223 protein-coding genes, 1 tRNA gene, 1 other RNA gene and 2 pseudogenes (1 of these 227 cut by a window edge) are annotated in these 230,686 nt (G+C 38.7%); 143 read left to right on the top strand and 84 right to left on the bottom strand.

Translation table 11 applies throughout. The features are described from left to right. The 5 genes from ODQ17_RS06135 to ODQ17_RS06115 form a co-directional block, all read left to right on the top strand. A protein-coding gene (locus tag ODQ17_RS06135; protein WP_322902429.1) for a type I restriction-modification system subunit M crosses the window boundary here: on the top strand, positions 1 to 2,392 show its 3' portion. 365 nt of this gene lie to the left of the window's left edge; the window shows 2,392 of its 2,757 coding nt (coding positions 366-2,757); the start codon falls outside the window, past its left edge; it ends in the stop codon at positions 2,390 to 2,392. Between the two features lies 1 nt (position 2,393). Next, the gene (locus ODQ17_RS06130) at positions 2,394 to 3,686 is read left to right on the top strand and encodes a restriction endonuclease subunit S (RefSeq protein WP_322902427.1); all 1,293 of its coding nucleotides are present in this window, start codon (positions 2,394 to 2,396) and stop codon (positions 3,684 to 3,686) included. 85 nt (positions 3,687 to 3,771) lie between these two features. Further along, positions 3,772 to 6,897 (top strand): type I restriction endonuclease subunit R, encoded by a 3,126-nt coding sequence (locus ODQ17_RS06125; protein ID WP_322902425.1) that lies wholly within the window; start codon positions 3,772 to 3,774, stop codon positions 6,895 to 6,897. A gap of 54 nt (positions 6,898 to 6,951) precedes the next feature. After that, positions 6,952 to 7,863 (top strand): GIY-YIG nuclease family protein, encoded by a 912-nt coding sequence (locus tag ODQ17_RS06120; RefSeq protein ID WP_322902423.1) that lies wholly within the window; start codon positions 6,952 to 6,954, stop codon positions 7,861 to 7,863. A gap of 275 nt (positions 7,864 to 8,138) precedes the next feature. Then, entirely contained in the window at positions 8,139 to 9,089 is a 951-nt protein-coding gene (locus ODQ17_RS06115; protein WP_322902421.1) for a hypothetical protein, read from the top strand. 128 nt (positions 9,090 to 9,217) lie between these two features. On the opposite strand, the pseudogene ODQ17_RS06110 reads toward ODQ17_RS06115, so the two are convergent. Then, positions 9,218 to 9,292 (bottom strand): annotated as a pseudogene (locus ODQ17_RS06110) (hypothetical protein); the annotation flags it as partial. A gap of 905 nt (positions 9,293 to 10,197) precedes the next feature. On the opposite strand from ODQ17_RS06110, the gene ODQ17_RS06105 reads away from it, so the two are divergent. From ODQ17_RS06105 to ODQ17_RS06095, 3 genes are read left to right on the top strand one after another with little or no spacing between them, the layout of a single operon-like run. After that, positions 10,198 to 11,280 (top strand): hypothetical protein, encoded by a 1,083-nt coding sequence (locus ODQ17_RS06105; protein ID WP_322902419.1) that lies wholly within the window; start codon positions 10,198 to 10,200, stop codon positions 11,278 to 11,280. Further along, complete coding sequence (locus ODQ17_RS06100) at positions 11,262 to 11,942, top strand: AzlC family ABC transporter permease (protein ID WP_322902417.1); 681 nt, start codon at positions 11,262 to 11,264, stop codon at positions 11,940 to 11,942. Before ODQ17_RS06105 ends, ODQ17_RS06100 begins: the two co-directional genes overlap by 19 nt. Next, positions 11,939 to 12,253 carry an AzlD domain-containing protein gene (locus ODQ17_RS06095; RefSeq protein WP_322902415.1) on the top strand — a complete coding sequence of 105 codons (315 nt, stop codon included), beginning with the start codon at positions 11,939 to 11,941 and terminating at the stop codon, positions 12,251 to 12,253. The genes ODQ17_RS06100 and ODQ17_RS06095 overlap by 4 nt, the downstream gene beginning before the upstream one ends. Here ODQ17_RS06095 and ODQ17_RS06090 read toward each other — a convergent pair whose 3' ends face one another. Continuing rightward, a complete protein-coding gene (locus ODQ17_RS06090; protein WP_322902413.1) occupies positions 12,254 to 12,637 on the bottom strand; it encodes a VOC family protein in 384 nt (127 codons plus the stop codon). A gap of 330 nt (positions 12,638 to 12,967) precedes the next feature. Then, complete coding sequence (locus ODQ17_RS06085) at positions 12,968 to 13,252, bottom strand: hypothetical protein (protein ID WP_322902411.1); 285 nt, start codon at positions 13,250 to 13,252, stop codon at positions 12,968 to 12,970. 746 nt (positions 13,253 to 13,998) lie between these two features. Between ODQ17_RS06085 and ODQ17_RS06080 the strand changes: the two genes are divergently transcribed. After that, a complete protein-coding gene (locus ODQ17_RS06080; protein WP_322902409.1) occupies positions 13,999 to 15,804 on the top strand; it encodes a S8 family peptidase in 1,806 nt (601 codons plus the stop codon). Between the two features lie 179 nt (positions 15,805 to 15,983). On the opposite strand, the gene ODQ17_RS06075 is transcribed toward ODQ17_RS06080, so the two are convergent. The 3 genes from ODQ17_RS06075 to ODQ17_RS06065 form a co-directional block, all read right to left on the bottom strand. Further along, a complete protein-coding gene (locus ODQ17_RS06075) occupies positions 15,984 to 17,330 on the bottom strand; it encodes an OprD family outer membrane porin (RefSeq protein WP_322902407.1) in 1,347 nt (448 codons plus the stop codon). A gap of 78 nt (positions 17,331 to 17,408) precedes the next feature. Next, positions 17,409 to 18,794, bottom strand: a complete 1,386-nt coding sequence (locus ODQ17_RS06070; protein WP_322902405.1) for an MFS transporter — start codon at positions 18,792 to 18,794, stop codon at positions 17,409 to 17,411. Positions 18,795 to 18,966: 172 nt separating this feature from the next. Then, positions 18,967 to 19,911 carry a dihydrodipicolinate synthase family protein gene (locus ODQ17_RS06065; RefSeq protein WP_322902403.1) on the bottom strand — a complete coding sequence of 315 codons (945 nt, stop codon included), beginning with the start codon at positions 19,909 to 19,911 and terminating at the stop codon, positions 18,967 to 18,969. A gap of 187 nt (positions 19,912 to 20,098) precedes the next feature. Here ODQ17_RS06065 and ODQ17_RS06060 point away from each other — a divergent pair, with 187 nt between their 5' ends. The 9 genes from ODQ17_RS06060 to ODQ17_RS06020 all read left to right on the top strand — a co-directional run bounded on the left by ODQ17_RS06060 (position 20,099) and on the right by ODQ17_RS06020 (position 30,563). After that, positions 20,099 to 20,989 (top strand): LysR family transcriptional regulator, encoded by an 891-nt coding sequence (locus tag ODQ17_RS06060; protein ID WP_032028089.1) that lies wholly within the window; start codon positions 20,099 to 20,101, stop codon positions 20,987 to 20,989. Positions 20,990 to 21,125: 136 nt separating this feature from the next. Continuing rightward, entirely contained in the window at positions 21,126 to 21,647 is a 522-nt protein-coding gene (locus tag ODQ17_RS06055) for a sigma-70 family RNA polymerase sigma factor (protein WP_322902401.1), read from the top strand. Further along, positions 21,648 to 22,664 (top strand): FecR family protein, encoded by a 1,017-nt coding sequence (locus ODQ17_RS06050; protein ID WP_322902399.1) that lies wholly within the window; start codon positions 21,648 to 21,650, stop codon positions 22,662 to 22,664. 139 nt (positions 22,665 to 22,803) lie between these two features. After that, positions 22,804 to 25,977, top strand: coding sequence for a TonB-dependent receptor domain-containing protein (locus ODQ17_RS06045; protein ID WP_322902397.1), 3,174 nt, complete (start codon positions 22,804 to 22,806; stop codon positions 25,975 to 25,977). A gap of 192 nt (positions 25,978 to 26,169) precedes the next feature. Continuing rightward, positions 26,170 to 26,961 (top strand): Slam-dependent surface lipoprotein, encoded by a 792-nt coding sequence (locus ODQ17_RS06040; RefSeq protein ID WP_002041986.1) that lies wholly within the window; start codon positions 26,170 to 26,172, stop codon positions 26,959 to 26,961. 79 nt (positions 26,962 to 27,040) lie between these two features. Next, positions 27,041 to 28,531, top strand: coding sequence for a porin family protein (locus ODQ17_RS06035; protein ID WP_322902395.1), 1,491 nt, complete (start codon positions 27,041 to 27,043; stop codon positions 28,529 to 28,531). Between the two features lie 10 nt (positions 28,532 to 28,541). Next, positions 28,542 to 29,462, top strand: a complete 921-nt coding sequence (locus tag ODQ17_RS06030) for an energy transducer TonB (protein ID WP_322902393.1) — start codon at positions 28,542 to 28,544, stop codon at positions 29,460 to 29,462. A gap of 32 nt (positions 29,463 to 29,494) precedes the next feature. Next, entirely contained in the window at positions 29,495 to 30,094 is a 600-nt protein-coding gene (locus ODQ17_RS06025) for a biliverdin-producing heme oxygenase (RefSeq protein WP_322902391.1), read from the top strand. A gap of 28 nt (positions 30,095 to 30,122) precedes the next feature. Then, positions 30,123 to 30,563 carry a YbaN family protein gene (locus ODQ17_RS06020; RefSeq protein ID WP_191000588.1) on the top strand — a complete coding sequence of 147 codons (441 nt, stop codon included), beginning with the start codon at positions 30,123 to 30,125 and terminating at the stop codon, positions 30,561 to 30,563. A 5-nt stretch (positions 30,564 to 30,568) separates the two neighbouring features. Here ODQ17_RS06020 and ODQ17_RS06015 read toward each other — a convergent pair whose 3' ends face one another. After that, the gene (locus ODQ17_RS06015; protein WP_016138988.1) at positions 30,569 to 30,844 is read right to left on the bottom strand and encodes a hypothetical protein; all 276 of its coding nucleotides are present in this window, start codon (positions 30,842 to 30,844) and stop codon (positions 30,569 to 30,571) included. 321 nt (positions 30,845 to 31,165) lie between these two features. On the opposite strand from ODQ17_RS06015, the gene ODQ17_RS06010 reads away from it, so the two are divergent. After that, entirely contained in the window at positions 31,166 to 31,873 is a 708-nt protein-coding gene (locus ODQ17_RS06010) for a YoaK family protein (RefSeq protein WP_005303224.1), read from the top strand. A gap of 149 nt (positions 31,874 to 32,022) precedes the next feature. After that, the gene (locus ODQ17_RS06005; RefSeq protein WP_322902388.1) at positions 32,023 to 33,936 is read left to right on the top strand and encodes an esterase/lipase family protein; all 1,914 of its coding nucleotides are present in this window, start codon (positions 32,023 to 32,025) and stop codon (positions 33,934 to 33,936) included. 55 nt (positions 33,937 to 33,991) lie between these two features. On the opposite strand, the gene ODQ17_RS06000 is transcribed toward ODQ17_RS06005, so the two are convergent. From ODQ17_RS06000 to betI, 7 genes are all read right to left on the bottom strand, one after another. Beyond that, positions 33,992 to 35,326 carry a basic amino acid/polyamine antiporter gene (locus ODQ17_RS06000; RefSeq protein ID WP_107881073.1) on the bottom strand — a complete coding sequence of 445 codons (1,335 nt, stop codon included), beginning with the start codon at positions 35,324 to 35,326 and terminating at the stop codon, positions 33,992 to 33,994. Positions 35,327 to 35,331: 5 nt separating this feature from the next. Further along, positions 35,332 to 36,210: a homocysteine S-methyltransferase family protein gene (locus tag ODQ17_RS05995; protein WP_322902386.1), complete on the bottom strand. Its 879-nt coding sequence runs from the start codon at positions 36,208 to 36,210 to the stop codon at positions 35,332 to 35,334. Between the two features lie 215 nt (positions 36,211 to 36,425). Further along, positions 36,426 to 36,896: a hypothetical protein gene (locus ODQ17_RS05990; RefSeq protein WP_322902384.1), complete on the bottom strand. Its 471-nt coding sequence runs from the start codon at positions 36,894 to 36,896 to the stop codon at positions 36,426 to 36,428. A 91-nt stretch (positions 36,897 to 36,987) separates the two neighbouring features. Continuing rightward, positions 36,988 to 38,628 (bottom strand): malate dehydrogenase (quinone), encoded by a 1,641-nt coding sequence (gene mqo, locus ODQ17_RS05985; protein WP_049837649.1) that lies wholly within the window; start codon positions 38,626 to 38,628, stop codon positions 36,988 to 36,990. 510 nt (positions 38,629 to 39,138) lie between these two features. Next, complete coding sequence (gene betA, locus ODQ17_RS05980) at positions 39,139 to 40,797, bottom strand: choline dehydrogenase (protein WP_322902381.1); 1,659 nt, start codon at positions 40,795 to 40,797, stop codon at positions 39,139 to 39,141. Between the two features lie 95 nt (positions 40,798 to 40,892). Beyond that, the gene (betB, locus tag ODQ17_RS05975; RefSeq protein WP_322902378.1) at positions 40,893 to 42,365 is read right to left on the bottom strand and encodes a betaine-aldehyde dehydrogenase; all 1,473 of its coding nucleotides are present in this window, start codon (positions 42,363 to 42,365) and stop codon (positions 40,893 to 40,895) included. Next, positions 42,358 to 42,981, bottom strand: coding sequence for a transcriptional regulator BetI (gene betI / locus ODQ17_RS05970; RefSeq protein ID WP_005303239.1), 624 nt, complete (start codon positions 42,979 to 42,981; stop codon positions 42,358 to 42,360). The genes betB and betI overlap by 8 nt, the downstream gene beginning before the upstream one ends. 265 nt (positions 42,982 to 43,246) lie before the next feature. On the opposite strand from betI, the gene ODQ17_RS05965 reads away from it, so the two are divergent. The 4 genes from ODQ17_RS05965 (at position 43,247) to ODQ17_RS05950 (ending at position 48,450) form a co-directional block, all read left to right on the top strand. Further along, positions 43,247 to 44,869 (top strand): BCCT family transporter, encoded by a 1,623-nt coding sequence (locus ODQ17_RS05965; RefSeq protein WP_004794056.1) that lies wholly within the window; start codon positions 43,247 to 43,249, stop codon positions 44,867 to 44,869. Between the two features lie 120 nt (positions 44,870 to 44,989). Next, on the top strand, positions 44,990 to 47,056 hold the full coding sequence (locus ODQ17_RS05960; protein WP_005303243.1) for a choline transporter: 2,067 nt from the start codon (positions 44,990 to 44,992) through the stop codon (positions 47,054 to 47,056). A gap of 11 nt (positions 47,057 to 47,067) precedes the next feature. Then, a complete protein-coding gene (locus ODQ17_RS05955) occupies positions 47,068 to 47,682 on the top strand; it encodes a MarC family protein (RefSeq protein ID WP_004794054.1) in 615 nt (204 codons plus the stop codon). Positions 47,683 to 47,934: 252 nt separating this feature from the next. Further along, positions 47,935 to 48,450 carry an acyl-CoA thioesterase gene (locus ODQ17_RS05950; RefSeq protein ID WP_005303245.1) on the top strand — a complete coding sequence of 172 codons (516 nt, stop codon included), beginning with the start codon at positions 47,935 to 47,937 and terminating at the stop codon, positions 48,448 to 48,450. Between the two features lie 115 nt (positions 48,451 to 48,565). Here ODQ17_RS05950 and ODQ17_RS05945 read toward each other — a convergent pair whose 3' ends face one another. Further along, positions 48,566 to 48,766, bottom strand: a complete 201-nt coding sequence (locus ODQ17_RS05945) for a hypothetical protein (protein WP_005303247.1) — start codon at positions 48,764 to 48,766, stop codon at positions 48,566 to 48,568. A gap of 499 nt (positions 48,767 to 49,265) precedes the next feature. Between ODQ17_RS05945 and ODQ17_RS05940 the strand changes: the two genes are divergently transcribed. Continuing rightward, entirely contained in the window at positions 49,266 to 50,264 is a 999-nt protein-coding gene (locus tag ODQ17_RS05940; RefSeq protein WP_322902376.1) for a CobW family GTP-binding protein, read from the top strand. 31 nt (positions 50,265 to 50,295) lie between these two features. Here the strand turns inward: ODQ17_RS05940 and dctA are convergent, their stop codons facing one another. Continuing rightward, positions 50,296 to 51,570 carry a C4-dicarboxylate transporter DctA gene (dctA, locus tag ODQ17_RS05935; protein WP_322902373.1) on the bottom strand — a complete coding sequence of 425 codons (1,275 nt, stop codon included), beginning with the start codon at positions 51,568 to 51,570 and terminating at the stop codon, positions 50,296 to 50,298. A gap of 188 nt (positions 51,571 to 51,758) precedes the next feature. Here dctA and ODQ17_RS05930 point away from each other — a divergent pair, with 188 nt between their 5' ends. The 5 genes from ODQ17_RS05930 to pgaD all read left to right on the top strand — a co-directional run bounded on the left by ODQ17_RS05930 (position 51,759) and on the right by pgaD (position 56,732). After that, positions 51,759 to 52,289, top strand: coding sequence for a YaeQ family protein (locus ODQ17_RS05930; protein WP_322902371.1), 531 nt, complete (start codon positions 51,759 to 51,761; stop codon positions 52,287 to 52,289). Positions 52,290 to 52,376: 87 nt separating this feature from the next. After that, the gene (locus tag ODQ17_RS05925) at positions 52,377 to 52,715 is read left to right on the top strand and encodes an FKBP-type peptidyl-prolyl cis-trans isomerase (RefSeq protein WP_002117532.1); all 339 of its coding nucleotides are present in this window, start codon (positions 52,377 to 52,379) and stop codon (positions 52,713 to 52,715) included. 243 nt (positions 52,716 to 52,958) lie between these two features. Further along, on the top strand, positions 52,959 to 54,953 hold the full coding sequence (gene pgaB, locus ODQ17_RS05920; protein ID WP_199986972.1) for a poly-beta-1,6-N-acetyl-D-glucosamine N-deacetylase PgaB: 1,995 nt from the start codon (positions 52,959 to 52,961) through the stop codon (positions 54,951 to 54,953). A 13-nt stretch (positions 54,954 to 54,966) separates the two neighbouring features. Continuing rightward, positions 54,967 to 56,223: a poly-beta-1,6-N-acetyl-D-glucosamine synthase gene (pgaC, locus tag ODQ17_RS05915; RefSeq protein WP_004794047.1), complete on the top strand. Its 1,257-nt coding sequence runs from the start codon at positions 54,967 to 54,969 to the stop codon at positions 56,221 to 56,223. An 89-nt stretch (positions 56,224 to 56,312) separates the two neighbouring features. Beyond that, positions 56,313 to 56,732, top strand: a complete 420-nt coding sequence (pgaD, locus tag ODQ17_RS05910; protein ID WP_322902367.1) for a poly-beta-1,6-N-acetyl-D-glucosamine biosynthesis protein PgaD — start codon at positions 56,313 to 56,315, stop codon at positions 56,730 to 56,732. A gap of 45 nt (positions 56,733 to 56,777) precedes the next feature. Here pgaD and ODQ17_RS05905 read toward each other — a convergent pair whose 3' ends face one another. The 4 genes from ODQ17_RS05905 to ODQ17_RS05890 form a co-directional block, all read right to left on the bottom strand. Then, positions 56,778 to 57,338: a TetR/AcrR family transcriptional regulator gene (locus ODQ17_RS05905; RefSeq protein WP_322902365.1), complete on the bottom strand. Its 561-nt coding sequence runs from the start codon at positions 57,336 to 57,338 to the stop codon at positions 56,778 to 56,780. Between the two features lie 28 nt (positions 57,339 to 57,366). Then, entirely contained in the window at positions 57,367 to 58,245 is an 879-nt protein-coding gene (locus ODQ17_RS05900; protein WP_322902363.1) for an alpha/beta hydrolase family protein, read from the bottom strand. Positions 58,246 to 58,280: 35 nt separating this feature from the next. Then, positions 58,281 to 59,069 carry a crotonase/enoyl-CoA hydratase family protein gene (locus ODQ17_RS05895; protein WP_191899640.1) on the bottom strand — a complete coding sequence of 263 codons (789 nt, stop codon included), beginning with the start codon at positions 59,067 to 59,069 and terminating at the stop codon, positions 58,281 to 58,283. A gap of 194 nt (positions 59,070 to 59,263) precedes the next feature. Then, entirely contained in the window at positions 59,264 to 60,208 is a 945-nt protein-coding gene (locus ODQ17_RS05890; RefSeq protein ID WP_322902360.1) for a DMT family transporter, read from the bottom strand. A gap of 401 nt (positions 60,209 to 60,609) precedes the next feature. On the opposite strand from ODQ17_RS05890, the gene pnuC reads away from it, so the two are divergent. Together pnuC and ODQ17_RS05880 are read left to right on the top strand one after the other, a co-directional pair. Next, positions 60,610 to 61,191 (top strand): nicotinamide riboside transporter PnuC, encoded by a 582-nt coding sequence (gene pnuC / locus ODQ17_RS05885; protein WP_107881090.1) that lies wholly within the window; start codon positions 60,610 to 60,612, stop codon positions 61,189 to 61,191. Positions 61,192 to 61,205: 14 nt separating this feature from the next. Then, positions 61,206 to 61,505, top strand: coding sequence for a hypothetical protein (locus ODQ17_RS05880; RefSeq protein ID WP_151987156.1), 300 nt, complete (start codon positions 61,206 to 61,208; stop codon positions 61,503 to 61,505). A gap of 46 nt (positions 61,506 to 61,551) precedes the next feature. Here ODQ17_RS05880 and ODQ17_RS05875 read toward each other — a convergent pair whose 3' ends face one another. Continuing rightward, positions 61,552 to 62,364 (bottom strand): IclR family transcriptional regulator, encoded by an 813-nt coding sequence (locus ODQ17_RS05875; RefSeq protein ID WP_005303269.1) that lies wholly within the window; start codon positions 62,362 to 62,364, stop codon positions 61,552 to 61,554. 273 nt (positions 62,365 to 62,637) lie between these two features. Here ODQ17_RS05875 and ODQ17_RS05870 point away from each other — a divergent pair, with 273 nt between their 5' ends. From ODQ17_RS05870 to ODQ17_RS05805, 14 genes are all read left to right on the top strand, one after another. Then, entirely contained in the window at positions 62,638 to 62,943 is a 306-nt protein-coding gene (locus ODQ17_RS05870; RefSeq protein WP_002117586.1) for a non-heme iron oxygenase ferredoxin subunit, read from the top strand. A 27-nt stretch (positions 62,944 to 62,970) separates the two neighbouring features. Further along, entirely contained in the window at positions 62,971 to 63,270 is a 300-nt protein-coding gene (locus ODQ17_RS05865) for a recombinase-like helix-turn-helix domain-containing protein (protein WP_005070730.1), read from the top strand. Between the two features lie 16 nt (positions 63,271 to 63,286). Continuing rightward, a complete protein-coding gene (locus ODQ17_RS05860) occupies positions 63,287 to 64,354 on the top strand; it encodes an aromatic ring-hydroxylating oxygenase subunit alpha (RefSeq protein ID WP_005303271.1) in 1,068 nt (355 codons plus the stop codon). After that, complete coding sequence (locus ODQ17_RS05855; RefSeq protein WP_322902355.1) at positions 64,347 to 65,111, top strand: SDR family oxidoreductase; 765 nt, start codon at positions 64,347 to 64,349, stop codon at positions 65,109 to 65,111. The genes ODQ17_RS05860 and ODQ17_RS05855 overlap by 8 nt, the downstream gene beginning before the upstream one ends. 11 nt (positions 65,112 to 65,122) lie before the next feature. Beyond that, the gene (locus tag ODQ17_RS05850; RefSeq protein ID WP_322902353.1) at positions 65,123 to 66,052 is read left to right on the top strand and encodes a VOC family protein; all 930 of its coding nucleotides are present in this window, start codon (positions 65,123 to 65,125) and stop codon (positions 66,050 to 66,052) included. Positions 66,053 to 66,080: 28 nt separating this feature from the next. Continuing rightward, positions 66,081 to 67,292, top strand: a complete 1,212-nt coding sequence (locus ODQ17_RS05845) for an NAD(P)/FAD-dependent oxidoreductase (RefSeq protein ID WP_322902351.1) — start codon at positions 66,081 to 66,083, stop codon at positions 67,290 to 67,292. Between the two features lie 42 nt (positions 67,293 to 67,334). Beyond that, positions 67,335 to 68,558, top strand: a complete 1,224-nt coding sequence (locus ODQ17_RS05840; protein ID WP_144733237.1) for an MFS transporter — start codon at positions 67,335 to 67,337, stop codon at positions 68,556 to 68,558. Positions 68,559 to 68,581: 23 nt separating this feature from the next. Further along, complete coding sequence (locus ODQ17_RS05835) at positions 68,582 to 69,103, top strand: cupin domain-containing protein (RefSeq protein WP_013198649.1); 522 nt, start codon at positions 68,582 to 68,584, stop codon at positions 69,101 to 69,103. 36 nt (positions 69,104 to 69,139) lie between these two features. Next, positions 69,140 to 69,964 carry an alpha/beta fold hydrolase gene (locus ODQ17_RS05830; protein ID WP_322902348.1) on the top strand — a complete coding sequence of 275 codons (825 nt, stop codon included), beginning with the start codon at positions 69,140 to 69,142 and terminating at the stop codon, positions 69,962 to 69,964. Positions 69,965 to 69,979: 15 nt separating this feature from the next. Then, positions 69,980 to 70,774, top strand: coding sequence for an SDR family oxidoreductase (locus tag ODQ17_RS05825; protein WP_004703156.1), 795 nt, complete (start codon positions 69,980 to 69,982; stop codon positions 70,772 to 70,774). Positions 70,775 to 70,789: 15 nt separating this feature from the next. Beyond that, the gene (locus tag ODQ17_RS05820; RefSeq protein WP_322902346.1) at positions 70,790 to 71,581 is read left to right on the top strand and encodes an aspartate dehydrogenase; all 792 of its coding nucleotides are present in this window, start codon (positions 70,790 to 70,792) and stop codon (positions 71,579 to 71,581) included. A gap of 13 nt (positions 71,582 to 71,594) precedes the next feature. Further along, positions 71,595 to 73,061: an aldehyde dehydrogenase gene (locus ODQ17_RS05815; RefSeq protein ID WP_322902344.1), complete on the top strand. Its 1,467-nt coding sequence runs from the start codon at positions 71,595 to 71,597 to the stop codon at positions 73,059 to 73,061. Between the two features lie 39 nt (positions 73,062 to 73,100). Beyond that, positions 73,101 to 74,741 (top strand): thiamine pyrophosphate-binding protein, encoded by a 1,641-nt coding sequence (locus tag ODQ17_RS05810; RefSeq protein ID WP_322902342.1) that lies wholly within the window; start codon positions 73,101 to 73,103, stop codon positions 74,739 to 74,741. Between the two features lie 155 nt (positions 74,742 to 74,896). Further along, positions 74,897 to 76,093, top strand: a complete 1,197-nt coding sequence (locus ODQ17_RS05805; protein WP_322902340.1) for a hypothetical protein — start codon at positions 74,897 to 74,899, stop codon at positions 76,091 to 76,093. 61 nt (positions 76,094 to 76,154) lie between these two features. Here the strand turns inward: ODQ17_RS05805 and ODQ17_RS05800 are convergent, their stop codons facing one another. Then, a complete protein-coding gene (locus ODQ17_RS05800; protein WP_322902338.1) occupies positions 76,155 to 77,453 on the bottom strand; it encodes an MFS transporter in 1,299 nt (432 codons plus the stop codon). A gap of 234 nt (positions 77,454 to 77,687) precedes the next feature. Here ODQ17_RS05800 and def point away from each other — a divergent pair, with 234 nt between their 5' ends. Beyond that, positions 77,688 to 78,170 (top strand): peptide deformylase, encoded by a 483-nt coding sequence (def, locus tag ODQ17_RS05795; protein WP_322902337.1) that lies wholly within the window; start codon positions 77,688 to 77,690, stop codon positions 78,168 to 78,170. Positions 78,171 to 78,347: 177 nt separating this feature from the next. Beyond that, positions 78,348 to 79,670, top strand: a complete 1,323-nt coding sequence (locus ODQ17_RS05790; RefSeq protein ID WP_004703144.1) for a glutaminase — start codon at positions 78,348 to 78,350, stop codon at positions 79,668 to 79,670. Here ODQ17_RS05790 and ODQ17_RS05785 read toward each other — a convergent pair. After that, positions 79,637 to 80,425 (bottom strand): AraC family transcriptional regulator, encoded by a 789-nt coding sequence (locus ODQ17_RS05785; protein ID WP_049837673.1) that lies wholly within the window; start codon positions 80,423 to 80,425, stop codon positions 79,637 to 79,639. The genes ODQ17_RS05790 and ODQ17_RS05785 overlap by 34 nt on opposite strands. 105 nt (positions 80,426 to 80,530) lie before the next feature. Here ODQ17_RS05785 and ODQ17_RS05780 point away from each other — a divergent pair, with 105 nt between their 5' ends. Further along, on the top strand, positions 80,531 to 81,751 hold the full coding sequence (locus tag ODQ17_RS05780; RefSeq protein ID WP_322902335.1) for an MFS transporter: 1,221 nt from the start codon (positions 80,531 to 80,533) through the stop codon (positions 81,749 to 81,751). Positions 81,752 to 81,818: 67 nt separating this feature from the next. Here ODQ17_RS05780 and ODQ17_RS05775 read toward each other — a convergent pair whose 3' ends face one another. Further along, positions 81,819 to 82,964: an aldose epimerase family protein gene (locus ODQ17_RS05775; protein ID WP_322902333.1), complete on the bottom strand. Its 1,146-nt coding sequence runs from the start codon at positions 82,962 to 82,964 to the stop codon at positions 81,819 to 81,821. 192 nt (positions 82,965 to 83,156) lie between these two features. On the opposite strand from ODQ17_RS05775, the gene ODQ17_RS05770 reads away from it, so the two are divergent. Continuing rightward, a complete protein-coding gene (locus tag ODQ17_RS05770) occupies positions 83,157 to 83,603 on the top strand; it encodes a hypothetical protein (protein ID WP_322902331.1) in 447 nt (148 codons plus the stop codon). A 35-nt stretch (positions 83,604 to 83,638) separates the two neighbouring features. Here the strand turns inward: ODQ17_RS05770 and ODQ17_RS05765 are convergent, their stop codons facing one another. Then, positions 83,639 to 84,469, bottom strand: a complete 831-nt coding sequence (locus ODQ17_RS05765) for a TIGR02391 family protein (RefSeq protein WP_322902329.1) — start codon at positions 84,467 to 84,469, stop codon at positions 83,639 to 83,641. A gap of 213 nt (positions 84,470 to 84,682) precedes the next feature. Here ODQ17_RS05765 and ODQ17_RS19200 point away from each other — a divergent pair. Next, a pseudogene (locus ODQ17_RS19200) lies at positions 84,683 to 84,832 on the top strand (transketolase family protein); the annotation flags it as partial. A gap of 225 nt (positions 84,833 to 85,057) precedes the next feature. Here ODQ17_RS19200 and ODQ17_RS05755 read toward each other — a convergent pair. Both ODQ17_RS05755 and metH read right to left on the bottom strand, forming a co-directional pair. Continuing rightward, the gene (locus tag ODQ17_RS05755; RefSeq protein WP_322902327.1) at positions 85,058 to 86,158 is read right to left on the bottom strand and encodes a DUF4238 domain-containing protein; all 1,101 of its coding nucleotides are present in this window, start codon (positions 86,156 to 86,158) and stop codon (positions 85,058 to 85,060) included. A gap of 193 nt (positions 86,159 to 86,351) precedes the next feature. Next, on the bottom strand, positions 86,352 to 90,038 hold the full coding sequence (gene metH, locus ODQ17_RS05750; RefSeq protein ID WP_322902325.1) for a methionine synthase: 3,687 nt from the start codon (positions 90,036 to 90,038) through the stop codon (positions 86,352 to 86,354). A gap of 466 nt (positions 90,039 to 90,504) precedes the next feature. Here metH and ODQ17_RS05745 point away from each other — a divergent pair, with 466 nt between their 5' ends. Further along, on the top strand, positions 90,505 to 92,136 hold the full coding sequence (locus ODQ17_RS05745; RefSeq protein WP_005303318.1) for an inorganic phosphate transporter: 1,632 nt from the start codon (positions 90,505 to 90,507) through the stop codon (positions 92,134 to 92,136). 164 nt (positions 92,137 to 92,300) lie between these two features. After that, positions 92,301 to 93,635 carry a D-serine ammonia-lyase gene (locus ODQ17_RS05740; RefSeq protein ID WP_322902323.1) on the top strand — a complete coding sequence of 445 codons (1,335 nt, stop codon included), beginning with the start codon at positions 92,301 to 92,303 and terminating at the stop codon, positions 93,633 to 93,635. A gap of 46 nt (positions 93,636 to 93,681) precedes the next feature. Here ODQ17_RS05740 and ODQ17_RS05735 read toward each other — a convergent pair whose 3' ends face one another. The 5 genes from ODQ17_RS05735 to ODQ17_RS05715 form a co-directional block, all read right to left on the bottom strand. After that, positions 93,682 to 95,229 (bottom strand): hypothetical protein, encoded by a 1,548-nt coding sequence (locus tag ODQ17_RS05735; RefSeq protein WP_151827420.1) that lies wholly within the window; start codon positions 95,227 to 95,229, stop codon positions 93,682 to 93,684. Between the two features lie 554 nt (positions 95,230 to 95,783). Then, a complete protein-coding gene (locus ODQ17_RS05730; protein WP_005303324.1) occupies positions 95,784 to 95,948 on the bottom strand; it encodes a hypothetical protein in 165 nt (54 codons plus the stop codon). A gap of 107 nt (positions 95,949 to 96,055) precedes the next feature. Further along, positions 96,056 to 97,060 carry an SUMF1/EgtB/PvdO family nonheme iron enzyme gene (locus ODQ17_RS05725; RefSeq protein WP_322902321.1) on the bottom strand — a complete coding sequence of 335 codons (1,005 nt, stop codon included), beginning with the start codon at positions 97,058 to 97,060 and terminating at the stop codon, positions 96,056 to 96,058. Then, entirely contained in the window at positions 97,057 to 98,733 is a 1,677-nt protein-coding gene (locus ODQ17_RS05720; RefSeq protein WP_322902319.1) for an arylsulfatase, read from the bottom strand. Before ODQ17_RS05720 ends, ODQ17_RS05725 begins: the two co-directional genes overlap by 4 nt. 170 nt (positions 98,734 to 98,903) lie before the next feature. Further along, positions 98,904 to 99,521, bottom strand: a complete 618-nt coding sequence (locus ODQ17_RS05715; RefSeq protein WP_322902317.1) for a rhomboid family intramembrane serine protease — start codon at positions 99,519 to 99,521, stop codon at positions 98,904 to 98,906. Positions 99,522 to 99,678: 157 nt separating this feature from the next. Between ODQ17_RS05715 and nfuA the strand changes: the two genes are divergently transcribed. Next, on the top strand, positions 99,679 to 100,317 hold the full coding sequence (gene nfuA / locus ODQ17_RS05710; protein WP_151987195.1) for a Fe-S biogenesis protein NfuA: 639 nt from the start codon (positions 99,679 to 99,681) through the stop codon (positions 100,315 to 100,317). A 169-nt stretch (positions 100,318 to 100,486) separates the two neighbouring features. After that, entirely contained in the window at positions 100,487 to 102,751 is a 2,265-nt protein-coding gene (locus ODQ17_RS05705; RefSeq protein ID WP_005303331.1) for a TonB-dependent siderophore receptor, read from the top strand. A 23-nt stretch (positions 102,752 to 102,774) separates the two neighbouring features. Here the strand turns inward: ODQ17_RS05705 and ODQ17_RS05700 are convergent, their stop codons facing one another. Both ODQ17_RS05700 and ODQ17_RS05695 read right to left on the bottom strand, forming a co-directional pair. Beyond that, positions 102,775 to 103,782 carry a hypothetical protein gene (locus ODQ17_RS05700; protein ID WP_322902314.1) on the bottom strand — a complete coding sequence of 336 codons (1,008 nt, stop codon included), beginning with the start codon at positions 103,780 to 103,782 and terminating at the stop codon, positions 102,775 to 102,777. Between the two features lie 26 nt (positions 103,783 to 103,808). Further along, a complete protein-coding gene (locus ODQ17_RS05695; RefSeq protein WP_199945262.1) occupies positions 103,809 to 104,834 on the bottom strand; it encodes an alpha/beta fold hydrolase in 1,026 nt (341 codons plus the stop codon). A gap of 285 nt (positions 104,835 to 105,119) precedes the next feature. Between ODQ17_RS05695 and ODQ17_RS05690 the strand changes: the two genes are divergently transcribed. Continuing rightward, entirely contained in the window at positions 105,120 to 105,734 is a 615-nt protein-coding gene (locus ODQ17_RS05690; protein ID WP_004793989.1) for a carbonic anhydrase, read from the top strand. Between the two features lie 35 nt (positions 105,735 to 105,769). Here ODQ17_RS05690 and ODQ17_RS05685 read toward each other — a convergent pair whose 3' ends face one another. Then, positions 105,770 to 106,393 (bottom strand): arylesterase, encoded by a 624-nt coding sequence (locus ODQ17_RS05685; RefSeq protein ID WP_151766854.1) that lies wholly within the window; start codon positions 106,391 to 106,393, stop codon positions 105,770 to 105,772. A 44-nt stretch (positions 106,394 to 106,437) separates the two neighbouring features. On the opposite strand from ODQ17_RS05685, the gene ODQ17_RS05680 reads away from it, so the two are divergent. Together ODQ17_RS05680 and ODQ17_RS05675 are read left to right on the top strand one after the other, a co-directional pair. Beyond that, positions 106,438 to 107,130, top strand: a complete 693-nt coding sequence (locus tag ODQ17_RS05680; RefSeq protein ID WP_151766855.1) for an ABC transporter ATP-binding protein — start codon at positions 106,438 to 106,440, stop codon at positions 107,128 to 107,130. A 3-nt stretch (positions 107,131 to 107,133) separates the two neighbouring features. Beyond that, on the top strand, positions 107,134 to 109,593 hold the full coding sequence (locus ODQ17_RS05675) for an ABC transporter permease (RefSeq protein ID WP_322902310.1): 2,460 nt from the start codon (positions 107,134 to 107,136) through the stop codon (positions 109,591 to 109,593). A gap of 1 nt (position 109,594) precedes the next feature. On the opposite strand, the gene ODQ17_RS05670 is transcribed toward ODQ17_RS05675, so the two are convergent. Then, a complete protein-coding gene (locus ODQ17_RS05670) occupies positions 109,595 to 110,404 on the bottom strand; it encodes a rhomboid family intramembrane serine protease (RefSeq protein WP_322902308.1) in 810 nt (269 codons plus the stop codon). 76 nt (positions 110,405 to 110,480) lie between these two features. On the opposite strand from ODQ17_RS05670, the gene mtgA reads away from it, so the two are divergent. Both mtgA and ppk1 read left to right on the top strand, forming a co-directional pair. Further along, the gene (mtgA, locus tag ODQ17_RS05665; RefSeq protein ID WP_004793982.1) at positions 110,481 to 111,158 is read left to right on the top strand and encodes a monofunctional biosynthetic peptidoglycan transglycosylase; all 678 of its coding nucleotides are present in this window, start codon (positions 110,481 to 110,483) and stop codon (positions 111,156 to 111,158) included. 105 nt (positions 111,159 to 111,263) lie between these two features. Then, positions 111,264 to 113,345 (top strand): polyphosphate kinase 1, encoded by a 2,082-nt coding sequence (gene ppk1 / locus ODQ17_RS05660; RefSeq protein ID WP_005303345.1) that lies wholly within the window; start codon positions 111,264 to 111,266, stop codon positions 113,343 to 113,345. A gap of 59 nt (positions 113,346 to 113,404) precedes the next feature. On the opposite strand, the gene ODQ17_RS05655 is transcribed toward ppk1, so the two are convergent. Beyond that, complete coding sequence (locus ODQ17_RS05655; protein WP_081399186.1) at positions 113,405 to 113,533, bottom strand: hypothetical protein; 129 nt, start codon at positions 113,531 to 113,533, stop codon at positions 113,405 to 113,407. A 57-nt stretch (positions 113,534 to 113,590) separates the two neighbouring features. On the opposite strand from ODQ17_RS05655, the gene ODQ17_RS05650 reads away from it, so the two are divergent. Then, positions 113,591 to 114,181: an SPOR domain-containing protein gene (locus ODQ17_RS05650; protein WP_199942644.1), complete on the top strand. Its 591-nt coding sequence runs from the start codon at positions 113,591 to 113,593 to the stop codon at positions 114,179 to 114,181. Between the two features lie 29 nt (positions 114,182 to 114,210). Here ODQ17_RS05650 and oxyR read toward each other — a convergent pair whose 3' ends face one another. The 4 genes from oxyR to rubA all read right to left on the bottom strand — a co-directional run bounded on the left by oxyR (position 114,211) and on the right by rubA (position 117,563). Beyond that, complete coding sequence (oxyR, locus tag ODQ17_RS05645) at positions 114,211 to 115,119, bottom strand: LysR family transcriptional regulator OxyR (RefSeq protein ID WP_004793979.1); 909 nt, start codon at positions 115,117 to 115,119, stop codon at positions 114,211 to 114,213. Positions 115,120 to 115,125: 6 nt separating this feature from the next. Then, positions 115,126 to 116,070, bottom strand: a complete 945-nt coding sequence (gene estB, locus ODQ17_RS05640; protein WP_005303349.1) for an esterase EstB — start codon at positions 116,068 to 116,070, stop codon at positions 115,126 to 115,128. A 52-nt stretch (positions 116,071 to 116,122) separates the two neighbouring features. After that, positions 116,123 to 117,304, bottom strand: a complete 1,182-nt coding sequence (rubB, locus tag ODQ17_RS05635) for a rubredoxin reductase RubB (RefSeq protein ID WP_322902304.1) — start codon at positions 117,302 to 117,304, stop codon at positions 116,123 to 116,125. A gap of 94 nt (positions 117,305 to 117,398) precedes the next feature. Continuing rightward, the gene (gene rubA, locus ODQ17_RS05630; RefSeq protein ID WP_000760495.1) at positions 117,399 to 117,563 is read right to left on the bottom strand and encodes a rubredoxin RubA; all 165 of its coding nucleotides are present in this window, start codon (positions 117,561 to 117,563) and stop codon (positions 117,399 to 117,401) included. Positions 117,564 to 117,998: 435 nt separating this feature from the next. Here rubA and ODQ17_RS05625 point away from each other — a divergent pair, with 435 nt between their 5' ends. Then, positions 117,999 to 118,439 (top strand): SRPBCC family protein, encoded by a 441-nt coding sequence (locus ODQ17_RS05625; protein WP_005303353.1) that lies wholly within the window; start codon positions 117,999 to 118,001, stop codon positions 118,437 to 118,439. Positions 118,440 to 118,490: 51 nt separating this feature from the next. Here ODQ17_RS05625 and ODQ17_RS05620 read toward each other — a convergent pair whose 3' ends face one another. Continuing rightward, a complete protein-coding gene (locus tag ODQ17_RS05620; RefSeq protein ID WP_322902302.1) occupies positions 118,491 to 118,979 on the bottom strand; it encodes a YqiA/YcfP family alpha/beta fold hydrolase in 489 nt (162 codons plus the stop codon). Positions 118,980 to 119,237: 258 nt separating this feature from the next. Here ODQ17_RS05620 and lysS point away from each other — a divergent pair, with 258 nt between their 5' ends. The 5 genes from lysS (at position 119,238) to cysN (ending at position 125,333) form a co-directional block, all read left to right on the top strand. Next, a complete protein-coding gene (gene lysS, locus ODQ17_RS05615; RefSeq protein WP_004793971.1) occupies positions 119,238 to 120,767 on the top strand; it encodes a lysine--tRNA ligase in 1,530 nt (509 codons plus the stop codon). A gap of 186 nt (positions 120,768 to 120,953) precedes the next feature. Next, the gene (locus ODQ17_RS05610) at positions 120,954 to 122,402 is read left to right on the top strand and encodes a capsule assembly Wzi family protein (protein ID WP_151987209.1); all 1,449 of its coding nucleotides are present in this window, start codon (positions 120,954 to 120,956) and stop codon (positions 122,400 to 122,402) included. A gap of 254 nt (positions 122,403 to 122,656) precedes the next feature. After that, the gene (locus ODQ17_RS05605; protein WP_002117520.1) at positions 122,657 to 122,788 is read left to right on the top strand and encodes a hypothetical protein; all 132 of its coding nucleotides are present in this window, start codon (positions 122,657 to 122,659) and stop codon (positions 122,786 to 122,788) included. Further along, positions 122,781 to 123,689, top strand: a complete 909-nt coding sequence (cysD, locus tag ODQ17_RS05600; protein WP_000140408.1) for a sulfate adenylyltransferase subunit CysD — start codon at positions 122,781 to 122,783, stop codon at positions 123,687 to 123,689. The genes ODQ17_RS05605 and cysD overlap by 8 nt, the downstream gene beginning before the upstream one ends. Before the next feature lie 30 nt (positions 123,690 to 123,719). After that, positions 123,720 to 125,333, top strand: a complete 1,614-nt coding sequence (cysN, locus tag ODQ17_RS05595; RefSeq protein ID WP_322902300.1) for a sulfate adenylyltransferase subunit CysN — start codon at positions 123,720 to 123,722, stop codon at positions 125,331 to 125,333. Positions 125,334 to 125,385: 52 nt separating this feature from the next. Here the strand turns inward: cysN and ODQ17_RS05590 are convergent, their stop codons facing one another. Then, the gene (locus tag ODQ17_RS05590) at positions 125,386 to 125,943 is read right to left on the bottom strand and encodes a DUF2239 family protein (protein WP_322902298.1); all 558 of its coding nucleotides are present in this window, start codon (positions 125,941 to 125,943) and stop codon (positions 125,386 to 125,388) included. 214 nt (positions 125,944 to 126,157) lie between these two features. Here ODQ17_RS05590 and ODQ17_RS05585 point away from each other — a divergent pair, with 214 nt between their 5' ends. Then, positions 126,158 to 126,670: a hypothetical protein gene (locus ODQ17_RS05585; protein ID WP_004793963.1), complete on the top strand. Its 513-nt coding sequence runs from the start codon at positions 126,158 to 126,160 to the stop codon at positions 126,668 to 126,670. A 41-nt stretch (positions 126,671 to 126,711) separates the two neighbouring features. Here the strand turns inward: ODQ17_RS05585 and ODQ17_RS05580 are convergent, their stop codons facing one another. The 3 genes from ODQ17_RS05580 to ODQ17_RS05570 all read right to left on the bottom strand — a co-directional run bounded on the left by ODQ17_RS05580 (position 126,712) and on the right by ODQ17_RS05570 (position 131,045). Next, positions 126,712 to 128,049 (bottom strand): CitMHS family transporter, encoded by a 1,338-nt coding sequence (locus tag ODQ17_RS05580; protein ID WP_004793962.1) that lies wholly within the window; start codon positions 128,047 to 128,049, stop codon positions 126,712 to 126,714. A gap of 569 nt (positions 128,050 to 128,618) precedes the next feature. Beyond that, on the bottom strand, positions 128,619 to 129,944 hold the full coding sequence (locus tag ODQ17_RS05575) for a hemolysin family protein (RefSeq protein WP_322902296.1): 1,326 nt from the start codon (positions 129,942 to 129,944) through the stop codon (positions 128,619 to 128,621). 111 nt (positions 129,945 to 130,055) lie between these two features. Continuing rightward, complete coding sequence (locus ODQ17_RS05570) at positions 130,056 to 131,045, bottom strand: LysR family transcriptional regulator (protein WP_004703082.1); 990 nt, start codon at positions 131,043 to 131,045, stop codon at positions 130,056 to 130,058. 587 nt (positions 131,046 to 131,632) lie between these two features. Here ODQ17_RS05570 and ODQ17_RS05565 point away from each other — a divergent pair. Next, a complete protein-coding gene (locus tag ODQ17_RS05565) occupies positions 131,633 to 133,237 on the top strand; it encodes an isocitrate lyase (RefSeq protein ID WP_005303365.1) in 1,605 nt (534 codons plus the stop codon). Positions 133,238 to 133,295: 58 nt separating this feature from the next. Here the strand turns inward: ODQ17_RS05565 and ODQ17_RS05560 are convergent, their stop codons facing one another. Together ODQ17_RS05560 and ODQ17_RS05555 are read right to left on the bottom strand one after the other, a co-directional pair. Then, entirely contained in the window at positions 133,296 to 133,766 is a 471-nt protein-coding gene (locus tag ODQ17_RS05560; protein WP_322902294.1) for a copper resistance protein NlpE, read from the bottom strand. A 187-nt stretch (positions 133,767 to 133,953) separates the two neighbouring features. Beyond that, a complete protein-coding gene (locus tag ODQ17_RS05555; protein WP_005042208.1) occupies positions 133,954 to 134,277 on the bottom strand; it encodes a hypothetical protein in 324 nt (107 codons plus the stop codon). Between the two features lie 201 nt (positions 134,278 to 134,478). On the opposite strand from ODQ17_RS05555, the gene ODQ17_RS05550 reads away from it, so the two are divergent. From ODQ17_RS05550 to ODQ17_RS05515, 8 genes are all read left to right on the top strand, one after another. Further along, complete coding sequence (locus ODQ17_RS05550) at positions 134,479 to 135,354, top strand: urease accessory protein UreD (protein ID WP_322902292.1); 876 nt, start codon at positions 134,479 to 134,481, stop codon at positions 135,352 to 135,354. A gap of 100 nt (positions 135,355 to 135,454) precedes the next feature. After that, positions 135,455 to 135,757: an urease subunit gamma gene (gene ureA / locus ODQ17_RS05545; RefSeq protein ID WP_002117495.1), complete on the top strand. Its 303-nt coding sequence runs from the start codon at positions 135,455 to 135,457 to the stop codon at positions 135,755 to 135,757. Between the two features lie 11 nt (positions 135,758 to 135,768). Beyond that, entirely contained in the window at positions 135,769 to 136,077 is a 309-nt protein-coding gene (locus tag ODQ17_RS05540; RefSeq protein ID WP_004793951.1) for an urease subunit beta, read from the top strand. 37 nt (positions 136,078 to 136,114) lie between these two features. Next, complete coding sequence (ureC, locus tag ODQ17_RS05535; RefSeq protein WP_322902289.1) at positions 136,115 to 137,815, top strand: urease subunit alpha; 1,701 nt, start codon at positions 136,115 to 136,117, stop codon at positions 137,813 to 137,815. 73 nt (positions 137,816 to 137,888) lie between these two features. After that, positions 137,889 to 138,371, top strand: a complete 483-nt coding sequence (gene ureE / locus ODQ17_RS05530; RefSeq protein WP_322902287.1) for an urease accessory protein UreE — start codon at positions 137,889 to 137,891, stop codon at positions 138,369 to 138,371. Continuing rightward, positions 138,358 to 139,023 (top strand): urease accessory protein UreF, encoded by a 666-nt coding sequence (locus ODQ17_RS05525; RefSeq protein ID WP_322902285.1) that lies wholly within the window; start codon positions 138,358 to 138,360, stop codon positions 139,021 to 139,023. The genes ureE and ODQ17_RS05525 overlap by 14 nt, the downstream gene beginning before the upstream one ends. A 24-nt stretch (positions 139,024 to 139,047) precedes the next feature. Further along, complete coding sequence (ureG, locus tag ODQ17_RS05520) at positions 139,048 to 139,662, top strand: urease accessory protein UreG (protein WP_002117800.1); 615 nt, start codon at positions 139,048 to 139,050, stop codon at positions 139,660 to 139,662. A gap of 9 nt (positions 139,663 to 139,671) precedes the next feature. Continuing rightward, positions 139,672 to 140,241 (top strand): HupE/UreJ family protein, encoded by a 570-nt coding sequence (locus ODQ17_RS05515; protein ID WP_322902282.1) that lies wholly within the window; start codon positions 139,672 to 139,674, stop codon positions 140,239 to 140,241. A 45-nt stretch (positions 140,242 to 140,286) separates the two neighbouring features. Here the strand turns inward: ODQ17_RS05515 and rsmD are convergent, their stop codons facing one another. Continuing rightward, on the bottom strand, positions 140,287 to 140,835 hold the full coding sequence (gene rsmD, locus ODQ17_RS05510; protein WP_322902280.1) for a 16S rRNA (guanine(966)-N(2))-methyltransferase RsmD: 549 nt from the start codon (positions 140,833 to 140,835) through the stop codon (positions 140,287 to 140,289). Continuing rightward, a complete protein-coding gene (gene mrdA / locus ODQ17_RS05505) occupies positions 140,835 to 142,856 on the bottom strand; it encodes a penicillin-binding protein 2 (RefSeq protein ID WP_322902278.1) in 2,022 nt (673 codons plus the stop codon). Before mrdA ends, rsmD begins: the two co-directional genes overlap by 1 nt. Positions 142,857 to 143,091: 235 nt before the next feature. Here mrdA and ODQ17_RS05500 point away from each other — a divergent pair, with 235 nt between their 5' ends. The 4 genes from ODQ17_RS05500 (at position 143,092) to ODQ17_RS19185 (ending at position 145,934) form a co-directional block, all read left to right on the top strand. Next, entirely contained in the window at positions 143,092 to 143,610 is a 519-nt protein-coding gene (locus ODQ17_RS05500) for a hypothetical protein (RefSeq protein WP_322902276.1), read from the top strand. Positions 143,611 to 143,671: 61 nt separating this feature from the next. After that, positions 143,672 to 144,985, top strand: a complete 1,314-nt coding sequence (locus ODQ17_RS05495; RefSeq protein ID WP_004793941.1) for a membrane protein — start codon at positions 143,672 to 143,674, stop codon at positions 144,983 to 144,985. Positions 144,986 to 145,071: 86 nt separating this feature from the next. Further along, positions 145,072 to 145,725 (top strand): adenylate kinase, encoded by a 654-nt coding sequence (gene adk, locus ODQ17_RS05490; protein WP_005303386.1) that lies wholly within the window; start codon positions 145,072 to 145,074, stop codon positions 145,723 to 145,725. Between the two features lie 71 nt (positions 145,726 to 145,796). Next, complete coding sequence (locus ODQ17_RS19185) at positions 145,797 to 145,934, top strand: hypothetical protein (RefSeq protein ID WP_013198601.1); 138 nt, start codon at positions 145,797 to 145,799, stop codon at positions 145,932 to 145,934. Positions 145,935 to 145,971: 37 nt separating this feature from the next. Here the strand turns inward: ODQ17_RS19185 and nth are convergent, their stop codons facing one another. Both nth and ODQ17_RS05475 read right to left on the bottom strand, forming a co-directional pair. Then, positions 145,972 to 146,661 carry an endonuclease III gene (gene nth, locus ODQ17_RS05480; protein ID WP_005048343.1) on the bottom strand — a complete coding sequence of 230 codons (690 nt, stop codon included), beginning with the start codon at positions 146,659 to 146,661 and terminating at the stop codon, positions 145,972 to 145,974. Continuing rightward, positions 146,662 to 147,453: an RnfABCDGE type electron transport complex subunit B gene (locus ODQ17_RS05475; RefSeq protein ID WP_252060269.1), complete on the bottom strand. Its 792-nt coding sequence runs from the start codon at positions 147,451 to 147,453 to the stop codon at positions 146,662 to 146,664. It lies immediately after the preceding gene. 272 nt (positions 147,454 to 147,725) lie between these two features. On the opposite strand from ODQ17_RS05475, the gene gdhA reads away from it, so the two are divergent. After that, on the top strand, positions 147,726 to 149,129 hold the full coding sequence (gdhA, locus tag ODQ17_RS05470; RefSeq protein WP_322902271.1) for an NADP-specific glutamate dehydrogenase: 1,404 nt from the start codon (positions 147,726 to 147,728) through the stop codon (positions 149,127 to 149,129). Between the two features lie 55 nt (positions 149,130 to 149,184). Here the strand turns inward: gdhA and ODQ17_RS05465 are convergent, their stop codons facing one another. The 5 genes from ODQ17_RS05465 to ODQ17_RS05445 all read right to left on the bottom strand — a co-directional run bounded on the left by ODQ17_RS05465 (position 149,185) and on the right by ODQ17_RS05445 (position 155,597). Next, on the bottom strand, positions 149,185 to 150,294 hold the full coding sequence (locus tag ODQ17_RS05465; RefSeq protein WP_198306844.1) for an META and DUF4377 domain-containing protein: 1,110 nt from the start codon (positions 150,292 to 150,294) through the stop codon (positions 149,185 to 149,187). A 170-nt stretch (positions 150,295 to 150,464) separates the two neighbouring features. Next, positions 150,465 to 151,241, bottom strand: coding sequence for a DODA-type extradiol aromatic ring-opening family dioxygenase (locus ODQ17_RS05460; protein WP_151963430.1), 777 nt, complete (start codon positions 151,239 to 151,241; stop codon positions 150,465 to 150,467). Between the two features lie 112 nt (positions 151,242 to 151,353). Further along, positions 151,354 to 151,833, bottom strand: coding sequence for a 23S rRNA (pseudouridine(1915)-N(3))-methyltransferase RlmH (gene rlmH / locus ODQ17_RS05455; RefSeq protein WP_004703042.1), 480 nt, complete (start codon positions 151,831 to 151,833; stop codon positions 151,354 to 151,356). A 303-nt stretch (positions 151,834 to 152,136) separates the two neighbouring features. Continuing rightward, positions 152,137 to 154,566, bottom strand: coding sequence for an endopeptidase La (gene lon / locus ODQ17_RS05450; protein WP_005303397.1), 2,430 nt, complete (start codon positions 154,564 to 154,566; stop codon positions 152,137 to 152,139). A gap of 446 nt (positions 154,567 to 155,012) precedes the next feature. Beyond that, the gene (locus tag ODQ17_RS05445; RefSeq protein WP_322902265.1) at positions 155,013 to 155,597 is read right to left on the bottom strand and encodes a 5-formyltetrahydrofolate cyclo-ligase; all 585 of its coding nucleotides are present in this window, start codon (positions 155,595 to 155,597) and stop codon (positions 155,013 to 155,015) included. Positions 155,598 to 155,820: 223 nt separating this feature from the next. Between ODQ17_RS05445 and ODQ17_RS05440 the strand changes: the two genes are divergently transcribed. From ODQ17_RS05440 to ODQ17_RS05430, 3 genes are all read left to right on the top strand, one after another. Beyond that, the gene (locus ODQ17_RS05440) at positions 155,821 to 156,165 is read left to right on the top strand and encodes a hypothetical protein (RefSeq protein WP_322902263.1); all 345 of its coding nucleotides are present in this window, start codon (positions 155,821 to 155,823) and stop codon (positions 156,163 to 156,165) included. A gap of 113 nt (positions 156,166 to 156,278) precedes the next feature. After that, on the top strand, positions 156,279 to 156,392 hold the full coding sequence (locus ODQ17_RS05435; protein ID WP_004793930.1) for a hypothetical protein: 114 nt from the start codon (positions 156,279 to 156,281) through the stop codon (positions 156,390 to 156,392). A gap of 92 nt (positions 156,393 to 156,484) precedes the next feature. Then, on the top strand, positions 156,485 to 156,826 hold the full coding sequence (locus tag ODQ17_RS05430; RefSeq protein WP_322902261.1) for a hypothetical protein: 342 nt from the start codon (positions 156,485 to 156,487) through the stop codon (positions 156,824 to 156,826). Between the two features lie 403 nt (positions 156,827 to 157,229). Here ODQ17_RS05430 and ODQ17_RS05425 read toward each other — a convergent pair whose 3' ends face one another. The 7 genes from ODQ17_RS05425 to ODQ17_RS05395 all read right to left on the bottom strand — a co-directional run bounded on the left by ODQ17_RS05425 (position 157,230) and on the right by ODQ17_RS05395 (position 162,278). After that, positions 157,230 to 157,487 carry a helix-turn-helix domain-containing protein gene (locus ODQ17_RS05425; RefSeq protein ID WP_322902259.1) on the bottom strand — a complete coding sequence of 86 codons (258 nt, stop codon included), beginning with the start codon at positions 157,485 to 157,487 and terminating at the stop codon, positions 157,230 to 157,232. Continuing rightward, positions 157,484 to 158,116 carry a hypothetical protein gene (locus ODQ17_RS05420; protein WP_322902257.1) on the bottom strand — a complete coding sequence of 211 codons (633 nt, stop codon included), beginning with the start codon at positions 158,114 to 158,116 and terminating at the stop codon, positions 157,484 to 157,486. The genes ODQ17_RS05425 and ODQ17_RS05420 overlap by 4 nt, the downstream gene beginning before the upstream one ends. A gap of 142 nt (positions 158,117 to 158,258) precedes the next feature. Further along, positions 158,259 to 159,722, bottom strand: a complete 1,464-nt coding sequence (locus tag ODQ17_RS05415) for a hypothetical protein (RefSeq protein WP_322902255.1) — start codon at positions 159,720 to 159,722, stop codon at positions 158,259 to 158,261. 19 nt (positions 159,723 to 159,741) lie between these two features. Then, entirely contained in the window at positions 159,742 to 160,446 is a 705-nt protein-coding gene (locus tag ODQ17_RS05410) for an ERF family protein (RefSeq protein WP_322902253.1), read from the bottom strand. Between the two features lie 12 nt (positions 160,447 to 160,458). Continuing rightward, entirely contained in the window at positions 160,459 to 160,824 is a 366-nt protein-coding gene (locus ODQ17_RS05405) for a hypothetical protein (RefSeq protein ID WP_284085894.1), read from the bottom strand. A gap of 2 nt (positions 160,825 to 160,826) precedes the next feature. Further along, a complete protein-coding gene (locus ODQ17_RS05400; RefSeq protein WP_322902250.1) occupies positions 160,827 to 161,267 on the bottom strand; it encodes a hypothetical protein in 441 nt (146 codons plus the stop codon). 222 nt (positions 161,268 to 161,489) lie between these two features. Further along, positions 161,490 to 162,278 (bottom strand): LexA family transcriptional regulator, encoded by a 789-nt coding sequence (locus tag ODQ17_RS05395; protein ID WP_322902248.1) that lies wholly within the window; start codon positions 162,276 to 162,278, stop codon positions 161,490 to 161,492. 129 nt (positions 162,279 to 162,407) lie between these two features. On the opposite strand from ODQ17_RS05395, the gene ODQ17_RS05390 reads away from it, so the two are divergent. The 29 genes from ODQ17_RS05390 (at position 162,408) to ODQ17_RS05255 (ending at position 182,363) form a co-directional block, all read left to right on the top strand. Next, the gene (locus ODQ17_RS05390) at positions 162,408 to 162,629 is read left to right on the top strand and encodes a hypothetical protein (protein WP_057104843.1); all 222 of its coding nucleotides are present in this window, start codon (positions 162,408 to 162,410) and stop codon (positions 162,627 to 162,629) included. A gap of 8 nt (positions 162,630 to 162,637) precedes the next feature. After that, positions 162,638 to 162,994: a transcriptional regulator gene (locus tag ODQ17_RS05385; RefSeq protein ID WP_322902245.1), complete on the top strand. Its 357-nt coding sequence runs from the start codon at positions 162,638 to 162,640 to the stop codon at positions 162,992 to 162,994. Between the two features lie 60 nt (positions 162,995 to 163,054). Beyond that, positions 163,055 to 163,381: a hypothetical protein gene (locus tag ODQ17_RS05380; protein WP_322902243.1), complete on the top strand. Its 327-nt coding sequence runs from the start codon at positions 163,055 to 163,057 to the stop codon at positions 163,379 to 163,381. Between the two features lie 42 nt (positions 163,382 to 163,423). Beyond that, positions 163,424 to 164,581, top strand: a complete 1,158-nt coding sequence (locus tag ODQ17_RS05375) for a hypothetical protein (RefSeq protein WP_322902241.1) — start codon at positions 163,424 to 163,426, stop codon at positions 164,579 to 164,581. Then, positions 164,574 to 164,789: a hypothetical protein gene (locus ODQ17_RS05370; RefSeq protein ID WP_068523751.1), complete on the top strand. Its 216-nt coding sequence runs from the start codon at positions 164,574 to 164,576 to the stop codon at positions 164,787 to 164,789. The genes ODQ17_RS05375 and ODQ17_RS05370 overlap by 8 nt, the downstream gene beginning before the upstream one ends. After that, positions 164,789 to 165,247 (top strand): hypothetical protein, encoded by a 459-nt coding sequence (locus ODQ17_RS05365; protein WP_322902239.1) that lies wholly within the window; start codon positions 164,789 to 164,791, stop codon positions 165,245 to 165,247. Before ODQ17_RS05370 ends, ODQ17_RS05365 begins: the two co-directional genes overlap by 1 nt. Before the next feature lie 70 nt (positions 165,248 to 165,317). Next, on the top strand, positions 165,318 to 166,052 hold the full coding sequence (locus ODQ17_RS05360) for a hypothetical protein (RefSeq protein WP_322902237.1): 735 nt from the start codon (positions 165,318 to 165,320) through the stop codon (positions 166,050 to 166,052). Positions 166,053 to 166,197: 145 nt separating this feature from the next. Then, entirely contained in the window at positions 166,198 to 166,440 is a 243-nt protein-coding gene (locus ODQ17_RS05355; protein WP_322902235.1) for a hypothetical protein, read from the top strand. Positions 166,441 to 166,551: 111 nt separating this feature from the next. Then, complete coding sequence (locus tag ODQ17_RS05350) at positions 166,552 to 166,782, top strand: hypothetical protein (protein ID WP_322902233.1); 231 nt, start codon at positions 166,552 to 166,554, stop codon at positions 166,780 to 166,782. 240 nt (positions 166,783 to 167,022) lie between these two features. Beyond that, positions 167,023 to 167,490: a hypothetical protein gene (locus ODQ17_RS05345; protein ID WP_322902231.1), complete on the top strand. Its 468-nt coding sequence runs from the start codon at positions 167,023 to 167,025 to the stop codon at positions 167,488 to 167,490. Further along, the gene (locus ODQ17_RS05340) at positions 167,459 to 168,100 is read left to right on the top strand and encodes a putative metallopeptidase (protein WP_322902230.1); all 642 of its coding nucleotides are present in this window, start codon (positions 167,459 to 167,461) and stop codon (positions 168,098 to 168,100) included. Before ODQ17_RS05345 ends, ODQ17_RS05340 begins: the two co-directional genes overlap by 32 nt. Before the next feature lie 59 nt (positions 168,101 to 168,159). After that, the gene (locus ODQ17_RS05335; protein WP_322902229.1) at positions 168,160 to 168,666 is read left to right on the top strand and encodes a DUF2280 domain-containing protein; all 507 of its coding nucleotides are present in this window, start codon (positions 168,160 to 168,162) and stop codon (positions 168,664 to 168,666) included. Next, positions 168,663 to 170,321: a terminase gene (locus tag ODQ17_RS05330; RefSeq protein ID WP_322902227.1), complete on the top strand. Its 1,659-nt coding sequence runs from the start codon at positions 168,663 to 168,665 to the stop codon at positions 170,319 to 170,321. The genes ODQ17_RS05335 and ODQ17_RS05330 overlap by 4 nt, the downstream gene beginning before the upstream one ends. 10 nt (positions 170,322 to 170,331) lie before the next feature. After that, positions 170,332 to 171,747 carry a DUF1073 domain-containing protein gene (locus ODQ17_RS05325; RefSeq protein WP_322902225.1) on the top strand — a complete coding sequence of 472 codons (1,416 nt, stop codon included), beginning with the start codon at positions 170,332 to 170,334 and terminating at the stop codon, positions 171,745 to 171,747. 70 nt (positions 171,748 to 171,817) lie between these two features. Beyond that, entirely contained in the window at positions 171,818 to 172,405 is a 588-nt protein-coding gene (locus ODQ17_RS05320; RefSeq protein ID WP_322902481.1) for a phage head morphogenesis protein, read from the top strand. A gap of 41 nt (positions 172,406 to 172,446) precedes the next feature. Then, a complete protein-coding gene (locus ODQ17_RS05315) occupies positions 172,447 to 172,689 on the top strand; it encodes a hypothetical protein (protein ID WP_322902223.1) in 243 nt (80 codons plus the stop codon). A gap of 61 nt (positions 172,690 to 172,750) precedes the next feature. Further along, positions 172,751 to 174,073, top strand: coding sequence for a DUF2213 domain-containing protein (locus ODQ17_RS05310; RefSeq protein WP_322902221.1), 1,323 nt, complete (start codon positions 172,751 to 172,753; stop codon positions 174,071 to 174,073). Positions 174,074 to 174,078: 5 nt separating this feature from the next. Next, positions 174,079 to 174,567: a structural cement protein Gp24 gene (locus tag ODQ17_RS05305; RefSeq protein WP_322902219.1), complete on the top strand. Its 489-nt coding sequence runs from the start codon at positions 174,079 to 174,081 to the stop codon at positions 174,565 to 174,567. Positions 174,568 to 174,629: 62 nt separating this feature from the next. Then, on the top strand, positions 174,630 to 175,655 hold the full coding sequence (locus tag ODQ17_RS05300; RefSeq protein ID WP_322902217.1) for a DUF2184 domain-containing protein: 1,026 nt from the start codon (positions 174,630 to 174,632) through the stop codon (positions 175,653 to 175,655). 13 nt (positions 175,656 to 175,668) lie between these two features. Then, positions 175,669 to 176,079, top strand: a complete 411-nt coding sequence (locus tag ODQ17_RS05295; protein ID WP_322902216.1) for a hypothetical protein — start codon at positions 175,669 to 175,671, stop codon at positions 176,077 to 176,079. A 3-nt stretch (positions 176,080 to 176,082) separates the two neighbouring features. Beyond that, entirely contained in the window at positions 176,083 to 176,469 is a 387-nt protein-coding gene (locus ODQ17_RS05290) for a DUF4054 domain-containing protein (RefSeq protein WP_198080364.1), read from the top strand. After that, positions 176,466 to 177,020, top strand: coding sequence for a hypothetical protein (locus ODQ17_RS05285; RefSeq protein WP_322902479.1), 555 nt, complete (start codon positions 176,466 to 176,468; stop codon positions 177,018 to 177,020). The genes ODQ17_RS05290 and ODQ17_RS05285 overlap by 4 nt, the downstream gene beginning before the upstream one ends. Continuing rightward, the gene (locus ODQ17_RS05280; protein ID WP_322902213.1) at positions 177,013 to 177,381 is read left to right on the top strand and encodes a hypothetical protein; all 369 of its coding nucleotides are present in this window, start codon (positions 177,013 to 177,015) and stop codon (positions 177,379 to 177,381) included. The genes ODQ17_RS05285 and ODQ17_RS05280 overlap by 8 nt, the downstream gene beginning before the upstream one ends. A gap of 3 nt (positions 177,382 to 177,384) precedes the next feature. Continuing rightward, the gene (locus tag ODQ17_RS05275; RefSeq protein WP_322902211.1) at positions 177,385 to 177,930 is read left to right on the top strand and encodes a phage neck terminator protein; all 546 of its coding nucleotides are present in this window, start codon (positions 177,385 to 177,387) and stop codon (positions 177,928 to 177,930) included. Next, positions 177,927 to 179,048 (top strand): DUF3383 family protein, encoded by a 1,122-nt coding sequence (locus ODQ17_RS05270; RefSeq protein WP_322902209.1) that lies wholly within the window; start codon positions 177,927 to 177,929, stop codon positions 179,046 to 179,048. Before ODQ17_RS05275 ends, ODQ17_RS05270 begins: the two co-directional genes overlap by 4 nt. A gap of 10 nt (positions 179,049 to 179,058) precedes the next feature. Beyond that, positions 179,059 to 179,502: a phage structural protein gene (locus ODQ17_RS05265; RefSeq protein WP_322902207.1), complete on the top strand. Its 444-nt coding sequence runs from the start codon at positions 179,059 to 179,061 to the stop codon at positions 179,500 to 179,502. A gap of 11 nt (positions 179,503 to 179,513) precedes the next feature. Then, the gene (locus ODQ17_RS05260) at positions 179,514 to 179,963 is read left to right on the top strand and encodes a phage tail assembly chaperone (RefSeq protein ID WP_322902205.1); all 450 of its coding nucleotides are present in this window, start codon (positions 179,514 to 179,516) and stop codon (positions 179,961 to 179,963) included. 35 nt (positions 179,964 to 179,998) lie between these two features. Continuing rightward, on the top strand, positions 179,999 to 180,151 hold the full coding sequence (locus ODQ17_RS19195; RefSeq protein WP_442872388.1) for a DUF6889 family protein: 153 nt from the start codon (positions 179,999 to 180,001) through the stop codon (positions 180,149 to 180,151). A gap of 10 nt (positions 180,152 to 180,161) precedes the next feature. After that, on the top strand, positions 180,162 to 182,363 hold the full coding sequence (locus tag ODQ17_RS05255) for a phage tail tape measure protein (RefSeq protein ID WP_322902477.1): 2,202 nt from the start codon (positions 180,162 to 180,164) through the stop codon (positions 182,361 to 182,363). On the opposite strand, the gene ODQ17_RS05250 is transcribed toward ODQ17_RS05255, so the two are convergent. Continuing rightward, a complete protein-coding gene (locus tag ODQ17_RS05250; RefSeq protein ID WP_322902203.1) occupies positions 182,360 to 182,707 on the bottom strand; it encodes a lysozyme inhibitor LprI family protein in 348 nt (115 codons plus the stop codon). The two genes, ODQ17_RS05255 and ODQ17_RS05250, sit on opposite strands and share 4 nt — an antisense overlap. 87 nt (positions 182,708 to 182,794) lie before the next feature. Here ODQ17_RS05250 and ODQ17_RS05245 point away from each other — a divergent pair, with 87 nt between their 5' ends. The 12 genes from ODQ17_RS05245 (at position 182,795) to ODQ17_RS05190 (ending at position 192,360) form a co-directional block, all read left to right on the top strand. After that, positions 182,795 to 183,454, top strand: coding sequence for a phage baseplate protein (locus ODQ17_RS05245; RefSeq protein WP_322902201.1), 660 nt, complete (start codon positions 182,795 to 182,797; stop codon positions 183,452 to 183,454). A 2-nt stretch (positions 183,455 to 183,456) separates the two neighbouring features. After that, positions 183,457 to 183,750: a phage baseplate plug family protein gene (locus ODQ17_RS05240; protein ID WP_322902198.1), complete on the top strand. Its 294-nt coding sequence runs from the start codon at positions 183,457 to 183,459 to the stop codon at positions 183,748 to 183,750. Further along, on the top strand, positions 183,747 to 184,739 hold the full coding sequence (locus tag ODQ17_RS05235) for a baseplate hub protein (protein WP_322902196.1): 993 nt from the start codon (positions 183,747 to 183,749) through the stop codon (positions 184,737 to 184,739). The genes ODQ17_RS05240 and ODQ17_RS05235 overlap by 4 nt, the downstream gene beginning before the upstream one ends. Then, positions 184,739 to 185,416 carry a Gp138 family membrane-puncturing spike protein gene (locus ODQ17_RS05230; RefSeq protein ID WP_322902194.1) on the top strand — a complete coding sequence of 226 codons (678 nt, stop codon included), beginning with the start codon at positions 184,739 to 184,741 and terminating at the stop codon, positions 185,414 to 185,416. Before ODQ17_RS05235 ends, ODQ17_RS05230 begins: the two co-directional genes overlap by 1 nt. Positions 185,417 to 185,424: 8 nt before the next feature. After that, complete coding sequence (locus ODQ17_RS05225) at positions 185,425 to 185,811, top strand: hypothetical protein (protein ID WP_322902192.1); 387 nt, start codon at positions 185,425 to 185,427, stop codon at positions 185,809 to 185,811. Further along, positions 185,808 to 186,992 carry a baseplate J/gp47 family protein gene (locus ODQ17_RS05220; protein WP_322902190.1) on the top strand — a complete coding sequence of 395 codons (1,185 nt, stop codon included), beginning with the start codon at positions 185,808 to 185,810 and terminating at the stop codon, positions 186,990 to 186,992. The genes ODQ17_RS05225 and ODQ17_RS05220 overlap by 4 nt, the downstream gene beginning before the upstream one ends. Beyond that, a complete protein-coding gene (locus ODQ17_RS05215) occupies positions 186,992 to 187,585 on the top strand; it encodes a DUF2612 domain-containing protein (RefSeq protein WP_322902187.1) in 594 nt (197 codons plus the stop codon). Before ODQ17_RS05220 ends, ODQ17_RS05215 begins: the two co-directional genes overlap by 1 nt. Next, a complete protein-coding gene (locus ODQ17_RS05210) occupies positions 187,575 to 188,318 on the top strand; it encodes a hypothetical protein (RefSeq protein WP_322902184.1) in 744 nt (247 codons plus the stop codon). The genes ODQ17_RS05215 and ODQ17_RS05210 overlap by 11 nt, the downstream gene beginning before the upstream one ends. A 63-nt stretch (positions 188,319 to 188,381) precedes the next feature. Then, positions 188,382 to 190,241, top strand: coding sequence for a hypothetical protein (locus ODQ17_RS05205; protein WP_322902176.1), 1,860 nt, complete (start codon positions 188,382 to 188,384; stop codon positions 190,239 to 190,241). A gap of 4 nt (positions 190,242 to 190,245) precedes the next feature. Next, positions 190,246 to 191,319 carry a hypothetical protein gene (locus ODQ17_RS05200; protein WP_322902170.1) on the top strand — a complete coding sequence of 358 codons (1,074 nt, stop codon included), beginning with the start codon at positions 190,246 to 190,248 and terminating at the stop codon, positions 191,317 to 191,319. A 63-nt stretch (positions 191,320 to 191,382) separates the two neighbouring features. Next, positions 191,383 to 191,772, top strand: coding sequence for a hypothetical protein (locus tag ODQ17_RS05195; protein WP_033848481.1), 390 nt, complete (start codon positions 191,383 to 191,385; stop codon positions 191,770 to 191,772). 42 nt (positions 191,773 to 191,814) lie between these two features. Continuing rightward, entirely contained in the window at positions 191,815 to 192,360 is a 546-nt protein-coding gene (locus tag ODQ17_RS05190; protein WP_322902167.1) for a glycoside hydrolase family 108 protein, read from the top strand. 44 nt (positions 192,361 to 192,404) lie between these two features. Here ODQ17_RS05190 and ODQ17_RS05185 read toward each other — a convergent pair whose 3' ends face one another. From ODQ17_RS05185 to ODQ17_RS05175, 3 genes are all read right to left on the bottom strand, one after another. Then, a complete protein-coding gene (locus tag ODQ17_RS05185; RefSeq protein ID WP_322902165.1) occupies positions 192,405 to 194,336 on the bottom strand; it encodes an AAA family ATPase in 1,932 nt (643 codons plus the stop codon). An 89-nt stretch (positions 194,337 to 194,425) separates the two neighbouring features. Beyond that, entirely contained in the window at positions 194,426 to 195,724 is a 1,299-nt protein-coding gene (locus ODQ17_RS05180) for a Y-family DNA polymerase (protein WP_322902163.1), read from the bottom strand. Then, positions 195,721 to 196,221 carry a LexA family protein gene (locus ODQ17_RS05175; protein WP_322902161.1) on the bottom strand — a complete coding sequence of 167 codons (501 nt, stop codon included), beginning with the start codon at positions 196,219 to 196,221 and terminating at the stop codon, positions 195,721 to 195,723. Before ODQ17_RS05175 ends, ODQ17_RS05180 begins: the two co-directional genes overlap by 4 nt. A gap of 584 nt (positions 196,222 to 196,805) precedes the next feature. On the opposite strand from ODQ17_RS05175, the gene ODQ17_RS05170 reads away from it, so the two are divergent. Then, complete coding sequence (locus ODQ17_RS05170) at positions 196,806 to 197,219, top strand: hypothetical protein (RefSeq protein ID WP_322902159.1); 414 nt, start codon at positions 196,806 to 196,808, stop codon at positions 197,217 to 197,219. A 49-nt stretch (positions 197,220 to 197,268) separates the two neighbouring features. Here ODQ17_RS05170 and ODQ17_RS05165 read toward each other — a convergent pair whose 3' ends face one another. The 6 genes from ODQ17_RS05165 to ODQ17_RS05140 form a co-directional block, all read right to left on the bottom strand. Beyond that, a complete protein-coding gene (locus ODQ17_RS05165) occupies positions 197,269 to 197,901 on the bottom strand; it encodes an SOS response-associated peptidase (protein WP_322902157.1) in 633 nt (210 codons plus the stop codon). Positions 197,902 to 197,934: 33 nt separating this feature from the next. Next, complete coding sequence (locus ODQ17_RS05160; RefSeq protein ID WP_322902155.1) at positions 197,935 to 198,633, bottom strand: hypothetical protein; 699 nt, start codon at positions 198,631 to 198,633, stop codon at positions 197,935 to 197,937. 321 nt (positions 198,634 to 198,954) lie between these two features. Beyond that, positions 198,955 to 200,307, bottom strand: coding sequence for a tyrosine-type recombinase/integrase (locus ODQ17_RS05155; RefSeq protein WP_322902154.1), 1,353 nt, complete (start codon positions 200,305 to 200,307; stop codon positions 198,955 to 198,957). 149 nt (positions 200,308 to 200,456) lie between these two features. Beyond that, positions 200,457 to 200,640, bottom strand: a non-coding RNA gene (gene ssrS / locus ODQ17_RS05150) — 6S RNA. Between the two features lie 189 nt (positions 200,641 to 200,829). Further along, positions 200,830 to 201,114, bottom strand: coding sequence for a cell division protein ZapA (locus ODQ17_RS05145; protein ID WP_003652859.1), 285 nt, complete (start codon positions 201,112 to 201,114; stop codon positions 200,830 to 200,832). Further along, entirely contained in the window at positions 201,111 to 201,671 is a 561-nt protein-coding gene (locus ODQ17_RS05140; RefSeq protein ID WP_003652857.1) for a hypothetical protein, read from the bottom strand. The genes ODQ17_RS05145 and ODQ17_RS05140 overlap by 4 nt, the downstream gene beginning before the upstream one ends. A 64-nt stretch (positions 201,672 to 201,735) precedes the next feature. Here ODQ17_RS05140 and ODQ17_RS05135 point away from each other — a divergent pair, with 64 nt between their 5' ends. From ODQ17_RS05135 to ODQ17_RS05115, 5 genes are all read left to right on the top strand, one after another. Continuing rightward, on the top strand, positions 201,736 to 202,365 hold the full coding sequence (locus ODQ17_RS05135; RefSeq protein ID WP_013198594.1) for a UPF0149 family protein: 630 nt from the start codon (positions 201,736 to 201,738) through the stop codon (positions 202,363 to 202,365). A gap of 65 nt (positions 202,366 to 202,430) precedes the next feature. Then, positions 202,431 to 203,750 carry a Xaa-Pro aminopeptidase gene (gene pepP, locus ODQ17_RS05130; RefSeq protein WP_322902151.1) on the top strand — a complete coding sequence of 440 codons (1,320 nt, stop codon included), beginning with the start codon at positions 202,431 to 202,433 and terminating at the stop codon, positions 203,748 to 203,750. 31 nt (positions 203,751 to 203,781) lie between these two features. Further along, a complete protein-coding gene (locus ODQ17_RS05125) occupies positions 203,782 to 204,990 on the top strand; it encodes an FAD-dependent monooxygenase (RefSeq protein WP_322902149.1) in 1,209 nt (402 codons plus the stop codon). After that, complete coding sequence (locus ODQ17_RS05120) at positions 204,987 to 206,219, top strand: FAD-dependent monooxygenase (RefSeq protein ID WP_322902147.1); 1,233 nt, start codon at positions 204,987 to 204,989, stop codon at positions 206,217 to 206,219. The genes ODQ17_RS05125 and ODQ17_RS05120 overlap by 4 nt, the downstream gene beginning before the upstream one ends. 206 nt (positions 206,220 to 206,425) lie before the next feature. Further along, on the top strand, positions 206,426 to 206,677 hold the full coding sequence (locus tag ODQ17_RS05115; RefSeq protein ID WP_005303414.1) for a hypothetical protein: 252 nt from the start codon (positions 206,426 to 206,428) through the stop codon (positions 206,675 to 206,677). A 60-nt stretch (positions 206,678 to 206,737) separates the two neighbouring features. Here ODQ17_RS05115 and ODQ17_RS05110 read toward each other — a convergent pair whose 3' ends face one another. Then, entirely contained in the window at positions 206,738 to 207,139 is a 402-nt protein-coding gene (locus ODQ17_RS05110; RefSeq protein ID WP_174764785.1) for a MerR family transcriptional regulator, read from the bottom strand. 65 nt (positions 207,140 to 207,204) lie between these two features. Between ODQ17_RS05110 and ODQ17_RS05105 the strand changes: the two genes are divergently transcribed. Continuing rightward, positions 207,205 to 207,846, top strand: coding sequence for a cation transporter (locus tag ODQ17_RS05105; RefSeq protein WP_174742044.1), 642 nt, complete (start codon positions 207,205 to 207,207; stop codon positions 207,844 to 207,846). Between the two features lie 56 nt (positions 207,847 to 207,902). On the opposite strand, the gene ODQ17_RS05100 is transcribed toward ODQ17_RS05105, so the two are convergent. Continuing rightward, positions 207,903 to 208,505 carry a LysE/ArgO family amino acid transporter gene (locus ODQ17_RS05100; RefSeq protein ID WP_016138876.1) on the bottom strand — a complete coding sequence of 201 codons (603 nt, stop codon included), beginning with the start codon at positions 208,503 to 208,505 and terminating at the stop codon, positions 207,903 to 207,905. A gap of 105 nt (positions 208,506 to 208,610) precedes the next feature. On the opposite strand from ODQ17_RS05100, the gene ODQ17_RS05095 reads away from it, so the two are divergent. Next, positions 208,611 to 209,501, top strand: coding sequence for a LysR family transcriptional regulator ArgP (locus tag ODQ17_RS05095; protein ID WP_199942541.1), 891 nt, complete (start codon positions 208,611 to 208,613; stop codon positions 209,499 to 209,501). A gap of 2 nt (positions 209,502 to 209,503) precedes the next feature. On the opposite strand, the gene ODQ17_RS05090 is transcribed toward ODQ17_RS05095, so the two are convergent. Together ODQ17_RS05090 and rsmI are read right to left on the bottom strand one after the other, a co-directional pair. Further along, the gene (locus ODQ17_RS05090; protein WP_199942540.1) at positions 209,504 to 209,890 is read right to left on the bottom strand and encodes a hemin receptor; all 387 of its coding nucleotides are present in this window, start codon (positions 209,888 to 209,890) and stop codon (positions 209,504 to 209,506) included. A gap of 90 nt (positions 209,891 to 209,980) precedes the next feature. Further along, on the bottom strand, positions 209,981 to 210,817 hold the full coding sequence (rsmI, locus tag ODQ17_RS05085; protein ID WP_009390409.1) for a 16S rRNA (cytidine(1402)-2'-O)-methyltransferase: 837 nt from the start codon (positions 210,815 to 210,817) through the stop codon (positions 209,981 to 209,983). Between the two features lie 208 nt (positions 210,818 to 211,025). On the opposite strand from rsmI, the gene ODQ17_RS05080 reads away from it, so the two are divergent. The 3 genes from ODQ17_RS05080 (at position 211,026) to ODQ17_RS05070 (ending at position 213,079) form a co-directional block, all read left to right on the top strand. Continuing rightward, positions 211,026 to 211,427: a YraN family protein gene (locus ODQ17_RS05080; protein ID WP_003652834.1), complete on the top strand. Its 402-nt coding sequence runs from the start codon at positions 211,026 to 211,028 to the stop codon at positions 211,425 to 211,427. Between the two features lie 77 nt (positions 211,428 to 211,504). Continuing rightward, positions 211,505 to 212,212 carry a BON domain-containing protein gene (locus ODQ17_RS05075; RefSeq protein WP_199942539.1) on the top strand — a complete coding sequence of 236 codons (708 nt, stop codon included), beginning with the start codon at positions 211,505 to 211,507 and terminating at the stop codon, positions 212,210 to 212,212. 3 nt (positions 212,213 to 212,215) lie between these two features. Then, positions 212,216 to 213,079, top strand: coding sequence for an alpha/beta hydrolase (locus tag ODQ17_RS05070; protein ID WP_199942538.1), 864 nt, complete (start codon positions 212,216 to 212,218; stop codon positions 213,077 to 213,079). A gap of 28 nt (positions 213,080 to 213,107) precedes the next feature. On the opposite strand, the gene nudC is transcribed toward ODQ17_RS05070, so the two are convergent. The 3 genes from nudC to dnaQ form a co-directional block, all read right to left on the bottom strand. Beyond that, the gene (gene nudC / locus ODQ17_RS05065) at positions 213,108 to 213,851 is read right to left on the bottom strand and encodes an NAD(+) diphosphatase (RefSeq protein WP_322902140.1); all 744 of its coding nucleotides are present in this window, start codon (positions 213,849 to 213,851) and stop codon (positions 213,108 to 213,110) included. Further along, positions 213,851 to 215,494 carry a chemotaxis protein gene (locus tag ODQ17_RS05060; protein WP_322902138.1) on the bottom strand — a complete coding sequence of 548 codons (1,644 nt, stop codon included), beginning with the start codon at positions 215,492 to 215,494 and terminating at the stop codon, positions 213,851 to 213,853. Before ODQ17_RS05060 ends, nudC begins: the two co-directional genes overlap by 1 nt. A gap of 130 nt (positions 215,495 to 215,624) precedes the next feature. Continuing rightward, positions 215,625 to 217,001, bottom strand: coding sequence for a DNA polymerase III subunit epsilon (dnaQ, locus tag ODQ17_RS05055; protein ID WP_111856110.1), 1,377 nt, complete (start codon positions 216,999 to 217,001; stop codon positions 215,625 to 215,627). Between the two features lie 233 nt (positions 217,002 to 217,234). On the opposite strand from dnaQ, the gene ODQ17_RS05050 reads away from it, so the two are divergent. The 6 genes from ODQ17_RS05050 to ODQ17_RS05025 all read left to right on the top strand — a co-directional run bounded on the left by ODQ17_RS05050 (position 217,235) and on the right by ODQ17_RS05025 (position 227,397). After that, positions 217,235 to 220,450, top strand: coding sequence for a lytic transglycosylase (locus tag ODQ17_RS05050; protein WP_322902135.1), 3,216 nt, complete (start codon positions 217,235 to 217,237; stop codon positions 220,448 to 220,450). Between the two features lie 15 nt (positions 220,451 to 220,465). Continuing rightward, positions 220,466 to 222,301, top strand: coding sequence for an extracellular solute-binding protein (locus tag ODQ17_RS05045; RefSeq protein WP_322902132.1), 1,836 nt, complete (start codon positions 220,466 to 220,468; stop codon positions 222,299 to 222,301). Between the two features lie 31 nt (positions 222,302 to 222,332). After that, positions 222,333 to 223,385, top strand: a complete 1,053-nt coding sequence (locus tag ODQ17_RS05040; protein WP_322902130.1) for a microcin C ABC transporter permease YejB — start codon at positions 222,333 to 222,335, stop codon at positions 223,383 to 223,385. Next, on the top strand, positions 223,385 to 224,395 hold the full coding sequence (locus tag ODQ17_RS05035) for an ABC transporter permease (protein ID WP_322902128.1): 1,011 nt from the start codon (positions 223,385 to 223,387) through the stop codon (positions 224,393 to 224,395). The genes ODQ17_RS05040 and ODQ17_RS05035 overlap by 1 nt, the downstream gene beginning before the upstream one ends. After that, on the top strand, positions 224,370 to 225,965 hold the full coding sequence (locus tag ODQ17_RS05030; protein WP_322902127.1) for an ABC transporter ATP-binding protein: 1,596 nt from the start codon (positions 224,370 to 224,372) through the stop codon (positions 225,963 to 225,965). The genes ODQ17_RS05035 and ODQ17_RS05030 overlap by 26 nt, the downstream gene beginning before the upstream one ends. A gap of 187 nt (positions 225,966 to 226,152) precedes the next feature. Continuing rightward, positions 226,153 to 227,397: an NADH:flavin oxidoreductase/NADH oxidase family protein gene (locus tag ODQ17_RS05025; protein WP_322902124.1), complete on the top strand. Its 1,245-nt coding sequence runs from the start codon at positions 226,153 to 226,155 to the stop codon at positions 227,395 to 227,397. Positions 227,398 to 227,402: 5 nt separating this feature from the next. Here the strand turns inward: ODQ17_RS05025 and ODQ17_RS05020 are convergent, their stop codons facing one another. The 3 genes from ODQ17_RS05020 to ODQ17_RS05010 form a co-directional block, all read right to left on the bottom strand. Continuing rightward, a complete protein-coding gene (locus tag ODQ17_RS05020) occupies positions 227,403 to 228,086 on the bottom strand; it encodes a glutathione binding-like protein (RefSeq protein WP_322902122.1) in 684 nt (227 codons plus the stop codon). Between the two features lie 222 nt (positions 228,087 to 228,308). Then, complete coding sequence (locus ODQ17_RS05015; RefSeq protein WP_322902120.1) at positions 228,309 to 230,426, bottom strand: TonB-dependent siderophore receptor; 2,118 nt, start codon at positions 230,424 to 230,426, stop codon at positions 228,309 to 228,311. A 184-nt stretch (positions 230,427 to 230,610) separates the two neighbouring features. Continuing rightward, positions 230,611 to 230,686: transfer RNA gene (locus ODQ17_RS05010), tRNA-Glu, on the bottom strand.

Raw genomic sequence — 230,686 nt, 5'->3', positions numbered from 1 at the left:
TTTTAAGACATTGGAAACAGGTTTAAGTAAACTCGGTGACAACTCAAACAGTCAAACCAAAGCGATTAGTGATTTATTGCAATTGATCAAAGTTATTCCGATGAATAACAAGCAAGATTATGATGTACTTGGTTTTATTTATGAATATTTGATTGGTTCATTTGCAGCTAATGCAGGTAAGAAAGCAGGTGAGTTCTATACACCACATGAAGTGTCGGTGTTGATGTCTGAAATCATTGCACATCACTTAAAGGATCAGCAAGAAATAAAAATTTACGATCCAACGAGTGGGTCGGGGTCATTGCTGATTAACATCGGTACGTCAGTTGCCAAGCACGTTAATGATGAAAATAAAATCAAATACTACGCGCAAGAGTTAAAGGAAAACACGTATAACTTAACCCGTATGAACTTGGTTATGCGTGGTATTTTGCCTGCCAATATTGTTGCTCGTAATGCCGATACCTTAGAGGATGATTGGCCTTATTTTGATGACAATGATCCGATCAATACCTACGAGCCGTTGTATGTCGATGCCGTGGTATCTAATCCACCGTACTCGCAAGCATGGGATTCATCAAATAAAGAGTCTGATCCACGTTATTCACGTTTTGGTTTAGCACCAAAAACTAAAGCTGACTATGCGTTTCTACTACATGATCTATATCACTTAAAACCTGATGGCATCATGGCGATTGTTCTGCCACATGGTGTGTTGTTCCGTGGTGGTGAAGAGGAGCGTATACGTAAAAACTTGCTTGAAAATAAACATATTGATGCAATCATCGGATTACCTGCCAATATTTTCTTTGGTACGGGTATTCCAACGGTCATTATTATTTTAAAACAACGTCGCCAAAGTAGTGATGTGCTTATTGTTGATGCATCCAAAGGCTTTATCAAAGTCGGTAAAAATAACCATCTACAAGCGTCGAATATTAAGAAAATTGTTGATGCTGTTGTACAGCGTAAAGATATTGAAAAATTTTCTAAATTAGTCAGCTTGGAAGAAATTCGTGAGCAAGGCTATAACTTAAATATTCCTCGTTATGTAGATTCGTCTGCAACAGCAGAAACTTGGGATATTTATGCCACTATGTTTGGCGGTATTCCGAAAAAAGAAATTGATGCACATGCCGAGTATTGGAAGGCATTCCCGCAGTTACGCCAAGACTTATTTACTAACAGTGACACACCTTATGTCGATTTAGCCACCACAGAAATCAGTAACGCCATTCATCAGCATGCCAATGTTCAAACATTTAAAACGCAATTTAATGCTGCCTTTGCCAAATTCCATGATTATTTAAAAGCTGAGTTAATTGGAAAGATGCAGTCTTTGCATATTGCCCAACAAGAAAATGTTCTAAGTCAGGATATTTTCAAGCGTCTGGAAAATATTCCTCTAGTTGACAAATATCAAGCCTATCAAGCTTTGGATGATCAATGGCAAAGCATCGCAGGGGACTTGGAGATTATTCAATCTGAAGGTTTGACTGCTGCCAAAATTGTCAATCCAAATTACATCATTAAAAAGAAAGATGGTAAAGAGCAGGAAGTTCAGGACGGTTGGATCGGTTATGTCTTACCATTCGATTTGGTACAACAGCATTTATTGCTTGATGAATTAACAGCCTTACAAAATAAAGAACGTGCTTTAACTGAAGCCAGTGCTGAAATCGAAACGATTATGGATTCGCTGTCTGAAGAAGAAAAAGATACTTTATTAAATGATGCCAATGACGCTTTTGTAACCGCAGAAATTACCAAAGCGTTGAAACAGGCTTTTGAAGATATTGAAACACCTGAAATTCGTGCGATCAATGAATTGTTAGAGTTGCTTGCGAATAAAGCGAAAAAGCCTGAGCAGGAACAGTTTGTACAGGCACACCCTGAGGTGCAATGGGCCAAGATTGAAGCCAATAAAAATGGTACTTATGCTGTAGGTAAAGTAAAAGTGTATTTAAAAAGTTTACAGGCGAATTTTACTTTTGCGGAAGAGTCTTTAGAGGCGAAATTGTTTAAAGTGGAAGATTTGCTTGCGCAGGAAAAAGAGCTGAAAGCTGAGATTAAAGCCGATGCCAATACTTTACATTTGTTGACTAAAGCCACGATTGAAGTGTTGCAAGATTCACAGGTTTTAGAATTGTTGGAAGCGAAGTGGGTACAACCGATTGTTTCTGCAATTTTAGCATTACCAAATGAAGTAATTGAGCATTTGACTGATGTGGTACAGGCTTTGGCGGATAAGTATGCAGTGACTTATACTGAAACTACGCAAAAGCTTAGTGAAGCTGAAAATAGTCTAGCGAGTTTGATTGATGATTTAACAGGTGATGACTTTGACATACAAGGTTTGACACAGTTTCAGACGTTATTAAAAGGGGTGTAATGTGGAAAAGTCAAAATGCCCTGAAGTTAGGTTTAAGCATTTTAACGAAAGTTGGAATCAACAAACTTTAGGCGATATGTTTCTACCATTATCGAATAATACACTCTCGAGAGCTGATTTAAACTATGACAATGGTCAGATAAAGAATATTCACTATGGTGATATCCTTGTAAAATATGCTGCTGTTCTCGATTGTAGAAATGATAAAATACCATTTATTACAGATGGTGAAATTTCTGACTTCAAAAACCAATTTTTACAGAATGGCGATGTTATTTTTGCTGATACAGCAGAAGATAAAACTGTTGGGAAAGCAATTGAAATAAGTGCTGTAGATGATAACTATATTGTGTCTGGCTTACATACCATGGCATATCGTCCGAAGATAAAATTATCACCTTATTACTTGGGGCATTACCTCAATTCAAATGCTTATCACCATCAACTTTTGTCTTTGATGCAAGGCATTAAAGTGTTATCAGTTAGTCGGACGAATCTTGCTAAAACAATTATTAAATATCCTTCTTCTGTAACAGAACAAACCCAAATCGGTAATTATTTCCAAAACCTAGACCAGTCCATTGCTTTACATGAAAAGAAGCTTTCTCAAACGCAAAATTTAAAAAAAGCGATGCTGGAAAAAATGTTTCCAAATGTAGGCAGTACGCAGCCTGAAATTCGTTTAAAAGGGTTTAATGGGGATTGGGTGAATTCTCAATTATCTAACTTTATTTCGATTAAACATGGCTTTGCATTTGATGGTGCATATTTCAGTGAAATTGAGACAAATTTATGTTTACTAACACCTGGTAATTTTATGATTGGTGGTGGTTTTAAAGCTGAGAAGTTCATTTACTATAATGGTGAAGTACCTGAAAATTATATTCTTCAAGAAAATGATTTGTTAGTAACGATGACTGATTTGAGTAAAGAAAGCGATACTTTGGGTTTACCTGCTTTACTTCCTTTAATTCGAGGAAAAACATTACTACACAACCAACGGTTAGGATTAATAAGTTTTGATAACGATGAATTAGACAAAGGTTTTCTTTTCTATTTATTACAAACTGAGTCGTATCATAAATATATTGTTTTATCTGCCACTGGTACAACAGTGAAACATACTTCTCCAAATAAAATTTTAGCTTTTGTTTGTGACGTGCCTGAATTCGAAGAGCAAAAAGCAATCGGTCAATTTTTTAAACAGCTCGATAAAACCCTTGTATTACAACAGCAACAGCTTCAAACCCTAAAAAATCTAAAACAGGCATTTTTAGAAAAAATGTTTGTTTGAATCCCTCCCTTGCGCCGCTTTAATCGCGGCTCACCTTTTCAAAGGGAGACTTTTTATAAATTGACTTGATAAAAGCAAATAGACCATGACATATAAAACAGAAGCAGAATTTGAACAAGCATTTATCGAAACCCTTTTTAACAAGGGCTGGGAAAGTACTGTTCTTAAAAATCCAACAGAACAGGATTTAATTAACAACTGGTCAAAAATTCTTTTTGAAAATAATAACGGTATAGATCGGCTGAATGGTCAGCCACTTACTGACTCCGAAATGGCACAAATATTAGAACAAATCAAAACTTTACGTACGCCCTTAGCACTCAATGGCTTTATCAATGGTAAAACAGTTTCCATCAAAAGAGACAACCCAAATGATGCAGTGCATTTGGGTAAAGAAATTAGCCTAAGCATTTATGATCGTCAGCAAATAGCTGCTGGAGAAAGCCGTTACCAAATCGTACAACAACCAAAATTCCCAACGTCTTCACCGATTTTAAATGATCGACGTGGCGATATTATGTTGCTGATTAACGGTATGCCACTGTTTCATATCGAATTGAAACGCTCTGGTGTCCCTGTCAGTCAGGCAGCACATCAAATCGAAAACTATGCCCGTTCAGGCATTTTCTCTGGACTATTTTCATTGGTACAAATCTTTGTTGCAATGAATCCTAGAGAAACTAAATACTTTGCTAATCCTGGTCCAGATGGAGTTTTTAATTCAAATTATTACTTCAATTGGGCAGATTTTAATAATGAACCAGTCAATTATTGGAAAGACATTGCCACGCATTTGCTTTCTATTCCTATGGCACATCAGCTTATTGGTTTTTATACCGTTGCCGACAAAACAGATGGTATTTTAAAGGTGATGCGCAGTTATCAATACTTTGCTGTACGAGCGATTTCAGATCGTGTAGCACGTATTGAGTGGGATGGGCGAGATCGGCTAGGTGGGTATATATGGCATACCACAGGTTCGGGTAAAACCATGACCAGTTTTAAATCAGCCTACCTCATCGCCACCTCTAAAGATGCAGACAAAGTAATTTTCCTTATGGATCGTATTGAACTTGGTACGCAGTCTTTAGAGCAATATAATAACTTTGCCGATACGGATGATTTTGTAAAGTCTACAGAAAATACTTATGCATTGATTAACAAGCTGAAGAGCAATAATCCAAATGAGGTATTGATTGTTAGCTCTATTCAAAAAATGAGTAATATCAAACAGGAAGAAGGTGGACTCAAAGCACATGATATTGAGCAGATGCAGAAAAAACGCATCGTCATCATTGTGGACGAAGCACACCGTTCAACCTTTGGTGATATGCTGATTACCATTAAAGAAACCTTTCCTCAGGCAGTCTTCTTTGGTTTTACTGGCACGCCCATTCAGGACGAAAATGAAAAAAAAATGAATACCACAGCAACAGTATTCGGTCATGAGTTGCACCGTTATAGTATCGCTGATGGCATTCGAGACAAAAATGTACTCGGTTTTGATCCTTACCTGATTTCAACTTATAAAGATTCAAAATTACGTGAAGCCGTGGCTTTGGATGAGGCAAAAGCCAATACAATTAAAGAAGCTTTAGATGATCCTAAAAAGAAAGAAATCTACTTACGTTTTATGGATAAAAGTCAGGTTGCTATGGCAGGTCATTGGGACAAAGCCAATAACTATATCAAAGGGATTGAGGATTACTTACCGACAGAGCAGTATCGTCGTCCAGCACATCAAAATAAAGTTGTTGAGGATATTTTAGAAAACTGGATTCAATATAGCCAAAATAATAAATTTCATGGCATGTTTGCGACCAGTAGTATTAGCGAGGCAATTGAATATTATCGCTTATTTAAGAAGCATAAACCTGAGCTAAAAATTACGGCACTGTTTGATCCAAATATTGATAATAATGAAAATGCTAAATTCAAAGAAGATGGTTTAGTTGAGATTATTAGTGACTATAACATACGCTATGGCATTGAGTTCAGCCTAGCCACCCATGCCAAAATGAAGCGTGATATTGCAGACCGTTTAGCCCATAAAGAGTTATACAAACGTGTAGAACATACCCCAGAAAAACAGCTTGATCTACTGATTGTCGTTGATCAAATGCTAACAGGTTTTGACTCTAAGTGGGTCAATACTTTGTACTTGGATAAAATGCTTGAGTATGCAAACTTGATTCAAGCATTCTCACGTACTAACCGCTTATTTGGTAAAGATAAACCATTCGGTATCATTCGATATTACCGACGTCCGCATACGATGAAACGTAATATTGATTCGGCTGTAAAGTTGTATTCAGGCGATAAACCTTTGGCTTTATTTGTAGATAAACTGCAAGATAACTTAAAAAAAGTAAATTCAATTTTTGTTGATATAGAACAATTGTTTAAAAGTGCAGGTATCGAAAACTTTGAAAAGTTACCTGAAGACAAAGAGGCCTGTGGTCAGTTTGCAAAGCTATTTAAACAATTTAATGAGCATTTGGAAGCTGCAAAAATTCAGGGCTTTAATTGGAATACACTCTCATATAGCTTTAATAATAAAGACTTAAATGGCTTACCTGTTCCTGTGCTAATAGATGAGCAGACTTATTTGATTCTAGCTTTGCGTTATAAGGAATTATTTTCTGAAGGGGGAAGTGGCGGTGGTGGAGGTATTCCATTTGAAATTGAAGGTTATTTGACAGAGATTGATACTGATAAGATTGATTCAGACTATATGAATAGCCGATTCACTAAATACTTAAAAGCACTTTACGAAGGTGAAAAGGCAGTATCTGTTGAACAAGCTCTAAATGAATTACATAAAAGTTTTGCAGCTTTGACGCATGATGAACAGAAAATTGCAAATATCTTTTTACATGATGTTCAACGTGGCGATGTGAAATTAATAGAGGGAAAAACTTTTAGAGATTACATCACTGAGTATCAGTTTAAAGCTAAAGAAGATGAAATATATGAGGTAGTTAGTTCATTCGGCTTGGATGAGTCAATGCTAAGAAAAATATTAAGTACACATGTTACTGAAAACAATATTGATGAGTTTGGGCGTTTTGGAGAATTGTTGAATTCTGTGGATAATGCGAAAGCAAAGCAGTATTTTGAAAAGAAAGAAGGGCAAACAATCCCAGCCTTTAAGGTTAAAGTAAAAACCGATAAACTTTTAAGAGAGTTTATTTTAACTAATAAAAAATAGTTTTTGATCGTGATGTGATGGACTCAATTTGATTGCAGTATTCTAGGGGGAGTCGTGGGACAAGGTAAAAGTGTTAAATTGTTTTTGGCTGATGGAACACCTAATGGGATTTTAACAGCCGAAATTATTAACTGGACAGGACATGTGCTTTCTGCCCCCCGTAGTAAATTAGCTGAGTTGATCCAGCGTGAAGAATGTACAAAAACAGGTGTATATTTTCTAATTAGCCATGATCCAGAAAATCCATTATATCCAAGAGTATATATTGGGGAATCGGATGATGTTGCTAATCGTTTAAAACAGCATAACCGAACAGAAGAGAGTGGTGGAAAAGATTTTTGGGAAAAGGTTTGTTTAATTACAAGTAAAGACCAGAATCTGACAAAAGCTCATATTAAATATCTTGAAAGCCGTCTGATGGATATTGCTAAACAAAATGGACAATGTCAGCTCGAAAATGGTACAGCACATACTTATAGTCGCTTACCTGAATCAGATATTGCTGATATGGAGTTTTTCTTAGAGCAAATACAAATTGTTTTGCCTGTATTAGGTTACGATTTCCTAAAAGATTTAAAAAGACCTAGCTATCAACAATACTTATCAAAAACGCATAGTTTTGTAGAATCTGAGATTGATAAGACAGCAAACTTTTATTTATCTAGCCGTGAAGTAGATGCTAAAGCACAAGAGATAGATGGAGAGTTTTTTGTTTTAAAAGGCTCACAAGTAAAAAGAGTATCCTCCTCTACCTTTAATTATACAAAATTGCGTAACTATTTAATTGAAAATAAAATTATTGACTCTAAAGATTTTACTTTTAACCAAGATTATTTGTTTAGTAGCCCGTCTGCAGCATCTGGTGTAATTCTAGGCCGTTCATCAAATGGACGGAAAGAGTGGAGAGAAATGAATACTCATTTAACTTATGCAGAGTGGCAGCAAAAACAAGTAGATAGTGCATAAGTTTAGATAGTAGAAATAAAAATTTAATTGATTTTTTCTAATTATCAGTCCTTTTTAACAAACAGAACTTTACCTTTTATTGATCTGAAGGGACACAAGCATATTGCAACCTACAAAGGACACAGGTATTCAAAAGGAGGCAATTAGCTAAACAATATGTGAAAATATACTCTGAAATTTGGGGAAATTTAAAACGATGATTACTCCGCTGGGGGCGGTTTAAGAAAAGGGTAATCATTGATTCTTAAATAATTTATAAGATTTGGTTAGATCAAATGAACGACTTGATACCGAGATATTTAAATAACCTGGGGCAGTGGCATGAAGTTGCGCTGACAATGACTAAAGCAATTATTGCAATAGGGGTGTTGTGCTTAGTTGTGTATCTTTTAACAATTGGCTATATCCCATCGGAAATTAGCTTTGGCGATACACTGATTTTTTTGCTGATTTTTGCCGCGTTTTCGATTGCTTACACTGTATTAGGGTTTATGCTATTTTTCTTTGGTACATCCTTAGCTCCAGTGACATATCTTGTCTTAAGCTGGGTTGATAAGTATTTGCCACCTCATGTCAGAATTGGGAAAAAACTTCCTTTTCCAAAAGTTAATATTATTATTTTAATTGGCTCTCTTTATCTTTTATACGTTATTCATGGCATATTTTTATTGCATTGGAAAGTCAATTTGTACTTAGGCATTACCGTATTTTTTATTGCCTTTGCGTATTATCCTTTTTACATGAATCGGCAGAAGATTAAAGAATTTAATATAAAATTTGAGAATCTAGCAGATATTGTTGATGATCCTGATGCTAGTGAAAATCTTAAAGCATTCGCAAGCAAAAAATTAAAGAGATTAGAAACGCATATTAAAGATAGCTTAGAAATAGCTTTTTTTATTAGTTTGACTCCGCTTGTGCCTCTGATCCTCATTGGTGATGTCGGTAAAGTATTTTTAAATTATACAATGCAAAATACTGGGGTAAGAATAGAAAAAGCTACCTTGTATATTAAAGAACCTTATGCAAATTTAATTGAATTGCCAAAAACGACTACTAAAGATCTAAGTCAGTATAAAACCTTTATTTTTAAAGATGTTAAAGTATTATTTCAAGGCATTGGTAAAAGCACTTTAATTTCTTATAAAGTGAAAGATATTGAAAAGCAATTAGTGATTCCTAATGAATATATTACTGTAGAGCGAACTCAGAAGGTCGATAAATAAGTCTATATCTTGGTCATGATCAGTTAGCTTTCACAAGGCCCCCGTACCACAACAGAACTTTAATTTTTTGCGCTGATTTAAAGTAATCCACCATTGCGGCACAGAGATAAGGGAGCTAAGCCAAACGCTTATCCCATGTCGTTTTTATCGCACCGCCGCATCACACTAAAAAAAGTAGGGGCAAAGTCCTGTGGGAGAGCAGTTATTTTCTCGGTCGGATGTAGACGCAAGTATCATGACAGAGAATATTTATAATTTAACGCCTTTACGTGAACGTAATTATCAAGAAACGTATATGTTTGAGTGAGTTGAGAAAATGATTGTTAGAGCTGAAGTACTTACTTGGTCCTATGATTATGGCTTTGGCGTTATGCAAAAATGAAAAATTTGGAATGAACTAACTATTTAAATTTATTTTAATTATCGATTATTAATCATTAATTTTTATTTAAATTATTTCTTAATAAATCTCTGTATATATTAAATTTATTGGCATAAAACATGATTTTTTGAATAAGTTTATGTTCTTGATTATTATTAAAAATATCTAAAGTATTTATTCACTATTTTTCAGACATACTCTTTAATTTAAAAAATAATTAAAACCTGCTAGAACAATGATTTATTTAAATATAAAACATAATTATATATATTAATATGTAACATTATATTTCTTTGCTTGAAAACAAGAATTTTAAAGGATATAAAAACTATACAGATTTGTCTGTATATCTGTATTTAACTATTTATAAAAGGAAGTATCATCATGAAAAATCGTAAAAAAAATGCTGAATACCTAGGCACTTTGCTAGGTTAATTTAGTAACCGAAACAAAAAACTATCAATCTTAAAAAAGGAAGTACCATCATGAAAAATCGTAAGAAAAATGCTGAATATCTAGGCACTTTGTTAGGTTGATTTAGTAACCGAAACAAAAACTATTAATTTTAAAAAAGGAAATTTCATCATGAAAAATCGTAAAAAAAATGCTGAATATCTAGGAACTTTGTTAGGTTAATTCAGTATCCTCGATAAAAATAGTATGTCTATATCCATAGCCATACTATTTTTAAATTAATGAAAAATAATAATTTAAAGGAATATGGTCATGGAAGTTATTAGTATTCGTCCAAATTTTATTAAAACTTTTAACAACCCAAATAATGATTATTTTTGTATAGTAACTAATGAATCTTTGGAAGATAAAATTAAAATTACTGATGATTCTAACTATATTGAAAGTAAGATTATTTTATATAAACCTAATGATAAATTTGAAAATTTATTGGAAAATGTAATACCTGAGAATTCTCATGTATTAGTTATTTCCCCTGATGTTTTTTTTCAATCACCTGATCAAAAACATATCGGAAACAAAAGAAAGTTGATTGCTATGGCATGCAATTCAACTCCAACCGATATAAATGCCATAAAACATTTTATGGAAATAATTGAAAATACTGATCCAGATAGCCAGCAAGAATTTGCTGATAGATTCTTTGGTATTGGTGAAGATTCAGATTTTTTAAACTTTGTAGATCCAGTGAACAATACATTAGCAACATTTAATCATTTAGATGAAAGCTATCTATGGAGTGAACAGGCTGGTCATTTAGGTTATGGGGAACAACAATTAGCTCCTGCTGGGGAAATTAGTGTTTTACCTTTGAGAATTCAAGATTTTGATGAAACTTTACGTTTAGATTTTAACGGAACAATTGCGTTACAAGGGGTTCCTATTTTACATAATGGAACTGTTAGCTTCTTGCGAGAAGATCAAAAAAGAATATTTGATCAACTTATAGAAATTAAACATAACCCAATTATTGCTACTGTTGAAAATGGTGTTATCACTGCTCTCAGTGATCCAACTGGCAAATGTCCGAATGCTTTAAATATGTTAAATAGTATGTTTAATGTAGATTCCAGATATAGAATTCTTTGGGAAATTGGGTTTGGTGTAAATACACACAATAAAATACTCGATGGAAACCAAGCTATGAATGAAACCTTTGGTAATACTGATGGTGCTATACATTTTGGTTTAGGTTTAACACCATACACACAATATCATTTAGATATAATTTGTCCAAATACTGTAGTTAAAAACAATAAGAATGAATACCTGATTGGAAAAGAAGGGAAAAAAATAGCACGAAATAAATCAATTGGATGTCCTTGTATAGAATGATAACTAATACATCATTGCTAAGCAGAACTATACCGGTTTGCTTAGCATTAACACCTATCGGTTTATTATTTGGTATTCTCGCTGGCCAACAGAATCTTGATCATTATGAGGTTCTATTATTAAGTATTTTCGGATTTTCGGGGAGTGGGCAATTTGCTCTCTTAAGTTTTTATCAGAATAACTTTGTAGATATTGGATATTTAACAGCTTTTTTACTTATATTAAGTATGAATGTTAGATATATTCCAATGACATTAATAAGCACTCCAAAAGATATTAAACTGAGTTCGAAAATAGTCTATGGTCATATACTTTCTGATGAATCCTTCGCTACTGAGAGATACACAGATACATATCATGATCATCTCAAAATCCGATTATATATTTTCTTTACATGGGTAATATCTACTCTAGCTGGTCAAATATTATCATCATATATACCTGACTATATATTAAGTTATTTGAATGTATCGTTTCCTATTTCTGCAATTTTATTTACTTTAAGCTTTATTAATATAAAACTTAAAACTACGAAAAAGAATATTAAAGTCATATTTGTTCTATTTTTGGTAACTACTTTATCTTTCTTTATTTTTGGAGAAAGGTTTTTTTGGATACCAGCAATTCTAACTAATTATATTATTTTTAGGAAATTTAAATGAACACAAAACTATTAATTGGTGTTGTAATATTATTTTCTATAAGTGTTATTGTTAGAATAGCACCTGCATTTGTAAAAAATAGACTAAATAGTGAAACACTGGATAATATTGAGCAAGTTTTACCAATATGTGTTTTTATACCCATGGCTGTATATTTTTTTATAACTGAAATACAGAAAAACTTTTTACCAGCTATTATTTCATTCGTATTTATATTTATCTTGTTGCAGATTAAAAGTAATAATATTGTGACGATTATTGGTTCGATATTGTTATTTATTTTTATTAAGAATTTTACAAACCTGAGTTAATCATTCTCTTAAAACTGCTTCAATATTGTTGCCATCCATATCAATGAGAAAAGATGCATAATAATTAGGACTATAGTTTAAACGGTATCCTGGTTTTCCATTATCTTTGGCACCAAGTTCTAAGCCCATTTTATGAAAAGAAATGACCTCATCTTTTGATCTGGCTGAAAAAGCAAGATGTATTTTACTACGGACACCGTATTCTGAACTACTCGCTATCCAGAAATAAACTCTATTATTCATTCCAAAACCATAAGCAATTATATTTTCATTATTATCTTTTCGTTTTTTTAAACACTCATATCCTATACTCTCTAAGAGATGGGTATAAAAATTATAAGCTAAATCTAAATTAGTTACTTTTAATTCAATGTGATCTATCATAGTTATAAATGTTAAATATAAAGTCAGATTTAATTTAACATGAAGTTCACATAATTAGCTATAACTGTTGTACCTTTAAAATATTATCTCTTGTTAAAAAAATAGTTTAGTTTCTTATAGCATTGTGGCTATTGAGAAGAAGATAGTAATTCCGAATGAATATATTACTGTAGAGTGGACTCAGAAGATCGATAAGTAAGGTTATATTATTCACTATTAATCAGCTAGCTTCCCCCAAGGCCCCCGTGCCACAACAGAACTTTAATTTTTTGCGCTGATTTAAAGTAATCTACCATTGCGACACAGAGATAAGGGAGCTAAGCCAAACGCTTAGCCCATGTCTTCTTTATCGCACCGCCGTATTACACTAGAAAAAGTAGGGGCAAAGTCCTGTGGGAGAGCAGGACTTTGCAAACTGACATGTTCTAGACGTTGCATAAGCTTATGCGAATACACTTGTTCAAGCCGTTGGTAAATACAGTCGCAACTGGCTTGGGTGTGCCCACCAGACAGGCAAATTTCTTCAAAATCCTGCTGAGTGTGAATGTCGCAACCAGAAACACCGTAATCGCCTATTAAAAGGCTTAAAGCCAAAATAGGTTTATAAAGTTTCATATTATTCTCGTGATAATTTTCACTAAGTTATTAATAAAAAATAAGCCGCATATATTTAAAGTATTAAAATCATTTAGAAAGGGTATAGTTAACCCGCCTGTAATACAGGAAAATAAAATGATTAAAATTTTAAAATAAAATCATTTATAAATTTAAAATATTTTAGGTGAGAGAAAGCCTAAATTTTAAATAAATAAAATTACGAGAGAGGATAGGGGATTAATATAAAAAAGGTCATGGTCAACTCCTAGAATGTATGGAGCTCTACCACCAAAGATCACCGTCAATTGATTATGGTGGTAGAACGAAAGGGGGTTAGCAGACTGGGATCCAAGGAACCAGCACGCGCGAGCGCGTCCCCCTCCCGTCCTACCGCAAAGAAAAGGGACGCAAGGGTCTAACGACTTATAGTGGAACTATAACCCGCCATGGATCTACGGTCTGCTAAAACCGACTGGCAATGTAGGCCAGCGGGACCATAATAATCATAAGTTTTTAACAGGTCAATTCAATTTAAATAAAATATTATAAAAATTTTAATTATTAAAAAATAATAATTGATTTAATTAATTTGTTTTTATTTTGGTAATTAAAATGGTTTAAATTATTATAAAAAAACTTAATAAATTATATATTGTGATATTTTGTTTTGTAATTTAGAATTGAACGAAGATAGTTTTTAAAATTAAATTATTAAAATTATCTAAATATAATCTTAACAATAATTAAAATATGGGGAGATAGCTATGACTATTTCTAGTAACGGAAAACTATTAATTCGTGTACCTAACGAGCATTTCGAAGAAATTAAAAATGTTCAGTTTAGTTATTCAATTTTCACCGAAAATTTAAAGCAATCTACCGATGGTTTGACTGGTTTAACAGGGGTTACAGAGCCTCTGTTCCCAGATGAAGCGAACAATACCATGCTTAAGGGCGCATTAGATTTTACAAAAAAAAGCACTTGGCTTTTGCATTCACCTACACAAATAATTGCAATTAACCCATGGGATAAAGCTCATCAAATATATCAACAATATCAAGATGCTAAGTTAGCGGGTAAACAGTCAGATCAGGTCTATATTGAGCCAGATTTAGAACATTTCATAAGTATTACAGAAAATGATGATACTCAAAGAAAATCATTCTCTGTAGATGAAAAATCGACAGAGAATTATCCTGTAGAACCATTAAATACTCACTATCCACCCGCCATGTCTAATTTAAGTAGCTTAGATTGGTATATTAAAAGAGATAACTTTGATAAAGCTTGGGCAGTAGGTTATTTGGGACAGGGAATACGGATTGCCCATGTTGACACAGGCTATTCAGATCAACATCAAACAAAACCATTACATCTGTTGCCCGAACAAGGCTGGAACTATTATGACAATAATGATAATACGGTAGATCCGGGCAAGCATTTAAATGCAGGCCATGGAACTGCAACATTAGCAATATTGGCTGGTAATAAAATAACCTTGAATATTAAGGATAATCCGTCTTTAACGTATAGTGGTTATATTGGTGGTGCGCCAGAAGCATCTGTTGTGCCCATTCGTATTGGGGGAGTAGGTGGTTCGGTTGCACATATCTATAGCTCTAATCTTGCTCAAGGTCTAAAGCATGCTTTGGGTACTTACAATACTGCAAACGGTAAATACTGCCCACCATGTGATGTCGTTACATTAAGCCATGGGGGGCTACCAACAGCAAGTTGGGCCGATGTCACAAACCAATTATATGACCAAGGTATTGTTCTGGTTGCTGCATCGGGCGACAGCTTTAATGCTGTAGTCATGGATATCGCAACACATTTTACGGTTTATCCTTCTGCATTTTGGCGTGTGATTACGGCGACAGGAGTGACCTATGACAACAAACCATATATCACTAATGATGCAGGTGTTATGCAAGGTTCTTGGGGGCCTGATGCGGTCATGAAAAAAGCAGTTGCCGCCTCAACACCAAATGTCCCTTGGATGAAGTTGGGAAGTGCTACGGGTTGGGCTTTAGATGGAGGCGGTACGTCTGCAAGTACGCCTCAAATTGCTGCTGCATGTGCTCTTTGGCTCCAAAAAAATAAAGCTGCGCTTGCTGCACTAGAAGGATGGCAAAAAGTAGAAGCTTGTCGTTTTGCTTTGTTTGGTAGTGTCGCAAATAAAAATCTTGATTTAAAACAAATAGGCGTGGGTACTCTAGATGTAAATGCCATGCTCGGTATGGATATCAATCAAATTGTTGCAAAAGTAACCGATCCAAAATTTGAAAAAATAGGCCCAGATAAAGTCTCTTTTCCTTTCTGGCGTTTACTGTTTGGCTTAGCTCCTCCACAATCGGGACGCGAGGAAATGTATGAGGTTGAAGCACACCAATTACTTTATCGGTCAAAGAATATCGCGCTACAAAAAGCGTATGAGCAATATAGTGAAGCCAAAGATTTAAATGAATTGAGTCCGCAGCTTGTCCAAGACTTGAGAGAGCAATTTTTACAAGAGCCAGACATGTCTGTGGCTCTAAGAAGTTATTTAGAAGCTAATTTAAATACTTAAATGATTTGATGATAAATAACTAAACCGAAGCGTAAAAGTGTCAACATAACGGTGTTTAAAACTTTATGACTGGCACTTTTGCGCTTTATTGAGAGCATAGTTTTCAAAAAAGTCTGATATTTTCGGGTTTTATAAATCAGTTTAGGTAAATATTGATGCTCTAAGCCCTTAGCGGACTATTAAAATGTATAACGGTAATTAATAAATACACGGTGCTGGTCCCAATCTTTTCGAGACATGCCATTTATTTTTTCACCTAGGTTTGCATTTTCAAACTTTGACTCATAATGCAAAAATGAATAACGCACATCTAAGTTTTTCACCCACGGCAAGGTATAACTCACCGTAAAGTCAAAGTAACGCTCTTTACCCTCAATATCACTACTAATGTTACTTTGGTGAGCGCCAAAGCCATAAATATACTTCGCTTCGGTTTTTAAACCTTTCACGTAGTCTTTCCAGTTATATTTCAGGCGCAGGGCAATGGCGGTTTCATCGTTATTGGTAAAGTCGGGGCCAATGGTCGCAGAAGTCGGAAACGGGTTGGTGCCGTGGTCTTGCGTCAAAACCGAGTTACGGTCGGAGTGCACAGCAAAGTTATCTTCAATCCAAAAACCATCAAACTTTGAAACGGCAATGCCGCCTTCAATATTATTCTTAGCCACATTTACATCGACAAAATAACCATTGCCACGGTTGTTAATGTCTTGGCCTTTGACACAGTCCAGCTCGGTTTCGGCACCACATTTAAATAACTTGCCATCATCACGCGAGAAAAAAGCACCCGTGTTAAATGTCCACATAAGGCCATGCATCGGCAATTTATATTGAGCAATCGCTCCGTACTTTTTTAAATAATCTTTGCTATTTAAATATTCGGCATTTACGCTCCAGTTTTTGTACTGATACTTGGCACCCAGCAAACCGACATAATCAATATGCTCGTCATTTTCAGTCACCAGTTTTTCAAAAGAGTCCATGCTGCGCGGTTTCCAGCGGTCATAGTAAGCAATGTAAGTCTGTAGCTGATCATTTAGTTGAAACTGCCCACTCGCACCCGAAAATGTGTCGGGCACCGCGCGGTTATTGGTGCTTTTAAGTAACAGTGAATCTTGCAACTGACGGCCTAATTTAATTTCGCCTTTATCACCAAGTTTCGCTTTGATGTAGAGCTGGCCTAAAGTCGCAAAGTTTTGGTCGAGCTTGCCGTTATTTTCGACCTCTAAAAGCTGAGCGCTCGGCTTGCCAGAGTCAAATAACTTGGTAACTGCATAGAGTGAGCTATCTACCCCAAGCCAGTCCCACATGTACGGTGACTGATAATTTAACTCAAGCCCTACAGCGCTTTGTTCATATTCACTCGACGAAGGCGAAGGGTTGGCAAGCGTAGGGTGAGCAGTACCTTCATCGTTCCAGTAACGGGTGTTAAGCTTTAATTCTAACTTGCCAAATTCTTGAGGAAGCTCTGCATACGCATTGCTCACACTGCCTAGACCAATACAGCCCCATAGCAAATATTTATTCATTTTAAATTCCTTTTTTAAGCATGAATAAGCCCTTTGCCTAACGCTGAGGTTAGGCAAGCTTTTTATGAAATGGATGAATTAAGGAGAGAGTTTTTCGAGCACTTGGCCTTTGGTTTCAATCGCAAATAAGAAGGTTACAAGGCCACCAATCAGCGCCACGACGGCTAGCACACTAAACACATATTGAATGCCGTAACCACCAACCACGAGGCCCACCATAACAGGCCCAATCGCAGAGCCAGCACGTAACCAAGCGGTACTAAAACCAATGCCCATGGCACGTAGGCGAGTAGGGTAAAGTTCGGCAGCGTAAAGATATAAAGAGAATGAAATGGTCTGCAAAATGGCATAGCTAATCGTTGCAAAAATCACAACTTCCATCGCCGATTTTGCGCCTAAAACCGAGAGGCTCATGAGTGGAATAATCGCCAAGAAAAACGCTGCACTGTACCAAGGGCGGCGGCCGACTTTATCAATCATTAATGCACAGATAATAGAGGCAATCACACCCACACCCGAAGTAATCCAGCCATAACCTAAACTGGTTTGAAGGGACAGACCAAAGTGTTGTTTGTAGAGAGATGGCAGCCAAGTCACCATGGCATTATTCACCATATACACGCAAAACCACATGCCCCACAGGGTAAAGGTCCGTTTGCGGTAGATGCCACGGAACAGCTCGCGCCAGTCGGTTTTTGCCATGCCTTGCGGGTTAATTTCTTTAACCACAGGTTCAGTCAAAGTTTTACCGCTTTTGATGGCACCATCTTCAAAGCTTTTGACGACTTTATCTGCTTCTTTAAAGCGGCCTTTGGAAGCAAGCCAACGTGGTGACTCAGGCAAGAAAAACCGTAAAGGAATGACCAGTAAAGATGGAATTAGGCCTACAATAAACATGACTTTCCAGCCGTAAATTGGCATGAGGAAAAATGCCGCCATGCCTGCAAACATAAGGCCGAGTGGGAATAAAACTTCATAGAGCAAGAAAAACTTACCGCGCTTTTCTGCACCAATAAACTCGTTAATATAGGCACTCGCAACAGGCACTTCGCCACCTGTTCCAACACCTTGTAAGAAACGGAAAATTAACAGTGACATTCCGCTCCACGCAAACAGACAGGAAATGTCCATTGCTACAAACAGTAAAATGGTAAAAGACAGTACTTTTAAACGACCGACTTTTTCGGCAAGAGAACCAAAAAAGATCGCACCAACCAGTTGCCCAACATAGCCCGCGGCAATGATCGCACCGACATAGGCAGGCGTTAGGTGCCATTCGGTAATGAGTTGGGGTAAAGCAAAGGCAATTGCTAGAACAGTATAAGCGTCAAAAAAGGTCGCTATACCAATGGTAATACGCATGAATTGCAATCGACCAGTGACTGGTAGCCTTTCAAGTCTTGCAATAATTTCCGCATTTTTTTGATGATGACTAATTTGTTCTACATCCGCTAGATTTGTCATCTTCTATCTCCTTATTACTACATTCCTCGTAGTTTTTTTGTTCTATTTCGCACTACCTGTTCACCACAGTTTGCATGCTTTTTATTATTGTTTTTAAGAGACATGCCCGATGTTTGGCCTCAGGCAGCGTACAGGAAAAAAAGGCTAGCGTACATGCTAGCCCGAATAGAATTTAAGCAACGGCTTGGGTTAAATCGACCTTGCCAATTCCAGCTTGACGCATCGCATCATGAATTTCTTGCTCCGCACCCTCTGCCAGTGGAAGAAGAGGCGAACGCACAGTGGCATGGTCCAAAATGCCTCGAGCAACCAATGCATGTTTAAGCGCGACTGTGCCTTCCATGTGTGAACCGCGGTGATAAACATTGCGAGTCACTGGTAATAATTGGTCGTGAATCGCACGTGCTTTGGTGTAATCTTTGGCCTTACCTGCTTTAATCATTTCAATTAATAGTTCAGGAGCAATGTTGCCGTAGCCAACTAAAGCACCGTCTACATCAAACATGGTGTGAAGCAAATATTCATCGTGGCAGGTCAACACCTGTAAGTCTGGGCGTTCACGGCGAATAATCGGAATTTCGACATCCCAGCGGCGCATGTTACGCACACCATTTTTCATGGCAAACACGCCTGGCTGTGCAGAAATATCCAGTAGAGTTTCTAGGTCGTAAGTGGCCTTCGTTGCATCTGGATATTGGAATAAAATAGATGGCAAACCACTTTCTTCATAAATCGCTTTATAGCGGTCTTGCGGTGCGCCTTTTTGATAGCCAAAACGCAACCAGCCGTGTGAAGGATAAATCAAACCTGCCGAAGCACCTGCGCTGACTGCACGTTTTGCTTCTTCTGCTGCAACCGAAGTACCTTCGAGCGTAATCCCTGCGATTACCGGAATTTTGTCATCTACTGATTTAACAAAGCTTTCGATGACCTGCATTTGTTCTTTTTGTGACAAGAATGTTCCTTCACCTGCATGCCCAAGAACAACCAAGCCTTTCACACCATCAATGCTGCCTAACCATGAACCTAAACGTTGAATTGCATTATGGTCTACTTGTCCGTCACGGGTAAAAGGAGTTACAGGTGCTGGGGTTAATCCACGTAAATCTAAACTCATAATCGTACTTCCTATACAGTGTAATTAAATATTCTCTGGTTCTTAATCTGACTTAAATCGTGTTGTAGAGAACATGATTGGAGTATAGAAATAGGTGAGCTATGTAGGAATTACCAATTCTTGAATTTCAGTTATACTGAAAATGTATAGCTCAAAATACTGCCTATTTACGATTTAGGAAGAATCGATGAATTATGAATTATGGAAAATATTTTTAGATGCGGTAGAACTCGGTAGCTTAAGCAAAGTCGCGATGCTACATAACACCAACCAACCGCAAATTAGTCGGCAAATGAACGAGCTCGAAGCCCAATGTGGTGGTCGTTTATTTAACCGAACTGGACGTGGCGTCGAACTCACCGATTTAGGTCAGCATTTACTTCCTAAAATTCGTTCATGGCTAAACGTAACCGATCAACTCAATAATGAAATTTTGCACTCGACCGATACCCCAATTGGGACGGTTCGCATTGCCAGTTTGCCATCTACTGCACATCCCTTGTTATCGACCCTCTATAAAGTGCTTCAAGAAAAATATCCCTTAATTAAACTGTCGGTGCGTGAAGGGCAAGGGGTACATTTAGAAAAATGGCTCGAAGATGGCAGCGTCGATTTAGCCATACTTTATCGCTTTAACCCAACGCCTAAACAGGGTGATGTTTATCTTACCGAAGCCGATACTTATTTGGTGGGTTGTGAAGGAGACGCGCTCACTCAGGCCAATGAAGTCGAGTTTAAAGAGGTAAGTCAGTTACCGCTGGTCACGTTTTGCAGGCCAAGTAACTGGCGCAATTTTTTAGACCACATGGCTTATGAAAATGGGGTAGAGCTGAATATTGTGTTTGAAGCCGACTCGATTAGTTTACAAACCCATTTGGTTTCCGAGTCTCGCATGTACACCATGCTGGGGCCACAAGCGCTAAAGAAGGCCAGCCAATACACCTCAATTCAAGCTGCAAAAATTATTAACCCTGCGCTCAAGCGTTATATTTCTTTGTCTATTTCTAAACATGGCTATTTAACCCCTGCGTGTAAGGCAGTGATGGAAGAAATTAGGAATTTGGCTGATTTGCTTTAAGAAAATTGTAGCAAAGCGAGTGGGCAATTAATTCAATTTATTAAACAGTGATTTAAGTTTTACTTGAATTATTGCTTGACTTGTTTAAATGATAATTATTATCATTTGTAAGTTCCTTGTTTTGAGTCCAATTGCTGTGAACAAAACTTCTTTGCTTGTAGATCAGTTATATAGAAGTCACCAAAGCTGGCTTCACCAATGGTTGAGACAAAAATTAGGTAATACTGATCAGGCCGCAGATCTGGTTCAGGACACATTTATTAAACTGCTACAAACCCGAGATGAACTATTCGGCATTAAGGAACCGCGTGCCTATTTAACCTCGATTGCTAAAAACCTACTCATTGACCAAGTGCGCCGTAAACGCATTGAACAAGCTTATTTAGATGGCTTGAGTCAAATGGAATATATGCTTAATGCAGTGGCTTCACCCGAAGACCAAATGCAAATTATTCAAGCAATTAACCAGCTTTGCAAAGCACTCGAAGGGGTTTCTGAAAAAGCACAACAAGCTTTTATTTTGCATTATCTCGAAGGCTATACCCATAAAGAAATTGCCGAGCGTTTAAATGTGTCGACCAAAATGATTCAAAAATATTTGGCGAGCTGTTTAATTCAGTGCTACCAAAACCGACAAGACATGGACGCTTGCATTTAAATGGCTATGGATAAAAGCAAACATCACCAGCTCGTTGAAGAAGCCGCGCATTGGATTGTTCAACTGAGTTCGGATGATGAAAGCTCACGAAAAACCGCCAAGCAAAAATTTGAAGTCTGGAAAAAAACTAGTGAGCAACACCGCCAAGTGGCTGCCGATATTGAACAGTGCCTTGGTTCAATTCAAAAACTTTCCCAAACCAGCGGACATAAAAAAGTCACTAAAGTTGCCCTTAAAGCTGGCCTAAGCTCAGGAAAAGCTTATAAACATTTACGTGCAGGAACAGCTTTTGCCGTTGTGTTTGTTGCCATGAGTGGGGCGTTATTTTATTTAACTGACACCACTGTGGCCTATGTCACAGCCGACATTCAAGGGCAATCGGGGCAGTGGACCACGCAAACCTTACCAGATGGTTCACGTTTAATTTTACGTGGTAAAAGTGCAGTTAATCTTGATTTTAAAACTAACCAGCGAGTGGTTGAGTTGGTGCAAGGTCAAATTTATGTCGATGTTGCCAAAGATAAAACTAGACCGTTTTTGGTCAAAACCAGTCATGGACAAATTCAGGCACTCGGCACAGCTTTTAGCGTCAGTTATGACCCTTCGGCAACTGAACTCAACATGTTGCACTCAAAGGTAAAAGTAGAAGCCACGCAAGTTAAAACCACCCAATTGCATGCGACTCGTCAGGCTATTGTCGAGGCAGGTCAAGCCATTAAAATGGACAAAAATGGCGTACAAAAACTGCCTGCACTGAATGTTTATAACGAACAACAAAAATGGCAAAAGCATCAGCTTATGGTCGAAAACCTGCCGCTGAATCAAGTGCTACAAGAGCTAGACCGCAACTACAAAGGCAAAATTATTTTTAATGATGCGGCACTGCAACATGTGCGAGTCAATGCTGTGTTGCCTTTAGACCAAACCACAGAATCACTTAAGCTTTTGGCTACGGTTTTTCCAGAACTGAAAATTAAGCAAATCACACCGTTTGTGGTCATGGTTTCTTTAAAATAATAAAAAATTAAATTTATTTTCGATTTTAGGTTCCACTTTTTTGAAAGTCGTTCGTCATAGTAAGTAGAAGCAATAAATATGGATCATTTTAATCAGTTGTTCTGAATGATTCTTATTACGATTTACTGGGGCGGGGCAAATGAAAAAAGCGGGAACGGGGCAAAAGCTGAATCGATCGATTTTTCGATTTTCAACACTGGCATTTGCCATACATGCTGTGTCGATGGGTGGGCTTGTTGCGCTGCCTATGCAGCAGGCCTATGCAGAAACAGCCGGAGTCAAAAGCTATAACATTCCTGCGGGCCGTCTTGCTAACGTACTGAATCAGTTTGCCGAACAATCAGGCACTTCAATTGCAATGGATGCCCAGCAACTCCAAGGACTACACAGCCTAGGCTTAAAAGGTAACTTTGCAGTCGAACAAGGTTTTGAGCAGCTTTTAAAAGCAACCGAATTTAATGCTGTAAAAGTTGGGCAGGGTTACACACTCAGCAAAAAATCTACACCACGCGTCACTCCCGCTAAGGTTCAGGCCGCTAGTCTGCCGCCAAGTAGTACTGTAATTGAAGAAGATGCATCGGTACGACTCACGCCAATTGTGGTGTACGGCAAAGAAGACCGTGACACCGAAGGCTATAACAAAGTTTATGACGCAAACCGTTCTTCGGTTTATGCGGGCAAAGACTATGTTGAGCGATTTAAAGGAACCAACCCAGCCGATGTTTTACAAGGTATGGTGGGAGTCTATAGCGGCGATGCCCGTAACAGTGGCGCACTCGACCCAAGTGTACGTGGTGTGCAGGGTGTTGGTCGTGTGCCTTTAACCATTGATGGCACTGAACAGTCGATTGCGGTGTGGCGTGGCTACAACGGGGTAAACAACCGAAACTATATCGACCCCAATCTCATTGCGGGCATTGAAGTCATTAAAGGCCCATCTTTAGAGCGCAATACCACGACTTCTGTTGGCGGTGGTGTAGTCGTTAAAACGCTAGAGGCCGATGACATTGTTCGTCCGGGTAAGTCTTTTGGTGCTGACTTAAAAGTAGAAGGCTCAACCAACTCAATCGATCCGTCTTTGCCAGACATGAGTAAAGTAGGCCAAAACTACGATAACACCACGCCTTGGATCGACATGAACGGGGCGAAATATGACCCCGATATTTATAAAAAGAACCGTACCAGAAGTGATAACTCTGATTTTTCGGGTGATGACTTGGCGGGCCGACTGGCAATTGCCACCAAGCAAGATAAATTCGATTTACTGGCTGTCTATGCAGTACGTGAACGCGGCAATTATTTTTCAGGGACACATGGCGCGGACTACTATAAACGAGCGACACCGGACAGTAGTCTCGATTTTATTCCTTACTTTGCCTATGCCTATCAACCGGGTGATGAAGTTCCCAACACTTCAAGTCATATGGAGTCGTGGTTATTAAAAGGGACCTATCGCCCAACTGATAGCCAGACTCTTAAACTGACTTACCGAGATACCAAAAATATTTTTGGTGAAATTATGCCATCTCGAATTGTTTGGGGCATTACGCCTGACTTGGGTGTTCCGCAGTGGCCCTTAAGCAATATTCACTCTAAAGCTTATAGCCTCGAATATAAGTTTAAGCCTGAGAATAATCGCTGGATTGATTTTTATGCCAACATTTGGCAAACCGACACCGAAAGCCAGACCTACACACGTGGTGGATGGCCAACCACAATCGATTTTCGAGATAACACGATTATTAACACGGCGATAAGCCATTCTGACAATACGCGTAAAGGCATTACGGTCAGTAATAAAACCCGTTTATTAGACCAGCTTGATTTGACGCTCGGTGGAAGTTTCTTAAAAGAAAAGCTGACGTCCGACGATATATATGGCGAATTTGGCCCAAGTTATTCGCTCTATCAGGCACTGCCACGAGCAGGGCGCCGTGAGGAAAAAACGTTCGACTTTAACTTTAATTATAGACCGCTGTCTTGGTTAAGTTTTGATGCGGGCATGCGTTATCGTTCATATTGGGCTTTTGATGACTTTTTAAATAAGTCTTTGCAGAGCGAGATTGACCCGAGTTTAAATCCGCTGTTTACCAAAAAAAGTAGGCTTAAAGAATATACCTTTGAATATCAGACCATGCCTGAGAGTTACACCTCGACTCAGCAGCGTTTAATCAATGTTTTAAAACAGCGCTATGCCACAAAAAATCCTGATTGGGATGGGCAGCTCGACACTGTGCCTGCATCAGAGAGCACGTTGTATAACATGATCTGGTCACAGAAAAATACGCTGAGCTGGAAAGCAGATGCGAATGGGCAATTGTCGCTTGCCGATAACCCTTTAAACCAGCTCAATGCCTCTGGCCAAAAGTACGTCGTAACTGGTGGGAACTTTATGTCAGTGGTAGACCAAGTTCCGGTTGAGTCTGCCGACAAAATTAAAGATAGCGGCTGGGCACCGCAATTAGGTGCCTCAATTCACCTCACGCCAAACAGCAGAATCTATGCACGCTATGCAGAGGAATATCGCTTACCAAGTTTGTTTGAAAGCACTGTCGGTTTTTCTGCCATGTTGCCATATCAAGCGATCAAACCTGAACACGCTTTTAACTACGAAGTGGGTTATGTCTATGACATGCGTGATTGGTTCAGCACAGCGCGCAATGCCGACATTAAGCTCGCCTATTACTACAACAAAACCAAAAATGTGATTGAGCGTGATCAAAACCTTATTTTTACCAATATGGATGAGCAAAAGCTGTCAGGTCTAGAGTTACAAAGCCGTTTTGATAATGGCGGTTTTTTCACAGACTTGAGCGTTGCCTATAACTTAAAAAATGAAGTGTGTGACACCAATAGTGCCATTAACAAAATGATTTTAGGCGGCACGGTTCAAACCGAGCAGGGCCTTGAGTTCCGTGAACCGTATCAGCGTTGTGTTGATGATGGTTTCCCAAATGGCTACTTAGTGACAATGGCTACACCTGAACTCAGTTTCCACGGTTTGCTTGGTGCACGCTTTTTTGATGAAAAGTTAGAACTCGGTGCACGTGCCACATTCTATAAAGCTTATGAAAGCCCATTACGTAAAAACAATGATGCTAGTGTCAATAAAGGCTATTACCTCAATGTGCCTTTGGCTTGGGATGACACGTGGATTTTTGATGCCTATGCGCGTTATCAGGTCGATAACTACAACACGGTTGAGTTTGTCGGCAGTAATCTTTCTAACCAGTTTTATATCGATCCTTTAACCCGTAGTGCCATGGCCGCACCAGGCCGAACGATGAAAATCAGTTGGACCACCAAATTTTAAACAGAATTTGATTCCCTCTACACATACATAAAAGGGGAGTCAGGTAACGGTAAATAATAAGATTGAATGATTATTATTTACAAAAAAACTGAGTAGGTTTGCAGCTGTGCCTACTCAATAAACTAAAAATAGCGAAATCGTTATTTTAAATTAAACAATAACTTAGTTTTAAAAAAGATGGAGTAACAACAAATGAAAATCTCTCAATTGTTCTTGGGTCTCGTTGCTTGTTCAACTGCATTTGCTTATGCAGGTATTGATGGTATTTCGAGTAATGAAAGTAACATCAAAATCGGTGCTGCTGCCAATGCAAGCCATCCGGGTGGTGTAGCAGCGGTGTCGGTTCAAGCTGCGGGTGCACCATATAACGCTTTTACAGGTTTTAGTTCGTTAAAAGGTTTGGCTCAGGCTTTTGCTGCTCAGGGAACGAGTAATACCAATGTAACGGTTGGCAGCAAAACCTTTAATATTTCGCATATTCCAGTGTCTGCAATGCCACCTTCACACAGTGCATTAGGTAATTTTAACTTTGGTCAGGTGGGCACACAGGAAGTCTATTTTGGTGAATGGTGGAAAGCGGGCGACACGCCAGCAAGCGCGAGCCATACCGTTTACTACGCGGGTGATAACACCAATACCACGGTTCCAACCGCAGGTACTGCAACTTATACCGTTGCAGGGATTAATGGTTCTGGAAGCAATCTGTTAAGTGGTACGTTCACGGCAAATTATGGCGCGGGTACACTTGAAGGAACGCTTACTGGAACAGGTACGGCTGTTTCATCATTAAGCCTAGATGGTGTGGCATTTAACCCGGGTACTGCTGCGTTTGCAGGTTTGGCAACGGCTAACGGTACGGCTGGTGTCGACAACTCTGGTGTGGTGCAAGGTCAATTCTTTGGTGCAAATGCTTCGGCTTTAGCGGGTATTGCCCAGTTTGATAACGTGTCTTACAACACTGCATTTGGCGGTGCTAAAAATTAATGAATGCAAAAGGAATCTACATACGTAGGTTCCTTTTGTTTTTTTGGCTTTTGCTTGGTTGCTTCAGGTTTATTGTTTTATGAAACGAACGCTTTTGTGCTGTCTAACATTGTTGAGTTGTCCATTTTTATATGCCGACGAAGACACACAGCTTCGTCTCAATCAAAGCTTAGACCAAACACTTTTACAAGAACAGCGACAGTTTCACGAACAGGGAACCATTCGTAGTAGCGAGCAATTACCTAAACTTCAAATTAATGGACAAGAATACAGTGTTGAGCAAAACCCGAATGATCTTGCCAAGGCGTTATATTTGGCTGTCATGCAAAAACAGTGGCTCAAAACCGCGGTTTATTTAGAACATTATAAGAAATATGTTGGCTATGATCGGGCTTTAACCGACTTTGCCGAAGGGGCAGTTGCACGTTCTCAGGGGCAACTGAAATTGGCTGAACAAAAATTTCAAAGCAGCCTAAAACAACAACCTCATAATTTAATTTGTGAACTTGAGTTAGCGCGCGTGCTGTTTGAACAACAGAAGAATAAGGAAGCAGCACGCCTTTTTATTTCCATTCAAGACCAACTGAAACAAAGTGATCCTGCTGTAATTCCGTCTGGAGTTTTAACAACAGTGAATACCTTTGTTCAAGCACTAAAAAAACGAGACTCTTGGCAAGGCTCGGTTTCAGCGGGTTATACCTATGTCAGTAATTTAAATAGTTCGTCTGAACAAAGCAAAACATGGACGCTTTATGGCAAAGATAGTAAAGGTAATATTATCCCAATTGAGCAAGTTACCCGTGGGACGCCTAAAGCTGAGTCGGCAATGGGTTTAGATTACGAAGCCAGTCTGATTAAACGCTATGCGATTAAGGGGCATCATGGCGTGGCTTTACGTGCGCTGGCGTTTGGACAATCCTATAACGACCACGCGGCATTTAATGAATCTACCGTTAACATTAATGCAGGCTACAGCTACTTTGACTTAAAAAATCAAATTGGGGTGAGTCCGCTATTTGAACATAAACGTTATGGCAATGATGGTCTTTACAATGCATGGGGTGCGCGTGCCGAGTGGATGCATTTTATCTCGGCAGATAAAGCCTTCAAGCTTGAGGCTGAGAGTAAAGATTTAAATTATCAGAAATATAAAACCCTAGATGGGGTAGAAAGCTCAGTTTTTGCTACTTTCTGGAAGATTTTTCCAGACCAGTGGACCGTTTTTAGTGGTTTAGACGTAGTCGACCATTCGACCCAAGAAAAATATATGGCTGCCTACCAACAGCAAGGTGTGCGGTTGGGCTTAAGCAAATCTTGGAGTGCTGGTTTTAACACTACTTTATTGAGTTCTTACCGTTGGCGTCAGTTTGATAAATACGCAGAAACTTTCTTAGCTCGTCGTCATGATTTTGAACAGAATTATACCTTTGTCGTGCAAATGCCGCGCTTTGAGTTTTATGGCATGACACCCAATTTAACCTATCGCTATAACCATAATAAAAGCAATGTCGATTGGCTGTATTCCTACGATAAACACAACATTAGCCTCAAGCTTGAGCATCGTTTTTAGGGAATAAGTCATGAAATCAAAATCTTTATTCCCTACACATAAGCCGATGGTTATATTGCCTTTACCACAAGGGCCGAAGCATTTTTATAAGTGTTTAACCGTAATCGTGGTGATAGGTCTGCATGTGTTTGTTGTCTGGATGCTGAGTCATTTAATTGAACCTTATACTTTTCAAGCAACACCCAAAGTAGATGCATTAAAAGTAAGTTTTGTGTCATTGGCGCCTGCTAAAAAGCCATCGGCTGAAAAGATCGAAAGCCAACCTAAAAAAAGTGTAACGCCTCAATCTACATTAAACAGTTCGGTATCTCATGCGCCCGATCAGCCAAAAAACTCGCCTACCAATGTTCAAACATTAGCGTCAAAAACTGCCTCTAAAGAGGTCTTGCAAAATAATTTAAATGACAAACAGCAAGCACAACCAAAAACGACTTTAAACAATTTAGCTTTGTCTCAAACAGCGCAGCCTACAGAAAGGCGAGCGGCTCATAACGATAAAAAACTGAGTTCGACAGACCTTGAACAAACGCAAACTGAGCATTTGCCACAAAACACCAATAGCGAAACAAAAAGTGGCGGCGTCAAAACACCCGCAATGCAACAAGAGTATTCCAAAGCACCGAGCACTCAAGTTGAACACGATGACGTTGTTCAGGTGAGTAGTGTGGATGTGCTGAGTTTTGGCGGGCTTGACTATGATGACCGCGAGTTAAAACAACAAAATCGTTTGGTTGAGCTTCGTATTCGCATTAATGAAAAAGGGCAGCCAATCAACATTCAATTACGTCAAAGTTCGGGCATTCAAAGCCTTGATGAACGGGTCATGCAAGCTGCACGTAAATCCAGATTTAAACCCCACAAAATTAACGGTCGAGCCGTGACCATTGTTGTGGATTTTCCAGTCCAACTCAAACTCAATCGGGGCCGTTAACCGATGAGCGATATCCATTTTGCAGGAGAAAGATGATGAACTCATCTACAGACCAAATCATTAGCAACAGCTTGTCTTTACGTTTGAAACAAGAAACTGCTGCTGAACATGAACGTATGCATCAATTAATGTCAGAGGCAAAGGTATTTTCAAGTAAAGAAAAATACGCGCAATTTACGTTGTCTCAATATTACTTTCAGCGTGAAATTGAACATCTTTTTGAAAAAGAGGGGGTGGCAGGACTGATTCCAGACCTCGACATTCGTGGCCGCTCAAAACAAGCACTTGCTGATTTAAATGATTTGGATATTCAACCTAACGAACAGCAGTTACAGAGTGAAAACGTACAGCTACCCGAAGCTTTAGGCTGGATTTATGTATCTGAGGGTTCAACTTTAGGGGCTGCATTTTTATTTAAAGAAGCTCAAAAGCATTTGGGTTTTTCTGAAACGTTTGCTGCCCGTAATTTAGCGGCCTATCCCGAAGGGCGCGCTAAAGTCTGGAAACGTTTTGTACAAGCACTTGATGAAACAGGCTTTGACCAAACCCAGCAAGACCGTGTCGTTCAAGGGGCGTTAGATGCTTTTGGATATTTTGGTCAAGCGCTTGATCAGCTTGATGAATTGAAATAATAAAAAGTGGATAAAGGGAATACCCGATATGGACAAACTCAATCAAGTAAATGTGATCGTAAAACATGAGCAGTCGTTAGCACCCGCTCAACCAGTCAGTAAGCTTGCCCGTTCTGTTTGGGCGCGTTGGGTGTTTATTGGTTTGGCTTGGTTGTGTATTGCGCTGGGCATATTGGGTATTTTTATTCCAGGTTTACCTACCGTTGATTTTATAATTTTAGCGGTTTTCTTTGCGGCTCGAGGCTCTGAAAAACTTCATCAATGGTTTCGAAATCATCGTTATATCGGTCCACTCATTCGCGAGTGGCAAGACCATCGGCGTATTCCTAAAAAAGCAAAATACATCTCGACGTTGAGTATGAGTTTGGCTGCGGGACTGATGATTTGGACTATTCCACATCCGTGGTTTGTCTATCCGGCAATTTTATGTATGGCAGGGGTATTAGTGTGGATGTGGCTTAAAAAATAAAAGAATTATGATCTGCACTGTTGCATGGTGCGCATCATGGTTTTCACAAAATCACGCGGTACCTCAGGGCTCTGTAGACTTAAATTTCCAAGTTTATGCATGAGTTTAGGGGAATATTGACGCTCTAAACGATGATAAATACACAGACAGGTTGAACGGCTGTGTCCAGCTGCGATGCATTTTGAGTAAAAATCACGGTGTGCATTACTTTTATAGCCAGCAGAGGCAATCGATACAAATAATAATCCACCTAGAAAAACTGAAAAATTATAAAGTGACATATATCTACTCTTGGTTGTTGTTTTTCATTATCCATATCTTGGCATAACTTTTTCAGGTTCAAAACCAATTGATATCAACTTGCGGCTTCATCATAGTTATAACAGTTTTAGAGGTCAAATTGATTTGAAGTTGAGAACCGTTTATTGTTTTAAAAACACTCAATTTTAATTGTTGCCATTTTAAAGACAGTGTTGCGACATTACGCACCCTATTTTTTTACATCGCTTTTTGCTTTCATAAACACTTTAATATTACTCATTTTTAAATCATTTATATACAACTTACTTGTTTTAAAACTCTAATTTAACAGGATATTTTATATGGCAGATACCCCAATTCAAAAAGAGACAGAAAGTACCTGGGCAATATGTCGAGATCCTGTTTTGTTGACCATGGTGGGTGGGGCAATTGATACCATTGGTTTTATTGCGCTGTTTGGTTTTTTTACCGCGCATGTTACGGGAAACTTAGTATTGGCAGGTGCTGCATGGGTTAAAGGCGGCGCTGGCATATGGATTAAGCTTGCTGCTATTCCGCTATTTATTTTGACGGTGGTGATCACGAAACTGTTAATTGACCGTAGTCAGATTAAGCACAAAACACTGTCTTATTTATTTTTATTTGAAGCTATTTTTCTATGTGCCTTTATGGTTGCAGGACTTTACTTTGAGCCATTTAAAAATCCAGATGCATTAACAGTTGCAGTAACAGGCGGGTTGGGTTTAATTGCTTTGGCTATTCGTAATACTTCCAGCAAAACCCTCATTAAAAATATTAGCCCAAGCACCATGATGACAGGTAACACTACCCAGCTTGGTATTGATATTGCCAACTTACTTAAAAACAATAATGCAGCCAATCGGGCAAGTTTTCTAAAAAGTGCCAGTATTGTGATTGGGTTTGTAATTGGTGCTTTCTTGGGAGCGATACTTTATGTCTATTTTGACTTCTGGAGTGTAGCGCCATTTATCTTACCCATTTTGTATTTTTCTTATTTAGCTTCACAGCAAAAGTTTAACCAAGCTTGATTAGAAAAAATAATAAATTAGCCTGAATTAAAATGAGTTCAGGCTTTTTTTTGCAATAAAGGAAAATGGAAGCTGAGCCGAAATTGTTCGTTCACTGCTTTACAGGCATAATGACCAGATGGGGAATACATTCGATTAAGGAATGCACAATGACAAAGTCTTATCATTATTCAATCATAACAATAATGGCTTTGCTCAGTGGCTGTCAGGTCATTAATTTAAAAGAAAGTAATTTAAGCAATGCTTTAAAAAGTAAGAATGAAAGTATTCTGACTGACGGCACCTTAAGTCATCAAACTCAAAACTTGCTGTATTTAGTTAAAAAAGACGAAAAATCTTGTCTGCAAAATTTTGATGATTGTTTAAATAAAATTCAAAGCTTATCTGAAAATAGTAGCCGAGAAGAACGCTATGCTGCGCTCAGTGAAATTTATTTGGCAAAAGCTTTAGACGTCGGACGTAATAGCCAATGTAATGTCATTAATAAAAGTAATAGTTGCCTTGAGCAAGAGTTGGCGCTGTTTGATAAAAGCTTGCGCTATAGTTATGTCTATTTATTTGACTCTGAAGAGTCGCCATTCGATCGGGTATTTGACCATCGTCAAAATCAGGTGCGTATTTTTTATAACGTGGCTTTGTCGAAGCTCATGACCACGTATTTTAATCATTTAAATACGCATCGTTTTCCACCACTGCTTAAAGCAGATGGTCATGAGTACCACGTCAATTTTGACCATGCTGTAGATGTACAAAAAATTGAAGTCGATACTTTTCGTTCAAGCTATAACATGAACTTTTCTGGCTTTAATACTGTTAACCGTAAGGATGGTTTAGGGGCAGAGTTTATTGTCGGGCGTAAAGAAAATGATGTAAATCACGGCTTCATTTTAGACCCCGATGCTTTTTACGCTCACCAGAATAATCCGAACATCCATTTACCACGCTTCTTTCCAGTCACTGCTATTGCTTACCCAAAACAAAAAGCTACAGCAGATCAGGTCATTGCTGGAGCAGATTTAGAAATTGCGATGTTTGATCCATATCGACAAGACCGTGTAAAGGTTGAAGGTGTGGACTATCCGCTTACTGCAAACTATTCGGCGCCTTATGGGCTTTGGTTGTCAAAATATAATTTAGGTGCAGCAGGTTATTGGTCCTTAATTAATAAAGAAACCAATTTGATCATGCCGCATTTATATATGCTGGAACCCTTTAACCCGAATAAGAAAATCATTGTATTTATTCATGGCTTGGCAAGTAGCCCAGAGGCGTGGGTGAGCCTAACCAATGATATTATGGGCGATGCCGAATTGAGGAATAACTATCAAGTCTGGCAGGTGTTTTATTCAACCAATATGCCGATTTTTGAAAGTCGTTTTCAGATTTATTCTTTGCTGAATCAGGCTTTTCAAAATGTTGCTAAAGACAGCTATGCTGCACACGATGCAGTGCTGGTTGGACATAGTATGGGTGGAGTGATTAGTCGCCTCTTAGTAAGCGATGCCGATGTTTCAGATCAAGCCATGCAAAAAATGAATGAAGCCCAGCTAAACCGTTTAAAAGAAAATCCGGTGGTGCTAGAGCGTTTTCAATTCAAAGCTTTGCCTTATTTTAAGCGGGTTGTTTTTGTTTCGGCACCGCATCATGGTACTGACTATGCTGATAGATGGTTTACCCAAATTGCCCGCCGTATTATTCGTTTGCCCGCTGACTTTTTTATTGCAGTTGAAATGAGAGATGAGAAAAATACGAAACTCAGAAAAGGTTTAATTGAAAACGGGGCGAGTAATTTAAGTCGTTCTTCTAGCTTTATGCAGCTTACGCAAGCCATTCAGCCATCGTCCAATGTGGTCTATCACTCGATTATGGGGAACATAAATGGCACGACTGATAAGTTAAAAAGCAGTGATGGGATCGTGCCGTATCAAAGTTCACATTTAGATGGTGAACAGTCGGAACTCATTATTAAGGGCGGGCATTCGATTCAAACTACCCCAGAAGCGATTTTAGAATTACGCCGTATTTTACGGTTGCATTTAAAGCAGTCACAGCCTTCAAAATAGAATTTTTTGTTTTTAGAAAACCACTGCTGAAATGATTCAACAGTGGTTGAAATGATTAATTAAGCTGATTTTGTTTGAGCGATTTTTTATGCTCAAAATAGCTGATTGAAAAAATAATCAAGCCGACCAAATACAACACTACAGACAGGAGTAATAAATCTAATCCTGCTGCATAGAGCAACCAAAGTGCATAAATTGAAGCGACACTTGCAATGGCAATATGCGGCGTGCGTTTATGGCGAATGGATTCTTTAAGATAAAAAGCCGACACCAGAAAATAAGGCAGCAAAATCATCACCGATGAAATTAATAAAAGCTGAGTGTAATTTTTATTGAAAAAATACACCGCAATCAATGCACCTTGCACGACAATGGTGGTCAGCCAAAGTGATGAAATGGGTACATTATTTTGATTATTCTTTAAAAATAATTTCGGGAATGCACCATTTTTTGCAGCTAAATATGGAATTTCAGTGGCGAATAACGTCCAGCTTAAATAAGACGAAGAAACTGAAATAATAAGCCCGATGGTAATAACAATCGTGCCCGGTAAACCGATCAGTTGCTGCAAAATGGTTGCCATTGATGGGTTGTGCATGCCAGCAAGCGCCTCACGACTTACCACGCCATAAGCCAATACTGTGACCATGACATAAAAACTTAATGCCAGTAACACACCTAAAATGGTCGCTTTACCAATGTCATGACGTTTTTTCGCACGCGATGATAAAACCACAGCACCTTCAATACCGGTAAATACCCAAAGGGTAATGAGCATCAGGTCTTTTACTTGCTGCCAAAGCGGAACTTTTAAAGAGAAGTCATTTAAGTTGAGTTTGAACAAATCAAATTTAAAGGCAATAAAGGTAAAGAAGATAAAAACCACCATTGGAATGATTTTGGCAATGGTTGCCAGTAAATTCACAATCGCAGCTTCTTTAATGCCTCGACTCACTAACCAGTGCACCAGCCATACAAAAATGCTTGAGCCAATCAGAGAGTAGAGCGTATTGCCTTCACCAAAAATAATATGGTCTTTGCTATCGGTAAACATGCCGACGCCTGAAAAGGCAATCACTACATAGCCGACAATACCAATGGTGGTACATAACCAATAGCCCCAAGCCGAGCAAAACCCGATTAGGTCTCCAAAACCTTCCCGTGCATAGTTATAAATACCGCCGTCAAGGTCTGGTCGTTGACGCGTTAAATGCAATAGCGTGAGAGCCAAGAAAATAATGCCGACCCCAGTAATGAGCCATGCAACAAGAAGGGCAGAGCCATTAGCGACTTGAGCCATATTTTGGGGGAGGCTAAATACGCCTGACCCCACCATAGAACTAAAGACCAACGCTGTAAGAGACAATAGTCCAATTTTGGCAGCAGACATGGTATTTATTCTTTAAAAAATTGAGAAAGTTCAGCAATGTGTTCTGGACCAATACCACAACAACCGCCGACTAGACTTGCACCTGCTTTTTGCCATTGTTTAGCAAAACCAAGATAAGCTGGAGCATCTAAGTCTTTACGAATTTCATCCAGACCATCGTTGGCAGTAGCGCTTTCATCTTGCGGTGGAAAAGCATTGGCATAGGCACCAATCTGCACCGATTCTGGAATAAGTCCTTTAATTTGATTAATTGCTTGCAAGATCACTTCAGGTTGGCAGCAGTTAAACAACACTGCTTTGGCATTTGATTGTTTGATGAAATCAGCCACTTGTTGCATGTTTTCGCCAGAACGAAGTAGCGCTTGTTCTTGTTTAATTTCATCTTGCAGCGTAAACGATACCCAATAGTCTTTACCATCTTTTGGTAATAGCGCATGAACTGTTTCGACTTCTTTTAAGCACGATTGAGTTTCAGCGAGCCAAAAATCAACCTCAGGTGCCAAGGTGTTAATGATTGGCTCAGCAAGGCTTTTAGCTTGTTCAGGTTGGAACAAGTCTGCACGATAAGAGCCAAATAACGGCGGTAAGCAGCCTGCGATTTTGACATTTTTGCCGCTTTCTTTAACTGCATTTTTTGCTTGTTCGATAGCAACTTGAATTAAACGCACGCCGTCAGTTTCAAAGCGTTCTTGTCCAATATGAAAGGGCACAACAGCGTAGTTATTAGTTGTAATAACTTCTGAACCTGCGTTAATAAAATCGAGATGTACTTCTTTTACTGTTTCTGGTGCTTCAATGAGTGCAAGTGCAGACCACTCTGGTTGACGAAACGGAGCGCCACGACGGGCCAATTCACGGCCTAAACCGCCATCTAAAATCTTCATAAATTACAACATAAAGGGAGAAAAAATATTTGATTAATCTAGCGTGTAGATGAGCCGTGTACAATCGCGAATATGCTCGATATATTTCTAAATAAATTAGATTGTTATGAATATTTTTTCTTAAAAGGATTTCTGTAGATGATGTTCAGTTTTACTGATGAACTTCATGTGAAAAAGAGTATGTATTTATTTGAAAATATAGAATAAAAAAAATCTTATAGAGCACCAAATTGCTGCCAGCTTTCGCCTGTGTGCTGGGTTTGATAATAGGCTTGAAGTTGTTCAAGCTGGGTAAAGTGTATGCTACACCAAATCAATAAACTGATTAATAATAAAAGTTTACATAAGCTGCGAGTCTTGTTCTGAGAAATAAAAGCAAGCACAGCAAAAAACAGCGCAGGTAAAAATATAAAGAGCTGAATAGGCGAGAAAAATAAATGAGCAGTACTGAAATATAACGCCGCTACACTCATCAGTACATTTAAAACCGAGCATAGCTTTTGATATTTAGCGAGCTTAAATGTATAAGCCGTTATAGCAAGTAACACTGCTGAGCTGACATAAATGGCTGTACCACCAATCATCCACATATAAAAACCGCTTACCAAAAGATAAGCCAGTAGCAAAACAAGCACGAGCTTAAAACAAAATGACAAGAGGCGAGGTGATGAGTTTAAAGGCGTCATAGCAAATCTAAATATCTCAAGTGAGGGCTTAAAAAACAAAAGGACGAATCGAAATTCATCCTTTTGATATTTTATTTATACATCGTCAAACTTAGTTTGCTTTTGCAACTGGGGCAGCAGCAGTTTCATCGTTTGCAGCTTTGAACGGAGATGTATAGTTCAAGCCAAGCGTAGAACTTGTGTACTGACGAACTTTGTCGAGTAACACAGGGTCTTTGCTTAAGTCTTGTTTGTAAGACACTACAATTTCATGAAGCTTCTGATTCCACTTACCTTCAGTTTGCTGAGGGAACGCTTTTTCAAGTAAGTTAAGCATGATGTATGGAGAAGTTGAAGCACCCGGAGACGCACCTAACAATGCAGTTACAGCACCATCTTTAGACGCAAAGATTTCTGTACCGAATTGAAGCGTTGCTGGTTTACCCGGCTCTTTTTTGATGATCTGAACACGTTGACCACCTTGGCTTAAACGCCAGTCTTCAGCTTTCGCATCTGGGTAGTATTTACGAAGTTCATTTAGACGATCTTCATCTGACATCATGACTTGGCTCACCAAGTATTTAACAAGATCAAGGTTTTCCAAGCCAACAGTGGTCATTGGTAAAACGTTGTTTTTGTTTGTTGATGCAAGTAAATCAAGCTGAGAACCATTTTTCAGGAACTTGTTTGAATATGTTGCAAATGGTCCAAACAATACATATTTTTTACCGTCGATATAACGTGTATCAATATGTGGTACAGACATTGGAGGCGCACCAAGTTCAGCACGGCCATAAACTTTTGCTGTGTGTTGAGCAGTAATTGCTGGGTTATCAGTAATTAAGAACTCACCACCAACAGGGAAGCCAGCATATTGTTTCGCTTCTGGTAAACCAGTAAGTTGCAATAATTTAACTGCTGCACCACCTGCACCGATAAATACAAAACGTGTTTTAACGTGATCTACTTTACCAGTTTTCAAATTTTTGAAAGACACAGTCCAAGTTTTGTCATCATTTTGGCTGATGCCAGTCACTTCGGTTGAAGTCTGTAATTTGAAGTTTGGGTTTTGATCTAAACGATTCACTAATTGTTTAGTGATAGAACCATAGTTTACGTCAGAGCCAACATCCATACGGGTTGCTGCAACTTTTTGACTAGGGTCACGATCATTCATGACTAAAGGTGCCCATTGTTTAATCACAGCTGGGTCTTCAGTAAATTTCATGCCTTTGAACAGCGGGCTTTGAATCATGGCAGCATAACGTTTTTCTAGGAATTTAACGTTATCGCCCCAAACGAAAGCAATGTGCGGAACTGGGTTAATGAATGATTTAGGTTCAGCTAAAACACCTTGTTTTACCTGATATGACCAGAACTGTTTTGCTACTTCAAATTGAGAAGCAACTTTTTCAGCTTTGACAATTTCCATCTTACCGTTTTTTTCTTCGGTATAGTTCATTTCCATAAAGCCAGAGTGGCCTGTTCCGGCATTGTTAAAGCCGTTTGAACTTTCTTGAGCAACTTGGTCAAGACGTTCATACATACGAATTTGCCAGTTTGGTTCAAGCTCAGTTAAATAAGTACCAAGAGTGGCACTCATGATGCCGCCGCCAACAAGAACAGCATCAACAACTGGCTCATCTTTTGCAGTTTCGACTTGTTTTGACGCAGTTGGTCTAAACAAGAAAACAATACCTGCAATTAAAATAAGAATGATTAATACCAGAAGGTATTTCAAAAACTTTTTCATGTAAGGGGGACCTTAAAATAAGTTATTTGAGTCACTTAAGGAGTGAGGAAACCTAGACAGCGTATCCAGACAAAATGGATATAAATGCGAAACTGAATTCTCAAAATTAGAGAACTTCGAAAAAAATAAAAAATACTTGGGATTATCGCAAACACTCTATATTTTAGACTAATTTTGCATTGACAAGACAATTTTTATAATAAATGGGGTTCATCAAAATCATAAATATGATTTATATTTAATCAAATTGAGCTTTTAAAAGTTAGTTTAAGTTAATTGTTTTATTTTAAGTATTTGAAATTAAAATAATAATATTAATTTGGTTAAAGTTGGATCATTTGAAAAATATTTGCCTATAAAAATAGATTAATTTTTATTTCATCACATATTTATGTAAATAAGCTCCTTACAAATGCTTATTTTCTGTCATACATAGTTCTTATTAATATTGGCTCAATGAATATGAAATTAAGGGCATATCTCTGCATAAGAAATATGCCCTTTAAGATTTTATGATGCTACATAGAACGGTGCAGTTGAACGTGGTAATGCTTCACGCCCACGAATCTGGTCTGCAATTTTCTCGGCAATCATAATGGTGGTTGCATTTAAGTTACCGGTAATAATCAGCGGCATGATTGAGGCATCAACTACGCGTAAACCATTCATACCATGTACGCGGCCTTGACCATCTACGACAGCCATTTCGTCTTCGCCCATCTTACAGCTACAAGATGGATGGTAAGCAGTTTCTGCATGGTTACGAACAAAGTCATCAAGCTCTGCATCGGTTTGCAAATGTTTACCCGGGCTAATTTCATCACCACGATATGGATCAAGTGCAGGTTGCTGCATGATTTCACGTGTAATTCGAATTGCATCACGGAACTCACGCCAGTCTTGTTCAGTCGACATGTAGTTAAACAAAATACTTGGATGCTCAAACGGATCTTTTGATTTCAGTCTAATACGACCACGTGAAGGGGAGCGCATTGAACCTACGTGTGCTTGGAAACCATGTTCTTTCACGGCATTACTACCGTTGTAGTTAATGGCAACTGGCAAGAAATGGTACTGAATGTTTGGCCATTTGAACTCGTCCGAACTACGGATAAATCCGCCTGCTTCAAACTGGTTACTTGCACCAATACCTGTGCCATTAAATAGCCACTCGGCACCAATCGCAGGTTGGTTATACCATTTCAAGGCAGGGTATAAAGAAACGGGTTGCTTACATTTATACTGTAAGTACATTTCCAAATGGTCTTGCAGGTTTTCACCTACACCCGGCAAATCATGAACGACATCAATGTCCATTGATTTTAAGAAATTGCTTTCGCCAACACCCGAGCGCTGTAAAATTTGTGGTGAAGCAATTGCACCTGCACACAGTAACACTTCTCGTTTAACCAAGGCGCGTTGCAAGTTGTTTTGATCAGCGCCAATAATGTATTCAACACCAATCGCTTGTTTTTGATTAAACAAGATTTTATTGGTTGTCGCGTGAGTCAAAATAGTCAGGTTTGGACGACCTTTTGCCATATCCAAATAACCACGTGCAGTACTTGAACGGCGACCTTTTGGGGTAACTGTACGGTCCATTGGACCAAAGCCTTCTTGTTGGTAACCATTTAAGTCGTCAGTACGTGGGTAACCTGCTTGTACACCAGCTTCAACCATTGCATGGAATAGCACGTTGTTGCCATTTTTAGGTGTAGCAACGGATACAGGACCATTGCCACCATGATAGTCATTTTCACCAATGTCACGGGTTTCGGCTTTTTTGTAGTAAGGCAAACAGTCGGCATAAGACCAGTTTTCAAGGCCTTTATGAGTTGCCCATTGCTCTAGATCCATTGCGTTACCACGGATATAGCACATACCATTAATTAAAGATGAGCCACCTAAACCTTTACCACGACCACATTCCATACGGCGGTTATTCATGTGCGGTTCTGGGTCAGTTAAATAAGCCCAGTTATAGCGACGACCTTGAAGAGGGTAGGCCAAAGCTGCCGGCATTTGTGTACGGAAATCCAAGCGATAATCTGGGCCACCTGCCTCTAAGAGTAAAACGGTGGTATCTTTGTCTTCAGTAAGACGTGCAGCGAGTACATTTCCGGCAGATCCTGCGCCAATAATAATGTAATCATATTCTTTAATATTCATAACTATCCTTTTTTTACTAACAGTTTGCCTGAGCAATCTATAAAGACTGCTCGGCATATGTGATTTAGGTTGAAGTGTTTAGAGCGATTTAGGCATTAAAAAATGCTTTGATAATTGCCAAGTTCAACTTGAATAGATTTGATACGGGTATAGTGCCCAAGTGTGGTCAAGCCATTTTCACGGCCCACGCCAGATTGTTTGTAGCCACCCACTGGCATTTCGGCAGGCGATTCGCCCCACGTGTTAATCCAGCAAATACCAGCTTCAATCTGGTGAATAATGCGATGAGCGCGGCTAATGTCTTGTGTAACAACGCCAGCAGCTAAACCAAAGGTGGTGTCGTTAGCACGACGGATGACTTCTTTTTCGGTTTCATAGCTTAAAATGCTCATGACAGGTCCAAAAATTTCTTCTTGAACAATGGCCATTTGGTCGGTGCAGTCGCTAAATACAGTCGGTAGTACATAAGCACCATTGGCAAGTTCGCCTTCTGTTGCGCGGCCACCGCCAATTAACACTTTAGCGCCTTGTTGTTTGCCTGACTCAATGAAAGACAACACTTTTTCCATGTGAGGGAAGCTAGTGAGAGGTCCGAAGTTCGTGTCTTCAGCCATTGGGTCGCCAATGCGAATACGTTTTACGCGCTCTACAACCGCTTTTTCAAAGTCGGCTAGAAGTGATTTTGGAACGAATACGCGCGTACCGTTGGTACATACCTGACCTGAGCTAAAGAAGTTCGCCATGACTGCAATATCTGCAGCACGGTTAAGGTCAGCATCTTCACAAATAATTAGTGGCGATTTACCTCCAAGTTCCATGGTCACTTCTTTAAGCGTAGAGCCAGCAGCGCTTGCCATGACTTTTTTGCCAGTTTCCACACCACCAGTGAATGAGATTTTTTCAATCACAGGATGTTCAGTGAGCCACTGACCGATTTCACGACCAGCACCTTGCACCACGTTAAATACGCCGTCTGGTAAGCCAGCTTCTGTATAGATTTCTGCAAGTTTAAATGCAGTAAGTGGAGTGGTTTCACTTGGTTTGAAAATCATGGCATTGCCGGCAGCAAGGGCAGGGGCAGATTTCCATAGAGCAATTTGAATTGGATAGTTCCAAGCACCAATACCAGCAACCACACCTAAAGGTTCACGGCGTGTATAAAAGAAACTTGATTCGCGAAGTGGAACTTGGTCACCCTGAATGGCGGTTGCAAGTCCTGCATAATATTCGAGTACATCTGCGCCAGTCACGATGTCGACTGTAGATGTTTCGCTAAAAGCTTTACCTGTGTCGAGTGTTTCAAGACGCGCAAGCTCATCATTTCGTTCACGAAGAATGTCGACAGCACGACGCAAAATACGTGAACGCTCCATGGCAGTCATGGCAGCCCAGATTTTTTGTCCTTGTTGGGCACTTTGTACAGCAGCTTCAATATCTTGTTCAGAAGCTTGTTGAAGAGTCGCGATTGTCTCGCCGTTGGCAGGGTTAATACTATTAAATGTTTTTCCACTGGTTGCGTTAACGTAGCGTCCATGGATATACAGTTGATGAACTTGTGCATCACTCATTTTGTCTCTCCTGCAAAGGCTTGTTCGCAAATTGAACTTGCGTTTGTACATAATCGTAAGCAATGGAACGGGCAAGATTGCTGTCAAATTCGTTATGACGGCTTAAACTGCCTCGTAACCATAATCCATCAATCAATGCTGCCAACCCTCTAGCGGCAACACTGGCCTGTTGTTCATTCATTAACTTGAGGAAATAAAACTTCAAGTTAGAGTACAGGCGTTGATCATTAATCTTTTGCAAGCGGCTTAAGTCTGGTACATGCATACTCGCTGACCAAAAGTCTAACCAGACCCGCATTGCTTTTTCATTGACCTGACTAATGTCAAAGTTCGAGTCGATAATGGCCTTAATTTGGCTCTCTGGATGCGAATCTGCTTCTGCTCTGTACTGTTCGGTTTTACGACGCAGAACATTTAACATTTCTTGCATACAGGTATTTATCAACCCTTGTTTGTCGCCAAAATAATGGCTGACAATGCCGGTCGACAGCTCGGCTTTTTTTGCAATTTGAGCAATGGTGGTATTGGATAACCCCACTTCATAAATCACGTCGAGTGCGGCATTCATAATTTCTTCACGTCGCACGTGCTCTGGTTTTACTCTGCGTTTTGTCATGTTTTTCCACATCAGCACTTTTAGTGGTGCTTTAAATTCAGCATGTTAACTTGCAGAGCATCATAGCACTTTTTTTATCATACTTGTTATTGATTGAACGTTCAATCAATAACAAGTATGATATATAAAAATCAATGAATTTTTGAAGATTAGCACGAGGAATAAAGCGCTAAAATCAAAAGTTTTTAAGGATAGGATGATGCGCATAAGTACATTACTTATCACGTTATTTTGAGAAAATACACCGATTGCAAGGAGCAATAAGATGGTGTTGAAAAGTGATAAATATTCTTCAGACCATATTCGGTTAAATCGTTTTGTATTTTGGAGTTCAGCCATCAGTATTGGCATTTTTGGCCTACTTTTTGTGCTGTTTCCTGAAAAAAGTCAGTTTTGGCTGACCTATGTACAAGAGCAGGTAAATCACTTTTTTGGGTGGTACTACATGCTGGTTATTGTGCTGTGTTTGGGCTTTGTCGCTTGGCTCGCTTTTTCAAAAGTAGGGCAGATTCCATTAGGAAAAGACGATGACAAACCTGAGTTTAGTTATTTGGCTTGGACTTCAATGTTGTTCTCGGCAGGTATTGGTATTGCACTACTTTATTATGGTGTTGCTGAACCTGTTGATCATTTCTTAAGACCGCCGGAAGGTGAGTCAGGAACCATTCAGGCAGCCCGCAATGCCATGACTTATAGCTTTTTGCATTGGGGCATCCATGGCTGGGTACTCTATGCATTACTCGGAGTCACTTTAGGTTATTTTGCTTTCAGACAAAATTTACCACTAGCTTTGCGTTCAGCGCTTTACCCAATTTTTGGCGAGCGAGTCCATGGGTTAGTTGGTGATTTTGTCGATGGCTTTGGAATTTTAGCGACGGTTATTTCCTTGGTCACTAACTTGGGAATCGGAGCATTGGTGCTGGTATCAGGCATTTGTTATTTACTTCCGCAAATTCCTAATAATTCAGTCACCTTAATTGCTGCTGTTCTCATTATGATGAGTGTTGCCACGATTACGACAGTGGTTGGCATTGAAAAAGGTTTGGCGTGGTTATCACGTATTAATTTACGTCTGCTGTATGCCTTGCTTTTATTTGTATTTTTAACAGGTCCTACAAATCATTTATTAAATGGTCTTGTACAGAATATGGGAGATTATCTAAGCAATTTTATTGGTAAAAGTTTTGATATGTATTTATACAATCAAAAAGCCAGTGGCTGGTTAGGGTCATGGACAGTATTTTATTGGGCTTGGTGGATTGCATGGGCGCCTTTTGTCGGCATGTTTATTGCGCGCATTTCAAAAGGACGTACGATTCGTGAGGTTGTATTGGGTGTATGCCTGATTCCTCTAGGTTTTACACTGGCTTGGATCTCGGTTTTTGGAAATACTGCCATTTACTTTATTTTGAACCAGAAACAAAAAGTTTTGGGCGATATGGTTTTAACTGATCCGGCATTATCTTTATTTAAGTTACTCGAATATCTGCCGTTTAATCCGTATGTTGCTGGCATTGTTGTTGTAATTTGTTTCGTTTTATTTTTGACACCAGTTGGCTCTGGTACACTAATGATCGCTAATTTGTCCTCAAAAGGGGGCACCAATGATAGTGATTCACCGATCTGGTTACGCGTTTTTTGGTCTGTGGTAATTACCATTGTAAGTATTGGCTTGCTTTTGGCCGGTAGTTTTAACTCCATGCAAAGTGCTGTGGTGTTATGTGGTTTACCATTTTCAGTCATTATTTTGCTCTATATGTTTGGTTTAGCCAAAGCGTTAAAGCAAGATGATTTTGACCCTCAATTAGTGAAAAAACAGTTAGCTGTTTCAAAAGACATTTCGGTTCCGTCGAATTGTGACCAGAATAAAGTGACTGAGGTTTTATAACCTCAACCGATCACATCTATATATTATTTTTTGCGTTTAAAGTCGTCTTTTCATTGTTTTAAATAAGAGTGAAAAGACGAAATTAAATATTTTGTTTTTATTTTATTCCTTGAGGATTGTATGGCAACAGATAATCCAAGAGCAGTTGATGATTTAACATTATCTAAATCTAAAAAAGACCCGCTCAACCGTGTGGTTTTTTATTTTTCAGCTGTACTTATTTTAATTTTTTCTCTCGTCACGTTTTTGTTCAATGATTTTGCAAATAGAGTCATGAACGCCGTACTCCAGTGGGTAACGTCAACCTTTGGTTGGTATTATCTGCTTGCCGCAACGTTATATATGGTTTTCGTGATTTTTATTGCCTGTTCAAGATACGGCAGTATTAAATTAGGACCTAAGCATTCAAAACCTGAGTTTAGTTTACTCAGTTGGTCTGCGATGCTGTTTTCGGCTGGTATCGGTATCGATCTGATGTTCTTCTCGGTCGCTGAACCATTATCTCACTATATGCAACCTCCAGTCGGAGCCGGTCAAACCTATGAGGCAGCACGCCAAAGTATGGTCTGGACCTTATTCCACTATGGCTTAACCGGTTGGTGTATGTATGCTTTGATCGGTATGTCATTGGGATACTTTAGCTATCGTTATAACTTACCGCTTACCATTCGTTCTGCACTTTACCCAATTTTCGGGAACAGAATTAATGGGGCAATTGGGCATAGTGTTGATACGGCTGCCGTGATCGGGACAATTTTTGGTATTGCAACGACCTGCGGGATTGGAGTGGTACAGCTGAATTATGGCCTACATGTGTTATTGGGGTTACCAGAAAATATCTGGATGCAATTTATCCTGATTGCTGTCGCGGTCGGTATTAGTGTTATTTCGGTGACATCTGGGGTCAATAAAGGCCTACGGATTTTATCTGAAATCAATATTTATGTTTCGGTCGGGTTATTGCTGTTTATTTTATTCTTAGGAAATACTGAGTTTTTACTCAATGCCCTTGTTCAAAATATTGGTGACTATTTAACTCGTTTCCCTGCTTTAGCATTACAAAGTTTTGCTTTTGAACAACCTAAAGAATGGATGAGTAGTTGGACTTTCTTCTTCTGGGCATGGTGGATTGCTTGGTCTCCATTTGTAGGACTCTTTCTGGCACGTATCTCAAGAGGACGTACCATTCGTGAGTTTGTATGCGGTACCTTAATTATTCCACTTCTATTTACACTCACTTGGTTATCCATTTTTGGTAATAGTGCACTGCACAGCGTTATTTTTGAAGGTAACCAAACCTTAGCAGCGACGGTGTTAGCAAATCCAGCTCATGGTTTTTATGACCTGTTAGCACAATATCCGGGCTTTACCTTTATCGCTTCAATTGCCACCGTAACAGGGCTTTTGTTTTACGTGACTTCTGCCGATTCGGGAGCGCTGGTTTTAGGTAACTTCACGACTAAACTTACGAATATCGATAATGATGCTCCGCGTTGGTTAAGCGTATTTTGGGCAGTGGCAATTGGTTTATTAACGCTCGCCATGCTCATGACCAACGGGATTACTGCTTTGCAAAACGCGACCATCATTATGGGACTACCTTTTAGTTTCGTGATGTTCCTTGTGATGGCAGGGCTTTATAAGTCGCTGAGGCTTGAAGATTACCGACAAGCCAGTCGAAGTATGAACGCAGCTCCAGTGGTCGGTAATGTCGATATTCTGAATTGGAAACAGCGTTTAACTCGAGTGATGCATCATCCAGGAACCACTGAAACTCAACGCATGCTAGATGCAGTTTGTCTACCAGCTGTTCAGGCCGTTGCAGGTGAGCTTATTAAGCAGGGCATGAATGTAGATGTACAGCAAACGCCGCTTGAAGATGAAGAAACGCTTTTCCATCTGGATTTCACTATTCATTTGGAAGAAGAACAAAACTTCGTTTACCAGATCTGGCCTGTACGCTATAGCGCACCGAATTTCAGTCAACGTGTGAAACGAGGTAAACAGTTCTATTACCGTCTTGAAACGTATCTTTATGATGGCTCTCAAGATAACGATCTAGTCGGTTACAGTAAAGAACAGGTTATTAATGACATTTTAGATAAATATGAAAGACATATGACGTTCTTACATATTAATCGTATTAGCCCAGGGAATCGTCCATTGTTCCCCGATCCACAAGCTTAAGAGGAAAATGCATGGCTTCTCCTTATCTACATTCTTTTGCTTTATTTTTCTCGTTGCTCAATCCATTTCTAATGAGCATCTACATGATTGGCCTGATCCGACATTCAGAAGCCAAGGTGTTTAATAAAGCACTGATTCAGGGAAGTTTGATTGCTTTTGTCGTGTTCATGCTATTTGCATGGGGCGGCGAAACAATTTTTAGTAAATATCTGAATGTACGTTTTGAAGCCTTTCAGATATTTGGAGGCCTCATCTTTTTGGTGATTGGCTATCGCTATGTTTTTCAGGGTGCCGATACGATTGGTGAAATGCGCGGTGCACCAGAACATCTGGCTGGCACCATTGCCATGCCGTTTATGATCGGTCCGGGCACCATTAGTGCTGCTGTGGTTACAGGTATTGAAATGTCAATTGGTGAGGCAGCCCTAGTGATTGCCTTCACCTTATTTTTAACCTGTAGTATTTTGATTTTGATGAAATTTTCACATGATCATTTACGCTATAAACATGCCAAACATATCGATCGCTATTTTGATATTGTCGGGCGTTTATCTGCTTTATTAATCGGTACGATCGCCATTGATATGATCATTAATGGTGTAACAGGCGTTATTACTAAAGTATAGCGAGCGACCTATAACATCCTGCTATGCCATTAAGCGTGGAATAAAATGGCATAGCATCTTCTAAAAAAACTAAGATAAATAAAAAAAGCTTTAAAAAAGAACTTTAAAAATAATGCCTTAAAAATTTAAATTTTAAAAAACAATCAAAGATATTAAAAAATACAATGCTATGTTGTGGATTTAAGCATGTTTTTTTTGTGAATTATCAACCATAATGTTTACTGAGCTTGTTTTAAGACACAGAGTTTAGCTATGCCTACATTAGATGAAATAACCACAGCAACTGATGATCAGTCTGAATTGACGATGTCAGTTTTGATGACGCCTGATATGGCAAATTTTTCAGGTAATGTTCATGGTGGTACGATTCTAAAACTACTAGACCAAGTCGCTTACGCTTGCGCAAGTCGTTATTCGGGTGGCTACGTGGTGACTTTATCTGTAGATAAGGTAAATTTTAAAGAACCTATTTATGTAGGTGAGTTGGTAACCTTCTTGGCAAGTGTTAACCATGTAGGCCGTACTTCAATGGAAGTCGGAATACGTGTTGAAGCCCAAAATATTCAGAAGCGCACAGTGCGCCATACCAATAGCTGTTATTTCACTATGGTTGCTGTTGATGAGCAGGGTAAGCCATGTGAAGTGCCTCATTTGAAACTTGATACAGAGTGGAAGCGTTGCCGCTTTGAAGCAGCTGAGCACCGTAAAGTTTTACGTCTACAAGAAAACCATAATCCATCTTGTAGCATGTATAAAAAATCTTCTTAAAAAAAAGGATCGAACCGCAGCATGGTTCGATCCTTTTTCTTCTTTACTAAAATTCAGCGTCCATATTTCATTTCAGTAAAATTATCTCTGAGCTTGGAGGAGAGTGCTGAGAGAATTAACGAGTTGCAGGAGCAGCTTCAGAAGCAGAACCTACAGCATCAGATGCAGCATTTGCAGTGTTTGCTTGTTCTTGAGTTGAAACAACAACTTTTTCTTCACCAGCAGTGGTATGTGCTTGGTCATGCTTAGAAGCAGCGAAAGTTGAAGCAGCAGTTAAAGCAAGTGTAGTAGCGAGTAAAGTTTTAGCTAATTTCATTTTATGGCATCCTTAAATTTCATTTAAAAATAAATTAAACCTAATCATTCGTACCTACATGAAACCTGTATGGCTGAATGACTAAGCTAGGACACATGCTAAGCTGAGGTTTGGATTACATCAATTAACTTAACAATCTATTACGCCTATCTTAACAATATGAAATATACGGGCCGTTTATGTGCGGAATCTGTAAAATTAAAGGGCTTAATTACACCTTAAAATGTGTAAAAATATTTCTTATCGAATGAAAAAAGATCAATTGTGTTACGTAAAACTTACACTCTGGCATGAATTGTGAATGCGCGTAAATAGAATATTCCGTTTGAATTGTTATTTTTAAAAGTTAATTTAGATTTTGAGTGGGATGTATATCACATATTAAGTGTTTTAGCCTGATAATTGAAAAGTATATCTTCAAAGTGAAAAATCATTTTCATGGGATTTAAACAGTGATATACCTTTCTTAGTTTTGAAACCTTGTTGATTTGAGTCGCTTGTGAAATTTATTGCCCAAAAAACTGTTCCTACCCATATTATTTCTGGTTTTTTAGGGGCAGGAAAAACCACATTATTACAGCATTTATTAAGTCAGAAACCTAAAGATGAAGTTTGGGCTGTATTAATGAATGAATTTGGGCAAATTGGAGTAGACCAACAACTCTTACCTCAAGATGAAGGCTATGCAGTCAAAGAATTATTAGGTGGTTGCTTGTGTTGTAGCAGTCAATTGCCTATGCATATTGCTTTAGCTCGTCTATTGAGTGAACAAAAGCCGGATAGACTCTTTATTGAACCGACAGGACTTGGGCATCCTTCACAGTTATTTGACCAACTGACAGAGCCGCATTGGCAAAGTAGTTTAGCCATGCGAGCATTAATTACTGTTGTTGATGGTAGCCGTTTGCACGATACAAATTGGGTTAAACAAAACCTTTATGAAGATCAGTTAAAAGCTGCCCAGATTGTGGTGGTGTCACATATGGATGTGATGACTTTTGAAGATGATCAGGCGCTTGATTTATTAAAAGAAGAATACAAGCCTTATCACCAAGAGTGGATTAAAACTGAAAATGGTCAGTTAGCTTTAAATAAAATTGATGTAGCTGCTCGTTTAACTGAGCGATCTATACAGCCTTTACTTAAACTTCAAAAGCAAATGACTGAAACCGAGGTTAAGAAGGAAATTCAACAATTACCTTATCATTATGTCGAGTCGGCGCAAGGCTATATTGTCGCAGGTTGGAAATTACCTAAACGCTGGAAATTCGATTTTTATAATTTGCTAGATTTATTATGTGCACAGCAAGACTGGCTTCGAATTAAGGGAATTTTTAATACAGATCAAGGTTGGAAAGTTTTTAACTTTAATCCTGATCAGTTTAATTATAAGTCTGGCGAAGAGAGTATTGATAACCGTATTGAAATCATTAGCGAACATCATCATGATTGGTTGGCTTTTGAAACGGCGTTACTTGCTTGTCAGCTTGAAAAATAGAGAACATTAAACCAAAGACGATTTAATGTTCTCATAATGGATTTAAGTTTTTTGTATCTAATACTGCTTTGGCTTGAGCATGATCAATATCTTTTTCCCAGTGTGCAATCACTACAGCAGCAACACAGTTACCGATTAAGTTGGTGCAGGCACGAATAATGCCAATGAACCAATCGACTGAAAGTAGAAGCACTAGACCAATTGCAGGAAGGCTTGGAATAACTGACAGTGTTGCTGCAAGAATAACTAAAGCTGAGCCAGGAATACCGTGTGCGCCTTTAGAAGTGATGAGTGAAACCAGTAAAATAGCCAACAGGTCGTGAGTGGATAAATCAATATTGCAGGCTTGTGCAATAAAGATCACCCCTAAAGTTAAGTAAATTGAAAACCCATCTAAGTTAAAAGAATAACCCGTAGGAATGACCAGACCTACCGTTGAATCTTTAATTCCCAGATTTCTGAGTTTTTTCATAATTTGGGGTAAAACAGAGTCAGAAGATGCTGTACCCAAAACAATCGCTAACTCATCTTTAAAATAAGCCACAAATTTGAAGATGTTGAGACCGGCAAGTTTTAAAATTGAACCTAAGACAACCACAACAAATAAAATGCAGGTCGCATAAAACAGTAAAACCAAATAGCCCAATTGTAGAAGTGAATCTAAACCAAATTTGGCGGTGGTATAGGCCACTGATCCGAATACCCCAATCGGCGCTAAACGAATAATTAGCCCCATAATTTTAAAGAAGACTTCTGAAAAAGCTTCAAGCGCCTGACGTACTAACTCTGCCAAATGTTTAGGAATTAAAAGTAGTGATACACCAAATAAAATAGCGATGAGTAAAACTTGTAAAATATCGCCGTTTGCAAAAGCAGCAGTGAATGTTTTCGGAATAATATTGAGTAGAAATTCCGAACCTGTGTGCATTTCATGAGCACGTTCGGTATAAGTGCTTAAATCTTTTGCATCTAAATGGCTGATATTGATATTCATACCGACGCCCGGTTTAAATACATAAGCCACAATAATGCCTAAAACTAAAGCAATACTGGTGACCACTTCAAAATAGAGAATGGTTTTTGCACCGACTTTGCCCATTTTTTTGATATCGTTTGCACCATAGATTCCCAGTACAACGACACAAAACACAATGGGTGCAATCAGCATTTTAATCAAAGAAATAAAACCATCGCCCAATGGTTTTAAAGATAAGGAGAAATCATGAAAACCAGCCCCAACTGCAACTCCTAGAAAGAGAGCACAAAGAACCTGTAAAAATAAACTACGTTTAAGCTTTTGCCACATAAGTCATCAATTTTAGCAAGAGGAGAATATTTCTCTTTCAAGCAAAAAGCCGGCCAACTCTAAAGCAAGCAGAGCGTTTTGGAAGAATATGCAAATTTCCAATTACTATGCTGTGGATTGCTTAGTTTTTTTATAATTTTTACCTAAAATCGAGTATCCTTAGCGCCAAATTTTGGAACATATTAATCATGGCGCTTAAAGCAACAATTTATAAGGCAGACTTGAATATTGCCAATATGGATGACCATATTTATGGTGATTATCAACTGACGCTTGCCTTGCATCCTTCGGAAACTTTAGAACGTTTAATGGTTCGTTTGATGGCTTTTGCCCGTTTCGCAAGTGATGAGCTTGAGTTTACTAAAGACCTTTTTGAAACTGACGAGCCAGCGTTATGGCAAAAAGATTTAACGGGTCAACTAGAAACTTGGATTGAAGTCGGTTTGCCGTCTGAAGATAAAGTTAAAAAAGCCAGTGCGCGTTGTAAAACGGTTGCGGTTGTTGTTTATGGCACACAAATCGAAGACTGGTGGAAGCGAAACAGTAAAATTAAAACCTTAAGTAACGTTCAGGTGTGGCAAATTGCCCCTCAAAGTACAGCCGAGCTTGAACAGCTCTGTGAGCGTACCATGCAACTACAATTAAATGTGATGGACAACGAGTGGACACTTTTAGGTGAAAAGGGTCAGGCAAATGTTGTTTGGACACAGTTACAGTAATTTAGAAAAGCGCAACAAATTCTACAGATTCAGTTGGTACACTAAGTACTAATTGCGATTTTAGAAATTCAGTTTAAGGGTTAAAGCATGTCAAATGAATTAGAAATTATCGATTTAAAAGTAGGTGAAGGCAAAGAGGCGGTTAAAGGTGCTTTGATTACAACTCACTATACAGGTTGGTTAGAAGACGGTACTAAATTCGACTCTTCAATTGACCGCGGTAACTATTTTGAATGCGTGATTGGAACAGGTCGTGTAATTAAAGGCTGGGACCAAGGCATTATGGGAATGAAAGTTGGTGGCAAACGTAAGTTAATCGTGCCTGCTCATTTAGCTTATGGCGAGCGTAAAATGGGTAAAATTATTCCAGCGAATTCTAATTTAATTTTTGAAATTGAATTATTTGATGTCAAAACTCGTGACTAGTGAAAATTGAAAGCCCTTTAGGGGGCTTTCTTGTTTATATGAGCTTTAAATATAAATACATTATTAATTTATATTTTAGCTTTTTGAATATTTAAGATTATTTTCAGATTATTTGATTATAAATGCTGACTGAAAAACTGTTCATTTGTGAGCAGTGTGATATTAAGACCAACTTTCAAAAAGTTTGTGCCCTAACATCAAATTTCACATAAGTAATCTATATTGTTATTGAGACGCTATTTCATGATTATCCGCTTTGCATCTCCTTTGTTGAACATATCACTTGGCTTGGCCTTGGCAGGTTTGTCAGGCATGGCATTAGCCAAACCACCTAAACTGGACGCTTCAACACTCACGGTGATTGGTTATCATGAAATTACCGATACTAAAAATGCGTTAATTCCTCAATATGCAGTGACGACTCAACAATTTACACAGCATGTCGAGTGGCTACAAAAAAACGGGTTCCATTTTATTACGGTTGATCAGTTGATCCGTGCTCATCAGGGCAAATTCCAACTGCCTACAAAACCAGTTTTATTAACTGTAGATGACGGTTATCAGTCTTTTTATCAAAATGCTTATCCAGTTCTTAAAGCTAAAAAAATTCCAGTTGTTTTGGCTGTAGTGGGTTCATGGTTAGAGCCAAAAGCTGGCCAAAAAGTAGATTTTTCAGGGGAAGAAATTCCACGTGATAAAATCTTAAGCTGGAATGAACTTAAAGAGATGCAAGATAGTGGTTTTGTAGAAATCGCCAATCATAGCTATCATTTGCATCGTGGTATTACAGGTAACCCGCAAGGCAACTCTGAACCTGCTGCAACGACTCGTTTTTATGATGTTAAAACTCAAACTTACGAAAACGATAAACAATATCAGGCACGAATTTATGACGACCTGAAAAAGAATAATGATTTATTAAAAGCGCATGGCTTACGTTCGCCGCGTATTATGGTGTGGCCATATGGTCGCTATAATATGCAAACTGTCCAAATTGCAAAAAAATTGGGTATGCCAGTGACCATTACACTTGATGATGGGGCAGACCATGCAAAACAATCTCTACAAAATATGAGCCGTATTTTGGTAGAAGGTGGAATGACAACTGATGATTTGGCTCAAGAAATTAAAAACCGTGAATTAAATTTAACGGATAATAATCGTCCGCAAAAAATCATGCATGTCGATCTGGACTATATTTATGATCCAGACCCGAAACAACAAGAGCGCAATTTAGGTCACTTGTTAGATCGAATTAATGGCATGGGTGTAAATACAGTTTATTTACAGGCATTTTCAGATCCAGATGCGAATGGTTCTGCGGATATGGTTTATTTCCCAAACCGCCATATTCCAATGCGTGCAGACTTGTTTAACCGTGTTGCATGGCAAATTCAAACGCGCACTTCTGTAAGCCGTATTTATGCGTGGATGCCGTTATTGGCGTGGGAACTACCAAAAACCGATCCTGTTTCTAAGAACCTGGTGGTAACTCAGCAGGAAAAAGCGGGTGAACATCTTAATATGGGTTATATCCGTTTAAGTCCGTTCTCAGCAGATGCACGCCAAACTATTCGTGAAATTTATCAGGATTTAGCTAAATCAACGCCGTTTAACGGACTTTTATTCCATGACGACGTCACCTTATCTGATTATGAAGATGCAAGCCCTGATGCTTTAAAGGCTTATGCAAAACAAGGTTTACCAACAGATTTAGCAAAAATCCGTGAGAACGATCAAGACTTGCAGAAATGGACTGCATATAAGACAAAATATTTAGATGATTTTGCAATGCAACTTGTTGATGACGTGAGACAATATGAGCCGTTCTTGGTGACTGCACGTAACTTATATGCGCAGGTGGCTTTAAAACCATATGCAGAAAACTGGTATTCACAATCGCTTGAAGAGTCATTAAAGCATTATGATTTTACAGCTATTATGGCAATGCCTTATATGGAGCAGGTCGATAATTCAGATCAGTTCTATAAAGACATGATTGATCGCGTGAAACAATATCCTAATGGCCTCAAGAAAACTGTTTTTGAATTACAGGCAACCGACTGGCGTAAAAATGAAAAGGTACCTTCAACTGAAATGGCAGCAACAATTCATTCACTGTATCAGCAAGGTGTAATGCATGTCGGATATTACCCTGATGACCCAATCAAAGATCACCCGGATGTTGACGTAATGCATAAAGCATTTGCCGAAAAATCATCTCGTCTTGTGCCGTAGTCGAGGCTGAAACATGACAATCTTTGCTGCAATATGGTCGCATGCCTTAAAATTCGTTTTTTACTATCCCTTATTCATGTCGTATTTATGGATGATGGGTGCGATCATTTTCTATTGGAGAGAACGTCAGGCTCCGCCTTACGATCAACCAGCTCCATTGGAAAGTTATCCAAAAGTCGCTGTATTAGTTCCTTGTTTTAATGAAGGAGATAATGCAGAGGAAACCATTAGTCATGCTTTAAAACTGGACTATCCTCATTTTGAAGTCATCGCGATTAATGATGGTAGCTCAGATAATACAGGTGAAGTACTTGACCGCTTAGCAGAACAACATGAAAAATTGCGTGTTGTTCATTTGGCACAAAACCAAGGTAAAGCCATGGGGTTGCAAGCCGGAAGCTTAATGACCGATGCCGAGTTTTTAATTGGTATTGATGGTGATGCTTTACTTGATCCACATGCAGCGAAGTGGATGATTCGTCATTTCCTTGAAAATCCAACGGTTGCAGCTGTTACTGGGAACCCGCGTATCCGTACTCGCTCAACTTTGTTAGGGCGTATTCAGGTCGGTGAGTTTTCTTCGATTGTGGGCATGATTAAACGAGCACAGCGTACCTTTGGTCGCTTGTTTACCGTGTCGGGTGTAATTACAGCTTTTCGTAAAAGTGCTGTTCACCAAGTCGATTATTGGTCACCAAATATGTTGACTGAAGATATCGATATTACTTGGAAGTTACAGCGTGCAGGTTGGGATATTGAGTTTGAACCGAATGCTTTGGTTTGGATTTTAATGCCTGAAACCCTCAATGGGTTATGGAAACAACGTTTACGTTGGGCAATGGGTGGCGCACAAGTATTAATTAAAAATATTGATGTGTTCACTAAACCAAAATTGAATTTTTTATGGCCGTTAATGTTTGAGCTTTGCTTAACTTTAGTCTGGTCATATTTAATGCTAGCGATGGCTTTGTTATGGTTGGTACATTTTATTTTACCAGTCCCTGCATTAGCTGTTGTGAGCTCCCCATTTTTACCGTATGGTACTGGTATTTTATTGGGGGCAACCTGTCTAATTCAGTTTGCTTTAAGCAAATGGATGGATAGTCGTTATGAACCGCATCTAGGAAAAAACTATTTCTGGATGATCTGGTATCCATTGGTCTTTTGGCTAATCACTATTTCAGCAACCATTGTGGCATTTCCAAAAGTCTTACGACGTGGAGATGAGAAACGAGCACGTTGGGTGAGCCCGGATCGGGGCATTCGCTAGAATGAAATGCAAGAGTCATGAGATTTTAAAGATCGTGCTGTATTGATGTCTGGGGAAAAACCACAGCACTTCGTTAGGTAAAGAGAGAAATGAAGACAGATTCGTTGATTATTGATTTACGCCGTCAATTACCATGGCATAAACGCTATGCTTCTACAACAAGCACAGCCATGATGTGGGCGGTTTGGTTGTTGTTGTGGCGTCCGTTCGTGTTTGTATGGCTATTGGTTGAGTTACAAAAAACTCATTTGGTACACCGTTTATTTAGTGCCTTTGGTGTAGGAATTGAACATGGCCTTACCGCATTAATTGCTTGTGCAATTTGCTTATTGTTATGGAGCCATTTGCTACCAGAGCGCCATGTCGGTGGCAGTGCACTTAAAGCAAAACAGACTGATGATTATGCGCGCTATTTTGATTTACCTGAACATGAAATTGAGCAGGGACGTAGCCAAAAAATTACAGTCGTTCACCACGATGAATTAGGTAAAATCGTTAGAGTTGAATAACGATTAGCCATAAAATAAGGCCCACTTTAAGTGGGCTTTATTTTTTTAAGAATTAAGAAGTCCAAGAATACGTTGCTTAACTTGATCGATGTAAAACTCATCATGAGTGACACGGTACATCAAGATTGCTCCTTCATAATCAGCAATACTTTGTTTTGCTAAAATCTCAGCTCGATCTTGAGCAATGCAACAAGCAAAAATAGACTGAAAAGCCAGTTGCCAGTCCTGAAAAATACTGCGTATTTTGGCTAAAATTTCAGGTGAACCATACGCCGCCTCCATTGAAATTACCCCAATCAGGCAACCATTCACGCCTTGGGTAAAAAAATGCACAGCACGTTTATGCATTTGCTCAAAACATTCAATGGCTGAGAGTCCTGAACTTGTAGTTGTTCCAAATAAAGTATGGATTAAATATTGATGAGTACCATTTAACACTTCAAGCAAAAGCGCTTCTTTATTTGGATAATAATAATAAAAAGAAGCTTTGGTGAGGCCGCAAGCTTTTGCCAGCATGTCCATGCTCGTTCCTGCATATCCATAAGTTTTGAACTGCAAAGCGCAGTGCTTAAGCAGATCTTCTTTGGTTAGTTTTTGCGGTCTCATTTCACATTATCCAAAACATAAAGCAGTTTTATAAAAAATCATCAAAAGTGGTGCGGATTTTATTCCAGATGTGTTCAGCATCTTTTTTAAAGTAGCCCATGTGGCCAATGGTTTTCATAGCAACATCTTGAGGTTGAAGACTGACGTAGGAGACTTGAGTTTGTCGATAATGTTGCATAAATGCGCGACAAGAAGCGGGTAAAGCCCAATCATCATCTAGGGCTGAGACTGCATAAATTGGAACTTTGACAGAAGCATATTGTTCAATTAAGTGTTGTTGTTCTGGATCAGAAAAAAAATACTTAGGGTTTTTACACCATTTACGCCACTGTTTATAAACATTGAGAGGTAAATCAGAACCCATATTAAATTTGCTCCAAGGCAAATAACCTGTCACAGCAACAATGGGTGGAAACACGATGTTCCAGACCACTTGAACTTTAAAACGTTCTTTCAGTGGCATGTAACCGTGCCAACCTGCACCTGTACCAAATGTATAGCAGGCCAATAATTTATCATGATTAGGTAGTAGACCTAGCGCATGGCCACCATAGGAATGACCAACCATGAAAAGAGGTAATGGTTCTTTTGATAAATATTCAATTGCACCTGCTAAATCGAGTTTGCCCCAATCTAAATAAGACATATCAAATCCTTTCAAAGATTTTGGACTCGATTTTCCAACCCCTCGATAGTCAAATGTGAATATCTGATAGCCAAATTGTGTCATATATTCAGCGAAGCGGCGGTAAAACTCATGTGGCACACCCGTTGCTCCTGCAACGACAATATTTGCTTTAGCTGGTGTCGTTGTAAAGTAACGTGTGCCCTTAAGTTGATAACCATCTAAAGCTGGGAATTGTACAGTTTGGCTAAGCTGTTCATTGATTTGAGTTGCTGATTGCATTGCTTTTCTCTTTATTTTTCTAGCGTGATGGAATTTTATTTACCTTTAAAAACAGGCGGTCTTTTTTGCAACATGGCAAACACACCTTCTTGAACATCTTCTGTGGTGAGTAAAGGCTGAAGATGGCCCTGTAATTGGCTAAAAGCAGTTTCATAACCTTCATTAATCGCTTCACGGGCAGAAGCGAGGGTCGCTTTTACAGCAAGTGGCGCAGCCTGAGCGATATTTTCAGCCAGTTCTATTGCACGGTTGATTTGAGTACCTTCTGGGCATATCTCTGTAATCAGGTTCATATCAAAGGCAGCTTTGGCATCAAAAGAGTCACCGGTGAGTAAATAGCGCATGGCTTTGGCCCAACCTGCGGCTTGAGTAAACCGCGCTGTTGCCCCACCAAAAGGTAAGATGCCGCGTTGAACTTCCATTTGTGCAAACTGAGTATTTTCACTTGCTAAAGCAATGTCTGCATTCAGAAATAGTTCGATACCAGCGGTGTAGCAATAACCTTGTACTGCAACAATTAAAGGTTTACTCAGTTTTCGTCCAACTGTACCCCAAGGGTTCACTTCTTCATCACTAAAATCAAAAACACCTGTAGCGAGCTTGGGTTGTAACTCAACTAGATCTAATCCAGCCGTAAAATGGTCGCCATGGGCAAAGATAATTGCACAGCGAAGAGCATCATTATTTTCATATTCAGTAAGCGCCAGTGATAAATCTTTAATCAGGTGGCTATCAAAGGCATTACGTTTTGCTGCCCGATCTAGACCAATTAAAAAAATATGTCCGCGAGTTTCACGGCTGACTTTTCCTTCTTGATTTGACATTTTTCCGATGTCCTTTGTTTATTTTTAATAAGTTTTTAAACGATCGTTTAAAAAGTGTCAAATACAATTTGTTGACTATTCCGTAAACAAAAATAGAAGGGCGATTAAAAGAAAACTAAGTTTTTATTATTAAGCTTAATGTAAGGATGAGGGGGAGAATAACCTGATGAGTGTTCTCAATCAGGTTATAAATATTATGTTGGACGACGTGAATACATCAATAACCCTAGGCATAACAAAGTTAAACCTAAAATAAGATGTGAGCTGAGCTGCTCATGGTTGAACCATGTTCCCCAAAATGTGGCTAACACTGGGGTGATAATGGTAATAAGTAGCACAGTCGTCGGTTGTAGTATTTTGATGAGTTGATAATAAAAAATCATGGCAAGTACAGATGAAAAAACCGCGCTATAGAGCACTGCTAAAGAAATTTTCAGACTTGGAAATTCAGTTGGAAGATGCGACCAAAAGAAAGGTAACAAGCATACATAACCGACCCATGAGACAAGGGTAGCACCTGTCATTTGTGTAATGGGTGGAATATGCGCTCCGACAGATTTCACGGCAAACGTCGACAAGACATAAAACAGCATCGCAATCAGCTCTAACATAATACCGATGCGGTTGAGCTGAAAACCTGATGAAGACAGTCCTAAAGTAAAACTCATCCCGACAAGAGCAATACCGAGACCAAGCCATTGCCATACTGAAAATCGTTCGCGTCCTAATAAAAAGGAGCTAATCAGTCCAGATACTAACGGAGAGGTGCCGTAAATAATTGAAATAATGGCAGAGGGGACTTTATCTGCACCCATATAGCAAAACGCCATAGAGCCAAATAAGCCAATGGCTCCAGCACAATAACTTAAAACAGCTTTTTTACTAAAGATGAGCTTTAAGCGAAAAAATCTTAGACACAGCAAGGCGATTGGAATCGCCAGACTGAACCGAATAAATAATCCCCATGCCCAGTGAATTTCTTGTACTGTCCAGACGGCCGCTAGTGGGGTAAGCGACCAAATAATGACGACAGCAATAAATTGGCCGGCTGTAGCAAGGCGAGTCGGAGATGAAGATAATGCTACAGCCGGCTGAATCTGCGGGGTGGATATACTCTGTTGTTCAAATAATGGCTTCATAGAAAGCTCCAGAAAGTTTGTTCTTTGGTGTTTTAAAAGGACATAAAAAAAGCCGCGTTTTATGGCGGCTTGTGATGAAAATCAGAGGATATATTACAAATTAAATATCTCGTTTTTCGTATCTAAAGCGCCAAATTGTCCAAAATAAGGACGTCGCCAATTGACCACATAGAACTTAATCTCTGGGGCGTATGATTGACGCGCTAGACAACAATGGGCTTTAGATAAAAACATGATAAGTATATTAAAATATAGATGATATTTTTATAACATATAAATGGAAAAGTACAAATTAGATTCAAGCATGAGACATGGTTTTTTTGATTACTTTAAATTAGTAGTTTGCTTAGCTTCATATTTTTCTCATAATACCTCGTCAAATTGATCTCAATAAGCAGCTTATGTCACCTCTAGAAATCTTTGCGGTCTTAATTAGTCTCATTGGAGTTGGATTAACCGTCATCCGTAATATGTGGTGTTGGCTGTTTAATTTCTTTGCCTTTGTTTTATATGCCTATTTGTTTTACGAATTTAAGCTGTATGGCGAAACAATTTTACAGTTCTTTTTTATGGTCGTAAATTTTTATGGCTTTTACTATTGGTTCAAAGGAAAGCAGCAAGATCACGACATTCGAATTGAACCTATTGCAGTTCAAACCGCTATCATCCAAATGATTATTGCTGCGGTAGGTGGGTTACTATTTGGTTTAGTTCTTAAAAACTTTACCGATGCAGCAGTACCGATGCTCGACTCACAGCTTGCAGCCTTTAGTTTACTTGCAACGTATTGGACCAGCCGAAAGCATATTGCGACTTGGGTACTTTGGGTATTTGTCGATATTATTTATGTGGGCATGTTTATCTATAAAGATTTATTTTTAACAGCTGCGTTATATGCTGCATTTGTTCTGATGGCCGCTTATGGTTGGTATCAATGGGAAAAAGTTAAAAAGAAACAGCTTTTAGCCTCTAACCAGCTTTAATTTGGAGAGTGATCATGTTGTTGAGCTTAGATGTTTATAAACAACAACAGTTTGATCTGATTGCTGCAAAAATAATGGCTGAGCCAAAACAGTATTGTGAATTTAGTTCAGTGTCAGATTTTTATAATGCCGCGTGGCTCAAAGATTTCCCACAGGGTAGCCAGATTTCTGCCACTGGCTTAGATGACGGTGCTGAAGAGTTTTATGCGGTTGTTCAATTTAAACAGCAGTATTTAAAATTTGATATTAAAGAAAGCCTTTCGGCACTGATTTTTCAAGATATGAATGGGAACGTATTGAAGCGTAATTTTTAATTTAAGAAATAAAATCACAAAAAAAGCGACTTAACGTCGCTTTTTCTTAATAAATAAATTTGGAAATTTTGTTTGCTGTTTCAACAACGAGGCTTGCGATATCTTCTTTAAATGTTCTTTCATCGTAAGTGGTAATTGGACAACTCACAGAGATAACAGCGACCATTTTACCGTTTGACTGTTTAAAAATAGGTGCCGCACAGGCTGCCATATCATGATTGTAATGACCCCAGCTCACCATGGTTTTTTGGGTTTTTACATAGACTAATCTTTGTAATAGGGTTTTTAAATTGGTTGGAGTCAGTTCAGAAAAACTATCCCAATCATCAAAGTTACGATAACGCTGACGTACTTCAGTTTCAGGTAAATCAGACAATAACATTTGACCAATGACGGTTGCATGAGCAGGCCAGCGAGTCCCTAAGCTAATGTTGCTCGTGAAGGTTCCCATCGACTGAATGTTATTTACAAAGACAATATGAGTGCCTTCTAAAATTGAAAGGTGTACCGCAAGTTTGGTTTGGTCACGTAGTTCTTTCATTAATGGTGTCGATAAATCGAGTAATGAAAGTTTAGATAAACTATTAAAACCAAGCTCCATGACTTTAGAATCGAGAGCATAAGTTTTTTGAGATGCTTTTCTTAAATAGCCACAAGATTCGAGTGTATAGATCAGACGAAATGCACTAGAACGGTTCACTTCTAAAATTTCAGCAATTTCTGTAATGGTCATTTCTTGCGCTTGTTGGTTAAATGCTTGCAAGATAGCTAAACCCCGTACAAGTCCGGGTACTAAATAACGATCATCATTTTTTGTTGTTTCTGATTCTTGCGAATCTTCTTCAATTGCTATGCTCATTCGTGTCATTTTCCTATAAATAAAACATGATTCAATTTGGGGCATGCTGCTTTATTTTATAACTATTGTAATTGTTAAAAATGCATAAAACAATTTTTATATTTAAAACTTTGTTTCTTGTTTGAAACGTAACAAAATATTTAAAATTAACTAAATAAATGAATTTTATATTTATTTTTACTTTGACAAAAAATGATCAAGGGGATTATGCTTAGCCTGTGTTTTGAAAATCAAATTATGTTTTGTATATAAAACAAAATGAGGACGCAAGGTATGAGTTGGATCTCAGTTTGTCAGCAGGGTGACGTTAGCGAAGATGAGCCGAAAGCCATCGAAATTGAAGGGAAAAAAATAGGCGTATTTTTCGTCGACGAAAATTACTTTGCTATCGAAAATGTTTGCCCTCATGCGTATGCCTTATTAACCGAAGGATTTATCGAAGATCAAACTGTTGAATGTCCATTGCATGAAGCAATTTTTGACATTCAAACAGGTGAGCTAAAAAGTGGACCCGGGTGTAGAAACCTATGTACTTACCCAGTTCGTGTTGAAGGACAGGATATTCAAATTCAACTCTAGTCCTCACATGTACAAGGAAGCAGAACAATGAAGACATTTAATGAAAAGTTGGCAAGCTGGATTCATGCAACGCCAGCAACCGAAGCAGGCATCAACAATATTCAAATTCCTGGTCAATCTGAATTGTTGGTTTGGCAAACACGTTATAAAGAACCAACGCTCTACGAACAAGATTTTGTAAAGAACTTGATTCAGGCATTTTCTGCGGGCGCAACAGAGTTAGATGACGTTGTTTCTGCACTTAATCAACAGGGTTTCCGCTGTGAATCTGGTGATGAATGGACTTCTGCAAGCTTTACAGAAGAAATGCAACGTTTAGGTTATTGATTCAGGGAAGAATAAAATGAACGCAATCGTATCAACTTCACAAAGCGCTGAAGAATATTTAGAACTTGGTTTACGTGACCAATGGCATCCGGTTTTAGCAAGTTGGGAAGTCGCTGCTAATCCAGTCGGTATTACCCGTTTAGGCGAAAATATTGTGGTTTGGCGTGATGCCGAAGGTCAGGTCCATGCACTTGAAGATCGCTGTCCGCATCGCGGTGCTCGTCTTTCCCTTGGTTGGAACTTAGGTGACCGAGTGGCTTGCTGGTATCACGGTGTTGAAGTTCGTGCTGATGGTGTAGTTGCTGATGTGCCAGCGGTTCATGAATGTCCAATGACTGGAACTAAATGTTTAAAGAACTATCCGGTAATTGAGCAACATGGCGCAATCTTCATCTGGTTTGGTATTGATGCAAACGAACAGCCAAAACCGCTTGAGTTTCCAGAGCAACTGGCAAGCGAAGAGTGGAGTGCATTCCTTTGCCAAGCAGACTGGAAAGTAAACCATCAGTATGCAATTGATAACGTGATGGATCCAATGCATGGTAGTTATTTACATGCGACATCGCACTCGATGGCAGATGGTGATCGTACCGCAGAGATGAAACACCGCACGACCGATAATGGCTTTGTTTTTGAAAAAGAAGGTCAATTAGGTGTGAACTTCGACTGGGTTGAATATGGTTCAACAGGTGCGAGTTGGTTACGACTTTCAATTCCATACCGCAAACAATTTGGCCCAGGTGGCGAATTCTGGATTGTAGGTTATGCAACGCCAATTGATGCCAACAATACTCGCGTATTTTTCTGGCGCTGCCGTAAGGTGAGTGGCTGGCAACGTAATGTATGGCGTTTCTTATATCGCAATCATTTAGAACAGTTGCATTGGGATGTATTGGAACAAGACCGAATTATTTTAGAAAACCTTGCACCAAATGCGCGTGAAAAAGAGTTCCTCTATCAACACGATGTTGGTCTTGCACGTTTACGCCGTTTAATGAAAAAAGAAGCTGAAAAGCAATTAAAGAAAATTGCTGCGCTAAATGCATCAAATCGTATCGAGATGCAGGAAGAAGCTCATGGCTAATGTAGCGTTGTTGCAAGGCAAAAAAGTTTTAGTGACTGGTGCTGCACGTGGTTTAGGCCGAGATTTTGCTCAAGCCATTGCCGAGGCAGGTGCTGAAGTTGTGATGGCAGATATTTTGTCTGACTTGGTGCAACAAGAAGCACAAGCGCTACAGCAACAAGGGCTAAACGTTCATGCTGTCACCGTTGACCTTGCCAATGCAGACTCTATTGAAAATGCGGTTGCAAAAAGCGTTGAGCTGTTAAAAGGGCTAGATGGCCTTGTGAACTGTGCGGCGCTTGCAACCAATGTAGGTGGAAAAAATATGATTGATTACGATCCTGAACTTTGGGATCGGGTCATGAATATTAATGTGAAAGGCACATGGCTCATCAGCAAGGCATGCGTACCCCATTTAAAGCAATCGGCTGCTGGTAAAATTATTAATGTTGCTTCCGATACAGCACTTTGGGGCGCACCGAACCTAATGGCTTATGTGGCAAGTAAAGGTGCAATTGTTGCCATGACGCGTTCAATGGCAAGAGAGTTGGGGCAGTCCAATATCTGTGTCAACACATTGTCACCGGGGTTAACTTTGGTTGAAGCAACCGAGTATGTGCCTCAAGAACGTCACGATTTATATGTCAAAGGAAGAGCGATTCAACGTCAGCAACTTCCACAAGATTTAAATGGAACAGCATTGTATCTACTGTCGGATTTGTCCTCTTTTGTGACAGGTCAAAATATTCCGGTCAATGGCGGTTTTGTCTTTAACTAAGGAGTAGTCAAATGATTACAGGGATTGAGATTTTAAAGTTTGGAGTTGAAGATAGAACCGCTTCAAACAAGTTTTTGGCAGATTTTGGTTTAAGTCAAAGTACTTCAGATATTGAAGGCACAGATTTATACCAAACCCAAAATGGCAGCAAGATTTATCTATTTAATTGTGATGATGATCGTTTGCCAGTTGCCATTGAGCAAGGTTCAACTTTACGTGAAGTGACTTGGGGCGTTGATAGTGTTCAAGACCTTGAAGACTTGGCAGCTCGTTTGGCCGATGTAGAAGGTTTTAAACGTTCTGAAAATACAGTTCAGTGTCTTGACCCAAATGGCATGACCATTCGTTTTGAACAAAGTTTTGTAAAAGAAGTACCAGAACTCAAAACGGAAGGTATTAACCAATACGGCAACATTCAACGTGTGAATGCAGCAAGTCCTGTCTATGAAAAAGGTCAACCTGTTGCGATTGGACACGTGGTGTTCTTCACACCAGATTTGGCAACAACTGAAAACTTCTATATTGAAAAAGTAGGCTTTCATTTATCGGATGCCTATAAAAATCGCGGTGCATTCTTACGTTGTCGCGGTGAAGGTTATCACCATGATTTATTCTTGCTCAGTGTTCCAAATAAACCTGCTGGCTTAAATCATGTTGCGTTTGTAGTACGTGATATCCATGAAGTAATTGGGGGCGGTTTAAATATGAATCGTTCGGAATGGTCAACCTTTATTGGGCCGGGACGTCACCCAATTTCTTCTGCTTATTTCTGGTACGTCAACTCACCATTGGGTGGTGCATTTGAGTACTACACTAACGATGATTATTTGACAGAAGAATGGCAGCCACGTGTAGAAGAACATCGTCTAGAGCTTTTCACCGAATGGGCGATTGAAGGTGGTCTTGATGACACAACCCGCCGTCAGGTGAAACCTGTTTAACAGGTATGGCTTTACAAGGAAGATGGCTATGGAAAAGATCGTAATTGTAGGTGCTGGACAGGCAGCGGGTTGGGCAGTAAGCACACTACGCCAAAACGGTTATGCGGGCGAAATTCACGTGGTTTCAAATGAAGATCAAGTCTTCTACGAGCGTCCACCACTGTCTAAGCAAGTACTTTCAAAAGAAGCAACTTATGAAAGTTTGAATCTGTTCTCTCCTGAGCAGGTTCAAGAGTTCAAGGTTCAATGGCATAAACCGGAAATTGCGACAAAAGTCGATCGTGAGCAAAAACAGGTTCATTTAGAAAGTGGCCAAGTTTTGCCGTATGACAAATTGTTGATTGCAACCGGAAGCCGTGCACGTGTACCGGTCAATACATGGCAGTTCATTCCAAATGTTGTGACCTTACGCAATGTACAAGACTGTGAACGTTTGGCTGAAATTTTAAAGAATGCAAAAAATGTCGCTGTGATTGGCGGTGGTTGGATTGGTCTTGAAATTGCGGCAACTGCACGTAAGCAAGGTAAAGATGTTCACATTTTTGAATATGGCGACCGTTTATGTGCAAGAAGTGTGAGTCCTGAAGTGTCTGCATTTTTAAAAAATATGCATGAAACTCAAGGTACAAAAATTCATTTAGACAGCAAGAGTCTTCATTTAGTTGAAGCGCCAAATCAAAAAGTTGAAGTGGTGAATCACCCACAAAATAGTCAGTTATTTGACTGCGTTGTGGTAGGTGCGGGCGCTGACATTGCCAAAGAGTTAGGTGTGCACGCTGGTCTCGATGTGAAAGATGGCATTGTGGTGAATTGTTTTGGGCAAACTTCAGATCAAAACATTTATGCCGCAGGTGATGTCGCGATTCATCCGGGCTTGGGCTATTGCATTCAGTCTTGGGCGAATGCGCAAAATCAGGCGATTGCCGCAGCGAAATCAATGCTGGGAATTGAAACTGAATATAGTGATATTCCATGGCTTTGGTCAGATCAATATCACTTTAATATCCAGATTTTAGGAACGTATCAGCCTGAAAAAACGAAGGAAGTAGTGATTCGCCAAGGTGGGGATGATCAGGTGAGCTATTTATATCTGGACCATGAAAATCGTTTGCTCAACATGATTGCCATTAATGACTCGAAGCTAGTCAAACTGGCAAAACGTTGGATGCAAGCCAACACCGTTTTAGATCCAAAACTATTAGCAGATGCTGAATTTAATGTCATGAAGTTAAAACCGTAAACATTAAATCTGGTTCTCATTACCAAATCGAAGGAATGACACATGAGTAATGAAGAAAAAAGTGGATTGAAGCATTGGGTACCTGCTTTTGTCCTTATGGTGTGCGTGGTACTGGCGTTTTTCGACAAGATTAGTATTGCGGTTTTATTTTCAGATCCTCATTTTCAAAGTGCAATGGGAATTGCTGAAGATAAGGCCAAGCTCGGATGGCTCATGACAAGTTTCTTACTTGCTTATGGTTTTTCATCAGTTTTTCTAAGCTTTTTGGGTGACATTTTTAACCCAAAGAAAATGCTGTTTTGGAGCGTAACGTCGTGGGGTTTACTCATGTTTTGCATGGGCTTCACCACCAGTTATTCAGGCATGTTGATTTTACGTGTATTACTTGGTTTAGCAGAAGGTCCGTTATTTGCCTTGGCATATACCATTGTTAAGCAGACTTACACAGACCATCAGCAAGCACGTGCTTCTACCATGTTCTTACTTGGAACACCGATAGGTGCATTTCTTGGGTTCCCAATCACGGCAAATGTTTTAGCGCACCATGACTGGCACACCACGTTTTTTGTGATGGCGGGTTTAACGCTCATTGCCATTTTCAGCATTGTTTTTGGTTTACGTAACTTGCAGCTCAAGAAAACTGTCGAAATTGATGGTGAGAGTAAACGCACCAATTTCAAAGGCCACATTGCTAACACTAAATTGCTGCTCAGCAACAGCGCATTCTGGTTGGTGTGTCTCTTTAACATTGCGTTGATGACGTATTTGTGGGGCTTAAACAGCTGGGTTCCTTCTTATCTTATGCAAGACAAAGGATTCAATCTCAAAGAGTTTGGGATGTATTCAAGCTTTCCGTTCATTGCCATGTTAATTGGCGAAATTATCGGTGCGTTTTTATCTGACAAGTTAGGCCGCCGAGCAATTCAAGTATTTAGCGGTTTACTACTTGCGGGCATCTTCATGTATGTGATGGTCATTATGACTGAGCCACTATTGATTATTGCTGCCATGTCTTTAAGCGCTATGGCGTGGGGCTTTGGAGTAGCAGCTGTATTTGCCCTGCTTGCAAGAGTAACGACCTCAAATGTAGGGGCGACTGCGGGTGGAATATTTAACGGTTTAGGTAATTTTGCAAGTGCAATTGCGCCTGTTCTTATCGGTTACATCGTGATGCAAACACATAGTTTTAATTTAGGAATTACTTTCTTGGCTGCTGTCGCTGTCATTGGATCGTTGTTCTTAGTTCCTCTTTTAAAACGTTATTAATTCACTGTATAGGAGTTTAAAAAATGACTACACAACAATTCGAATCATGGGCACAACCAGAAAATGCTTCTTTAGAAGATTGGTTAAACACGCGTATTGCTCGCTTTGAGACACGTAAATATGACTTTGAGGCTTTGAAGTTCCAAGCAGATTACGACCCGAAATATCGCCGTGCACAAATGCGTTATATGGGTACGGGTGCAACAGGTGTTGCAAATGACGGCAACACTGTACCAGCAGAAAACTTCACGTTTTCAACCATGGTTCTGCCACCACAGTGTGAAGGTCCTTTGCACATTCACCACGATGTTGAAGAAGTTTTCTTTATGCTCCGCGGCGAAATTGATTTGTTCATTGAGCACAACGGCGAAAAATTTGAAACTCGTTTAAAAGAGCGTGACCTGATTTCAATTCCACCGGGAATCTACCGTGGTTTGTTTAACCCAGGTCAAGAAGATGCCTTGATGTGTGTGATGTTGGGAACAGGTAAACCAACGATTCCGAACTATCCACCAGAGCATCCATTGTCTCAAATCAAACGTTAATTGTTTGATGAAGTGAATAAAAGGAAAGAATTGAAAATGATGACACTCATTGAAAAGTTAGCAGAATTTCCGGTGAAAACCGTCACTGTTCAAGGCCAGCAGCAAGCCTATCGTGAAGCCGGTCAGGGCGAGTACCTTGTGCTGTTGCATGGCATTAGTTCAGGTTCTGCTTCATGGGTAAACCAACTTGAAGTGTTGTCTCATCATTTTCATGTCATTGCCTGGGACGCACCGGGCTATGGCAAATCAGATGAACTTTTAACTGATCAACCCAATGCTACTGACTACGCAAAGCGTTTGGTTGCATTGTTCGATGTTTTAAAAATTGAAAAAGCAATTGTGGTTGGACACTCATTAGGTGCCTTACAGGCGAGTGCATTTACTGCACTTTACCCAGAGCGAGTGGAACACTTGGTTGTTGCTAACTTAGCTCAAGGTTACCAGCGCCACGATGAACAAACACAAATTCAGGTTTTTGAAAAAAGACCAAAAATGTTGAAAGAACTTGGTGCTAAAGGCATGGCCGAAAGCCGTGGACCTCATTTGATTTATAAACAAGAGCCACAAGCCTTAGCCTTAGTTTCTGAGGTGATGCAACAGTTGACCCTACAAGGTTTCACACATGCATCTTACTTACTGGCATATGACGAAATACGTAATTATTTAACCGATTTAAAAGTCCCATGCACAGTCATTGTAGGGCAGCAAGATCAAATCACTCCTGCGTTAGGTATACAAGAGCTTGCTCAGGAATTGCAGTTGGAACAGCGCTTCGTCATAGAAGATGCGGGACATTTAAGTTATGTCGACCAACCGCAAGCATTTAACCAAATTATGTTGACGATTCAGGAACAATCGTAAGAGAGATTAAGGATTATGAGCTTCCAAGTTGAAGGAAAAGTTGCAGTTGTTACCGGTGGCTCATCTGGGATTGGGCTGGCTGCTGTTGAAATACTGGTTGCAGAGGGTGCAAAAGTTGCTTGGTGTGGTCGCGATGAAGAGCGTTTAAATGCTTCTAAGCACTATATTTTAGAAAAATTTCCACATGCCAATATTTTTACCAAAGCATGCAATGTGTTGAAAAAAGAAGAAGTTCAGCAATTTGCCAAAGACGTCAAACTCAATTTGGGCAATGTGGACATGCTCATTAATAATGCTGGGCAAGGTCGTGTTTCAAATTTTGAAAATACGCAAGATGAAGACTGGATGAAAGAAATCGAGCTGAAATATTTCAGTGTTTTACATCCGGTACGGGCTTTTCTCGACGACTTAAAACAGTCGGCAAATGCCTCAATTACCAATGTGAACTCGTTACTGGCATTGCAACCGGAACCGCACATGATTGCGACTTCATCTGCACGCGCTGCACTGTTGAATTTAACCCATTCATTAGCGCATGAGTTTACTCAATATGGCGTTCGCGTGAACTCGATTTTACTCGGTATGGTCGAATCTGCGCAGTGGAAACGCCGTTATGAAACCCGTTCAGATTTAAATCTGTCATGGGAGGAGTGGACAGGCAATATTGCAAAAAATCGCGGTATTCCAATGCAGCGTTTAGGCCGCCCAGAAGAGCCTGCACGTGCTTTAGTTTTCTTGGCATCACCATTGGCATCTTACACCACAGGTTCGGCAATAGATGTCTCAGGTGGTTTTAACAAACATTTATAAATATTAGGTGCTGTCATGAAAAAGTTGATGATGATTGGTTTTGGCGCAATGGCAGCAGAAGTGTATGCCCATTTGCCTCAAGATCTGCAACTCAAATGGATTGTCGTGCCATCTCGCAGTATTGAAAAAGTGCAGTCACAAGTCTCTCCCGAGATTCAGGTGATTTCCGATATTGAGCAGTGTGATGGTACGCCAGACTATGTCATTGAGGTGGCTGGTCAAGCAGCAGTGAAAGAGCATGCTCAAAAAGTTTTAGCGAAAGGCTGGACTATAGGTCTGATTTCGGTGGGTACTTTGGCTGATAGCGAGTTTCTGGTTCAGCTTAAACAAACTGCTGAAAAAAATGATGCCCATCTGCATTTACTGGCAGGGGCTATCGCAGGCATTGATGGTATTTCTGCGGCTAAAGAAGGTGGTTTGCAAAAAGTCACTTACAAAGGCTGTAAAAGCCCGAAAAGCTGGAAGGGCAGTTATGCAGAGCAATTGGTCGATCTAGACCATGTTGCTGAAGCTACGGTCTTTTTCACAGGAACTGCCCGTGAAGCTGCGACCAAATTTCCAGCCAATGCCAACGTTGCAGCAACGATTGCACTTGCAGGACTTGGTATGGACGAAACCATGGTTGAGTTAACTGTTGATCCAACCATCAACAAAAACAAACACACCATTGTGGCAGAAGGTGGCTTTGGACAAATGACCATTGAACTGGTGGGCGTACCGTTGCCAAGTAACCCGAAAACATCAACGTTGGCTGCGCTTAGCGTGATTCGTGCTTGTCGCAATAGTGTAGAAGCAATACAGATTTAAGAAGGATTTGATCATGGCGAAGGAAATTTATATTGCAGGTGAATGGCGATTAGGCCGTGGTGCAGTCATTCAAAGCCTGTTTCCGGCAGATCAGTCGGTAAACGCTGAGCTTTCAACAGCAACGCTTGATGATGTAAATGAAGCAATTGAAAAAGCAGATCAGGCTTGGCGTCAACCAAGCTGGAGAAACAGCTTGCCGCATGAGCGCGCACGTATTCTCTACAAAGTTGCAGACATTATTGAGGCGCGTGTAGATGAATTATCAAAACTGCAAACCCGTGATAATGGAAAGCCTTTAACCGAAACTCGTGGTTTGGTGATGAGCGCTGCGGCGACTGCACGTTATGTTGCGGCGGCTTGTGAAACGCTGAACGATGAGCTCACCACTCAACGTGCTCCAGACTTTATGACCATGAGCGTGCATGAACCTGTGGGCGTTGTGGCAGCTATTACTCCTTGGAACTCTCCAATCGCGAGTGAAGTCCAAAAGCTTGCTCCAGCTTTGGCAGCAGGAAATGCAGTGGTGTTAAAACCAGCAGAAGCAACTTCACTGATTGCTTTAGAGCTTGCCAAGATTTTTGAAGAAGCTGGCTTACCAAAAGGTTTACTCAGTGTGTTAGTTGGTCGTGGTTCTATCATTGGTGATGCAATTGCTCAACATCCATTGGTTCGTAAAATCTCTTTTACAGGTGGAACAACCACGGGTCGTCATTTGGCGCATATTGCCGCAGACAAACTGATTACTACTTCGCTTGAGTTAGGTGGTAAATCACCAACCATCGTTTTGCCGGATGCAGATGTTGAACTGGCTGCTAAAGGTGTCGCGTACGGTATTTTTAGTTCAGCAGGCCAAGCGTGTATCGCAGGTTCTCGCTTGTTTATTCATAGCAGTCTTTACGATCAGTTTTTAACACGTCTGGTTGAACTTACCAAAGGCTTACGTGTGGGTCATCCGGAAAAGGCTGGTGTGCATTTAGGACCATTGGTCAATGACAAACATTTGCAGTCAGTTGACCGCTATGTGCAGCTTGCCAAAAGCGAAGGTGGTCAAGTTCTGATTGGTGGTGAGGCACTTACGACTGGTGACTATGCCAAAGGAAGCTATTACTTACCAACGATTATTACTGGCTTAAATAACAGTGCTCAAACCTGTCAGGAAGAAATTTTTGGCCCTGTTTTAGTCGTTATGAAATATGACAACGAACAAGATTTAATTACCCAAGCCAATGACAGTTGTTTTGGTCTTGCCGCAGGCATCTGGACTGAAAGCTATCGTAAAGCTTGGCGTATTGCACGTGCATTAGAAGTGGGAACGGTGTGGATTAATACCTACAAAAAATTCTCGATTAGTGCGCCGTTTGGTGGCTTTAAAGACAGTGGTATCGGGCGCGAAAAAGGCCGTTTGGGCATTTTATCGTACATGCAACAAAAGAGTATTTATATGGGGCTGAATGAACAGCCTAACCCTTGGTGCGATTAATAAATTCAAGGACTGAAAAACAAATTTTGAGGAACAGACATGACTGAACGTGTAAATGTAGGCGAAGCAATCGCAAGAGTTTTAGAAGCGCACCAAGTTGATAGTATTTATGGTGTTATTTCCATCCACAATTTACCTATTGCCGATGCGGTAGGGCGCCGTGAAAAAATGCGCTTTGTCGCAGCCCGTGGTGAAGCTGGTGCGGTCACCATGGCAGATGCACACTCACGCTTTAAAGGCCTAGGTGTAGCGTTAACCAGTACGGGTGCTGGTGCAGGTAATGCGGTAGGTTCACTGATTGAAGCAATGAATGCAGGTAGTCCTGTATTGCATTTAACGGGTCAAGTTGAGCGTGAATATCTCGACCGTGATGCAAGCTTCATTCATGAAACTAAAGACCAACTTACATTCTTACGTGCATCAAGCAAAGCAGCGTTCCGTATTACCAGTCCAGACAATGCTGTTGGTGTGATTCGTGAAGCCATCCGTGTAGCAACCACAGTTCCAATGGGACCGGTAAGTGTTGAATTACCAATTGATGTACAAGCAGCAGAAATTGTTTTGCCACTTAATCTTGGCCCAGTGAAAGCACTTGAGTTGCCACAGGCAGAACAAGCTGAAATTGATCTTCTTGTCAGTGAAATCAAAAAAGCAAAACGTCCAATTTTCTGGATTGGTGGTGGAACTTTAAATAGCATTGCCGAAGTTAAAGCAATTGCAGATTTAGGTATTCCTGTTGTGTCATCGACGCATGCTCGTGGAGTGTTGGCAGATGATCATCCACGTAGTTTAGGTGCTTTTCATAACTCGGCAGGTGTTGAGCAGTTATTAAAAGATGCTGACTTAATGGTTGTGGTGGGTTCTCGTTTACGTAGTAATGAAACAAAAACTTATTCGGTTGAATTCCCTGAAAACATTATTCAGGTAGATGCAAACCCAGTGGCTCAGCAACGTAATTACAAAATCCGCAACTTCATCTGTGGCGATGCTAAAGATGTCTTAACACGTGTGTTAGAACAGCTTCAAGGCACTTCAAAAGTTGATGCCGATTACGATGCTGCTGTAGTGGCAGCAAAACAGGCTGCAATTGATGCACTGCGTAAGCAAATCGACCAATACGCTTTAATTTGCGATCACTTACGTGCAGCTTTACCTCAAGATGGCATTTTTGTACGAGACATCACAATGTCGGGTAGCACATGGGGCAGCCGTTTATTCCCAGTACAAGCGCCAAACCAAAACATCCATTCACTTGCGGGTGCAATTGGTTTAGGTCTTGCAACTGCAATCGGTGCTTCGGTTGCTAACCCTGACAAAAAAGTAATTGGTTTAGTCGGCGATGGTGGCTTAATGCTTGGCATTGGTGAAATTGCAACCATGGTGCAAGAAAACACCAACATGGTCTTAATGATTATGAATGACGGTGGTTATGGCGTAATGCGTGGCATTCAAAATAACTACTTTGGTGGTCGTCAATATTTCAATGAATTGCATACGCCAGATTACAAACTTCTTGGCGAATCAATGGGTGTGAAGAGCTGGAAAGTCGGTAGTGCAGATGAATTTAAAACGGTTATTCAAGAGGCTGTTGCTTTTGACGGGCCAACTGTGATCGAGCTCGATATGAACTCGATTGGACCATTAAACTTCGCGGGCCCACCGCAAAAGAAACTGTATTAACCAGTTTGGATGGTTTAGTACATATGCGATGGGAGCTGCTAAGCCATCCTTTTTTTAGATAAATTTTTTTATCTAAAAAACAATAAAAACGAAGTTTTACAGGCAAAACAAATAAAGTTCCAGCAGGACGCTGGAACTCAATCAAGGATGTAGAGATGAAAAAGACTTCATTGACCATGGCATTCATTGCACCGCTTACGCTGGGGGTAAGCGTCAATGCTTTTGCAAAAGACTCATTGCTTGAATGGAAAAGTGATGACGGCACCGACTCATTAAAGTTAGGTGGGGTGGTTCGGTTAAATCAACGCTATGAAGATTGGGAAGGGCCAAACCGTGGTTTTGGTAAGCTCCATTTTGATATTTTCAGGGTTGATCTAAAAGGTAAATTTGATGATGCCTACATCAATGCCAGTTATATGTTTCAAGACCAACAGAAAACGTCCATTGAAAAAGCATATGTCGGCTATAACTTAGATGCCAATAACAGCATTGAAGCAGGTCTTGTCTATAAACCTTTCACGATTTATCCATACCCACAAAATGGCTGGACCTATCACATTCCATTCTTTTTAGGCTATGGCAACAATATTGCACCGGGGATTAACTGGAATTATCACGACAAAGATTGGGATTTAAAACTCGGGTATTACCCGCAAATGTTAGAGACGAATTTGCGTTATTCACCTGAAAGTGCAACTTATGATGACTTGGCAGGAAATGCATTTCCATCTCAAAAAGCCTATCAAAATGAAAAACGCAATCAGGTGAATACCCGTATTGTTCGCAAGTTAGAAACTGATTTTGGTAAGCAAGAGTTCGGTGTATCGGGTGCAATTGCTCAGCTACATAACAAAGTGACCGATAAAGACGGCAAATATTATGCAGTTGGTTTGCACACCGAAAACAACTACAAACGCTTTAATTTACAAAGCTCGGTCATTCACTATCAGTACGATGCTAAAAATCCAGATGGTGTAAATAGTGATATGACTTTAATGGGAGCAAACGGCCTTACACCTGCTTATTTCATTGCTTCGGAAGGTACGATTGCCAGTTTAAACCTTGCCTATACGTTGCCTGTCACCAATATGGGTAAGCTAAAATCCATTAAGTTTTATAATGATTATAGTTATCTGGATAAAAAACGTGATGATTGGTCCGACTCGCAAATGAATACCACAGGGATGATGTTTATTGCTTCACCATTTATGGTTTGGGCGGATTATACGTGGGGTAAAAACTCCAATATCATTGGTGGCTCGACCAACTCAACAGGGTATACCTCTGCCACTTCACCAAATAGTGATAAATGGCTATACCGTATTAACTTTAATATCGGGTTTACTTTCTAAAGTAAGCAGCATTAAAAAACCACGCAATCGGCGTGGTTTTTTATTTAATAAGTGAAAATTTTTAATACCTGTTTTTTTCAAACTTATTCCAAAACACAAAGGCAGTCACAAAGGCCAAAATGGTGAGCGCGAAAATATAATACATCGCACCAATATCACTATATTGACTGAGCCAATGCACTAAAGGCAGGGTCATACCACCAACAATTGCATAAGACAAATTATAAGAAAATGAAATACCCGAGAAACGCACAGGCGCGGGGAACATTTTGACCATACTGCTCGACACCATGCCGACAGTACCAGAGCATAGACCCAACAACATATATAAACCAAAAATAGTTGAATGGGCGGCATGTCCTAAACTGTTATAAAAAACTGCTGCTGTGAGTGCCACGGCAAGCGCACCAACCATCATAACTTTGCCACAGCTAAAACGGTCAGCAAAATAGCCTGCCAAAATACAACCGATCATTTGCATAACAATTGCTGCACTTTGCATTTCAAAAGTCTGCGCACGCTCAAAGCCAAATGAACCAATCAATAAATTGGGCATGGCTAAAATCACCACCACCACGCAGCCAGTTAAAAACCACGTAAATAACATTCCAATCGCAACGGCTGTTTTATGCGTTTTTAACACTTGTTTTACGGGCATTTCTTTTGAAATTTCTTTACGTGCCTGCATGGCTTTAAACACAGGAGTTTCTTTTAAATAAGTCCGTAAATAAAGTGCAATCAGACCAAAAATACCACCTGCAATGAAAGGAATACGCCAAGCCCAGTCATGGATTTGTCCTTCACTAAAATTGAGTGAAATCCATAAAGACATCAGCGCACCCAATAAAATTCCTAAAGACAATCCGGCGGTCAGTAAGCCATTTGCCAGTCCAATTTTTCTTTCGGGAACATGTTCAGACACAAAGGTCCATGCGGCTGGAATTTCACCCCCAATCGCAATCCCTTGGACCACTCGCATAAGTAGTAAAAGTAGCGGTGCCAAATAACCAATATTTTCAAAAGTGGGTAATATCCCGATAAACAGGGTAGGTAGCGCCATCAGCAATATAGAAAGTGAAAATAGTTTTTTACGCCCGACCAGATCACCAAAATGGGCCATGACAACCCCGCCTAATGGCCTAAAAAAGTAACCTGCTGCGAAAATGCCATAAGTGTTCAGCATAGCCCAAAATGGGCTGAGTGTGCTGGGGAAAAACAGGTCGGAAATGATTTTGGCGTAAAACACATAAATCACGAAGTCGTAAAACTCTAAAGCACCGCCCAATGAAGAAAGGGCAAGGGTTCGTTTATCTTCTTTATTAAGATAGTTCGCATCCTGCAAAGTTAAGTCCTGATCCATTTTTTACTTAATTGTTGTAATTTAAGTTTGGATATTAATGGAAAAGTGAAGTAAAAGTAAATGGAGGAAATTTGTTCTATGAAGAGGTGTAGATTTTCATCACTCAAATAAAAAAGCTTTAAAACAAAAAACGCATTAGATGAAACAAAAACAGATGTAGGAATGACTTTTCTTTTGAGCCATTCAGCGACACAATAAAACTTGTCATAGCCAATTTAATGAGAGATTCAAAGGATGAGCGTAGTTTTACCAGTCGCAAAGCGTGGTGAAGATATCTTAAAACTGATTGCGGCTCCCGTCTCGGCAAATGAGTTAAACAGTGATTGGCTTTATCAGCTTGCTGCTGCTATGCAAGCAACGATGCTTGAGCGTAATGGAGTAGGGATTGCCGCACCGCAAGTTTATATTTCTAAACGTGTCATTATTGTGGCTTCTCGACCAAACCCACGCTATCCCGATGCACCTGAAATGGATGCTGTAGTGATGGTTAATCCTGAAATTTTAGAGTTCTCAAATGAAACGCTTTTAGGTGAAGAAGGCTGCTTAAGTGTGCCAGATGAGCGTGGACAAGTTGAGCGCGCAGAAATGGTTAAGGTTAAATATTTAACACTTCAAGGCGAAGTCGTTGAAACGGTTTTTCATGGTTTTCCTGCTCGAATTGTTCAACATGAAGTCGATCATTTAAATGGAGTTCTATTTGTAGAAAGAATAATCTAATCTTCTATTTAAAGTTTTTAAAAACGTATAATGAGCTTGAAATAAATAAGCCATCGGAATTACAATACTTATATCGTGATTTTTATTTCACTAAAAAATTATAATTTTAATATTATCAGCAGGTTGTGCTGAAAAAATGATCGAAAGTGTAAATCTCCTCATTTAAGGTTACTGACCATGAAAACCCCTCTCCCAGATTATTTGGCAAATGTGATAGAAGCCTGTGAGGTAGATAATAGCGGACATCTAGCTGACTATATTCCAGAGTTAGCAAATGCAAATCCAGATCGATTAGCTTTGGCCATGTCTACCGTAGATGGCGAAATTTATTCGATTGGAGATGATGATGTTGAATTCACCATTCAATCGATTTCTAAACCGTTCGTATATGCCTATGTTTTACAACAGCTTGGCATTGATGCAGTACTTGCGAAAGTAGGGGTAGAGCCTTCGGGGGAAGCCTTCAATGAAATTTCATTGGGTAAAGACGGACGTCCGAAAAACCCGATGATTAACTCTGGCGCAATTACGGTACATTCCTTGATTCAGGTCAAGCATGGTTTACATAGTGCAGAAATTCTACGCCGTTTTATGAGCGAGCTTGCAGGGCGTGAATTAAGTTTTGATGAGTCTGTCTATGATTCGGAAGTCAAAACTGCTTACCGTAATCTTTCGATCGGTTATATGTTGCGAACTGTCGGAATTTTAGAGACTGACCCTGTCGATATTGTGAATGGTTACATTCGTCAATGTGCGATCATGGTTACAGTTAAAGACTTGGTACGTATGGGCAGCGTACTTGCCAATGGTGGGGTTGACCCTAAAACTGGAAAGCGTTTATTAAACCGATCTGTGGTTAGACAAGTGCTCAGTGTCATGATGAGCTGTGGCATGTATGATGCCGCGGGTGACTGGTTGTCGACTGTAGGTATTCCTGCTAAGAGTGGTGTAGCAGGCGGTATTTTAGGTGTGCTGCCGGGTCAGGTCAGTATTGCTGCTTTTTCTCCTCGTTTAGATGAGCATGGTCATAGTATTCGAGGCATCGATATTTTAGAACGGTTATCCCGTGACATGGGATTACACCTCATGGAAGGTACACCTTCTGCACAAACGATTGTGCAAAGCCATTACCGTACAGGAAAAGATGCTTCATTAAGTGTATATGTGCTTCGCGGTGTATTGAAATTTACCGAAGCTGAAATGTTGTTGCGCATTTTACAAGATGAGACAACTGACCAAAGCACAATCGTCATTGATTTAACCCAGATTTCACTTATCCATGATGTGGGTAAGCGTATGTTCTTAGAAGGGGTAGATCGTCTGATTGATGATGGCCATACGCTTGTTTTAGTGGATCCTGAACAACGATTAGATCATGCGAGAACTGGTAAAGATCGTGAACTTCATGTCTACCACGATTTTGATGATTTGCTTGAAAAGCATGACCTACCTGCAAAAAAAAAGACTTATAGCGACATCGCAGAACTTCTAAACTGTTGAGGTGTTTTTCCTAGATGTCGCTTAAACATTGCACTGAACGCACTGGGGTTGTTATACCCCAGTGATTCAGAAATTCGAGCAATAGATTCACCATTCGCAATTTTACTTAAGGCAAGTGCAATATGCATTTGCTGGACCCATGCTCGATAAGACAGTCCGGTTTCTTTTTGGAACATACGCATTAGGGTTCTAGAACTCGCACCAATCTCATCAGCCCAATCTGTTAAGTCTTTTGAATGATCAGGAGTATGTAATAACTCTTGGCAAATTTTTAATAGTCGCTTGTCTTTCGGCCAAGGAATCTGAATAGGCAATAAATTGGCCCGATGAATTTCTTCAAAAATCAAAATTTGTAAAGAGCGGGAAAGCTCTTGAGACGTCGCCGTATTTGGTGTGTCTTCTCGTTCAATTTCATTTAAACGAATCAAAAGCTCATGCAACAGGTTACTTACCCGAATAATAAAGCAATGCTGACCCATTAGAGCTGCTGCATTTACTTCAACCAACGCCGTATTTAACTTCACGTGACTCAGCGAAATCACACTGTGCTCGACATGAGCAGGAATCCATAAGGCACACATGGGTGGCACAATCCAGACATTGTTCGGTGTAAACACCTGAATATTTCCTGTGGATGCATACAAAAACTGCGCACGTGTATGTGTGTGGGTAGGGGTGATTTCTCGGTAAGAGTGCTCAGAAGATAGCCCAATCACAAGTTCAGACAAATCAGACTGAATAAGAGAATCGGACATAAACTATCCTAAAAATTGTCACTTATACAATGATTATTGGAAGATAACTTTATAAGCGACAATTTACAATAAGCATCTAACTTAGAATATTGGAGTTTTTCAGGTATGACGTCTTCAATACAATTGAAAGATGGTATTGCCAATACCGTTGTAAATGATCAGCCTCAAGGAATGATTATTAAAATTGTAGGCGCCGTGGCGGTCGCACATTTACTGAATGATTTGATTCAAGCAGTGCTACCCGCTATTTATCCAATGCTAAAAGCAAACTTTTCGCTGAGTTTTGCTCAAGTTGGCCTGATTTCGTTTGTATATCAAATTACAGGTTCACTGCTTCAGCCTTGGATTGGACTTTATACCGATAAACATCCAAAACCGTATCTTCTCCCACTCGGAATGATGGTCACATTCTGCGGCATTATTTTGTTGGCATTTTCACCAAGCTTTACAGTGTTGTTATGTGCATCTGCGCTTATTGGGATAGGCTCGGCAACTTTTCACCCTGAAGCTTCACGGGTGGCACGAATGGCATCGGGTGGGCGCTTTGGTACGGCGCAGTCGACTTTTCAGGTGGGTGGAAATACAGGTACTGCCATTGGTCCATTATTAGCAGCGTTATTGATTGTACCGTTTGGGCAGCATGCAGTTGCGGGTTTAGTGATATTTGCACTTTTAGCGATTTGGGTTTTATTTGGCGTAAGCCGCTGGACGGTGAGTCATGCTAAAAATCAGGTGGCTGCGCGTGCAAATCAAGCACAAAGTAAATTGCATGGCCGTAAGCTGATCATTGCTTTGAGCACAATTAGTTTATTGATGTTTGCTAAATTTACCTACATTGCCAGCATTAGTAACTACTTTACTTTTTATCTTATTCAAAAGTTCCATATCAGCATCCAGACCGCTCAATTGCATTTGTTTGCATTCTTGGCTGCTGTTGCTTTAGGTACATTTGCTGGTGGTCCAATTGGTGACAAAATTGGCCGTAAAGCGGTTATTTGGGTTTCATTTGTTGGTATGGCGCCGTTTGCATTAATGATGCCGTATGCAAACTTATTTTGGACAACAGTTTTCTCAATTATTGCAGGTTTAGTGTTGTCGTCTGCTTTTGCTGCGATGGTGGTTTACGCACAAGAAGCTGTTCCGGGTCGTGTAGGCATGATTGCAGGTTTAATGTTTGGACTTATGTTTGGGGTAAGTGGTATTGCCGCAGCTGGGTTAGGGCATTTAGCTGATATTAACGGCATTGAATGGGTATTTGGTTTATGTTCATTCTTGCCATTACTTGGATTTGCAACTACATTTTTACCAAACACAAAAGTTAAATAAATGAAAAGGCTCTCAGTCATATTCGGCTGAGAGTCTTTTTAGATAATTATGGTTCCAATTAAAAAGACTATTTCTGAATACCAAATTTAAATACGGTGGCACTGTTATAAGTTTGATTTGGGTTCAAACGTGTAGAAGGGAACGATGGTTGATTCGGACTATCTGGAAAATGCTGCGTTTCTAATGCTAACGCATCTGCTTGTCGATAGAGTACGCCATTTGCCCCAGCAATATTTCCTAATAAATGATTGGCTGTATACATTTGAACGCTTGGTTCAGTAGTCAAGACTTGCAGTGTCCGTTTAGATTTCGGATCAAAAACATGAGCTGCAAGATTTAACTTTCCTTGAGACTTTTGGTTAAGTACCCAAGTTTGGTCATAGCCATACCCATAGGCCAATTGCTGATGATTCGCTCGAATATCTTTCACAATTGCCTTAGGCGTCCGAAAATCAAAAGGCGTACCTGCAACCGAAGCTATTTCACCTGTGGGTAAAGAGTTTTGATCGGTTACCAATACACGGTCTGCATTAAGTTGTACAACATGATCGAGCACGCCATAAGGGTTATTACCAGCGCCTGATAAGTTGAAATAACTGTGGTTGGTGAGGTTGACTACTGTAGGCTGATCAGTTTTGGCCTTATATTCGATTTGGAATTCATTTTGATCTGAAAGACTGTAGATCACTTCTACATCTAACTTTCCGGGAAAGCCTTGATCTCCATTTGGACTGGTTAACTTAAGAGAAGCTTTAACGGTTTCACCTTTAGAAACCAAGGGCTTAACTTGCCAAACACGTTTATCAAAGCCCGGATTACCGCTATGCAATGAATTTGGCCCATTATTTTTTTCGAGGTTATAGGTTTTCCCATCTAAGCTAAATTGAGCATTACCAATACGGTTCGCATAACGACCGATTAATCCGCCAAAATGAATGCCTTCCTTGGTATCAGTGACTTCATAACCTTTTAGGTCATCAAAGCCCAAAACGATATTATTTTGTTTATCTTGTGCATCGGGAGTCAAAATCTGTGTAATTACACCACCATAACTAATAAAAGAAACTGAGACTCCCTTATTATTGCTCATGGTGTATAAATCAACTTTTTGACCGTCTTGAGTCGTACCATAGGGTTTTACATTTAATGTTGCTGCATTTGAAAGTTGTGCAAAGCTATAAATCGCAACACCTAAAATTACTAATTTTTTCATGCTGATACTCTATTTTTTAATAGTAAGACTGGATGAATATAAGATTGATTTTTCATCTTTTTAAAGAGGTTTTTATTATATGTAGTGTTAATAATAATCGAGCACTGAATGTTAAATTTTGGAAAAACTGGTTCAATTTACGCTTATAAAGAAATTAATCTTATGAGCAAAATTCGACGATAGGCTATTTTTATGGATCATCCCAATTCAATTTTAAAATTTTCACTTGGTCTTAATGGCTTGTCATTCGACTTAGACAACCAGCACATTCAACTCGAACAGGGCTTGGGTTTTGTTGATTCAAAAAGTATTCGACATGGTGTGATTGATGAACTTGCTATCGAAAAGATGATTTATTTTATTGAAGAAATCATCGAGTCACAGCCACTCAGGAATTTAAAGATAAGCGGTGTAGCTATTACGTCTGATGCTGTTATGACACAACTGAGTGAGTTATTTTTTAGTGCTAAAAAGCAAATCAGTCGTATTGAGCTTGAGCATGGATTCAATGATTTTATTGAGCGTTTGAGCCACTACACAAGCCAAGTGGCTCCAGATCAGCTTTATGTTTTTACCTATTTTGTATTTGTTCGAGAGATGATGCATCACTTAAGAATTGAGGAAATTCATGTAATGTGACTATATAAAAGCTTATATGATATACAACTAGGCTTTTATAATTTTCCCTCATACATTTTTTTTGCCTCAATAGCTTTATCCAATTTTCTATGGATTAAGGAAATAGTAGATAAAATATCTAGGGCATCTTGTTCATCAATAGTCCAAGTAATTTTAGGAGCATGGGCTGTTGTGTTTCTGAATGTACCAAAAATTCCTTTTAATAAGTTCATAAAACCTTTTTGTTCACTCTCTTCGCTTTCTGTCATTAAATTGCTTAATGCTAGATGAGGGATTTTTCCTTTGAATGAGAAAGCTTGATCTATTAACTCTGATCCATCTGTAGTAAGAGACGTTTTATTACGAATTTTTTCAGCGATACTTTTAGTGGCTTCAAATACAGCATGAAAATAATTATCAACTAACAGCTCTGCTTTACAGAAAAGTAGAACGTCATTATGAATCTTCCTATCAATTAATACTTTTCTTAACTTTATAGCGCGTTCTTCTGCTTCAGAAAGCGTTTTGATTGCTGTGATGGGTTTTATAATTCCAGTTTCTTCTAATTCCAATCCTTCAAATGAAAGCACAATATTTAATTTGTTTCGTATTTCATTAAACCATGTTGCATTATCAAAGTGTCTTGATGGTCTCATGACATGTTGAATAAAGAAGATTAAATTATTGGCGCATTTATCTTCATTCTGTTTGAGATTCAAAGCATCATATAACTTTTTCCATTTTGTTGAATTTATTTTTGGATCAGAAATATTACACTCACTTAGGTATTTAGAGATTTCCGTACCTGTTAGGCCATTCATTGTATCGCCTAATATTTTGCAAATAGATTCCAAAGAGGCAGGATCAATTTTTTTGAGAATGGCCATTTAATAATTTTCGAAAATATATAATTGATAAATTACATATTTTTTATTTGAAGATCAATTTAATCCTTCTGCTAATTTTTCTCCTTTTGACAAGGAGAATAAGGCGCATTTAAGCAAAAGAATCTCATTTGAGCTGGTTTATTGACTATGGAGGTGCTTGAGGGGACCGATGTGTTTGAAAGAGAGGAAATTGAGTTTAAGTGATGTCTGTGCCTATTTCTAAGAAACGGTCAGCATCCTCGTTTTGACATGATTGATTTGCCAGATGCATTTTTAGATGCAGGGGCCTTAGCTACTTTACATGATCGATATAGTATTTCAACTGAAGCAGTTAAAGAGAAGATTAAGTCACATTTGAAATAAAAGTAATGTGCACTTGATATAAATAGTATCGAAAAAAACTTTTTGAAATCCCTCAATGTTAAAGGTGGGGGATTTTCTTATTTACGGTACGTTTAATCTAAAATTGCTAGGTCAAATAAGAGAGTTCTGCTCAACAACTGTTATGGCAAAGATTACTTCTTAAGCAAATTTTAGGATTATAATTTTATCAATAAAATCTAATCCTTACTATAAAAGCAAAAATAGTTATATTTTGACTTTATATATGTGTTTTGGGTCCAAAATTTCTTTAAATTTTTCCCTTACATGTCCCTGACCAGAATCACTTGAGAAGCCATAACCTAGAGTATTCCATTGAAGAAAGCTAGGCCAAACATCAGGTTCTGGATGGTTTGTAGATATATGTGTGAGAGTTTCAGAATATTTATAGTTTTTTAGTTCAGATGAAGGAATTACTTTAAATTTTTTATACTTATAAGTTGATTTATCTAAAATGGAGTAAGTGAGCTTATATCGTGATTGAGATCTTAGTTTTAAATACTTTTTATAGTAACTCTCAAATGATGAAGTAGAACTAAGATAAATATTGTAATTACAATTTATAATTTGGAACTGATTTATGATTTCTATATCCTTGTCTTTTTTAATTTTCAAAATATTTTTATTATGAGGGATTGAATATACTTTTTTGTCATAAGCTAAAAAGCAATAATTAGGGCTTATAGGTAATATTAATAAGGTCCCCATTGAATTTAAGCCAAATGAAAAGTATTTCAATAAATCTTTTTTGAAGTAATACCTATTTGTTAGAATGGCAGGATTGTCAGATGTGATAAAAGGTACTTCAGTGTAATTTTTAATTAAAATACATGTAAGATCATCTAATAGATGAAAACCAATATGCATGTTTTTCATAATCATTTTTGTAGTTTCATATTGATTTAAAATATTATTGTCGATATGTTCTTGAATTTCATTGTTTTCAACAAATTTTTGAAACGATAGTAGAGATTCATTTATGTAGTATTCAGTCCTTATGTATTGTACAAACCAAAAATTTATAAGACATTTTTTATCTTTTTCTGTCAATTGATATGTAGGATTTTGCTGAATGGTTTGTAATAAATTTGAATAACTTCCCTCATATTCATGTAAAGCCTTCTCTATTTTTAAATCTTTTCCATAAAAGTAATCTTTAGAGCATTGATTTTTAATTGGTGCATTTTCGAAGAGTCTGTGAGACCTTAAATTAAATAGACTGATGCTTTTAGCTTTAGTATTTTTTTGTAAGCTAAAAGATCTAAGATAGCATTGAGGTACAAAATGTTGATTTTTAAATGATGGCATATTGGAAAGTTATATAGGAGTTTATGAAAATTATAATAAATTTATTAAAAATTTAGTTGGACATCCACTAGATAAATTAATCTCTCCAAACCTCCTTTTAAAAAGTGAGGAACTGTCACACAATTCATTTAATTATATGACAGCCTCTTCTTCTTAAAGAGGTGTAGGTAGAGCAGATTAAAAGGTCTCTAAATCAAGCAATCGAATCATCTAAATTTGGTCCTAACCAGCGTTTTGCCTCATCAAGTGTCCAACCTTTACGTTTTGCATAATCTTCAAGCTGGTCTTGAGAGATTTTGCCCACGTTAAAATATTCACTTTGTGGATGAGAATAATAGAAACCACTTACTGAAGATGGTGGCATCATTGCAAAGTGTTCAGTCAGTTTAGTACCGATCTTGTCGGTAGAACCTAACCAGTCAAACAACACTGCTTTTTCAGAGTGCTCTGGGCAAGCTGGGTAACCCGGTGCAGGGCGAATACCGACATATTTCTCTTTAATCAGCTCTTCATTGCTAAGCTGTTCATCAGCTTTATAACCCCAGAACTCTTTACGAATACGTTCATGTAAATGTTCTGCAAAAGCTTCGGCAAAACGGTCAGCTAGTGATTGAACTAAAATTGCAGAGTAGTCATCACCTTTGGCTTTGTATTCATTTGCCAATTCTTCTGCACCAAAAATCGATACAGTGAATCCGCCCAAGTAGTCTTGTTGCTCACGGTCAGCGCGAATGTAATCTGCCAAAGACAAGTTTGGTTTACCTGTCACTTTGTCAGATTGCTGACGCAAGTGCTCAAAAGTATGTGTAACATTTTGACCAGCTTCATCAAATACGCTGACGGTGTCTGCGTCAGTGCGCTGTGCAGGGAACATACCAAATACAGCACGGGCATCAAAACGATTGTTGTCGATAATATCTTTCAACATTGCTTGTGCTTGGTTGTAAAGGTCAGTTGCAGCTTCCCCAACCACTTCATCTTCTAAAATTTTCGGAAACTTACCTGCCAAGCTCCAAGAAATGAAGAATGGTGTCCAGTCAAAATATTCTACAAGTGTTGCAAGTGGGTAATTGGTGAGGACTTGTGTTCCCAAAAGATTTGGTTTGGCAGGAACATAACTCTCATCAATTTTAAAGCCATTCTCAACCGACTCTGCATAAGTTAGCTTGGCAGCTTTAGGCTGTTTGTTGGCTAAGCGCTCACGAATTTTGACATATTCAGCACGGTGCTCTGCAATAAAGTTTCCACGCATTTCTTTTGAAAGCAGGGTAGTTGCGACACCCACAGCACGTGAAGCGTCGGCAACATAAATCACCGCATCGTTTTGGTACTGAGGGTCAATTTTTACTGCTGTGTGTGCTTTTGAAGTTGTTGCACCACCAATCAATAAAGGAATGTTAAAGCCTTTACGCTGCATTTCTTTCGCAACAAATACCATTTCATCTAAAGATGGTGTAATCAGACCTGATAATCCAATGATGTCACATTTTTCATCAATTGCAGTTTGCAAGATTTTCTCGCAAGGCACCATCACACCAAGGTCAACAATATCGTAACCATTACAGCCCAGTACCACGCCTACAATATTTTTACCAATATCGTGCACGTCGCCCTTAACAGTTGCCATCAGGACTTTACCTTTAGATTGGCTACCCGTTTTTTCAGCTTCAATGTACGGGTTGAGCCAAGCTACAGCTTGCTTCATAACACGTGCAGATTTCACAACCTGAGGTAAGAACATCTTGCCTGAACCGAACAAGTCACCAACGACATTCATGCCATCCATCAAAGCACCTTCGATTACATCTAAAGGACGTTTGGCTTTTAGGCGAGCTTCTTCGGTATCTTCGTCAATGTAAGTGGTAATACCTTTAACCAATGCATATTCAAGACGTTTCTCTACAGGTTCGTTACGCCATTCAAGGTTTTCTGCTTCGCGCTGCGCACCACTATGACCACGGAACTTTTCAGCGACTTCAAGCAATTTTTCGGTCGCAAGTTGACCAGATTCACCTTGGTTCTGGTTTAAAACAACATCTTCAACTGCATCTTTGAGTTCTTTAGGAATATCGTCATAAATTGCCATTTGACCGGCATTTACAATACCCATAGTCATGCCTTGTTTAATGGCATGGTACAAGAACACAGAGTGAATCGCTTCACGAACAGGCTCATTTCCACGGAATGAGAACGAAACGTTTGATACACCACCAGAAATCATAGCGTGAGGTAAGTTCTGTTTAATCCAACCTGTGGCTTCAATAAAATCGACACCATAGTTATTGTGTTCTTCAATACCAGTTGCCACTGCAAACACGTTCGGGTCAAAAATAATATCTTCAGCAGGGAAGCCCACATCGTTAACCAAAACATCATAAGAACGTTTACAGATTTCGCGTTTACGCTCAGCAGTGTCGGCCTGACCAGTTTCATCAAAAGCCATCACAATAATCGCAGCACCATATTGGCGACACAGGCGAGCTTTTTCAACAAACTCGTCATAACCTTCTTTTAACGAAATCGAGTTAACAACTGGTTTACCTTGTACGCATTTTAGGCCTGCTTCAATGATTTCCCATTTCGATGAGTCAATCATGATTGGCACACGTGAAATATCTGGCTCAGATGCTACAAGGTTTAAGAAATGTACCATCGCATTTTGCGAATCGAGCATCCCTTCATCCATATTAATGTCGATAATCTGAGCGCCAGCTTCCACTTGTTGCTGTGCAACTTCTAAAGCTTCGGCAAAGTTTTCTTCACGAATTAAGCGTAAGAATTTTTTTGAACCAGTAACGTTGGTACGTTCACCGACGTTAACGAACAATGAGTCATCATAAATATTAAATGGTTCTAAACCACTTAAGCGACAAGCTGGCTTAGTTTCAGGAATTTGACGTGGTGCAATGTCTTTTACAGCATTGGCAATCGCACGAATATGGTCTGGCGTTGTACCACAGCAACCGCCGGTAATATTGATCAAACCACTTTCTGCAAATTCTTTTAAGAATGCAGCAGTTTGTTCTGGTGTTTCATCATATTCACCAAAAGCGTTTGGTAAGCCAGCATTTGGATGAGCAGAAATGAACGTATCAGCAACATCAGACACGGTTTTAACGTGAGGTCGCATAGCATCTGCACCAAGAGCACAGTTGAAACCAATTGAGAGTAAGTCACCATGGCGTACAGAGTTCCAAAACGCTTCAGCAGTTTGACCTGTTAAGGTACGACCTGAGGCATCGGTAATGGTCCCCGAAATCATGAGTGGTAATTCATGACCAATTTGTTTAAAGACTTCTTTCACCGCAAAAATTGCAGCTTTACAGTTTAATGTATCAAAAACGGTTTCAATCAGAATGATATCTGCACCGCCTTCAATCAGCGCATGAGTTGCCTCAATATAGTTTTCTTTTAGCTCATCAAAGGTAATGTTACGAAAGGCAGGGTCATTTACATTAGGTGAAATTGAACAGGTACGTGATGTTGGACCGAGTACACCTGCTACAAAACGCGGTTTATCTGGGGTTGAATACTTTTCACAAGCTGCTTTAGCTAAACGTGCTGCTTCACGGTTAATCTCTGGAACAAGATCTTCCATGTGATAGTCAGACATTGAAACACGCGTGCCGTTAAAGCTGTTGGTTTCAATAATGTCTGCGCCTGCATCAAGATAAGCTTCATGAATACCTTGAATGATTTCGGGTTGAGTTAGCACAAGAAGGTCATTGTTACCTTTTAGGTCATGTGCCCAATCGGCAAAACGCTCACCACGGTAGTCGGCTTCTTCTAATTTATGGCGTTGAATCATGGTACCCATCGCACCATCAATAATCAGAATGCGTTTGGCAAGAAGCGCTTTTAGGGTGGCAAGCGTAGACATAAAAAAAACCCCGATATCGTACAAATTTAAAAATGCGGCGCTATTGTAACAGAATAGTTGCACAATTGATGAGCTATAACGACCCACCATTCACTTGTAATAGATTCATTAAAAAACGGCTTTTATGACAAATTAGAGACTGTTTTTTCATCAAATATTCATAAAATGATCATGATATTGAAATATTTCATCGCCAATATTCCGTTTTATGACAATTATGCTGTTTAAAAAACAAGCATTCGGGTAATTTTTTATATATTTTTGCTTTAAAAATAGTCATAAATAAGGAAGATATAAATTGATTTAAATTATTGTATTTTAATAAAAAAATAAATTTCATAGAGGAAAGGTGCATCAAATGAGGTCAAAATATGAAAAATTGACTTCATCAGGCGCCGCTTTGTCATATAATTGTCATAATTTAATTTAAGAATACAGAGGATTTTTTTATCCTCTTACCGTCTGCATGAATTCTAATCTACCCCCTGTTTCGGATTCAAAACTTGCGGCAAACCTGCAAGTCAAATCGACGAATGTACATGTCCCGACACCCAAGTTTTTTATGCCGGTGTTTCTGACGATTATTGTTGCAACACTTATTTATATTGGATTTCAGGTGAGTGCTGATTTAGCACATGTACCACCTTTGAGTCTTTATTCGGTTATCCTTTTATCTACTGCACTCTTGATTGCTTTAGGCTTTGAGTTTGTAAATGGCTTCCACGATACTGCAAATGCAGTAGCAACAGTGATTTACACCAATGCTTTACCTGCACCAGTTGCAGTCATGTGGGCAGGTTTTTGTAATTTTCTTGGGGTAATGGTTGCAAGCGGCGCAGTCGCTTACGGCATTATTGCATTGTTGCCTGTTGAACTGATTATGAACATGGGTAGCGGTGCAGGTTTCGCAATGGTTTTTGCGCTTCTAATTGCTGCGATTCTCTGGAACTTAGGTACTTGGTTCTTGGGTATTCCTGCTTCTAGTTCTCATACCTTGATTGGTTCAATCTTGGGTGTGGGTATTATGAACCATCTGTTGAGTGCATCGACTGGCGTAACGACCAGCGGTGTTGATATGGATCAGGTGATTAAAGTCGGTAAGGCCTTATTATTTTCGCCTTTAATTGGTTTTGCTTTTGCAGCGATTGTATTCTTGTTGGTTAAAACTGTTTTTAAACGCCAATTAGAATTATTCCAACCGCCAGAAGGTAATAAACCACCACCAGCAATCATTCGTGCAATTTTAATCTTTACCTGTACAGGTGTAAGTTTTGCACATGGTTCTAATGACGGTCAAAAAGGTATGGGGCTCATCATGCTGATTTTGGTGGGTCTGGTGCCGTTGGCTTATTCATTAAATAAAAACCTTGATACACAACAAGTTCAATCATTCCATCAGCTTTCTTCTCAAACTGCCGTATTTTTGAATCAAAATCAGCCAGAATTAACTGACGAAAAAGCACGTCTTATTCTGACTAAATACATTCAAACTAAACAGCAAACTCCAGAAGTAGTGCCTGCATTGGCAAGCATGACTGACCACTTGGGTGAGCGTGTTTCTAGCTATAGCAACTTAAAAGATATTCCAGAAGCTGCAATTAGCGAAATTCGTAATGACATGTATTTAAGCACCACTTCGTTTAAGCGCTTGGATAAAGCGAATGCATTACCAAAAATGGATCAGTCACAAGAAAAGCTTGTGAAAGAATACCGTAGTAGCTTAGATTCATTCTTACAATACATTCCAACTTGGGTGAAAGTAGCAGTTGCTTTGGCACTTGGCTTAGGCACCATGGTGGGCTGGAAACGTATTGTTGTGACTGTAGGTGAGCGTATTGGTAAGCATCATATGACTTATGGTCAGGGGATGTCTGCTGAACTTGTAGCAATGAGTACAATTGCAGCTGCTGACGGTTTAGGCATGCCTGTTTCAACAACACACGTTTTAAACAGCGCTGTTGCAGGTACTATGGTTGCGAATAGATCGGGCTTAAACTTCAATACAGTGAAAACAATTTTATCTGCATGGGTATTTACACTTCCTGCAACAATCTGTTTATCAGGTGGTTTGTACTGGTTATTCTTGCAGTTTGTATAAAAGCATTTAAAACATTAAAGCCACTGTTTACAGTGGCTTTTTTATTTGTTTCTTTTTAAAGTTCCGTCTATTTTCATGTACATTCAATTATAAATTAACAAGTCGTTATAGAGCATCAAACAGCTTTAAAAGCTGAGCTTAAACTTTTTATATCAGGATAGATTATGAATGCGGTTCAAATAGATCAGCTAAAACAACAATTTCCACTTATTAAGACACTGCAAGCCTATCAAGAGACATTTTGGTTTACACCTCATCGCTATCCTTTAACAGAAGCTTTAGAAAAAGTTGGACTCACAGCAGACGATGTAAGTGACGCGGAAGCAAGACTAGCGCGTTTCGCACCTTATTTGGCAAAGGTATTTCCTGAAACTCAAGCACAACATGGAAAAATTGAATCAGATATCGTTGAAATTTCGAAAATGCAGCAAGCACTTTCTTCAACAGAACAAGTGCAACTGAGTGGAGCATTCTGGCTAAAAAAAGATAGTCATTTACCTATTTCTGGTTCAATTAAAGCGCGTGGTGGTATTTATGAAGTTTTGGCTCACGCTGAAAAATTGGCAATTGAGGCTGGGCTTCTCAAGTTGGAAGACGATTACAATAAACTCGACCAAGACGCATTTCGCACGTTTTTTTCTAAATATCAAATTGCAGTAGGTTCTACAGGTAACCTTGGGCTTTCAATTGGCATTATGAGCGCCAAACTGGGTTTTAGAGTCACAGTGCATATGTCTGCCGATGCGAGACAGTGGAAGAAAGACAAACTGCGTTCACTAGGTGTCAACGTGGTGGAATATGCCAGTGACTATGGTGTAGCTGTTGAAGAGGGACGAAAAGCCGCAGAACAAGATCCACACTGCTTTTTTATTGATGATGAAAACTCGAAAACATTATTTTTAGGCTATGCCGTTGCAGGAATCCGCTTAAAACAGCAATTTGAGCAAAAACAGATTAAAGTTGATGCTGAACACCCATTATTTGTTTATTTGCCGTGTGGCGTCGGTGGTGGCCCAGGTGGCGTGAGTTTTGGGTTGAAACTGGCTTTTGGTGAGCACGTACATTGTATTTTTGCTGAACCAACCCATTCGCCTTGCATGTTACTTGGTGTGCACACAGGCTTGCATGATCAGATTTCAGTAAATGACATTGGCATCGATAACGTTACTACCGCAGATGGACTTGCAGTAGGACGTGCTTCAGGTTTTGTCGGACGTGCTATGCAACAGTTAATTGATGGCTATTACACCATTCATGATGAACGTTTGTATGAACTCATAGCGCTTCTAAATCAAACTGAAAATATTCAGCTAGAGCCTTCAGCGGTGGCAGGAATGATGGGTCCATATTATGTTCAGACGAGTCCTGATTATTTGGCTTTACACCAGTTAACAGCTGAACAGTTGCAGCAGGCAAATCATGTGGTATGGGCGACCGGAGGCGGTATGGTACCACCTGATGAAATGCAAAAATATCTTTCACACGTTCAAAATAAATAGAAAAACTCAGAAAAAAGCCCAATTCTAGAATTGGGCTTTAATTAAACTATTTTTTAGATGATTTTCCAAAAGGTAGTTTTTCGGTTGCAAAGCCATAGATTGCAGCAAAAGGCAGGGCAGTTCTTGCTAAATAAGCAACACGCCATAAGCCGCCGTGGTTAGCACCTTCCATCATGAGTTCAAGTGGATGGTCTAGTTCAGTTTCAGGATTTGCCACAGAAGACTCATTTCTTAAGTCATGGATCCAGAGTGCCGCCATAATGGCATTGGTCGTTTCAGGGCTAAATGCTTCTACATCAAAAAGCTCTGCGCCATTAAAAGCTGCTTTCAATAATGGATTTTTAGTCACAGAGTGAGTCGTTGTAGATGGAGCAATATTAATACTTACGTGTTGTCCTTGATGACGAGCCAAAATAGCACGCCATTGTTGAATGCGTTTTGCCAAAGCATAGTTTGGTCCTTGCTCAACGACTAGACAGTCGGCAATACCATAAGTTTTTCCATTTTCACAATCAATCAGGTCTTGATAAGGCGCTTGGAAAAAACGATTTAATGAAAGTGTAGAAACACCTTTCACCGCCATTTTTTGTAGTTTTGTGCGTGATTTAAATTTTTGTTGTGCAGCTTTTGCTACTTCTTTAGGAACTGCATAAACATCGGTTGGCGTACACATAAACATAAGGCTCGTATCAGACTTATGCTCGCTCACAAATTGCATGATGCTATCCATTGCCATGGACACACGAACGTGCTTTTCACCATCTAAATAGGCGATTGCGGCCAAATCTAACTTTTGTGGAAACTGCACTAGCCACTGTGCAATCTCTGGTAATTGAGTTAATAAATTTGCACCCAATTTATCCTTTAGTTCAGAAGCTTTTGCTGAGGAAGCAATTTGTTCAACGCTTGGAGCAATGAGTGTTGCGTTTCCTTGTTGAATCGTATTTAAAATTTTGCCCCAGACACGTGGGTTTGGTAAGTCGACAGCAATAATATTCGCTTTCCATTTGGCTAACCAAGGTAGAGGACCAGCTTCTGAAGCCGCACCAAACAACACCATGGTACGGTCAGATAAATCAAACCATTCTGGATGAGCAGTAGCTTCACGCAAAGCTTTTGCATGGCTTGGTTCAATAATACCAGCCTCTTCCCAACGTTGAATTTGGTCTAGTAAGCTTTGTCCACTGAGCTTTTGCCCTTTGTAAGGAACATACCACTCTGGGGCTGCATCACTTTCACCTTTAAGTTTTACTGTATGAAGGGGTGTAGATGAAGCAATATGAACCGCATCTTTTAAAAGGTAATGCTTACTATCACGATAGTAATCAAAAAGGTGGTGAGCTTTATGCAAGCCCTGCTTAGCAATAGTAATTGGATTGCTACTATTTGAGATGCCTTGCTTAACAAGCGCTTTAAAATAAATAGGGTAGTTTTTTCGCCAGTTTTTTTCATTCAACACTTGTTGCGCGGTTTTATTATCTACAACAGATAAAGCCTCTGACAAAATCTCTTGGCCTGTAAGAGATGTGCTTTGTTTTTTTGTTGAGGCATGTACTGGAAATTGTAGACCTTCGACTTGACTTGTGCTGGACATAAAATATCTCGTTATAAGACTGGGTTAATATACAGATGTATACATTATCTATGCCAATGAAAGGAAACGAGTGGCAATAACTGACAAAATAATATTGATTATTTATGTGATGAAACATGAAAGAGCGATTTATTATGATAAATTCATCTCATTTTGGCCTTAATTTTTTTCACATTTTTAGAACATTTTTATAGACTTACGTTACATAAATGATTATTTTGTATGAAGCAAATACATCAGTTTTAACCTGAAGGTAAAATGTTCAAAATGTATCAATAATACAGATGCAGAAATGATTAAAAACTAGACTTTTTTCTTAAAGGATAAGAGAAGTCAGACGGAATAAGAAAGAATTGGGGTGAAACTAGATAGAAGACAACGTAAGATTGTCTTTTAAAAATCTTGGGGATATGGTGATTTTTTTACACCATAATTTTCTAGTTTCATCCCATCTATTTTGGGGTTGGAACCCACTATTTTTGTACTCAGCTTATCATTCAATTAAACTCTATTTCTTTAACTTAACTTCAAAATTAGTTGAAGAATGAGTGTTTCTAACAGCGTCCTTTTTTAGCTTGTCCTGGTGGGCAAAAGTCTCCGGGATGATTGTGATAAGGTGAATCTGGATCAATCACAATACTACCTTCCCGTGTATGAACTGCACAGGCTGATAATGACATTGTGAAAATTGCTGCTATACAAAGAAATAATGCTTTCATCATGTTCTCACTTTTTTATCATTCTCCTTTGTACTATAGAAATATATTGATTATTTTTCGATCTACTTTTCGTTAAAAATATATTTACTAATTCCAATTAAAAGAAACTAATCAGATCTTAAAATTGTTCGAAAGCCAACATGGGTTGCTGCTAAATCAAAGTCTTGCGGATAACGACTGCTGTTTCGATAACGCGAACAATAATTTTGGGCACATAGAAAAGATCCGCCTTTAATTACATATTGTTTACTCGCAATTTGTTGTTGTCTTAAATCAGAATAATTTCCCATATGTTGGTCATGAGCACCTTGATAAGGAGAGGATGTCCATTCCCATACATTTCCAATCGTATCAAATAGTTTGAAATTATTTGCCGCAAAACATCCAACGGGTGCTACATCTTTAAAGTGATCTTGATTTAGGTTTTGAAAAGGGAATTCACCTTGCCAGTAATTTGCTTGTGGATGTTGGTGTTCATCGGTAGGCGCTTGATGTAAGGGCGTATCAGTTTTTGAATTGGCTTTAGCTGCATATTCCCATTCTAGTTCTGTTGGTAAATCATGTCCGAGCCAGACTGCATAATGTTCAGCATCATTTTTACTCACATATCGTACAGGCTCATTAGGATTGGCTACAGCACCATTACTGCCATTTGGAGTTTTCCATGTATAACCTGATTTTAGCTGCCACCATTGCTGTGGATGATGAGGATCTGGTGAGAAAACAGCGGCCTGCTTTTGTTTTTCGGCATCGGTAATATAGCCTGTTGCTTTTACGAAGCTTGCAAATTGAGCAACGGTAACTTCAGTCTGATCAATCCAGAATCCTTTGACTTCTCGTTGTTTCTTTCCAAAATTAAGTTCATCGGGATAGGCTTTCTCAGAACCAAAATTAAAATGCCCATCGGCAATTAAAACCATTCCAGCTGTAGGCTGTTTGAACCAACCTTGAGGTAGTCCAGTATAGTTTTTACACTTTTCAATAGAACCTAAGTCAGCTAAAGATGTTGGCTGTTGAGGCGAGGGTGCTGATTCAGAAACTTTTGAAGATTGGCTACAGCCTGTCATAAAAGACAGGCTGATTGTGGTAACTAAAAATAGTTTTAATCTCATTTGGCGTTATATTCCTGCACACCATTTTTCTCAGTATATTTTTGATAAACCGATAACAACTCTTGCACTTTTGCTGGGTAAAGTTGTGCAACATTGTGCTTTTCTCCACGATCAGTGGCAATGTTATACAACTCCCAAGTTCCTGTGCCTAACTCAGGGCGCCCTTGAACTGCAATTTTCCATTCACCTTGTTTGGCATATTTACTGCCATGTAGTTCATCGGCAAAACTAAAATTAGCAGGGCGAATGGTAGTGGTTTTATTTTCAAGTAAAGGCTTCCATGAAACTCCTGATGGCGTATTAATGGTACGACCATTGTATTGGCCTTGAGGTACTGGAATATGAGCATATTCTAGTAAAGTTGGGAAAACATCGAGTACAGATGCAAAGCTATTATTGGTTTCTTCTGCTTTTTTCTGGTTCGGTAATTTCACAATAGCAGGGGCAGTGGTTGCACCTTCGCCAGCTGTATCTTTCCATAAATGAAATGGTGCCGCGCTGACCTCGGCCCAACGTGGTCCAATATAGTGATATGAAGTTGGTGTGCCCACATTTGCTACAGAGTTATCAAAACCAGATTCACTGCCATATCCGCCACGTACAAAACCTTCGGCACCATTATCTGAAACAAAGAAAATTAAAGTGTTGTCATAAAGATTATTTTGTTTGAGGTATTGAATAATGCGGCCGACATTAGCATCGAGGTTTTCTACCATGCCTGCATAGATTTCCATTTTACGGGCTTCTAATGCCTTTTGTTCGGCTGTTAACTCATCCCATTTTCCATATTTTTGTGGGGCATTTTGTGTTGCAATTGGTTCTGCTGCCTCAAAGTTTGCAGGGATAATTCCAAGCTGTTTTTGCTTAGCAATACGTGCGTTACGAATAGCATCGTAACCGACATCATAAACTCCGCGATATTTTTCACGGTATTCAGCAGGTGCTTGAATTGGCCAGTGAGGTGCTGTATAGGCAGCATAAGCAAAGAACGGTTTGCCACTATTTTTGCCTGAGTCTAAGTAGCTCAGTAATTTATCGGTAAAATAATTTGTCGAGAAAAAGTCATCAGGCAAAGCGGAAACAGGAATAACTTGACCATCTTCTGTGTAAGTTGAATTTCGTTTAAACGCACTTGGCGCTTGCTTAAAGTGGTGATCTAAACCTTGTAATAAAGTAAATGAATGATCAAAACCTTTTGCATGTGCATTAGTTTCAGGGGTTAACCCTAAATGCCATTTACCGCTGATGTACGTGCGGTAACCATTATCTTTAAGTACTTGTGCGATAGATAGAGAGCGTTCATTTAAATATCCCTCGTAGCCTGGTTGTCCTTTCAAATGTTCTGGTGTGAGTTCAGCCATTGCCCCAATACCAGCTAAATGGTGATCAGTACCAGAAATGAGTTGAGAGCGTGTTGGCGAACAGGTCGGGGCAGTATGATAATCCGTTAAAAGGCGACCTTCTTGAGCCAAACTATCAATATTAGGGGTGTGAATTTCACCACCAAAAGCCCCTAAATCTGAATAGCCTAAGTCATCAGCCATAATAAATAAGATATTCGGTTGCTTAGGTGTGGTTGCTACATTTTCTTGATTATCGTTGTCATTACATCCAGCTAAAGATAAGCTAAATAAAGCAATGGAAAGGCTAGATAAAATTGCTTTGTACGTCATTGTATCATCTGAATTATTAAAAGAATTGGCACGAGTTTAATCAGATGGTTTTTGCAATCAAAACAAAGAAATGATCAAAGATAATCAGAAAAAAGACTGAGAATTTATAGTGATAAATTAATGAGAAAAAAAGAAAAGCCCACAAGGGGCCTTTCTTTAATTTATTTTGTTTAGAAAGGAAGGCGAGTTAGTTGGTCTAAGAAATGCGGAATAACTTTTGGTTCAAGTAGAATTGTTACGATGATTCCGTAAGCCGCACCCCATAAATGAGCACTATGGTTAATATGGCTATTACCACGCTTACCAGCCCAAATACTGTATGCCACATATAAAATTGCAAAAATAATAGCGGGCACAGGAATGAAAAATACGAAAATCAGCTTCCAGGGCTGAAATAGAATATAAGCAAATAACACTGCTGAAACAGCACCTGAGGCGCCTAGGCTGGCCCAATTCGCATCATTTTTATGTTGTAAATAGCTTGGTAAAATCGCGAAGATTAAGCCACCTAAATAGAACAACACAAAACCCATGTCGTAGAAATATTGGCGATAAAAACTTTCAATAATACTGCCAAAGAAGAACAGGGTAATCATGTTGAAAAGTAGATGTGTTCCATCGACATGGATAAAGCCATGAGTAATGAAGCGATCAATCTGTCCACGTTGCATTGCAGGTGGCCAAAAAATCAGCCGGTTCATCACGTTTTGGTTGCTAAAAGCAATTAAAGAGATAATGACCGTAATAATAATAAGAGTAACTGTATGGTTAAATGGCAAATGCAACATAAGAAATATTTAAAAAATGATCAATACTGGCTCAATAATGCCATTAAAAACTTAAGTTGAAACCCTGTTGTGTATAAATCCGACAAATTTAGTTGATTTTTTTTAAATCCACCTCATCTTCGGTTAATATAAAGGCATCAGCTTGAGGAATATTGTTATGTCGACTGAGAACACCAACACTGCTGTTGCAGAAGAAATTCCAAACCTTTTGATTACACCATCTGCACAAGAGTATTTGCACGATTTATTAACGAAGCAAAATACTCCGGGAATTGGCGTTCGAATTTTTGTTGAGCATCCAGGTACGCCACGTGCCGAATGTTGTATGGCATATAGTGCGCCAGAAGAAGTGATCCCAACAGATTATAAACAGGACTATCCTGATTTTCCTGCGTATATTGATGCACCATCTATTCCATATCTTTTAGATGCTGTAATCGATTACAACAAGGACCGTTTTGGTGGTCAGCTCACTTTCCGTGCACCAAATTCTAAGGTTCCACGTGTTGGTCCAGATGCATCAATTGAAGAACGTATTACTTACATTCTTCAAGCAGAAATTAACCCAGGTCTTGCAGGGCATGGCGGAAATTGTAGCTTGGTAGAAGTACAAGATGATCCAGAACATGGTTTAACTGCTGTATTGAAATTCGGTGGTGGTTGCCAAGGCTGTTCTGCAATTGACGTTACCTTGAAACAGGGCGTTGAAACTACTTTAAGAGAGCAGATTCCTGAGCTTCAACGTGTGGTTGACCAAACTGACCATACACAAGCAGAAGGTGCTTATTTCAAATAATTAAATTATTTGAAAAGTGACATAAAAAAGCCTCGAAATGAGGTTTTTTTATTATTCAATATAAATAATGATAATTATTATCAATATCATTTGTAATTTTATTTAGATTTGTTACAATGCCGAACTTGAAATGAGAGATGTTTAATAAATCAATATATTGGGAATACTTATGTCGAAGCGTATTATCCAGTCAGTGCTTTCTGTTTCAGTACTGGCAAGTATGATGTCTATGGCTTATGCTGCACAAAATGAGCAAGAACAAGCTGAACAAGCATTAGAAAAGCCTGCTGAACCTGTGAAATTGGAAACAATTTTTGTAACTGCTGAAGAGCAAGTGAAGCAATCGCTCGGTGTGTCGGTTATTACCAAAGAAGATTTAGAAAAACTACCAGTTCGTAATGATATTTCTGACTATGTACGCCGTATGCCGGGTGTTAATTTAACAGGCAATAGTGCAACGGGGCAGCGTGGTAATAATAGACAAATTGATATTCGTGGAATGGGGCCTGAAAACACGCTCATTTTAGTGGATGGAAAACCAATTAACTCTCGAAATTCAGTTCGTTATGGCTGGAAAGGAGAGCGTGATACACGAGGTGATTCAAACTGGGTTCCAGCAGAAGCAATCGAATCGATTGAAGTTTTACGCGGACCAGCCGCAGCTCGTTATGGTTCGGGTGCAGCAGGTGGTGTGGTTAACATCATTACTAAAAAAGTGACGAATGAAACTCATGGCTCAGTAGAGTTTTATACTTCACAACCTGAAGACTCTAAAGAAGGTGCATCAAATCGTGTTGGCTTTAATGTAAGTGGGCCATTGATTAAAGACGTTTTGTCTTATCGTTTATATGGTAATTACAATAAAACAGAAGCTGACGATGTCGATATTAATAAATCAATAGGCAGTACCGCAGCTGGCCGTGAAGGCGTTAAAAATAAAGATATTTCAGGCCGTTTAGCTTGGCAGGCAACAGATCAACAAACTGTGTTACTTGATGTCTCTTCTAGCAAACAAGGTAATATTTATTCTGGTGACTCTCAGTTAAATGCAAATGCTGAAGCGGATGCGATTCTTTCGGAACTTATTGGTAAAGAAACCAATACCATGTACCGCGATAGTTATGCATTAACGCATGAAGGGGATTGGTCTTGGGGTAAAAGTAAGTTAGTTGCTCAATATGATAAAACTCACAATAAACGTCTTCCTGAAGGTTTGGGCGGCAGCACAGAAGGAAAAATTAATAATCTGGATGACAAAGCCACTTCACGCTTAGAAACTCTTCGGTTAAATGGTGAAGCCAATATTCCTTTTGAATATTATGTACCACACGTATTAACACTTGGTACTGAATGGGTTGAAGACAGATTTAAAGATAATATTTCGACAAATCAGGGAGCAGACAGCAGCGGTTCAGGTTATGGCGATCAATTAGCTAAAGGCAATCGCAGTAAAATGGAATCACGTATTGCTTCTGCATATATCGAAGATAACTTAAAACTTACCGACAGTACCGATGCCGTATTAGGCTTGCGTTTCGATGATCACAGCAAATCTGGTTCTAACTGGAGCCCAAGCTTAAACATTACTCAAAGACTCAATGATTATTTCACTTTAAAAGGTGGGGTAGCAAAAGCGTATAAAGCACCAAACATGTATCAAAATGCCGAAGGATACTTACTCAGTACGAACGGCAATGGTTGCCCAGCCAATATTGAGTCACGTTGCTTGTTGCAAGGTAATGGTGATTTAAAACCAGAAACTTCGGTAAACAAAGAGCTCGGTATCCAGTTCCAAAAAGATATCGTGAATGCGAGCTTAACGTGGTTCCGCAATGACTATAAAGATAAGATTGTGGCTGGTACAAATGTTGTTGGAACAGTTGATGGTTCAAGCACCAATGCAAATACAGGAGCTGTGACCAACACCAAGTGGAATATCTTACGCTGGGAAAATACGCCTAAAGCATTAATTCAAGGTTTTGAAGGAAGTTTGGGGTTAGACTTTGGCGATATTCGTTGGACCAATAACTTTACTTACATGATGGACTCGAAAGATAAGCAAACGGGTAACCCATTATCTTTAGTTCCAAATTATACGATTAACTCAATTTTTGATTACGACATTACAGATCAGTTAGATGTGAATTTTGTATTTACTCAATATGGCCGTCAAAAATCTCGTCAGTTTGCTGAAAATAGACTCGAATCGGGCATTGGTTCAGGTGGAACAAATTCTGCGATTAAGCCAAGTACTGTAAAAAGCTATAGTACTGCTGGAATTAATGTTGGTTATAAAATTTCAGATAATATAAGTACGCGTGTTGGCGTAAGTAACTTGTTTGATAAACAAATTTTAAGAGACAGTAATTCGATCAGCCAAACCTACAATGAGCCAGGTCGAGCTTATTACGCTTCTTTAAAATATTCTTTCTAATCAAGACAAATAACAAAGGCGCTTTAAGCGCCTTTGTTGTTGATAATATTTAATGCTTTTTCAGAATAATAAAATTTCTCTAGGTAAACACGGGCGCGGCGTCTTAAATGTCCCGTTGTAACTAATTGCTGTAATACAGGAACAAGCAACTGAGTCAGTTCATGTTGAATTAAACTTTCATTAATATTGAGATCACGCAGTAGCAAGTCAAAATTACGTTCCTGATTTCGAACATACCACGTATAAATACCATCATGGACTTGTTGTTTCAGGTAATCAGTTTGACGAATGTGATCCCAAATCTCATGTCCTAAACCTACAGTCTTTGATAAATCTTGAACTTCTACATAGTTTTTTAAAACAGAAAGTGGCATAGATTTAACTTTATGCCAAACATTTGCCTGAAAATGATAGAGCTTGTCATTGTCAAAATGTTGATTTAAAACGCGCTCACTCATTTGACTTAGTTTTAAAATATTCTTTTGCAAATAATGATTAATCGTGTCGTCTAAATTTGAATCAGTCACTGTTTCTAGAACAGATTTCCCCATTTTCATAAAACGGCCTACACCCGGCACACGTTTTGACATTGATTCATCTAAGTAATCATGCATTGTTTGTTGAATCAATTGAGTCAAGAGTGCTGAAAATGCAGGATTATTCACAATCGTTTTAATGATTTTTTTACGATGCTCTTCTTTACTTGCAACGTATTGCGCAATTCCATCAATTGTTAAAACAGGAATAACATCTTCAATTGTTGTATTTTCATTGGCTGGATGAATAAGTGCAAAACGAATATGTTCTGCAATTTGTTCAAGCAGAAAATCAGAAGCAGGAGTTTCTAAAATCTGCTTTTGAATCAGCTGCTGAATTTGTTCAAAGGTCCAGAGGTGTTGTAGTTGCTGACTACCCAACCAATGATAAAATTGCTCAAATTCTTGTTGAATGATTTGGGGCTGAGCAAATTCCTCATCTAAAAAATCAAGATGAGCTTCAATGAGTTTTTCTATAAGCGGTTGGGTAGACATAAGGTCTCACAAGTCCGAAGTTTTATTTAAGGTGTAGTCGTTTTTAAAGACTGATTTGTTTCTACTTTAAGTAAAAACGGTACATATTGTTGAATAACCAGCTGCTCGGCTTCCAATATTGGCATATGGCCGACATTCTCTAAAATAACCGGAGGCTGGGCATTCTTTAAAAGTCGTTTTAGTTCACTTGCTACTTCTACATTAATAATCTTATCTTGCTTACCCCATAAAATCAGTGTTGGGGCATCGATTGTCTTGGTGAGCACTGCAAATGAATCTGGCGTATAGACTTTATTGAGTGCAATAAGCTGATCAACCAGTTTTTGCGTTTGAGGCGCCTGATTAATCATCAGCTTTTCTTGAGCTTGAAGGAACTCTTTAGGAATAAATGGAGGATTAAACATGGTTTGCTTTAACAAATAGTTAAAGTCACCTTTTTTAGATACTAAAAGTTGTTTTAAGTAGGCTGGATCTTTTAGATAAATTGTATTTGCAGAACGGAAAATACCGCCACTATCAACCAAGAATAAACTTTTGGTTTCAAATGGATATTGTCCAGCATAGAGTAGGGCAATTGAACCACCAAGTGAGTGGCCGGCAATGTGAATTGGGCCTTTTAAATTGGCAGCTTCAACAAATCGACGTAACTTTTCGGCAAGATTAGGTACTGAGTAGTCGAAATCCTGTGCAACTAAGGTTTCACCACTACCCGGTAAGTCTGGAATAATAACGTGGTAATTTGCTGTGAGATAACGCGCAACTCGGTTCCAGTTATCACGACTCCCTCCTAATCCATGAATAAGGAGCAACGTCGGTTTAGCTGTAGAACCACCTTCACTATATGACCATGTAACCTCACCAACTTTTAAACTTTTACTTTGTAAACCTGCCCAACTGCGCTCTTGCTGTAAAATATTCTGAAAGTTTATATCCATCGTATCAGCTGCTTGCGTCTGAAAAACACCTGTTATTGTTGTAAGGCTACAAGCCAAGGCAAGTGCCATAGCTGTTTTCTTTATGGTTGTTTTGGTTGATACAAACAGCGTCGTCATAAGATTTCATCCTTGAGGCATAAGCGAGTTTGAAAATTATTGAAAAACTTTGCCAATGAGTCATTTGCCAAATGATCAAAAGGAGAAAAATTATAGTCAATCCGAGAACCAAAGTATGTCTATTTTTTCGCTAAACAGTAAGGAATTTGCGATAAACATTACATTCAAATAGAGATCGTATTTTTAAATTTTTTCATGGAAAATGATTTAATTTTTTGTCAGTGACATTCAAATTTTGACACATTAAAATGATTTCCAACCTTGAAAAAACAATGGAAATATAAAATGCCTACTGCGCAAGAAGTTTTAGATCGTCTGAAAGCTGGTAATCAACGATTTGTAAATGGAAATAGTTCCCTTGCAAAAACCTTATCGCATCATGAACGTGCTGAAATGGCAAAGGATCAAAATCCGTTTGCGATTGTATTAGGTTGTTCAGATTCACGTGTTCCAGCAGAAATGGTATTTGATCAAGGTCTTGGTGACTTATTCGTAATCCGTGTTGCTGGTAATGTGGTTGCTCCTTCACAAGTCGGTAGTGTTGAGTTCGCGGCAGAACGCTATGACTGTCCAGTTGTTGTTGTATTGGGGCATAGCCATTGTGGCGCTATTCAAGCAACAATTGATACGTTAATGAATCCTGATCACCCGCCATCATCTAACTTAATGTCGATTGTGAACCGTGTTCGTCCGTCAGTTGAAATTTTAATGCAGACTGATTTAAAAAATGATTTGAAAAAACTTTCATGTCATGCGGTACGTTCAAACGTTTTTGCTTCGGTCAATCAATTACGTCATGGTTCGGCTGTATTAGAGAGCCTGATTGCAAAAGGTGAGTTGATTGTTGTAGGTGCAGAATATTCGCTAGAAACTGGTGAAGTAACCTTCTTTGATTTCTGATTATATTAATAATAATGCTTAAAACTAAAAGGTGCCTACAGGGCACCTTTTATATATGGATAAGCTAAATTAAGTAATTTTGACTGTGCTTGAGCATTGGGATGAATCAAGTCATTTTGCATAAGCTGTTTTTGACCTGCGACTCCATCAAGAAAAAACGGTAGTAATTTCACCTGATATTTTTGGCTGACAACTTTATAGTTATTTTCAAAAGCTTTGCTATATGCAGTCCCATAATTTGGCGGAATTTTCATGCCAAAAAGAATAACTTGGGCTTTTTGTTTCTGACTTAATTGAATGAGCTGATCCAGATTTTTTTGAATCATTTGAGGTGGTTGACCACGTAAGCCATCATTTCCACCTAATTCAATCACGACCACATTTGGCTTATAAGTTTGTAATAGCTTAGGTAGTCGGGCTAAAGCGCCGCTGGTTGTTTCTCCACTAACACTTGCATTGACCACTTTGTGTTGTTTGGGATACTGTTGGTCTAAGCGTTTTTGCAGTAATTGTACCCAACCTTGTTTGGGATCAATTCCGTAACCGGCACTAATACTATCTCCTAAAATTAAAATAGTTTTCGCCGATACAAGCATAGGCAGCATACTTAATGAGATGAGCATGATGCTTTTAGAACCAATCAAAAAAGATTTATACATTTGTACTTCGACCCTGATTCTGAATACATAGGACTTTTTACATCATGCCACAACCCATCATTGCTGCCCATCAAGTTACACAAACTATTCAGATTAACCAAAATCAGTTTACGATTTTAAAAGATATCGATTTAGAGATTTTTGAAGGGGAGCAGGTGGCAATTACTGGGCGTTCTGGCTCAGGTAAATCAACATTATTGGGAATTTTGGCAACTTTAGATCAACCATCTGAAGGTGAAGTCTGGTTGTGCGGTCAAGCTGTTCATCAGCTAACAGAGGAGCAACGCGCCCAAATCAGAATGCAGCATATTGGTTTCGTATTTCAGTCTTTTCAACTTTTACCTCAGTTGAGTGCGCTTGAAAATGTGATGTTACCTTTACGGTTACGTAAAGATTTTGATTATAAAACCGCAGAGAAAAAAGCTTTAGATTGGTTGCATCGAGTAGGTCTTAGTCGTCAAGTTGAACAAACACCTAAAGTCTTATCTGGAGGGGAGCAACAACGTGTAGCGATTGCACGAGCTCTTATTGCAGAACCACAAATTATTTTTGCAGATGAACCGACAGGAAACTTAGATGGCCAGACAGCACAAGAAATTGAAAGTTTGCTCTTTGATTTAAACCGAGAGTTAGGTACGACTCTGATCTTAGTGACTCATGATCGTAATTTGGCCGCTCTTTGTCAGCGTCATGTTGAGTTAGATGATGGCCGACTAAAGATAGTACAGGGTGGTTAAATTATGCGTAATCTTCTAAAACCACTTTTGCTACAAAGTTTTCGTACGGGTGGATTATATCTACTCATTATTGCTCTATCGCTTGCGATTAGTGCAACCACAGCCCTGAAATTTAGTAATGACCAAGTTAAAAATGCAGTCAGTCTGCAAGCTTCGCAAATGCTAGGTGCTGATTTAGTTCTGTCGAATAACGAGCCTATCGAACAGCCATGGAAACAAAGAGCAGAGCAGCTTGGTTTAAAGCAAACCAATGTCACTCTATTTAGTTCTATGGCTCATACACAAGATCAGTTTGTCATGGTCAATGTAAAAGCGATAGAACCTGCGTTTCCACTCAGAGGACAGCTTGAAATTGCGCCAAAAACTCAAGCGATTCAATCTGGTGAAGTCTGGCTAAGTCAAAGAGCGGCGGACTTATTAAAAGTAAAAAGAGGAGATATTGTTTCTATTGCTGACGGTACCTTCCGTTTTAGCGGCGTGATTGTGCGTGATTCAAATCAAGAGCTCGGTTTTTCAGGTTTTTCACCTACCGTGATTATTCATCAAACTGATATTGCTAAAACTCATGCAATTCAAACTGGCAGTAGAATCGATTATCGACTGTTAATGTCTGGTCAACCTGAACAAGTTCAGGCATTTTCAAAGCAATTTAAGCAACAGCATCAACCTTTTAAAGAAGCAGATGAAGCGGCGGGTCTACGTTTGCGTGATGCGAGTGAATCAAATAGCCGGTTATTACGCCCGCTTGAAAACCTAGATACCTTTTTGCAATTGGCCAATATTTTAACGATTTTGTTGTGTGGAATTGCCATCGCTTTAACGAGTCAAAGATATGTTCAGCAAAACCAAGATCATATTGCACTTCTTAGATGTTTAGGAGCTAGTAAGTTCCAAATTTTATGGGCCTATATTGGATTGCTTTGCATTGTCAGTGCGATTTCAATTGTAATGGGCAGTCTATTAGGTTTAGTAATGGGGTATGGCCTGCTGCAACTTATGCTGCAATTGATTCCTCAATTAGAGTTAAGTTTTTCGCTAATACCGCTTTTACTTGGACCTTTACCAATCGCTATTTTTACGAGTGTAATTGTGCTGCTTGGTTTTATTTTGCCAAGCATTTGGGAGCTTTTAAATACACCTCCAATTCGGGTGATTCGCGAAGAAGCCAAATCTCGAAAATCTTTATTCTTTATGTTTTTTGCTGGCATAAGCAGTCTGATTGTTTTTAGTTTGGTGTTGAGTGAAAACTTGATGCTCAGCATTATGGTTTTGGCTGCGATTATCGTGCTTTGTATTTTGTTGTATACCGTTGTTTGGCTCGTGCTTAGTAGTTTAAAAAAGATGAAAAATCGTTTGTCTTTTTATATTCGTTCACCCTCACAAAGTGCCTTACAAATTACTGCACTGGCTTTAGGCTTAAGCCTTATTACAGTATTAAGCGTATTAAGAACAGATTTATTACAGCGTTGGCAGCAACAGCTTCCTGAAGGGACCCCGAATCAATTTGTATATGGTTTACCTCCATTCGATTTAAAACCTTTTGAGCAACAGTTAAAGCAACATGGTTGGCAAAGCACGCCGTTATATCCAAATATCCGAGGCCGACTGGTAGCAAAGAATGATGTACCTTTTTCAGAGGAAGCCATAAAACAAAATAACTCTTTGCGTCGTGAATTGAATTTAACGCAATCAAATCAATTGCCGAATGACAACGCAATTACAAAAGGACAAGCTCAGTTTAATGGCGTGGGGCAAGTTTCAGTCGAAAGTAAAACTGCCGAAAGTTTAGGAATCCAAATTGGAGACAAGCTAACCTTTAGCCTGCCCGAAGGTACATTACAAGCCAAAGTTGTGAATTTTCGGAGTGTAGAGTGGGAAAGCTTTAGCCCTAACTTTTTCTTTATTTTTTCTCCTAAAACTTTAGATGAAAATGCTGGAAGTTATTTAGGCAGTTTTTATGTACCTAAGCAAGACCAACCAAAAATGATCAATATTATTCAGCAATTTTCAAATACAGTATTTATTGATGTTGATCGAATTTTAGATGAAGTAAAACGCTTAATGAATGTCTTGGTCAAAATAGTGACTGTACTGGCAGCGTTGGTCGGTTTTTCAGGCGTATTGGTACTGATTGCATGTTTAAACCTATTAATGGATGAAAGGCGCCGTGAGGTTGCTTTACTACGCTCATTTGGTTTATCTAAAAATAAAATGAAGCAAATGCTCAGTTTTGAGATTGGGTTTCTTGGTCTGTTAGCAGGCATAGTTGCCTGCTGTTTTGCGGAAGTGATTAGTGCGATTGCTAGTTATAAAATGAATATGGCAATACAGTGGCATTTTGAAATATGGCTGATTTTACCTCTTGGCATGATGCTGATCTGTGCGCTCATAGGTCGTTATCGACTTGGTTATCTCTGTAATTTTCCGCCTTTACAAAGCTTAAGAGAATTAAATCAGCTGTAACTTAAGGGATAATTCCGGGGTTTTGGATGATGATTTCATGCCATAGCGGAAGTAAGGGTGAGTTGAGTTGTACACAGTACATATAAAAACTACCCGTAATGATTACTGCGCCTAACAAGCCTAAAATCTTGAGCACACTTTTAAACTTACTGACGTAGCTTAAGTACCACATCAGTGCAAGAAATGCCCCAATAATCATGCCGCCAATATGTGCGGCATTATTAATACCAGTTGCGACAAAACCAAAAATAAGGTTGATTGCCATAATCATTAATAATGCTTTTTTATCGAGTATGTAGGCTTGATGCGGAAGGGGTGGAAATAAGGAAAGTACTGTTAACGCAGCACCTAATCCCATTACGGCGCCTGAAGCACCTGCACTGACATGAGGAAGTAAGCTCTGGTCAAAATGTTGCAGTAATTCATGTCCATTTTGAATGGTCATATAACTACTTAAAAGACTCCCGAATAAACCAGCAAGTAAATACATGCCTATAAAATAGAAGCGACCAAATAGTGACTCGGCAACATTACCGAAAATATATAAGGCCCACATGTTGAGCATGAGATGGACTAAACCAAAATGAAAAAACATGCTGGTAAACAGACGTTCAGGCTGCCCAGAAAAAGTAAGTGGTGTAAAATCAGCTCCCCAATGAATAGCATCTTTCATGGCTGGGTCACTAATATCGACACCAGATAGAATTTGCCAGACAAACAAACCTACATTGATTGCGATGAGCAGGGCGGTCAGCCACCAAGTTTGTACATTGAGTTTACGATTAATGTGCGGAGGCTGATATTGAGTCATGCTATGCTTTTGTTATATATGAACATGCTTTACAGCTTAACATGAAAAAAGTTGAATACAGGAGATCAGGACGAACATGAAAGCTTTTATTGTTCGCGTGTTGTTAATTTTTATTGGGGCGATTCTCCTTATTCAACTTTGGATTTTTTCGAGTTTAGTCTGGTGGCGGACACATGAAGTGGATACGACCATGTTCATGCGAATTGATTATTGGTCTGATACATCAGAGCCAATTGTCCATCAGTGGCTTGACTATGATGATATTAGCGATAATTTTAAACATGCAATTTTAGCGGGCGAAGACGCAAAATTTATCCATCATCATGGTTTTGACTGGCAAGGTATCCGTTTTGCCCTTGAGCGAAATAATGAAGAGGGTGAAGTAGTTGCGGGTGGTTCTACCGTGTCTCAACAGCTTGCAAAGAACTTGTTTTTATACAACAAACGTTCATTTATTCGTAAGGGACAAGAAACGGTCGCGACTTGGATGATGGAGCGGATGTGGTCAAAACGCCGAATTCTTGAGGTGTATATGAACTCAGTTGAATTTGGAAAAAATTTGTACGGTGTTGAAGCAGCCGCTCATCATTATTATGGTAAAAGTGCTAAAAGCTTAACGCGTGAACAAGCCGCTTTCTTAGCCGCATTATTGCCTGATCCGAAATATTATCAAGATCACCGTAACGATCATAAACTACAATATAGAAAACGCGTTATTTTACGTTATATGAATAGCACCCAGATTCCTGAATAAAGCTGTTTTAAAGATGTGTAAATTTTTTAGTTTTTACCAAATTGTCATATTTTTGCAGCATACTGGTTTATAGAGATTTTGGCTGGATAGAGAATAGAGTTAGACATGAATACAGCGATTACAGCAACAACGAACCCCATAGAATACAGTTATAATGACCGTTATATAAATCGTGAATTGTCTATTCTTGACTTCCATTTGCGTGTATTGGAGCAAGCGGTAGACCCTTTACATCCATTACTTGAGCGAATGAATTTCTTGCTCATTTTTTCGCGTAATCTCGATGAGTTCTTTGAAATTCGAGTTGCGGGAGTGATGGAACAATTTTCTCTAGGCAATGAAAGTCGTAGCCCTGATGGTCTTACCCCAAGGCAGGTTTTACAAAAAATCTCTGAAACTGCTCATGCTGCGATTGAGCGTCAATATCGAATTTTAAATGAGGAAATCTTACCTAAACTACGTGAAGAAGATATTTGCTTCCTACGTCGTGGTGAGTTAACTCCAGCTCAATCTGCTTGGGTGAAAAAATATTTTCAGGAACAAGTTGCACCTGTATTAACCCCAATTAGTCTAGATCCAGCACATCCGTTTCCTCGACTTGTTAATAAAAGCTTGAACTTCATTATTACGCTTGAAGGTAAAGATGCTTTTGGTCGTCAAATTGATTTGGCTGTTGTGCCTGCACCACGTTCATTACCACGCGTTGTACGCCTACCAGACGAATTAACAGGTGGTAAAGAACATCATGTAATGTTATCGGCAATTATCCATGAACATGTGTCTGATTTATTCCCAGGAATGACAGCAACTGGTTGTTATCAATTCCGTGTTACACGTAATGCAGACTTGGCACTAAATGAAGATGTTGAAGACTTAGCTAAAGCATTAAAAGGTGAATTAAGTTCTCGACGTTTTGGTCGTGCAGTTCGCTTGGAAGTAACCCATAACTGCCCACAGCATATTTATGAGTACTTACTGGAAGAGTTCGATCTAACTGATGAGCAATTATATAAAGTTGATGGCCCAGTAAATTTAGCTCGTCTGGTTTCAAACTTTAAACGTCCTCATTTGCGTTATGACTCGCATACGCCAGTTGTGCCTAAAGTGTTTAAAAAGACCGAGAGTATTTTCTCGGCAATGCAGAAGCAAGATATTTTACTGCATCATCCGTTTGAATCTTTTGCTCCTGTAATTCAGCTACTTCGTGAAGCTGCTCGCGATCCGCAAGTATTAGCAATTAAGCAGACGTTATATCGTAGTGGTGCTGATTCTGAAATTGTGCAAATTTTGGCAGAAGCGGCGCGTAATGGAAAAGAAGTTATTGCCGTTATTGAATTACGTGCTCGCTTTGATGAAGAATCAAATATTGAAGTAGCAAACGTTTTACAAGAAGCGGGGGCGGTGGTTGTTTACGGTATTGTAGGTTATAAAACCCACGCCAAAATGATTATGGTGGTGCGCCGTGAAAATAATAAATTGGTGCGTTACGTTCATTTAGGAACGGGTAACTACCATGCGATGAATGCCCGAATTTATACCGATTATGGTCTCATGACCACAGATAAAGATCTGTGTGAAGATGTACACCGTATATTCCAAGAGTTGACCGGTATGGGCAAAATGGCGAAATTGAAAAAGCTATTACATGCACCGTTTACCTTACATGCTCAGCTTATTAACTTTATTGATGAAGAAATTGCCAATGCTAAAGCAGGCCGTAAAGCTCAGATCATTGTTAAAGTAAATGCATTAACAGAAGTCCAGTTAATCAATAAATTGTATGAAGCTTCTCAAGCGGGTGTTCAAATTGACCTGATTATCCGTTCGATTTGCTGCTTACGTCCAGGTTTGCCGAACCTGTCTGAGAATATCCGAGTACGTTCAATTGTAGGACGTTTCCTTGAGCATACTCGTGTTTATTACTTCAGTAATAATGGCGATGCACGTATTTACTGTTCAAGTGCAGACTGGATGGACCGTAATTTATTTAATCGTGTAGAAGCGTGTTTCCCTGTTGAAGACCCTGCATTGAAAAAACGTATTTATCAACAAGGTTTGGTAAATTACTTACAAGATAATCAACAGGCTTGGCTGCTACAAGGTGATGGTACGTGGATTCGTGCTGAGCCAGCTGAGGGGGAAAAATTGCATAATGCTCAAAGAGCATTATTGGAAATCATTAAATAATGAACTTTCAAGACTAAATAAAAGCCGACATTTTGTCGGCTTTTTTAATTGACTGAAATTCAAAGTAATTTAGTTAGTTTTTCTAAATGGTTGCTGGATAAACGATAATAATTTGAAGCACTGCAATATGTTTTGAAAATATGTGATTTTTTACATAAAACATTGAATTTTAAAAATATACAAATCACGAGAAATCTACTTTAATACGCCGCATTAAATATACTTAACTTTGGTAAATGAATAAGATGCAATGCTTTATTAGAAGTTTACTTATTAAAATACTTTTGGGGATAATACCAGTGACCGCTTACGCAGATCAGAAGTGTTATGGAGATATCATCGTATTTCAAAGATTTGATGATCAAGCGATATATCCTTATTTTGTAAATCCTTCTAATGATAAAGCTAACAAAAGTGGAGAGAAAAATAAAAAAATAATCATCCAAAAGAGAAAACCAAAACAAGATGAGTTTTTAGCCCAAAAGAAAGTTGAAGATGTCCACACCAAGAAAATAGAAGAAAAGAAAAATTTTGACAGTAAAAAGCAACTTGATGCAGCTGTCGCTAAAGAAATCTTGGAAAATGGTGAAAAGAAATGGATGGTACAAGTTGCGCTAGCATCTAATCAAAATAAGGCAAATACTGTTCAGTCGCAATTAGAAGCAAAAGGGTACAAGGTTGTAACCAGTGCAACGACTAAAGGCATACGGGTCATGGTCGACCCTGCAAATGACTATGCCATTGCACAAATTATTAGAGAAAAAATTATTGCTGATAATAGTTTGAATATGCCATCTGCTTGGGTGTTTAAGTGGGCATCCTTAACGCCACAATAAAATAAAAAGGAGTCCGAAGACTCCTTTTTTTATTCATGTATTCTTGTCGTGATTTTCTGCATAATTTGCAGTAATACATCGAACTCACTTTGCAATGGTGTACTTTTACGAGTCACTAAAGCTAAAGTACGGCTCGGAGCATCTTCAATTGGTTTTGCAGTAATCTGATCATTAAACTTGATCATACTATTTTCAATTGCAATTTCTGGTAAAAGCGTAAAGCCTAAATCAGAAGAAACCATTTCAACTAACGTTGGTAAAGAACTTGCTTTTAAACGGTTGTCGTTTTTACGCTCACCGATCGGGCATGCACTTAAAACGTGGTCACGTAAACAGTGACCTTCTTCAAGCAAAATTAATCTTGATAAATCAAGATCATCTAGAGAGTTGGCTTGAAGAGCATTTGTATCTTGCTTACTACATACAAGGTACAAATTTTCTTTCGAAATTTCAGCGACTTTTAGGCCTCTAGTGTCAAACGGTAGAGCAAGAACGATCATGTCTAGATTACCGTGTTCTAAACGCTCTACAATTTTTTCACTTTGTGCTTCATGCAAATGCAGCTGAATTTTAGGCAACTGCTGATGCACTTCATCAAGTAACCGTGTCAGGATAAAAGGTGCAATTGTTGGAATAACACCCAAATGCAAATCACCCGTTAACGGCTCACTCATTTCACGGCTCAAACGCATTAAATCTTGAGCATCTGCTAGTAGTACACGGGCGCGAGCAACGACTTGTTCACCTAAAGGTGTTAAACGCACATTCTGGCGATCACGTTCTACCAAAACGCCACCTAATAACCGTTCAAGCTCCATGATGCCGCCTGATAAAGTCGATTGAGTGACAAAAGAGCGGCGTGCTGCTTCAGTAAAATGCAAAGTTTCCGACAACGTAACTAAATATGATAGCTGTCTTAATGAGGGTAATGCAGCCATAGTGTCCTAGTCTGATGATTTAAAATGATGCGCAAATAAACCGCTAAGTTGTGGAATAAAATGTGCAGGGATATCATGCCCCATTCCATCAATTAATTCAAACTTAGCACCGGAAATTGCTTTTGCTACAGCCTTACCGTGGCTAGGCGGAAGTAAGCGATCGCGAGAGCCATGTAGGACTAAAGCGGGTTGCTTAATTTCACGGTCAAGTTGTAGTAAAGAGCCTGTACATAATATTGCTAAAAACTGTTGAAGTACACCAGCAGGATAGTAGCTACGCTGATAAAGCTTACGCGCTGTTTGTATTGCTTCAATCTGGTTGATATAACCAGGTGAACCAATCAATTGAAATAGTTTTAAACTATGATTAACAATACCTTCTTCGTCACGTGTCTCGGGTTTACCAATTAAACTCAAAAGTTGTTTCGGAAAAGGCGGTGGTAGAAAAGGCTGGTTATTGCTTGTAAACATAAGCCCTAACTTCTCAACCTTTTCTGGATATTTTGCTGCAAGAATTTGAGCAATCATCCCACCCATTGATGCACCAATTACATGCGCTTTGTTCACGCCTAAACGATCAATCAGCATGGATACATCATCTGCCATATCATGCAGTGTATATGGTGCACCCTGATTAGCAAGTCCAAGTGCAAAGCGGCCCATCAATTTGACAGTATTTAAGCGTTTACCTTCGTGACGTACTTTTGAAGAAAGGCCAATATCACGGTTATCAAAACGAATAACACGAAATCCTTGATCAATCAGCGATTTACAGAAAAAATCTGGCCAAAAAAGCATCTGGGCGCCAAGACCCATAATTAGCAAAATGGTTGGATGCTCTGGCTTTCCACCAACTTCTACATGCAACTCAATTCCATTGCCTAAGTTGACTTTGGTTTCTTGCATGAAAGATGTGTACGGTGAAATGTTAAACTGTAAGGCGCTATTCATGTTATTCATTCCTTAAAGGAATACCCTCTAACGAGTATTCCTGATACAAACCTTATGCTTGGGCTGGAATAAGATCTGGAACAAGCTTTGTTAAAGTTAAGCGTTGTTTACCTGCGGTTGGACCTAACAATACAAAACCACGCAATGTTCCTTCATTGTCAATTGCTTTGGCAAGCATACCATCGTCGAACTCTTCTGTTTCCCAGTTCACTTCTACATCAACCGGAGCTGGCAAAACTGTAAGTGGAGCTGCTGGTGTTTTTACTGCAACTGGCATAGCAGGGTAGTGCACAGCAGTTTGTTGTCCACTGAGTGTTTTAGCGAGAGCACGAGCCTGTTGCATAATCGGCATTACATATGGAAGTAAAGTACCGTTTACCTCTGCGCAATCCCCAATTGCGTAGATGTCTGCTTGATTTGTTTCCAATAAACCATTGGTAATAATTCCACGGCTCGTTTGAATATCTGCACTTTTAGCAAGTGAAATATTTGGCTGTAAACCAATCGCAGAAAGAACAAGGTCCGCAACCAATGTTTGTCCGTTTGCGAGTGTTATCGCATAGTCTTCGCCATTATTAATTTTGCTTACTTTTTCAACTGTGGTTCCGAGTGCAAATTTTACTCCAGCTTCTTCAAGATTTTGCTGGAAAGCAGAAGCAATATGTTCTGGAAGTAAACGACCCAATGGTTGAGGAGCTAAATCAATCACAGTAATGTCATATTCACTATGCAGTAAGTCGTTGGCAAATTCACAACCAATTAAACCAGCACCTAAAATAACAACACGTTTATCTTTACGCTGAGCCAGATTTTCACGGAAAGCGCGGTAATCAATCAATGAGTTCACGACATGAATGTCATCGCTACCATCACCTGCAATTGCAAGGCGAATTGGGTTAGCACCTACGGCTAAAATCAGTTTTGAATAGGGTTGCTTTGACGTTACACCATCCCTTTCTAGAACAAGTTCATGCTCTTCAGCTAAAATCTCTTTTACAAAAGTAAAAGGCTCAATACGCATATTGAGTTGAGTGCCCATTTTAGCAGCATCACCTAAAGGAATTTGTTCTGGTGCTTTTTTACCTGCAAATGCATTTGATAATGTTGGCTTTGCATAGTTCACTGCATCATCCGCACAAATCATCACAAGTTCTTGCTCTGGGCTAAGCTTACGGAACTCACGTGCCAAGGTATAACCCGCCATGCCTGATCCGATAATGACGATAGGATGCATTTTTTTCTCCAGAGTTAGAATTATTTATTTAATACGGTGATTGGTAATATTCGTAAAAAAGACCATGTCAATCATGGCCTTTTACTTTACGCTCTTAGATTTCGATCATTTCGAAGTCAGCTTTTGAAACGCCGCAATCAGGGCAAGTCCAGTCATCAGGAATATCTTCCCATTTTGTTCCAGCTGCAATGCCGTCTTGTGGCCAACCTTCCGCTTCGTCATAAATCCATCCACAAACGATACATTGATATTTTTTCATGAGACTCTCCGCACTGATAAGTTTGCTCAAAGCTGCCTTTCAGTAAAACTATTCCATCTATTAATAATGTAACTACGATCCGGTCAATAATAACCAATGTGCCTTTGATCGGATATCAAATTTTTACGCAGTTCTACATTCAAAGTAAAGTAAATAACGGAGTTTAATCATTCGTAAGCAAAGATGAATGGCAGGTTAGGACAAATAAGTGGTTATTTAGGCAAAAATTCGCCATAAACTAATAATAATTAATACATTCTTACAGTTAATTTTATTTGTGAAAATATCATGAAATAAAGAGTGCCAAATTATTTAAAAAATTCATCTCATATGAAAGCTAAATAACAACAAACTACGATGCTACAGAATGTCATTATTAAAACCGAAAATTAAAATTTGCTGTCATTAAGACGGTATAAATCAGGGAAGTGAAATATGGAAAATTTAGTATATGAAGTAGAAATTGATGCTCCTATAGAAAAAGTGTGGGACATACTTTGGAATAGCGAAACCTATAACGCTTGGACGAAATTTTTTGCACCAGATTCCTCAATGCGTACTGATTGGCAAGTAGGTGGAAAAACCTATTTTCTTGATGGTGAAGGAAATGGGATGGTTTCTACCATTGAACAAATGCAAAAACCGGAAATATTGATTTTTAAACATTTAGGAATGATTAAGGAGGGTAAAGAAGATTTAGAAAGTGAAGAAGTTAAAGGTTGGAGTGGTTCTCAAGAAAAATATTTTCTAAACCAAAAAGATAATATAACCACTTTAAAAGTTGAATTGGCCACTTTACCCGAATATATGGGCATGTTGAAAAGTGGCTTCGTTCAAGGTTTTGATGTGGTTAAAAAAATGGCGGAAGCGAAATAAAGCTTCTTTAAATCACATATAAACCTGTTTTTATAATCAATCGATATAAATCTAGGCCAAATATTTTTTATAAATTTTTATAATCAGATCATTAATTCGAGAAGGATAGGCTAAGCGATGATGTCCACCTTCAAACGTTTCAATATTCATGTAGGGTGCAAGTTTTTCTTGAACCTGATACATATCAAGTTGCTCATCTCCTAATTCTAAATAGGCCATTTTAGGATTAGAGAGCATGAGTTCATCTTCAGAGAGCTGAGGATAGTCTGTCCGAAAATTAGGGGTAAGACTTGGATTTGCCACAATCACTGCTAATTTATGTTGAGCAGCAGTTTTTAGAGCCCAATAGCCTCCAATGCTATGGCCCACCAATAAATCTGGTTTGATCGTCTGAATAGCCTGATGGTAAAAGTACTCAACAGATGCATAACTTAAGTTACGATAATCTACGTCAATACAAAATTTTTCAGGATGTAAAATGGCATGGAACTTTGTCGATTCCCGGGAAGAATCCAAGCCATGTAAAAATAGAATTTTCATTATTTACGACACAATCTCATTGATAAAATAAAAGGCAAATCGGGCCTTTTGAATATCGAGGTTATTTGGATTTTTTTATATTTTACTAAATGCTTTAAAAAATGATCTTAGCGATTGGTCTAAGTCACTTTGCCTTTAAAAAGTAGTGTTTTGTTCTATAAAATTGTCTTTTTTCATTTTTGTTTGATTGAAATCATTCGAAAAACTTCCGCAATCTGTTAGGATATAGCACTTAATTTTTACTTAATCGAGGCAGAGATGACGCAACAAAACGCTCAATCGACTTCTGAACCAACTATTTCCGAAAACGATTTAATTGCACAGCGTCATGCCAAATTAAAGCAAATCCAAGATGTTGCGAAGGAAACTGGAAAGAGTCCTTGGCCGAATACGTTTAAGCGTGAACACTACGCAGCTGATCTACAAGAACAATTTAAAGATCAGTCGAAAGAACAAATTGAAAGCGCTGAGCATGTCTATGTAAAAGTGGCTGGTCGTGTCATGTTAAACCGTGGTTCTTTCATGGTTATTCAAGATATGACAGGTCGTATTCAGCTATATGTTGATCGTAAAGGTTTACCAAAAGATATTCTTGAGACTATTAAAGGTTTAGACCTTGGTGACATTATTGCTGCTGAAGGTTATATCGGACGTTCAGGAAAAGGTGACTTATATGTTCATCTTGAAGGTTTTGAACTTCTTACAAAATCTCTTCGTCCGTTACCAGATAAATTCCATGGCTTAAATGACACAGAAGTTAAGTACCGTAAACGTTACCTTGACTTAATTGTGAATGAAGAAACACGTAAAACTTTTGAAATCCGTGCCAAAGTTGTTGCAGGTATTCGAGCATTTTTAAACAATGAACGTTTCATGGAAGTTGAAACGCCAATGATGCATGTGATTCCGGGTGGTGCGTCTGCGCGTCCGTTTGAAACACATCACAATGCTTTGGATATGCCTTTATTCTTGCGTATTGCACCTGAGCTTTATTTAAAACGTTTGGTTGTTGGTGGTTTCGAACGTGTGTTTGAAATTAACCGTAACTTCCGTAATGAAGGGGTGTCAACGCGTCACAATCCTGAATTTACGATGATCGAGTTTTATCAAGCTTACGCTGATTATAAAGACTTGATGCAATTAACTGAAAACATGCTTGAAAAGTTGGCTTTGGATATTTTGGGTACAACTGATGTGCCTTACCAAGGTGAAGTGTTTAGCTTCAAAGGACCATTCAAGAAAATCTCTATGTTTGATGCGATTTTAGAGAATAACCCACAATTTACGCCTGAAAATGTTGGTGACCGTGAGTTCCTTGCTCAATTTATTCGTGAAGAATTAAAAGAACAAGTTAAGCCAGGTTTTGGTTTAGGTAAGCTTCAAACGATCGTATTTGAAGAAACTGTTGAAACCAAACTTCGTCAGCCTACATTTATTACTGAATATCCAGCTGAAACCTCTCCACTCGCTCGTCGTAATGATGACAATGCACATATTACTGATCGTTTTGAGTTTTTCATTGGTGGCCGTGAATTGGCAAATGGTTTCAGCGAGTTAAATGATCCAATTGATCAAGCTGAACGTTTCCAAGCTCAGGTTGCTGAAAAAGACGCGGGTGATGATGAAGCAATGCATTACGATGCAGAATTCGTTGAAGCGCTTGAGTATGGTTTACCACCTACAGCAGGTGAAGGTATCGGTATTGACCGTTTGGTGATGTTATTTGCCGATGCTCCAAGTATTCGTGATGTAATTTTATTCCCTCATATGCGCCGTAAAGAAGGTTAATCTTCTAAAGGCAAAAAAGGCAGTATTTATACTGCCTTTTTTTATTACTTTTATATCTCAAAAACTTACCTATCTACACTAATCTTAAAATAGCGTTAAAAAATGTAATTGCACAGTTTAACAATTGCAAAGTTGTGATAAAAAATTTAAGGTGTTGCTCATAAATAACTTTGAGAATTGGCTGGCATGTTTCTAAGAAAAACACTTTCGATTGCAATATTGGCAACTGCTTCATCCGCTATTTTTGCACAAGGTTTAGTGCTAAATAATGAGGACTTACGTACAGACTTAAATTGGTTGAATCAACAAGGTGTTATCAAGATTAGCACCTCAACTTGGCCGTTAAGTGGTGATGAAATCCAGAGAGCCCTCTCTCAAGCGCAAGTGACGCATCCAGCTCAACAAAAAGTTATTAATTCAGTTCTTGATGCATTAAAAGCAGATAACGATACGGTTAAAGTGGGCGCTTTTGCTGAGACCGATAGCAAAAATATTCCGCAAGCATTCGGTGATAACCAAAAAGCTCAATATCAAGGTTCTTTAGAGTTTAATGCTGGTGGTGAAAACTGGGATGCAAAAATCCGAGTAAATGCAGAAAAAGATCCACAAATTGATAATGGGCAAGATGTGAATGTTGAAGGCTCATATGTTGCTGGTAAACTTTGGAATCAGTGGATAGTTGCGGGTCAAATTCCAACATGGTGGGGTCCTGGCCATGATGGTAGCTTAATTCGTGGTGATGCTAGCCGCCCAGTTTATGGTGTAACAGCACAACGTGCTGTGCAAAATGCTTTTGATACAAAATGGTTATCTTGGATTGGACCTTGGCAATACCAAGCTTTTGCTGGTCAATTAGATGACTACAAAGCAGTCCCAGACGCAAAGTTAATTGGATTGCGTGTAACTGCACAACCATTACCCTATATTGAGTTGGGTGCATCGCGTGCTATTCAATGGGGCGGTGATGGACGTCCTGAAAGTTTTAGTTCTTTATGGGATGCATTTGTCGGCAATAAAGATAACGGTGGAACGGGGGAACCAGATCCATCTAACCAAATTGCTGGCTTTGATGGCCGATTATTATTACAACCGCTATTCCAAGTTCCAGTTAGCATATATGGACAATATGTAGGTGAGGATGAGGCTGGTGGTTTACCTTCTAAGAAAATGTACTTAGCAGGTGTGGACTATTCATCTAGCTACAATAACTTGCCTTATCAACTTTATGCAGAATGGGCGGATACACGAACTAATGGTGATGTAAGAGGTATCTCTTATGCTCATAATGCAACATATAAAGATGGCTATTACCAACATGGTTACCCATTAGGCCACGCGATGGGTGGTGATGGACAAATGTACTCAGTGGGTGGTGATATCCGCTTTGATGTCATGAACCGTTTAAGTGGTCGTGCAATGGTGGTTAAAGTTAATCAATCTAACTTGGCAATCAATAAAGCATTCCCTAAAGACGATGAAATCAAAGCCCTTGATTTAACTTGGACGCATTACATCAAACCTGATCTTCCATTAAAAATTAATGGCTGGGTAAGTGATTCTGATCTAGAAGGTAATGACGCAGGTGCATCTATTGGAATTGAAATTCCATTAGAACGTAAAATGTTCGGTTTCTAAGAATAGATCATGTTTTACTAAAGAGAAGCGATCAAAGCTTCTCTTTTTTTATGGTTTTTAGAGAAATCTAAAGACTAGAACATGATTTGCTTAAGTTGGCTACACAAGCTACGATTGCAAAGTTACGCAAGTGAATCAGCATATTACACGTATATGATGAAATCGAATATCAATATGAAAAAACAAGCAAAAGGAATTGGTTTTAAATCACTATAATGCATAACTAATGCTATAAGCCATATAAAGGCTTGTGGTTGGATTATCTATCACGAAAAATTGGAGTTGTTATGGCACTCGTTCCTCCACATGGTCTTCTAGGTGGTGGTTTAATACTACTTCTAGATTTTATGGGCAAAATGGATAGAGAAGGACGTGTTCATGACTGAATCAAGACTCACACATCTCAAGCAACTTGAAGCTGAAAGCATTCATATTATCCGTGAAGTTGCTGCTGAATTTGAAAATCCAGTCATGCTTTACTCAATTGGTAAAGACTCTGCGGTAATGCTTCACCTTGCATTAAAAGCATTTTATCCAGCGAAACTTCCATTTCCTTTATTGCATGTAGATACAGGTTGGAAGTTTAAAGACATGATCGCGTTTCGCGATAACATGGCAAAAACGCATGGCTTTGATTTAATCGTTCATCAGAACAAAGAAGGTCGTGAAGCTGGAATTAATCCATTCGATCATGGTAGTTCAAAATATACAGATATTATGAAAACCCAAGCTTTAAAACAGGCTTTGGATAAATATCAATTTGATGCTGCTTTTGGTGGTGCACGTCGTGATGAAGAAAAATCACGCGCGAAAGAACGTGTTTATTCATTCCGTGATAGTAAACATCGTTGGGATCCTAAAAACCAGCGTCCGGAACTTTGGAATCTTTACAATGGTAAAGTGAACAAAGGTGAAAGTATTCGTGTATTCCCTTTATCTAACTGGACTGAGTTGGATATCTGGCAATATATCTATTTAGAAAATATTCAAATCGTTCCTCTTTATTTCTCTGCTGTTCGTCCAGTAGTAGAGCGTAGCGGTACATTAATCATGGTTGATGATGAACGTATGCGTTTAAAAGAAGGTGAAGTTCCACAGATGAAGTCTGTACGTTTCCGTACGCTTGGCTGTTATCCATTAACTGGTGCAGTTGAGTCTGAAGCAGATACGTTACCTGAAATTATCCAAGAGATGCTTTTAGCCACGAGTTCTGAGCGTCAAGGTCGTATGATTGACCATGATGAAGCGGGCTCAATGGAAAAGAAAAAGCAAGAAGGCTATTTCTAAGACAATTTCTAAATTTGTGGAGTTTGAGCAATGTCTCATCAATCAGAATTAATCAGTCAAGATATCTTGGCCTATTTAAAGCAACATGAACAAAAAGACCTTCTGCGTTTTTTGACTTGCGGTAACGTAGATGATGGTAAAAGTACACTTATTGGACGTTTACTCTACGATTCAAAATTGATTTATGAAGATCAATTGCAAGCTGTAACGCGCGATAGTAAAAAAGTAGGAACCACAGGTGATGCACCAGACTTGGCATTACTTGTAGATGGTTTACAAGCTGAGCGTGAGCAAGGTATTACCATTGATGTGGCTTACCGCTATTTCTCAACTGAAAAACGTAAGTTTATTATTGCTGATACCCCAGGACATGAGCAATACACACGTAACATGGCAACTGGTGCGTCAACTGCTGATCTTGCAATTATATTGATTGATGCGCGTTATGGTGTGCAAACTCAAACTCGTCGCCATACGTTTATTGCTAGTTTACTTGGTATTAAAAATATCGTTGTTGCTATCAATAAAATGGACTTGGTTGAGTACTCTCCTGAACGCTTCACTGAGATTCAGATTGAATATGATGCTTTCGTAAGTCAGTTAGGTGACCGTCGTCCAGCCAATATTCAGTTTGTACCGATTTCTGCTTTAAATGGCGATAACGTAGTAAATGTTTCTGAGCATACAGCTTGGTACAAGGGTCAAACCTTGATGAGCATTCTTGAATCTGTGGAAATTAGTCGTGAATCAAACAAACACGAATTCCGTTTCCCTGTTCAATATGTGAATCGTCCAAACCTCGATTTCCGTGGTTTCGCTGGTACTGTTGCTTTGGGTGAAATCAATGTTGGTGATGAAATTGTTGCATTACCATCAGGTAAGCGTTCAACAGTTAAAGAAATCGTAACATTCGATGGAAATCTGGACCAAGCTATTGCGGGTCAAGCAGTTACATTAACATTGAATGATGAAATTGATATTAGCCGTGGTAACGTTCTAGTACGCGCAGGCGAACAACCATTAATTTCTCGTAGTGTTCGTGCTTCAGTAGTATGGATGAATGAACATCCACTGGTGAAAGGCAAGTTGTACAACGTTAAAATTGGTACACAGACTGTCCCTGCCAAAGTAACTAACATTCACTATCGTGTGAATGTGAATACGCTTGAGCATACTCAGGTTGAAGAGCTTGAATTAAATGCAATTGCAGATGTTGTTGTTGAGTTTGATGCACCAGTCGTATTTGACCAATATCAAGATTCACGATACACAGGTTCATTTATTTTCATTGATCGTTTAAGCAATGTAACGGTTGGTGCGGGTATGGTTGAGTCTGCGGTAGAGTGGACTGCACATAGCAATCCTGTTACTGCTGAAGACCGTGCTGCGCGTTTAGGTCAAAAACCTGCGGTGATTGGGATTTCTGCACAGTTAATCGAGAAAGCTCAAGTTTTAGAAAGCTTATTGATCCAACAAGGTGTAGTTGCGATTGCAAAAGCTAATTTAACTGCTGAGCAAATTACTTTATTACGTGAGACAGGTGTTGTGGTTATCACTACGACTGTGGATGGCACAGATACAGAAGTTACTGCTGAAACTGTTGAAGAGGCAGCTGAAAAAGTTGTGGAATTAGTCCGTCTTTAATAGATTGAATTGATTTTGAAAAAACCCGCGTAAGCGGGTTTTTTTATTGGGTTCAGAGAATATTTTGAGTTTTTAAAGTTAAATATTCTCTTAAATCTTTAGGATAGCTCTGAATCATCTTTAAAAATACATCTCGATCACCTTGATATAAGGCGCGTGTTGCTTCTTCGTAATTTGGCATATTACCCAACATGGCAGACATAAAACGGTCGATGGCTTGTTTAGCGAGCATAATATTACCTTCAGAATTTGGGGTATTTAACTCTTTATCAATTAACTTACGAATTATTGCTGATGCACTCGCACTTTGTTGATCTAACCAATCCCAATGTTTTTTCTGTAAAGTGATTTCACGAGAAATTACTCCGAGTTTAGGTCGTCCAACTTTTTTAATTTCTTCCGGTTCAGCATAACGTTGTTGAAATTCTTGTTCCGAACCAGAAAGATCAAGATCAATTTGTTGACCTGTTTGATCATTAAAAATCAGAATATTTTCCGTTGTTTTCGGAAGATCTTTGAGTTTTTTTGCAAGTTCAACTAGGGAGTCGCTCGCAATAAGAGTGCTTCCAGTGAAAGCAGTATAGGTGATTTTAGTATTCATTTTAGCCATATATTTTTATCTGGGTAAAATAATATTACCAGGGTAAAATTATTTTGGCAAATAATTAATTTTATAACCAAAGAATTATTTGATTTTATGAGTGTTGTCTATGAAGTTAGGACTATAAAAATAGTCAAGATAATAGGCTATTTAAAATTTTACTCTGCTTTGATATCGCTTTTATGAGACAATGTTTTTTTTATTTTTGTGTATTAGGACTCCCATGATTGAGCAATCTCCTGAATCTTTAAGCGATATCGAAATTTTAGACATTTTACAGTCTATGAAAAAAGATAAGCTGGATACGGAAGCAAATGAGATTATCCGTAATGGGGGGAAAGCTGGGCGTCAAGAAGCACATAAACAGGCTTTAGTTGCGTTGAATGCAAACTTTGAAGAAAAGTTTGTAGAAGCTGCTACGCTGGCATTAGGCTTGAATTCAGGTCAGGCGAAAAAGATTCGTTATAAAAAAGACCGTATCCGTATTTTTAAAGCACGTGGTATTGATTATTTAGCTATTGATGGTGCAGAAACCGCTCAGGTTTTAGCTCAAGTTGCTCAAGCGATTAGTCGTGAAGACGCGATTGTGACTGAAGGTCTACACAATATTTTTCCATTTTGGAAAGAAGGTTGGCCAATGGTTCAGTTTGATAATGCTTATAAAATTTTAGAAGAAGACATTACATTGCATTTTCAAATTGTGTTAGATCACTTAATTGAATATGTACAGAAATAAAAAAAAGCCCCGATTGGGGCTTTTTTATTGCATATGAATAATTAAAGCGTACTAAAGAGTGGGAAAACACCAATTACTAAAGCAGTACCCATTAATACCATACAAGTTATGAATGCCCACTTTAAAGTGAACTTTTGATGGTCGGCAAAATCGACTTTAGCAAGACCACATAACAAATAGGTTGATGGAACAAGAGGTGATAGCAAGTGTACAGGTTGACCTACGATCGAAGCGCGAGCAATCGCTTCTGCACTAATACCATAATGTGAAGCAGCTTCAGCAAGAATAGGTAAAACGCCATAGAAGAATGCATCATTTGACATAAAGAATGTCAAAGGCATGCTCACTAAAGCTGTGATCGGTGCAAGGTATGGACCCATGCTTGGAGGAATCATTGCGACGAATTCTTTAGACATCGCCTCAACCATACCTGTGCCAGATAAAATACCTGTGAAAATACCCGCTGCGAAAATTAAGCCCACAACAGCTAAGACACTGTCTGCATGCATTGCAATGCGTTTTTTCTGCATATCAACATCTGGGTAGTTAATGAGCATTGCAATACAGAACGCTATCATGAACAACACAGACATAGGTAGAATGCCTTTGATCAAAGCAATCATAAGAAGGATTGTGAGCACCATATTTACTTTACGTAAATGTGGGCGAGTCGCTTCAGGATCTTTCGATACGGTAATGTTGTCACCATGGTGAGTTTCAAGTTCAATAACGCCTAAACGTTTTTGCTCGTAACGACCATATAAGTATGCCAAGAAGAATAACCAACCAATACTAATGACCATTGGGATAATCATTGGTACGAAAATGTGGCTTGGGTCAACTTGCAGGGCACTTGCAGCACGAGCTGTAGGGCCGCCCCATGGTGTTAGGTTCATTACACCACTACATAACAGCATAAGTGCAGTCATGATGAGTGTATTCATTCCTAAGCGTTGATAAAGTGGCAGCATTGCAGCTACACAAATCATATAGGTTGTTGAACCATCGCCATCTAAAGAAACCATTGTGGTTAAGAACACAGTTCCTAGTGTGATTTTGAGAGGATCACCTTTAACCTTTTTTAAAATCCATTTAACCGGTGGATCGAAAAGACCTGCATCGATCATTAAGGCAAAATATAAAATTGCGAATAAAAGCATTACGCCAGTTGGCGCTAATTTTTTGATGCCATCCAGCATCATCTCACTGAGACCTTTGAGTTCAATGTGACTTAAACTTTCAAAGTAGTGACCTAGGCCCCAGGCAACAAGAGAAAAAATAAATGGGATGAGAATTAAAGCAATAATAGGGCTTAAACGTTTGGACATGATTAAGTACATGAAGCACAAAATCATGCCAACACCAAGTAATGTCAGCATACAATCAATCCTTTGCCTATAGTTTTACTGAACAAGTTTATTCAAAACTCTGACCTTGGTTATTCTTATTAATTTTTATTAAAAAGACAAATAATATATTTAGTTTATTTGGTTAATATATATTCAGTTGGAGGGGTATATTTAGGCGAAATACTGAACATATATATTAAGATTATAGTAAGCTTATAATAAATGTGATTTATTATAATAGATTATAAAGGTTTTATAAAAATAAAAATTATATGATATTTTTTTAAATTATATGTGGTTTGATGGGGGAAATGAGAAGAAGAACCATTTAAAGACTTGCTTTGAGCTAAGTTCCATAAGTTCTGAGGCAATGTAAATTGGGACTTAACTACTTAGTGGTAATTGATATATATGGATTATTCTATTATTTTTCAGTATTTAAGATTTAATATAAATGATGATTTAAATAATATTGCTTTTAGATTAAAAGAGCAACTTCAATTTATGAATCTAAAATAATTATTACACATATTTGAAAAATTTATTTAGATTAAAAAAATACCCCACATAAAATTGTGAGGTATTTAAATTAATATAAATCAGTTGTCATCAATTGATGAATGTACTTCAGCTTGTTCTAAAATTCGAGTTACAAGAAGTTGGTCAATTTTAAAATGATCGACATCGACTACTTCAAACTTGTATCCACCGAATTCTACAAAATCTGCCGGACGTGGAATTTTGCGCAGGCGGTACATCATGAAGCCTGCTAAAGTTTCATAATTTTCTTCATCAGGCATTTCGTCAATTTCAAGTGCATGTCTTAAGTCATCAATTGGTGTGCTGCCATCAATTAACCATGAGTTGTTGTCACGTTTAATGATTTGTTGCTCTTCATCAATTGGAGTGACCCAGTCACCCATAACCGTAATCATAATATCGCTTAAAGTAATAACACCTACGACAAGCGCATATTCATTTATCACAACCGCAAACTTTTCTTTTGTAGAGCGGAAGCGATCAAGTAATTCCGAGAGGGTTAGGGTGTCAGGAATCATCAAGACAGTACGAATGGTTGATTCATTCAATTGAGTTGGGGATTGGTTGTTTAAAATGCGAACAAGAAAGTCTTTTGCATCGACGTAACCAATGACTTGATCAATATTTTCATTACATACCAAAAATTTTGAATACGGATACTCTGCTAATTTTTGACGAATGCTATCTTCATGTTCATTTAAAGTGAAATAAACAACATTTTCACGTGTAGTCATGCTCGAAGGTACGTTACGTTCTTCTAGCTCAAAAACATTCTCGATAAAGTGATGTTCTTGTTTCTGAAGTACGCCTGCTTGAGCACCTGCATCCATTACTGCTGAAATATCATCAAAAGTAATATTGTCTTCTCGCGTTGTATTCACTTTAAACAAACGGAATAGCAGGTTGGCAATAGCATTAATTCCCCAAGCTAAAGGTTTGCAAATCTTAATAAAAACTTGAATTGGGTTAATAACACTAATTGCAATTTTTTCAGGTGCAATCATAGCCAAACGTTTTGGCATAAGATCGGCAAATAAAATAAAGAGTGAGGTCACTAGGGTAAAGGAAAGAGCAAAACCGATCGTTTGTGTCCAAGGGCCTGTGTAAAAGCGGTCCACTAAAGTGACGAAATAAGGACGAAAAGCAGCTTCACCCAAAATACCGCCTAAAATCGCAACTGCATTTAGGCCAATTTGAGAAGCTGCAAAAAAGTCAGCAGATTGTTCTTGTAAATCTAGTACTTGTTGGGCGCGTTCTTCACCCGCTTCGGCTAGAATTTTTAGTTTAACTTTTCTGGCACCTGCTAGTGCAATTTCAGTTAAAGATAAAAAGCCTGCTCCGATGATAAGCAGTACGATGATAATGATATTTTGAAAGAGACTCACAAATCACCTGAGGTTCATCATTATTATGACTATGTTTTAACATAAAAAAGCGCTGAGGTAATCAGATGATTGCTCAGCGCTTGAAGATAGGACAATTAAATTAAAATTTATTTAATAGTGAGAAAATTGTGAATTATTGGTTAGAAATTCACGGTTTTCTTCTTCAATCATTTGACGAGCAACAAATAAGATAAGTTGGCGCAGCCAGCGATGAGCAGGGTGATGATGTAACAACGGACACCAAGCCATTTTAAGTTCGAACTCTGGAATATAAAAAGGAGGATCCTTTATAACCAGTTTAGGGTTCTGTGTTTGTAGGCGTGCCATGCGTGTTGGTAATGTAGCAATAAGATCTACATTTTGAGCAAGTAATGCTGGCATTTGGTAGTGGCGTGTAAATACAGAAATTTTACGACGTTGACCAATACGTTCTAATGCTTGATCAATCCAGCCTAAACCACCTTGTTTATCTGGGTTTACACCAAAACCTACACCCATACCTGTTTTAGAAACCCAGATATGTTGTGCATCTAAATAGCTTTTTAAATTTAAATGAGTCACAGCAGGGTGTTTGTCGTTCAGAATACAACTGAAACTATCGCGCCAAACTAAAACCTGATGGAAACTTTGCGGTATTTCATTAAATCTATTAATTGCAAGATCAACTTTACCTTGTTCCATATCTCTATAAGACACGTCACTCGGTGTAAGAAAATCAAGAACAACGTTTGGAGCTTCAGAGCGGAGCGCTTTGACAAGACGAGGAACTAAAGTTGCCTCAGCATAGTCAGATGTCATAATGCGGAAAACGCGATTACTTGTATAAGGGCGGAATTCGGTACGGGGTTCCAAAATCATGGAGAGATCAGAAAGGGCATCACGAATACGAGGCTGTAATTCAAGTGCACGTTCTGTTGGAGTCATCCCTTCGGACGAGCGGATAAGAAGAGGGTCATTAAATAAATTACGCAAACGACGTAAAATATTACTCATTGCAGGCTGAGTTACCCCAAGCTGTTCGGCTGCGCGTGTAACATTTTTTTCACGAAGAAGTACATCAAGATATATTAATAGATTAAGATCTACTCGCTCCAGATTCATAAAAAAAATACCGAAAATAAAACCCTGAAATTGTTTCAAATTATGCCATATCTAATAACTATTGTGTGAAAAAATGATGAGAAAAACGACATTTTTTGTAGGAATTAAGTAGGGGTAAGATGTACTTCAAAGGCTCGATTTTATTGTCTTTGCTATGTTTTTAAGTATGAAGGAGATAAATAGAATATATTTATATATAACTTACTACTTTCTAGCATGTAAATTGACTTTTTACATTGGCAAAAATAGCCTAATTTACAATTGACTTTTTAAATTAAAAATGGGTGGAAAAACTTCAAAAATTGTATAAAAATAAGACTTACTAGGTTTTTAGAATAAAATTCTATACTCCTTTAGAATAATTTTATTTTTATAAACAAAGTGTTAATGTTTTTGGTTTTATCTATAATATCGATTTATCGGTATATTTTTTAAATAAATACTGAAGATTAATAAAGGATATTGGATTAATTGATTGGCTAAGTCTAAGCTGTGTTCATGACGAAGCAGCTGGTGTCATAAGAAATTTAAGTACATGACTCTAGGCTTCAATCGATGAAATCCTAAAATGAATACAGGACAATATCATGACTACATATCAAACAGCGATTGATGCAATCCGCGAACTAAAAGCAAAATTCGGTAGCACTTGGCGCGATATTAGCCCAGAAGATGCTGCACGTATGCAAATGCAAAACCAATTCAAAACTGGTTTAGATATTGCTAAATATACAGCTGCGATTATGCGTCGTGATATGGCTGCTTATGATGCTGACTCTAGCAAATACACTCAATCATTAGGTTGCTGGCACGGTTTTATCGCACAACAAAAAATGATTGCGAACAAAAAATACTTCGGTACGACTGAGCGTCGCTATATCTACCTTTCTGGTTGGATGGTTGCTGCTCTTCGTTCAGAATTTGGTCCACTTCCTGACCAATCTATGCACGAAAAAACTTCAGTACCTGCATTAATCGAAGAAATCTACACTTTCTTACGTCAAGCTGACGCAAAAGAATTAAACGATTTATTCCGTGCGCTTAAAAAAGCAAACGAAGCTGGTGATACTGCTAAAGCTGCTGAAATCACTGCTCAAATCGACGGCTTCCAAACTCATATTGTGCCAATTATTGCTGACATCGATGCTGGTTTCGGTAACGAAGAAGCGACTTACTTACTTGCTCGTAAAATGATCGAAGCTGGTGCTTGTGCGCTTCAAATCGAAAACCAAGTATCTGATGCTAAACAATGTGGTCACCAAGCTGGTAAAGTAACTGTTCCACACGAAGACTTCATCGCTAAAATCCATGCATTACGTTATGCATTCTTAGAAATGGGTCTTGATGACGGTATTATCGTTGCGCGTACTGACTCTGAAGGCGCTGACTTGACTCAAAAAATCCCAGTGGTTAAAGAGCCAGGTGATATCGCATCTCAATACATCAGCTACTTAGATACAGTTGAAATTGACATTGCTGATGCTCAAGAAGATGAAATCTTGATCAAGCGTAATGGTAAATTACACCGTCCTAAGCGTTTAGCTTCTGGTTTATATCAGTTCCGTGCTGACACGCAAATTGACCGTGTTGTACTTGACTGTGTATCTAGCCTTCAAAACGGTGCTGACCTTCTTTGGATCGAAACTGCGACTCCAAACGTAGAAGAAATCGCACACATGGTTAACCGTGTTAAAGAAGTTGTTCCAAATGCTAAGCTTGTTTATAACAACAGCCCATCATTCAACTGGACTTTAAACTTCCGTCAACAAGCTTACGACCGTTGGGTTGCTGAAGGTAAAGACGTTTCTGCATATGACCGTGCTAAATTAATGAGCGCTGAATATGATAATACTGAATTAGCTGCTGATGCAGACGCTAAGATCCGTACATTCCAAGCAGATGCTTCTCGTGAAGCGGGTGTGTTCCATCACTTGATCACACTTCCGACTTACCATACTGCTGCTCTTTCTACACATGAGCTTGCACAAGGTTACTTCGGTTCTGAAGGTATGTTGGCTTATGTTGCTGGAGTACAACGTAAAGAAATCCGTGGTGGTATCGCTTGTGTTAAACACCAAGCAATGGCGGGTTCTGACATCGGTGATGATCACAAAGAAATCTTCTCTGGTGACAACGCTCTTAAAGCACATGATGATGCTAAAAACACAATGAACCAATTCGCAGCTCACTAAGAATTGATTTCAAAAGAAAACCCGCTCACATGAGCGGGTTTTTTTATATTAAAAATAATTATTTTTTCAAAACATAATGCTCAGCTAAAGAGCCTTCAATTTTCTTACCTTCCATATCTAAAGCAGTTGCCGTATTTTCACCGATAAAGAATTTACGGTTTTGTCCTTTATCATCTAACGTAATGACTGAAGTATTATCTTTGTCAAAAGTAAATGTACCATGGGTTTCAAATGGTTTCTTATCACCTTTGCCAAGATAAGTTTCAGTCAATTCATAAGTTTTATCATCTTTTAACTCTAAATCAGTTTTGATGCCTTCACAGTCTGCACATGGAAGAGTGCCTTTATATGTGCCATTCCAATCTAGTGAGTTTTCAGCTGTATGAGCAGTATCTACTGCATTGTTATTCGTTTCAGTGGTTTGAGCTGGAGCAGAGGCTTGTGTTGTTGTATCGGCTTTATTTTCGTTTTTGCTACAAGCAACAAGAAGGGCACTTACAAGTGCAACTGATAATAATGTTTTTTTCATGATGATCTAAACCTCGGAAAATAAATAAAAAACCAAATAACAGGCTATGAAATATAAGAGCTTAATAAAAGTTTAAGTATGTAATTTAATTTTAACAAAAGGTAAAGTGAGTAAATTTTGGAATAATTATTAAAACAAAAATTAAAAGCAGGTATTCACTAAAACGATTTAATGAATACCTTATAAATTACGGTTGTGCTGAAACTCCACCTAGAGAGTCGCATGCTGATTTATAGAGTTGGTATTGTTGCTTTAAAACTTCATCTAGCGGCATGTCGAATAATTCTTCACCATTTTTGTAGCTCTCTACGTATGAAGTTGCTTTTTCTTTGCTTACCGCTAAAGATTGCTGGTAATAAGAATTAATCGAGCTTGTTGCAAGCTGGCTTGTCTCTACATTTTTACATTCGAAATTGTGCAGGATCTTTTCTGCACGTTTGACCTCACTAGATTGGCCAAAAATACACCCAGTTAAAAAGACAAGTGGGGTTAACACGAAAAAAAGTTTCATGGAGAGCAAGTATAGAAGCAACGGTGGGCGCTATTGTATAAACAATTCCATAAGTTACTGTGGTTTTATGTTAGACATTGATGATTTTTTAACTCATTAAAATCGAAAAATTGTATCTAATTTTATCAGTTGGCTTATTTTCATATTTGGTGCGTATTTTGCTTATAACTTTAAGCACTTATTTTGAACATATGAACCAGAATGAATCAGGCACAAACGTTTTCAAAAAACTCTTTAGCACCATTTTGGTATGCGCAATTAGAGCTCGGATTCTGTTTTGAAAATTCACGCACCATAATGAGTCATAGAAAGCATCATGGCCCTGTTAGGGTGCAAAAAATGCTCTGGCCTGAAAGAACGGGTGTATGTCATGCCATTATTGTTCATCCTCCAGCAGGAATTGCAGGAGGAGATCATCTTACTTTTGAAATTGAAACCAAAGATCAAGCCCATGCGGTAGTAACTACTCCGGGCGCAGGGAAATGGTACAAAACCAATGGTAAGCAGGCTTTTCAGCATATTCATTTGCACGTCAAAGATCAGTCCATTTTAGAGTGGGTTCCACAAGAAACGATGCTGTTTGATGGAGCTTTAGCACATTCAGAAACTCATATTCATCTTGATCATGCTGCGAGCTTTATTGGTTGGGATATGTTGGTACTTGGGCGACAGGCACGTGCGGAGCGCTTTATTCAAGGTAGTTATCACAACCAGTTTAAATTATGGCGAGAACATAAGTTATTGGTTGCAGATACACTGTATTTTGAAGGAGAAGATCGTTGGCTGAGTTCATGTTTGGGTATGAATAATCAAGCTGTAATGGGAAGTTTTTGGGCAGTCTCTCCCGAGAAGTATCGCTCAGCTTTTTATTTAGAACAGCAGTTAGAACTCATTCGTGAATTGATGATGCGTATGCAAGCACCTGTCACATTAACATTATTGGATGAGGTAGTTTCGGCTCGTTTTCTGGGAAATGATGTTCGACATTGTCATGATGCTTTTGCGGCTATACGGGCAAGATTAAGACGTTATTGGTTTGATTTAGATGAAGAATTTCCTAGAATTTGGAAAACTTAAGTTACGTTAAATTGCGTATTTAAAAAACAGTCAAAACAAGTATGCTACTTTTGAGCACGTATTTTGCTTAAACAATATAAATGCAATTTAGGAAAGAGAAATGGAACTCAATCCAACAGAAAAAGATAAGTTACTCATTTTTACTGCAGGTTTAGTGGCTGAGCGTCGTAAAGCGCGTGGATTGAAACTGAATTATCCAGAAGCTATTGCTTTTATTTCAGCAGCTTTACTTGAAGGTGCACGAGACGGTATGACGGTCAGTGATTTGATGCATTACGGCACTACCTTATTAAAGCGCGAAGATGTGATGGATGGTGTGCCAGAAATGATTGCTGAGGTTCAGGTCGAGGCAACTTTTCCAGATGGCTCGAAATTAGTCACAGTCCATCAGCCAATCGTATAAAAGGAACGCTTATGATCCCCGGTGAAATCATTACTCCAGATGCTGATATTGAACTGAATGTTGGGCGACAAACTTTAAAAGTTGTAGTTGCCAACATTGGTGATCGACCTATTCAGGTGGGTTCTCATTTTCATTTTTATGAAGCAAATGATGCATTACAGTTTGATCGCGAAATAGCGAAGGGTTTTCGACTGAATATTGCAGCTGGTACAGCAATTCGTTTTGAACCGGGGCAAACTCGAGAAGTGGAGCTTGTTGCTTTGGTCGGTAAACGAGAGGTTTATGGTTTCGCAGGCCGCGTCATGGGCAAGTTGGATTAAACATAACAACGATAATGAAAGAGATGAGTAATAAGTTATGAAAATGTCACGTCGTGCATATGCTGAGATGTTTGGTCCAACGGTTGGTGATCGTATTCGTTTGGCGGATACAGAGCTCTTTATTGAAGTTGAGCAAGACTTAACGACTTATGGTGAAGAAGTTAAATTTGGTGGCGGAAAAGTTATTCGTGACGGGATGGGGCAATCACAGCTTTTAGCTGATGAAGTTGCTGATACGGTCATTACCAATGCTTTAATTATGGATTGGTGGGGAATTGTTAAAGCTGACGTGGGCTTAAAAAATGGCCGAATCTGGAAAATAGGAAAAGCTGGAAATCCAGATATTCAACCAGACATTACGATTCCTTTAGGAGCTGCAACAGAAGTGATTGCGGGTGAAGGACAAATTTTAACAGCAGGTGGTATTGATACGCACATTCACTGGATTTGTCCTCAACAAGTTGAAACTGCGTTAATGTCAGGTACAACAACAATGGTCGGTGGTGGTACAGGGCCTGCAGCCGGAACCTCAGCAACGACAGTAACTCCCGGTCCTTGGCATATTGCGACCATGTTACAGGCGATTGATGATTTGCCTATGAATATTGGTCTATTAGGCAAAGGTAATTTAAGTTTACCTGACCCAATTCGTGAGCAAATTAAAGCTGGAGTAATTGGCTTAAAGCTGCATGAAGATTGGGGTTCAACACCGGCAGCTATTGATAACTGTTTGAGTGTGGCGGACGAGTTTGATGTGCAGGTGGCGATTCATACAGATACTTTAAATGAAAGCGGTTTTTTAGAAGAAACTCTAGCCGCATTTAAAAATCGTACGATTCATACCTACCATACCGAAGGTGCTGGTGGTGGACATGCACCTGACATTTTAAAAGCGATTGGGCAAAGTAACGTATTGCCATCTTCAACTAATCCAACGCGACCTTATACGATTAATACCATTGATGAGCATTTAGATATGCTCATGGTTTGCCATCATTTAGACCCAGCAATTGCTGAAGATATTGCTTTTGCAGAAAGCCGTATTCGCCGTGAAACCATTGCCGCTGAAGATATTCTGCAAGATTTAGGTGCAATTGCCATGATGTCTTCTGACTCTCAGGCGATGGGGCGTGTAGGTGAAGTGATTTTACGTACTTGGCAAACTGCCCATAAAATGAAAATTCAACGTGGTCCTTTAGAGGGTGACAATGAATTTCATGATAACAATCGCGTTAAACGCTACATTGCCAAATATACAATTAACCCAGCAATTACCCATGGTCTAAGCCATGAAATCGGTTCGATTGAAGTCGGAAAACTTGCTGATTTAGTGTTATGGAAGCCTGCATTTTTTGGTGTGAAACCTTCGATGATTATTAAAGGTGGCATGATTGCAGCAGCACCGATGGGTGATATTAATGCTTCAATTCCGACACCTCAACCAGTGCATTACCGTCCAATGTTTGGTGCCTATCCACGTGGTGTACATAACACTTGCATTACCTTTTTATCTCAAGCAGCAATTGATGAAAAAGTTGCTGAAAAATTAAACCTGAAGAAGTTAATTAGTCCGTGTAAAAACACACGCGAAATTAGCAAAACTGATATGAAACACAACACATATTGCCCTGTTATGCATGTACACCCTGAAACTTACGAGGTGCGTGCAGATGGTGAGTTATTAACGTGTGAACCTGCTGATGTATTACCCATGGCACAGCGTTATTTCTTATTCTGATGATTTTTGTCGAGGTGAATTACCTCATTAATTTATACCACATGAATGAAATAAATAAGGAGAGAAGAGCTAAATGAAAATCTATACACAACGCCTTGAACATATTTCTCCTGATCAAGCATTTGAAACGGTTGAACTGACTTTTGATACACGCCAAAAATCCCGCTTTCGGGCGACTTTAGCGAGTGGCTTAGATATTGGTGCTGATTTACCACGTACTGGCATTTTGCGTAGTGGTTCATATATTTCAACTCAACAAGGTGATGTACTACGTGTAGATGCTAAGCCTGAACGTCTGATGCAAGTCAGTGCAGCAAGTGATTTTGATTTGCTTAAAGCGGCTTATCACTTAGGTAACCGACATGTGCCATTAATGTTGACGCCTACAGCTTTATATTTTGAACCTGATCATGTGCTTGCAGAAATGGTAGAGGGGTTGGGGCTTACAGTTTCAGAAACTGATCATCCTTTTGAACCTGAAAGTGGTGCCTATGCACAGCATAGTCATGACCACCGCTTAAGCCCAATCAAAGCTTTGCACCATGTCCATTCATAACGCAGCGCAATTACTTCAATTGCTGACATTGTCTTCTACGGCACTGCCAGTTGGAGCATATTGTTATTCTCAAGGTGTAGAAACAGCCATCGATATTGGCTTAATACACGATGAAACCTCAGCAATTGCTTATTTTGAAGAAGTGCTTGAAATGCTGCTAGTACGGTTTGAGCTACCAGTATTAAAACGTCTCATGCAACATCATGATGACCAAGATCAGTTTCTGGTTTGGGCAAATTTATATAAGGCAAGTCGTGAGACTAAAGAGCTTTTGGCAGAGTCTCAACAGCTGGCATTTTCTTTGAATGCGTGGATTAGAGATGTTTTAAAAGAACCTGTTGAGGTTAAAAAGCAATTTGGTTTTGTGCCTGTCTATGCGCAGCTTTGTGGGCGACTTGGGCTTGCCGACGTTGACGTGCTCACAGCTTATACCTTTACCGTTTTAGAAAATCAGGTTCTGGCTGCGGTAAAAACGGTACCTTTAGGGCAAATGGCTGGACAAAGAATTTTATGGCATTTACATGGTTTAGTGCCTCAAGCTGTGGAAAAAGCCTTGCAGCTTGTTGATGAGCAATTGAGTAGTGCTTTACCCCGTTATGCAATGCTGAGCATGAAACACGAAACACAATATTCACGGTTATTCAGATCTTAAGTTTAGGAAAGAAGGATAAAAATCATGACAGAACGTAGTCCATTACGAGTTGGAATTGGCGGACCGGTAGGTTCGGGTAAAACTGCGCTTACACTTAATTTATGTTTAGCCTTGCGTAATAAATACAACATGGCTGTGGTGACAAATGATATTTATACCAAAGAAGATTCAAACTTTTTAACCCGTAACGAAGCGATGTCACCAGATCGTATTGTGGGTGTAGAAACAGGTGGTTGCCCTCATACAGCAATTCGTGAAGATGCTTCAATTAACTTGGCTGCAATTGATGATTTGTGTGAAAAATTCGAAGGCTTAGAACTTATTATCATTGAAAGCGGTGGCGATAATCTGGCTGCAACATTTAGTCCGGAGCTTTCTGATTTAACTCTATATGTGATTGATGTGGCAGGCGGAGAAAAGATTCCTCGTAAAGGTGGGCCGGGTATTACCAAATCAGATTTACTGATTATTAATAAAACGGACCTTGCGCCAATGGTCGGTGCAAATCTTGATGTGATGGATCAAGATGCAAAACGTATGCGCGGAGAAAAACCATTCTTATTTTCAAATATGAAAACCCAAGATGGTCTTGAAGAAATCATTCAATTTATTGAGAAACAAGGGCTGTTTAAAGCTTAAGGAGAGATTATGAACTTCATTAAAAAATGGGGCATAGGGCTCCTCGCATTATTGCCGGCACTTGCAATGGCACACCCAGGACATGATCATGAACATTCGGGTTTTATAGCAGGTTTTATTCATCCCTTTACTGGTTTAGATCATTTAGTCATGGCTTTGGCTTTTGGTGTTCTACTCTGGTCAGCAGCTAAGCAATGGCAAATTGCAGGTGTCATGACTTTGAGTGTTACTCTAATTACTGGCTTTTTAATCGGTGCTCAAGGCTTAGTCCCTGTAAATGTTGCTGAATATGGAATTGTTGCTTCTTTAGTTGTTACAGCAATTGCACTATGGACAAAATCAAATCGGATTTTACCTATCGCTGCGGCATTACTTGCGAGCTTTCATGGCGTAGCGCATGGTGTTGAATTAGCACATTCAGGCCATGTCGTTGCATTAGTAATGGGTATGGTTTCAGCTATGGTTTTAATTTATTGTGGTGGATTGGCATTGGGTGCTGCACTTACACGATATGTGCCATATGGCAAAAAAATTGTTGGCGCCTGTGCAGCAGTTGTTGCAGTGATTGGATTAAGTTAGTCATCATTTCGAAAGTAAAAGGTAGCATTAGGCTACCTTTTTTATTCAGCTACTTTTTTGATAAAGCCCTGCGTGAACGGTTCCAGCTTTTGTTGTCTTAACTTGTTGCCATGTTGAAGGGAGGAGAAGTTGAGATAAATCTCGATCAGCTTCAACATAAATATACCCATTCTTTTTAATATGGGGTTCTGCCAAGTTCGAAAGCTCTTGCCATAAATCTAGACTATAAGGAGGGTCTAAAAACACAACATCAAACTGTTCTTTTAAACGGGGTAAAGCTTGCTGAGCAGTTGCATTGATTAAATGACAATTTTGGGCTTTTAATAGCTCAACATTATCTTTTAAAAAACGTGCCTGAGTTTTGTCTGGTTCAATCATATAAACTGACGCAGCACCACGTGACAACGCTTCAAAACCTAATGCGCCAGAGCCTGTGCACACATCAAGGACATGCGCATTTTGAATATCCCACATGAGCCAGTTAAATAGAGTTTCGCGGACTCTGTCTGGCGTTGGGCGTAAACCATCAATGCTAGCGAAGGGAAGTACTCGTCTTTTCCATTCGCCACCAATAATGCGCAATTGATTTTTCATTATTCATCGACCTCATTGGTTGCAGGGCGAGCTGGCGTAGCCTGTGGTGTTGAGGCTGCGGGTGTAGTTGAAGTAGCTGATGCTGCTGGAGTAGAGCTCGCAACTTCGCCGCCGCTTGATAGCTCACCTGGCTTAATTCCAGCAGTCATTAGTCCACCATTGACTTGATGGTTTGCTGGTCGAACTGGGTTTTTCTTACGAGTTAATAACCAGTAATCAAAAATAGGTCTTGCAAGTTGAGCAGCAGAACCACCATGACGACCATTTTCCCAAATCACGGCAATCGCAATTTCTGGCTTATCAGCAGGTGCAAATCCAACGAATAAACCATGGTCAAGTTGGCGTTCGCTTAGGGCTGCTTCATTGTAGCGTTTACCCTGTGCAATACTTTTAACCTGCGCAGTTCCTGTCTTTCCTGCAATTTGATAGAGAGGTGTACGAATGCCTCGACCAGTACCTGATTGAATTACATCAATCATGGCATCGCGCATTTGAATCCAGTCTTCATCTGTTCCGTTGAAGTTGATTTTGCCATCAGGTGCATTACGTACAGTAAATGGTTTTGCACCATGCGTTGCACGTAAAACATGAGGGGTGACATGAGAACCATGATTGGCTGTAATTGCAGTCGCCATAGCAAGTTGTAAAGGTGTCGCTGTAAATGCACCTTGACCAATACTCACCGAAATCGTTTCACCTTTCATCCATTTGGCTTTGCGAGTACGCATTTTCCATTCAGGATTTGGGTAAAGACCTTCACTTTCACTTGGTAGGTCGACACCTGTTTTTTGACCGAACCCAAATTGACGCATCCATTGGTTCATTTGATCAATACCCATTTGGTGGGCAAGAATATAAAAATAGGTGTCACATGACATAATGATGGCTTTATGCATGTTTACGATACCATGACCGGTTTTTTTCCAGTCGCGGAACTTATGCGAATCGCCTGGTAAGTGGAAATAGCCTGGGTCAGAAATGGCCGTTGACCAGTTTACAATACCGTAGTGTAAGCCGCCCATCGCTTCCATTGGTTTAATGGTAGAACCTGGTGGGTATGCACCTTGCACCGCACGGTTATAAAGCGGTTGATCTAAATTATCCCGTAAAGAACTATAATCTTTATGGTTAATACCCGTCACAAATAAATTAGGGTTGAAACTTGGACTAGATACTAAAGCCAGAATTTCACCCGTACGAGGGTCGATAGCAACAATGGCACCACGACGGCCTGCGAGCTGTTGAGATGCAACAACCTGTAAACCATAATCTAAAGATAAATAGAGGTCATTGCCGCGAGTAGGATCTTTACGGCCTAAATGGCGCAATATGTTACTATGAGCATCTGCTTCAACAGATTCATAACCTGGTGTTCCGTGTAGCAAATCTTCATAGCTTTTCTCAACGCCAATCTTTCCAATCAGGTTGGTTCCAGCATATAAATCTTTATCAATACTTTTTAATTCTTTATCGTTAATACGCCCTACATAACCAATCACATGAGCAAATAACTCACCGTGTGGATAGTAACGGGTCATTTGTGTTTCGATTCTTACGCCGGGAAATTTATATTTAGCTTCACTGAACTTGGCAATGTTGGCTTCGGTTAGATTAAGTTTAATTGCGACACGTTCAGTTTTTCGAGCAGTTTTTATACGACTTTTGAAGCGGTCAATATCTTCTTGTGTTAAATCTAAAATAGGCTGTAGCTGCTCAACAACACCATCCACATCTTCTACATCTGTTTTACTTAAAGTTGCTGTAAAAACAGGATAATTATCTGCCAGTAATACACCATTTCGGTCATAGATATAACCACGAGCAGGTGGAAGTGGCTGTAAACGAATTCGGTTTTTATCTGATGCGGTAGAAAACTCGTCGTAGTGAAAAATTTGCAGATAAGCGTATCGGCTAATCAACACTAATAAGCAAACGATAACAAGACCTACGGCAAAAAAGATTCGTCCTCGATAAATGCGCTTTTCTTGCTGGATATCTTTTAAAGGAAAGTGCTGCTTCATAAGGATCGACTTAATGACATAGGGTGGAAAAATAGCTGCTTATTCTAACGCAAGAGCGCTTAAAATATTGCATAATTTTCAAAGTTTCCGTGCATTTCGATAAGATACGTTTTGACTTTGCAGACAACAAAATTGTAGATACTTGTATATAAGAAGCAAAATAATTCTGTTAAAGTCTCTCATTCAATAGAATAGGGTTGTTCTCACCATACGATTAGGGAAAATGGAGAAAATAATGAGAAAAATTTATCCCTTACTTGCAGTTCTGACGGTAAGTAGTTGGGCTCATGCTCAAGACTATTCGTTTCTTCCAGAAGCAAAATTAGCAGGCCATACTGCATCTACGTGGAATGTGGGTGCCGGTTTTACACAAAAACTATTACATTTAAACGGCGAATGGGTAAACCCTTATGGTATCGCCTATGCCAAAGTTGGCGCATTTTTGAATGGTGATAAAACTGCTGGTGGCCAAGTCGGGTTTCGATATCCGTATTATCTTACCGGCACGGATAAAAATGGTTACTATATTGGTTTTTATGCTGGGCATCTCGATAGTAAAGAGGTCGATGGTGAGTATAAATCCCGTTTAGGCGCTGGCGTCGATTTGGCCTATGTATTGTTGAATTCAGAAAGAATTAGTACTTTTAGTGTGGGTATTGGCGCGGCGGAAAAACTAACTGACCAGAATGGGGCAGTTGCTGCGGATACTAAACCACAAATTCAATTTTCTTATTCTCTAAGTTTTGGTTTATAAAACAAAGCAGTTTATCGTTAACTCGCCATAAGCAGAGCACAAATAAATACGAGAGTCTTACATGTTAGAGTACGTCAGCGGATTGTGGCAGACCTTTTTACACAGACCTGATTTTTGGGCCGTTTTAAGTATTATTCCAGTCACTGCCTTTGTTACATGGGCACACGTTTGGATGGCTTTAAAAATGGTGTTTTACCCAATTAAATTTTGGGGATTCCATTTAGGTCCATTACCAGTAGGTTGGCAAGGTATTGTGCCACGTAAAGCCGGACGTATCTCGGGTATTATTACCGACAATACATTATCTAAGCTAGGTTCATTGCGTGAATTTTTAGAAGCAATGGACCCTGAAGATATGGCACGTATTATTGGTGAGCAGGTGGGATTTGAACTTGAACATCTGATTGATGAAGTCATGATCGATCGTAATGCTGTTCTTTGGGAAAATTTACCTTATTCAATTAAACGCCGTATTTATGCACAGGCGCATAAACAATTACCAGGTGTATTAAGAGAATTAGTGACTGAGCTGACCATGAACGTCGAGTCACTGGTTAATATGCGTGAAATGGTGGTGAGCCAGATGGAAGGTGACCGCCGTTTAATGGTACGCATGTTCTTAAAAGTTGGGCAAAAAGAAATCAACTTTATTTGGCATATTAGTGCTTTAATTGGAATGTTCTTTGGTATTTTCCAAATGATTGTTTGGTTTGTCGTACCTTGGCACTGGACTGTACCGTTTTGGGCTTCAATTTGGGGCTTTTTAACGAACTGGATTGCGATCTGGATGGTATTTAATCCGATTGAACCACATTATATTCGTTACCCACAGATTTTTAGATTAACAAAAGATCGTAAGTTCCCTTGGATTGTACCCGTTCTTCGGATTGGGACTTATAATTTCCAAGGTGCTTTCATGAAGCGTCAAGAGGAAGTCTCTGACGTGTTTTCAAGCGTAGTAACAGAAGATTTAATTACGTTAAAATCGATTATGACCGAAATGATGTATGGGCCGCGTAAAGATAAGACCCGCCGCATTGTGAAGCGTCATATTAACGAAATTATGGAAACACCGTTAGTTCGTACATCTTTACAGCTTTCTTTAGGGCCAAGAGAGTACGCAAGATTAAAGACGGACTTGATTGATCGTTCAATTGAAATTACGATGGGACCCGTATGTGACCCAGCGCTGAACGCAAGCCGGGCACAGAAGATTTTTCAAATGTTTAAAGAGCGTATTCGCGAACTGACACCAAAAGAGTTTCAGAATTTATTGCGTCCTGCATTTCAGGAGGATGAATGGATTCTTATTGTACTAGGTGGGGTAACCGGATTTATTGCTGGTACAATACATTTGTTTGTGGCTTTCTTATAATTCGACGTCGGGCAGGATCTATTGAAGATTAACGAGACTTTTTCTGCCGGACTTCATATTCATTGTTTTAAATGAGGATGTTTTTTATGCGCATTATTTTACTCGGACCACCTGGAGCAGGCAAAGGGACTCAGGCTCAGTTGATCTGTAAGCGCTACAATGTCCCACAAATTTCAACCGGTGATATGCTCCGTGCTGCAATTCGTGAAGGTACTGAATTAGGTCTAAAAGCTAAAAGTGTAATGGAATCTGGTGGTTTGGTTTCAGATGAACTTATTATCGGTTTAGTAAAAGAACGTATTGCTCAGCCTGACTGTGTAAATGGCTGCATTTTCGATGGTTTCCCACGTACTATTCCACAAGCTGAAGCTTTGGAAAAAGAAGGGATTAACATTGATCACGTGATTGAAATTGATGTTCCTGACGAAGAAATCGTACAACGTCTTTCTGGTCGTCGTCAGCATCCAGCTTCTGGCCGTGTTTATCATACAGTTTACAATCCACCTAAAGTGGAAGGTAAAGATGATGAAACTGGTGAAGATCTTGTTCAACGTCCAGATGACCAAGAAGAAACAATCCGTAAACGTTTAGCTTCTTATCATACAGAAACTGAGCAATTGGTTGGATTCTATCAAAGCCGTGCTGCATCTGGTGAGAATGCACCAACTTATGACAAGCTTGATGGCTTGCGTACAATTGAAGATGTACAAAAAGATTTGTTCAACATCTTAGACAAATAATTTAATATTGTTTGTGATAATGAGCCCTCTTTGTGAGGGCTCTTTTCTTTCATTCAGTGCAGGAGAACAATATGAAAATCATATTGATTTTGGTGGTATTGCTAAGTCTGGCACTCGTTATATTTTTAAGTTATCAGAGCTATAAAATGCTTAGACAGGTACAAAAACAAGCAAAAGAAGGGCGTAACGAGAAAAAACGTCTAAAGTAAGATTGACTGGGTATATTACCTATACCCAACCATATTTTTAAGCTTCAATATTTTTAATAGCAATTTGCTTTTGTGCACCAAATTCAAAGCGATCAGGCCAGTTGCAAACATCTGCAACTACACATTCAGCACATTTAGGTTTACGGGCGATACAACAATAGCGGCCATGCAATATGAGCCAGTGATGTGAATCTAAAATAAATTCTTTAGGAATGACCTTAATTAAGCGGTGCTCAACTTCAAGTACATTTTTCCCTACGGCTAAGCCAGTTCGATTTCCCACTCGGAAAATATGGGTATCAACAGCCATAGTCGGTTGCCCAAACGCTGTATTTAAAACAACATTTGCGGTTTTACGTCCGACGCCTGGTAAAGCTTCCAAATCTTTTCTATTGCTTGGAACTTCGCCGTTAAATTGTTCCATTAAAATCTTACAGGTCTTAATGACATTTTCTGCTTTAGCGTTGTAAAGGCCAATTGTTTTAATATATTCCTTTAACCCATCTACGCCCAAGTTATAGATTTTCTCGGCTGTATTAGCCACAGGGTAAAGTTTATCAGTTGCCTTATTCACACTCACGTCGGTCGCTTGAGCTGACAACATAACTGCAATGAGTAACTCAAAAGAAGATGAGTATTTTAACTCGGTTTGAGGAGACGGCCGTTGTTCACGAAGGCGTTCAAAGAAAATTTGAATCTGCTTTTTCGTCATATTTTTGACAGCCATTCAGACCTCCTGTAATTGCATGAGTTGCTGTTGTAGTTCTTCAAGTTGAAGTCGTTTTTTAGCATCTTCACGTATACTTAACTGTTTTTCTAGTTTCTTAATTTGTGTACGAATTTTAGCTAACTCAATTGTAGTTTTAGCATCAGTTGGCACAGTCTCTTTAGGTTTCTCAATGAGTTCAATTGAAGGTAATTCATCAAGTGCCTGAGAAAACTGCGCAAATAGTTGAGTATCAATTTCAGCACGTACCACTGGACCTTTACGGTGACTGCGACGCTTTTCTTCACGCTGAATATGAGCGTAATAACGTTGTCTTAAATCATTTTGTTCCGCAGTACGTTGTTGTTCATTTGGTAATGCTTGCGTGTCTTCGACCAAATCAATGCAATCTACCGGACAAGGTGGAATACATAGCTCACAACCCGTACATAAGTCAGTCAAAATGGTATGCATGAGCTTACCACTGCCAATAATAGCATCTACAGGACAAGCACTAATACATTTGGTGCAGCCAATGCATTCATCTTCACGAATAATTGCTTTCATTCGCTGTGGGCGGCCATCTGTTTGTACAGGCCATACGCTACTTTCTGCAGTTAATGGAGAGCGATTTAATAGATTTGCGAGTGCATCAGCAACAGGTTGTCCACCTGGAACACATTTATTTGCTTCTTCACCTTCAGCAATCGACTTTGCGTAGGGTAGACATCCATCACGATGTCCACATAGACCACATTGTGTTTGTGGTAATAACGCATCAATCTCGCGTATGAGAGAAATAGATGAATTCATAGTGGGCAAATAGCTTGGTTAAAACGATGCGATAATGAAGAAAAACCTAAGTAAGGTCAATGGATTTTAACGAATTTATCGGGTTTTTAATTGACCTAAAATGTCGCTAATTCTGCACAATAATAGATCAATAAAAGTGAAAAGTTAAATGACTATTTCTTATCTTTAAGTAGTTTTCCTAAAAATAAGTTTTTGATAATTAAGGTGAATAAAATAATTTAAAATAACTATTGTTAAAATTGATGGAAAGGGATTTAATATTTTGCTGCTAAATGATGCATTTAATAATGTATTGCACCAATTTAATTCATTACTATGCTGAGGACCGTGCATTGAAATATAACAACCTGAATGAATTCCTGAATTACGTGCAAGCGCGTGATCCGCATCAACCTGAGTTCTTACAAGCTGTCGAAGAAGTAATGACGAGTTTGTGGCCATTTATTGAAAAAAATCCGGAATATGCAGAGCAGGGTTTGTTAGAACGCTTAGTTGAACCTGAGCGTGTGATTCAATTTCGTGTTTCATGGATGGATGATCAAGGTCAGACTCAAGTTAACCGAGCTTTCCGTGTTCAATACAATTCAGCAATTGGTCCATTCAAAGGGGGAATGCGTTTCCACCCATCGGTCAATCTATCAATTTTAAAATTTTTAGGTTTTGAGCAGACTTTTAAAAACTCACTTACCACTTTACCAATGGGTGGGGGAAAAGGTGGTTCAGATTTCGATCCTAAAGGTAAATCTGATGCTGAAATTATGCGATTCTGTCAGGCATTAATCATTGAGCTTTATCGCCATTTAGGACCAAATACTGATATTCCTGCGGGAGATATTGGTGTGGGCGCGCGTGAAGTCGGTTATATGGCTGGCATGATGAAAAAACTCAGTAATGACACCGCTTGTGTCTTTACTGGTAAGGGAATTTCATTTGGTGGTAGCTTAATGCGCCCTGAAGCAACTGGCTATGGTACGGTTTATTTTGCAGAGGAAATGCTCAAAGCACGTGGACAATCTTTTGCTGGTAAAACTGTTTCAGTATCTGGCTCTGGTAACGTTGCACAATATGCAGCAGAGAAAGCCATGTTCTTAGGGGCAAAAGTTGTTACTTTGTCTGACTCTAACGGCACGGTTTATGTAAAAAATGGTTTTACAGATGAGTTGCTTGTTGAAGTCATGGAGCTGAAAAACATTAAACGTGGTCGTATTTCCGAGTTTGCTTCTAAACATGGTTTTGAATATTTTGAAGGAAAAACGCCGTGGCATATTCCTGTCGATATTGCTTTACCATGTGCTACGCAAAATGAATTAACAGGTGAAGATGCTAAAACGCTTATTGCAAATGGCGTAATTTGTGTGGCTGAAGGCGCTAATATGCCATCTACACTTGAAGCAGTTGAACACTTCATTGAAGCTAAAATTTTGTATGCGCCAGGAAAAGCATCTAATGCGGGTGGGGTAGCAACATCTGGTTTAGAAATGTCTCAAAATGCAATTCGTTTAAGCTGGACACATGCTGAGGTCGATGAACGTTTACATGCAATCATGAAAGACATTCATGCCAATTGTGTAAGATATGGTACTAAAGAAGACGGTACTGTTAATTATGTTGATGGTGCCAATATTGCAGGTTTTGTAAAAGTGGCTGATGCAATGCTTGCTCAAGGTATTTTCTAAAAATAGAAATAAAAAATCCGATGCAAAAGCATCGGATTTTTTTTAGTCTAAAAACTTATTTTTTAGGTTTTTTAACTAATTCTTGCTCAACAACCATATCTAATACATCAGCTTGACTAGATTGGTCTGCTGCTGGGTTTTTCACTTCAAAACGTTTTACACGTAAAATTACGCGTTGATCTGGATTGTGCTCAAAACCTTCAATTTGGCCATAATATAATGACCAGTTTTTGTCAGCGTAAGTTTTAACGCCTTTGTCATCATATTTAATTTCACGAACTTGCATACAAGTTTGTGGTGCAACACCAGTACATGATTTAGTTTGTGGAGCAACTTCTAGGAAAACAGTTTTTCCTTCAGATTGATATTTTGCTTCAGGTGTCATTTTACCAGTAAAGGTATATTTTTGACCTTGAGCATCAGATACCGTTAGTGTTGGTTGATCAACGTTTGTGGTATTGAGTTCAAACGGAACCGCACGTTTTTGGAAAAGGCTGCTAGAAAATTGTTCCTGTTTCATTAAAGCAGGTTCACACGCCATCATTGTTGACATTACATCAGCAGTTACGATGGTATTGTTTTCAACTTTCCAAGTTGTTCCTTGGCGGTTACAACCCGTTGCGATCGATAAACGGTCGTTGGTAAAGTTAAGAACGATAGGTTTTTTTGTATTTTCAGGCTGATAAGACCAAGAGTAGTCGGTTAAAGCTTGAGTATTCACTGCTTTTTGACCTTGGAAAATATGTTTTTGACCAGTTTTGTCTGTCACGCTTAAAATCACCTGACCATTATTGTTGCTAATTTCGATTGGTAATTTTGCGTCACTAAAGATGCTATTCGACAATTGTTCTTGTTTCATTAAATCATCTTGGCAAGCCATCATTGTTGAAACAAGGTTAGAAGTAACAAGTTGGTTACCTTCAACTTTCCAAGTACCGCCTTGGCCATTACAACCTGTATTGATTGCTAATTTGCCATCTGCATTAAAGTTAAGGATAAGTGGTTTAGAAGCTTTTACATTTTGATAAGTCCAAGCATATTCACCTAAAGTGGCTGCAAGGTTTTGTTGTTGCTCAGATACAATTGGAGCAGGAGTATTGGTAACTGTTTGACACGCCATCAAAGAAAAAGGTAATAACGCAAGAATTAAATATTTAATTTTCATTTAAAAAAACTTCAAGTAAAAAAACAACAGCAATAAGCTTAAAACATTCTTAAAAAAAGAAAATGTAAACATTTGATTGTTTCGGTTTTTAAAATGTATAAGTTTGTAAGTTATTCTAATTTTCAACAAGAATGATGGTATACCCCGAAAAACGGGGTATTTGCTAATAATTAATCAAAACGATAGATATCCATGCCTAGCGAGCCCATTGTGAAGCTGCTGTGAACAATCGTAAAACGATTGCCTGTACCCATAGCAAAAAACAATGGGGCAAAATGTTCAAGGGTCGGATGATTACGTTTTACATACGGCAACGATTGCCAGTCTAGTACGCCATCATAATCTTGATGGGTAAGTTTATTCACAACAGCATTTCTAAACGTTGAGGCCCATTCTGGAACTTTAGAGTTGTCTCCTTGCCAAGATAGCTCTGCAAGATTATGAGTGATACTGCCTGAACCAATGAGTAAAATCTGTTTGTCACGTAAAGGCGCGAGTGTTTGTCCTATGCGATAAATTTCTTGTGCGCTTAAATTGGTTGGCAAAGAAATCTCGACCACAGGAATGTCAGCATCAGGATACATATGCAATAGAGGCATCCATACGCCATGGTCACGAGGGCGCGTACTATTCGCATGAGCAACTAAATGAGCATCTGCCAGTAATTTTAAGATTTCTTCAGCAAGTTCTGGTTGCCCAGGTGCGCTGTAGCGAATTTCATATAACTCTTTAGGAAAGCCGCGGAAGTCATGCCATGTTTCAGGGCGAGTCGAAATACTCACTTCAAGTGCTTTACTTTCCCAATGCGCAGACATCACAATGATTGCCTTTGGTGCTGGAAGATTAGCACCTAAGCGGTGTAGAGCAGGGCCTACTTGTTCTGGGTCAAGTGCAAGCATGGGTGAACCATGTGAAATAAACAGTCCGGGGAGGGTTTGTAGTTCCATTGCATTACACCTGAGTTAAAAAGCAGAATAATAGTTATTATGCCAAAATCAGGACATGTTAAAAGTATCCTGATTTCAACGGATTGTTCCTAAAATGAAACGGTTGTTGTTTTTATGCACGGTGATAGGGATGATTATGATTAATACTCATTGCCCGATATAGCTGCTCAATGAGTAAAACACGTACCAAAGGATGGGGCATTGTGAGTTTTGAAAGTGACCAATGCCATGCAGCAGCTTTACGCACTTGATCTGATAAACCATCTGGTCCACCAATAGCGAGTACTACATCATTACCTTCAAGCATCCACTGTTTCATGGTGTCAGCCAGTTTCTCTGTGCTGAGTTCTCGGCCACCGACCTCTAGAGCAATTAAAGTTTCATTCGGTTTTAAAGCATTTAAAATACTTTCACCTTCAATTTGACAATATTTTAAAATATCCGCTTCTGAATCATTCTTACCACGTTTGGCCATAGGAAGTTCAATGACTTGAGTTTGCACAAAAGGTTGAATACGTTTGAAGTAATCTTCAAAACCAGTGAGAACCCAAGCAGGCATTTTTTGACCAATGGTCAGAATACGAATTTTCATATTGTCTATTCATTTAAAACAGCTGGCGCATTATACCTGAGGAAGAGATAAGTTCGTGGTAGTAAAATAGGCATAAAAAACGCAGTCCAAAAAACGGTGTTGGACTGCGATCAAATGATCATCTGTCTGGAGTTCAGATGATCATAGAGAATAAAACAAGGCTATCTATAAAATAATAGATAACGAAGAATACTTAATTTAATTAAATACTCTTAATACCTATTATGAGGATGGTTGGATATTTTTCAATCAAATTGTGTAACAAAAAAAAGAGAGCCGAAGCTCTCTTTTTTCATATTTTAATTAGTGACGTGCTGCTTTTGAACCTTCCACCGGTTTTACAATCGGTGTTTTAGGTAAAGGCTTTGGCATCGAAACTAATGCTAAAGGTAAGATGTCATCAATACTTTTCACAGCTTTGATTTCTAAACCTTCTTTAACATTCGCAGGAATTTCTGCTAAGTCTCGAACGTTGTCTTGAGGAATGAAGACGAGCTTGATTCCACCGCGGTGTGCTGCAAGAAGTTTTTCTTTTAAGCCACCAATACGCATTGCACGACCACCTAAGCTTGTTTCACCAGTCATTGCAATATCAGGACGAATCGCAATACCTGTAAATGCTGATACAAGCGCAGTTGTTAATGCTAAACCAGCAGATGGACCATCTTTTGGTGTTGCACCTTCAGGTAAGTGAACGTGTACATCAGTTTCTTCAAAACGAGAAGCTTCAATACCTAGTTCATCGGCACGTGTGCGTACTAAAGTCATTGCTGTGGTAATAGACTCTTTCATTACATCACCGAGTGAACCAGTTGTAATGAATTTACCTTTACCTTTGACGGCTGCAACTTCAATAGTAAGCAACTCACCACCTACAGATGTCCAAGCTAGACCATTTACGCGGCCTACTTGCGCTTCATCTTCTGCAATACCAAAGTCAAACTTGTGTGGACCTAAGTATTCTGGAAGATTGGCAGAAGTCACATCAAGTTGTAAGTTTTTAGACTTTTTACTTACTGCTTCTTTTACCACTTTACGCGCAATTTTAGACACTTCACGTTCTAAACTACGTACACCAGCTTCACGTGTATAGCGCTGAACAATGTCACGAATCGCTTCTTCATGAATTGTTAACTCTTTTGCACGCAGACCATTGTTCTTAATCGCTTTTGGAACAAGGTAACGTTCAGCAATGTTAACTTTTTCATCTTCGGTATAACCCGGTAGACGAATAACTTCCATACGGTCAAGCAATGCCTCAGGAATATTCATGCTGTTTGCAGTACAGATGAACATCACTTCAGATAGGTCAAGATCAAGATCTAAATAGTGATCGTTGAACTTACTGTTTTGCGATGGATCTAATACTTCAAGCAATGCAGAAGCAGGATCACCACGGTAGTCTTGTGCCATCTTGTCAATTTCGTCGAGTAAGAACAGTGGGTTCTTCACGCCAACTTTTGTTAAAGACTGCACGATTTTACCTGGCATCGCACCAATATAAGTACGACGGTGACCACGAATTTCAGCTTCGTCACGTACGCCACCGAGTGCCATACGAACAAACTCACGACCTGTTGCTTTCGCAACTGATTCACCAAGCGAAGTTTTACCTACACCAGGAGGGCCTACTAAACATAGGATAGGACCTTTGAGTTTTTTAACACGAGACTGAACAGCTAAGTATTCAACAATACGATCTTTAACGTCATCTAAGCCGTAGTGATCTGTATCAAGAATTTCTTGAGCTTTCGCAAGGTTAATGCTGACTTTACTCGCTTTATTCCACGGCGTATCTAAAATTACTTCTAGATAGTTACGTACAACAGCAGCTTCACTAGATGCAGGTTGCATTGCTTTAAGCTTACGGAACTCAGCTTCAGCTTTTTTACGTACGTGTTCAGGTAAATCAGCTTCAGTAAGACGTTTTTCTATTTCAGCAACGTCATCTTCAGCGCCACCATTCATGTCAGAAAGTTCACGTTGAATGACTTTCATTTTTTCATTTAGAAAGTATTCACGTTGGTTTTTTTCCATTTGGCGTTTTACGCTGTCATGCAAAGTTTGTTCAATTTGCTGTTCGGCAGATTGATTTACCAAGTAGCTCATAAGCTCTTGCAAATGTGCTTCAAATTCATCGTGCTCTAAAAACTTCTGTTTAATTTCAATATTTAGAGGTACACGTGTTGCCACGAAGAACATAAGCTGTAGCAAGTCTTCAATTTTATTAGCAGCTGCAACGAGTTCACGTGCATTACGTAATTTTGCTTCAGCATATTGAGCAAATAAATTACGCAACTCTTGTAAACGAGTTTCTTGAGTAGCTTTATCTACGTTAATTGTCATTGGACTTAAGCTATGCTCAGCAGTCAAATGGCTATCTTCATCGATAATTTTTTCAAGCTTAGAGCGCTGTAACCCTTCAATCAGTACTTTAATGCAGTTTTCATCATTCTCATGATTTACAACCTGAACAATCTTAGCGACAGTTCCGTACTGATAAAGGTTATCGTGATCAATATCTTCTGTAAGCGAATCTTTTTGCGCAACTACAAATACTAAATTGTCACTGTTACGAGCCACATCAACTGCATTGATCGATTTTTCACGACCCACAAATAACGCAATTTGCATGTGTGGGTAGACCACTACATCACGTAACGCTAAAAGTGGTAATACACTTGGAACCTGAGGCTCTAAGTCAGTTTTTTCATTCATAATAAGTTCAGACATGGGCACTCCTAATGAGTGACAACGAGGTTGCCATGTTTTTTATAGTGATGTGTATTTCAAAAATTACAAGGGCCTCTCTATAGAAAATGTGGAAAAAATGACTAATTTAGTCAACTTTTTTATTAAAATATTATGAATCAACGGATTAATTCTTAAGAAGAATAAAATTTTGTAGAAAGGATAGGTAATTTAGCTTAATAATTATGAAATATTCATATAGTAAAAAAGACGTTTGGATGGAAAGTAACCATTTTCTTATGTCGTTTATCGGCATTGTATAATTAACAATAATGCAAAACTTATTTAATATTGAACATTAAATAGCCGTGTTACTATAAGTTGGTAAATCGGTCTGTCACGTAGAAGTAACCATCCTTAGGGTGGTTACTTTTATGATTTTAGGGGTATTAAAAACTTAAGACTAATTTTTAATTTTCATATAAATATTATCTTTTAAAATAATAAATATGTTGAGGGGTGAGTAAAGCATCTAAGGGTTGATCCCAGCTTTGACGTTTTAAAGTATGTTCAATAAATTGAAATTGATGAGCCATTCCCAAACGATAAGGCTTATGTTTTGCACTAGCCAATGTACGGTCATAATAGCCGCCTCCCATACCAATACGCGTACCGTAGTGATCACAAGCTAAAAGTGGCATTAACAGTAAATCAAGTTTTGATACATGTTTTCCTCTTGTTGCCATGGGTTCTTTCATACCCAATGGATGATGAGAAAAACGTCGATTAAAATATTGGTTTCTAGATATTTTTACCCAAACTAAATGTTGATTCATAGAACAAATCATAGGTAAATAAACTTGTTTATTTTTTTGAAAACATAACTTTATGATCAGATCTGTATGAACCTCTCCGAAGGCGTGCAGGTATAAACCAATTTTTTTTGATGAATGAAAAATAGCAAGACTGTTTAAATGACGCAGAACATTAAGCTGAGCTTTTTTTTGCTCTAAGGGGGACAAAGAGCGCCTTTTAGATCTTAAATTTTTTCTAATAAAACTAAGTTCATTCATGTGTAAATCTAACAAAGATTTGAGGTCTGTCGAGCAAAATTATACCTATTTTTCTTAAGTTTTATGGAAATAGAGGACTAATTAAGAAATAACTTTAAATTTACTTGATGCGAGGTATGTTCTTTAGCGATAAAAAATTCTATTTCTTTACGTATTACCAGTATTTATTTACATTTAATCAGATAAGAATATTTAAAAGGATGAATGTGAAATTGTTAAGCCTATGAAGTTAAAAATTTTAACCATTACAATAAGCGCCGTATTGATGCTAGGCGGGTGTACAAAACAAACAGAACCTGAAGCTGCTGAAGTTGACTATAAAGCTCAATTCGAAGAGTCTGACCGTAAAATTGGAGAGTTTTTAGATCAACTGGATAATCCGAATACACCACAAGAAGTTAAAGTCAAAATCTTGTGCCATGATTATCCTGAGGTTTATAAGACCCAATATATGCCTGCATTAATTAAAATTTCAACTAAACCTTATACCGAAGAAAAATTATTGTCAGATTTGAAGAGTGCAACTGATTACTACAAAGATGCCTTTGCGATTCGGTGTAACCAATAATTAATTGATGTTTTAACTCTCAAAAAATCCGATAAGTGTGAATTGATTGGCATTATTAAGTTGTGGTAAATTTCATTTTGTCTTTATAGTTGCTATTTTAGGGGGTTCTAGATATGGAAATCTTGAAATTCTTACAGAGTTTTAATACGGTTGGTACATACTTAACGATTGCTTCAACTGTTTTAGCTGGGCTTATTATTTATTTTTACGTGATTAATCCAGCGTAATCTTTTAAAAAGAAATAGTAAGAAATCTTCTATTTCTTTTTTTATAATTAAATTTTGTTATAAATTTCAAACTATAAAAATAAGGTAGGATCATGAAGTTTAAATTATTTTTTCTTAGTTTTTTAGCTTTAGGATGTCATGCCGACGACAAGTTAAGTGATCCTGATATTTGTAATGTAGTAAAAAAAGTCGCTTATACTGTCATGGAAGCACGTCAACAAAAAGTTCCATCTCAAGACTTGCAACAGATAGCGAATGGTCTTGAAGACTCAGAAGCCAAACAACTTTACCAAGATTTAATTAACTCGGCTTACTCTGCCAAAATATTTAGAACCAGTTTCTTTAAAAGAAAGGCAATAGAAGATTTTCAAGCAGGCTGGTATGAAGAGTGTCTGAGTAGAAATAAAAAAATAATATTAGAGAAGGCGGAGTAGATTAATCAGCTAAGCTGCAATTTAATGTTTAAAAAGAAAATTTTAGACTGAAAGGTCTGTATGGAAAGCTAAATTAAAATAAATATTTTGAATTTTTCTTAAAGTTAAAACTGAATGCTCCGAAGATGCCGCTGCATGTGTCGTTACCCTGAACCCGATGAGTTCTCGGGTAGAAAAGCATTTATAGCAACATGAAACAATATTAGATCATTTTTGAGTATACGAAAAGCTTTTTTAAGTTTATGTAATTTAATAAAAATATCTGAAACAATATTAAAACTTATGTAGTGATACGATAATATACTTTATTTGCCTACTATCTGCCTATTTCTGCAAATTTGCCTATTTTTCTTTGTTTTTAGCCTATTGTTTGCCTACTAAATTTTTACAATAAAAAAGGCGGTTATACCGCCATTTGTGATGTGGATTGGATGCGCTGCCGTTCAATATAAGCTAACACATCTGCTTTTTTATAAAAAATTTTTCGATAGTGGACTTTTGAAAAGGGAATACCACCACCTTCACAACGCTTTTTCTGCAACCAAGATGTCGAAACATCAAGTATGGCCGCAAGAGATTCTGGTGAAAACTCAGCATCATCATTGGCGGCATTGAACTTTTCAATCTCAGCTTCTTTATTAATACCTTTCATTTCTTTCATTCCTCAACTCCCGATTCACTTGCTTCCATCGCTTTATCAATAGCTTCACGTTTTGTTTGATGAACTGTTTCTGTTAAACGATCCCATCCATCAATCCAATAAACAGCATTGACGCAAAACCCTTCGCCGGTGCGCTCATAATTTTCATCAACATTTATGTCAGTACTTACAACCTTATTTTCTAAAAGCATGAAGTCTAAACGAGCTGTATCTTTTGCCTGATCTTCAGTAACGATGACATAACCTTCCGGCAACGCCTGAGTTTTTGACGCCTCCCAAATTAAACTTCCAGCAACTTCAATAATGTCATTAACATCGTTATTACTTAGATGAGCTGTAGCCTGGCGAAGGGTGGTCATATTTTTAGAAAGCCAATTATCATAAATTGGAAACTGTGGTGTGGATTTGACCGGTTGCTTACTCTTTAATAAATAAACATCGCCGTTTTTCTCCACTTCTAGCTCGGCCAAAATCTGTTTGATAGTTTTCGCACTTAGTTTGCATACAGTTGCCAATTGAGAAATAGTTAAGCCGTAAGTATCGCTTGCCAGTGCTTCAAAAACTTTAGCTTTATATTTTTTGAAATTAGTCATTTCATTGGCCTTTTTTAATTCTGCTGCTGTACTCATTTTCACTTTCTCCATGTAGCTTCTTTAAACTTTACATTGACTAAGCAAGCATCGATTTCTGAAGGATTAACATTGTCGAACTGGTGGTTCATGTGTGCACCTATTACTAACAAAATGCGCGTCATTGTTGAGTAGTGATATTTCATTGGCTTATCTCCAATGGTGCACCAGGTAATTGAGCTTCGCGGTTTTTATAGGCTGTCATTGCGTCATATTTTAGAGTTCCATTTTCAAGTAAACGGATCTCAGCGAATAAAGAGCGTAAAACATCAATATTCTGTGCAGCATGGATGCGCTCAATTAAAGGTCTTTCATTAAGCTCTTTAAGGCGCTTATACGAAGCATCTAGTAAAGGTTTGCGTTGTGATTCTGACCATTGACGAGTGCGCTCAAAGATCTCATTAACTTCTTCAGCGCTTCCAGCCATATCTATATCAAATGCTAATTCATCTACTAGTTCTTCTGAGTATGCGAACGAAGGGTAGTCTGGATCAGAATCAATTAAATCAAGCTGTGAAAGTTGTTCTTTTCGTTGCTCGCTCTGAATTTTCAATTCACTTAAATCTTCAGAAGTAAGATTTTTTGAGCTTGCTAAAATGGTGTCATTAACTTTGGCCAACTCATCCAATGTATTTGCCTGATCAATTAGACCGATAAGAACTGCTTTTGGTGCCGATGTTGTTTTATCGATGAAAGTTGTCTTTTCTATAACTTTCAATAAATAGTCACGTTCTTGATCTTCTAAATGCCCATTTGCACCAATTTTCCTCTTTACCGCCTGTAGTTCTTCAGCTGAAGTGCACGATTCAATCTCGCCGATAAATGAGTCATATAAAACAGAAAATACTTGCTCACTTGTTGTATCAGCTTCGTCCAATTCAATAAAATCCAGCTCAGTCAATCGAGCTTGTTTAGCAGCTTCAATTTCAGCTAATAGCACTTTGCTAAAGCCTTCTTTCTCAAGACTTGAACAAATGTTTTCGACTTCCTGCTCAGTATTGGCAATTTGCAAAGCATCTAATAGAGCTTGGTGCTGAAGATTATTTGAAGCTTGCGATGTTGCGAATCCATCAGTCGAAGAGGGTTCCAAAACTTCTGTATGAATAGGATCCTCAGCTTTAACTTCCTCAACTTGTTTTGGAGTAGCAGTCTTTGAAGATTTTTTCTTAGCTGTTTTTTGTTTTTCTGCACCGCCAATAGGTACGACACGAGTTTCATTTGTATCTACATCACGACCAACGGCTGCACAAAATGCTTTTAACTGGAGGCGAGCATTTTCTATATCTGCTTGAGCAAATCCATTTGAAACTGCTGTTTTGAGAGCTGCTGTTTCATTGAATTTGTACCAATAAATACTGCCAGTTGGCTCAATAAGATAAATGTCTTGATCTGGCTTAACATCATCAAGGGTTAGTGGTTGAGTAAATGTAATCCCGGCCAATTCAATTTTTGGCAGTTGGATACAATACTCATATCCAGGCAAAGAAAATACAGTAGCTGGGAACTGATCCAAAGTATCAAACTCACCATCGATGTGGCGGCAAAGAACAACTTTGCCGGTCATCAATGCATTAAAGGCTTCTTGATTTGAAATTAAATTAGTCATGTTTAGTTCCTGCCTTTAATCAGTGGTGTAGTGGTTGAGTTTGGTTTTTTTGCTGAAGAAGGGAATTAACTGCCCAACCCATTTGATCTGCACGAGCACGACAAGCGTTAACGATGCCAGCTGCATATTGAGAATTTGCAAAAGTGGCAATGGCTTTATCCAGGGTTGATGGATATTTAGCATTCTTGATACTGGTAAGCGCATTTGTATAACGCTGAGCTAATGACTGAGTGCTATTAGCATTGTTTGCCTGCGAGCTCTGATTAGATTGTTGGTTTTGATTACCGTTATTACGGTTGTTTTGATTTTTAGATTCTTGGTCCATTTGTTGATGATATTCATTAGTGTCATAGTCCTTAGTGTCATCAATAAGGAACAAGCCATTTAAAGCATATTTACGAGCATACGAACTCGATGCACCAAAGGTTTGAGCTACATCCATACCTTTCTTATTAACGTCAACGCCAGCGTGAGCCGTTACGGTAATTTCTTTGCCGTTAGCATCAGTAAAGACCGCTTTTGCTGTAATAACGACAACCGAGCCAACTTGCTGAACTTCGTCTGTAAGAACGAGTGTTGCACCTAATTCATTTAGATGTGGTTTAACTGCTTCAAGAATGTCTTCACAGTTACGGTATTTATATTTGCCAAAATCATTGGTTTTGTTTTTTGGAGCTTTCAACTCTTGTTGTATTTTATGTAATGCGTTGTTTTGATTAGTCATGATGCCACCCAATTAATAACGAGAGTTTTTATAAGCGATACGTTGCTCTGCGCTGTATCGTTGGGGTTGAGTACGGTTGTTTTGTTCAATAGCTCGGTGATAATTAACTCCACCTTTAAACTCAGGCTTGAACCATTTTTGGGATAGTTCATCCGTAGTAATAGGGCGGGGTTCGCTATCTTTAGAGTCTTTAACTAGCACGTTGTACCAATTAAACGGCTGTGCTCTTTTTCCACCTGTAAACTCTTTGTCAAAGTCTGGCGTAAAATCTAAAGTCAGCTTGGCCATATAAATTTTTGGACCAAGTCGAACATGGTAAAAACCTTCCTGGTCTTTAAAAAGAAACTGGCGAAAAGGTGTGGTGAAGGTCTTTTTCATGATTAAGCCTCCACCAAACGATTTTTTTCGATGAAGCCTTTAAGAAGGGCATTGATATTGCGGTGATCGTTGTAATCAGTGAAATCGTTGTATGACTTACCGTTTACATCGGTAATTTCATTGATTGTGAGCTGGGTAACATCAACAGCAGTAAATTCCGAACCTGGTACGCCGTAGCTATCTGGATGAGCCTCAAAGTCAAAGCTTACGTTTACTCGGAAGCCATCAAGTTTGATCACTGCAATACCTGATGTCTTACCTGTGATCTGGGCCGTTTGAACGCCGTATGAACTTGGTTGAGTTTGCGGTGAAAAGGTCTGGGTGTTTGTTGCTAAACTAGTTTGAGCTGTCTTGTATTCACAAGAAGCTAAACCAGCAATCAAAACAAGAGCGGTAACACCCGTAACTTTGATATGGTTGAATGGAATTGCATTTACGTTCATAATTGATCTCGCAGTTTGCAAAGCACATCGAAAGGTCAGAGAGTCGGTGTGCTTTTTTGTTGTCCGTGAGAAAAATATACCTGTAAGGTAAAATAAAGTAAATACCTGTGAGGTGAAATTATTGATTTAATTTTTTACTTATGAGGTGGAATTAATAAAATAGACAATAAAAAAACCCACAAATTTGTGGGCCTAATTTCTATAAGTTAATTTAAAATATTATTAATTGGCTTTTGGGTGATGCTGTTTGTGCTGACTTGGTGGAACAATATCAGTAATAGCAGTAATACTTTCTACCTCATCCATATCAAATGTTAACCGCTCTCCTCCATTTACTGCCAAAAGATTCAAAACATTGTTATGAATGCCTATGAATTCTTTAATTGTGCATCTACCGTCTTTTAAGCAAACTTGAACAAACTCAGTTGGAGTTAATTCTGCATCTGGGTCGCAAACCACATACCAGCCATTACGTATAGCAGGGTACATAGAATCACCTGTACCTTTAATTGCATAAGAACGATCTCCGGCAGTGTGAGTAGGAATGTACCCATCACCAGCGTTTCCATCGTACCCCATGTCTGTAAAATATCCGTCCATCCCCATTTTACTATATGCCTTAACTGGAACCCATCTTTTTGAAATAACTAAAGGTTTTTCGATAACACTAGAGAAAAGTACAGCATCTTCACTATCAGGAATATTATATTTTTTCTTAAATGCTTCTATATCGAGTTGTTTAAAACCAGTAGCACCCTGTGATTGCTGTGCTTCTTCAATTTGATTGTCAGACTGATCAAGGTAACCCCGCGGTTTATGAAAAGCTTCTTCAATCTTTAAAGCAGTTTCATCACCAATATTTTTGGTTGGGTTCTTTCCAATGTATTGACTCAACAACCCATAAGCCATTTCTATTTTTTCGGCAAATTCAGAACGAGTTAGTCCCGATTCCTTCATTAATTTCCTTGTATTACCAAGCCTAATTTCATGAATAGTCTTTAATTCACTCATTTTTCAATTCACCTCTAGCGCTGAACTCAAAAATACCTAATAGGTAGAAAAAATAAATACCCTAGTAGGTTGTATTTTATTTACCTTGTGGGTATATTTATTAAATAAAATTACCAGTGAGGTGTATTAATGCTTACTCTTCATAGCTATTGGCGGGGATTAAGTGAGAGCGACCGTCTCAAATTCTGCAAAGAGGCAGAAGTCACATACGGATATATGGAAACCCATTTAATCCATGCTCGCAAAAGACCAAGAATGGAAACCATTCAGAAAATGGTTGACGCAAGCAATCAAAAATTAACTCACGAAAGCCTATTTGATTTCTTTTTAGGTACATCAAAAACAGCTTAGGAAACAACATGAGCAAATTATCAATTGATCTATCTGCAAGCGCCAGAAATGACGCATCTCGTATATTGCATGGTCTTGATTCAAGCAACCAGAAAGAGATAGCAGAAAAATTAAAAGTTGATCCAAGCACAATAACTCGCCTTAAAACAGTTGAGAAAAACAATGGCTTAAATGAAATTGAAATGTTTTGCGAGTTATTGAGTCTACTTGGATTAAAGGTTGTTCCTAAAGATTATCAAAGCATTGATAAAGAAAGAGTGGCCGCTCTTTTAGTCATGTCTAAAAGCTGGATGAATCGTATTGAAACGGTGGATGACTTATTCCATGACGAAATCAGTGGTCAAAAGGAAAAACTTGGATATTAAAAAAGCCTGATTTCGTGGATCAGGCTTAGTTAATTCAATTACTGGCTAGAGGAACTGAATATGCAAACTAATTTACCAAATCAATCGACTAAAGACAAACTTTTAGAACAAAAGCGCCAGCAAAGTTATCAAAGCTGGCATGAACCCGCTTTAAGAACTCTGTCAGGTTTATTGGATGGTCGTAAGAAAAATTTAGCCCGTCAAAACCGTGATGTAAAAAATGCTGCTGTAACACGTGATGAGTTTATGCAATCGCTTGTAGATCAACATGGTGTACACGGAATTAATCTTTATCACGCTGGAGTAATTATCTCGAGCCTTTATAGAGCTAAGCGGATCCGATACTTAGGAACTTTCATTCAAATCATTGAGGAAGGTGAACTCTAGTGAGTAACTCAAAAAGTATTAAAGCCATGAGGTACTTAGATCATGAGTAAATTTACACCCAATTCTTTTATGGTGGCTAACGCATTTGTTGACGAAGCCATGAATAAAATTAGTGATGCTTCAGTGAAGATCTATCTGTTAATTATTCGCAAAACACGCGGCTGGACAAAGGAGAGTGATGCGCTCTCTTTGCGCCAATTAGAAGGTTTATCTTTAAAAAGCCGTCCTACTGTAATTAAATGTTTAACTGAATTAGAAAACGTGGGTTTGATTAAAAAACACCATCAATCTAAATATGGAAATGTTTATTCACCAGTAGATGCTTATTATTTAGGTAATCTAATTAAATTTCCGACCCGAAAAATCTTAGTAAAGACATTTATATTGTTCAATAAAGAGGTGGTTAAAAATTTTAACCACTTTGGATATGGTCTTAAATTAGATCACAAAGTAAACGGATTTTACTTAAAAACGAATGGAGAAAGTGCGGTACTGGTTAAAAATCTTTACCACCTTTACCCTGTGCATAGTTGTGTGGATAACTCACCAAGATGGTTAAATTTTTTTACCACCACAAACGGTAAGTGGTTAAATATTTTTACCGCAAGTGGTAAAGAATTTTTACCTCAAGTGGTTAAAATTTTTAACCCACAAAATACAACTATCAAAAGAAACTATCAAAATAAAAAAAATACGTGGTTTGTTTTGGAAAATTTGAAATATGAAATTTGTTCAATCAATCCATCAATCGATACCAACGAGATTTTTAATGCTCACTGGTTTGAAAGAGAGTTAAAAGCATTTAACGGGTTTAACGAAGATCGCAATCACTCCGATGATTACATGGTTAAATTTTTTGCAGAGTGGATGCTTAAAGCTCGCGCTAAATACGCAAAGATGAAAACACCAGCTCCACATTCATTTGAAAACAAAAACTCAAGTGGACAATCAACACAATCTGAAAACCAACTTCCTGATGTGATTACTTTCGCTTCAGAAAAACAGCTTTTCGCATTTGCTCGCCGCCTAGTAAACCATCCTAATTTTAAAGATTCATTTTGTCATAGCGGGGAATCTTGGATGGATGCAGGTAAACGCATGGCTCAAAAGCTGGTAGATCCAGAGCAACAAAAACCGTTTATTCCGTACTTAATCGAGATGGGTTTTAAAACTCAAGCAAAAGGAACTAGCCATGAGTGAGTTTGAGGGTAAATCTGGAAAGTGGGCTTGGGAGATTCAAAAAGAACAACAAGCGAATGTGGATGAGCTTAAAAAATCAATAAGTGAAATGGCTCAGAAGTACAGAGTTGAGGCACACGAATTAAGTCGTATTAGAGATTTTGAAAAGTCTCAGATGTATAGCCATTTTGCTAGGGAATTGGACCAGTTAATTAAGGGTAATGTTTGATGAGTAAGGTTTTAATTGGGGTGGATACTGGAGTACATACTGGATTTGCAGTTGCTTTTGACAAGGGCAAGGGTGGCCAACTACATGAGGTCGAAACTTTAACGATTACCCTGGCAATGAATAAAGTTTTAGAGCTGGCCGGGGAATATGGCAAAGAAAATCTAATGTTGTTTATTGAAGATGCCCGTTTGCGCACATGGTTCGGTAATGCAGATGCAAGACAAGCTCGTAGTGGTGCTGGTGTTCGTGAAGGGATTGGATCAGTCAAGCGTGATGCACAGATTTGGGAGCAGTGGTGTATCGAACAAGGCTTGAAGTACAAGATGATTCATCCAGCTGCGAATAAAACTAAAACAGATGCTAAGTATTTTTTAAAACTAACAGGGTGGGCAAAACGTACAAATGAACATGCACGAGATGCAGCAATGCTTGTGTTCGGGCGATATGCAAAGTTTTGATGTTAACAAGGGTTTTAACAAGTTGTTTTTTAATAATGGTAAAGGATAAAGGGTAAATAGGAAGGCGATTATGTTGGTTGAAAAGTTTGATTTTATTGAGTTACTTCGCCTTGCTATAGCTCAAAGCGAAGGTAAGGGGAAAATCACAAAATCCGTAGTCTTAGGAGAAATTGCTTTATTACCTACCGGGGCAAAAAAATGGGCTGAATTGCTTATTGAGCGAGTTGACTTTGAACGCATTACAGAGGTTACAGAAGCAAAAAAAATTTATGAGACCAGGATAATTGATGGAAAGGAAGTTAAGAAGCGTATTGATGAAATACCAGGCAAAGTAGAAATCAAAAAAGGTGATATTAATTCTGCTGATTTTTTCCGTGTTAGAAACGTCTTGGCTAGTAAGATCCATAAGGAAATGATCAAGAAGAACTTCAAGCCAAATAATTGTCAGGGCGACTTAACTAACGTGGCCAAAGGTTTATCGGAAGTTGTTTTACGTGGGCGGTTGTTTACTAAAGCAATGTGCAGCCATTGTCAGGGATTGGGTAAGCTGGAATTGTTTAATGATAAGGGATATCCAGATGGTTCAAAGTTTTGTGAAAAATGTGCAAGTACTGGAAAACGCCCTTATACATTGCATGAGAAAATTACGATCGCAAAATTAAAAGTTTCAAAATCTGGTTATTCTGAACGTTATGAGCCATACGAATTAATTGCGGAAGCATGTATCGAAAATTGGGAAAACTGTATTAGAGATAGCCTTGCAAGATCGTTTCATTTTGAACCAGAAGAAATATCATTAGCTTGACTTAAACAGAACGGTTGAGTATAAGTATTTCTAAAATGGGCGCTTTATACATAGATCGCCAGACAAAATTTAAAGAGCTCGCCAAAATGGTGGGCTTTTTTCATTTCTGTGGTATAAAAATATCTCCAATAACAAGGGGATAAAAATGAGGATTATTACTTTAAAAGAAATTGAGAGTGGTGAGGAAATAAAAGTTCAAGAAATTGATAATTCTGAAGAAACTCAAGGCATTGATGGATATACAACAAGAGTTATTAAAACTAAGTGGATTTATTTAGATGGCGGTAGTGATGTCCCTTTTAATTTTCACGAAGAGTTAAGAAATGCAAATTTAAAGAGTTATATCGGAACTCATCATATAGTGGTTGATATTCAACATGTCAGTTAAAAATTAGCCGAGTGTATTACGGCACAAAAGGGCCCCGCTAAATATCGATTATTGGCGGGGCTTTTTACTTTATATGTTAAGCTGCCATTCATAATTTTATGGATTAGCTCAATGTATATTTGTATTGGCGGTGATTTAGACGGCGAAGTTGTTAATAACCGTGAAGGTACATTTTTTGAAGCCAGTGAAATAGATGCAAGTAAACAATCTACCTATAACCGCCAGAGTTACAAAGTTGGTGAAAATACATATCGGTTTTGGCTTTGTGCTGAATTGCCATATATGGAAACAACAGATATCGCCGGCAAATATTTAGCTGAAAAATACAAATACCTTTCTTGATTTTGATTAATGAAAAATGAAGCCCACCAATTGGTGGGTTTTTTATTGCCTGTTTGGAGATGCCATGCTTCAAAATATTGATGTAGAAATTAGGAAGACCGAGCAAGAATTAAAGCATATAGGCAGTTGCACAACCAAAGGCCTGACAGATCAAGAAATCGCTCACTTAGATGAGCGATTTTTTTTAGCTATTAAAAAGCTAAATTGGCTTAAAGGTCGCCGTGATGTAAGGGTGTTTGTATGGAAGCCACTAAGTATTTGCAACTCACAGGAAAGCGCCCACAGAAACCGAAACCAAAATACACGCCATTGCCAAAAGCTACAGAGAAATATTTAAAAGCTGAAGAAGATTTTACAAAGGCTTTAGATGTTCTTGAGTTTAAGTATGAAAAGAAATTTCAATTTAAATCTACAAAACATTGGCGCTTCGATTTCCATTTAATTGAGCATCGAATTCTTGTTGAAATTGCTGGTGGTCCTTGGTCGGGTGGACGAAAAGGGAAGCTTAAAAATAAAGCATGGAGTCTTGATCGTTACGATGTTGCTGAAGAGATGGGCTATACAGTTGTACGCTTGGAGTCAGCTACAAGGTTTAAGGTTAATGAATCAGGGCCTTTGCAGTTAAGAGTTGACTATGCGAGCCAATGGTTAAAAAACTTGAAGAGGCACATTTTTAATGGAACAGATCAGACCATTTCCTCCGGCTGATTTTATTGATCAGGCAGAAGATGAGCAGGCTACACGATTAATACCGGCACCAGATCTTATGGATTGGGTTTTTGAAAATTATCTAACAATAGATGGTGTTCTCTATAACCCAGACCATGACCATATTGCTGAGCTCATACATGAGAACGAAGGCTTTCTTGCATTTGCATGGGCATCACAAGCGTGCACGGTTAAAAAACAAATGGTTTCTGGCCAGTGCGAGAAAGTCATGTTTAACGTTGGTGGTTGGCGTAAAGCTCGCCAGGAACAACAAATGCGTGATTGGTTTGGTTATGTGCCGGTTTATCTCATCACTATTGATGCTAGTTTTTGCGAACAAGCAACGGACCGAGATTTTTGCGCTTTGATCGAACATGAGCTTTATCACATTGGTGTTGAGCGTGACGAAGACGGCGAGCCAATACTTGGTGAAATGTCAGGTCTACCAAAACATTATTTGGCTGGTCATGACGTTGAAGAGTTTGTGGGCGTGGTTAAACGATGGGGAGCAGACGAGAACGTGAAGCGACTTATTGAAGTGGCGAAGCAAGCGCCGTTTGTATCAGATGTAAATATTTCCAAGTGCTGTGGAACTTGCCTAATTAGTTGAGCCTTTTGGCTCATTTTTTTTGCCTTGTTTCCTTGATGAGCCTTGATGGATTTTGAATTATGGCGAAGCTAAAAAAAGCCGAGCAACTCTTTATAGTTCGGTCACTTGCGCAATTCATGACACCCACAGAAGTTGTTAAGGCCGTCAAAGAAACTTTCAACATTATTGTGTCACCGCAGCAAGTGGAAGCATACGACCCGACCAAGGTAGCCGGGCGTGACTTAAGGAAAGAGTTCAAGGAAGTTTTTGAGACTACGCGAGAGGAATATCTCAAACAGCCAATTCACAACATAAGTGGGGCAAATGACATTGTTCAGTTAAAAATCTTGAGTGACTTACTTTTTGCCAAAAAGAATAACGTGACAATGACAATTAAGATCGTGGACCAGATGCAAAAGATTGTGAAAGGTTTTTACGAGAAACGATTAGAAATTACCGGAGCTGGTGGCGGGGCAATTAAAACAGAAAATACTCAATTGCCTACGACTCCAGTATTTACACCAGATGAGCTTGAAAAACTCAGTCCGGCTGAGCTTTCGCGTTTAGTGATTAATGGAAAGCTATGACATACGCATTAGATGAAATAGCCCCTTTAATTAAAGAGTGGACTATTAACGTACGCTTGCCTGAAGTAATGACCGAGATGACACGGCGTTATTACTACAAGGCTGCAATTGAGCAAAACGAACTTAGTATTCAGGCGGAGTTATACAAGTGCCGTAAAGATCCAGTCCATTGGTTTAACAATTGGATTTGGACATATGACCCTCGTGGTATGGCATTTGGTTTGCCTGCCAACATTCCTTTTGTATTGAGACCTAAACAGGTTGAGCTTGTGGCGTGGCTAGAGGAACGTGAAAGCACTCAAACACACGGATTAATTGAAAAGTCCCGTGATGAGGGTATGAGTTACGTTGTGCTGGGTTTTTTCTTGCATCGGTGGTTATTTGTAGAGGGTTTTGCGGGTGGTGTTGGTAGTCGTAAGGAAGAGTTAGTCGATAAGAAGGGCGACCCTAAAACGCTATTTCACAAATTCCGTGACATGTTCAGCAAAATGCCCCAATGGTTGAAGCCTAAGGGCTTTGTCGAGAAAGTGCATGATAACTACATGCGAATCATTAACCCGGATAACGGAGCAACAATCACAGGTGAAGCGGGTGACAACATTGGCCGCGGTGGACGTACCACAATGTACTTTTTGGACGAATGGGCATTCGTAGAGCGGCAAGAAGCTGTTGATGCTGCTATTTCCCAAAACACGAATGTTCACATCAAAGGATCAACACCAAACGGTATCGGTGATCGTTTTCACCAGGATAGGTTTAGCGGTCGCTATTCAGTTTTTACAATGCCTTGGCGCGCTAACCCGGATAAGAACTGGACCGTAAACTACAACGGCAAAGAGATTCATCCGTGGTATGAAAAGCAGCTGGCCACGCTTGATGATGTTGTACTTGCTCAAGAAGTAGATATTAACTATGCAGCGTCAGTGGAAGGTGTATTGATTCCTTCAGCTTGGGTTCAAGCGGCAATCGATGTGCATAAGAAACTTCAAATTGAGCCTACTGGTGACCGTATCGGCGGTTTGGACGTAGCTGATGAAGGTAAGGATAAAAACTCATTTACAGGTCGTCACGGCGTTGTCATGAATTACTTGGCCACATGGTCAGGTAAAGGTGATGACATCTTTGGAACTACTCAAAAAGCTATGGATCTCTGTTTTGAGAAATCCATCGATACGTTGTTCTACGACGCCGATGGTCTTGGAGCTGGGTGCCGTGGTGATGCCAGGGTAATTAATGAAAAGCGCCGTGAGTTAGGTTTATCAGAAGTTAATGTCGAATCATTCCGGGGATCTGGTTCAGTTTATGATCCTGAGGGCGAAATGGTTGAAAAGCGTTTAAACAAAGACTTTTTTGCCAATTTAAAAGCACAGTCTTGGTGGTCGTTGCGGTTGCGCTTTCAGGAAACTTTCAGAGCACTCGAAGGGCGTGATTATGACCCAGACATGATTATTTCATTATCAACTGAAGATATAGATGCGAAGGAACTGGCATTGCTCACTACTGAGCTATCACAACCAACCTACACAAAAAATGGTGTTGGCAAAATCCTAGTTAATAAACAGCCAGATGGAACCGCATCACCTAACCGGGCAGATAGCGTCATGATTTGTTTTAACCCACAGATTGGCGAGCTCAGTGTCTGGGGCAAGCTATAAAGAGAAAGTTATGGGCTTAGTTAAATTTACAAAAGATTCATTCCAGAACTTTGCCGCTCGCGTTGGCTTAGGTACTGGAAACCAGCATGACCAGTCTGGGTATGGTTTTAACTTTTTAAGCCGTAACCGTTTAAAGCTTGAAGCGATGTACCGGTCATCTTGGGTAGTTGGCCAAGTGGTTGATGTTGTAGCTGACGATATGACACGTAAAGGTGTCAAATTGAGTGGCCTGTCAGATCCAAAAGAATCGGAAAATATAGATCAGGAGATGGATCGCTTACAAGTATGGGGGCGACTTAATAAAACAATTAAGTGGTCCCGTCTTTATGGTGGTGCCATTGCTGTCATGATGATCGATGGTCATGATGTGTCAACGCCGTTAAACACCAACACTATCGGCAAAGATCAGTTTAAGGGTTTACTGGTTCTTGATCGATGGATGGTTCAGCCAACATTACAAGATTTGGTAACAGAGTTAGGGCCGGATTATGGCACTCCACGATATTACGATGTTATTACCGATTCCGTTGGCTTGTGTAATCAAAGAGTCCACTATTCGCGCGTCATCCGTATGGATGGCGTTGAATTACCATACAATCAATCAATTGCTGAAAACCTTTGGGGACAATCAGTCATTGAACGGATGGAAGATCGTTTAACGATTTTTGATAGCGCTACTTTAGGCGCAGGTCAGTTGGTCTATAAGGCGCATCTACGGACATATAAAGTTAAAGGCTTGCGTAGTCTTATCGCTGGTGGTGGACAACTTTATGAAGCTCTCGTTAAGCAAATTAATCTGATCCGACAATGGCAGTCAAATGAAGGTTTGACCTTGATGGATGCTGAAGATACCTACGAATCCCATCAATATAACTTTTCTGGTTTAGATAATATCTTGCTGCAATTTGGGCAACAAATTTCAGGCGCAACTGGTATCCCACTTGTACGTTTATTTGGTCAATCTCCCGCGGGTTTAAATGCTACAGGTGAGTCTGATCTAGCCAACTATTACGACAATATTAACCAGCAACAAGAAGGGCGTTTACGAACGCCGTTGCAGATTCTCTATGCCGTGTTGCATATGTCTGTACTTGGTAAACCATTACCCGATTCATTTAGTTTTAAATTTGCATCATTGTGGCAATTAGATGACGAGAAGAAAGCAAACGTAGCGAAAGGCGTAACCGATGCTGTGCTTGCAGCTGAAGAAGGTGGACTCATTAAACGCTCAACGGCATTAAAAGAATTGCGCCAATCAAGTGAAGTTACGGGTGTTTTCTCTCACATTAGTGATGAGGAAATTAAAGAAGCTGATGATGAGGATCCACCGCCACCAGGTGAAGGTTTAGATGATGAAGAGACAGATAAATCGGATAACACCGCACCTAGCGAGAAAGACCGAGATACGATACAGCCAGCAGCTTAGAAAGATCGCTGGCTACGTCGATACCATTGTTAAAGGTTTCGATGTAAATGACCCTCGCACATATTCCTTAATGGCAGCTTCATTAAATGAGTATGCAAATACTCTCCACCATTGGGCACAGAATGCAGCAGGGCGAATCATTACCGATGTTGCATTACGTGATGAGAAAACTTGGCTCATCTATGCACAAGATCTTTCCCGTGGTGTGCGTGAACAGATCCGGAATACCGAAGTTGGTGCCGTATATCAGCAACTTCTAAATGACCAGGTAAGGCTTATTAAGTCATTGCCATTAGATGCAGCTCAGCGTATTCATGACCTTTCTACACGTTCGTTAATTGAGGGCAACCGTTCAAGTGAGATTGCCGGCTTGATTATGGCAACTGGCCGCGTCACAAGATCAAGAGCAAACACAATTGCACGTACTGAGGTTAGCCGAGCATCATGCGTATTTACTCAAGCTAGAGCCGAGAATCTAGGTTCAGAGGGTTATACCTGGCGAACTAGTGAAGACGGTGATGTTAGACCAAGCCACAAAGAGATGAATGGAAAGTTTGTCTATTGGCATAAGCCACCAACTTTAGACAAATTAACCGGGCATGCTGGGTGTTTGCCCAATTGCCGTTGTTATCCCGAGCCAGTAATTTTAGAAAATTAGTGCTATTATCTTGATCTTAATAAATTTCTTTAGGAAAAAAAATGACACATCGTTTTTTATTTTCAGCATTTTATATAAATGAAACTTTGGGAGAAATTTTCCAATTCCATCATGGGACATTCGGATTTCATGAAAAAAACATTTCATTACCTCTTTTGGATTCAATTAAATCAATGACTTTAAATGATTTAACATCTAAATATCCAGCGGACATTATTAGAGATTACAACATTATTTCTCTTAGCTATTTGGGAGAGATGTCAGATGAAGAGTTCAATCGTTAATTTATAATTTATACAAAAACCACCTTCGGGTGGTTTTTTAATGCCTGAAAAAAGGTGAATCATGTTTAAAAGCAAAAAGACTAAAGACCAAAAAACGGTTGATCGATCCGAGATTTATACAACTGGTCAATTGGGCCGTACACGTGAAATAACTCCCGAGGGTTATTTACTTTGTCGCGATGTGCCGCTCGCTCGCATTGGCACATTGATGTATGCGGATGGTGAAGTTCCCGTTACTGCTGACAATACTGGCTTGATCATCATTTATCGTGGTGAGGATGTTTTATTCCATCCAATTACCATTGCTAGTGCAGAAGGCAAGCCCGTAACAGATGATCATCCAAGTGATTGGGTAACACCAGAAAACTGGAAACTTTTATCTAAGGGTTTTGTTAAAGATGTTCGCCGTGGTGAGGGTGCCGATTCTGATTATCTTATGGCCGACATATTGGTCACAGATAAAGAAACTATCCAAAAAGTTTTGGATGGGAAAGTAGAAATTTCTCTAGGCTACGATGCTGATTATACAGAAACCAGCAAGGGCAAAGGGTTACAGAGCAATATTCGGGTAAACCATATTGCATTGGTTGAAAAAGGGCGTTGCGGTTCCCGCTGCTCAATAGGAGATAGTTTTATGTCTGCTAAAAAGACACAAAAGAAAGAACCTTGGTATCAAAATTTGCTTGGAGTAAAACGCACAGTTGACCAAGCTCTCGAAGAAGCAGACAAAACTGTGGATTCGGATGATGATGACAAAACCGAAGATGATGATGAACCAGAAGGAAAAGTGAAAACTGGTGACTCAGCTTTTCAGGCTGAAATGCGTAAGCTCATGAAGACGATGGATAAACGCATGAGTGCTTTAGAAAAGAAAAAGACCAAAGATTCTGGTGAGCCTGAAAAGAAAACAGAAGATGACGACGACGATCCGGAAAATAAGACAAAGGATGACGGTGATTTAACCGAGCCAGAGCCAGCCAAAAAACTTGATGAATCTGGTACGCAAACTTATACCGGTGACTCATTAAAAGAAGTAATTTCACGTGCTGAAATTCTTTCGCCTGGTTATCGCATACCTACCTTCGACAGTGCCAACAATGGTAAAGCAGTTTTAAATACTAAACGTGCAGTACTTAAAGCATCATATTCAACCCAAGACGGTCAAAAGGCTATCGCGCCTTTCGTTGGTTCAAACCCCGACTTTGACAACTTGCCAACGCACACCATCGATGCTGCATTTGTTGGGGCATCTGAACTCATCAAACAACAGAACAATGCCAAAGGTGTACGTTCTGGTATTTCCACACGTGATTTTGGCCGTGCTGCTCCAACGCCTGCTGAAATTAATCAACGCAATCGTGATTTCTGGAACAAACAAGGATAAGAATTATGTCTAATGCATTTTTATATCGTATGCCGAGTGGCATTCCCGGTGATGTCTCTCGTAAAAGCCAATCCACAATTGAATCCCATCCAGTAGGGGCTCAATTCACAACATTTGGTTTATTTGGAAAAATTGATGCTACTACAGGTAAATTTGTTCTTTTAGCGGGAGCAGATACAGCAGCAAGCGTTTATGGCTTACTTGTTCGTGCATATCCAACACAAACATCTCAAAACGAACTTGGTAAAGCAACGCCTCATCCAAACGGCGTTCAAGACGTTTTACGCCGTGGTTATATGACCGTGAAATGTAATGCGGGAACGGCTAAGAAAGCAGGAACGGTTTATGTACGTATTGCTGCTGGTACGGCAGCTAAGCCAGTTGGTGGTATTGAAGCAGCAGCAGATGGAGCAAACAGCATTATCTTACCAAATGCATTTTTTATGCATGATGCTGATGCACAAGGCAATGTAGAAATCTCTTTTAACATTTAAAAAATTATTGAATAGCACAGCCACCGATTAGGTGGTTTTTTTGTGCTTGGAGAAAAGACAATATGAGCAAGCTATTAGTAGCAAGTACTATTGCACAGGCTGTAGCAATGGGGACAGCAACACCTGTACGAGCTCGTACACGTGACCATATGATGACTTTTGATTCGCAGACCGTCGATAGTACGGGTGTCTTCTTAGTCGGTGAATTAGAACGTTTAGACCAAACAATGCATGAGCCATTAGCAGATGTAACTTGGTCACGTGATATCGATCTTCGTTCAGATGTTTCTATTGCAGATGAAATTTCGAGTTTCTCAAACGCCACGTTTGCTGCAGCTGGAGGTGCATCTCCACAAGGTAAATCTTGGGTAGGTAAAAATGCAGATGCTATTCAAGGTATCGCATTAGATATTGGCAAAACAGCACAGCCTTTAACTCTATGGGCTAATCAGATTGGCTGGACCATTCCAGAGTTAGAATCTGCTCGCCAAGTTGGTCGTCCAGTTGATGCTTTAAAACACAGTGGTTTGATTCTTAAACACAATATGGATACCGATGAGCAAGTCTATATCGGTGATGATGTAATTGGGGTTCAAGGTCTATTGAACTCTGACAAAGTTGGAGCAACTAACGTTAATAAGAGCTGGAAGCTTTCAACGGCTGATGAAATCTTAGCTGATGTAAACATGATCTTATATAACGCATGGATGGCTTCAGCGTTCGCAGTTTGCCCTTCTAAGCTTTTATTGCCGCCAGAGCAGTTTAGTTCAATCGTGACTCGCAAAGTTTCTGATGCAGGGAATATCTCTATTCTTGAATATATCAAGGTCAATTGTATTTCCAACGCCAAAAACGGTAAGCCTTTAGATATTCAACCTTCTAAATGGTGTACTGGTCGAGGTACTGCTGGTACTGACCGGATGATGTGTTACACACAAAATGAAAACCGTGTTCGCTTCCCTATGGTTCCTCTTCAACGTACGCCAGTTGAATACCGTGATTTACGCCAATTAACTACCTACTACGGACGCTTGGGTGCAGTCGAATGGGTATACCCAGAAACAGCGTTTTATGCCGATGGTCTATAAGGGGAATTAAGACATGAGCAAACAAGTACAAATTCTTCTTTCTCGTCCGCTAACTGTAAATCTTGGTGTCGATGAACATGGGCAACCAAAATCTGAAAAGTTATCTGCGGGTTTACAACTTGTAGATGCTGAAATCGCCGATAACTGGTTTGTAAAGGCGCATTGCCAAGAAATTACTGGTAATGATCTTCAAGCAAGCGAGCTTCAAAGTAAGTTAGACAAAGCAAATGAAGAATTAAGCATTCTTCAAACGCAGTCTGATGAAGCCGCAAAGAAAATTGGACAACTTGAAGGTGATCTAAAAGAGCGTGATACAGAAATCGCTAACTTAAAAATCCAGTTAGATAAAGCCCTTCAAGCACAAGCTGCTGAAGTAAAGGCAAAAGAACCGGCTAAGGCAAAAGAGCCACCAAAGGAAACCTAACCTATGATCAGTGAATCCTCGTTTCGTGAAGAAATGCCGATGTTCGCTGATACAACGCAATATCCGTCATTTCAGTTTAATTTCTATTTAAACCTTGGGAAAAAGTTACTTCGTGAGGAACGTTGGGGGGATACGCTTGATTATGGTTTGACACTGTTTATTGCTCACTATCTCACGCTTTATAAGCGTGCGATGGGTGCTGCAAGCATTGGTGGTGATGCTGGAAAGATTGTGGGGAATGAAACATCTAAATCAGTTGATGGTGTTTCAAAGTCCATGGATGTTTCGGGCGTACTAATCGCTGATGCTGGCCACTGGAACCAGACCACATGGGGAGTTCAGTTTTATCAGTTCTTGCTGATGGCTGGCGCTGGAGGCATCCAATTATGAGCAGTGGGGTTAAATCAAGTGGTAAAGGCTTAGCTGACATTTTCCAAGCAATGTCTGAATTATCTCAAATAGATGTGCTAGTTGGTATTCCTCACGGCGAAGCACGTACTGATGGCGATGGTCTAACCAATGCGCAGATTGGCTACCTTATGGAAGGTGGTTCACCTTCTCAAAATATTCCTGAGCGGCCATTTCTTGTTCCGGGTGTTGAAGAAGTTCAAGAACCAGTAAGCGATAAGCTCGTTAAAGCGGTTGATGCCGCTTTAGCTGGTAATAGCCAAAAAATGATGAAGTTGCTTGAATCCGCTGGGATGATTGCTATGAATTCAGTTCGAGCCTATTTCGTTAATGGTGAATTTGCCCCTCTATCTTTGGCCACAATCCGTGCTCGAGCAAGGCGTGGGCGTAAAGGCGCTAAACAGTATCTTAAGCAGCTTGAAACTGGTCCTGCTGAGTCTGGCCTAGTTCGGCCGTTGATCGATACTGGAGAGCTGAGAAAGTCGGTTACTTACGTGATCATGAAAAAGAACAAGGAGGTAAAGCGTGGCTAATCTTGATGTTTCAGACGTTCTTCTAGATCCGGACTTTATGGACACAGGAATTATTTGCAAGCGTACAGAGGTCATTGTTGGAAACAACGGACGACCACAAGAGACAATTACAAATACTCCATTTTCAGGTGTCGTTACAACCAATAGCGGCATCAAGATGGACCGCCGTGCAGATGGTACTTTGATTAAAGGTGCAATCAATATTCATACGCAATTTGCTTTGATTCAGGGGGATGCAAACACCAAAGCTGATGAAATTACATGGAAGGGTAAAACCTACATCGTTTCACAGGTGCTGGATAATTTGCATTATGGCCAAGGTTTCATTAAAGCAATTTGCGAGCTAAAGCCATTGGGGTAAATCATGGGTGATTCTGCTTCAGGGGGTTACATCACCCCTAGCGGCGGATCTGCTTATGACCAAGACCTAGAGGACATCTTTCAAGCTTTCATTGTCGGGATAACATCTTTACCAGGTGAAATGGTTCGTCCACGTTATCAAACTGAACCGCCACCAATGCCCGCCGTTGGTGAGGATTGGTGCGCCTTCGCTGTAAAGTCGATAACTCCCGACGATGGGCCTTACTTCGAACAGAAAGACGAAACAATGGATTCAATTCGACATGAAGAATTGACGCTATTCCTTTCGTTTTATGGCGACCACGGCCAATCGATCGCAAACGTCCTTCAAGCTGGTCTAGGCATTCCGCAAAATATCGCGCAGCTCAAAGCGCAAAAAATCAAATTTATTAAGGTGGGTGAGATCATCACCGCGCCTGACTTTCTCAATAACCAGTATGTACATCGATATGACATAACCGCTGTCTTTAAGCGTAAATCATTACGCACGTTTGCTGTTAAGTCATTTGTAGATGCTGGAACTATAAAATTTACCAGGAGTAATACATGACATTGCCCGTTTCTAATGTCGTAAATGTCAGCATTAGCCTTGCTGCATTAGCGGCAGGCCCGCGCTCGTTTGGATCTCTTCTAATCCTTGGTCCTACCAGTGGTGTTATTGATGTGATTGAGCGTATGCGCCCATATTCAAGTATTACCGAAGTCGGTGACGATTACGGCGTTGATGATCCTGAATACAAAGCAGCATTGGCATATTTCAGTCAATCACCTAAGCCACGTACGTTATATATTGGCTATTGGCATAAGGAAGGTACTGGTGCTGAAACTGCGCAGGCAGTAGTTCAAGCCTGCCTTAAATCGCTTAAATGGTATGGTTTGGTGATCGCTTCAGATCTAACCGAACAAGAAGTTTTAGATGTTGCTGCACTGATTGAAGCAGCGGATCCAACGCGAGTATTTGGTTATACGTCACAGGATGAAAACTGCTTGAGTTTAACGAATACAACAAACATCCCTTACAAAATCAAAGAGAAGAAATATCGCCGTACCTTACCAATCTTCTCCAGTGATAATCCTTATGCAGCTGCTTCAGTATTTGGCCGTGCATTTACGGTGAATTTCTTAGGAACTAACACAACGATTACTTTGAAGTTTAAGCAACTTCCTGGTATTGCACCTGAAGATCTGGATACGGACGAAGCGAAGGCATTGACCGCAATCAACTGTAATGTTTATGCCGGATATAACAATGACACAGCAATTTTGCAAGAAGGTGTCATGAGTGATGGCTCATTCTTTGATGAGATCCATGGCCTTGATTGGTTCCAAAACCATTTAGAAACAGCATTGTTTAATCTTTACTACACCAATACAACCAAGATCCCGCAAACAGGTGGCGGTGTAAATCGTCAATGCGCAGTACTTGAAGTTGCATGTGGACAAGGTGTCACCAATGGTTTGCTTGCCCCTGGCCAATGGAATGGCGACAGCTTTGGTGTGCTCTCAACTGGTGATTATCTACCTAAGGGCTTTTATGTGTTTGCCAATAGTTTAGATGATCAACCTCAATCGGAACGTGAAGCCCGTAAAGCGCCAGTGTTCCAAATTGCTGGGAAGTTGGGTGGTGCTACCCATTCAGCCGATGTTCTTGTAGCAATTAATCGTTAAGGAGTAATTCGTGAGTACATATTCTTTTATGGATACCCATTGCACTTTAACGAGTGCAGATGCGGTTATTGATGTTGGTTATGGCGCTGGTGTTTCTGAAGAGGGCATTACCATTGCAATGGGGGGCGATAAGAACTCTATGACCATTGGTTCGGATGGTGAAGGTATGCATTCATTACATGCTGACAACTCAGGACAAGTGACAATTAGTCTCCTAAAAACCTCACCAACAAATGCCAAGTTAATGAATCTTTATAACTTGCAAAAAGTTAATACAAAAAAATGGGGCAAGAATACTATCACCTTAAACCATGAAGGGTCTGGTGATAATGCCACCGCAACCAAGTGCGCATTTAAAAAAGTTCCTGATCTTAAAAAAGCTAAAGATGGTGGAACAGTTGAATGGGTCTTTGATTCGATCAAAATTGAAGAGCAACTAGGCACATACGAGTAAGGTTTTAGATTATGGAAATTAATGGAATTGAATACACAATCGGCCGCTTAAATGCGGTCGATCAGTTTCACGTATCTCGAAAAGTAGCGCCCATTGTGCCTAAGTTGATGCCAATCATTGCAGAAGTTGCCAAAGGTGATTTGGCAAAGGCCATTGATTCTATTGATGGCGGTAAAAGGGGGGATCTTACCGATCTGCAGCCTTTAGCTGATTCATTATCCCCATTGATGGAAGCTTTCGCGCAAATGCCCGATGAAGATGTCAATTACATCATTTTTAAGTGTTTAAGCGTTGCTAAACGCGGAGGTGCCGTTGTGTGCCGCAATAACACAATTATGTTTGATGATATCGATATGACTCAATTATTGCCGCTAGTGATCGCAACTATTCGGGTCAATTTGGGAAATTTTATTCAAGGGTTGCTTATGAAGGCATCGAGCATGCAGAAGCAACCTCAATAACTTTTCAAAGCTTGCCGGATGAGTCTGATTGGCTCATGCGGCCAGTCATTAAAGGCATGTGCAAATACGAATCTTTAATTAATGGGACGCTAGATCTTGCTGATATAGCTCTCATGAATGATGCGCTCGATGTCGTTGCAGATAATGAATATCTGCTTAACCAGGAGCGTGAAAGAAAAAATAAATAATGGTGGTCCCATGGCTAAAAATGGTGTTGTTCGTGACTTTTTGGTTTCACTTGGATTTGATACTGATAATTCAGGTCTAGCTAGTATGAAAAGTGCCATGGATGGCATTGAGTGGAAAGCTAAGGCGTTAAATGGTGCATTAATGGCTTTGGCCACTGGTGCGGTTGTGGCTGTGCGTCAAACGGCTAGTGAGCTAGATAAGCTATATTTTTCGTCTCAGCGCATTGGTGCTAGCGTCACAAATATTAATGCTTATGGGAATGCCATTGCTCAACTGGGCGGTAGTGCAGATGGAGCGATCGGATCTTTAGAGTCTTTAGCTGAAAAGATCCGAAACTCTCCAGGCTATGAAGGTCAAATCAAAAGCCTTGGCGTAAGCACTCGCGATGCTAATGGACAGATGCGTGACCGCGTTGAAGTCATGAAGGATCTAAGCGGTGTTTTAGCAAAAATGCCAGCTTACCAGGCAAACGCGTATGCCAATTCTTTGGGTATCGATCAAAAAACATTGTTGGCCATGCGTGATGGTAAATTCATTGCCAATATGGAGAAATACCAGAAGATCCAGAAAGAACTCGGTATGAATGATGACCTGGCTAAGTCAGGTAATGAGTTTATGACTGAGTATCGTGATCTGACAATGATGACCAAAACAGGTTTTCAAGTCATCGTTATGCAAGCTGGTAAAGCTCTTATTCCAATCTTGCGTTTGCTTAATCAGTTAATTCAGGCTGGTATTCATGCATTTTCACAGTTAAACCCACATATCAAAGAAGGTCTGGCCATTGGTCTACGCTTTGCGATGCTGGCTTTAATGTTTAGTGCTATGGCCAAGTCGTTCGAGTTGCTGCTTAAGTTTATACCGGCACTAAAAACCTTTATCGGATTACTGAAGTTATTCCGGCTCGCATTCTTAGCTTCACCGATTGGAATTATCCTGGCATTAGGTGCAGCACTGGCCTTACTCTATGATGATTACAAAACTTGGCGTGAAGGCGGCAAGTCACTATTTGATTGGTCCAAATGGACTAATGGGATAGAAACCATTATCAACAAGATTAAAGACTTCTTAGATATTCTCGATAAGGTTAAAGACAAGACTATCGAATTTGTTCAGAAAGTTATTCATGATCCTGCTGGTGCTCTTAAAGAGGTTGCTACAGAAGTTCAGCAAGGCGTACAAAATGCGAAACAGGCTGTACAAAAATATGTAAACCCTACTGATCAATCTAAGGTCACACCAACGCAAGACAAAGTGGCCAGTGCTACGCAATATGTTAAGAGTGCCGTTGAAAAAGGTGTGGCAGCAGCTGCAGGGGCGGCTAAAGCTACTGTGGGGGCAGTTAAAGGGGCTGTATCTAGCTCATTGGGTAGTTCAATTAGTGGCATGAATGGTTCCATACTGCACCTGTCAAAACAAGATATTGAGGATCTTGTAAAGGTCACCTCAACAGAAGTTGTTGGATCTTTGAAGGGGGAGGCTTTTACCAAACAAACGCAGGGCGTTGTAGATACAATTCTGAATCGTGTAGCTTCAGGTAAGTGGGGAAACTCAGTTCGAGATGTAGCAAATGCTCGACGACAATTTAGTAAGATAACAGGGCCGAAATCTTACAAAACAAGAGATGGTAAGACAATTAATCTTAATCCCTATGGTAGTGTGCAAAATATGCCAAATAAGGATGTAAACCCGAGAGTTAGAGCCGAAGTTTTAGCATACTTAGAGGAGAGATCTAGAGGGAAATCATCAATAGTTGGAGAACACTTAAATTATGCAAATCCATATTCTTCAGACAAAAAGAATAGGAAGGCATGGGTTGATGCTTTTTATGCGAAGTCTAAAAAAGAGGGAATGGTTTTTGGATCGGGCAAGGCAGTACATGGGCATGGTACAACTAACGATTTAATTAAATTCAAACCAAAGCCCTTTAATATCTCAATTCGAGACAACAAGTTGCCAAGTAATTTTGGTACATCCTCAAATGGAAATATTCAGACTTTTGCACCCCCGGTGGGTAATCCGCACAAGTCGCAGATCAATAACTCTAATGCCATGACAGCAAGTAATGTTGTAATTAATCAGACTTATCAAACTGATATGACGATTAATGGAGCATCAAGTCCTATTGATTCTGCTAATGCAGTTAAACGTCAGCAAGAAAATGCTTTAACGTTTATGGCGAGAGGTGCAAAAGGGGTTTTGGTTGGTTAGTTAAGTTGGTTTTTCAAGAAACTAATTCGCTGCTCTATTAATTCTGCTTGGCATGCTAAGTCATAAGCAACTTGACCAGAACTATATCCAGCATCTGCTACTGTGAAGTCACCACACTGCAAATCTTTATACTTTAACCAAGCTTTCTGAGCATTATCTAACTCTTGCTTAGCATCGGTCTGTTTGTAGAGTTTTGCGTATGTAGCATTTAAATCTTTTTTGAGTGATGTGATTTCACTAGATAGACATTGCTGAATTTCGTGTGAGTTCTTAGGGTCGTTACAATCAGCAAAAACCCCAACACTAAAAGTTAAAGCTATTGTAGCAATGAGCAGATTTTTCATTTGGAACCTTTGAAAAATAATGACTTAGGAATGAGTTAGTAGATTAATTTTTGTATATACGCCCTTTTATATTATACGAGTGAAATTATGGCAATAGGAACATTAGTTAATGGTGCCCTAGGATCTGCCGCGGCACTACCCAGCACAGAGGTCTTGGGTTCATTGTTATTGTCTGGCCGTGGCCGTACGATCATGGGGCTTTTCGCAGACGTTACGATTGAAGAAAAGCATAAAGATGAACTTAAAATCACTGAACACCCAACGGAGGTTGGTGCACCAATTTCAGACCATGCATACAAAGAACCTCCAGAAGTAACCATGAAAGTGGGATGGTCAGAGAGTGCCGGTGCTTTAAATGGTTTTTTAGGTGATACGGTTTTAGGCGGTAATACAAGCTTAACGATTGTTTATCAAACATTGCTGCAGCTTCAGGACCAAGCTTTACCCTTAATTATTTCAACGGGTAAGCGCCTTTATACAAACATGCTGATTAAGTCGCTTGCATGTACTACGGATCTCCAAACAGAAAATGTTTTGATGATCGATATTACTTTTAAAAAGATTTTAATCGTCAGTACTGAGATGGTACTTGTTGCTATTGAGAACCAAGCAAGCCCGGAAGCTACTGCCAGTGTATCGAATGGCGGTACCGTCCAACCAAAAGAGGTAAGTACTTCTGTCTTAGGGCAATTGTTTGGTGGTGCGCAAGTCGGCGGAGGGTGGGAACTACAAAACCCATTTGGTTAATCATGATTGTAGAAATACCTTTAAATAACGGAAATCAAAAATTTAATATCCGTCTCGGTGGGGCTCAGTACAAATTACAGCTGATTTACCGACTCGAGTGTTGGTATTTAGATATTTTTGATTCTTCAGAAATTCCTTTAATTGCCGGCTTGCCTTTATTGATGGGTGACAACTTGCTGGTACAACATCAACACATCATTAAAGGTTCATTGTATGTTCTTAACACTAATGAAGACGAAAAGCAGACATTCGGTGATCTTGGCACATTGATTAAACTGTTTTGGAGTGACACATGACAATACAAAGAATGCGTAATTGTCGGCTCACAATTCAAGTTGATAACAATGCACCAGACGCTTTGGATTTTTCAAAATTTAAAATCACTTTTGTTGTGAGCCAGCCGACAAACGAGCAGCCTAAGGCCGCTGAGATTTATATTTATAATCTCTCCAGTCAAACGATGAATCTTTTAGCCGGTGTTGGTGATTCTAAAAAAAATACCCAAGTTATCCTCGCATGTAGTTATGACAATGACGAGCCTGAAGTTATTTTTAAAGGCAGTGTTTTCCAATTTAGACGGGGACGTTATAGCGCCGTAGATACTTATTTATGTGTTTTGGCCATATCAGGCGACCAGGTGAGAAATGGGGCTGTAATTAATCAATCTGTACCAGCTGGCACTCCTATTCATGGATTAAGCGAATTAATCGAAGAAGAGGTTAAAAAGTACGGTATTGATGTTGGCGAAATCGCAGCGTTGAGTGATCAAAAATATCCACGTGGACGAATTCTTTTTGGAAGTTTGCACGGTTATATTGAGAAAATTGGCAAAGAGAATAATGTTACTTACGACTACTCAGACGGCGTTTTAACTTCTACTGAGTTGGATGAATACTCAATTCAACCGATGTTTGTATTAACAGCAAACACCGGCATGGTGGGGATGCCTCAACTCACCAGTGAAGGATTAGTAGTTAAGTGTTTACTTAATCCAAAATTGAAGCGTAAGGACCGTATTCAAATAGATCTGACAAATTTGCAGTCAGAGAATTTTGATATTTCATACGGTGGCCAACAGGTAGACCAGCCGCAAAAGACTCCCAAGCTTGCCACGAATGCCCAGGGTATTTTTGTTATCCAAGCAATCGAACATAGTGGCGATACGCGCGCAGATGAATGGTATACAACTATGGTATGTACAGCGCTTGGCTCAGTCGTTCCAAAAAGCGGTATCACAATAAATGCAGTAGATGATAGCTGGACTCCAGAGCAGGAGGGCAACTAATGGCATTAACAAACAATGAACGTGCACCGGATCTTCTAAATATTATTAAAGATGCAGTTAGCGAAGAGATTTTGGCAATTTGGACTAATTTGCCTTGTGAAGTGGTCAGTTATGATCCGGATGCTGTAACAGTCGAAGTAAAGCCTTTAATTCGTGTGCCAGTGCGAACCCCTGAAGGCAGTATTAAGATGATTGAAATTCCAATTCTACAAGATGTGCCGGTAATGTTTCCTTGCGCTGGTGGCTTCACAATTACTCACCCTATCCATGTAAAGGATGAATGTGTAGTTAGCTTCTCATCGCGCAATATCGATCTATGGTGGCAATCTGGAGGGATTCAAAATCCTTTTGATACCCGACACCATGATTTATCCGACGGCTTTGCTTACTTTAAGCCACAATCACAAGCCAAAAAAATTAAAAATATTTCTACCGAAAGTCTGGAAATTAGATCTGATGACAATGCAACTAAGATCCAAATCACACCAGGTGGAATTATTAACTTTATTGGCCAGAAAGCCGTATTTCATTGTGATGTGGAAATGAAAAAAACACTTACTGTGACAGGGTTAATTAAATCTCTTGAGGATGTTGTGGCGAAGACTGTAAGCCTCATTAGTCACATTACAACCGGTGTTAAATCTGGCACTGATGAATCAGGTCCACCAAAACAATAGAAATTAATATGAGGGGCGCGAAAGCGTCTTTTTTTATGCGCTATAGAAAACTTACAAGTGATGGCGACTATGTTTTTGGATCCGGCAAGAATGACTTTCTTGTGAACTCTCCAGAGACAGTCGCGCAAGCAATTTTGTCTCGTTTAAAACTTTGGCTTGGTGAGTGGTTTGCTGATACTGCAGACGGTACTGGTTGGAATCAGTCGATTGTCGGCAAGCATTCTAAAAACCTTTATGAGTTAACCCTCAGGCAAAGGGTTTTAGAAACACCAGGCGTGAGCAGCATTGTTGATTTTCAAAGTTCACTTGATGCGGAAACACGTCATTTAACTGTATCGATGACAGTCAACACAATTTTCGGTGAAGCAAATCTTAACGGGGACTTAACGACATGACTTTAACAACAGTTGCGCCAGTTATTACTGATGCTGGTCCCATTGCACCCACTTATTATGAAGTTGTTGATTATCTAAAAACTGAATACAAACGTATTTATGGTGCTGATGCCTATCTAGAAAATGATAGTCAGGACGGTCAATGGATTGGGGTTTTCTCTCGTGCGATCGCTGATGTAAATGCGGTGATTGTTGATACTTACTCCACCTTTTCCCCGAAGTCTGCCGTTAAAGATGCACTATCTAGGAATGTGGCCATTAATGGAATTAGCCGGCAGATACCAACATTCTCTACTGTAGATTTAGAGATTACTGGTTCACCGGGCACTGAGATTACTAAAGGCTATGCACTCGATCGCAACGGCAATCAATGGATGTTTCCCGATTTAGTTACTATTCCAGAATCTGGCATGGTGGTTATTACGGCCAAAGCTAAAAAGCCTGGTGCGATTCTGGCAATGAGTAATAGCGTTACTATTATTGGTAAGCCTACTCGTGGTTGGAAAGGAGTGAATAACCCCGCTACATCATCGTTGGGCATGCCGGTTGAATCAGATGAAAAGCTAAGGCAACGCCAGGCACTTTCGGTGGCCATTCCTTCGCAGTCAAAAACTGACAGTATCAAAGGCGGTATTTTTAGTTTAGCCGGTGTTTCGCGTTGTAAGACGTATGAAAATGACCATGACTCTACAAACGACCTTGGTATTCCAGCTCATCATTTATGCGTAGTTGTTGCTGGGGGAGATGCTAACGAAATTGCCAGCATTATGCGGGCCAAAAAGAGTCTAGGGTGTGGATGGTACGGCAATGTTAATGTGACAGTCATTAATGCTTTTGGTGATGAAGAAAAGGTAGCAATCTATCGTCCCAATATCGTAAATATCGGCTTTAAATTAAATATTGTTGGATCTGCCGAGTACACCAAAGAAATTGAAGAGAATATTAAACAAAACTTAGCCGATTATGTGAACCAGCTTGATATCGGTGATCGTATCATGATGAACAAACTTTATATCCCGGCTGGATTGTTCGGAAATCTTGATTCAGAAACCTATCAAATCGATTCAATAGAAATTATTGCAAATGGTACTCCCATCGATGGGAATTACAGTCTTGAATTTAACGCCGTTGCCTATTGCGATACTGACAATATTGAAATTAATACTTCTGGGGGGTTCTAGTGGATGCGAGTAAATATATAGCTCTGCTTACCAGCCAGCATCGAGACAAGCCGAAATTTAGAGAGACAGTTGAGACATCAATTAATCCTTTAATTGATTGTCTTGAATGTCTCAATAGTCTGGAAAGTAAGTTTGATCTTGAGACCGCAAAAGGCGATCAACTGCAAATTATTGCCGATTGGGTGGGTGCTCCTAACTCTATACCTAATTCTGTACCGGTTCCTTATTTTGGCTTTCAAGGACAACCGGCTTCTTTGCCCTGGCGTGAAACTGATGATCCGACCTTTAAGGCAGGTTTTTGGCGTGAGTCGGGTATGAGTGGATATACAGCTTTAAAAATGTCACCGCAATTATTTAAGCAGGTTGTAAAGGCTAAGATTTTATTGAACAAAAGTGATTGTTCGGAACTATCTGCAAAAGAAATTATTTCTCTAATTATCGATAAACCATTCAAGTTTAAAGACAACCAAGACATGACCGTAACTTTTACATTTCTATCTAGTTACGAAGTCTTTGAAAGAGAGTTAGTTAAATTAATGTTCCCTCTACCTTCTGGGGTGAGGTTGATTTTCGAGGGCGAAGATGACTATTGAAAAATTATCTGAGTTTGCAAAGCTGGCAGATGAAAACAGTAGTAATACTGAAGGGTTGGAGCTAGAAAAAGGTTTTCCTTCACGCCTACAACCGGCTCGACAGTGGTTTAACTGGTTGCTTAATTCCTTAACTAAAAAAATCAATGAAATCATTGATGGAAAATTAGATAAAGAGGCTACTTCAGCTTCAGCTACAAAGTTGGCCACAGCACGAAAAATTGGTGGTGTATCTTTTGACGGTACTGCCGATATCGATCTAGCTGGAGTCAACAAGAAGGGTGATCAAGACACTTCAGGAAATGCTGATACAGCAACAAAGCTTAAGAATGCTAGGGATATTAAAATTACTGGCGTTGTGCAGGGTAACGCCTCTTTTGATGGCACCGGTAATATTGAGATTAATACTGTAGGCGGTGGAACCTTAGGTGAAAAAGCAATCGCAATTATACGTCTAAACGGCGCAAGTTTTGATTTAGTCAAAAGCCGAGGATTTGCTTCAGTTGCAAATATGGGTGGTGGCCAAATCGAATTTACTTTGTCAGAAGATGCTCCTGATACAGATTATGGTGTTGTTTGTACTGGCTCAGCAAATGATACGGCGGCAGTCAGTCTGCAAGAGCGAGAAGATTTTGTTCGTACTAAATCAAAGTTCCGATTAATGGGAGCATACGGTGGTGATAACACTCAAGGACCATACACCCCTAAGATCTGTACAGTAGTTGTTTATTACTAACTGAATTTAAAAATTTATATGACCGCCGAAAGGCGGTTTTTTGTTGCGTGGAGATCCTAAAAGATGGCAACAAACTGGAATGCGGTATTAGCAAATATTAATAATGCCTCAGATATATTATCTATCTTACGCAAAGTACTCGGTTTGCTTGATGGTAAGGTGGATTTAACTAAGATTGATGAAATCATAACCAATATCGATCAGATGCAAATCAGTGTAGATAGTGCTCTAACCGATGTTAATTCATCTCTCAATAATTTTGATGCTGAAGCACAAGCAGCAATTCAACAAGTTATTGCAGCTGGATTAATGGAAGGTTTTGCAACAGAAGCAGAACTTTTAGCTACCAGACCAACTGTTGCAAAAAAATATGCGAAGGCAGAAGACACAGGGATTATTTGGTTTTGGGATAAACCTGAGGGCTCACCAGATGGGAATTACTGGAAGAGCACTGGATTAAGTGATTTTGATCAAGCAAAAAAATATATTGATCAATCAATTAAAAAGGGCCCAGCAAAGCCTTTCTTTGCTGTGGCAGCAGCAAATGATGCGCACGTGTTTTGGATTGATGGAAATTGTGAGCTTTGGACGTATGGTGCGCCTGTATCAATCAATCAAATGATTTCTACGCTCCAGTTAAAAACTAAGCCTATTTTAAATAAAGACTCGCGGAATATTTTTAATTCAGCTGACTTAAACGGGGATTCTTACTTTCGAGTAGGACAGGATGGTTATCTTTACTTATTTGATCAATCCTTATCAGTTCAAGAACAGTTCAAGTCAATTAACAATCAACTAAATGCTTCTGAACAAAACTTTAATTTGAAATCTGTAGGAGTGAGTAAAAAAAGAGATTTATATGCTTCAGAGTATCTGGAACGTCTCAACAATTTAAGAGCAATGTCACCCTATGTTTGCCCAGTACCACGATGGATGAGTAAACAGCGATTTACGCTTGGTCAGAATTGGGTAAATACCATTAAGTTGACTGTTCCTTCTGAGCGAGTGGTTGTATCTGGATTTGATCCTAGTTGGCGCGAAGATATTGGGGTTGTGCACCCCCAGATTATTGAATTTGAGCAACAGATGGCGGGTTATAAGTATTGGTTAGGTTTAAACCCTTACACAAATACTAACGAAGATATTGAGTTGCCTTTCATTTATGGAACTAATGATCCTGAACTAAAAAAATGGGAATTAATTTCTAATTTTCCAACTCCCTTTGATCGTGATCCACCTAATTTGAATGGTGTAACAAGCGGATTTTGCTCAGATTCTGGTTTCGTTTATGACGTTAAACGTGGTGATTTAATTTTCTTCTGGCGTCGAACTTTAAGATATAACGGGCAAACCACTGAAGATCAAATAACGAATGAAATTGTTGCTAAAGCTACATGTGACGGGAAGAACTGGTCTGATCATATTTGGTTGAGAAATGCCTATACCGTTAATAATGGTACTGAGCTTGACCAAATGCTTAGCCCAAATATTGTCTATAACACAGCTGATGACCTGTACTACATGTATTCAATCAGCAATGGGAAACTTTATTACAGAACAACTGAGGATATTCGCAGTTGCCAATGGTCGCCTAAAACTGAAGCAGTTTTGACTGGATTTCCAGTTGCTACCGCAATTTGGCACTTTGACATGCGTTTTGTAGGCAATAAGTTGGTAGCCATGATCCATGTAGACTCAACTGATTCTTACTATTTTGCTGTAAGTGAAGATATGCATAACTTCATTTCTAGCCAATCAACTGTAGTGACTAATACTAGTCCAAATTTATACAAGCCTTCTTTTCTACCAATTCTTGCTGAAGATACTTTCAAGCTCCGCTGTATTTTTACAACGGATCAGTCCAGTAGTCCGCGTTGGCAGTTAAAAGTTGCAGATACCACTCTTGTATCAATCGGAGATTAAAAGAATGACAGTAGTTGTACAATCAGATGTAAGCGTAATTTATAAAAAGCTTACAGACTTGGGGTTCTCTGGGCTAACAGGCTCAATGGATTTTCGGGATTCTACTTTTAAAGTTGGTTCTTCAAATGTTGCTTTAACTGACCTCTTAAGTTGTGTTCGAAATAACACGGCAGGTTCTTATAATGGAATGTTTGATTATTCAACTGTAGCTAATAACTTACCACGTATTACAACAGATCCTTCAACCATGAAAAAAGGTTTAATGATTGAAGCAATGTTTGTAAATTCTTTACTCAATAGTTTGGCACCGGTAAACAGATCTTTAACTTTTGGCCTAGGATCTAAGATTGCAATGGTTTTAGATTGTGTTGGTTCCGGATCTGTTGAGTTGTTCTCTAGTGGCGTCTCCTTAGGTATTGCAACTCAAAATAAACCCTTGGTTTATATTAATACCACTACAGCTACCCAGAATTTAAATTTAAGTCTAGTTGTAAATGGGTCGCTTGATTATTACTGTCTTTACTCAGGCAATGGAAACCGAAAACGTGTTACACGAGTAGCAACAACAGCGGCTACAGCAACGTATAGCAGCGATATTATTAAGGTTAATGAAGCGCAATTACCTACATTATTTAATAATGGGGAAGGTTGTGTCGTGATAAAACAAAATTTCCCAGTAGCACTATTTGATCGAAATCAAACAAACTCTAGCACTCTTCCTTTTTTTCAGTTTTTGGAAGCTTCTAGTGATAATGGGATTTTTGTTAGTCGTATGGAAAATGGTTCTCGACCAAATTTCTTAAGACTTAAGGATTCGGTTATTGAGCGTTTTGCTAATAATGCAGAACTTTCTGAGAACAATACTATCGCTATTAACTTTAATAAAAGCTCAGCAAAGTTAGCTATGAATGGGGTAGTTGGCCAAAGTGTGTCTTTTAACGGTCCACTTGACTTGACCAGAATGTATTTGGGTTCAGGAATTGTTTATACAACGAATGGAACACAGGTAATTCAAGAAATTTTGTTCTTTAATCGACAATTAACAGATCAAGAATTATTGTTAATTTCTGCTAGCTAAATAAAAAACTTTAAGCCCTCTTCACGAGGGCTTTTTTATTACCTAAATTTTCTGGAGATATCAATGGAACCAGTTTCCACTAGCGGTTTAACAGCACTTTTAAAGTTTTATGGGGCAGCAATTATGGTGACTTTAGCGGTCGCTTTAGTTGCAGCAGTTGTATTGATGACACGTATGCCACGATCACCCCAAGAATGGGCAGTGGGCTTGATCTGTACGGTCGTATCAAGTTTGGCGGGTGGCTCATTCATTATTGTGAAGTGGGGGCTTCATGAATGGATTACTGATATTTGGGGGATGATTGCCTTAGGTGGCTTCTTCTTTATTTGTGGGATTCCCGGATGGGCTCTAGTCCGATGGATTTTTAACTTTATTGATAAACAGGAAGGTAAAACTATCGTTGAAGTAATCAAAGAAGTTAAGAAAGCCAAAAGAGATATCGAAAACAGTTAATACCGCCTTCGGGCGGTTTTTTTACATCCAAAGGAAAACGAAATGAACATTGAACAATATCTTGAAGAACTCATTAAACGTGAAGGCGGATATGTGAATAATCCTGCTGATCGTGGCGGTGCAACCAAATACGGTATTACTGAAGTAGTGGCACGTACAAATGGTTTTAAGGGCAACATGAAAGATTTACAGCTTGATGTGGCAAAAGCCATTTATAAAAAGCAGTACTGGACAGCTCCGCGATTTGATCAAGTGAATGGTGTTTCTTCTGCTGTAGCTGAGGAGTTATTAGACACAGGAGTAAATTGTGGTACCGGCTTTGCAAAACCGCTTTTACAGCGTGCACTAAACTTATTGAATAATCAGGGTAAAGCAGGGTGGCCAGATTTATCAGTAGATGGGATTTATGGTCCAGCGACATTAAATGCACTTAAGACTTATCTGTCCAAGCGAGGCAAAGAAGGCGAGAAAGTATTGGTGCGAGTTCTTAATATCATGCAAGGGCAGCGCTACATTGAAATCTGTGAGCGAAATCCAAGCCAAGAACAGTTTTTCTATGGCTGGATCGCTAATCGGGTTTCAGTCTAGCCTCATCTTAAGTGCATCTTTTATAGATGCACTAACAAAAGTTTTTAAGAAGTATAGTTACCTTTTTGAAGTAAAATTTCTGGAAAGTGTTTTTTTAAACAATCTTTTGCGTGGGGATTTAATCTTAATTGTTTTATTGCTAATTTTTTATATGATTTGATTTCTAAAATATTATGGATTTTAGCCATAAGTCCTTTATTATTATAAATTTTCAAAACATCTAGATACCTCTGTTGATCAACTATTTCTTCAATAGTATTAATTCTTTCATTATATTTATCATTAATATTTATTGAAGCAATGAAAGCTTGAAAATTACTCTCTACAGCATTTTTAGTTTTTCCTTCTTTAATATTTGCTTCCTTAAAGTAAAAATCAATTTCAGCAGATATATAGCTTGCAGCTTGATTTTCAATATCATCATTTAAAGCTGAAATAATTATATTTTTAATCCGATCTATAATTTCTTGACTGTAATCTACAGGTGAATTATGCACTACTATTTTAAGAAGATCTTCATCTAAAAGTAAATTTTCAACTTCTGCAACATCTAGTGAAAATATCATATCCTCCTTCAAATTATCCAATCTATTTACTGGTGAATGATCAGAATCGATTAAACCGAATGCTTGTGTTGAAAGATTATGGATTTTATTAAAAGCTCTAGTAAAATTAATTACATTAATACAGGAACCAACAGGTTTAACTGTGAAATTGGGAAAAATAATCTTATAAATCTCATCATCATTTTTTCCAATCTCTCCTTCACAAAAAAGAATATTTTTTCTACTTCCAACCAATTCAAGAAGTAAGTTCTCTGGAAGTTCTTCGGTATTCTCAATTTCACTAATATCCCATTCATTTGGAAATTTAAAAGATCTTACCCAATATTTTTTTGCTTCATTTCTGCCTATTGCAAAATCTATTTCATGGGTTAAATATAGGAAAATACAGTCTAATCTTTCATTTTCTAACGTATCCCAGATTTTATTTAAAATAGTTTTATGTAGATACATTTCAGGTTCATCAATAATTATTAATGAGTCCTTAGGAGCTTGTAAAATCTGTGCAATATAATAAAGCGCAACTTTTTCCCCATCACTCATATGATTGGCTTCGTACTCCTCATTTGTTTCTTTTATTCTGACCATAATATTAGACTGCTTACAAATTAGTTCTCTGTGAAGAAATAATCTGTTCCATATTTTTATAACTTTATCTAATTTAGTTTCGGGAATGTTAGATTTACTATCTGGAATTTTATCAGAGCGTACATCTTCTATATATAAAAGTAGTATTTCAGTTCTTTCTGCTAATAAATTTTCTATTAAGTTTTTAAATTGTTGTCCCAACTCATAAATATAATTTATTGATGAAGTATGAGTGTTGGCCCTAAAGGTCCATTTAGAGTAGTTAAAATTATTTTGCTGACTTATTAACGCTAAATTAGTATTTTGCGTATTAGATATGCTATCAAATTCTGGAATAAATAATAATTTTTGTGCAGAAATAATTAGGCTGTGTGCACTTAAGTTATTTTTTAGCTGGGCAGCTAAACTACTTTTACCTGACCCATTAGCACCCAAAAGCACTATGTTTGAAGTTAAGTAATTTAATTGTTTATAGAAGTTTAATGTAAACCTTAAAGTCGAAAAAACTGTGGTGTCATATCCTTCTATATTCCTATTAAAGTAGGCTTCAAGTTCATAGAATGTTTGTGGTTCTGGTTGTATATCCACATTGTGATATAAAGGTAAGCAATCTTTGTAAGCTATTAATTGATCTAAAACATTATTCATATAGTGAATTGGAAATTCACTTTCATTACTTATAAAAAAATTATAGAAACTTTCGATAAATTCTTGTTGTAAGGAAATTTCATCACATATTTCAGTAGTATTATCCAGTTTGATCGCAATTTGTTTTGCTTTTGTCAATCGCTCAATTATTTGCTCTATTAATGCTTTTAATTCCATACAAAAACTCATCTATATTGATTTTTAAATTAAACATAATCATATAGTGAGTTATTAGATAGTTTATTGTTTTGTTTTTCAAGGAAAATTCATTCTGATATCGTTAATAGTTCATCCCACCTAAATGGATTTCTACTTAACTTATCCCGACTCATCGACCAGTTCCGACCAGGAACAAAACACGGTCCGACCCCTAATTTTTTCTTTCCAAATTTACTATGGATACCATCCATAGCCTTCATTAAACATTCCTTTTTCTCTATATGTGCAAAGTCAGTTAACAAGTCATAAGTATGGCCAGACTTGGGTTCAAGACCTGTCAGCACTACGCCACATTTTTTATATTTAACTCCTTCTTTATAGATCTCGTTCAACATCCGTGTTGCTGCTTTAACAAAATCAATAACGCAATCTGTCGGTTCAGAAAACGAACCTGTGATTGACTTGTTATAAAACGGCACGTTTGGGTCGAAAGGATTCGACTGTACGAAAGCAATCATACATCCGCATAACAGTTCTTCATCACGTAGCCTTTTACATGCATCCTGAGCATACATCGAGATAGCTTCTTTTAGATCCGTTAATTCAGTTACGCGACCTCCAAAAGAACGGCTTGCAACAATCTGTTTTTTTGATGGGGGAGTATGCTCGATCTCTATGCATGAGATGCCTTGTAATTCGTATATCGTTCTTGCCATCACAATTGAAAACTTCTTTTGCATCTCGCGCGGCTCAGCACAAGCTAGATCAAGGACTGTATTAATTCCCATACCTTGCAATTTCTTTGAGTGCTTACGGCCAACGCCCCAAACTTCTGATACTTCAATTAATGAGAAATAATATTCTTTATTGCATGGATCCATATTGACGAGATCGCAAACGCTGTTAAAGCCCGGATTCTTTTTAGCTATATGGTTAGCTATCTTCGATTCAGTTTTACTTCTTCCAATACCGACGCATACGGGGAGGCCTAACCATTTCCAAATTTGTTGGCGCATTTGCTGCCCGATTTTTTCTAAATCAAAGTTCTTTTCATAAGCCGTGAAATCTACAAAGCATTCATCGATTGAGTATGGTTCAACTTCTTGATCTGTAACATAAGAAGCAAGGATCGTATGAAAGCGCCGCGACATTTCTGCATACATTGCATAGTTGCTTGAAAGTACGATTACGTTATGTTTTTGAACTATGTCTTTAATTTGGAATAACGGCACCCCCATTTTAATGCCTAACACTTTAGATTCATTGCTGCGAGCAACGGCACATCCGTCATTATTGCTGAGCACAATAACGGGCTTATCATTCAAAGATGGATCAAAGACTCTTTCGCAAGAAACGTACATGTTATTGACGTCAATCAAGAAAAAGACTTTATTCTCATGCTTCATGAAGTTCTTCTTGTCATTTTAATAATATGAGTGACAACCCCCCAAACTATTAATTCCTGTCCATCTGAAAGATAAATATTTTTATATTCTGGATTTTCGGCTTTGAGCCATTTCCTAGACTCTTCAATCATTAAGCGCTTAACCGTAAAATCATTATCGATTAGAGCCACAACGATGTCGCCATGCTTTGCATCTAAACTACGATCGACAATTAGTTCATCATCAATTTCGATTCCTGCATTCAACATAGATAAAGATGCAACTTTGACAATAAAGGTTGCAGTTTCATTCTTAATTAAGTGCTCATTCATATCGAGCGCTTTGTCTATATAGTCTTGTGCAGGAGAGGGGAAGCCAGCGGAAATTTTTTCTAGAGCGTAAGGGACAAGCAGGTGAGTTGATGGTACAACTTGCTTGATTAACAAGGCTTCAGATAAAACAGCGCCTTGTGTGAGGTACGGTTTTATCTGGATGATGGATGGTGCAATTTCGCTCATAGCATTCCCCTAATTTGATTTTGTTACAAATTCAAATGATATGCTAGAGCTTGGTTTAAATTCAAATTAAAAAAATTGTGGATAAACAAGTAGAAGTCACAAACTGACGTGCTTAATCATACCGTTGGTCAGAAAGTGAACATATGAAATTGAAAAAAATTTAGCTTTTGTATCACTAAAAAAATTATTATAAAAAATACTATTGTTAATATGCGGTATATAGTGCATTTTTTATTAATGAGTTTTTTCTTTAAAACTTTTTTAAATTTTAATTATTGTAACACTAAATATTAATAAAATAATTAATAAATATTTTTATTTTTATTTTTAACATATTGTTTTTATTGGTTTTTATTTTAATTGAAATTGAATTTTATAATAATATTTATAATCTTTTATATTTTATTATAGATAATAATTATTATAATGTTAGACAGATTAGTCTTTTGTATGTAGACCGATAATGTTTTTAAAAAGGGTTTGTTGACTTGAAATATCTAGTTACAAATAGGTGGTTTTAATATTATAAGAAAGTTCATTAGTATTGATTTGTTCATTTTAATTCTTACAAGGAATTTATTTTAATGAGAATTTTTTCATATTTATTAATCATAGCAGCAGCAATAATTTTTTATTTTAGCATAAAGTTCGGATTTGATTTAAAAACAGCCATTTATACTTTATTTTTATTAGTGATGTGGTCACTATGCTGTTATTTTTTATACAAATTTTATGATGATATGGGATATCAAAAAATTTGGTTTTATCTTATTTTCGGTATTTTGTTGAGCTTCTGTTTTTATCCACTTTTAGATTTTTATTCAGTTAAACCAGTTAGTTACGACTGGTTAGATTGGCTGGGCTTCAGAGAGAGAAGGGTTAGTAATGAAGTAAATGAACAAAGATGGTTTGGGAGAAATTATGGTAAATTTGGAATAACGGTTATATTTTCATTAGTCGCAATAATAATTCAACTGTTATTTGATAATGATGATTAATAATATTGCAAAATAACTGTCGAAAATGGCAGTTATTTTTATTAACTATTTAATTGTTATTTTTTAATGTATTTTTTGGTTGTGCTACGAACTCATCTAATGGCATATCTAAGAAAAAATGCTTAGCTTCTTCATGTTTGCAATGCAGCCAATCATTTCTTAGTTCTGGTGGAATAACAATAATAGAGCGTTTTTCATCATTAGGAGCGTGGAATTGCTTCATGAAAGGATGGTGATCAGAGTTAATTGTGAGCATGCTCATTGATCTGATTTCTTCACCGTTCACTACTGCATATTCATAAATGCCAGCAATAGTAAAAGGCATATCATCTTTCCGATATATTCCCCACCATTCAGGCTTATTGTTTATGTACTTCGGTTCGAAAATTACATCCGCAGGTATTAAACAGAACTGGTTTTTCTTCCAAGCATTGCGGAAGCTGGGCTTTTCATGAACTGTCTCAGTTCTTGCATTGTAAGTGTTATGAACTTTTTTAAGTTCCTTGACCCATGGAGCGACTAAGCCAAATCTAGCTAAACGCCATTCCATTTCTTCTTTTTTCGAGAATAAAAGGGGAGCTTCATAGTTAGGATAGATATGATCTTTATATTCAAATGTTGGCTCAAACAGATCCAGCAAGTGAATTCTATCTTTTGCGATTGGTTCGTAGTTTGAGCACATCACACAATCCATATATAAAAGTACAATATTGTACTAACTTAAAAGAATCTCATAGGTTTTGTCTAGAATTCTGGAAAGCTCACTATCGAATTCATTATAAAGACTTTCAAACTCTGGAATTTGGATCTTAAATTCTTGGACTTCATTATTATGAAGATCACTTAACAGAAAGCCCGTAACTTCCATTAGCTTCTTATATTTATCTTTCAAACTAACTAGATCTAAATTGCCTCCATGCAACTGATAATACCTACTATCGAAAATAAACTCATGATATTGTTGGGAAAATTTAAAAGTAAGTATATTTAGTTCATCTAAATTTCCCTTGAAGTTAACAACGAGGTTTTCAAATTTAGATGAATCTACTTTTAAAGATTCAGAGTTAATTATGAAAGAATAGATATCTTTGTATTCGCCATGAATAATGTTTATAGTTTTCATGAAATTATGAGTAGTCATACGGAAACGATCAATGTCCCCTTTTTTTAAATTATATTTAAAGTTATCAGCCCATGAAAACAAGCTATAAGCTACAAAAGCAGAACCAATGAGGGTTGCTAAAATTGAAGCATAATCTTTGAATTCAATAAATTCGAAACAATAAAAAATAGAGCAGATTTTAATGTAAAGATGCTTATAGAAATAAAAATCATAAAGGAATAGCAAAACTAAATATGAAATAAAGACAAAAAATATAATTGAAGAAATTTTGATAAAAATATTATTTTTCATTTACATACATGTTCCAAAAGATGAAGAGATGCCCTTGTTTTTAGTCAAAGGTGTGATGCTGTTGAAGGTCTATAAAATTTTTAATTAACCCAGCTTTCAACATAATAAGCCGCCGTTGTATCATTTCTCTATATCTAGCTTGGCATGACACTCATTACTATATAATTATTTTGCAAACCTAATGACCATCCGATCTCTTTATAAAAGGGTTCCCCATACTTAATTGTATGCTCGATATAAAAGTAAACCCAATCTTTCATTTGCTTATTCTCAATATTTCAGTAAGTAATTTAATATTTAGGACCATCGTAATCAGCCCAACTATTCAGAATATCTGCTTATAATATTATTGTTATGCTCAATCCATTTTTCTTGCATATTCCTTATCGATTTTTGTTCAAAGTAGATTCTGTTTTTGATCAAAGCTTTTGAAATGTCAGATAAGACAACATTTTCAATCATATTCATAGCTTTACGAAGATCATCAAAAGTTACTTGGATATACCCATCGGTTACATCATTATCATCATCACCAATCATGTGATTAATGAGTTTTTTAATTGTGTAACTACCAATCGCTAAACTATTTGCGATTGTTCCGAAGGTTCTCCGCAAGTCATGAAATGTAAATTGAATACCAGTTGCTTCAGTTATCGTATGACGAGCTTCACGCTTATCAACGATATGTGAATCAAGAGTATCGCCAGCGAAAACATATTTATTATTGCCAGCAAGTTTTTTTCGTTCTGCCAATATATACCAAAGCATTTCTCCCATCGGTAGGAGAAGGTCTTCATGATTTTTGGGGTCCTGAATTTTTATAGTTCCATATTTTAAGTCAATATTTGCCCATTCCAGTGTTTCACCTTCTTCTCTGCGGAATCCGGTTAGGATCAATAGGAGTAAGAAGTCCTGATTTGTGTATGCACGATGATTTAAATTTTGGTTGCCTGCCCACCAAGTTGTACACACAGCAAGTGACCAGTCATGTATCTGGTCTGCTCGAATATACCCCTTACGACGTTTTATCTTGTTCCATTTCTTTTCTTTATAAATAACCCCAACAGGGCTTTTCTCTGTGATAATTTTTTCATCATTATCGTTATATAGAATTGAGGCATTGAAGTTATAGACAGCTGATAAGAACTTCATTGCAAGATTTGCTTGGGCTAAACTTCTCTCAGATAAGTCCATATGCTTGTTTAAAGTCATTTTCTGAGAAATTTCAGTAATCTTGATGTTTTTCCAATCTTTAAAATAATCATTGGCACATCGGTCATAAGCATCAATCGTATTAGCGCTTAGCTTTTTTTTACTTTTGTAGACTTCATAAGCTTGTTCAAGCGTTGGAATTAATTCGTTTGCTTCTTTTTCGGATTTAAAGTCATTCTTTAATTGTCTTTTTTGAGCAACTGGATCAATACCTTGATGCATCATTAACAATATTTTTTTAGCTTCAGTACGTGCTTGCTCAAGAGTATATACACCATGTTTACCAATGGACTTCCTTTTGTTGCGTCCATCAGGCATTCTCGTTTCAACAAAATAAGTTTTCGACTTTGTTGCAATTAAACCAAAACCAATAGTAACTGAGTCACGATAAAATTTAGTTCCCGTTTCTTCGAGCGGGATGTTGTCGATAAATGTTTTTGTAAGTTTATATCTTTGGGTCATGGTGACTTAAAAAGTACGAAACGATACGCAGCAATATACCACAATATTTCTGAAGCCTACTATAAGCCTATTTTTGATTGATTTGATTGAAAACAATAGGTTTTTAAAATGATGATTCTTGTCTTAAGTTATTGTTTTTATAATTAAATAAATGCTCCGAAGATGCCGCTGCATGTGTCGTTACCCTGAACCCGATGAGTTCAAGGTGGACGCGACGTATACTTGCTGGGTTTCCTACACGAGGGTAGGCATACACTCTAAATATACAGAACACATCCATAAGTTTAAGTATCGGCAGGGGAATAGACCCGCTGGCGAACATCCCAGAGACAGTTTAAGTATAACCGATCTGACCATGTTGGCAATCACCTAAACCTCTGGAACTGTAAACTTAGTTTGCGTTTGATGAAGCTTTGTACATTAACAGGCATAAAGTAATTTCAATTACGTTTAATAGTGCCAATAAAAAACGCCTTGCATCTATTATTCATAGAGCAAGGCATTTTTGTATGGATAATTTATTTAAACAATTTGTTCAACATCATCCAATATTGTTTGCAGTAAACGTTCACAGTGAGTGTATTCTTGCAAAGACTTATTAAGGCTCAGTACTTCTTGAGTCAATTGTAGAGCAACCATGATGACCAGTTTGTTGTGCTCAACACGTGGAGCACTACGACGCATCTCATTAAATTTCTCATTGAGAAGTTCTGCTGCACGTTCAAGTTCATCTTTTTTATCTAAAGTAGTCGCGAGTCTAAAGGTCTGCTCAATCAGCCTAAGCTCTACCATGACTTGTTCACTCATGATTGTGTCTCCTCACCAGTTTCAGCATTAGGATGGGCAAGCTGCTGAATTTCTTGAGCATGCTGATCTTGAGCAGTGCCTAAAATTCCTAAACGTTGAATAATCGCTTCAACTTTTGATTTAGCAAGCTCATTTTTTTGTAACAAACGATCACGATCTTGTTGTAAATCATGAAGCTCTTGTTGGGTTTGACGCTGGTGGGCTTGTAACTTTTCTTTTGCAACACGTAATTCATTGCGCTCGGCAAGAATTTCTTGAAAACGATTTTTTAAATCAGTCGTACTTTTTTCTAATCGGCTATAACGTTCCGCAAGTGTGTTAGCATCCTGATTCAACTGTTGAAATTGACCTTTTAACTGAGATAGTTGCTCAGTTACCGACTCAATTTCCTCTTGTTTTTTAGTGATAATACTATTTTTTTGCACAACTTGTGCGTGATGCTCTGTTTCAGCCAGTTCTTTAGCTTCCGAGAGTGCCGCATGTTCACTCTCTAAATGATGTAAGCGTGTTTTTAATACGCTAATATGCGCTTGTAGCCGCTGTAATTGTTCTAACATAACGAGGTCGCACAGAATTGCAATCAAAGGTAATATATACAAAGTATAGAGATTGGATAAACGAATGCAAGACGATATTTCAGGCTGGACAGATTGGAACGCTCATTTTGAAGGAATTGAAGAAATTTCAAGCCCTAGTGAGTTACATGGTCTATTAACAGGTATTGTTTGTGTGACAGAAGCGCCAACGCGTGAACAATGGTCACAAATTTTAACAACCCTTAATGTGCCAGAGTTAAGTGAAGATGCTCTAACGCTTTTAACTGATGAAGCAGAAGATGTTATTCATGCGTTATCTGAAGATGAATTAGATTATTTACCTATGCTTCCTGACGATGACCATCTACTTCAAGAGCGTGTACAAGCTTTATCAGATTGGTGTGCAGGCGTTGTATTAGGTTTTGGATTGGCATCGGGTCATATTCGTCCAGATGAACTTGAGTTGATTGAGAACCTTCAAGATATTGCAGCAGTCGAATTTGAAGACTCTGACAATGATGAAGAAGGTGAAAGCAGCTACGAAGAGTTATATGAATTTGTACGCTTAATCCCTGTAAGTTTGTCTATTGGCAGAAAAAAAATTACTGTAGCTGAAAGTTCTTTATTGAAAAAATTTCATGCAAAAAGTAAATCTGCTGCTGTAGACACAGAACAAAATATTGTAGAAATGTTTACTCCACATCGCCCAAGCTAATTGAGGCTGTGTTATTGGTTGTATTTTATTTTTTGACTTTAAAATTCTAAATCAAGTAGATCATTATGAAATTGCCTCAAGCTGATTTTCGACATCGTAGAGACCGTTTGGCAGAAAAAATGGGTCCAAACAGCATTGCAATTATTGCAACACGTGAGGAAATGTACCGTAATCGTGATGCGGATTATAAATTCCGTGCCGATAGTAGTTTTTTCTATTTGACGGGCTTTGCTGAGCCTGAGGCAGTTGCTGTCATTGAAACCTTCGACGATGAAGAATATAGCTATAGTCTTTTTTGCCGTGAACGTAATCGCGAGATGGAAATCTGGAATGGTTTTCGTGCCGGAGTTGATGGTGCAGTTGAAGACTACGATGCTGATGAAGCATATGTAATTGATTTGCTTGATGAAGAAATTATTGAAAAATTATTAAATAAAGAGCGTCTTTATTATCGGATTGGGCACGATGCTGAGTTTGACGCGCGCGTGAGCCAGTGGATTAAAAAAGCAGATGCCGAGCACCGACATGAAAACGCTCCCGCTCAATTGCTACAGCTCGACCGTATTGTTGATGAAATGCGTTTAGTTAAGTCACCACAAGAACTTGAGCTAATGCAAATTGCTGCAAATATTAGTGCTGAAGCGCATACGCGTGCGATGCAAACGGTACACTCAGAAATGATGGAATATGCTCTTGAAGCTGAACTCAATTATATTTTTGGGAAAAATGGCTGTGTTCCGTCTTATAACAGTATTGTAGGCGGTGGGGCTAATGCTTGTGTTTTACATTATGTTGAAAATAACAAGCCACTTAAAGATGGTGATTTAGTCTTAATTGATGCTGCATGTGAATATGAGTTCTATGCTTCGGATATTACCCGTACTTTTCCGGTCAATGGTAAATTTAGTGCTGAGCAAAAAGCATTATATGAAGTTGTATTGGCTGCCCAATATGCAGCGATTGACGCAGTTCGTATTGGTAATTCATATCGTGAACCTCATGAAATAGCAGTTAAAATTTTAACTGAAGGTCTAGTTAATTTAGGTTTGCTCAAAGGTGATGTTAACGAACTCATCGAAACTGAAGCATATCGTCAGTTTTATATGCACGGCACAGGTCATTGGCTAGGCATGGATGTACACGATGTTGGGTCTTACAAAAAAGGTGAAGATTGGCGTCAATATGAAGAGGGTATGGTCATTACAGTTGAACCTGGCTTATACATCGCACCAGATGATGAAACTGTAGATGAAAAATGGCGTGGTATTGGTATTCGTATTGAAGATGATGTGGTCGCAACCTCGAAAGGACCACGGGTTTTAACTGCTAATGTGGTTAAAGATATTGCAGATATTGAACATTTAATGGCGCAAGCTAAAGCATAATTAAACGTATTCGCCAAAGGAGCAAAACTCGATGCAACAACAAGTGATTATTGTAGGTGGGGGAATGGTGGGTTTGAGCCTTTCACTCATGCTCGCGAAGGCTAATATTGCGGTAAAGCTATTAGAAGCTGTGAAATACCCAAACTATGATGATCAAAATGTTGCCCCTTACCATTCGAGTTTTGATGCGCGTAATACGGCTTTATCGCGTCGTAGCGTACAGATTTATCAGAAGCTAGGGTTATGGGATGCATTACAGCAACATGCGACCCCAATTTTGCAAGTCCACATTACTGAGCAAGGTAGTTTTGGTAAAGCACGTTTAATTGCAGAACAAGAGAAAGTCGAAAGCTTTGGTCAGGTAATTGAAAATGCTTGGCTTGGGCGTGTGCTTTTAACTCAAGTGCGTCAGCAACCTTTGATTGAACTCATTGATGGTGTACAGGTTACCGCTTTAACTCAAGATGCCGAACTAGTACATATTGAAGCTTTACGTGGTGAGGAAACCTTAAAACTTGAGTCAAAATTATTAATTGCGGCTGATGGACGTGATTCTTTTTGTCGTCAGGCAATTGGTGTGGGTGTTGATGTTCATGATTATGATCAGGTTGCAATTGTGACTACGGTTCAGACATCAAAACCGCATGAACAGGTAGGTTTTGAACGGTTTAGCGCATTAGGTCCTTTAGCCTTATTACCTTTACCAGGTGAGTACCGCCGCTCAGTGGTGTGGCCTGTGAAAAAAGGCACTGAAAATGAATGGTTGGGCGATGAAAATGACCAGCATTTCTTAAGTGCTTTACAACAAACTTATGGTGACCGAGCGGGTAAATTTGAAAAAACGGGTAAACGTTTTAGCTATCCACTTTCACAAGTGCTTGCACATAAACAAGCTGTTGGTCGCGTTATTTTAATGGGTAATGCAGCGCATACAATTCATCCGGTTGCAGGACAAGGTTTTAATTTGTGCTTACGTGATGCAGATGTTTTAGTACGTTATTTAGTGAACCAGTTAAGCACTTCTGATGATTTAGGTAACCCTGATAACTTACTTGCCTATGAGCAAGCTCGTTTATCAGATCAGCAGCGCGTAATTAAGTTCTGTGACACTGTAGTACGTGGTTTTAGTAACCAAAATCCATTATTAAAATTAATTCGTAATACAGGGTTAATTGCGTTTGATGTTATTCCAGGTGTAAAACCATTGGTGGCTAACTATGCAATGGGGTTAAAAGCATGAGTGAAGTGTTGGATGTCGTCATTGTTGGTGGTGGATTGGTTGGTGGTTTAACTGCTTTATTACTTGCGCAAGGTGGCGTACAACCCACAGTGCTTGATGCGGCTCCGGTGCTTGATGTTGAGAAAACATTAAGCGTGATGAATCCACGTGTTTTAGCACTTAGCCAAGCGACCATTCATTTGCTTAAAACGGTAAATGTTTGGGATGATCTTGCACGCCAAATGCCTTATACAGGCATGCAGGTCTGGAATCTTAATGGCTATGGTGAAATTAATTTTGGTCAAGATTCTGCACGTCAGCCTTTAGCTGAGCAAGCCTTAGGTTCTATGGTGGAACCAAGTGTACTGAACGTTGCTATTCAGCAAAAAATGTTGCAGCAGCTTACAGATTACCGTACTCAAGTTCGTGTTACACGTATTGAGCAGGGTGTTGGATGTTGGCATATTCAATTAGCAGATGGTACTACACTTAAAACTAAACTGCTTATTGGTGCAGATGGTGCGAATTCCTTTGTACGTGAACAGGCTTTTATTGACCTTGATGTACTAGATTACAAACAAGCAGCCATTAGCTGTGCAATCAGAACAGCAAAATCCCATCATTATGTTGCCCGTCAAATTTTCCTACCTACAGGACCTTTGGCATATTTACCAATGGCAAGTCTTGAAGAAACGGAAAATGGATATTGGCAATCCATTGTCTGGACACTACCAGATGATTATGCCGATGAATATTCAGCTTTAAACGATACAGCGTTTATGCAGCTTTTAACTCAAGAAAGCCAACACATGTTGGGTGAGGTGTTAGAAGTTCGTTCAAGAGCACAATTTCCGCTCAAAGCTCGCGCTGCAAAACAATATGTAAAAGCAGGTTTAGCTTTGATTGGTGATGCAGCACATGTGATTCATCCACTTGCTGGGCAAGGGGTAAATATTGGTTGTCTTGATGCGGCAGTGCTGTGTGATGTATTGCTTCACGATTTAAACCGTGGTGTATGGGCACATGAGCAAACTTTATTGCGCTATGAACATCGCCGTAAAGGTCAGAATGATGCAATGATGCATAGCATGTCGGCAATTGGTTGGCTTGAAAGCAGTGAGTTATTTTCAGTCGTGTGGGCTCGCAATATGGGGCTTAAGCAAGTTGAGCTGACTCCGGTTTTAAAAGACCGATTTATGCAACAAGCAAATGGTTTAGGGGCTTTACAAAGTACCCGCTATAAGCATTAAAATATTTACTAGGTCTATACTCTACTGAGTGAATTAAATACCAGTAGATATTTTTTGAACAATCATTTATATATCATTACCAATTTGGTCATAAAAGATACGGAATTGACCAAATTGGCTCTTTGCTAAATGCAAAGAGATTGCTAAATTTCTGAGGTCTTGGGACCATAGCAATGATGCAATAAAATCATTCTGGGGAGTGTGAAATGTCAGATATCAATGATTATGAAGATGCAGAAGATTCTGCTGTAGATGAAGATGAAGCGAAAGCAGCCGAAAGCGGTGCAGCTGATGAAGAAGCAGGCAGTTTGAGTGATACTGACCTTGCCGAAGCAGAAACGCTGACTGTAACTGCTAAACAGAAACAGCGCCAAGCGTTGGAAGATGAAGTTGCCGCATTTTTAGCTCGAGGTGGTAGAATTACCGAAGTTCCTCCTGATGAACATAGCGACCATTAATCTTAAAAAAGCATCACATGAGTGGTGCTTTTTTATTTGTATGAAATTATCAAAATAGGTTTAAGGCGAGCTTTGCAGTTCTTTTAAAATTCCACACTCATCTACTGTTCGATTGGTAGAGCAGTGCTGTTTTAAATCAATTAAAGATTCTTTTAAAAGTAATAATCGTTCAATTTTTTCAGTTACTTCATTTAAGTATTTATCTACTAAATTATCAATTTTTGTACATGCCTGTTTAGGCTGAGCTTTCATTTCTTTTAACGTTTTAATATCACTGAGTGAAATATCTAATTCGCGGCAATGCTTAATAAACAATAGATCGTTGAGGGTCTGCTCGGTATAAACACGATAATTATTTTCTGAACGTTGAATACGGTCCAACACACCTACTTTTTCGTAATAACGGATCGTATCAATTGGAACATCCGCTTTTTTTGATAATTGACCAATAGAAAGACTCATAAGGCTTGACTCTGGAGCTACTCAAGGGTTTTTAATTACTATAAAAGAGTTTTTGAGGAAATAAAATGGCTGGATGTGGTTGTGCTTCAACATGTTCTCCTTCAAAGAAAGTGAGTCCACGTTTTAGAAAAGCGTTATGGATTGCACTTGTGATCAATGCTTTGATGTTTGTGGTGGAAATATTGGGTGGTTATAAGGCTCAATCTGTTTCGCTATGGGCCGATGCATTAGATTTTGCCGGAGATGCAGCAAATTATGCTTTATCTTTAGTTGTGCTTTCGATGAGTTTATATTGGCGCGCAACAGCTGCATTGCTTAAAGGAATAACGATGGCCGCTTTCGGTATTTTTGTTATTGCAAAAGTGGTTTGGTCATATTTTTATGGTGTTCCACCTGAGCCTATGGTGATGGGAGCAATTGGCGTGATGGCTTTAATTGCTAACGTTTCAGTCGCGCTTATGCTCTATGCGTACCGTGATGGAGATGCCAATATGCGTTCTGTCTGGTTGTGCAGCAGAAATGATTCTATTGCCAATATTGCTGTGATTTTAGCGGCCGTTGGCGTCTTTGGAACAGGGAGTGTATTTCCCGATTTATTTGTTGCCTTTGTAATTGCGTACTTGGGTGTGTCTTCTGGTTACGCTGTTATAAAACAATCACAGCAAGAAAGAAAACAGTCAAAACTGGTGTTGGGTTCTCAAGCATAATTATGAGCGCATAAAAAGTACCATTCATACGTGGTACTTTTTACTGTTTGAATGCATTAGATAAGTAGTGATATTGCGATACTCCACATAACGCAACCAATAATAAAATCTAAAACTTTCCATGCTTTAGGATTGATAAATAATGGTTTTAATAATCTTGCACCATAACCTAAACTGAAAAAGAAAATCCAAGAGGCAACAATGCTGCCCAAAGCAAAACTAATTTTGTCTTCTAACTGGGTTGCAACTGAACCAATCAGAACAATGGTATCCAAATAGACATGTGGGTTAAGCCAAGTAAAGGCAAGACAGGTCACTAATGCTTGGGTTAAGGTCTGTTTCTGGCTGCTATCAAGCTCCATACTCTGGGTAGTTTTCAAGGCAGCATAGAATGCTTTCGCACCGTAGACCAATAAAAACGTTGCCCCTAAATATTTAGCCACCGTAATTAAGATGGGTGATGCTGTCATGATTTCGGCAAAACCTAATACACCAAACGCGATTAGAATTGAGTCGGACAGCGCACAAATTAAACATAGCCAAAATACATATTGCTGTTTAAGACCTTGTTTTAGAACAAAAGCATTTTGAGCTCCAATTGCTACAATAAGCCCGCTACCAATACCGAAACCTTTAAAAAATATACTAAGAGAGAACATAACAATAAGGTGGAAAAATCAGATGTGGGAATTATCTGACTTTTTCTTAAGAAATAAGTAAAATTAAGAATATTTAGGTTTGGCTAAAAAATATTTAGGTTTGATATGTTAGATAGCAAACAGTGTGAAGCCTTTCTTGCAGTCGCAGAAGTGGGAAGTTTTGATGCAGCAGGTGAGCATTTATATATTACGCCTTCGGCAGTGTCCTTACGTGTGCAAGCTTTGGAAAAGTATTTAGGCCAAATTTTAATTATCCGTGGGCGTCCATGTGCACTTACACAAGCTGGGCAAACGTTATTGCAACATTTACGTCATACGAGATTAATGGAGCAAAACTTATTACAAGGTTTGATGGGAAAATCATCTGAATCGGAATTCTATAAAATTGCTCTAGCATCCAATGCAGATTCGCTAGCGACTTGGCTTTTACCGAGCATTCAGCAAACACTTTTTAAAGAAAAAATAATCTTAGAACTAAAAATTGATGATCAATCGCATACGCATACTTTATTAGAAACAGGGCAAGTCAACGCATGCATCTCGGCAGAAGAACAGGTCATGTCAGGCTGTTTAGCTCAACCACTCGGGAAAATGCGTTATAAAATGTTGGCTTCTGCTGAGTTTGCAGCTGACTGGTTTAAACATGGCGTAAACCGAGAAACTTTAAGAAATGCACCAGCTGTAATTTTTAACCATAAAGATCTTATGCATTCGGAGGTATTACTGAAATATTATGGTTTGCCTTTGCAGAGCTATCCTTATAGTTTTATTCCTGCTACAGATGCGTTTGTGAAAGCAATCCAATTAGGTTTGGGATATGGCATGGTGCCTGAACTTCAGGTTCAATCTTTACTAAGCAATGGAACTTTAGTGGATGTTATACCTGAGGCTGGGCTCGACATTCCGTTATATTGGCACCATTGGAAAAGGCAGTCTAAACAGTTGGATGCACTGACGGAAACTATTGTCGAGTCAGCAAAACACATATTGAGATAGTTTTAGAGGTTTCTCTTTAAATGGCGAGTGGAAATATGCTGAATATAAAACTCTATATCTTGCGCTGAGTAACCTAAAAGTTGTCCAATTCTTCGTTCAAGCTCTACGCATTTTTCAAAATTAGTTTCTTTAAATAAAGTTTCAATACATATCATGAGTTCATTTAAATCTGCTAAAGCTGCATCTTTATAGATCAGCATAATTGAAAAGGGTAAAGGTAGGGAGGTTTCAATATCTTTACTCAGCATTGATAAAGTACCTTGTTCGAGATGCTTTAAAAAACTGACAGGTAATAGATCGTAAAATAGAGCGATAGATTTCTCGCCTGAAAGTAATAATTCTAGTTCTTGTCCTTCATGAGGGCCAAGTTTGCCCATTTGTTCACTCATATTAGTACTCTTATTCTTATATTTTGTTATGCAAAATTAATAGATGGTGATGACACAGGCTATTTGTCATCACCATATCTAATTAAAAAATTAAGATTGAGTTAACTCGAGCGCACGTTGATAAGCGACTTTTTTCTTAATTCCTGTTAAATCGGCAGCAAGTTGAGATGCTGCTTTAACAGATAAGTCTTGAAGTAAACGCTTTAAAAGTTCATCTAGTTTTTCTTGTTCTAGATCTGTTTTTGCAGCTGCACCACCCACAACCACTACAATTTCACCTTTTTCTTGGTTGTGGTCGTTTTCAATGAAGCTGACCAAATCTTTTAAGGTCATTTTTTTGATGGTTTCAAAGGTTTTGGTAATTTCACGTGCAAACCCTACTGGACGGTCTTCACCAAATACCTGAGCCATATCTTTAATAGACTCTAAAATACGATGGGGTGCTTCATAGAAAATTAAGGTCTGGGTTTCATTCTTAAGTTTTTCTAATTGAGAAATACGTTGTGAAGCTCTAGATGGTAAAAATCCTTCAAAGCTAAAACGATCACTCGGTAAACCTACCGCACTTAAAGCAGCAATAGCAGCACATGCGCCTGGCACTGGAACAACTTTAATACCGTTCTCTTGAGCAGCACGGACTAATTTAAAGCCTGGATCACTGATGAGCGGTGTACCTGCATCACTAATTAAAGCAACGCTATCGCCAGCAAGTAATTTTTGAACTAACTGCTCAATTTTATTGCTTTCATTGTGGTCGTGGCATGCAGTAAGTTGAGTCGATATATTATAGTGCTTAAATAATTGTGCTGATTGGCGAGTATCTTCGGCAGCTACAATAGAAACTGATTTTAAAATATCAATTGCGCGGAAAGTCATATCATCTAAGTGCCCGATTGGGGTGGCTACAACAAATAACTGAGCACTCATTTGGTTTTACTCCGTACAGATAAACAATTTTAATCGGGTAGTTTAACCGAAATTATGATTTGGGCGTGAACAATGTCTGCTAGCTTGGGCTTTTCGAAAATGATCTGATTTTCATTTGTTCGATTTAGATCTGATATGTCAGATGAATTTAAGAAAATAACTTATTTATAAAAACATCTAGAGATGCTTTTCATTGGGGAAAATAAAAATGTTATTGGCGCAACAGTTGGGGAAATGGGCAGAGCAAACTGCTTTAAACCTTTTACAAGCACAAAACTATGTATGGGTGACGAGTAATTATCATTCACGCCGTGGTGAAGTGGATTTAATCGTCAAAAGAGGGCAAGAGTTAGTTTTTGTTGAAGTAAAAGCACGTACTATAGGAAATTATGGACAAGCTTGTGAAATGGTAACGTGGACAAAACAGAAGAAAATTATCAAAACGGCGATGCGTTTTTTACAGCGCTATCCATCTTATCAGGATTTTTATTGTCGTTTTGATGTGATTTGTTTTGATTTTCCACAGAAAATTGCAAAAACAGTACAGCATGACTTTTCAAAATTCCATTATGATCTGCAATGGATCGAAAATGCATTTACTTTGGATTAAGAGTTCATTACTCTTTTGAGCAAATTTAAGTCTGATGCTTTATGATCAAGCCAAGAAATTGATAGGAGTCTGGTGGAGTGTTAAACCGTATTGCTGTAACAATGCTTTGTGTCGCAAGTTTATCAGGTTGCGCAAGTTTTATTTCTGGTGGAACAGGCACAGCTCCAGTGGGCACAGATAGCGGTGTCCGCAGTCTAGGCCAAGTATTCATTGACTCTTCAATTAAACGTACAGCGAATATCAACATTTATAAACTTGATCAACGTTTCAAGCAGTCACGTATTAATATTGAAAGCTTCCACAGTACAGTTTTATTAACTGGCCAAGTGCCTGACCCGTACTTGAAACAATTGGCAGAAGACAATCTTAAAGCCATGAGTGATGTGAAAGCCGTACATAACTATATTACGGTGGGTAACAAAGTTAGCTATAACACCATCATGCAAGATGCGGGTGTAACAGCAAATACACGTGCTCTTTTAATGAAAGCGCCAGTTGTATCGGACAGTAAAGTACTTGTCCATACTGAAGATGGTGTTTTATATGTGATGGGCCGTTTAAATACCGCTGAAATTAATGATTTAAATAATGTGCTTCAAAATGTTGGTAACGTGACCAAAATTGTGACGCTCATTGATAATGTTGATTTGGCGCCTGCTCCAGCAGCGAGTACTGGTAGCACAACGACTACACCACTTATTAATAACGTCATTGCTCAGCCAACAGTTCAAACACCTGTTGCAATTGATCCTGACCAAACAGATCCTGCTTCGACTGCACAGTAATATATGAATCTGATTGAACAACTACAAAGCAGAATTGAACAGGCGCGAACTCTCTATAAAGAGTTCCGCCTGTATGATTTGGGGAGTTTTGCTTTAAACCGTTTTACGCCAAAAGATGGTTTTGAACAGGTTCCAAATGTTCGTTATGGGCTAAAGCCTCGCCACCGTTTGGATATTTATAGATCTGTTAAAAAACTATCTCATCAGCCACTCATTGTCTTTGTGCATGGTGGGGCGTGGCAACATGGTAATAAACGAGATTACCTTTTTATTGGTGAGACCTTTGCCAAAGAAGGCTATGACGTTGCTGTTATTAACTACCAGTTAGCACCTAAAAATATTTTCCCAAGTTTTGTTGATGACCTGACTCAAGCATTGAATTATTTGCATCAAAATCAGGGAAAACTGGAAATTTCTACAGAAAATATTGTACTTATGGGGCATTCGGCAGGGGCATTTAATGTGATGTCTGCTGTTTATCACCCTGATTCAACCAAAATTGAGTGTTTAGGGAAAATTAAGGCAATAATCGGTTTAGCTGGCCCATATCATTTTGACTATAAAGGTGATCCACTGGCCGAAGATGCTTTTGATCAAAGCACCTCTTATAAAGAAGTCATGCCATATTATTTCGTTAATCAAAATAATATTAAACATTACCTTTTGATGGCTGAAAATGATCAGATTGTAAAAAAACACAATACTTTAGATATGGATCAAGCGCTTAGAGAGAAGGGTAATCACAGCCATATCGCCGTGATTCCTAAAACTGGGCATATTACAATTTTGGCCAGTCTCTCTAGTTTTATTAGTCATTACTTCAGGACTAAAAGAACTATTTTGCATTTTCTTGAAGAAGTGTTTTAAACGAGAATATCGCCTAAAACACGGCAGATTACCCAGCTTGGGTAATCTGCATAATCATTGAATGAGCAATACTACCTTTAAATGGAATTTCAGGTAATTGATCAATTTTGAAGAATTGTGCATCTGCAATTTCTTCTTCTTGCAGCTTAATTTCACCAGACTCATATTCTGCTCTAAACGCAACCATCAGGTTACTTGGGAAAGGCCAAGGTTGACTTGACATATATTGAACATTTTTGAGTCTTAGGCCTACTTCCTCAAAAGCTTCGCGTTGTACTGCTTCTTCAAGAGTTTCACCAACTTCAACAAAACCTGCAATCAAACCATACATATTGGTTTTATTGTGGACTGACTTCGCTAGCAAGATTTCATCATTACCTCGAGTAATGACCGTAATAATGCATGGGTTTACGCGAGGGTATTGATGATAGCGACAAGAAGGACACACCATTGCGTATTCGGTTGGATGAACTTCTGTCGGGTGTCCGCAGTGGCTACAAAACTTATGATTACGTCGCCATTCAAGTAACTGTACAGCGCGGCTTGCTTGCAAGAACTGTTCTTTCGACCAACTTGTAATGAGTTGGCGAATTGGAACCAGTTGTAAGCCTTCGGGAATGGGTTCCTCAGCAAGCAAGTCACGTGCAATGACCTGCTCATCATGAGTGAAAAGTAAATCACTTGCTAACTTTTCGACTTTGGGTAGTTGAAGGTTGTGATCAACCAGTAATTGTTGATGATGAAAAATATAAGCAAGTGATAATTCAGACATTAAGCTGCCTTTTCTTGAAGTTGTTGACTACTCGACAATGCTACATCAAACATAGATTGTAGAACAGGTTGTTTATTTTTTAAATTGTCAACCAACATGTCAAGGCCCGCTAATACGTTAAAAATACAGTGAATTTGGTCTGTATTAAAAGGTTGGTTTTGCTCAAGTTGTTGTTGAACAAATTGAGCAGTTTCAAGTAAAGCATCTTGTTGAATGGTACTTCCTAGAAATTCGGCCGCGCCTGCTAGCTCTTTTAGTGAACCTGCAATTGCTTCAATATTCTGTGTTGAATCATTTGCATATAACGTAAGACTCTGACAAATAAAATCAATTAAATTTTTTGTCTCGGTGAGTAAGGCTTGATGTGCTTCATCAAGGCGATCTAAAGAAATATTCGTATTATTCACGCTAAGTTGTAAGCGACTAGATGTATATTGGCGGACCAAAATACCAATTGAGTTCATGGCAGACAAAATGCTGTCCATGAGCTGCTGTGCATAGTTTTCATTACTTAATATATTGAGCTGACTTAAACTACTCGCTTGTTGAGAAAGCTCAACTGAGGCTTCATCAAGGTTAAGTAGTTTGAATGTATAAGCGAGCTGTAAAAGACTCGTTTGCAATTGTTGTGCTTTTTCAGTCGACATATTTTGATAGTTATATTCAATATCGTTACGCACTTTGTTCATTTCGCTCAAAATTAATTGGCTGACTGCGTGCATGGTGTCGAAATCAGGACCAAAAAGATGGCGGCTTAAAACCAGTAGTTGCGTATCTGTCGGTGTTTCATCGCCTATATGAAGTTGGTTGCGAATATGGTGAGCAACTTCATCTTCTTGAGCGATCACTATACTTAAAATATCTGCAAGTGCAGGTAAATCAGGCTTGAAAGTTTCCGGCGTTGCTAAGAACTGACCAATATAACTTTCAATATTAATGAGTACACGTAGGCGTGAATCATTTAAAAGCAGGTTATCAATATGGTCGAAAGCATAATTTACGAGTTGCCAATATTGTTGGCTTGGCTGGTGTTTTGCCAAGCTGACCAAATAAGTACTGATCAGTTTAAAAGCCTGATAATGATGAGTAGCTTCTGTTTTATTTAAAAATTGATGAAGAGATAGTTTATAGAGTTGATGAATAAACTGAGTTTTTTCATTAATGAATACTTCTGGGAATGGAAGTTCAAGCGAAGCATTTGCAAGTAAAGGAGCAATCGCTTGTCCAGAAGACGTCAGTGGTTTATTTAAAGCTAATTCTAAATTATTTAAGGTATTAAGAAGAAACTGAGGGACTTGTAATTCACGCAAGCAGATAAATTCAATATATCGTTTTACCATGGTCGTGCCTTCACTCAGCGCAACGACATCATCAGTATTAATTTGCGTTGGTTTCGCAATAATTTTTTGCATCAGCTCAGTTGAATATTGAGTGATTTTTGCAAGATAGGGGATATCAATTAAACGTAGGACTTGAGTGCATTGCTTAAATTGTTCTAATGCATCATCAATACCAAAAGGGAGCGTTTGTTCTTCAATTAAGGTGCTTACTGCACCTTCAACCAGTTTTATTGAGCGATCAATTTCATGTTTGATGATGAGTAAAGCTGTTGGATCGAAATGAATCGAAGTATGCTCAGACATAAACGTTCCCCTTTGAAAAAAAATCAATTGTTATATTCGTAGTGCTCGGTAATTTGAGCTAAAAATCTATGTGACTAATATAACTTAACTTACAAAGGGGAAAAGCTAAAAACGCTAAAGAATCAAAAATTTATTTTGCAAAAAGGCAAGGTTCTCCATGTTTTTTCTCAAATTCTTTGACCCAAGTCTCATGTGTATTTAGCTCTTCTTCAGAAGGGTAAATAACTGGTAGGTCAATTTGAATCCTAGTTTTATTTGTTGTGTTCTGGCTATTTTCACTTTGGGATAAGGCATCTATATCAAAAGAAACCTGTCCACCCGTCATTGCTAGGTAAACGTCTGAAAGAATTTCAGCATCGAGTAATGCACCGTGGAAGGTACGGTCACGTGCCGGAATTTCATAACGTCTTACAAGGGCATCAAGCGAGTTTTTTTGTCCCGGATGTTTGCTTTTTGCTAAAGCTAACGTATCTGTTACCTCACATACTTCGGAAAGCGCGGGAAGGCCAGCGCGTTTAAACTCCATATCTAGGAAGTTCATATCGAAGGTTGCGTTATGCGCAATAATCTCTGCACCTTTTAGATAATCAAAGAGCGTGTCAGCAATTTCTGCATAGAGCGGTTTATCTTTTAAGAAATTATCACTGATACCATGGATATTTTCTGAGTCACCCACTGGTTTTTGCGGGTTAATATAAATATGAATTGAGCTACCGGTAAGTTTCCGGTTAATCATTTCAATAGCGCCCACTTCAATAATTCGGTCGCCATCTTGGAAATAAAAACCAGTGGTTTCCGTATCGAGAATCAGTTGTCGAGGCCCTTGTAATTGTAATTTGGCTTCAGTCACAACAATTTGAGGATGAATATTATTAACGGGTTGCTTACTTTCTGGCTCAGCAGCTTCAACTTCAATAACTTCTTCTTCCACAATAATCATCTCAACTTCTTCGGGCTGTTCAAGATCAATATTATCTTCTTCGGCTACTTCTGCCATATCAAACCCAAAAGGGTCATCAAGCAACCAATCCTCTTCAGGCTTTTTTATATCTTGCAGGGCAGTCGCTTGAACTGTTTTTTTTTGAAGTGCGGTTTGATCGGCTCCGATATTTGCAAGCTCATCGGCCATTTCGTTGCCTGCATGTCCAGCATGGCCTTTAATCCAGTTCCACTCAATATTTCTACCTGCACATACAGCATCTAATTTTTGCCAAAGGTCAGGATTTTTTACATCTTTCCAGTTTTTCTTTTTCCAGCCATGAATCCATTCAGTAATGCCTTGCTTCACATAATTTGAATCTGTCCAAATAATTAAATGAGCATCGGGTGGGCAAAATGAAACGCCTTCAATCGCAGCAGTGAGTTCCATGCGGTTATTGGTTGTCTCAGGTTCACCACCAAATAATTTATGCTCACCCTGCTCGGTAATGACATATGCGCCCCAACCACCTAACCCCGGATTGCCACGACATGCACCATCAACATACAGTGTGATTGTTTGAGACATAAATCGAAACCTAAACTAAAAGAAAAAGAACTGAATATGGTGTATTGTATACGCAAAAAGTTCGGTTCCATCGTTACAAAGCAAGGTTTTTTTAATTTCTTGTAACATTTCCATGCAAATGACATCAAATTATTGCCTTGTCTATCTTGCACGCTTTACTACAATGGCATCGAAGACCTAGGGTTTGTGGCCAAACCCCAAAAAAATATTACGCGAGTTGTTTGGAAGTTTTTATGTATAAACCAACCACATTTGTGTGGCAGCCATCTGCGGCATCATTGTTCAAAATTACCGTACTTAGCTCTGCTTTAGCTGCGTTGGGTATTACAACAGGCTGTTCATCGACTCCGCAATCTGCAAAAACCTCAAAATCGAAACAGGTCAGTGGTGCAGGTTATTTAGATGCGAGTAGTCTTGACTCTTTGGAAGACTTACTCTCAGCAACCGATATGCGCGCTGTAGAAGGCGATCGTCTGCTTATTTTGAAGCATGGTGATGTCTGGAAGCGTATGTCTGTTGGTTTCAAAATGGACTTGAATCATTGGGATTCACGTATTGAAGCTCAGCGTAGCTGGTTTATTTCTCGTCAGCCTTACCTTGATCGCTTGAGTGCTCGTGCCAGTCGTTATTTGTACCATACTGTGAAAGAAGCTGAACGCCGTGGCTTACCGACAGAACTTGCATTATTACCGGTAATTGAAAGTTCTTATGACCCAGCTGCAACAAGTAGTGCAGCAGCAGCGGGCCTTTGGCAGTTTATTCCAAGTACTGGTCGTATTTATGGCTTAAAGCAAACTGGTATGTATGATGGGCGCCGAGATGTGGTTGAATCGACTCGCGCAGCTTATGAGTTTTTAGGAAGCCTCTATAACCAATTTGGTTCTTGGGAACTTGCGTTAGCAGCCTATAATGCTGGCCCTGGACGTATTCAGCAGGCGATTAACCGCAACCAAGCTGCTGGTTTGCCAACTGATTATTGGTCATTAAAATTGCCTCAAGAAACAATGAACTATGTTCCACGTTTCTTAGCTGTTGCTCAAATTATTAAAAATCCAAAGGCTTATGGTGTAGAACTACCACCTATTGCAAATAGACCCCATTTCCGTGAAGTGACTTTATCTGCACCTTTAACGTTAAATGAAATTGCTTCTACAGCAGGATTAAGCCGTGCAGAACTTTATGCATTGAACCCAGGATATCGTGGTGAAGCAGTAGACCCTGCGAGTCCAATGCGTATTTTGATTCCAGCAGATTTAAGTCCTTCAATTGATAATAAATTAAAAGGGAAAAAAACGGGTGGTAGCTCAGGTTGGTGGGCAAATGCAACTTCACCGTCTACACCTACAACTGTTAGTCCATCTACTACAGTGACAACAAGAACAACACCAACAACACAAGTTCAGCCAGTTAAACCTTCTTCACCAGTGAAGAATACTTCAACGATTTCAAAATCTACACCACGTGGTTCAGATGCGTTAGCTGCCTTTGCAGCATCAGCGGATGTACCAAGTGCGCCGCGTATTCCTGTAGCTGTGACGAATGCAGCTAACATTACAAAGCCTGTTAAGATGGAGCCACCAATTTCAGCTGCAGAGCGTGAGAAGATTTTAGCGGCAGTACGAGCTGAAGGTGAGAAAGAAACAGTTCAACAAGCTTTAGAGCCGCAACCAACACAAGCTGAAAAAGATCAAGTCGTTGCTGAATTAAAAGCAATCGCGCCTAAAGGAACTGAAATTGTCGATCCGTATGATGGCAAAATTAGGTTAACCGCAATTCAGACGAGCCAGTCAGTTGCAGAGCAACAAGGTAAAGAGGTCAGTAGAGGTTTTGCTTATCCAAAAACTTTAGCTGAAGACGTGACTGTAGCTAACTCTGAAGACGGACAGCGTAATAAAGACAAACCTTACATCAAGACTGATACTGATGTAGTGGTTGTACAACCTAAAGGTAAGCGCAGTACTTATACCGTTTTACCAGGTGATACGTTGGCCGTTATTGCAATGAAAAATGGCGTAAACTGGCGCGATGTTGCTAAGTGGAACCAGATTGACCCTGAAAAGACGTTATATGTGGGTTCAACACTTTACCTCTATGATGCTAAACCACAAGAAACTCAAACTACTTCTAAAAGTACAGCTAAACCAGATGTATATGTAGTTGAAGCTAACGACAGTTTAAGTGGTGTTGCTAATCAGTTTAATTTGTCAGTAAGACAATTGGCTGAATATAACGATTTATCAGTAACAGATGGTCTATTTGTTGGGCAAAAATTACTGTTAAAAGAGCCAAAGAATAGTCGCTCAAGTGCTAAAGTCGAGCCGAAAGCAGTTCAAGCAAATGCAAAGCGTATAGCAACGAAAAGTTATACTGTGAAGCGCGGTGAATACCTTAAATTAATTGCAGATCGTTATGCGCTCTCTAATCAAGAACTTGCTGAATTAACGCCAGGTTTATCGGCTGGTAGTAACTTGATGGCTGGCCAAAAAATTAATGTACCTACACAAGATATTTCTGTAGATGAAGTTGCTGAAACCAAAACTTCTAGTAAATCTGAGAAAGCTGCTGTTAGTATTTCTTACAAAACAGAAGGCTATAAAGTGCAGCGTGGTGATACTTTATCGAGTATTGCAACGAAATCAAAAATTAGCCTAGCTGAGTTAGCCGAGTTAAATAACTTAAAAGCAAATAGTCATGTACAGCTTGGTCAAACGATAAAAGTACCAGCAGGGTTAAGTGTTCCAGAACAATACGTTGTAAAGTCAGGTGATAGCTTAAATGCGATTGCGAGTAAATATAACTTGCAAACAGGTTATTTGGCTGACTTAAATGGTTTGTCTCGTACTGCTGGGTTACGTGCTGGTCAACGTTTAAAACTAACAGGTACTGTTGAAGAAGAAGCACCAACAAAGCCTTCTAAAAATACTAAAGAAGAAACACCAGAAACGTATACAGTCAAATCTGGTGATAGCTTAGGTAATATCGCTAACCGTTACCACTTACAGTTGGACTACCTTGCATCATTAAATGGTCTTTCACGTACCAGTAGCGTTCGTGTCGGGCAACGTTTAAAGCTAACAGGTGATGTACCTACAGTAGAAACAGCTAAAGTAGACACCAAGTCTTCAACTAAAACAGTTGCGGCTGGTAAAAACACTGAAAGATATACTGTGAAATCTGGTGAGTCTTTAAATAGTATTGCGAGCCGTGCAGGCATTTCAGTTCGTGAACTTGCTGAAATGAATGCATTAAAAGCGAGTGCTAATTTACAGCGCGGCCAAAATATTGTAATTCCAAAAACTGTTGTGGAATACAAAGTGAAGCGTGGTGATACATTAATTGGTCTTGCTAGCAAATACGGTTTAGAAACCAATTTCTTGGCTGAGCTAAATAATTTGACACCTTCTACTCAGCTTCGCATTGGTGATGTTATTAAAGTGCCTAATTTATAAAATAATTAGCAATTTATGCATAAATCATCTTTTCAACTGAGCCTGCTAGTCGGGCTCAGTGTCGTTTCGCATGCAGTTTTTTCTGCACAGCAAACCACTTCATATATAGCGATTCATTCCAAACCTAAATATTTAGGAACGATGGCTATGCCATATGCAAACCCGAATGCTCCTAAAGGTGGTCTGTTAAGTCAGGCCGCTCAAGGAACTTTTGATAACCTCAATAGTATGAATGGTAAGGGGAATGCTACAGAGGGCGTTAATTATCTTTTTGATACTTTAATGACTCAATCATTAGATGAGGTCGGGGTTTTATATCCGCTTTTAGCCGAGAAAGTAAGTTATGACCCAGAAAAAACGCAGTCTGTTACTTTCTATTTAAGCCCTAAAGCGCGTTTTAGTAATGGACAGCCAGTCACTGCGGCAGATGTTAAATTTAGTTTTGATGCCTATCAGACGAAGTCCAATTTAGGTTTACAGATGTACCTTGCTGATTTGGCAAAAACAGAAGTCATTAATGCTCATCAAGTAAAGTTTAGTTTTAAGTCTAACCATAATCCTAAAATGCCATTCATTTTGGCAACCTTACCGATTTATTCAAAAGCGGATTGGCAAAAAAGAGATTTTAGCCGAATTACCCTACAGCCGATTGTTGGTTCGGGGCCATATGTAGTTGAACGAGTTGATGCAGGTAGAAGCATTAGTTATAAAAGAAACCCAAATTATTGGGCAAAAGATTTGCCTATTAACAAGGGGCGTTATAATTTTGACCGATTAAAATATGTCTATTATCGAAATTGGGATATTGCTTTTGAAGGATTTAAATCTGGGCAATACACTTTGCATGAAGAAACTAATCCTAAAAAATGGGTAACAGATTACCGTTTTCCAGCCGTAAAAGCAGGGTTGGTTACTCAATATAAGTTTCGTCACCATAACCCGATTGCCACTGAAAGTTATGTTTTTAACACCAGACGAAAACCTTTAAATGATATTCGTTTTAGACAAGCTTTAACCTATGCCTATGACTTTGAATGGCAAAATAAAGCTTTGTTTTATGGACAATATCAGCGCCTACAAAGTTATTTTGAAAATAGTGAATTAGCAGCAACGGGTCGACCTTCAAAAACTGAATTAGAGTTGTTAAGACCGTTATTGCCTAAGTTATCTCCACTCATGCAACAAGGTGTTTTAGCTGAATGGAAATATCCAGTGTCGGATGCAAGTGGGTTCAACCGTCAGAACTTGTTAACAGCCAGACAATTACTCATACAGGCTGGTTATAAAGTTAAAGAAGGGCAATTATTTACGCCAGAAGGCAAAAAAGTTCAGCTTGAGTTCTTAATTCAGCAAGATGGTAAACAACGAACACTTTTACCTTTTATTCGTAACCTAAAAAAGTTAGGTATTGCAGTTAATTTGCGTCAGGTCGATGCTCCGCAATATTTAGAAAGAACTCGTCGTTACGATTTTGATATGACCACAATGAATCTGCCGCAATCTCTCAACCCAGGCAATGAACAAACTCAGTTTTGGGGAACTATCGCCGCAGCGCAGGATGGAAATTACAATTATGCAGGGGTTCGTAACCCAATAATTGATCAAGTGATTTCAAAACTTGTTGCAAGTAAAAGCCGTGAACAACAGATTATTTATACTCACATTCTCGATCGATTGCTTAGAGCTGGTTATTATCAAATTCCGACCTATGGTAAAGGTGAAAACTGGTATGCTTATTGGAATATGTATCAACAACCTAAAGTTAAACCAGCACTTTCTTCCGGAATAGAATATTGGTGGAGTGATGCAAACAAAGCTAAAACAGTTGCTAAATATTTACATCAACAATAAAAAGCACCTGCCATAAAGGAAATCCTGTTATATGGGTTCATATATTCTCAAGCGACTTCTTTTAATGATTCCCACATTGTTTGTCATTTTATTGATTAACTTTGTGGTTGTGCAAATTGCACCAGGTGGACCAGTTGAGCAAGCAATACATCAGGCACAAAGCGATTTGGGAATTGGTCGTGCATTAAGTGCAGAAACTTATTATCAAGGTGCTCAAGGTTTAAGCCCTGAAATGGTTGAGCAAATTAAGGCTCAGTACGGCTTTGATCGTTCTGCCCCTGAACGATTTTTTCTAATGTTAAAAGGCTATTTAACTTTAGATTTTGGACAAAGTTTCTTTAAAGATAAACCAGTCGTGGAATTGTTGTGGGAAAAAATACCTGTTTCGATTTCGCTTGGGCTAGTGAGCACTTTTCTGATTTATTTAATTTCTATTCCACTTGGGATTAAGAAAGCAAGACAGCAAGGCTCATGGTTTGATCGGTCCACCTCGTTAGTTCTTGTGGTGGGATATGCTGTACCAAGTTTTGTATTTGCCATTTTGTTAGTTGTTTTTTTTGCAGGCGGCTCTTATTTTCAATGGTTTCCCTTACAAAATTTAGTATCAGATAACTTTCATCAACTTAGTCTTTGGGGCAAAGTTACCGATTATTTATGGCATATGACTTTGCCGCTCATTACGATGGTATTAGGTGGTTTTGCCAGTTTAACCTATTTAACTAAATACTCATTTTTAGAAGAACTCAATAAACCCTACGTTTTGGCAGCCTATGCAAAAGGTTTGAATAGCCAACAGGTCTTATATAGGCATGTTTTTCGTAATGCCATTTTAGTTGTACTCGCAGGATTACCAGAGGTGTTAGCGGGTATTTTCTTTGTGGGTAACCTGTTTGTAGAAATTATTTTTCATTTAGATGGGGTGGGGTTGTTGGGCTTTGAAGCAATTGTTCAGCGTGATTATCCTGTTATTTTTGGGGTTTTATTTTTCTTTACTTTATTTAGCCTAATTTTACGTCTCATTTGTGATGTGTTGTATCAATGGATTGATCCAAGAATTCACTTTGATGCACAAGGAGGCAAATAATGTCTTTAATTGTGCGTACACGATTACAGCGTTTTAGGCAGCATAAATTGGGCTGGGCCAGCTTTATTTTATTTAGTCTTATTCTGATTTTGTCCTTAGCTGCGGAGTTGATTGCTAACGATAAACCATTGTTAGTGAAGTATGAAGATTCTTACTATTTGCCAGTGTTTAAAACATATCCAGAAACTGCGTTTGGTGGGGTGTTTGAAACAGAAGCTGATTATAAAGACCCCGCCGTACAAGCGCTTATTGAGACTAAGGGGTGGGCAGTTTGGCCGCTCATTCAATTTTCATATCAAACTCCCAATTTAGACTTGGCCGTTCCTGTGCCATCACCACCCTCTAAGCAAAATTGGTTGGGAACAGATGATCAGGGAAGGGATGTTTTTGCCCGCATTCTTTATGGCTTAAGAGTATCGTTACTTTTCGGTTTAGCTTTAACCTTTTGTTCCGCTTTATTTGGAATTACTGTAGGTGCTATTCAAGGTTATTATGGTGGTTGGATAGATTTATTAGGACAACGTTTGGTTGAGGTCTGGAATGGCTTACCCATGCTTTTTATGGTCATGATTTTAGTCAGTATGTTTGTTCCAAATGTATATTGGCTATTTTTCATTATGTTGTTTTTTGGCTGGACCGTTTTGGTGGGAATTGTCAGAGCAGAATTTTTAAAAGCTCGCCAGTTGGATTATGTTCGTGCAGCCCAAGTTTTGGGAGTGACCGATCGCGCTATTATTTTTAAGCATATTTTGCCCAATGCGATCAGTTCGAGTTTGTCTCAGTTACCTTTTATTTTAACGACCAATATTAGTGCTTTAACTGCTCTTGATTTTTTAGGGTATGGACTGCCGCCCGATGCAGCCTCATTAGGCGAGTTATTATTACAAGGTAAAAATAATTTAGATGCGCCATGGCTAGCAATTTCTGGCTTTTTTAGTCTGGCTATCGTTCTTTCACTTTTAATTTATATTGGGGAGGCGGCCCGTGATGCGTTTGACCCAAGAAAATAATTTAAATATCACCTCAACGTTGTTAAAGGTAGAGCATCTTTCGGTTCAAACCAAAGACCAAAAAGTTTTATTAGAAGATCTAAATTTTTACTTAAGCGAAGGTGAAACACTCGCTATTGTGGGCGAGAGTGGTTCAGGTAAATCGATGAGTTGCTTAGCAATAATGGGATTGCTGCAAGAAAAATTAGAAGTAACGGGTCAGGTCTGGATTGGCTCAAAAAACATGCTTGAGTTAGATGAGAGAGCTCAATCATATTTACGTGGTCGACAAATCGCTATGATTTTTCAAGAACCTGCTACTGCGTTAAATCCGCTACATCGGGTTGAAAAAATTGTAGGAGAAAACCTTCTTTTATCAGGTTTTTCAAAACTTGAAGTTAGAAAGAAAATAGTTGAGCTACTAAAAGATGTGGGAATTGTTGAACCAGAACAAATTTTAAAACGCTATCCACATGAGCTCTCTGGTGGACAAAAACAACGTGTCATGATTGCGATGACATTGGCGCTTCAGCCTAAAGTTTTAATTGCAGATGAGCCTACTACTGCGTTGGATGTGGTCTTACAGATACAGATTTTAGAGCTATTAAAATCTTTACAAGCAAAATATGGAATGGCACTTATTTTAATTAGCCATGATCTAAATTTAGTACATCGCTATGCTGAGAAACTGATTGTATTGCAAAGTGGGCGTGTAGTAGAACAAGGGGAACTGAGCCAAATCTTTGCAAACCCTAAAACAGCTTATACAGCACAGTTATTAGATCATGATTTTGGAAGTGTAGAGTCTAGACCCGTTCAACAGAATGTTTTATCAGTTCGACAGCTCAGCTTGCAATTTCCTATAAGAAAAGGAATTTTAAATCGCATTCAAGGATATTTCACTGCAATAGAAGATTTGAGTTTCGATCTTGCTCAAGGTGAATCACTTGGAGTGGTTGGTGAAAGTGGTGCGGGTAAGTCATCTTTAGCCCTTGCTTTGGTTCAGCTTGTTAAGAGTAAAGGGCAAATTGTTTTTTTAGGGCAAGATTTGAATCAGTTACAGCCAAAAGTGCTACGGTTGATGAGATCAGATTTTCAACTTGTATTCCAAGACCCATTTGGCAGTTTAAACCCACGTATGACGGTAGGACAGATTATTGCTGAAGGATTAAAGCTAAAAGCTGTGAATGAAAAAGAGGTAATCCAACAAGTTGAATCTGCCTTGATAAAAGTTGAGTTGGCTAAAGATTTTCAACATCGTTATCCTCATGAGCTTTCAGGTGGCCAACGTCAACGTGTGGCCTTAGCTAGAGCTTTGGTGATTCAGCCGAAACTTTTAATTTTGGATGAACCTACATCGGCCTTAGATCGGACCACGCAAAAAGCCATGATTAAGTTGTTGCGACAATTACAGCAAACTGAGCAGTTAAGTTATATTTTTATTAGTCATGATCTAAATATTGTGAAATCACTGTGCCATAAAGTGATGGTATTACGTCATGCTAAAGTTGTTGAATATCAGGAAACTGAACTCCTATTTTCTAAGCCTCAAACTGAATATACTAGACAATTAATTAAAGCATCTCTTTAATATTTTATTTTAATTATTTGTTTTTTAATAAAATAATTAAAAAATTTATCTTATGCAAAAAGTTGCATATTTTTATATTCTTTAAAATTGACATGTGCTATTGTCAGTTATCGATTATGTCTTGACACGCCCAATAACTCATTTAAATTAGAGTAATTGCTCTATAATTCAAAAAAAGAGGTTAACCATGAACCAGATTGCTCAACCCATCACAATTCGTAATACCACCTTTAAAAACCGCATTATTAAAGGTGCGATGAGTGAGGCGCTTGCAAATTATGAAGGCCAACCAAATGATTTACATTTGGGCTTATATGGTGCTTGGGCAAAAGGTGAGCTTGGCTGTGCCATTACGGGCAATGTCATGGTAAATGCTGGAGCAAAGAATGAACCGGGTGTTGTGGTTATTGAAACTGAACGTGACCTAGATCGCTTAAAAGAGTGGGCTGCCTTAGGTAAAAAATATGGCATGGTGCAACTGATTCAATTGTCACACCCAGGTCGTCAGTGTCCCAAAGGTTTAAATAAAGAAACTGTGGCACCATCGGCAGTACCTTTTAGCCCAGCTTTAGCAACCATGTTTGGAACGCCACGTGAACTTACTCATGATGAAATTCTTGATATTATTAATCGTTTTGCGACAGCAGCTCAGATCTGTGAAAAAGCAGGTTTTGAAGGGGTGCAATTGCACGGTGCACATGGTTATTTAATTAGTCAGTTTTTATCGCCATTAACCAATAAGCGTACAGATCAATGGGGCGGTTCAGTGGAGAATCGTAGCCGTTTTTTATTAGAGGTTTATAAGGCGGTACGTGACGCAACCTCAGATAATTTTATTATTTCTGTGAAGCTTAACTCGGCCGACTTTCAGCGTGGCGGTATTAGCGAAGAAGATGTGATTTCAGTGTTTAAAGCAGTAGATGAAGCTGGTATCGATTTAATTGAAATTTCAGGTGGTACTTACGAGGCACCAGCAATGGCTGGGGCTAAAGCGGATAAACGTAAAGCAAGCACGATTGCGCGTGAAGCATACTTTTTAGATTTTGCTGAGAAAATCCGTCAGCATGTTAAATGTAAGCTCATGGTAACAGGTGGGTTCCGTACTGTAGAGGGCATGAATGCTGCACTCGCAAGTGGCGCATGTGACTTTATTGGTATTGCTCGCCCATTTGCAGTTGAAACTGATTTAACAGAACGTTTAATTGCAGGGCAAGACGTGCGTTATGCCGTAAAACCGATTAAAACGGGCTTACCTTTTGTTGATAAAATGGCAATTATGGAAATTATTTGGTATGCCGCTCAATTTAAAACCATTGGTAAGGGTAAAAAACCAAATCCAAAACTTTCACCACTTGTGGTGTTTTTAAATTATGCCAAAGGCAATATTAAAGCGGTGATTCAAGGACAAGTGAATTCGCGTAAGTCTGCATAATTTCATTACCATGCAGTCGTCCAGTAAGCGTTAAATGTAGAAGCAGACCATTGGCCTTTAATTAAAGCCTTGTTAAAGGCCGGTCTGTTTTCTATTTGAGCAAGATAACGGTGTATATGTTTAAACTGACTGTAATTTTGTGAGCAAGCCAGTAATGGAAACCACATCAAAATATCAGCAATAGTAAACTGATCTCCGGCAAACCAGGCGTGTTGCTCTAAATGTTCATCAATCATTCTCATTTGTTGTTGTAGTGATTGATTGAGATAGCCTTGATCGAATCCATATTTTAAAAGTTTAGGAATGAAACGGATTGGGAACGGTGTATGTTGTGCAATTTGGTGAAAGATTTGTTTGAGTACTAAATCGGGAATGAATGTTGCCTCACAATAATTTTTCCAATAATAAAAATTTAGGAGTTGTTGGTTTAATAGGTTGCTCGTTCCCAATTGTGGATGTAAATGAGATAGGTAATCTAAAATTGCTGAGGTTTCGGCTAAGACTGAAGTCTTTTCTTGTTCAATAATTTCGAGAGTTGGAAATTTTGATAATTGATGAGGTGAGTTTTTATCTTTGCTTATAACTGAATGATCTTTAATAGTGAGCTCATAGTTGAGTTCTAATTCTTCTAAAAACCAAATGATGCGTTGAGAGCGCGAATTTTTTAGGTGAAATAATCGAATTTGCATGTCATGTTCAAATTATAGTTTTGATCTATGTTGAGTATAGAACATAATTTAATTATAAAAATATTTATAAATCAGTAAATTATATTTTTTCTATAAAAGTAGCTTAATAAAAAGCCACTGCCTTAAAAATGCAGTGGCTTTTTATTGTTTGATATCTCTAACGAGATTTGACCTACAAGTTTGTCTGAAACTGCTGTATATCAGATGTCTTTATAGTTCAATTTAGAACGTATAGCTCATACCCAATTGAACAGTACGCGATTCACCTGGATACGCATATAGATTGAAAGCGCTTTCATCATAAACTTTGTCAAAAAGATTTTTCAGATCTAAGTTAATACGAAGTTTTGGTGTTGCCTGATAATAAGAAACCAAGTCTGTAACTGCATAACTTTTCATTGTATAAGTGCTATTGGCTGTTTGACCCGCACGCTTATCAATATATTTTTGATTAATGCCCAGACCTAAGCCTTGTAAAGGGCCATCCTGAAATTCATAGATATTTAAAAGATTAAAACTATTCTTTGGAATATTGGCTAAAGCCGTTCCTTTTTTTAGAGTGTTGTCTTTAGTCACTTCAGCATCTGTATAGGCATATCCACCAATAATTTTCCAAGCTGGAGTAATTTGCCCTGCAACATTTAGCTCAATACCTTGGCTACGAACTTCGCCAGCAGCAACTTTATAGGCTGAATCTACAGGATCGAGGGTTAATACATTTTCTTTTTTTGCATAAAAAATAGCAGAGTCAACCGATAGCATATTGTCGAGTGCTTGCCATTTAAAGCCTAACTCATAAGCCATGCCTTCTTCTGGGTCAAAACCTTCTCCATTACGGCTAGCCCCCGTGTTTGGTTTAAAAGATTTTGCAGCATTGCTATAGATTGAAAGGTCATCACGCGCTTTAAAAACTAAACCTAAACGCGGAATAAATGCATCATGACTGGTATTCCAGTTTGCCGTATTTGGTAATAGGTTTTTGTAATCATGTTCGTAGTGCTCAAAACGTAAACCCAATAGTGCACTTAAACGTTCGTTTAAATCGATTTGATCTTGTACAAAAAGGGCAGTTGTTTTTAAATTTTCGCGGTCATGTGTTGCTACGCTATTAAGTTCAGGTAAAGGCTGTCCTAGAACTGGATCATAGATATTAATAGGATAGTTGTTTGAATTTGGGTCTGAACGAATAATGTATGACTTATAGTCATAATTTTCATATTCAAGCCCAGTCACTAAGGTATGTGTTAAACCTAAAAGTTGGAAATTACCTGTTAGATTGATCTGCGCATCAGTATCTTGCCACTTTAATTCCCGATAGCTGTAATTTCTGTTAATTTTTTCTATATCATTTTTATTAACACCGCTTCCTTCTACCGCATAGCCATACAATTTGCCGTTTAAATATTGCACACCAGCATTCAGCTTCCATTCATTTCCAAGGTCGTGCTCGACTCGTAATTGAGTCATATTGTTATCATTGTAAAGCCGGTTGTTGTATTTACCTGTTTCCCATAAATAGGTTTCTGGTGAGCTATTAAAAGATTTCTGTGTTGGATAACGTGTTTGTCCACGATCAAGCGGATGCTGATTTCTTAAAATATCGGCTTCAAAGGTAACTTTAGTCGCGTCGGAAGCTTGCCATTGAATGACTGGCGCAATGCCGTAACGTTTAGATTCGACATTGTCGCGATAACTCTCACCGCCTTCTGCAATCACATTGAGGCGATAACCAATATTTTCTGCATTTGGAATAGTACCTGTCGTGTCGACAGTGGTGCGATATAAACCTTCACTGTTAAGCTGGGCACCTAAAGTAGTTTGTTGCTCAGACTTTGGTGTTTTAGAAATTAAGTTAAACGTACCACCCGGATCACCACGGCCATACAAGCTAGAAGAGGGACCACGTAAAACGTCTACGCGTTCAATCGTGTTGCTATCTGGAGCGTTCGGATAACCACGGTTAATTGGGAATCCATTACGGTAAAACTCACCGCTAGTGAAACCACGAAGGTTAAACCCTGTTAAGCCTTGCCCCCCAAAGTTATTAGCACGAGTAACGCCGCCAGCTAAATCAAGCGCTTCAATTAAACGTGTTGCGCCAATATCTTCAATTACTTTTTGAGTCACTACACTGACAGATTGCGGCGTATCTTTTAATGCGACTTCGGTGCGTGTTGCGCTACTTGAATTATCTACTTTGTAAGTTTGATCAGCGGCTTGTTGAGCTTTAATTGTAATGGTAGCAAGAGTGGTTGAAGAGTTGTCAGTGTCTGCAACAGCAGTTGAGATACAATAGAGTTGAGCAATGCTCAGGGAGAGGAGACGAAGCTTAAGATCCATTTAAAACCTTGTTGATAATAAATATCAGTATAAAAATAAGAATTATTATATTGTAAATCTATGTAAAGAAAATACTGGATTAGTGATATTTGAATACAAATGTATTTTATTTGGAAATAAGAGAGGTTAAAGCAATAAATAGAATATTAAGAAAATAAAAAGAAGTTTTATAAAAATAGAATAATGGCGTCCCTACGGGGATTCGAACCCCGGTTACCGCCGTGAAAGGGCGATGTCCTAGGCCTCTAGACGATAGGGAC

This window comes from Acinetobacter sp. IRS14, assembly GCF_034650275.1.
Classification (GTDB): domain Bacteria; phylum Pseudomonadota; class Gammaproteobacteria; order Pseudomonadales; family Moraxellaceae; genus Acinetobacter; species Acinetobacter oleivorans.
The sequence above is the reverse complement of the archived record's forward strand: the minus strand, read 5'-3'. Positions and strand labels throughout refer to the sequence as shown.

What these genes read in the sequence shown, in the direction of transcription:
- ODQ17_RS05275 (WP_322902211.1), top strand. Translation starts at nt 177,385, where the DNA reads ATGGGTGATTCTGCTTCAGGGGGTTACATCACCCCTAGCGGCGGATCT.
- ODQ17_RS05240 (WP_322902198.1), top strand. Translation starts at nt 183,457, where the DNA reads ATGATTGTAGAAATACCTTTAAATAACGGAAATCAAAAATTTAATATC.
- ODQ17_RS05255 (WP_322902477.1), top strand. Translation starts at nt 180,162, where the DNA reads ATGGCTAAAAATGGTGTTGTTCGTGACTTTTTGGTTTCACTTGGATTT.
- ODQ17_RS05375 (WP_322902241.1), top strand. Translation starts at nt 163,424, where the DNA reads ATGAGTAAATTTACACCCAATTCTTTTATGGTGGCTAACGCATTTGTT.
- ODQ17_RS05880 (WP_151987156.1), top strand. Translation starts at nt 61,206, where the DNA reads ATGTTGTTGAGCTTAGATGTTTATAAACAACAACAGTTTGATCTGATT.
- ODQ17_RS05870 (WP_002117586.1), top strand. Translation starts at nt 62,638, where the DNA reads ATGAGTTGGATCTCAGTTTGTCAGCAGGGTGACGTTAGCGAAGATGAG.
- ODQ17_RS05895 (WP_191899640.1), bottom strand. Translation starts at nt 59,069, where the DNA reads ATGTCAAATCAAGAAGGAAAAGTCAGCCGTGAAACTCGCGGACATATT.
- ODQ17_RS05260 (WP_322902205.1), top strand. Translation starts at nt 179,514, where the DNA reads ATGGAAATTAATGGAATTGAATACACAATCGGCCGCTTAAATGCGGTC.
- ODQ17_RS05735 (WP_151827420.1), bottom strand. Translation starts at nt 95,229, where the DNA reads ATGTCCAGCACAAGTCAAGTCGAAGGTCTACAATTTCCAGTACATGCC.
- ODQ17_RS05410 (WP_322902253.1), bottom strand. Translation starts at nt 160,446, where the DNA reads ATGACTAATCAAAACAACGCATTACATAAAATACAACAAGAGTTGAAA.
- ODQ17_RS05060 (WP_322902138.1), bottom strand. Translation starts at nt 215,494, where the DNA reads ATGTCTGAGCATACTTCGATTCATTTCGATCCAACAGCTTTACTCATC.
- ODQ17_RS05435 (WP_004793930.1), top strand. Translation starts at nt 156,279, where the DNA reads ATGGAAATCTTGAAATTCTTACAGAGTTTTAATACGGTTGGTACATAC.
- nfuA (WP_151987195.1), top strand. Translation starts at nt 99,679, where the DNA reads ATGTCGACTGAGAACACCAACACTGCTGTTGCAGAAGAAATTCCAAAC.
- mtgA (WP_004793982.1), top strand. Translation starts at nt 110,481, where the DNA reads ATGAAAGCTTTTATTGTTCGCGTGTTGTTAATTTTTATTGGGGCGATT.
- ODQ17_RS05100 (WP_016138876.1), bottom strand. Translation starts at nt 208,505, where the DNA reads ATGTTCTCTCTTAGTATATTTTTTAAAGGTTTCGGTATTGGTAGCGGG.
- ODQ17_RS05460 (WP_151963430.1), bottom strand. Translation starts at nt 151,241, where the DNA reads ATGGAACTACAAACCCTCCCCGGACTGTTTATTTCACATGGTTCACCC.
- ODQ17_RS05110 (WP_174764785.1), bottom strand. Translation starts at nt 207,139, where the DNA reads ATGAGTCTTTCTATTGGTCAATTATCAAAAAAAGCGGATGTTCCAATT.
- cysD (WP_000140408.1), top strand. Translation starts at nt 122,781, where the DNA reads ATGACTGAATCAAGACTCACACATCTCAAGCAACTTGAAGCTGAAAGC.
- pgaB (WP_199986972.1), top strand. Translation starts at nt 52,959, where the DNA reads ATGATTATCCGCTTTGCATCTCCTTTGTTGAACATATCACTTGGCTTG.
- ODQ17_RS05155 (WP_322902154.1), bottom strand. Translation starts at nt 200,307, where the DNA reads ATGACCCAAAGATATAAACTTACAAAAACATTTATCGACAACATCCCG.
- ureC (WP_322902289.1), top strand. Translation starts at nt 136,115, where the DNA reads ATGAAAATGTCACGTCGTGCATATGCTGAGATGTTTGGTCCAACGGTT.
- ODQ17_RS05195 (WP_033848481.1), top strand. Translation starts at nt 191,383, where the DNA reads ATGGAACCAGTTTCCACTAGCGGTTTAACAGCACTTTTAAAGTTTTAT.
- ODQ17_RS05290 (WP_198080364.1), top strand. Translation starts at nt 176,083, where the DNA reads ATGATCAGTGAATCCTCGTTTCGTGAAGAAATGCCGATGTTCGCTGAT.
- ODQ17_RS05040 (WP_322902130.1), top strand. Translation starts at nt 222,333, where the DNA reads ATGGGTTCATATATTCTCAAGCGACTTCTTTTAATGATTCCCACATTG.
- ODQ17_RS05270 (WP_322902209.1), top strand. Translation starts at nt 177,927, where the DNA reads ATGACATTGCCCGTTTCTAATGTCGTAAATGTCAGCATTAGCCTTGCT.
- ODQ17_RS05515 (WP_322902282.1), top strand. Translation starts at nt 139,672, where the DNA reads ATGAACTTCATTAAAAAATGGGGCATAGGGCTCCTCGCATTATTGCCG.
- ODQ17_RS05350 (WP_322902233.1), top strand. Translation starts at nt 166,552, where the DNA reads ATGTATATTTGTATTGGCGGTGATTTAGACGGCGAAGTTGTTAATAAC.
- ODQ17_RS05320 (WP_322902481.1), top strand. Translation starts at nt 171,818, where the DNA reads ATGGCAGCTTCATTAAATGAGTATGCAAATACTCTCCACCATTGGGCA.
- ureA (WP_002117495.1), top strand. Translation starts at nt 135,455, where the DNA reads ATGGAACTCAATCCAACAGAAAAAGATAAGTTACTCATTTTTACTGCA.
- ODQ17_RS05425 (WP_322902259.1), bottom strand. Translation starts at nt 157,487, where the DNA reads ATGAAAGAAATGAAAGGTATTAATAAAGAAGCTGAGATTGAAAAGTTC.
- ODQ17_RS05330 (WP_322902227.1), top strand. Translation starts at nt 168,663, where the DNA reads ATGACATACGCATTAGATGAAATAGCCCCTTTAATTAAAGAGTGGACT.
- ODQ17_RS05780 (WP_322902335.1), top strand. Translation starts at nt 80,531, where the DNA reads ATGACGTCTTCAATACAATTGAAAGATGGTATTGCCAATACCGTTGTA.
- ODQ17_RS05650 (WP_199942644.1), top strand. Translation starts at nt 113,591, where the DNA reads ATGCAATGCTTTATTAGAAGTTTACTTATTAAAATACTTTTGGGGATA.
- ODQ17_RS05160 (WP_322902155.1), bottom strand. Translation starts at nt 198,633, where the DNA reads ATGAAAAATAATATTTTTATCAAAATTTCTTCAATTATATTTTTTGTC.
- ODQ17_RS05925 (WP_002117532.1), top strand. Translation starts at nt 52,377, where the DNA reads ATGTCAAATGAATTAGAAATTATCGATTTAAAAGTAGGTGAAGGCAAA.
- ODQ17_RS06100 (WP_322902417.1), top strand. Translation starts at nt 11,262, where the DNA reads ATGTCCTTGTATAGAATGATAACTAATACATCATTGCTAAGCAGAACT.
- ODQ17_RS05095 (WP_199942541.1), top strand. Translation starts at nt 208,611, where the DNA reads ATGTTAGATAGCAAACAGTGTGAAGCCTTTCTTGCAGTCGCAGAAGTG.
- ODQ17_RS05705 (WP_005303331.1), top strand. Translation starts at nt 100,487, where the DNA reads ATGTCGAAGCGTATTATCCAGTCAGTGCTTTCTGTTTCAGTACTGGCA.
- ODQ17_RS05960 (WP_005303243.1), top strand. Translation starts at nt 44,990, where the DNA reads ATGGCAACAGATAATCCAAGAGCAGTTGATGATTTAACATTATCTAAA.
- ODQ17_RS05715 (WP_322902317.1), bottom strand. Translation starts at nt 99,521, where the DNA reads ATGTTGCATTTGCCATTTAACCATACAGTTACTCTTATTATTATTACG.
- ODQ17_RS05815 (WP_322902344.1), top strand. Translation starts at nt 71,595, where the DNA reads ATGGCGAAGGAAATTTATATTGCAGGTGAATGGCGATTAGGCCGTGGT.
- ODQ17_RS05285 (WP_322902479.1), top strand. Translation starts at nt 176,466, where the DNA reads ATGAGCAGTGGGGTTAAATCAAGTGGTAAAGGCTTAGCTGACATTTTC.
- ODQ17_RS06020 (WP_191000588.1), top strand. Translation starts at nt 30,123, where the DNA reads ATGGACAAACTCAATCAAGTAAATGTGATCGTAAAACATGAGCAGTCG.
- ODQ17_RS05190 (WP_322902167.1), top strand. Translation starts at nt 191,815, where the DNA reads ATGAACATTGAACAATATCTTGAAGAACTCATTAAACGTGAAGGCGGA.
- ODQ17_RS05295 (WP_322902216.1), top strand. Translation starts at nt 175,669, where the DNA reads ATGAGCAAACAAGTACAAATTCTTCTTTCTCGTCCGCTAACTGTAAAT.
- ODQ17_RS05420 (WP_322902257.1), bottom strand. Translation starts at nt 158,116, where the DNA reads ATGAGTACAGCAGCAGAATTAAAAAAGGCCAATGAAATGACTAATTTC.
- ODQ17_RS05245 (WP_322902201.1), top strand. Translation starts at nt 182,795, where the DNA reads ATGGCAATAGGAACATTAGTTAATGGTGCCCTAGGATCTGCCGCGGCA.
- ODQ17_RS05120 (WP_322902147.1), top strand. Translation starts at nt 204,987, where the DNA reads ATGAGTGAAGTGTTGGATGTCGTCATTGTTGGTGGTGGATTGGTTGGT.
- ODQ17_RS05540 (WP_004793951.1), top strand. Translation starts at nt 135,769, where the DNA reads ATGATCCCCGGTGAAATCATTACTCCAGATGCTGATATTGAACTGAAT.
- ODQ17_RS05315 (WP_322902223.1), top strand. Translation starts at nt 172,447, where the DNA reads ATGACACATCGTTTTTTATTTTCAGCATTTTATATAAATGAAACTTTG.
- oxyR (WP_004793979.1), bottom strand. Translation starts at nt 115,119, where the DNA reads ATGGCTGCATTACCCTCATTAAGACAGCTATCATATTTAGTTACGTTG.
- ODQ17_RS05930 (WP_322902371.1), top strand. Translation starts at nt 51,759, where the DNA reads ATGGCGCTTAAAGCAACAATTTATAAGGCAGACTTGAATATTGCCAAT.
- ODQ17_RS05475 (WP_252060269.1), bottom strand. Translation starts at nt 147,453, where the DNA reads ATGAATTCATCTATTTCTCTCATACGCGAGATTGATGCGTTATTACCA.
- ODQ17_RS06060 (WP_032028089.1), top strand. Translation starts at nt 20,099, where the DNA reads ATGAATTATGAATTATGGAAAATATTTTTAGATGCGGTAGAACTCGGT.
- ODQ17_RS05830 (WP_322902348.1), top strand. Translation starts at nt 69,140, where the DNA reads ATGATGACACTCATTGAAAAGTTAGCAGAATTTCCGGTGAAAACCGTC.
- ODQ17_RS05325 (WP_322902225.1), top strand. Translation starts at nt 170,332, where the DNA reads ATGGGCTTAGTTAAATTTACAAAAGATTCATTCCAGAACTTTGCCGCT.
- ODQ17_RS06050 (WP_322902399.1), top strand. Translation starts at nt 21,648, where the DNA reads ATGGCTATGGATAAAAGCAAACATCACCAGCTCGTTGAAGAAGCCGCG.
- ODQ17_RS05825 (WP_004703156.1), top strand. Translation starts at nt 69,980, where the DNA reads ATGAGCTTCCAAGTTGAAGGAAAAGTTGCAGTTGTTACCGGTGGCTCA.
- rsmI (WP_009390409.1), bottom strand. Translation starts at nt 210,817, where the DNA reads ATGAGTGCTCAGTTATTTGTTGTAGCCACCCCAATCGGGCACTTAGAT.
- ODQ17_RS06095 (WP_322902415.1), top strand. Translation starts at nt 11,939, where the DNA reads ATGAACACAAAACTATTAATTGGTGTTGTAATATTATTTTCTATAAGT.
- ODQ17_RS05860 (WP_005303271.1), top strand. Translation starts at nt 63,287, where the DNA reads ATGAACGCAATCGTATCAACTTCACAAAGCGCTGAAGAATATTTAGAA.
- ODQ17_RS05140 (WP_003652857.1), bottom strand. Translation starts at nt 201,671, where the DNA reads ATGTTAGAACAATTACAGCGGCTACAAGCGCATATTAGCGTATTAAAA.
- ODQ17_RS05395 (WP_322902248.1), bottom strand. Translation starts at nt 162,278, where the DNA reads ATGAGTGAATTAAAGACTATTCATGAAATTAGGCTTGGTAATACAAGG.
- nudC (WP_322902140.1), bottom strand. Translation starts at nt 213,851, where the DNA reads ATGTCTGAATTATCACTTGCTTATATTTTTCATCATCAACAATTACTG.
- ODQ17_RS05205 (WP_322902176.1), top strand. Translation starts at nt 188,382, where the DNA reads ATGGCAACAAACTGGAATGCGGTATTAGCAAATATTAATAATGCCTCA.
- ODQ17_RS06045 (WP_322902397.1), top strand. Translation starts at nt 22,804, where the DNA reads ATGAAAAAAGCGGGAACGGGGCAAAAGCTGAATCGATCGATTTTTCGA.
- ODQ17_RS06040 (WP_002041986.1), top strand. Translation starts at nt 26,170, where the DNA reads ATGAAAATCTCTCAATTGTTCTTGGGTCTCGTTGCTTGTTCAACTGCA.
- ODQ17_RS05770 (WP_322902331.1), top strand. Translation starts at nt 83,157, where the DNA reads ATGGATCATCCCAATTCAATTTTAAAATTTTCACTTGGTCTTAATGGC.
- mqo (WP_049837649.1), bottom strand. Translation starts at nt 38,628, where the DNA reads ATGAAAAAGTTTTTGAAATACCTTCTGGTATTAATCATTCTTATTTTA.
- ODQ17_RS05850 (WP_322902353.1), top strand. Translation starts at nt 65,123, where the DNA reads ATGATTACAGGGATTGAGATTTTAAAGTTTGGAGTTGAAGATAGAACC.
- ODQ17_RS05955 (WP_004794054.1), top strand. Translation starts at nt 47,068, where the DNA reads ATGGCTTCTCCTTATCTACATTCTTTTGCTTTATTTTTCTCGTTGCTC.
- ODQ17_RS05235 (WP_322902196.1), top strand. Translation starts at nt 183,747, where the DNA reads ATGACAATACAAAGAATGCGTAATTGTCGGCTCACAATTCAAGTTGAT.
- ODQ17_RS05015 (WP_322902120.1), bottom strand. Translation starts at nt 230,426, where the DNA reads ATGGATCTTAAGCTTCGTCTCCTCTCCCTGAGCATTGCTCAACTCTAT.
- ODQ17_RS05340 (WP_322902230.1), top strand. Translation starts at nt 167,459, where the DNA reads ATGGAACAGATCAGACCATTTCCTCCGGCTGATTTTATTGATCAGGCA.
- ODQ17_RS05180 (WP_322902163.1), bottom strand. Translation starts at nt 195,724, where the DNA reads ATGAAGCATGAGAATAAAGTCTTTTTCTTGATTGACGTCAATAACATG.
- ODQ17_RS05965 (WP_004794056.1), top strand. Translation starts at nt 43,247, where the DNA reads ATGGTGTTGAAAAGTGATAAATATTCTTCAGACCATATTCGGTTAAAT.
- rsmD (WP_322902280.1), bottom strand. Translation starts at nt 140,835, where the DNA reads ATGAAAAATCAATTGCGCATTATTGGTGGCGAATGGAAAAGACGAGTA.
- ODQ17_RS05220 (WP_322902190.1), top strand. Translation starts at nt 185,808, where the DNA reads ATGACTTTAACAACAGTTGCGCCAGTTATTACTGATGCTGGTCCCATT.
- ODQ17_RS05310 (WP_322902221.1), top strand. Translation starts at nt 172,751, where the DNA reads ATGTTTAAAAGCAAAAAGACTAAAGACCAAAAAACGGTTGATCGATCC.
- def (WP_322902337.1), top strand. Translation starts at nt 77,688, where the DNA reads ATGAGCGTAGTTTTACCAGTCGCAAAGCGTGGTGAAGATATCTTAAAA.
- ODQ17_RS05025 (WP_322902124.1), top strand. Translation starts at nt 226,153, where the DNA reads ATGAACCAGATTGCTCAACCCATCACAATTCGTAATACCACCTTTAAA.
- ODQ17_RS05555 (WP_005042208.1), bottom strand. Translation starts at nt 134,277, where the DNA reads ATGAAACTTTTTTTCGTGTTAACCCCACTTGTCTTTTTAACTGGGTGT.
- ODQ17_RS05185 (WP_322902165.1), bottom strand. Translation starts at nt 194,336, where the DNA reads ATGGAATTAAAAGCATTAATAGAGCAAATAATTGAGCGATTGACAAAA.
- ODQ17_RS05390 (WP_057104843.1), top strand. Translation starts at nt 162,408, where the DNA reads ATGCTTACTCTTCATAGCTATTGGCGGGGATTAAGTGAGAGCGACCGT.
- ODQ17_RS05385 (WP_322902245.1), top strand. Translation starts at nt 162,638, where the DNA reads ATGAGCAAATTATCAATTGATCTATCTGCAAGCGCCAGAAATGACGCA.
- ODQ17_RS05900 (WP_322902363.1), bottom strand. Translation starts at nt 58,245, where the DNA reads ATGCAATCAGCAACTCAAATCAATGAACAGCTTAGCCAAACTGTACAA.
- betB (WP_322902378.1), bottom strand. Translation starts at nt 42,365, where the DNA reads ATGAGTGATGCACAAGTTCATCAACTGTATATCCATGGACGCTACGTT.
- ODQ17_RS05945 (WP_005303247.1), bottom strand. Translation starts at nt 48,766, where the DNA reads ATGAAATTAGCTAAAACTTTACTCGCTACTACACTTGCTTTAACTGCT.
- ODQ17_RS05740 (WP_322902323.1), top strand. Translation starts at nt 92,301, where the DNA reads ATGAATGCGGTTCAAATAGATCAGCTAAAACAACAATTTCCACTTATT.
- ODQ17_RS05115 (WP_005303414.1), top strand. Translation starts at nt 206,426, where the DNA reads ATGTCAGATATCAATGATTATGAAGATGCAGAAGATTCTGCTGTAGAT.
- ODQ17_RS05550 (WP_322902292.1), top strand. Translation starts at nt 134,479, where the DNA reads ATGAATCAGGCACAAACGTTTTCAAAAAACTCTTTAGCACCATTTTGG.
- ODQ17_RS05840 (WP_144733237.1), top strand. Translation starts at nt 67,335, where the DNA reads ATGAGTAATGAAGAAAAAAGTGGATTGAAGCATTGGGTACCTGCTTTT.
- ODQ17_RS05525 (WP_322902285.1), top strand. Translation starts at nt 138,358, where the DNA reads ATGTCCATTCATAACGCAGCGCAATTACTTCAATTGCTGACATTGTCT.
- pgaC (WP_004794047.1), top strand. Translation starts at nt 54,967, where the DNA reads ATGACAATCTTTGCTGCAATATGGTCGCATGCCTTAAAATTCGTTTTT.
- dnaQ (WP_111856110.1), bottom strand. Translation starts at nt 217,001, where the DNA reads ATGTCTCAAACAATCACACTGTATGTTGATGGTGCATGTCGTGGCAAT.
- ODQ17_RS05300 (WP_322902217.1), top strand. Translation starts at nt 174,630, where the DNA reads ATGAGCAAGCTATTAGTAGCAAGTACTATTGCACAGGCTGTAGCAATG.
- ODQ17_RS05685 (WP_151766854.1), bottom strand. Translation starts at nt 106,393, where the DNA reads ATGTATAAATCTTTTTTGATTGGTTCTAAAAGCATCATGCTCATCTCA.
- ODQ17_RS06025 (WP_322902391.1), top strand. Translation starts at nt 29,495, where the DNA reads ATGATGAACTCATCTACAGACCAAATCATTAGCAACAGCTTGTCTTTA.
- dctA (WP_322902373.1), bottom strand. Translation starts at nt 51,570, where the DNA reads ATGTGGCAAAAGCTTAAACGTAGTTTATTTTTACAGGTTCTTTGTGCT.
- ODQ17_RS05070 (WP_199942538.1), top strand. Translation starts at nt 212,216, where the DNA reads ATGAATCTGATTGAACAACTACAAAGCAGAATTGAACAGGCGCGAACT.
- ODQ17_RS05135 (WP_013198594.1), top strand. Translation starts at nt 201,736, where the DNA reads ATGCAAGACGATATTTCAGGCTGGACAGATTGGAACGCTCATTTTGAA.
- ODQ17_RS06105 (WP_322902419.1), top strand. Translation starts at nt 10,198, where the DNA reads ATGGAAGTTATTAGTATTCGTCCAAATTTTATTAAAACTTTTAACAAC.
- ureG (WP_002117800.1), top strand. Translation starts at nt 139,048, where the DNA reads ATGACAGAACGTAGTCCATTACGAGTTGGAATTGGCGGACCGGTAGGT.
- cysN (WP_322902300.1), top strand. Translation starts at nt 123,720, where the DNA reads ATGTCTCATCAATCAGAATTAATCAGTCAAGATATCTTGGCCTATTTA.
- rubB (WP_322902304.1), bottom strand. Translation starts at nt 117,304, where the DNA reads ATGCATCCTATCGTCATTATCGGATCAGGCATGGCGGGTTATACCTTG.
- rubA (WP_000760495.1), bottom strand. Translation starts at nt 117,563, where the DNA reads ATGAAAAAATATCAATGTATCGTTTGTGGATGGATTTATGACGAAGCG.
- ODQ17_RS05335 (WP_322902229.1), top strand. Translation starts at nt 168,160, where the DNA reads ATGGCGAAGCTAAAAAAAGCCGAGCAACTCTTTATAGTTCGGTCACTT.
- ODQ17_RS05990 (WP_322902384.1), bottom strand. Translation starts at nt 36,896, where the DNA reads ATGACGCCTTTAAACTCATCACCTCGCCTCTTGTCATTTTGTTTTAAG.
- ODQ17_RS05465 (WP_198306844.1), bottom strand. Translation starts at nt 150,294, where the DNA reads ATGAAAATTAAATATTTAATTCTTGCGTTATTACCTTTTTCTTTGATG.
- betI (WP_005303239.1), bottom strand. Translation starts at nt 42,981, where the DNA reads ATGACAAAACGCAGAGTAAAACCAGAGCACGTGCGACGTGAAGAAATT.
- ODQ17_RS05365 (WP_322902239.1), top strand. Translation starts at nt 164,789, where the DNA reads ATGAGTAAGGTTTTAATTGGGGTGGATACTGGAGTACATACTGGATTT.
- ppk1 (WP_005303345.1), top strand. Translation starts at nt 111,264, where the DNA reads ATGAATACAGCGATTACAGCAACAACGAACCCCATAGAATACAGTTAT.
- ODQ17_RS05670 (WP_322902308.1), bottom strand. Translation starts at nt 110,404, where the DNA reads ATGACTCAATATCAGCCTCCGCACATTAATCGTAAACTCAATGTACAA.
- ODQ17_RS05380 (WP_322902243.1), top strand. Translation starts at nt 163,055, where the DNA reads ATGCAAACTAATTTACCAAATCAATCGACTAAAGACAAACTTTTAGAA.
- ODQ17_RS05845 (WP_322902351.1), top strand. Translation starts at nt 66,081, where the DNA reads ATGGAAAAGATCGTAATTGTAGGTGCTGGACAGGCAGCGGGTTGGGCA.
- ODQ17_RS19185 (WP_013198601.1), top strand. Translation starts at nt 145,797, where the DNA reads ATGAAAATCATATTGATTTTGGTGGTATTGCTAAGTCTGGCACTCGTT.
- ODQ17_RS06085 (WP_322902411.1), bottom strand. Translation starts at nt 13,252, where the DNA reads ATGAAACTTTATAAACCTATTTTGGCTTTAAGCCTTTTAATAGGCGAT.
- ODQ17_RS05200 (WP_322902170.1), top strand. Translation starts at nt 190,246, where the DNA reads ATGACAGTAGTTGTACAATCAGATGTAAGCGTAATTTATAAAAAGCTT.
- ODQ17_RS05090 (WP_199942540.1), bottom strand. Translation starts at nt 209,890, where the DNA reads ATGAGTGAACAAATGGGCAAACTTGGCCCTCATGAAGGACAAGAACTA.
- ODQ17_RS05170 (WP_322902159.1), top strand. Translation starts at nt 196,806, where the DNA reads ATGAGAATTTTTTCATATTTATTAATCATAGCAGCAGCAATAATTTTT.
- ODQ17_RS05835 (WP_013198649.1), top strand. Translation starts at nt 68,582, where the DNA reads ATGACTACACAACAATTCGAATCATGGGCACAACCAGAAAATGCTTCT.
- ODQ17_RS05805 (WP_322902340.1), top strand. Translation starts at nt 74,897, where the DNA reads ATGAAAAAGACTTCATTGACCATGGCATTCATTGCACCGCTTACGCTG.
- ODQ17_RS05035 (WP_322902128.1), top strand. Translation starts at nt 223,385, where the DNA reads ATGTCTTTAATTGTGCGTACACGATTACAGCGTTTTAGGCAGCATAAA.
- ODQ17_RS05225 (WP_322902192.1), top strand. Translation starts at nt 185,425, where the DNA reads ATGAGGGGCGCGAAAGCGTCTTTTTTTATGCGCTATAGAAAACTTACA.
- ODQ17_RS05725 (WP_322902321.1), bottom strand. Translation starts at nt 97,060, where the DNA reads ATGAGATTAAAACTATTTTTAGTTACCACAATCAGCCTGTCTTTTATG.
- ureE (WP_322902287.1), top strand. Translation starts at nt 137,889, where the DNA reads ATGAAAATCTATACACAACGCCTTGAACATATTTCTCCTGATCAAGCA.
- ODQ17_RS05625 (WP_005303353.1), top strand. Translation starts at nt 117,999, where the DNA reads ATGGAAAATTTAGTATATGAAGTAGAAATTGATGCTCCTATAGAAAAA.
- ODQ17_RS05580 (WP_004793962.1), bottom strand. Translation starts at nt 128,049, where the DNA reads ATGCTGACATTACTTGGTGTTGGCATGATTTTGTGCTTCATGTACTTA.
- ODQ17_RS05890 (WP_322902360.1), bottom strand. Translation starts at nt 60,208, where the DNA reads ATGAAGCCATTATTTGAACAACAGAGTATATCCACCCCGCAGATTCAG.
- ODQ17_RS05570 (WP_004703082.1), bottom strand. Translation starts at nt 131,045, where the DNA reads ATGAATCTGGAGCGAGTAGATCTTAATCTATTAATATATCTTGATGTA.
- ODQ17_RS06125 (WP_322902425.1), top strand. Translation starts at nt 3,772, where the DNA reads ATGACATATAAAACAGAAGCAGAATTTGAACAAGCATTTATCGAAACC.
- estB (WP_005303349.1), bottom strand. Translation starts at nt 116,070, where the DNA reads ATGAATAGCGCCTTACAGTTTAACATTTCACCGTACACATCTTTCATG.
- ODQ17_RS05145 (WP_003652859.1), bottom strand. Translation starts at nt 201,114, where the DNA reads ATGAGTGAACAAGTCATGGTAGAGCTTAGGCTGATTGAGCAGACCTTT.
- ODQ17_RS05125 (WP_322902149.1), top strand. Translation starts at nt 203,782, where the DNA reads ATGCAACAACAAGTGATTATTGTAGGTGGGGGAATGGTGGGTTTGAGC.
- ODQ17_RS05905 (WP_322902365.1), bottom strand. Translation starts at nt 57,338, where the DNA reads ATGAGACCGCAAAAACTAACCAAAGAAGATCTGCTTAAGCACTGCGCT.
- ODQ17_RS05020 (WP_322902122.1), bottom strand. Translation starts at nt 228,086, where the DNA reads ATGCAAATTCGATTATTTCACCTAAAAAATTCGCGCTCTCAACGCATC.
- ODQ17_RS19195 (WP_442872388.1), top strand. Translation starts at nt 179,999, where the DNA reads ATGCGGCCAGTCATTAAAGGCATGTGCAAATACGAATCTTTAATTAAT.
- pgaD (WP_322902367.1), top strand. Translation starts at nt 56,313, where the DNA reads ATGAAGACAGATTCGTTGATTATTGATTTACGCCGTCAATTACCATGG.
- ODQ17_RS06070 (WP_322902405.1), bottom strand. Translation starts at nt 18,794, where the DNA reads ATGACAAATCTAGCGGATGTAGAACAAATTAGTCATCATCAAAAAAAT.
- ODQ17_RS05680 (WP_151766855.1), top strand. Translation starts at nt 106,438, where the DNA reads ATGCCACAACCCATCATTGCTGCCCATCAAGTTACACAAACTATTCAG.
- ODQ17_RS05175 (WP_322902161.1), bottom strand. Translation starts at nt 196,221, where the DNA reads ATGAGCGAAATTGCACCATCCATCATCCAGATAAAACCGTACCTCACA.
- ODQ17_RS05400 (WP_322902250.1), bottom strand. Translation starts at nt 161,267, where the DNA reads ATGAACGTAAATGCAATTCCATTCAACCATATCAAAGTTACGGGTGTT.
- ODQ17_RS05560 (WP_322902294.1), bottom strand. Translation starts at nt 133,766, where the DNA reads ATGAAAAAAACATTATTATCAGTTGCACTTGTAAGTGCCCTTCTTGTT.
- ODQ17_RS05345 (WP_322902231.1), top strand. Translation starts at nt 167,023, where the DNA reads ATGGAAGCCACTAAGTATTTGCAACTCACAGGAAAGCGCCCACAGAAA.
- ODQ17_RS05250 (WP_322902203.1), bottom strand. Translation starts at nt 182,707, where the DNA reads ATGAAAAATCTGCTCATTGCTACAATAGCTTTAACTTTTAGTGTTGGG.
- ODQ17_RS06115 (WP_322902421.1), top strand. Translation starts at nt 8,139, where the DNA reads ATGAACGACTTGATACCGAGATATTTAAATAACCTGGGGCAGTGGCAT.
- ODQ17_RS05500 (WP_322902276.1), top strand. Translation starts at nt 143,092, where the DNA reads ATGAGAAAAATTTATCCCTTACTTGCAGTTCTGACGGTAAGTAGTTGG.
- ODQ17_RS05230 (WP_322902194.1), top strand. Translation starts at nt 184,739, where the DNA reads ATGGCATTAACAAACAATGAACGTGCACCGGATCTTCTAAATATTATT.
- ODQ17_RS05445 (WP_322902265.1), bottom strand. Translation starts at nt 155,597, where the DNA reads ATGAATGAACTTAGTTTTATTAGAAAAAATTTAAGATCTAAAAGGCGC.
- ODQ17_RS05865 (WP_005070730.1), top strand. Translation starts at nt 62,971, where the DNA reads ATGAAGACATTTAATGAAAAGTTGGCAAGCTGGATTCATGCAACGCCA.
- ODQ17_RS06030 (WP_322902393.1), top strand. Translation starts at nt 28,542, where the DNA reads ATGAAATCAAAATCTTTATTCCCTACACATAAGCCGATGGTTATATTG.
- ODQ17_RS05590 (WP_322902298.1), bottom strand. Translation starts at nt 125,943, where the DNA reads ATGGCTAAAATGAATACTAAAATCACCTATACTGCTTTCACTGGAAGC.
- ODQ17_RS05165 (WP_322902157.1), bottom strand. Translation starts at nt 197,901, where the DNA reads ATGTGCTCAAACTACGAACCAATCGCAAAAGATAGAATTCACTTGCTG.
- ODQ17_RS05045 (WP_322902132.1), top strand. Translation starts at nt 220,466, where the DNA reads ATGCATAAATCATCTTTTCAACTGAGCCTGCTAGTCGGGCTCAGTGTC.
- ODQ17_RS05875 (WP_005303269.1), bottom strand. Translation starts at nt 62,364, where the DNA reads ATGAGCATAGCAATTGAAGAAGATTCGCAAGAATCAGAAACAACAAAA.
- ODQ17_RS05745 (WP_005303318.1), top strand. Translation starts at nt 90,505, where the DNA reads ATGAATTCTAATCTACCCCCTGTTTCGGATTCAAAACTTGCGGCAAAC.
- ODQ17_RS05440 (WP_322902263.1), top strand. Translation starts at nt 155,821, where the DNA reads ATGAAGTTAAAAATTTTAACCATTACAATAAGCGCCGTATTGATGCTA.
- ODQ17_RS05950 (WP_005303245.1), top strand. Translation starts at nt 47,935, where the DNA reads ATGCCTACATTAGATGAAATAACCACAGCAACTGATGATCAGTCTGAA.
- ODQ17_RS05675 (WP_322902310.1), top strand. Translation starts at nt 107,134, where the DNA reads ATGCGTAATCTTCTAAAACCACTTTTGCTACAAAGTTTTCGTACGGGT.
- adk (WP_005303386.1), top strand. Translation starts at nt 145,072, where the DNA reads ATGCGCATTATTTTACTCGGACCACCTGGAGCAGGCAAAGGGACTCAG.
- ODQ17_RS05585 (WP_004793963.1), top strand. Translation starts at nt 126,158, where the DNA reads ATGATTGAGCAATCTCCTGAATCTTTAAGCGATATCGAAATTTTAGAC.
- nth (WP_005048343.1), bottom strand. Translation starts at nt 146,661, where the DNA reads ATGGCTGTCAAAAATATGACGAAAAAGCAGATTCAAATTTTCTTTGAA.
- ODQ17_RS05610 (WP_151987209.1), top strand. Translation starts at nt 120,954, where the DNA reads ATGTTTCTAAGAAAAACACTTTCGATTGCAATATTGGCAACTGCTTCA.
- ODQ17_RS06010 (WP_005303224.1), top strand. Translation starts at nt 31,166, where the DNA reads ATGGCAGATACCCCAATTCAAAAAGAGACAGAAAGTACCTGGGCAATA.
- lysS (WP_004793971.1), top strand. Translation starts at nt 119,238, where the DNA reads ATGACGCAACAAAACGCTCAATCGACTTCTGAACCAACTATTTCCGAA.
- ODQ17_RS05355 (WP_322902235.1), top strand. Translation starts at nt 166,198, where the DNA reads ATGAGGATTATTACTTTAAAAGAAATTGAGAGTGGTGAGGAAATAAAA.
- ODQ17_RS05855 (WP_322902355.1), top strand. Translation starts at nt 64,347, where the DNA reads ATGGCTAATGTAGCGTTGTTGCAAGGCAAAAAAGTTTTAGTGACTGGT.
- rlmH (WP_004703042.1), bottom strand. Translation starts at nt 151,833, where the DNA reads ATGAAAATTCGTATTCTGACCATTGGTCAAAAAATGCCTGCTTGGGTT.
- ODQ17_RS05565 (WP_005303365.1), top strand. Translation starts at nt 131,633, where the DNA reads ATGACTACATATCAAACAGCGATTGATGCAATCCGCGAACTAAAAGCA.
- ODQ17_RS05700 (WP_322902314.1), bottom strand. Translation starts at nt 103,782, where the DNA reads ATGTCTACCCAACCGCTTATAGAAAAACTCATTGAAGCTCATCTTGAT.
- ODQ17_RS05360 (WP_322902237.1), top strand. Translation starts at nt 165,318, where the DNA reads ATGTTGGTTGAAAAGTTTGATTTTATTGAGTTACTTCGCCTTGCTATA.
- ODQ17_RS06035 (WP_322902395.1), top strand. Translation starts at nt 27,041, where the DNA reads ATGAAACGAACGCTTTTGTGCTGTCTAACATTGTTGAGTTGTCCATTT.
- ODQ17_RS05210 (WP_322902184.1), top strand. Translation starts at nt 187,575, where the DNA reads ATGACTATTGAAAAATTATCTGAGTTTGCAAAGCTGGCAGATGAAAAC.
- ODQ17_RS05430 (WP_322902261.1), top strand. Translation starts at nt 156,485, where the DNA reads ATGAAGTTTAAATTATTTTTTCTTAGTTTTTTAGCTTTAGGATGTCAT.
- ODQ17_RS05495 (WP_004793941.1), top strand. Translation starts at nt 143,672, where the DNA reads ATGTTAGAGTACGTCAGCGGATTGTGGCAGACCTTTTTACACAGACCT.
- ODQ17_RS05690 (WP_004793989.1), top strand. Translation starts at nt 105,120, where the DNA reads ATGCCTACTGCGCAAGAAGTTTTAGATCGTCTGAAAGCTGGTAATCAA.
- ODQ17_RS05105 (WP_174742044.1), top strand. Translation starts at nt 207,205, where the DNA reads ATGGCTGGATGTGGTTGTGCTTCAACATGTTCTCCTTCAAAGAAAGTG.
- ODQ17_RS06075 (WP_322902407.1), bottom strand. Translation starts at nt 17,330, where the DNA reads ATGAATAAATATTTGCTATGGGGCTGTATTGGTCTAGGCAGTGTGAGC.
- lon (WP_005303397.1), bottom strand. Translation starts at nt 154,566, where the DNA reads ATGTCTGAACTTATTATGAATGAAAAAACTGACTTAGAGCCTCAGGTT.
- ODQ17_RS05720 (WP_322902319.1), bottom strand. Translation starts at nt 98,733, where the DNA reads ATGACGTACAAAGCAATTTTATCTAGCCTTTCCATTGCTTTATTTAGC.
- ODQ17_RS05785 (WP_049837673.1), bottom strand. Translation starts at nt 80,425, where the DNA reads ATGTCCGATTCTCTTATTCAGTCTGATTTGTCTGAACTTGTGATTGGG.
- betA (WP_322902381.1), bottom strand. Translation starts at nt 40,797, where the DNA reads ATGAATATTAAAGAATATGATTACATTATTATTGGCGCAGGATCTGCC.
- ODQ17_RS05370 (WP_068523751.1), top strand. Translation starts at nt 164,574, where the DNA reads ATGAGTGAGTTTGAGGGTAAATCTGGAAAGTGGGCTTGGGAGATTCAA.
- ODQ17_RS05820 (WP_322902346.1), top strand. Translation starts at nt 70,790, where the DNA reads ATGAAAAAGTTGATGATGATTGGTTTTGGCGCAATGGCAGCAGAAGTG.
- pnuC (WP_107881090.1), top strand. Translation starts at nt 60,610, where the DNA reads ATGTCACCTCTAGAAATCTTTGCGGTCTTAATTAGTCTCATTGGAGTT.
- ODQ17_RS05080 (WP_003652834.1), top strand. Translation starts at nt 211,026, where the DNA reads ATGTTATTGGCGCAACAGTTGGGGAAATGGGCAGAGCAAACTGCTTTA.
- ODQ17_RS05995 (WP_322902386.1), bottom strand. Translation starts at nt 36,210, where the DNA reads ATGAAGATTTTAGATGGCGGTTTAGGCCGTGAATTGGCCCGTCGTGGC.
- pepP (WP_322902151.1), top strand. Translation starts at nt 202,431, where the DNA reads ATGAAATTGCCTCAAGCTGATTTTCGACATCGTAGAGACCGTTTGGCA.
- ODQ17_RS05695 (WP_199945262.1), bottom strand. Translation starts at nt 104,834, where the DNA reads ATGACGACGCTGTTTGTATCAACCAAAACAACCATAAAGAAAACAGCT.
- ODQ17_RS05810 (WP_322902342.1), top strand. Translation starts at nt 73,101, where the DNA reads ATGACTGAACGTGTAAATGTAGGCGAAGCAATCGCAAGAGTTTTAGAA.
- ODQ17_RS05755 (WP_322902327.1), bottom strand. Translation starts at nt 86,158, where the DNA reads ATGCCATCATTTAAAAATCAACATTTTGTACCTCAATGCTATCTTAGA.
- metH (WP_322902325.1), bottom strand. Translation starts at nt 90,038, where the DNA reads ATGTCTACGCTTGCCACCCTAAAAGCGCTTCTTGCCAAACGCATTCTG.
- ODQ17_RS06015 (WP_016138988.1), bottom strand. Translation starts at nt 30,844, where the DNA reads ATGTCACTTTATAATTTTTCAGTTTTTCTAGGTGGATTATTATTTGTA.
- ODQ17_RS05800 (WP_322902338.1), bottom strand. Translation starts at nt 77,453, where the DNA reads ATGGATCAGGACTTAACTTTGCAGGATGCGAACTATCTTAATAAAGAA.
- ODQ17_RS05620 (WP_322902302.1), bottom strand. Translation starts at nt 118,979, where the DNA reads ATGAAAATTCTATTTTTACATGGCTTGGATTCTTCCCGGGAATCGACA.
- ODQ17_RS06005 (WP_322902388.1), top strand. Translation starts at nt 32,023, where the DNA reads ATGACAAAGTCTTATCATTATTCAATCATAACAATAATGGCTTTGCTC.
- ODQ17_RS05415 (WP_322902255.1), bottom strand. Translation starts at nt 159,722, where the DNA reads ATGACTAATTTAATTTCAAATCAAGAAGCCTTTAATGCATTGATGACC.
- ODQ17_RS05405 (WP_284085894.1), bottom strand. Translation starts at nt 160,824, where the DNA reads ATGAAAAAGACCTTCACCACACCTTTTCGCCAGTTTCTTTTTAAAGAC.
- ODQ17_RS05775 (WP_322902333.1), bottom strand. Translation starts at nt 82,964, where the DNA reads ATGAAAAAATTAGTAATTTTAGGTGTTGCGATTTATAGCTTTGCACAA.
- ODQ17_RS06090 (WP_322902413.1), bottom strand. Translation starts at nt 12,637, where the DNA reads ATGATAGATCACATTGAATTAAAAGTAACTAATTTAGATTTAGCTTAT.
- ODQ17_RS06000 (WP_107881073.1), bottom strand. Translation starts at nt 35,326, where the DNA reads ATGTCTGCTGCCAAAATTGGACTATTGTCTCTTACAGCGTTGGTCTTT.
- ODQ17_RS05305 (WP_322902219.1), top strand. Translation starts at nt 174,079, where the DNA reads ATGTCTAATGCATTTTTATATCGTATGCCGAGTGGCATTCCCGGTGAT.
- mrdA (WP_322902278.1), bottom strand. Translation starts at nt 142,856, where the DNA reads ATGAAGCAGCACTTTCCTTTAAAAGATATCCAGCAAGAAAAGCGCATT.
- ODQ17_RS05765 (WP_322902329.1), bottom strand. Translation starts at nt 84,469, where the DNA reads ATGGCCATTCTCAAAAAAATTGATCCTGCCTCTTTGGAATCTATTTGC.
- ODQ17_RS05790 (WP_004703144.1), top strand. Translation starts at nt 78,348, where the DNA reads ATGAAAACCCCTCTCCCAGATTATTTGGCAAATGTGATAGAAGCCTGT.
- ODQ17_RS05730 (WP_005303324.1), bottom strand. Translation starts at nt 95,948, where the DNA reads ATGAAAGCATTATTTCTTTGTATAGCAGCAATTTTCACAATGTCATTA.
- ODQ17_RS06065 (WP_322902403.1), bottom strand. Translation starts at nt 19,911, where the DNA reads ATGAGTTTAGATTTACGTGGATTAACCCCAGCACCTGTAACTCCTTTT.
- ODQ17_RS05050 (WP_322902135.1), top strand. Translation starts at nt 217,235, where the DNA reads ATGTATAAACCAACCACATTTGTGTGGCAGCCATCTGCGGCATCATTG.
- ODQ17_RS06080 (WP_322902409.1), top strand. Translation starts at nt 13,999, where the DNA reads ATGACTATTTCTAGTAACGGAAAACTATTAATTCGTGTACCTAACGAG.
- gdhA (WP_322902271.1), top strand. Translation starts at nt 147,726, where the DNA reads ATGATGCATTTAATAATGTATTGCACCAATTTAATTCATTACTATGCT.